Origin of the sequence: Bacteroides parvus, from assembly GCF_017309675.2 — a bacterium.
GTDB classification, from domain to species: Bacteria; Bacteroidota; Bacteroidia; order Bacteroidales; family Bacteroidaceae; genus Bacteroides; species Bacteroides uniformis.
The window spans coordinates 2,998,920-3,229,605 of record NZ_CP084680.1 but is presented as its reverse complement, the minus strand read 5'-3'; the positions used below and the strand labels follow the sequence as shown (position 1 = coordinate 3,229,605).

Annotated in this window: 194 protein-coding genes, 3 tRNA genes, 7 pseudogenes and 3 riboswitches (2 of these 207 only partly in view); of the genes and pseudogenes, 101 read left to right on the top strand and 103 right to left on the bottom strand. The window is 46.8% G+C overall.

Annotated elements, in window-relative coordinates; all coding sequences use genetic code 11:
* Both serB and JXR92_RS13170 read left to right on the top strand, forming a co-directional pair.
* Positions 1-482, top strand: the final stretch of a protein-coding gene (serB, locus tag JXR92_RS13175; protein ID WP_117599649.1) for a phosphoserine phosphatase SerB. It extends 748 nt beyond the left edge of the window; only the last 482 of its 1,230 coding nucleotides appear in the window; its start codon lies off the left edge, out of view; it ends in the stop codon at positions 480-482.
* Positions 483-610: 128 nt separating this feature from the next.
* A complete protein-coding gene (locus JXR92_RS13170) occupies positions 611-1,897 on the top strand; it encodes a DEAD/DEAH box helicase (RefSeq protein WP_117964586.1) in 1,287 nt (428 codons plus the stop codon).
* A gap of 41 nt (positions 1,898-1,938) precedes the next feature.
* Here JXR92_RS13170 and JXR92_RS13165 read toward each other — a convergent pair whose 3' ends face one another.
* Genes JXR92_RS13165 through JXR92_RS13150 form a run of 4 tightly spaced genes read right to left on the bottom strand, consistent with a single transcriptional unit; the run spans position 1,939 to position 6,065 of the window.
* Positions 1,939-2,739, bottom strand: coding sequence for a DUF4738 domain-containing protein (locus tag JXR92_RS13165; RefSeq protein ID WP_117964587.1), 801 nt, complete (start codon positions 2,737-2,739; stop codon positions 1,939-1,941).
* 37 nt (positions 2,740-2,776) lie between these two features.
* Positions 2,777-4,090, bottom strand: a complete 1,314-nt coding sequence (locus tag JXR92_RS13160; protein WP_117964588.1) for a UDP-glucose dehydrogenase family protein — start codon at positions 4,088-4,090, stop codon at positions 2,777-2,779.
* A gap of 3 nt (positions 4,091-4,093) precedes the next feature.
* Entirely contained in the window at positions 4,094-4,642 is a 549-nt protein-coding gene (gene rfbC / locus JXR92_RS13155) for a dTDP-4-dehydrorhamnose 3,5-epimerase (RefSeq protein WP_117964589.1), read from the bottom strand.
* 4 nt (positions 4,643-4,646) lie between these two features.
* Positions 4,647-6,065, bottom strand: a complete 1,419-nt coding sequence (locus tag JXR92_RS13150; protein ID WP_138345426.1) for a capsule assembly Wzi family protein — start codon at positions 6,063-6,065, stop codon at positions 4,647-4,649.
* Between the two features lie 232 nt (positions 6,066-6,297).
* On the opposite strand from JXR92_RS13150, the gene JXR92_RS13145 reads away from it, so the two are divergent.
* Positions 6,298-7,452 carry an HU domain-containing protein gene (locus tag JXR92_RS13145; protein WP_138345424.1) on the top strand — a complete coding sequence of 385 codons (1,155 nt, stop codon included), beginning with the start codon at positions 6,298-6,300 and terminating at the stop codon, positions 7,450-7,452.
* A 50-nt stretch (positions 7,453-7,502) separates the two neighbouring features.
* Positions 7,503-8,036 carry an FHA domain-containing protein gene (locus tag JXR92_RS13140; RefSeq protein ID WP_005825486.1) on the top strand — a complete coding sequence of 178 codons (534 nt, stop codon included), beginning with the start codon at positions 7,503-7,505 and terminating at the stop codon, positions 8,034-8,036.
* A gap of 108 nt (positions 8,037-8,144) precedes the next feature.
* On the opposite strand, the gene JXR92_RS13135 is transcribed toward JXR92_RS13140, so the two are convergent.
* Complete coding sequence (locus tag JXR92_RS13135; RefSeq protein ID WP_138345422.1) at positions 8,145-9,593, bottom strand: tagaturonate reductase; 1,449 nt, start codon at positions 9,591-9,593, stop codon at positions 8,145-8,147.
* A gap of 39 nt (positions 9,594-9,632) precedes the next feature.
* Positions 9,633-10,683, bottom strand: a pseudogene (locus JXR92_RS13130) (LacI family DNA-binding transcriptional regulator).
* Between the two features lie 233 nt (positions 10,684-10,916).
* Between JXR92_RS13130 and uxaC the strand changes: the two are divergent.
* Complete coding sequence (uxaC, locus tag JXR92_RS13125; RefSeq protein WP_117599642.1) at positions 10,917-12,323, top strand: glucuronate isomerase; 1,407 nt, start codon at positions 10,917-10,919, stop codon at positions 12,321-12,323.
* Between the two features lie 42 nt (positions 12,324-12,365).
* Here uxaC and JXR92_RS13120 read toward each other — a convergent pair whose 3' ends face one another.
* On the bottom strand, positions 12,366-13,055 hold the full coding sequence (locus JXR92_RS13120) for an HAD family hydrolase (protein ID WP_117599641.1): 690 nt from the start codon (positions 13,053-13,055) through the stop codon (positions 12,366-12,368).
* A gap of 208 nt (positions 13,056-13,263) precedes the next feature.
* Here JXR92_RS13120 and JXR92_RS13115 point away from each other — a divergent pair, with 208 nt between their 5' ends.
* The 3 genes from JXR92_RS13115 to JXR92_RS13105 all read left to right on the top strand — a co-directional run bounded on the left by JXR92_RS13115 (position 13,264) and on the right by JXR92_RS13105 (position 15,698).
* Positions 13,264-14,646, top strand: a complete 1,383-nt coding sequence (locus tag JXR92_RS13115) for an MFS transporter (RefSeq protein ID WP_005825496.1) — start codon at positions 13,264-13,266, stop codon at positions 14,644-14,646.
* Between the two features lie 82 nt (positions 14,647-14,728).
* Positions 14,729-15,532: an MBL fold metallo-hydrolase gene (locus JXR92_RS13110; RefSeq protein WP_025835841.1), complete on the top strand. Its 804-nt coding sequence runs from the start codon at positions 14,729-14,731 to the stop codon at positions 15,530-15,532.
* A 93-nt stretch (positions 15,533-15,625) separates the two neighbouring features.
* Positions 15,626-15,698 (top strand) — tRNA-Lys (locus tag JXR92_RS13105).
* 831 nt (positions 15,699-16,529) lie between these two features.
* Here JXR92_RS13105 and JXR92_RS13100 read toward each other — a convergent pair.
* Entirely contained in the window at positions 16,530-16,805 is a 276-nt protein-coding gene (locus JXR92_RS13100) for a helix-turn-helix domain-containing protein (RefSeq protein ID WP_373152781.1), read from the bottom strand.
* Positions 16,782-17,033: pseudogene (locus JXR92_RS13095) on the bottom strand (helix-turn-helix domain-containing protein); the annotation flags it as partial. The gene JXR92_RS13100 and the pseudogene JXR92_RS13095, both read right to left, overlap by 24 nt.
* 246 nt (positions 17,034-17,279) lie before the next feature.
* On the opposite strand from JXR92_RS13095, the gene JXR92_RS13090 reads away from it, so the two are divergent.
* From JXR92_RS13090 to JXR92_RS13030, 14 genes and pseudogenes are all read left to right on the top strand, one after another.
* On the top strand, positions 17,280-17,540 hold the full coding sequence (locus tag JXR92_RS13090; RefSeq protein WP_206897521.1) for a hypothetical protein: 261 nt from the start codon (positions 17,280-17,282) through the stop codon (positions 17,538-17,540).
* 122 nt (positions 17,541-17,662) lie between these two features.
* The gene (locus tag JXR92_RS13085; RefSeq protein ID WP_226791177.1) at positions 17,663-18,085 is read left to right on the top strand and encodes a sigma-70 family RNA polymerase sigma factor; all 423 of its coding nucleotides are present in this window, start codon (positions 17,663-17,665) and stop codon (positions 18,083-18,085) included.
* Positions 18,086-18,125: 40 nt separating this feature from the next.
* Positions 18,126-18,260: a hypothetical protein gene (locus tag JXR92_RS17470; protein WP_255461548.1), complete on the top strand. Its 135-nt coding sequence runs from the start codon at positions 18,126-18,128 to the stop codon at positions 18,258-18,260.
* A gap of 606 nt (positions 18,261-18,866) precedes the next feature.
* On the top strand, positions 18,867-19,343 hold the full coding sequence (locus JXR92_RS13080; RefSeq protein ID WP_117599638.1) for a DUF3408 domain-containing protein: 477 nt from the start codon (positions 18,867-18,869) through the stop codon (positions 19,341-19,343).
* 157 nt (positions 19,344-19,500) lie between these two features.
* Positions 19,501-19,863: a plasmid mobilization protein gene (locus JXR92_RS13075; RefSeq protein ID WP_117599637.1), complete on the top strand. Its 363-nt coding sequence runs from the start codon at positions 19,501-19,503 to the stop codon at positions 19,861-19,863.
* A pseudogene (locus JXR92_RS13070) lies at positions 19,860-20,790 on the top strand (relaxase/mobilization nuclease domain-containing protein). Before JXR92_RS13075 ends, JXR92_RS13070 begins: the two are co-directional and overlap by 4 nt.
* 23 nt (positions 20,791-20,813) lie before the next feature.
* Positions 20,814-21,488: a hypothetical protein gene (locus tag JXR92_RS13065; protein ID WP_119962324.1), complete on the top strand. Its 675-nt coding sequence runs from the start codon at positions 20,814-20,816 to the stop codon at positions 21,486-21,488.
* 4 nt (positions 21,489-21,492) lie between these two features.
* Complete coding sequence (locus JXR92_RS13060) at positions 21,493-22,701, top strand: site-specific integrase (RefSeq protein WP_117599635.1); 1,209 nt, start codon at positions 21,493-21,495, stop codon at positions 22,699-22,701.
* Between the two features lie 504 nt (positions 22,702-23,205).
* Entirely contained in the window at positions 23,206-26,118 is a 2,913-nt protein-coding gene (locus tag JXR92_RS13055) for a hypothetical protein (protein ID WP_206897520.1), read from the top strand.
* 96 nt (positions 26,119-26,214) lie between these two features.
* A complete protein-coding gene (locus JXR92_RS13050; RefSeq protein WP_119962262.1) occupies positions 26,215-26,481 on the top strand; it encodes a PqqD family peptide modification chaperone in 267 nt (88 codons plus the stop codon).
* Entirely contained in the window at positions 26,478-27,596 is a 1,119-nt protein-coding gene (locus JXR92_RS13045; RefSeq protein ID WP_226791175.1) for a nucleotidyltransferase domain-containing protein, read from the top strand. The genes JXR92_RS13050 and JXR92_RS13045 overlap by 4 nt, the downstream gene beginning before the upstream one ends.
* On the top strand, positions 27,593-29,227 hold the full coding sequence (locus JXR92_RS13040; RefSeq protein WP_138345416.1) for an ABC transporter ATP-binding protein: 1,635 nt from the start codon (positions 27,593-27,595) through the stop codon (positions 29,225-29,227). The genes JXR92_RS13045 and JXR92_RS13040 overlap by 4 nt, the downstream gene beginning before the upstream one ends.
* Positions 29,220-30,074, top strand: coding sequence for a phosphoenolpyruvate carboxykinase (ATP) (locus JXR92_RS13035; RefSeq protein WP_119962276.1), 855 nt, complete (start codon positions 29,220-29,222; stop codon positions 30,072-30,074). Before JXR92_RS13040 ends, JXR92_RS13035 begins: the two co-directional genes overlap by 8 nt.
* Entirely contained in the window at positions 30,071-30,514 is a 444-nt protein-coding gene (locus tag JXR92_RS13030) for a S24/S26 family peptidase (protein ID WP_138345414.1), read from the top strand. The genes JXR92_RS13035 and JXR92_RS13030 overlap by 4 nt, the downstream gene beginning before the upstream one ends.
* Before the next feature lie 170 nt (positions 30,515-30,684).
* Here the strand turns inward: JXR92_RS13030 and JXR92_RS13025 are convergent.
* Positions 30,685-31,833, bottom strand: a pseudogene (locus JXR92_RS13025) (site-specific integrase).
* 272 nt (positions 31,834-32,105) lie between these two features.
* Here JXR92_RS13025 and JXR92_RS13020 point away from each other — a divergent pair.
* The 6 genes from JXR92_RS13020 (at position 32,106) to JXR92_RS12995 (ending at position 40,386) form a co-directional block, all read left to right on the top strand.
* A complete protein-coding gene (locus JXR92_RS13020) occupies positions 32,106-32,663 on the top strand; it encodes an NAD(P)H-dependent oxidoreductase (RefSeq protein WP_117964602.1) in 558 nt (185 codons plus the stop codon).
* Between the two features lie 138 nt (positions 32,664-32,801).
* Complete coding sequence (locus JXR92_RS13015) at positions 32,802-35,057, top strand: bifunctional alpha,alpha-trehalose-phosphate synthase (UDP-forming)/trehalose-phosphatase (protein ID WP_138345412.1); 2,256 nt, start codon at positions 32,802-32,804, stop codon at positions 35,055-35,057.
* Between the two features lie 5 nt (positions 35,058-35,062).
* Complete coding sequence (locus JXR92_RS13010; RefSeq protein WP_119962265.1) at positions 35,063-36,853, top strand: glycoside hydrolase family 15 protein; 1,791 nt, start codon at positions 35,063-35,065, stop codon at positions 36,851-36,853.
* A 196-nt stretch (positions 36,854-37,049) separates the two neighbouring features.
* Positions 37,050-38,546 carry a 4Fe-4S binding protein gene (locus tag JXR92_RS13005; protein WP_119962266.1) on the top strand — a complete coding sequence of 499 codons (1,497 nt, stop codon included), beginning with the start codon at positions 37,050-37,052 and terminating at the stop codon, positions 38,544-38,546.
* Positions 38,547-38,567: 21 nt separating this feature from the next.
* A complete protein-coding gene (locus JXR92_RS13000) occupies positions 38,568-39,968 on the top strand; it encodes an aldo/keto reductase (protein ID WP_138345411.1) in 1,401 nt (466 codons plus the stop codon).
* Between the two features lies 1 nt (position 39,969).
* Entirely contained in the window at positions 39,970-40,386 is a 417-nt protein-coding gene (locus tag JXR92_RS12995) for a DUF1893 domain-containing protein (RefSeq protein ID WP_005825513.1), read from the top strand.
* A 24-nt stretch (positions 40,387-40,410) separates the two neighbouring features.
* On the opposite strand, the gene JXR92_RS12990 is transcribed toward JXR92_RS12995, so the two are convergent.
* Together JXR92_RS12990 and JXR92_RS12985 are read right to left on the bottom strand one after the other, a co-directional pair.
* Complete coding sequence (locus tag JXR92_RS12990) at positions 40,411-42,111, bottom strand: lipid A phosphoethanolamine transferase (RefSeq protein WP_138345409.1); 1,701 nt, start codon at positions 42,109-42,111, stop codon at positions 40,411-40,413.
* Complete coding sequence (locus JXR92_RS12985) at positions 42,098-43,291, bottom strand: BamA/TamA family outer membrane protein (RefSeq protein ID WP_117964606.1); 1,194 nt, start codon at positions 43,289-43,291, stop codon at positions 42,098-42,100. Before JXR92_RS12985 ends, JXR92_RS12990 begins: the two co-directional genes overlap by 14 nt.
* Positions 43,292-44,075: 784 nt before the next feature.
* Here JXR92_RS12985 and JXR92_RS12980 point away from each other — a divergent pair.
* On the top strand, positions 44,076-45,302 hold the full coding sequence (locus JXR92_RS12980) for an MFS transporter (protein WP_016564142.1): 1,227 nt from the start codon (positions 44,076-44,078) through the stop codon (positions 45,300-45,302).
* An 89-nt stretch (positions 45,303-45,391) separates the two neighbouring features.
* Here the strand turns inward: JXR92_RS12980 and mobV are convergent, their stop codons facing one another.
* From mobV to JXR92_RS12955, 5 genes are all read right to left on the bottom strand, one after another.
* A complete protein-coding gene (gene mobV, locus JXR92_RS12975) occupies positions 45,392-46,759 on the bottom strand; it encodes a MobV family relaxase (protein ID WP_022508104.1) in 1,368 nt (455 codons plus the stop codon).
* Between the two features lie 193 nt (positions 46,760-46,952).
* The gene (locus JXR92_RS12970) at positions 46,953-47,921 is read right to left on the bottom strand and encodes a toprim domain-containing protein (RefSeq protein WP_016564201.1); all 969 of its coding nucleotides are present in this window, start codon (positions 47,919-47,921) and stop codon (positions 46,953-46,955) included.
* A 254-nt stretch (positions 47,922-48,175) separates the two neighbouring features.
* The gene (locus JXR92_RS12965; RefSeq protein WP_016564203.1) at positions 48,176-49,417 is read right to left on the bottom strand and encodes a primase-helicase family protein; all 1,242 of its coding nucleotides are present in this window, start codon (positions 49,415-49,417) and stop codon (positions 48,176-48,178) included.
* A 310-nt stretch (positions 49,418-49,727) separates the two neighbouring features.
* The gene (locus JXR92_RS12960) at positions 49,728-50,117 is read right to left on the bottom strand and encodes a hypothetical protein (RefSeq protein WP_016564204.1); all 390 of its coding nucleotides are present in this window, start codon (positions 50,115-50,117) and stop codon (positions 49,728-49,730) included.
* Positions 50,118-50,135: 18 nt separating this feature from the next.
* Positions 50,136-51,371 carry a site-specific integrase gene (locus JXR92_RS12955; RefSeq protein WP_016564205.1) on the bottom strand — a complete coding sequence of 412 codons (1,236 nt, stop codon included), beginning with the start codon at positions 51,369-51,371 and terminating at the stop codon, positions 50,136-50,138.
* 398 nt (positions 51,372-51,769) lie between these two features.
* Between JXR92_RS12955 and JXR92_RS12950 the strand changes: the two are divergent.
* The 3 genes and pseudogenes from JXR92_RS12950 to JXR92_RS12940 form a co-directional block, all read left to right on the top strand.
* A pseudogene (locus tag JXR92_RS12950) lies at positions 51,770-52,647 on the top strand (NAD(P)/FAD-dependent oxidoreductase); the annotation flags it as partial.
* A 56-nt stretch (positions 52,648-52,703) separates the two neighbouring features.
* Complete coding sequence (locus JXR92_RS12945; RefSeq protein ID WP_138345408.1) at positions 52,704-53,141, top strand: DoxX family protein; 438 nt, start codon at positions 52,704-52,706, stop codon at positions 53,139-53,141.
* 137 nt (positions 53,142-53,278) lie between these two features.
* Complete coding sequence (locus JXR92_RS12940) at positions 53,279-53,833, top strand: DUF3332 domain-containing protein (RefSeq protein ID WP_117599624.1); 555 nt, start codon at positions 53,279-53,281, stop codon at positions 53,831-53,833.
* A 78-nt stretch (positions 53,834-53,911) separates the two neighbouring features.
* Here JXR92_RS12940 and tamL read toward each other — a convergent pair whose 3' ends face one another.
* Positions 53,912-56,221: a translocation and assembly module lipoprotein TamL gene (tamL, locus tag JXR92_RS12935; protein WP_117964607.1), complete on the bottom strand. Its 2,310-nt coding sequence runs from the start codon at positions 56,219-56,221 to the stop codon at positions 53,912-53,914.
* A gap of 143 nt (positions 56,222-56,364) precedes the next feature.
* Between tamL and JXR92_RS12930 the strand changes: the two genes are divergently transcribed.
* Positions 56,365-57,126, top strand: coding sequence for an RNA methyltransferase (locus JXR92_RS12930; protein ID WP_131226388.1), 762 nt, complete (start codon positions 56,365-56,367; stop codon positions 57,124-57,126).
* On the opposite strand, the gene JXR92_RS12925 is transcribed toward JXR92_RS12930, so the two are convergent.
* The 6 genes from JXR92_RS12925 to JXR92_RS12900 all read right to left on the bottom strand — a co-directional run bounded on the left by JXR92_RS12925 (position 57,080) and on the right by JXR92_RS12900 (position 63,531).
* Positions 57,080-57,409 carry a hypothetical protein gene (locus tag JXR92_RS12925; protein WP_131226386.1) on the bottom strand — a complete coding sequence of 110 codons (330 nt, stop codon included), beginning with the start codon at positions 57,407-57,409 and terminating at the stop codon, positions 57,080-57,082. The genes JXR92_RS12930 and JXR92_RS12925 overlap by 47 nt on opposite strands.
* Positions 57,406-58,332: a DUF4296 domain-containing protein gene (locus JXR92_RS12920; RefSeq protein ID WP_138345406.1), complete on the bottom strand. Its 927-nt coding sequence runs from the start codon at positions 58,330-58,332 to the stop codon at positions 57,406-57,408. The genes JXR92_RS12925 and JXR92_RS12920 overlap by 4 nt, the downstream gene beginning before the upstream one ends.
* The gene (locus tag JXR92_RS12915) at positions 58,329-58,961 is read right to left on the bottom strand and encodes a lipoprotein signal peptidase (RefSeq protein WP_138345404.1); all 633 of its coding nucleotides are present in this window, start codon (positions 58,959-58,961) and stop codon (positions 58,329-58,331) included. The genes JXR92_RS12920 and JXR92_RS12915 overlap by 4 nt, the downstream gene beginning before the upstream one ends.
* 2 nt (positions 58,962-58,963) lie before the next feature.
* Positions 58,964-59,344 carry a TraR/DksA family transcriptional regulator gene (locus tag JXR92_RS12910; protein ID WP_005654117.1) on the bottom strand — a complete coding sequence of 127 codons (381 nt, stop codon included), beginning with the start codon at positions 59,342-59,344 and terminating at the stop codon, positions 58,964-58,966.
* 32 nt (positions 59,345-59,376) lie between these two features.
* Positions 59,377-62,865: an isoleucine--tRNA ligase gene (ileS, locus tag JXR92_RS12905; RefSeq protein WP_117599618.1), complete on the bottom strand. Its 3,489-nt coding sequence runs from the start codon at positions 62,863-62,865 to the stop codon at positions 59,377-59,379.
* A 465-nt stretch (positions 62,866-63,330) separates the two neighbouring features.
* A complete protein-coding gene (locus JXR92_RS12900) occupies positions 63,331-63,531 on the bottom strand; it encodes a hypothetical protein (protein ID WP_226791171.1) in 201 nt (66 codons plus the stop codon).
* A gap of 141 nt (positions 63,532-63,672) precedes the next feature.
* Between JXR92_RS12900 and JXR92_RS12895 the strand changes: the two genes are divergently transcribed.
* On the top strand, positions 63,673-63,927 hold the full coding sequence (locus JXR92_RS12895) for a hypothetical protein (RefSeq protein WP_226791169.1): 255 nt from the start codon (positions 63,673-63,675) through the stop codon (positions 63,925-63,927).
* A 281-nt stretch (positions 63,928-64,208) separates the two neighbouring features.
* On the opposite strand, the gene JXR92_RS12890 is transcribed toward JXR92_RS12895, so the two are convergent.
* The 6 genes from JXR92_RS12890 to JXR92_RS12865 form a co-directional block, all read right to left on the bottom strand.
* On the bottom strand, positions 64,209-65,741 hold the full coding sequence (locus JXR92_RS12890; protein WP_117599617.1) for a carbon-nitrogen hydrolase family protein: 1,533 nt from the start codon (positions 65,739-65,741) through the stop codon (positions 64,209-64,211).
* Positions 65,742-65,939: 198 nt separating this feature from the next.
* Complete coding sequence (locus JXR92_RS12885; RefSeq protein ID WP_138346716.1) at positions 65,940-67,601, bottom strand: IS1182 family transposase; 1,662 nt, start codon at positions 67,599-67,601, stop codon at positions 65,940-65,942.
* A 152-nt stretch (positions 67,602-67,753) separates the two neighbouring features.
* Positions 67,754-69,241: a D-xylose transporter XylE gene (gene xylE / locus JXR92_RS12880; protein ID WP_117599616.1), complete on the bottom strand. Its 1,488-nt coding sequence runs from the start codon at positions 69,239-69,241 to the stop codon at positions 67,754-67,756.
* A gap of 114 nt (positions 69,242-69,355) precedes the next feature.
* Complete coding sequence (gene xylA / locus JXR92_RS12875) at positions 69,356-70,672, bottom strand: xylose isomerase (RefSeq protein ID WP_117599615.1); 1,317 nt, start codon at positions 70,670-70,672, stop codon at positions 69,356-69,358.
* Positions 70,673-70,762: 90 nt separating this feature from the next.
* Positions 70,763-72,250, bottom strand: a complete 1,488-nt coding sequence (locus JXR92_RS12870) for a xylulokinase (protein WP_117599614.1) — start codon at positions 72,248-72,250, stop codon at positions 70,763-70,765.
* 49 nt (positions 72,251-72,299) lie between these two features.
* Positions 72,300-73,031 (bottom strand): NUDIX hydrolase, encoded by a 732-nt coding sequence (locus tag JXR92_RS12865; RefSeq protein ID WP_117599613.1) that lies wholly within the window; start codon positions 73,029-73,031, stop codon positions 72,300-72,302.
* A gap of 397 nt (positions 73,032-73,428) precedes the next feature.
* Here JXR92_RS12865 and fabD point away from each other — a divergent pair, with 397 nt between their 5' ends.
* The 9 genes from fabD to thiD all read left to right on the top strand — a co-directional run bounded on the left by fabD (position 73,429) and on the right by thiD (position 81,395).
* Positions 73,429-74,316: an ACP S-malonyltransferase gene (gene fabD / locus JXR92_RS12860; protein WP_117599612.1), complete on the top strand. Its 888-nt coding sequence runs from the start codon at positions 73,429-73,431 to the stop codon at positions 74,314-74,316.
* A 208-nt stretch (positions 74,317-74,524) separates the two neighbouring features.
* Positions 74,525-74,615: riboswitch (TPP riboswitch) on the top strand.
* Between the two features lie 69 nt (positions 74,616-74,684).
* Positions 74,685-74,882, top strand: coding sequence for a sulfur carrier protein ThiS (gene thiS / locus JXR92_RS12855; RefSeq protein WP_117599738.1), 198 nt, complete (start codon positions 74,685-74,687; stop codon positions 74,880-74,882).
* 5 nt (positions 74,883-74,887) lie between these two features.
* Positions 74,888-75,571 (top strand): thiamine phosphate synthase, encoded by a 684-nt coding sequence (locus JXR92_RS12850; RefSeq protein ID WP_117599611.1) that lies wholly within the window; start codon positions 74,888-74,890, stop codon positions 75,569-75,571.
* 10 nt (positions 75,572-75,581) lie between these two features.
* Positions 75,582-76,358 (top strand): thiazole synthase, encoded by a 777-nt coding sequence (locus JXR92_RS12845; RefSeq protein ID WP_138345930.1) that lies wholly within the window; start codon positions 75,582-75,584, stop codon positions 76,356-76,358.
* Positions 76,359-76,371: 13 nt separating this feature from the next.
* Positions 76,372-78,054 (top strand): phosphomethylpyrimidine synthase ThiC, encoded by a 1,683-nt coding sequence (gene thiC / locus JXR92_RS12840; protein WP_138345928.1) that lies wholly within the window; start codon positions 76,372-76,374, stop codon positions 78,052-78,054.
* 20 nt (positions 78,055-78,074) lie between these two features.
* Entirely contained in the window at positions 78,075-79,208 is a 1,134-nt protein-coding gene (gene thiH, locus JXR92_RS12835) for a 2-iminoacetate synthase ThiH (protein ID WP_117599608.1), read from the top strand.
* Between the two features lie 35 nt (positions 79,209-79,243).
* Complete coding sequence (locus JXR92_RS12830) at positions 79,244-79,939, top strand: HesA/MoeB/ThiF family protein (protein WP_138345926.1); 696 nt, start codon at positions 79,244-79,246, stop codon at positions 79,937-79,939.
* 18 nt (positions 79,940-79,957) lie between these two features.
* Positions 79,958-80,560 (top strand): thiamine phosphate synthase, encoded by a 603-nt coding sequence (locus JXR92_RS12825; RefSeq protein WP_138345924.1) that lies wholly within the window; start codon positions 79,958-79,960, stop codon positions 80,558-80,560.
* A 7-nt stretch (positions 80,561-80,567) separates the two neighbouring features.
* Complete coding sequence (gene thiD, locus JXR92_RS12820) at positions 80,568-81,395, top strand: bifunctional hydroxymethylpyrimidine kinase/phosphomethylpyrimidine kinase (RefSeq protein WP_138345922.1); 828 nt, start codon at positions 80,568-80,570, stop codon at positions 81,393-81,395.
* A 108-nt stretch (positions 81,396-81,503) separates the two neighbouring features.
* Here the strand turns inward: thiD and JXR92_RS12815 are convergent, their stop codons facing one another.
* Positions 81,504-82,151 carry a DUF4476 domain-containing protein gene (locus JXR92_RS12815; protein ID WP_138345920.1) on the bottom strand — a complete coding sequence of 216 codons (648 nt, stop codon included), beginning with the start codon at positions 82,149-82,151 and terminating at the stop codon, positions 81,504-81,506.
* Between the two features lie 169 nt (positions 82,152-82,320).
* Here JXR92_RS12815 and JXR92_RS12810 point away from each other — a divergent pair, with 169 nt between their 5' ends.
* The 4 genes from JXR92_RS12810 to JXR92_RS12795 all read left to right on the top strand — a co-directional run bounded on the left by JXR92_RS12810 (position 82,321) and on the right by JXR92_RS12795 (position 86,846).
* Entirely contained in the window at positions 82,321-83,442 is a 1,122-nt protein-coding gene (locus JXR92_RS12810; protein WP_206897466.1) for a DUF362 domain-containing protein, read from the top strand.
* 69 nt (positions 83,443-83,511) lie between these two features.
* The gene (locus tag JXR92_RS12805; protein WP_171030451.1) at positions 83,512-84,021 is read left to right on the top strand and encodes an ECF transporter S component; all 510 of its coding nucleotides are present in this window, start codon (positions 83,512-83,514) and stop codon (positions 84,019-84,021) included.
* 285 nt (positions 84,022-84,306) lie between these two features.
* Complete coding sequence (locus tag JXR92_RS12800; RefSeq protein ID WP_138345917.1) at positions 84,307-85,116, top strand: patatin-like phospholipase family protein; 810 nt, start codon at positions 84,307-84,309, stop codon at positions 85,114-85,116.
* A gap of 32 nt (positions 85,117-85,148) precedes the next feature.
* Entirely contained in the window at positions 85,149-86,846 is a 1,698-nt protein-coding gene (locus JXR92_RS12795; protein ID WP_117599603.1) for an alpha-amylase family protein, read from the top strand.
* Between the two features lie 104 nt (positions 86,847-86,950).
* Here the strand turns inward: JXR92_RS12795 and JXR92_RS12790 are convergent, their stop codons facing one another.
* Positions 86,951-87,181 (bottom strand): DUF6965 family protein, encoded by a 231-nt coding sequence (locus JXR92_RS12790; protein WP_117599602.1) that lies wholly within the window; start codon positions 87,179-87,181, stop codon positions 86,951-86,953.
* 333 nt (positions 87,182-87,514) lie between these two features.
* On the opposite strand from JXR92_RS12790, the gene JXR92_RS12785 reads away from it, so the two are divergent.
* From JXR92_RS12785 to JXR92_RS12775, 3 genes are read left to right on the top strand one after another with little or no spacing between them, the layout of a single operon-like run.
* Positions 87,515-88,180 carry a DUF2461 domain-containing protein gene (locus JXR92_RS12785; RefSeq protein ID WP_117966448.1) on the top strand — a complete coding sequence of 222 codons (666 nt, stop codon included), beginning with the start codon at positions 87,515-87,517 and terminating at the stop codon, positions 88,178-88,180.
* Positions 88,181-88,214: 34 nt separating this feature from the next.
* Positions 88,215-88,661: a NanQ anomerase/TabA/YiaL family protein gene (locus JXR92_RS12780; protein WP_119962273.1), complete on the top strand. Its 447-nt coding sequence runs from the start codon at positions 88,215-88,217 to the stop codon at positions 88,659-88,661.
* 31 nt (positions 88,662-88,692) lie between these two features.
* The gene (locus tag JXR92_RS12775; protein WP_131226368.1) at positions 88,693-90,702 is read left to right on the top strand and encodes an alpha amylase C-terminal domain-containing protein; all 2,010 of its coding nucleotides are present in this window, start codon (positions 88,693-88,695) and stop codon (positions 90,700-90,702) included.
* Positions 90,703-90,774: 72 nt separating this feature from the next.
* On the opposite strand, the gene JXR92_RS12770 is transcribed toward JXR92_RS12775, so the two are convergent.
* Positions 90,775-91,488, bottom strand: coding sequence for a tetratricopeptide repeat protein (locus tag JXR92_RS12770; RefSeq protein WP_131226364.1), 714 nt, complete (start codon positions 91,486-91,488; stop codon positions 90,775-90,777).
* A 208-nt stretch (positions 91,489-91,696) separates the two neighbouring features.
* On the opposite strand from JXR92_RS12770, the gene JXR92_RS12765 reads away from it, so the two are divergent.
* A complete protein-coding gene (locus JXR92_RS12765; protein WP_131226362.1) occupies positions 91,697-91,933 on the top strand; it encodes a YecH family metal-binding protein in 237 nt (78 codons plus the stop codon).
* Positions 91,934-92,241: 308 nt separating this feature from the next.
* Positions 92,242-92,514: a hypothetical protein gene (locus JXR92_RS12760; protein ID WP_226791167.1), complete on the top strand. Its 273-nt coding sequence runs from the start codon at positions 92,242-92,244 to the stop codon at positions 92,512-92,514.
* Between the two features lie 77 nt (positions 92,515-92,591).
* On the opposite strand, the gene JXR92_RS12755 is transcribed toward JXR92_RS12760, so the two are convergent.
* The 5 genes and pseudogenes from JXR92_RS12755 to JXR92_RS12735 form a co-directional block, all read right to left on the bottom strand.
* Complete coding sequence (locus JXR92_RS12755; RefSeq protein ID WP_131226359.1) at positions 92,592-92,813, bottom strand: hypothetical protein; 222 nt, start codon at positions 92,811-92,813, stop codon at positions 92,592-92,594.
* 221 nt (positions 92,814-93,034) lie between these two features.
* Positions 93,035-93,811, bottom strand: coding sequence for a hypothetical protein (locus tag JXR92_RS12750; RefSeq protein WP_131226357.1), 777 nt, complete (start codon positions 93,809-93,811; stop codon positions 93,035-93,037).
* 20 nt (positions 93,812-93,831) lie between these two features.
* The gene (locus JXR92_RS12745; RefSeq protein WP_005825562.1) at positions 93,832-94,104 is read right to left on the bottom strand and encodes a hypothetical protein; all 273 of its coding nucleotides are present in this window, start codon (positions 94,102-94,104) and stop codon (positions 93,832-93,834) included.
* Positions 94,105-94,111: 7 nt separating this feature from the next.
* Entirely contained in the window at positions 94,112-94,924 is an 813-nt protein-coding gene (locus JXR92_RS12740; RefSeq protein WP_131226353.1) for a uracil-DNA glycosylase family protein, read from the bottom strand.
* 358 nt (positions 94,925-95,282) lie between these two features.
* Positions 95,283-96,248 (bottom strand): annotated as a pseudogene (locus JXR92_RS12735) (IS1595 family transposase).
* 734 nt (positions 96,249-96,982) lie between these two features.
* Between JXR92_RS12735 and JXR92_RS12730 the strand changes: the two are divergent.
* Positions 96,983-97,672: an alpha/beta hydrolase gene (locus JXR92_RS12730; protein WP_226791165.1), complete on the top strand. Its 690-nt coding sequence runs from the start codon at positions 96,983-96,985 to the stop codon at positions 97,670-97,672.
* Positions 97,673-97,993: 321 nt separating this feature from the next.
* On the opposite strand, the gene JXR92_RS12725 is transcribed toward JXR92_RS12730, so the two are convergent.
* Positions 97,994-98,067, bottom strand: a tRNA-Arg gene (locus JXR92_RS12725).
* Between the two features lie 288 nt (positions 98,068-98,355).
* Here JXR92_RS12725 and rpiA point away from each other — a divergent pair.
* Positions 98,356-99,060, top strand: a pseudogene (rpiA, locus tag JXR92_RS12720) (ribose 5-phosphate isomerase A).
* Here rpiA and JXR92_RS12715 read toward each other — a convergent pair.
* Genes JXR92_RS12715 through JXR92_RS12705 form a run of 3 tightly spaced genes read right to left on the bottom strand, consistent with a single transcriptional unit; the run spans position 99,035 to position 105,557 of the window.
* Positions 99,035-100,486 (bottom strand): AbgT family transporter, encoded by a 1,452-nt coding sequence (locus tag JXR92_RS12715; RefSeq protein WP_131226274.1) that lies wholly within the window; start codon positions 100,484-100,486, stop codon positions 99,035-99,037. The pseudogene rpiA and the gene JXR92_RS12715 sit on opposite strands and share 26 nt — an antisense overlap.
* Entirely contained in the window at positions 100,479-101,207 is a 729-nt protein-coding gene (locus JXR92_RS12710; protein WP_117966437.1) for a DUF5932 domain-containing protein, read from the bottom strand. The genes JXR92_RS12715 and JXR92_RS12710 overlap by 8 nt, the downstream gene beginning before the upstream one ends.
* A 3-nt stretch (positions 101,208-101,210) precedes the next feature.
* On the bottom strand, positions 101,211-105,557 hold the full coding sequence (locus tag JXR92_RS12705) for an ATP-binding protein (RefSeq protein WP_138345911.1): 4,347 nt from the start codon (positions 105,555-105,557) through the stop codon (positions 101,211-101,213).
* A gap of 124 nt (positions 105,558-105,681) precedes the next feature.
* Between JXR92_RS12705 and JXR92_RS12700 the strand changes: the two genes are divergently transcribed.
* Positions 105,682-106,620, top strand: a complete 939-nt coding sequence (locus JXR92_RS12700; protein ID WP_165491402.1) for a ribose-phosphate pyrophosphokinase — start codon at positions 105,682-105,684, stop codon at positions 106,618-106,620.
* Positions 106,621-106,710: 90 nt separating this feature from the next.
* Here the strand turns inward: JXR92_RS12700 and JXR92_RS12695 are convergent, their stop codons facing one another.
* The 5 genes from JXR92_RS12695 to JXR92_RS12675 all read right to left on the bottom strand — a co-directional run bounded on the left by JXR92_RS12695 (position 106,711) and on the right by JXR92_RS12675 (position 112,812).
* Positions 106,711-107,874 (bottom strand): MORN repeat-containing protein, encoded by a 1,164-nt coding sequence (locus JXR92_RS12695; RefSeq protein ID WP_117966430.1) that lies wholly within the window; start codon positions 107,872-107,874, stop codon positions 106,711-106,713.
* An 81-nt stretch (positions 107,875-107,955) separates the two neighbouring features.
* Positions 107,956-109,245, bottom strand: coding sequence for a M16 family metallopeptidase (locus JXR92_RS12690; protein ID WP_117966427.1), 1,290 nt, complete (start codon positions 109,243-109,245; stop codon positions 107,956-107,958).
* 12 nt (positions 109,246-109,257) lie between these two features.
* Positions 109,258-110,013: a 3-deoxy-manno-octulosonate cytidylyltransferase gene (gene kdsB / locus JXR92_RS12685; protein WP_117966425.1), complete on the bottom strand. Its 756-nt coding sequence runs from the start codon at positions 110,011-110,013 to the stop codon at positions 109,258-109,260.
* 82 nt (positions 110,014-110,095) lie between these two features.
* The gene (locus JXR92_RS12680) at positions 110,096-110,461 is read right to left on the bottom strand and encodes a 2-amino-4-hydroxy-6-hydroxymethyldihydropteridine diphosphokinase (protein ID WP_117966482.1); all 366 of its coding nucleotides are present in this window, start codon (positions 110,459-110,461) and stop codon (positions 110,096-110,098) included.
* Between the two features lie 20 nt (positions 110,462-110,481).
* Positions 110,482-112,812, bottom strand: coding sequence for a transglycosylase domain-containing protein (locus tag JXR92_RS12675; protein WP_117966422.1), 2,331 nt, complete (start codon positions 112,810-112,812; stop codon positions 110,482-110,484).
* A gap of 464 nt (positions 112,813-113,276) precedes the next feature.
* Between JXR92_RS12675 and pyrB the strand changes: the two genes are divergently transcribed.
* The 5 genes from pyrB (at position 113,277) to glyA (ending at position 117,455) form a co-directional block, all read left to right on the top strand.
* On the top strand, positions 113,277-114,224 hold the full coding sequence (gene pyrB, locus JXR92_RS12670; protein ID WP_005829081.1) for an aspartate carbamoyltransferase: 948 nt from the start codon (positions 113,277-113,279) through the stop codon (positions 114,222-114,224).
* 26 nt (positions 114,225-114,250) lie between these two features.
* On the top strand, positions 114,251-114,715 hold the full coding sequence (gene pyrI, locus JXR92_RS12665; protein ID WP_117966419.1) for an aspartate carbamoyltransferase regulatory subunit: 465 nt from the start codon (positions 114,251-114,253) through the stop codon (positions 114,713-114,715).
* Positions 114,712-115,278, top strand: a complete 567-nt coding sequence (locus JXR92_RS12660; RefSeq protein WP_117599593.1) for a flavin reductase family protein — start codon at positions 114,712-114,714, stop codon at positions 115,276-115,278. Before pyrI ends, JXR92_RS12660 begins: the two co-directional genes overlap by 4 nt.
* Before the next feature lie 23 nt (positions 115,279-115,301).
* Positions 115,302-116,072, top strand: a complete 771-nt coding sequence (locus JXR92_RS12655; RefSeq protein WP_117966416.1) for a porin family protein — start codon at positions 115,302-115,304, stop codon at positions 116,070-116,072.
* Positions 116,073-116,174: 102 nt separating this feature from the next.
* Positions 116,175-117,455, top strand: coding sequence for a serine hydroxymethyltransferase (glyA, locus tag JXR92_RS12650; RefSeq protein ID WP_117599591.1), 1,281 nt, complete (start codon positions 116,175-116,177; stop codon positions 117,453-117,455).
* Positions 117,456-117,559: 104 nt separating this feature from the next.
* Here glyA and JXR92_RS12645 read toward each other — a convergent pair whose 3' ends face one another.
* Positions 117,560-119,230: a formate--tetrahydrofolate ligase gene (locus JXR92_RS12645; protein ID WP_119962218.1), complete on the bottom strand. Its 1,671-nt coding sequence runs from the start codon at positions 119,228-119,230 to the stop codon at positions 117,560-117,562.
* Positions 119,231-119,359: 129 nt separating this feature from the next.
* On the opposite strand from JXR92_RS12645, the gene JXR92_RS12640 reads away from it, so the two are divergent.
* Complete coding sequence (locus JXR92_RS12640) at positions 119,360-119,485, top strand: DUF3791 domain-containing protein (RefSeq protein WP_117966480.1); 126 nt, start codon at positions 119,360-119,362, stop codon at positions 119,483-119,485.
* A gap of 199 nt (positions 119,486-119,684) precedes the next feature.
* Here the strand turns inward: JXR92_RS12640 and JXR92_RS12635 are convergent, their stop codons facing one another.
* Both JXR92_RS12635 and JXR92_RS12630 read right to left on the bottom strand, forming a co-directional pair.
* The gene (locus JXR92_RS12635) at positions 119,685-120,860 is read right to left on the bottom strand and encodes a TlpA family protein disulfide reductase (RefSeq protein WP_226791163.1); all 1,176 of its coding nucleotides are present in this window, start codon (positions 120,858-120,860) and stop codon (positions 119,685-119,687) included.
* A 133-nt stretch (positions 120,861-120,993) separates the two neighbouring features.
* Positions 120,994-123,147: an outer membrane beta-barrel family protein gene (locus JXR92_RS12630; RefSeq protein WP_117599734.1), complete on the bottom strand. Its 2,154-nt coding sequence runs from the start codon at positions 123,145-123,147 to the stop codon at positions 120,994-120,996.
* 201 nt (positions 123,148-123,348) lie between these two features.
* Between JXR92_RS12630 and JXR92_RS12625 the strand changes: the two genes are divergently transcribed.
* The 5 genes from JXR92_RS12625 (at position 123,349) to JXR92_RS12605 (ending at position 128,292) form a co-directional block, all read left to right on the top strand.
* On the top strand, positions 123,349-125,043 hold the full coding sequence (locus tag JXR92_RS12625) for a sensor histidine kinase (protein WP_119962215.1): 1,695 nt from the start codon (positions 123,349-123,351) through the stop codon (positions 125,041-125,043).
* A 73-nt stretch (positions 125,044-125,116) separates the two neighbouring features.
* Positions 125,117-125,839, top strand: coding sequence for a response regulator transcription factor (locus JXR92_RS12620; RefSeq protein WP_131226268.1), 723 nt, complete (start codon positions 125,117-125,119; stop codon positions 125,837-125,839).
* Between the two features lie 21 nt (positions 125,840-125,860).
* Positions 125,861-126,667: a hypothetical protein gene (locus JXR92_RS12615; RefSeq protein WP_117599587.1), complete on the top strand. Its 807-nt coding sequence runs from the start codon at positions 125,861-125,863 to the stop codon at positions 126,665-126,667.
* Between the two features lie 100 nt (positions 126,668-126,767).
* Positions 126,768-127,364, top strand: coding sequence for an occludin (locus JXR92_RS12610; RefSeq protein WP_119962214.1), 597 nt, complete (start codon positions 126,768-126,770; stop codon positions 127,362-127,364).
* A 28-nt stretch (positions 127,365-127,392) separates the two neighbouring features.
* The gene (locus JXR92_RS12605) at positions 127,393-128,292 is read left to right on the top strand and encodes an SDR family oxidoreductase (RefSeq protein WP_138345909.1); all 900 of its coding nucleotides are present in this window, start codon (positions 127,393-127,395) and stop codon (positions 128,290-128,292) included.
* A 34-nt stretch (positions 128,293-128,326) separates the two neighbouring features.
* Here the strand turns inward: JXR92_RS12605 and JXR92_RS12600 are convergent, their stop codons facing one another.
* From JXR92_RS12600 to JXR92_RS12510, 19 genes are all read right to left on the bottom strand, one after another.
* Complete coding sequence (locus tag JXR92_RS12600) at positions 128,327-130,543, bottom strand: AAA family ATPase (protein WP_119962213.1); 2,217 nt, start codon at positions 130,541-130,543, stop codon at positions 128,327-128,329.
* Positions 130,544-130,710: 167 nt separating this feature from the next.
* A complete protein-coding gene (locus JXR92_RS12595; protein ID WP_117599583.1) occupies positions 130,711-131,601 on the bottom strand; it encodes a F0F1 ATP synthase subunit gamma in 891 nt (296 codons plus the stop codon).
* A gap of 100 nt (positions 131,602-131,701) precedes the next feature.
* Positions 131,702-133,285, bottom strand: a complete 1,584-nt coding sequence (gene atpA / locus JXR92_RS12590) for a F0F1 ATP synthase subunit alpha (protein WP_117599733.1) — start codon at positions 133,283-133,285, stop codon at positions 131,702-131,704.
* A 133-nt stretch (positions 133,286-133,418) separates the two neighbouring features.
* On the bottom strand, positions 133,419-133,979 hold the full coding sequence (locus JXR92_RS12585; protein ID WP_119962212.1) for a F0F1 ATP synthase subunit delta: 561 nt from the start codon (positions 133,977-133,979) through the stop codon (positions 133,419-133,421).
* Positions 133,980-133,990: 11 nt separating this feature from the next.
* Positions 133,991-134,497 (bottom strand): F0F1 ATP synthase subunit B, encoded by a 507-nt coding sequence (atpF, locus tag JXR92_RS12580; protein WP_005829120.1) that lies wholly within the window; start codon positions 134,495-134,497, stop codon positions 133,991-133,993.
* A gap of 95 nt (positions 134,498-134,592) precedes the next feature.
* Positions 134,593-134,850: an ATP synthase F0 subunit C gene (gene atpE / locus JXR92_RS12575; protein ID WP_005829122.1), complete on the bottom strand. Its 258-nt coding sequence runs from the start codon at positions 134,848-134,850 to the stop codon at positions 134,593-134,595.
* Positions 134,851-134,906: 56 nt separating this feature from the next.
* Positions 134,907-135,977 (bottom strand): F0F1 ATP synthase subunit A, encoded by a 1,071-nt coding sequence (atpB, locus tag JXR92_RS12570; protein WP_119962211.1) that lies wholly within the window; start codon positions 135,975-135,977, stop codon positions 134,907-134,909.
* A complete protein-coding gene (locus JXR92_RS12565) occupies positions 135,961-136,380 on the bottom strand; it encodes a hypothetical protein (protein WP_119962210.1) in 420 nt (139 codons plus the stop codon). The genes atpB and JXR92_RS12565 overlap by 17 nt, the downstream gene beginning before the upstream one ends.
* 40 nt (positions 136,381-136,420) lie before the next feature.
* On the bottom strand, positions 136,421-136,669 hold the full coding sequence (gene atpC / locus JXR92_RS12560) for an ATP synthase F1 subunit epsilon (RefSeq protein WP_117599579.1): 249 nt from the start codon (positions 136,667-136,669) through the stop codon (positions 136,421-136,423).
* Positions 136,670-136,688: 19 nt separating this feature from the next.
* The gene (gene atpD / locus JXR92_RS12555) at positions 136,689-138,224 is read right to left on the bottom strand and encodes a F0F1 ATP synthase subunit beta (RefSeq protein WP_117599578.1); all 1,536 of its coding nucleotides are present in this window, start codon (positions 138,222-138,224) and stop codon (positions 136,689-136,691) included.
* 615 nt (positions 138,225-138,839) lie between these two features.
* A complete protein-coding gene (gene galE / locus JXR92_RS12550; protein WP_025833837.1) occupies positions 138,840-139,874 on the bottom strand; it encodes a UDP-glucose 4-epimerase GalE in 1,035 nt (344 codons plus the stop codon).
* A 131-nt stretch (positions 139,875-140,005) separates the two neighbouring features.
* Positions 140,006-140,584 carry an electron transport complex subunit RsxA gene (rsxA, locus tag JXR92_RS12545; RefSeq protein ID WP_008663551.1) on the bottom strand — a complete coding sequence of 193 codons (579 nt, stop codon included), beginning with the start codon at positions 140,582-140,584 and terminating at the stop codon, positions 140,006-140,008.
* A gap of 61 nt (positions 140,585-140,645) precedes the next feature.
* Positions 140,646-141,230, bottom strand: coding sequence for an electron transport complex subunit RsxE (gene rsxE / locus JXR92_RS12540; protein WP_117599732.1), 585 nt, complete (start codon positions 141,228-141,230; stop codon positions 140,646-140,648).
* 16 nt (positions 141,231-141,246) lie between these two features.
* Positions 141,247-141,912 carry an RnfABCDGE type electron transport complex subunit G gene (locus tag JXR92_RS12535; protein WP_138345907.1) on the bottom strand — a complete coding sequence of 222 codons (666 nt, stop codon included), beginning with the start codon at positions 141,910-141,912 and terminating at the stop codon, positions 141,247-141,249.
* Positions 141,909-142,901, bottom strand: coding sequence for an RnfABCDGE type electron transport complex subunit D (locus JXR92_RS12530; RefSeq protein ID WP_005829143.1), 993 nt, complete (start codon positions 142,899-142,901; stop codon positions 141,909-141,911). The genes JXR92_RS12535 and JXR92_RS12530 overlap by 4 nt, the downstream gene beginning before the upstream one ends.
* Before the next feature lie 6 nt (positions 142,902-142,907).
* Positions 142,908-144,245: an electron transport complex subunit RsxC gene (gene rsxC, locus JXR92_RS12525; RefSeq protein ID WP_005829145.1), complete on the bottom strand. Its 1,338-nt coding sequence runs from the start codon at positions 144,243-144,245 to the stop codon at positions 142,908-142,910.
* A gap of 60 nt (positions 144,246-144,305) precedes the next feature.
* Complete coding sequence (locus JXR92_RS12520) at positions 144,306-145,208, bottom strand: Fe-S cluster domain-containing protein (RefSeq protein WP_138345905.1); 903 nt, start codon at positions 145,206-145,208, stop codon at positions 144,306-144,308.
* 37 nt (positions 145,209-145,245) lie between these two features.
* Positions 145,246-145,665, bottom strand: a complete 420-nt coding sequence (locus JXR92_RS12515) for a SoxR reducing system RseC family protein (RefSeq protein ID WP_138345903.1) — start codon at positions 145,663-145,665, stop codon at positions 145,246-145,248.
* Positions 145,666-145,895: 230 nt separating this feature from the next.
* Positions 145,896-147,335, bottom strand: coding sequence for a DUF3078 domain-containing protein (locus JXR92_RS12510; protein WP_138345901.1), 1,440 nt, complete (start codon positions 147,333-147,335; stop codon positions 145,896-145,898).
* 271 nt (positions 147,336-147,606) lie between these two features.
* Here JXR92_RS12510 and JXR92_RS12505 point away from each other — a divergent pair, with 271 nt between their 5' ends.
* The 5 genes from JXR92_RS12505 to JXR92_RS12485 all read left to right on the top strand — a co-directional run bounded on the left by JXR92_RS12505 (position 147,607) and on the right by JXR92_RS12485 (position 156,332).
* The gene (locus JXR92_RS12505) at positions 147,607-149,226 is read left to right on the top strand and encodes a CTP synthase (RefSeq protein WP_117966405.1); all 1,620 of its coding nucleotides are present in this window, start codon (positions 147,607-147,609) and stop codon (positions 149,224-149,226) included.
* A 31-nt stretch (positions 149,227-149,257) separates the two neighbouring features.
* On the top strand, positions 149,258-151,111 hold the full coding sequence (gene yidC, locus JXR92_RS12500; RefSeq protein WP_119962206.1) for a membrane protein insertase YidC: 1,854 nt from the start codon (positions 149,258-149,260) through the stop codon (positions 151,109-151,111).
* 102 nt (positions 151,112-151,213) lie between these two features.
* On the top strand, positions 151,214-152,545 hold the full coding sequence (locus tag JXR92_RS12495; RefSeq protein WP_138345899.1) for an MATE family efflux transporter: 1,332 nt from the start codon (positions 151,214-151,216) through the stop codon (positions 152,543-152,545).
* A gap of 37 nt (positions 152,546-152,582) precedes the next feature.
* Entirely contained in the window at positions 152,583-154,706 is a 2,124-nt protein-coding gene (dpp5, locus tag JXR92_RS12490; protein WP_120172628.1) for a dipeptidyl-peptidase Dpp5, read from the top strand.
* Positions 154,707-154,901: 195 nt separating this feature from the next.
* Positions 154,902-156,332, top strand: a complete 1,431-nt coding sequence (locus tag JXR92_RS12485) for a hypothetical protein (RefSeq protein WP_138345897.1) — start codon at positions 154,902-154,904, stop codon at positions 156,330-156,332.
* 14 nt (positions 156,333-156,346) lie between these two features.
* Here the strand turns inward: JXR92_RS12485 and JXR92_RS12480 are convergent, their stop codons facing one another.
* The 17 genes from JXR92_RS12480 to JXR92_RS12400 all read right to left on the bottom strand — a co-directional run bounded on the left by JXR92_RS12480 (position 156,347) and on the right by JXR92_RS12400 (position 174,241).
* Positions 156,347-157,294 (bottom strand): MraY family glycosyltransferase, encoded by a 948-nt coding sequence (locus JXR92_RS12480; RefSeq protein WP_118274946.1) that lies wholly within the window; start codon positions 157,292-157,294, stop codon positions 156,347-156,349.
* Positions 157,295-157,391: 97 nt separating this feature from the next.
* Positions 157,392-158,288 carry an NAD-dependent epimerase/dehydratase family protein gene (locus JXR92_RS12475; protein ID WP_009038498.1) on the bottom strand — a complete coding sequence of 299 codons (897 nt, stop codon included), beginning with the start codon at positions 158,286-158,288 and terminating at the stop codon, positions 157,392-157,394.
* 17 nt (positions 158,289-158,305) lie between these two features.
* A complete protein-coding gene (locus JXR92_RS12470; protein ID WP_117652762.1) occupies positions 158,306-159,517 on the bottom strand; it encodes a glycosyltransferase family 4 protein in 1,212 nt (403 codons plus the stop codon).
* Between the two features lie 7 nt (positions 159,518-159,524).
* Positions 159,525-160,709, bottom strand: coding sequence for a non-hydrolyzing UDP-N-acetylglucosamine 2-epimerase (wecB, locus tag JXR92_RS12465; RefSeq protein ID WP_009038500.1), 1,185 nt, complete (start codon positions 160,707-160,709; stop codon positions 159,525-159,527).
* Between the two features lie 25 nt (positions 160,710-160,734).
* Positions 160,735-161,883 (bottom strand): capsular polysaccharide biosynthesis protein CapF, encoded by a 1,149-nt coding sequence (locus tag JXR92_RS12460; RefSeq protein WP_138346204.1) that lies wholly within the window; start codon positions 161,881-161,883, stop codon positions 160,735-160,737.
* 45 nt (positions 161,884-161,928) lie between these two features.
* Positions 161,929-163,002, bottom strand: coding sequence for a polysaccharide biosynthesis protein (locus JXR92_RS12455; RefSeq protein WP_117713509.1), 1,074 nt, complete (start codon positions 163,000-163,002; stop codon positions 161,929-161,931).
* A gap of 48 nt (positions 163,003-163,050) precedes the next feature.
* On the bottom strand, positions 163,051-164,073 hold the full coding sequence (locus tag JXR92_RS12450; protein ID WP_117713508.1) for a hypothetical protein: 1,023 nt from the start codon (positions 164,071-164,073) through the stop codon (positions 163,051-163,053).
* Between the two features lie 7 nt (positions 164,074-164,080).
* The gene (locus tag JXR92_RS12445) at positions 164,081-165,232 is read right to left on the bottom strand and encodes a glycosyltransferase (RefSeq protein ID WP_117713507.1); all 1,152 of its coding nucleotides are present in this window, start codon (positions 165,230-165,232) and stop codon (positions 164,081-164,083) included.
* Positions 165,232-166,383 carry an O-antigen polymerase gene (locus tag JXR92_RS12440; protein ID WP_171030466.1) on the bottom strand — a complete coding sequence of 384 codons (1,152 nt, stop codon included), beginning with the start codon at positions 166,381-166,383 and terminating at the stop codon, positions 165,232-165,234. The genes JXR92_RS12445 and JXR92_RS12440 overlap by 1 nt, the downstream gene beginning before the upstream one ends.
* 58 nt (positions 166,384-166,441) lie before the next feature.
* The gene (locus JXR92_RS12435; RefSeq protein WP_117713505.1) at positions 166,442-167,611 is read right to left on the bottom strand and encodes a glycosyltransferase family 4 protein; all 1,170 of its coding nucleotides are present in this window, start codon (positions 167,609-167,611) and stop codon (positions 166,442-166,444) included.
* A 4-nt stretch (positions 167,612-167,615) separates the two neighbouring features.
* The gene (locus JXR92_RS12430; RefSeq protein WP_229104800.1) at positions 167,616-168,473 is read right to left on the bottom strand and encodes a glycosyltransferase family 2 protein; all 858 of its coding nucleotides are present in this window, start codon (positions 168,471-168,473) and stop codon (positions 167,616-167,618) included.
* Positions 168,474-168,485: 12 nt separating this feature from the next.
* Entirely contained in the window at positions 168,486-169,481 is a 996-nt protein-coding gene (locus JXR92_RS12425) for an NAD-dependent epimerase/dehydratase family protein (RefSeq protein WP_016273686.1), read from the bottom strand.
* A complete protein-coding gene (locus JXR92_RS12420) occupies positions 169,478-170,443 on the bottom strand; it encodes a hypothetical protein (protein ID WP_117713503.1) in 966 nt (321 codons plus the stop codon). The genes JXR92_RS12425 and JXR92_RS12420 overlap by 4 nt, the downstream gene beginning before the upstream one ends.
* Entirely contained in the window at positions 170,440-171,129 is a 690-nt protein-coding gene (locus JXR92_RS12415; protein ID WP_016273684.1) for a WbqC family protein, read from the bottom strand. The genes JXR92_RS12420 and JXR92_RS12415 overlap by 4 nt, the downstream gene beginning before the upstream one ends.
* The gene (locus JXR92_RS12410; RefSeq protein WP_117713502.1) at positions 171,126-172,235 is read right to left on the bottom strand and encodes a DegT/DnrJ/EryC1/StrS family aminotransferase; all 1,110 of its coding nucleotides are present in this window, start codon (positions 172,233-172,235) and stop codon (positions 171,126-171,128) included. Before JXR92_RS12410 ends, JXR92_RS12415 begins: the two co-directional genes overlap by 4 nt.
* A gap of 26 nt (positions 172,236-172,261) precedes the next feature.
* Entirely contained in the window at positions 172,262-173,707 is a 1,446-nt protein-coding gene (locus tag JXR92_RS12405; protein ID WP_117713501.1) for a lipopolysaccharide biosynthesis protein, read from the bottom strand.
* 15 nt (positions 173,708-173,722) lie between these two features.
* Positions 173,723-174,241: a UpxY family transcription antiterminator gene (locus JXR92_RS12400; RefSeq protein WP_138346207.1), complete on the bottom strand. Its 519-nt coding sequence runs from the start codon at positions 174,239-174,241 to the stop codon at positions 173,723-173,725.
* A gap of 739 nt (positions 174,242-174,980) precedes the next feature.
* Here JXR92_RS12400 and JXR92_RS12395 point away from each other — a divergent pair.
* Both JXR92_RS12395 and JXR92_RS12390 read left to right on the top strand, forming a co-directional pair.
* Complete coding sequence (locus JXR92_RS12395) at positions 174,981-175,304, top strand: hypothetical protein (RefSeq protein ID WP_005829213.1); 324 nt, start codon at positions 174,981-174,983, stop codon at positions 175,302-175,304.
* A gap of 122 nt (positions 175,305-175,426) precedes the next feature.
* Positions 175,427-177,556: a VapE domain-containing protein gene (locus JXR92_RS12390; protein WP_138346202.1), complete on the top strand. Its 2,130-nt coding sequence runs from the start codon at positions 175,427-175,429 to the stop codon at positions 177,554-177,556.
* 129 nt (positions 177,557-177,685) lie between these two features.
* On the opposite strand, the gene JXR92_RS12385 is transcribed toward JXR92_RS12390, so the two are convergent.
* Entirely contained in the window at positions 177,686-177,946 is a 261-nt protein-coding gene (locus tag JXR92_RS12385) for a DUF4248 domain-containing protein (protein ID WP_005829216.1), read from the bottom strand.
* Between the two features lie 275 nt (positions 177,947-178,221).
* Between JXR92_RS12385 and JXR92_RS12380 the strand changes: the two genes are divergently transcribed.
* Positions 178,222-178,731 (top strand): HU family DNA-binding protein, encoded by a 510-nt coding sequence (locus tag JXR92_RS12380; protein WP_005829218.1) that lies wholly within the window; start codon positions 178,222-178,224, stop codon positions 178,729-178,731.
* A 54-nt stretch (positions 178,732-178,785) separates the two neighbouring features.
* Entirely contained in the window at positions 178,786-178,887 is a 102-nt protein-coding gene (locus JXR92_RS12375) for a smalltalk protein (protein WP_005836960.1), read from the top strand.
* Here the strand turns inward: JXR92_RS12375 and JXR92_RS12370 are convergent.
* Both JXR92_RS12370 and JXR92_RS12365 read right to left on the bottom strand, forming a co-directional pair.
* Positions 178,884-180,014, bottom strand: a complete 1,131-nt coding sequence (locus JXR92_RS12370) for a glycosyltransferase family protein (RefSeq protein ID WP_005836959.1) — start codon at positions 180,012-180,014, stop codon at positions 178,884-178,886. The two genes, JXR92_RS12375 and JXR92_RS12370, sit on opposite strands and share 4 nt — an antisense overlap.
* 229 nt (positions 180,015-180,243) lie before the next feature.
* Complete coding sequence (locus tag JXR92_RS12365; protein ID WP_005829223.1) at positions 180,244-180,426, bottom strand: hypothetical protein; 183 nt, start codon at positions 180,424-180,426, stop codon at positions 180,244-180,246.
* A 176-nt stretch (positions 180,427-180,602) separates the two neighbouring features.
* On the opposite strand from JXR92_RS12365, the gene JXR92_RS12360 reads away from it, so the two are divergent.
* A complete protein-coding gene (locus tag JXR92_RS12360; RefSeq protein ID WP_005829224.1) occupies positions 180,603-180,836 on the top strand; it encodes a hypothetical protein in 234 nt (77 codons plus the stop codon).
* Positions 180,827-181,162, top strand: a complete 336-nt coding sequence (locus tag JXR92_RS12355; protein ID WP_005836958.1) for a type II toxin-antitoxin system RelE/ParE family toxin — start codon at positions 180,827-180,829, stop codon at positions 181,160-181,162. Before JXR92_RS12360 ends, JXR92_RS12355 begins: the two co-directional genes overlap by 10 nt.
* A 168-nt stretch (positions 181,163-181,330) precedes the next feature.
* On the opposite strand, the gene proS is transcribed toward JXR92_RS12355, so the two are convergent.
* Positions 181,331-182,824 carry a proline--tRNA ligase gene (gene proS / locus JXR92_RS12350; protein ID WP_005829226.1) on the bottom strand — a complete coding sequence of 498 codons (1,494 nt, stop codon included), beginning with the start codon at positions 182,822-182,824 and terminating at the stop codon, positions 181,331-181,333.
* Positions 182,825-182,939: 115 nt separating this feature from the next.
* Positions 182,940-183,012: transfer RNA gene (locus tag JXR92_RS12345), tRNA-Gly, on the bottom strand.
* A gap of 141 nt (positions 183,013-183,153) precedes the next feature.
* Here JXR92_RS12345 and cobU point away from each other — a divergent pair.
* The 4 genes from cobU to cobC are packed head-to-tail and all read left to right on the top strand — an operon-like array spanning position 183,154 to position 186,043.
* Positions 183,154-183,675: a bifunctional adenosylcobinamide kinase/adenosylcobinamide-phosphate guanylyltransferase gene (gene cobU / locus JXR92_RS12340; RefSeq protein WP_061412622.1), complete on the top strand. Its 522-nt coding sequence runs from the start codon at positions 183,154-183,156 to the stop codon at positions 183,673-183,675.
* 30 nt (positions 183,676-183,705) lie between these two features.
* The gene (gene cobT, locus JXR92_RS12335) at positions 183,706-184,743 is read left to right on the top strand and encodes a nicotinate-nucleotide--dimethylbenzimidazole phosphoribosyltransferase (RefSeq protein ID WP_035448437.1); all 1,038 of its coding nucleotides are present in this window, start codon (positions 183,706-183,708) and stop codon (positions 184,741-184,743) included.
* A 1-nt stretch (position 184,744) separates the two neighbouring features.
* The gene (locus JXR92_RS12330) at positions 184,745-185,488 is read left to right on the top strand and encodes an adenosylcobinamide-GDP ribazoletransferase (protein WP_131226256.1); all 744 of its coding nucleotides are present in this window, start codon (positions 184,745-184,747) and stop codon (positions 185,486-185,488) included.
* Positions 185,489-185,503: 15 nt separating this feature from the next.
* Positions 185,504-186,043 (top strand): alpha-ribazole phosphatase, encoded by a 540-nt coding sequence (gene cobC / locus JXR92_RS12325; protein WP_131226255.1) that lies wholly within the window; start codon positions 185,504-185,506, stop codon positions 186,041-186,043.
* Here the strand turns inward: cobC and JXR92_RS12320 are convergent.
* From JXR92_RS12320 to JXR92_RS12300, 5 genes are all read right to left on the bottom strand, one after another.
* Positions 186,024-187,985 (bottom strand): sensor histidine kinase, encoded by a 1,962-nt coding sequence (locus tag JXR92_RS12320; protein ID WP_138346200.1) that lies wholly within the window; start codon positions 187,983-187,985, stop codon positions 186,024-186,026. The genes cobC and JXR92_RS12320 overlap by 20 nt on opposite strands.
* Positions 187,982-189,862, bottom strand: a complete 1,881-nt coding sequence (locus JXR92_RS12315; RefSeq protein WP_117589516.1) for a sensor histidine kinase — start codon at positions 189,860-189,862, stop codon at positions 187,982-187,984. Before JXR92_RS12315 ends, JXR92_RS12320 begins: the two co-directional genes overlap by 4 nt.
* 108 nt (positions 189,863-189,970) lie before the next feature.
* Entirely contained in the window at positions 189,971-190,939 is a 969-nt protein-coding gene (cbiB, locus tag JXR92_RS12310; RefSeq protein ID WP_131226253.1) for an adenosylcobinamide-phosphate synthase CbiB, read from the bottom strand.
* A gap of 3 nt (positions 190,940-190,942) precedes the next feature.
* Positions 190,943-191,977, bottom strand: a complete 1,035-nt coding sequence (locus tag JXR92_RS12305; protein ID WP_131226252.1) for a threonine-phosphate decarboxylase — start codon at positions 191,975-191,977, stop codon at positions 190,943-190,945.
* Positions 191,970-193,487, bottom strand: coding sequence for a cobyric acid synthase (locus JXR92_RS12300; RefSeq protein ID WP_171030465.1), 1,518 nt, complete (start codon positions 193,485-193,487; stop codon positions 191,970-191,972). The genes JXR92_RS12305 and JXR92_RS12300 overlap by 8 nt, the downstream gene beginning before the upstream one ends.
* A gap of 177 nt (positions 193,488-193,664) precedes the next feature.
* Here JXR92_RS12300 and JXR92_RS12295 point away from each other — a divergent pair, with 177 nt between their 5' ends.
* The 3 genes from JXR92_RS12295 to JXR92_RS12285 are packed head-to-tail and all read left to right on the top strand — an operon-like array spanning position 193,665 to position 198,487.
* Complete coding sequence (locus JXR92_RS12295) at positions 193,665-195,092, top strand: TolC family protein (RefSeq protein WP_138346198.1); 1,428 nt, start codon at positions 193,665-193,667, stop codon at positions 195,090-195,092.
* 12 nt (positions 195,093-195,104) lie between these two features.
* Positions 195,105-196,100 carry an HlyD family secretion protein gene (locus JXR92_RS12290; RefSeq protein WP_138346197.1) on the top strand — a complete coding sequence of 332 codons (996 nt, stop codon included), beginning with the start codon at positions 195,105-195,107 and terminating at the stop codon, positions 196,098-196,100.
* Positions 196,097-198,487, top strand: a complete 2,391-nt coding sequence (locus JXR92_RS12285; protein WP_138346196.1) for an ABC transporter permease — start codon at positions 196,097-196,099, stop codon at positions 198,485-198,487. The genes JXR92_RS12290 and JXR92_RS12285 overlap by 4 nt, the downstream gene beginning before the upstream one ends.
* A gap of 53 nt (positions 198,488-198,540) precedes the next feature.
* Here JXR92_RS12285 and JXR92_RS12280 read toward each other — a convergent pair whose 3' ends face one another.
* Entirely contained in the window at positions 198,541-198,723 is a 183-nt protein-coding gene (locus JXR92_RS12280; protein ID WP_035457984.1) for a hypothetical protein, read from the bottom strand.
* Here JXR92_RS12280 and pncB point away from each other — a divergent pair.
* Positions 198,722-199,906, top strand: a complete 1,185-nt coding sequence (gene pncB / locus JXR92_RS12275) for a nicotinate phosphoribosyltransferase (RefSeq protein ID WP_138346195.1) — start codon at positions 198,722-198,724, stop codon at positions 199,904-199,906. The genes JXR92_RS12280 and pncB overlap by 2 nt on opposite strands.
* 31 nt (positions 199,907-199,937) lie before the next feature.
* Here pncB and JXR92_RS12270 read toward each other — a convergent pair whose 3' ends face one another.
* Both JXR92_RS12270 and JXR92_RS12265 read right to left on the bottom strand, forming a co-directional pair.
* Positions 199,938-200,507: a cob(I)yrinic acid a,c-diamide adenosyltransferase gene (locus tag JXR92_RS12270; RefSeq protein WP_117964371.1), complete on the bottom strand. Its 570-nt coding sequence runs from the start codon at positions 200,505-200,507 to the stop codon at positions 199,938-199,940.
* Between the two features lie 141 nt (positions 200,508-200,648).
* Positions 200,649-202,037 (bottom strand): cobyrinate a,c-diamide synthase, encoded by a 1,389-nt coding sequence (locus tag JXR92_RS12265; RefSeq protein ID WP_138346193.1) that lies wholly within the window; start codon positions 202,035-202,037, stop codon positions 200,649-200,651.
* Between the two features lie 185 nt (positions 202,038-202,222).
* Between JXR92_RS12265 and JXR92_RS12260 the strand changes: the two genes are divergently transcribed.
* Both JXR92_RS12260 and JXR92_RS12255 read left to right on the top strand, forming a co-directional pair.
* A complete protein-coding gene (locus JXR92_RS12260) occupies positions 202,223-203,653 on the top strand; it encodes a RapZ C-terminal domain-containing protein (protein ID WP_117599544.1) in 1,431 nt (476 codons plus the stop codon).
* A gap of 25 nt (positions 203,654-203,678) precedes the next feature.
* The gene (locus JXR92_RS12255) at positions 203,679-204,419 is read left to right on the top strand and encodes a nucleotidyltransferase family protein (protein ID WP_009038540.1); all 741 of its coding nucleotides are present in this window, start codon (positions 203,679-203,681) and stop codon (positions 204,417-204,419) included.
* A 95-nt stretch (positions 204,420-204,514) separates the two neighbouring features.
* On the opposite strand, the gene JXR92_RS12250 is transcribed toward JXR92_RS12255, so the two are convergent.
* From JXR92_RS12250 to accC, 4 genes are all read right to left on the bottom strand, one after another.
* A complete protein-coding gene (locus JXR92_RS12250) occupies positions 204,515-206,200 on the bottom strand; it encodes a putative transporter (protein WP_009038541.1) in 1,686 nt (561 codons plus the stop codon).
* Between the two features lie 134 nt (positions 206,201-206,334).
* Positions 206,335-207,867 carry an acyl-CoA carboxylase subunit beta gene (locus JXR92_RS12245; RefSeq protein WP_022401007.1) on the bottom strand — a complete coding sequence of 511 codons (1,533 nt, stop codon included), beginning with the start codon at positions 207,865-207,867 and terminating at the stop codon, positions 206,335-206,337.
* 54 nt (positions 207,868-207,921) lie between these two features.
* Positions 207,922-208,437, bottom strand: coding sequence for an acyl-CoA carboxylase biotin carboxyl carrier protein subunit (locus JXR92_RS12240; protein WP_005836686.1), 516 nt, complete (start codon positions 208,435-208,437; stop codon positions 207,922-207,924).
* 31 nt (positions 208,438-208,468) lie between these two features.
* Entirely contained in the window at positions 208,469-209,980 is a 1,512-nt protein-coding gene (accC, locus tag JXR92_RS12235; RefSeq protein WP_098032417.1) for an acetyl-CoA carboxylase biotin carboxylase subunit, read from the bottom strand.
* A gap of 135 nt (positions 209,981-210,115) precedes the next feature.
* Positions 210,116-210,320, bottom strand: a riboswitch (cobalamin riboswitch).
* Between the two features lie 42 nt (positions 210,321-210,362).
* A riboswitch (cobalamin riboswitch) is annotated at positions 210,363-210,570 on the top strand.
* 122 nt (positions 210,571-210,692) lie between these two features.
* On the opposite strand from accC, the gene JXR92_RS12230 reads away from it, so the two are divergent.
* From JXR92_RS12230 to cobM, 14 genes are all read left to right on the top strand, one after another.
* A complete protein-coding gene (locus JXR92_RS12230; protein ID WP_138346191.1) occupies positions 210,693-213,053 on the top strand; it encodes a TonB-dependent receptor in 2,361 nt (786 codons plus the stop codon).
* Positions 213,054-213,068: 15 nt separating this feature from the next.
* Entirely contained in the window at positions 213,069-214,358 is a 1,290-nt protein-coding gene (locus tag JXR92_RS12225; RefSeq protein ID WP_138346189.1) for a hypothetical protein, read from the top strand.
* Positions 214,359-214,361: 3 nt separating this feature from the next.
* Positions 214,362-215,309 (top strand): sirohydrochlorin cobaltochelatase, encoded by a 948-nt coding sequence (locus JXR92_RS12220; RefSeq protein ID WP_119961912.1) that lies wholly within the window; start codon positions 214,362-214,364, stop codon positions 215,307-215,309.
* A gap of 69 nt (positions 215,310-215,378) precedes the next feature.
* Positions 215,379-216,893 (top strand): PepSY domain-containing protein, encoded by a 1,515-nt coding sequence (locus JXR92_RS12215; RefSeq protein ID WP_119961911.1) that lies wholly within the window; start codon positions 215,379-215,381, stop codon positions 216,891-216,893.
* A 15-nt stretch (positions 216,894-216,908) separates the two neighbouring features.
* On the top strand, positions 216,909-220,823 hold the full coding sequence (locus JXR92_RS12210; RefSeq protein WP_206897465.1) for a cobaltochelatase subunit CobN: 3,915 nt from the start codon (positions 216,909-216,911) through the stop codon (positions 220,821-220,823).
* 12 nt (positions 220,824-220,835) lie between these two features.
* A complete protein-coding gene (locus JXR92_RS12205) occupies positions 220,836-221,393 on the top strand; it encodes a hypothetical protein (RefSeq protein WP_117599535.1) in 558 nt (185 codons plus the stop codon).
* A gap of 33 nt (positions 221,394-221,426) precedes the next feature.
* A complete protein-coding gene (locus tag JXR92_RS12200) occupies positions 221,427-222,032 on the top strand; it encodes a MotA/TolQ/ExbB proton channel family protein (RefSeq protein ID WP_206897464.1) in 606 nt (201 codons plus the stop codon).
* Between the two features lie 21 nt (positions 222,033-222,053).
* Positions 222,054-222,386, top strand: a complete 333-nt coding sequence (locus JXR92_RS12195; RefSeq protein ID WP_005836672.1) for a DUF2149 domain-containing protein — start codon at positions 222,054-222,056, stop codon at positions 222,384-222,386.
* Positions 222,387-222,501: 115 nt separating this feature from the next.
* Positions 222,502-224,571 carry a TonB-dependent receptor plug domain-containing protein gene (locus tag JXR92_RS12190; RefSeq protein WP_171030464.1) on the top strand — a complete coding sequence of 690 codons (2,070 nt, stop codon included), beginning with the start codon at positions 222,502-222,504 and terminating at the stop codon, positions 224,569-224,571.
* A 34-nt stretch (positions 224,572-224,605) separates the two neighbouring features.
* Complete coding sequence (locus JXR92_RS12185; protein ID WP_057087706.1) at positions 224,606-225,430, top strand: sirohydrochlorin cobaltochelatase; 825 nt, start codon at positions 224,606-224,608, stop codon at positions 225,428-225,430.
* A 209-nt stretch (positions 225,431-225,639) separates the two neighbouring features.
* A complete protein-coding gene (locus JXR92_RS12180) occupies positions 225,640-226,539 on the top strand; it encodes a helix-turn-helix domain-containing protein (RefSeq protein WP_005836667.1) in 900 nt (299 codons plus the stop codon).
* A gap of 99 nt (positions 226,540-226,638) precedes the next feature.
* On the top strand, positions 226,639-228,048 hold the full coding sequence (gene cobJ / locus JXR92_RS12175; RefSeq protein ID WP_206897463.1) for a precorrin-3B C(17)-methyltransferase: 1,410 nt from the start codon (positions 226,639-226,641) through the stop codon (positions 228,046-228,048).
* A gap of 99 nt (positions 228,049-228,147) precedes the next feature.
* Positions 228,148-229,413 carry a precorrin-6y C5,15-methyltransferase (decarboxylating) subunit CbiE gene (gene cbiE / locus JXR92_RS12170; protein ID WP_119958191.1) on the top strand — a complete coding sequence of 422 codons (1,266 nt, stop codon included), beginning with the start codon at positions 228,148-228,150 and terminating at the stop codon, positions 229,411-229,413.
* Positions 229,414-229,424: 11 nt separating this feature from the next.
* Positions 229,425-230,686, top strand: partial view of a precorrin-4 C(11)-methyltransferase gene (gene cobM / locus JXR92_RS12165; protein ID WP_022401024.1) — the 5' portion only. Its footprint extends 592 nt past the window's final position; 1,262 of the gene's 1,854 nt are visible here — the first part of the coding sequence; its start codon is at positions 229,425-229,427; its stop codon lies off the right edge, out of view.

Sequence of the window (230,686 nt, the reverse complement as noted above, 5' to 3'; positions counted from 1 at the left end):
GATTGGATGAGTCCGTGATGCAGGAAATTGCAGAGAATCTTCCCATTACGGAAGGTGTGGATCGCCTGATGTATGTTTTGAAGAAATACGGTTACAAGATAGCTATTCTTTCGGGAGGGTTTACCTACTTCGGGCAGTACCTCCAGAAGAAGTACGGTATAGACTATGTGTATGCCAATGAGCTGGAAATAGAGGATGGCAAACTGACCGGTCGCTATCTCGGTGATGTAGTTGACGGTAAGCGTAAGGCGGAGTTGCTGCGTTTGATAGCTCAGGTGGAAAAAGTGGATATTGCGCAGACTATTGCTGTGGGCGACGGTGCCAACGACCTGCCCATGCTGGGAATTGCCGGCCTTGGAATCGCTTTTCATGCAAAGCCCAAAGTTGTTGCCAATGCTAAGCAATCCATCAACACCATCGGCTTAGATGGCGTACTTTACTTTCTGGGATTTAAGGATTCATACATTGATATTCCTCGTTGAAGGCAGATGCTTGAAACAAATTTGCAAGTCCTTGAGATAATTATTGTCCCAAGGGCTTATTTTTTTACTGTAAGAGTCTATTTTATAAGTCTTTTTCCTATCTTTGTACGCAAATTTAAAAGAGATACATGAAGTTTTCAGAACTACATTTAAATGGCAATGTGCTGGAGGCACTGGATGCCATGCGCTTTGAAGAGTGCACCCCCATACAAGAAAAATCAATTCCCGTCATACTCGAAGGTCGAGATTTAATAGCAGTGGCACAAACCGGAACGGGAAAAACTGCCGCATATTTGTTGCCTATATTGAACAAGCTCTCAGAAGGCGGACACCCTGCCGATGCCATCAATTGCATTGTCATGGCTCCTACCCGCGAGTTGGCGCAACAGATAGACCAACAGATGGAAGGTTTCTCTTATTTCATGCCGGTTTCCAGCGTGGCCGTGTATGGTGGTAATGACGGAATACTGTTCGAGCAGCAGAAAAGAGGGTTGACACTGGGTGCTGATGTCGTTATTGCTACCCCGGGGCGTTTGATAGCCCATCTTAGCCTTGGTTATGTAGATCTTTCCCGTGTCTCTTATTTTATTTTGGATGAAGCAGACCGGATGCTGGATATGGGATTTTATGACGATATTATGCAAATTGTCAAATTCCTTCCTAAAGAGCGGCAGACAATCATGTTCTCTGCCACCATGCCTGCTAAGATACAACAGTTGGCTGGTAACATTCTGAACAATCCTGCCGAGGTGAAGCTGGCTGTTTCCAAACCGGCAGAAAAGATTGTGCAGGCAGCCTACGTTTGCTACGAGAATCAGAAGCTGGGCATCATCCGTAGCCTCTTTGCAGAGGAGACACCGGAACGCGTTATCATCTTTGCTTCTTCCAAACTGAAAGTGAAGGAAGTGACCAAAGCTTTGAAGCAGATGAAACTGAACGTCGGTGAAATGCATTCCGACTTGGAGCAGGCACAGCGCGAAGAAGTGATGTATGAGTTCAAGGCAGGACGTATCAATATCCTGGTAGCCACAGATATCGTTGCGAGAGGTATTGATATCGATGACATCCGTCTGGTGATAAACTACGATGTTCCCCACGACAGTGAAGATTATGTGCACCGCATCGGACGTACGGCGCGTGCTAATAATGACGGCGTAGCCATCACCTTCGTTTCCGAAAAGGAGCAGGGTAACTTTAAGAATATCGAAAAATTCCTAGATAGGGATATCTATAAGATATCGGTTCCCGAAGAGCTGGGTGAAGCACCAGAATACAAGCCGAGAGCATTTGACGGAGGAAGACGGGGCGGCCATGGAAACGGACGTAGGCCAGGAGGAAATAAGAATGGCCGTAACAACAATAAAGGCGGAAAGCCCAGTGCCAAACGGCCACAGAATGGCGGTGAGAAGAAATAAACACTGTGGTGTGGTGAAGAAAAGACATAGAAAAAGCGGATTTATTCCGCTTTTTCTATGCTCATTGTACAGTCAAAACCAATAATCATATTTACCAGACTGTATACGGAGCTTTCGGGTATGCCAAGGGTTGCCTGGTAATGGTATCCCTTACTGTCCACACCCATGAAGTTCATATCGGCAAGAATGGCCTGATTCAGTATTTCGGCAGGGAATATATCCGCAAACATCTTTTTGGTGATGTCCTGGCCGTAAAGCATCTTCTTCCCTTCGTATACACAGATATGGATTACATTATCATAATACACATTGTCCACACTGATTCCATTTTCAGAATAGGAAGTCTTGAAAACCTTCATCTTTGAGGGGTTGATATATACATATCCCCTATACCTTGTATTCTTGTATATTACGATACTGTCTTTCTTTATCACTTCTGGAGTAGTGGAAATGACTTCTACTTCCCGGCTGGTGAAAACCAAAGAATCTTCTGCATTCTCTGATTTATGCAGTTTAATTACTTCGTCGGCCAGCGAGTGGAACCAGAAGCTGTATTCCGTTTGACGGTCTATCTTATAGGCCACCGGTTCATTGCTGTATATGTAGATTGTATCGTGAACGACCTTGAAAGATACGGGAGCGCTTTGCGGGTTGGCATAATATACCGTATCCCCTTCGATGCGCATCAACGGCATTTCTGTTTCATCGTTCACCCAGATGCCTTGTAACAGTTGCTTTGCAATGAGATCTTCCTTTACGGAAACCTCTCCTGTTTGTCTGTTGCTGCATGAGGCTAATGAGACAACAAGTACAATGAGAATCGCACTTCCTTTTATTGTCATAACGTCCCTGTTTATTTCTTTTCTTCTTTCTGCGACTTTATTTTCCGATGCAATGATATGTGAAACCTTGTTCTTCCATATCTTTCTTGTCGTAAATATTACGTCCGTCCAATACCAACGGCTGCTCCATGGTCTTCTTGATGACTGCCCATGAAGGCAGGCGGAATTCTTTCCATTCGGTCACCAGCATCAGTGCATCTGCGTCCAGTGCGGCATCATACATATCTGTCGCATAATAAATACTTTCTCCTATGCGGCGTCGGCATTCGTTCATGGCAGCCGGGTCGTAGGCACGTACTTTACAGCCGGCTTTCAGCAGCTTGTCAATCAATATCAGGGCCGGAGCTTCACGCATGTCGTCTGTTTCGGGTTTAAAGGCCAGTCCCCAAATGGCGATGACCTTTCCCTCCAAATCATTATTGAAATGCTTCTGCAACTTTTCGAATAAGATACTCTTCTGTTTCTCGTTCACCTCCTCTACTGCATGGAGTACACGCATCTTGTAGCCGTTCAGTTCAGCTGTCTTAATCAGTGCCTTTACATCCTTAGGGAAGCATGAGCCGCCGTAGCCTATCCCCGGATAGAGGAACTTACGTCCGATACGGGTATCCGAACCGATACCGCTGCGCACCATGTTTACATCCGCTCCCACCAATTCGCATAAATTGGCAATGTCGTTCATGAAGCTGATGCGGGTGGCAAGCATGGAGTTAGCCGCATACTTTGTCATTTCTGCAGAAGGGATGTCCATAAAGATGACACGGAAGTTGTTCAGCAGGAATGGTTTGTAGAGCTTGCTCATTATCTTCTTGGCTCGTTCGGACTCTACTCCCACCACTACACGGTCGGGACTCATAAAATCGTTGATGGCATTACCTTCTTTCAGAAACTCGGGATTCGAAGCGACATCAAAGTCAATGTTCACCCCTCTCTTATCAAGTTCTTCTTGAATGGCAGTCCGCACTTTTTGGGCAGTACCTACGGGAACGGTACTTTTGGTTACCACCAACACGTATTTCTGCATATTGCGTCCAATGGTGCGGGCAACTTCCAGCACATAGCTCAAGTCGGCACTTCCATCCTCATCGGGTGGTGTACCTACGGCACTGAATACCACTTCCACCTCATTCAGACAACTCTCCAGGGATGTGGTGAATTGCAGGCGTCCTGCTTTCACATTCCGGCTAACCATTTCTTCCAGTCCGTTTTCATAGATAGGAATAACGCCCTTTTTCAGTGACTCTATCTTTTCACTGTTCGTGTCTACGCAAATAACGTTGACACCGATTTCCGCAAAGCAGGTTCCGGTTACCAAACCGACGTATCCTGTACCGACAATGGCTATTTTCATATTTTATTCATAATAGACCGCATCCTTGAACGATACGGCATGTCCGTCTTTATCTGATAATAGAAGCTGTTCCGTAGCAACAGGCCATTCAATACCGATGGTTTCGTCGTCAAAACGGATGGATGCCTCGGACTGTGGTGCGTATGCGTTGTCTACCTTGTATGTAAAGACAGCTTCATCGCTCAGCACCAGAAAACCGTGAGCAAAACCGCGCGGAATGAAGAATTGTCTCTTGTTCTCCTCGCTTAGCTCCACACTGACATACTTTCCGAAAGTGGGAGAAGATTTTCTTAAGTCGACAGCCACGTCCAGCACTTTTCCTTTAATGACACGTACCAGTTTAGCCTGGCTGCAATCGCCCTTCTGGTAGTGAAGACCACGTAATACACCGAAAGAGGATTTGGACTCATTGTCCTGGATGAAGTGAACGTCTCCGACATGTGCACGGAACTCTTCTTCCTTAAATGCTTCCATAAAGTATCCGCGGGCATCATGGAATACTTTCGGCTCAATCAGCCATACGCCGTCAATCTCTGTTTGTATGTAGTTCATTTTCTTAAAATATTTTATGTACTTTTAGTTGGACTCCAAAATTGTCTCCATATATCTCTCCCATATCCAATGCAAGGGACGCGTTGAAGCACCAGCCCTTCCATTTACGGGGAGTATAGTAAAACGATGCAAAAGTAGAAAAATTTTCTAATATATCGGGTATTGGACGATGAGGAGTTCCCCAAGTTCTGTTGTGAGACAATTTTGCTACATATCTCCACTCACTGCTGATGTCACCGCTCCATCCCAGATGCAGGGCCTTAACACGATTGTACTTGAAACTCATATCGCCATCCTTATTATAGATAGGCGATGCTATCAACGGATTGGCTATCGCCATGCCCCAATGTGCCCATCCTGGGTAGTAACCGTTGTTGTAGTAGTTGTCGGCTCCTCCGGTCTTACCTACTACAGAATTTTGCAAACCGTGCAGAGGACCGCTCATATTGGTAGTCTGGAGATATTCGATAACGATTCCGTTGATGGCTTGTTTATGGTTGGATTTATATTCCACACCCCATAAGCCATCCCAACCGTTGAGTTTGGCCATGGCGGAGAAGTCATCAAAATGATTGTCCAGATAGGCGCTGATAGAGAAATCTTCCTTAGGACGATAAGTCATTTTGATATATTCGCTGCCCAGAAAATTGCCTTGGAAAGCCAGATGTTCACCTACCGGTCCGTCCTCACTCCCGTGGCCGGGGAAGAATACGCGTACGTAATCCTTCCATCCGTTGCCCAAGTCTCCCGATTCGGAACCTCCAATCTTGTATCCTCCGAATTGGGTGTCGAGGGTCATTCCGAGTTCCAGTTGCCATTTTCCTTTGGGTATGCCGATACGCAGGAACCCTTCTTTATGATGGTATTTGATACTCTTGGTGTACCAGTATTTTTCTCCGACTTGCTCCCGCTGGTATTTGTTATCTGTAAACCATCCGTACGAGATTTCTCCTTTCAGGCCTAAACGGGGCAGCAACTGTACATACTCGGGTATGCCTATCTGTACTTGTGGGATGGGACGCGCATTACCCGACCAGGTCATGCCGCCACTGCTCAGCTCTTGATTCAGCAATGGAGAATTCTGTTCCCGGCTTCCGGCAAAGAATCCAAACCACTTGTAACGGATGTCTACGTAAGCCTGCTGTACAATGAAGGAGGTCGTGCTGAATCCGGCTGCTGCAACCAAATCCAGTGCTTCTTCAAACTTCCATTTTCCAAGTTGGTGTTTGTAGGATATTCCTCCACGTATGTAAGTATTGTTGTCGAGCGAAGTGAGTCCTTGCTGGTTGCTGACCTGCCAAAGAGGGGTGTTGTCACCGGTATGCAGGGTTGTTCCATATTCTACGAATGAGGACAGTTGTTGTGCCAGCATCGTGTTTTTTCCTATGAACAAGAAAACCATCAGACAGAAGATAATGCGCATAATAGTCTTTTGTTAAGTGTTTAGGTTTGTATACTCTTGCGAGGTCAATTGTCCTTCTATTATTGACAAGCATAGCTAAACGGTACAAAAGTAGAAAATTTTCCGGTAAAAATCCTTTCTCTTGCCCAAAAACCTTTTTTAATGCATTTTCAATGTGCAGTGTTCATAATTTGTTGATAAGAAAAAAGCTCTGAAACTAGCGTATATCCGATATTTCCGCTACTTTTGTGGCATGATTGAATTAGCACAGCACATAGAAATATTGTTATTGGAGAACGATTGTGTCATTGTTCCCGGTTTGGGAGGATTTGTAGCCCATTATACTCCGGCAATGAGAGTAGCAGAAGAGAATGTTTTTCTGCCCCCTACTCGTATTATCGGTTTCAATCCTCAACTGAAGATGAATGACGGCTTACTTGTACAATCTTATATGGCTGTCTATGATACTGATTTTTCTGATGCTACGCGGATTGTAGAAAAAGAAGTGGCGCATATATTCACTGCTCTCCATGAAGAAGGTAAGGTGGATTTGCCCAACATTGGCGAATTGCGTTACTCCATTCATGGTACTTATGACTTTGCTCCCTATGACCACAAGATAACCACTCCTTACTTATATGGGCTGGATAGTTTTGAAATGCAGGAACTGGCGGAACTGAAGAAACCGTACATGGAAAAGACCATCCGTTATTCTGTTCCAGTTGTGCCGGAAGACAAAAAGCGAAGGGTTGAGATTAAATTCAACCGTTCCTATTTGTCGAATGCGGTTGCCATGATTGCAGTGGTTGCCTTGTTTTTCTTTTTGTCTACACCGATAGAGAATACGGAAGTGGTTGAAGGAAATTATGCGCAATTACTTCCGAATGAACTTTTTGAGATGATAGAAAAGGAATCCCTTGCCATTAATCCGATTGTTGTTAGCCGGAAGGCCGACACTCCGAAAGCGTCGGCTCAAAAAAACACGGGGCAGAAGGCAAAGAAAAAGGTGGTTCCGGTTGCCGTAAGAGAGGTTAAGGTGGGCCAAGCTAACGCGCAGAATGCTCCGGTTGTTTCTCAGCCTAAGCAGCAGGCGGCAGAAGTGTCCTCTTCAGCATCTGCAACAATAAAGAGCGAAGTTCAAAAGATAACGGCAGGGACTGTTGCTCCGTCACTTGTCTCTGCAAAGAAATACCACATCATCATTGCCAGTGTAGGTACTGAGAAGGATGCCGAAGCAATGGCAAAGCAACTGATTGAAAAAGGTTATCCTCATGCAAAAGCAATCGTTGGAGATGGTAAAATGCGTGTCAGCATTGAGTCTTGTGGCACAGAAACAGAAGCATATCAGGCATTGAACAGAGTTCGCCAAAATGAAACGTATAAGAACGCTTGGGTATTAAAGAAGTAGAAAGTAATCTACCCTTGCTTTATTTTTTAATTCTTTAATTTTTAACTATCATGAAGCGTATCCGTTGTCCCAAATGTGAGAATTACTTAACATTCGATGAAACCAAGTATACCGAAGGCCAATCACTGGTCTTTGTATGTGACCAGTGTAAGAAGCAGTTCAGTATCCGTTTAGGTAAATCAAAGATGAAGGCCCCTCAAAAGGAAGAACGTCCGGATGAAGCGGAGTTTAAAGAGGCTTTTGGCAGCATCACGGTCATTGAGAACGTGTTTGGTTTTAAGCAGGTACTTCCATTGCAAGAAGGTGACAATATCATAGGCCGGCGTTGCGTGGGGAATGTTATCGATGTGCCGATTGAGACTTCGGATATGAGTATGGACCGGCGTCACTGTATCATTAATGTAAAGCGTAATAAGCAGGGAGTGTTGATTTATACCTTACGCGATGCTCCCAGCCTGACGGGAACTTTCCTTAATAATGAAATTTTGGGTGACAAAGACCGTATTCGCATTGAGGATGGAGCCATTGTAACTATTGGTGCCACTACTTTTATATTGCGGGCAGCAGAGCAGGAAAGCCTTTAGACAAAAAAGAAAACTGTGGCTTAATTATTTCCCATCAAATGTGATATAAATAAAGCAGACCGTATAAAAACTCCTTTTGTACGGTCTGCTTGTTTAAAATCATAGGAATTAAAGAATACCTTTTACTGTTTCCTGCATGCCTTTTTCTTGGATGGATTTTAAGAAGCAGGTAATCATGTCTGTCAATCCTGGAACGGTATTCAAGTCTCCGTGTTCCCCCCAGATAAGGTCTTTGGCTGCCAATACGCCTTCTGACACTTTGCGGGTATCCCCCGTTGCCCAAAGGTCTTTCAATAACTGCATGATTTCGGGAGCATCATTCGGGATGATTTCTGTGCCGTCTGCGCGGGTACCTCCTTTGTAGTACGTGATGATGGCAGCCAGTCCCAATATTAGACCTTTCGGCAGTTCTCCTTTACGTTTCAAGTAGGTTTTTAGGCCAGGAAGGTCACGGGTTTGGTATTTAGGGAAAGAGTTCAGCATAATACTGGTTACGGCATGGTCAACAAACGGATTGTTGAAGCGCTCCAATACATCTTCTGCAAACTTTTTCAATTCGTTTTTCGGCAGGTTCAACGTTTTCATCAGCTCGTCAAACATCACTTTATGGATGTATTGTCCGATTATAGGATGCTGGCAGGCATCGCGTACAATATTTACCTCCGACAGATAGGCTACTGGAGACAATACGGTATGAGGTCCATTCAGCAAAGTTACTTTTCTTTCGTGGTAAGGTTCTTCAGAAGGAACAAACAATACATTCAGTCCGGCTTTGTCGGCAGGGAATTCTTTGGCGACTTCTTGCGGAGCCTCGATGACCCATAAATGGAAAATTTCAGCCTGCACTACCAGATTGTCATCGTACTGTATCTTTTCTTTTATAGCGGCAATGTCTTTGCGGGGGAATCCTGGAACGATACGGTCCACCAGTGTTGCATACACACCGCAGGCTTCCTCAAACCAAGCTCTGAACTCATCACCCAATTGCCATAATTCAATGTATTGATAGATTGTCTCCTTCAACTTGTGGCCATTCAGGAAGATGAGTTCGCAGGGGAAGATAATCAGTCCTTTGCTCTTGTCGCCGTTGAATGTCTTGAAGCGGTGATACAACAGCTGTGTCAGTTTGCCCGGATAAGAAGATGCCGGTGCATCTGTCAGCTTACAAGCAGGGTCAAAGGCTATACCAGCTTCCGTCGTGTTGGAAATGACAAAACGCATCTCCGGTTGTTCGGCCAATTTCATGAACTCGTCGTTTTGAGTATAGGGGTTTAAGGCACGGCTGATTACATCTATCATAGTCAGACTGTTGATGGTTTCTCCTTTATCCAGACCTTGCAGATTTACATGATAAAGGTCATCCTGGGCATTCAGCATGTCAACCATACCTTTATCAATGGGTTGGACCACTACCACATTGCTGTTGAAATCGGTCTTTTGATTCATGTTATAAATAATCCAATCCACAAATGCACGAAGGAAATTACCTTCGCCAAACTGGATAATGCGTTCCGGGCGTTGTGCTTTGGGAGCAGTTTCTTTGTTTAATGCTTTCATTTAAAAAATGATTTAAATGGTTGATATGTAATTTTTTGATTATTCAAACTCAAAGTAAAAGTCTATGTTTTCCTCCATCAATATGTCGATGGGCATGTATTTCACTGCAGTGACCGGTCTTTTAAATATCACGTGGTCGCATAAAGTCTTCACGCCACAATAGCCTTGCAGGCCTGGGCGTTGACCGATGAGAAAGGTTACTTCACCGGTTTTCAGGAGCTCTGTATTTTTGTGTAAAAGGTCATATCCCACAAGTCCTGCCAACTTCTGCCCCTTTTCGTGTAGATAACTTGCCACCTGATAAATACGGGAGTTAAAAACAGCTCCCAGTACGGCTTGGGGATGTTCTTTAAAAAAAGCATCCAACATCCGTCTGTTGCCGTCAGTATCTTCCTTGCGCAACACAATGTCATGGATAGTCAAATCCTTATGTTCCTCGGAAAGGTATTGCATGAACCCCTCGAGGCGGCGTTGCATCTGGATTTCTGCCGGATTGTTTTTCTGATTGTTCAGGAATAACACAAGCTCCTGCCCTTTTTCATAGCTACGCATCAGAATCTTGGCAGCAATGTATCCGCTGGTTTTAGAATCTTGTCCGATATAACACAAGGCATGCGTCTGTTCAATATTGAAGTCTATGAATGCATAGGGAATATCCGCTTCCTCCAAATAAGTAGTGAGTTCTATAGTCTCCTCTCGGAAATTCGGGGCAACAAGTACGGCGTCGGCATTTTCCTCCCGGAGCACAGCACATGCTTCTTTATAGGAGGATTTGTCCGCATGTCGATAGTAGAGATAGCTAACTCCAACATTGAACGGCCGTAATTCTTGTGCGGCACGGTCAATTCCCGCTGCTACAGCATGCCAATAATCAATAAGGTATAATGCAGACAATATGATAGCGCTTTTTAGCCGCCAGCCCGATGGCAAACATATTGGGATGATAATCTATCTCGTCGAGTACTTTCTGGACTTTTTCTCTACTGGAAACGGATACGTCTCCGCGGTTGTGCAGTACGCGGTCTACAGTGCCGGCAGAGACGCCGGCCATGCGTGCGATGTCTTTAATGGTATAGTTCTTGTTTTCCATCTTGAGGTATGCTGCCTAAGGCGGTAAAGGTGAGACATCTGAAGCTTAAATATTATAAATATTCGCCGCAAAGATACGAATTATTTTGTTCCTCCAAGTAAAATTTCTACTTTTGTGTTCGATAACGGTTAATAAAACTAAAAACAGATATATCACCTATTAGCTTTACAATCAATACTATATAGGTATAATAGACGAAAAGTAATATTTTTATACACTTAAAACACAAGAAGATGAAGAACTTTATGGACGGGAACTTCCTGCTGCAAACGGAAACAGCACAGAGGTTGTACCACGAGCATGCGGCGAAGATGCCGATTATCGACTATCACTGTCACCTGATTCCCCAAATGGTGGCAGAAGATTACCAGTTTAAGTCGTTGACTGAAATTTGGTTGGGAGGTGACCACTACAAGTGGCGTGCGATGCGTACCAATGGTGTGGACGAACGTTTCTGTACCGGTAAGGATACTACAGATTGGGAAAAGTTTGAGAAGTGGGCCGAAACGGTACCTTATACTTTCCGTAATCCGTTGTACCACTGGACCCACCTTGAATTGAAGACCGCTTTTGGAATCGATAAAATTCTGAATCCTCATACGGCCCGTGAAATTTATGATGAATGTAATGAGAAGCTGAAACAGCCTGGATATTCCGCCCGTGGCATGATGCGCCGTTATCATGTGGAAGTGGTTTGTACTACAGATGATCCTATTGATTCCTTGGAATACCATATCAAGACACGTGAGAGCGGCTTTGAAATCAAGATGTTGCCTACTTGGCGTCCGGATAAGGCAATGGCGGTGGAAATTCCTGCCGATTTTCGCGCATATATAGAAAAGTTAGCCGAAGTGAGCGATGTGGCTATTTCCAGCTTTGACGATATGGTTGCTGCCTTGCGTAAGCGTCACGATTTTTTCGCGGAACAAGGATGTAAACTGTCTGACCACGGAATTGAAGAATTCTATGCCGAGGATTACACGGAAGCTGAAATCAAGGCCATCTTTAATAAGGTATATGGCGGTGCAGAACTGACGAAGGAGGAAATCCTGAAGTTCAAGTCAGCCATGCTGGTTATATTTGGCGAAATGGATTGGGAGAAAGGTTGGACACAACAGTTCCATTATGGTGCTATTCGCAACAACAATAGTAAGATGTTCAAACTGTTAGGTCCTGATACCGGTTTTGATTCCATTGGCGAATTTACTACAGCAAAAGCTATGGCTAAATTTCTCGATCGCTTAAACTCCAATGGTAAGCTGACCAAGACTATTCTTTATAATTTGAATCCATGCGCCAACGAAGTCATTGCTACTATGCTGGGCAACTTCCAGGATGGTACGGTTGCCGGTAAGATTCAATTCGGTTCCGGTTGGTGGTTCCTTGACCAGAAGGATGGTATGGAAAAACAGATGAATGCCCTTTCTGTACTGGGCTTATTGAGTCGATTTGTTGGTATGCTGACCGATTCCCGTTCTTTCCTCTCCTATCCGCGTCATGAATATTTCCGCCGTACATTGTGTAATCTTGTAGGCCGTGATGTAGAAAATGGTGAAATTCCTATTTCCGAGATGGAACGCGTAAACCAGATGATTGAAGATATCAGCTATTATAACGCTAAGAATTTCTTCCAATTCTAAAAAGCAATAGTAAGCTATAAGTTATGCAGTTTCACCCATAACTTATAGCTTATCTAATATTCCTTTGATACTATCCAATCGTATAAAATTGGGATGTCGTATTTCCCCTTCATGTTGCTCGTATGCCCAAGTCACGTGGTATGGTATATGGGCAGCGTATCCCCCAAGTTCCAATACCGGAAGTATGTCTGATTTTACAGAATTACCTACCATCAGGAGTTTTTCAGGCGGACAGCCCAATGTATCAATCAGCCTCTGGTAATCATCGATTTTCTTGTCACTCATAATTTCGATATGATGGAAATATTCTCGCAGTCCGGAAGCTTCTATTTTTCTTTTCTGGTCGAACAAGTCCCCCTTAGTGGCCAACACCAATTTATATTTCCCATGAAGTGACGATATAGTCTCCTTTACGCCTTCCAGCAGTGTGACCGGTTTCTGCAGAAGCTCTTGTCCCCATCCTATTACTTCTTCTATAAGACGTATACTCCCGTTTCCGTCTGTCACTTTGCAGATGGTTTCAGTCATACTGAGCATTATGCTCTTCAGCCCATAGCCATACATATGGAGATTCTTCATTTCTGTTTCAAAAAACCTTTGTGATATGGATGAAGCAGGTAGATATTGTCTTAAAAGGTTACAGAATTTGTGCTCGAACTCCTGAATATAAAGTTCGCTTTCCCACAGTGTGTCATCAGCATCAAAAGCTATGAATTCGATTTTATCTTTCATGAATGGTCGTTTTTATAAAAGCGCCCAAAGATACGGAGTATTCTATATAAATGAAAATATAAATAGTGATAAATGGGAAGTTAATATCTTGTCTGCAACTTATTAATATTGTGTTTGCAGAAAATTAATATCTTGCAAACACGATATTAATTCCGTATTTTTGCACTTATTTTTTCATTTAATACATAAATTTTAATCGTACAAAAGGATGATGACATCACCCCAACCCGCTTCCAAAGGCTTCAGCAGAGCTTTTTGGGTAAGCAGTACAGTAGAACTGTTCGAACGCATGGCATATTATGCTGTATTTATAGTTCTTACCATTTATCTTTCCAATATTTTAGGTTTCAATGATTTTGAGTCAAGCATGATTTCCGGTCTGTTTTCGGGAGGGCTCTATTTGTTGCCCATCTTTACGGGCGCATATGCCGATAAGATAGGTTTCCGAAAGTCGATGATTATTGCTTTTTCACTGCTTTCCATCGGGTATTTGGGCTTGGGATTGCTTCCCACCCTACTGGAAGCAGCCGGTCTGGTGGAGTATGGTGAGACAACCCGTTTTTCCGGATTGCCGGATAGTAATGACCGTTGGATGATTATCCCCGTATTGTTTGTTATCATGGTAGGAGGCTCGTTCATCAAGTCTATCATATCGGGATCGGTGGCTAAGGAAACAACAGAGGCTACCCGTGCTCGCGGCTATTCCATCTTCTATATGATGGTGAATATAGGAGCTTTTACCGGAAAAACGGTGGTCGATCCTCTACGGAATGTTATCGGTGAGCAGGCTTATATTTATATTAATTACTTCTCGGCTGCCATGACGGTGCTTGCATTATTGGCTGTCGTCTTATTGTATAAATCGGCACATACAGCAGGTGAAGGGAAAAGCATGCGTGAAATTGGGCAAGGTTTTCTGCGTATTATCACTAATTGGCGTTTGTTGATTCTTATCCTCATCGTAACCGGCTTTTGGATGGTGCAGCAACAGCTCTATGCAACTATGCCCAAATATGTCATCCGTATGGCGGGTGAAACAGCCAAACCGGGGTGGATAGCCAATGTAAACCCGTTTGTAGTGGTTTGCTGCGTAAGTTTTATCACCCGGTGGATGGCAAAGCGCACAGCTATTACTTCTATGAATATAGGCATGTTTCTTATTCCGGTATCGGCATTGCTGATGGCATGCGGTAATTTGCTGGGCAACGATATTATTTCCGGCATGAGCAATATTACTTTAATGATGGTGCTTGGTATTGTTGTGCAAGCTTTGGCAGAATGTTTTATCTCACCGCGTTATCTGGAGTACTTTTCTTTGCAGGCCCCCAAAGGTGAAGAAGGTATGTACCTCGGTTTCAGTCATCTTCATTCATTCCTCTCTTCTATTTTCGGGTTTGGTATTGCGGGGGTGCTTCTGACAAAATATTGTCCTGATCCAGTCTTGTTTGAAACCCGCGAAGCGTGGGAAGCAGCCAGTGTCAATGCACATTATATCTGGTATTATTTCGCTGCTATAGGATTGGTTGCAGCAATAGCATTATTCGTTTTTGCCAAAACTACCGAATTCATCGACAAAAAGAAGAAGGCATAAGGTTTATATATTGCATACTTTTTGTATATTTGCCGTCACTTTTTTTAAAAGCGACGGCTTTTTTGTAATTAAGGAGATTAGGATGAAAGTAAAATTTATAAGCCTTGCCAGTGGAAGCAGCGGTAACTGTTATTATATAGGCACAGAAAAATATGGAATACTCATCGACGCCGGCATTGCAGTACGGACGATAAAAAAAGGACTGAAGGAAGCAGGTATCAGCATGGAAATGATACGTGCGGTATTTGTTACGCACGACCATGCAGATCATATTAAAGCGGTAGGCGGATTGGGTGAGAAACAGAATATTCCTATTTATACAACTGCCCGGATTCATGAGGGTATCAACCGGAGCTATTGCATGACAGAAAAGTTATATTCGTCTGTCCGTTACCTGGAAAAGCAGCAACCCATGCAGTTGGAAGATTTTCATATCGAATCTTTCGAGGTACCTCATGACGGTACGGACAATGTGGGCTATTGTATTGAGATAGACGGAAAAGTGTTTGCTTTTCTTACAGATCTTGGTGAAATCACTCCTACGGCCGCAGAATATATCAGAAAGGCCAATTATCTGATATTGGAAGCCAACTACGATGAGGAAATGTTACGCATGGGTACTTACCCACAATACCTAAAAGAACGGATTACCAGCCGCACCGGACACATGAGTAATATTGCTACTGCTGAATTTCTTTCGGAAAATATGACGGAACATTTACAGTATATTTGGCTTTGCCATTTGAGCAAGGACAACAATCATCCTGAATTGGCATATAAAACAGTGGAATGGAAATTAAGGGAAAAAGGAATTATCGTAGGAAAGGATGTACAGTTGTGTGCTTTGAAGCGTACTACTCCTTCTGATTTATACGAGTTTGAATAAAAAATCCCATTTCATCGCAAAAAATACCCCGTTTTGTTTGCACGAATAAAATAAAAGGACTACTTTTGCACCCGCAAACAAGAAATAAGGAATGCACTCTTAGCTCAGTTGGTAGAGCAACTGACTCTTAATCAGTGGGTCCAGGGTTCGAATCCCTGAGGGTGTACTTAAAAAGGAACAATATTGTTCCTTTTTTTATTTGTCTTAACAAGAACAAGCTTTGATGGGTGTAAGCTCCTTATACGGGATCGCTAGTAAATCTATATGGGGATGATACATTATTTTTCGTTAGTCCGCATAATAAATTTTTCAGAAGTTTGTTTTTTTATACCTTTGCCCTCACCCGCTTGCCGCCTCTTTCGTCACATTTGAAAATATATGTCAGAAATGAAAGTAGGAAGAAAACTTTTATTTCCTCCCACTCATATATCTATATTTATTATTTGGGGAAGAATCACATAATCCGCTAAGAATATGGTTTCTACATGCTTGCATCAATTGCGTTGATATACAACTCACTTTATGTAAAGGTACGATTTTTACGGAACATGCAAAACACCTTTGATCTTTCTTTTCAGCAACCGTCAAAAACAAATTCCCGGTTTCATATCCGGTCACAAAGGTGGTACAGCCTCTTTACTATTAAGTTAAAAAAATCAGGCAGGATTGAAACATACTGTTACGGTCGTGTCTGCTGCGATTCAAGATAGCCCGTACTTTCCGACAGGAGGCAAGGTCAGGGGGCAAGATAACGTGTACAGCAGAAACGACCGATCCGATGGGAACAGTCAGAAAAGGATCACATACAGGAATTACAGCCTGGTACCAGGCAGGGGACGACTTTGTGACAAAGTCCCAAAAGAGGTTCTTTTTTCCAGACGGCAAACTCCCTCACCTCAAAGAAACAGTCTATGGCTGGCGCACGAAACGTCCAGCCTTATGAGGACTTAACACCCGCAGCCTGCACATGTGCGTAATAGAAAGGGAAATATAATCTTCATCCGCTTCCCCGCGTCTTGCCTACACCCTTGTATTCCCGGTTCAACCCCTGCTTGATCTCGCTCCTCTTGTACAAGACCTTGCCGCCGAGAATGTAGTAAGGCAGCGTGCCGTTGCTCCGGTACTCGCCCAGTGTCCTGCGGCTGACTTTTAACATACACGCCACCTCCTTGTCGCACAGGTACACGTCTTCTTTTAGCGGAATCCCGCCATCTCTGGAGATGCCGTCAATCATCACCGACAGCCGGTCGATACGCTCCACGTCTTCCGGCAGGTAATAGGTACGGTTGCCTATCTTGGTATAGGCGAGCGTGCCGTTATTCCGCAAGGTGCGCTTGCTGATTTTCAGCTTCATGCAGACATCCTGGTGGTCGAGCCAGCCGCCCGTCCCCTTCACGCCTTTCAGATTCAGATGGGGAATTTCCTCCACCCTCTGTATGAACTGTTCGATCTTCATGGCAAATTCCTCGAACGCCTTCCTTTCAAAACATACGATTTCCATCACATTCCGATTTTATATTGATACTCCAAATTCATACCATCCGGAGAAACGGTCGCTTGTGGTGCCGGTATCACCATATCAGGCAGTTCCGCACCGTTCCCAATTGTTGCCCCGTTGCAAATAAAGGCAGGAAAAATCGTATTACAATGGACCTGTCCGCACATGTCATCTCCTGACATAATGTTTCATGCCGGATGATATGACTACATGTCAAAATCTTCATTCCGGAGGATGTAACGGGGGCAGATGATTTTTCAGAAGGACACGCCCCCCCGTTTCTTTGAGGCAAAGGTAGTCGTCCCCCACCGGAGCGCAAGGCCGGGCCCTTCGGGTCGGCGGGGAAAAAATCATCCTCACGCTTCGCGCTTCGGTATTTTTTCCTGCCGAGCCTTGATGCCGTTCCGGCGGGAGAACGGCTGTAAGGCATACAAAGAAACAGGAGTGCCTGCACAACAGGCCGGATGTATAACCAATAAAATGAAAGAAATATGGCAGCTAAAGACGTGAAAGACTTCAACGAATGGTTCAACCGTTCATACGCGAGACTGAAGGAGAGAATCTCCATCTACCACGGGAAAACAGACGAGGACGTGTTCCACGACGCTTACCTGGCAGTCAGGAAGCAGGTGATGTTCTCAAGGGAAGGGATAGAAAACTGGGAATCCTATTTTTTCGGCTGTTACCGGAAAATGGTGCAGGCCGGAATGAGGGATAACAGCCGCTACTCCTGCCCCGGTGACGGGTATTTCATCACGCCGGGAGAAACGGATGACAGGGAAGAGACGGAGGAATGGGAAGAGATGCTTACCGGATGCGACATGCTGGTGAGGGACATCCAGAAGTTCCTCAGGCGGCATTTCTCCTACGAGGATTACAGGATGTTCATGCTGCGCTTCTACGAGACGAGCAGCTCGTTCCGTACTATCGCCAGGCACATGGGCGAGAAAACATCGGTGATAACCCGCTGGGCACAGGTCATGCTGGAATCCGTCCGCGCCAACCGGACGTTCACAGCCCGAAGGAGATTGATAGCCGCCAGAGACGCGGCATGATGATAACTCTATAATTAATAATAAACTAAAATTGGATCGTATGAAACTGACAGTTTACAACAAGAGCAACTCCCACCCGGCACTGACCTACAAGGGCAAGCGGGTGATCACGGTATGCCGCGACGGCAGCATGTACCTCAGCAGGATATTGAGCAACGAGCTCAGCCCCTTATAACAAACTAACCAACCAACATTACAACAAGCCAAACTGCCTTATAACTAACCATGCAGACAACCGTACAAGGGCTATCCGGCGGTGGCAGTGGCATACTGACCGGACAGACCTTTTTATGGAGGAACTGTCCGTCACAAAGGCAGCCTGTACGAATAGCATACCCCAATTCTGGAATAACATAATAAAATATGTCCCCCCGCCAGAGGGATTACAGCATCCATGAGCGCATCTTTCCGACCTTCCGGCAGTGGTACCTTCCATCACCTGATTTATCCGACAGACCAGGATTCCATACATTCGGTAACGGTCGGAAGCGACCGGTAACATGACCACCGTTCCACTATCGGAAAGCCGGTAACAACCGTTCCATTCCCATACTTGAAACCACTATTCCTTCCGCCCATTCTCATGTCTGCCCGTTCAACACCGGCAGAACATGGAAAGCGTCGCCATATACAAAGCATTCCAAGAAGCAATACGACGCATAATTGCCAACCTGCATCCAATCTGTTGTGATTTAATACAATGCATACTTTCTTTGCAAGTGACAAAAGGTCATGTAAACATACGATGACCACAGTATTAATTGTTCAAACATTAGTAAGGATGAAAAAAAAGCAAAATTTCAGTGACGAGGAACTGATGCAGGTGATGGGACTGGATCTGCCTTCATCAAAGTCTGGTACAGAAACACATGGGGAAACAGTTTCAGAAACAATGGCTCCCATTTTTGATGAGCCTGAAAGCATGGAACAACCTGCCCCCGTTCCGGAAACGGAACGCGGACAGCCGGAAGAGCCTTCTTCCATTACGGGGCAGACACCGGAGCCAACCGCCCGGCGCAGGACAAGCGGCAAACAACGCAAACTTTCGCTGGAGGAGTACCGGAACACCTTCATGCGGCCTTACAGGATTGAAGACCGCAAGCCGGTTTTCATCAGCCGGAAATTGCGTGACACGCTTGACCGTTTCGCCTGCAAGATCGGCGAGAACCGCATAAGCCTTTCGGGCTTATTGGAGAATATTGTCCGGCACCACGTCGAACTTTATACCGAAGATTTCGAGTTTTGGAAGAGGCTGTAAGCCTTTATTTCCATTCAATTAAAAGGCATTTTGACGGGATTTCTTTTTCGGGGGGCAAAATATAGAAACTAGCTACTCCCGAAGGCCGCCGAAGAGGTACATCCCGCCGGTCTGTAAAGTAAACAGAGTATGAATCGTATGCAAAAAATGTAACCGGATGATACAGAAGAATGATACCGACAGAAACAGGGGAGGACGCCCGGCAAAAGGGCTGTCCGAGAAACGCAAATACCGCATCACGGTAAAGATGGCAACCGGGGAATACTATGCCCTGAAGTCGAAAGCCAGAAAGGCCGGTGTCTCGGCAAGCGAGATGGTGAGGCAGGCGGTGGACGGGTGCGTGGTAAGGGAGAGGCTCACCACCGAGCAGGCGGACTTCATCCGCAAGCTCTGCGGCATGGCGAACAACCTGAACCAGCTGGCCCGGGGGGCACACAGGGAGGGCGTAAGGCTGCATTCCGGACAATGCCGACACCTGCTGCTTTCGCTGGAAACCCTCATAGACCGTATCAGCCTATGATCGCGAAGATTGTAAAAGGCGCGGGAGCCAAAGGGATTGTGGATTACATCCTTGACAGGAAAAAAGGGGCCTCGCTTATCGACCACGACGGAGTTCTGGTCTCCGACAACGGCTCGATAGCACGCAGTTTCATCGCCCAGTCCCGGTTTAATCCGAAGGTGGGTAAGTTCATCGGGCATATCTCGCTCAGCTTTTCCGAGCAGGACCTGCCACACTTAACCGATGAGCTGATGGTGCGGATAAGCCGGGAATACATGATGAAAATGGGCATCTGCGATACGCAGTATATCATCGGAAGGCATCACGACAAGGAGCATCCGCACGTGCATATAGCCTTCAACCGTATCGACAATAACGGCAGGACTATCAGTGACAGGAACGACCGCTACCGCAGCGAACGCGTCTGCAAGGAGCTTACCCGCAAGTACGGGCTGTACTTCGAGGAGGGCAAGGAGCAGGTGAACACGGACCGACTGAAAGAACCAGACAGGACGAAATACGAACTGTTTTTTCTTCTTAAAACGAAAGTGGGAAGGTGCGGTGACTGGACACGCTTATCGCCAATCTGCGGAAACAAGGGATGGAAATACGCTTCAAGTACAAGGGGTGGACGGACGGGATCCAGGGCGTGGTGTTCGGTAAGAACGGCTATTCCTTCAACGGCTCGAAGATTGACCGGCAGTTCAGTTACTCCAAGATAGCTGCAGCCTTGAACCGGAACAGTCTTCAGGAACGGCAGGCACAATCCTGCCGGCAAGGTATCAGCCCGGCTTCAGACGGTAGCGGGGAGCTCATCAGCAGTTTATTGGGACTGCTGGACCTCCCCCCCCCCCTTCATCCTGCACCGAGACTCCGGAGAAAGCCGCATTCCGCCGGCTGATGCAACGGAAGAAGAAAAAGAAGAAGAACAAGGGATTTAAAATTTAACAACAACCTAAAAAACAATCAAGATGAAAGAAAACACAGGAACCATCATCGCCATGCTGGAAGAACTGCTGACCATCAGCAAGAGCCGGCAGGCATCGCAAAGCGGCAGTACCAATGCCGCCAACATGGATATTGCTCCCTTCAAGACACTGATCGAGGAAGCTGGCCAGCGTACGGAGGCCGGACTGGCGAAGTTCGCCGGGAACATTACGGATTGCCTGAATGCAATCAACAACCGGATAGACGGGATTGCCCGAAGGGAACAGCCGGATTTCGGGAAAATCAGAGAACTGTTAGAGCAGGCCACCCAAAAGACGGACGAGGCAAGCATTCGGCACAATATTAACGAGACCCGGCACTCGTTTGCGCTTGAGAACAGATGGGACTGGGCGATTGTCATCGGTATCGTCCTTCTGATAGCCCTGTTAGCCTCGACGCTCTATTCCGAGAGGAGACAGGATTATGACCGCATCGACAACGACTTGAAGTACCGTTACATCAGGATGAAGGGCGAAGCATCGCCCGAAAGCATCGCCGGACTGGAAAATCTCTTCGAGCTCAACCAGGACAACGGGAAGATTAAACAGATACGCAAGGACGTGGAAACCTACGAGGAGGTACGTCTGAAAGAGCAGACTGCAAGGGAACAGGAGAATAGGGCTGACTCGATCGGAAACAAACCTTCAAAATCCCGATAAGGTTATGGCAAGCGTAAAGATCAAGTTCAGACCATCGACAACCGATGGTGGACAAGGAACATTATTCTACCGGGTGATACACAACCGCATAGCCCGTCAGCAAAAGACAGGCTACCGTCTTCACGCCGACGAATGGGACAGCAACTTGTCCGAAGTAGTGCTGCCATCGGCCGACGGGAACCGGAAAACTTACCTGTCGGAAATCAGGAACAGCGTGGCGGCAGATATACGAAGGTTCCACAAGGTCATTGACACGCTGGAAGTCAGCGGACATGCCTACTCTGCGGATGACGTAATGGCCGGTTTTACGGCGGACGAGCCGGGAAACCTTCTATTCGGATTCATGGAGAGTGTCATCGCCCGTCTGAAAGCATTGGGCAAGGCACGAACCCGGGAAACATACACTACAACGCTGAGCAGCTTCAAACGTTTCAGGAAAGGTGGTGACCTGCTTTTGGACGACATGGATTCAGACATGATGGTGGCATACGAAGCCTATCTGAAAAGGAACGGTGTCAGCCCCAACACTTCCTCATTCTATATGCGTAACCTGCGTGCTGTCTATAACCGTGCAGTGGAAAAAGGACTGGTCGAGCAGAAATTTCCCTTTAAGCACGTTTATACGGGAGTGGAGAAGACCGCCAAACGGGCCATACCCCTTATGGCAGTCAGGAAAATCAAGGAGCTGGACCTCTCATCAAGCCCGGCATTGGATTTTGCCCGTAACATGTTCCTTTTTTCATTCTATACTCGTGGCATGTCATTCGTGGACATGGCCTACCTGCGCAAGAAGGACTTGAATAACGGTATTTTGTCCTATCGACGCCGCAAGACCGGACAGCAGCTTTTCATCAAATGGGAGAAATGCATGCAGGAGATAGCGGACAAGTACAATACGGAATACTCCACCTATCTGCTACCCGTCATCAGCCCTGAAAGCGGTGTGGAAGAAAGGAAACAGTACATCAATACGGCACACAACGTCAACCGCGCCCTGAAAGTCATCGGTAAACGGCTGGAGATACCCGTACCGCTTACAATGTACGTCGCGCGGCATGCCTGGGCGAGTATAGCCCGAAGCAAGAACGTTCCACTGTCAGTAATCAGCGAGGGCATGGGACATGACTCGGAAGCTACCACGCGCATCTATCTCGCTTCATTGGATACGGCGGCGGTTGACAAGGCGAACAGCCTGATCCTGAAATCCCTGTAACATGCAGGGTTGTTGAGCGAATACAAAGTCTCTTTGTAAGAGAAATTATATCTCTTTGTAAGAGAGGTGATTGTTGATGCAAAAATAAGAATTTTATAGCAATTAGCACATTTATTTGCTTAAAAAATGCAACTGACAGTCTGTTCTGTTTGGTATATAGTAACATTTGTGGAGTGAACGCTACAATTCACTGTATTCTATATCGCTGACTATCAATTGATAACGGATATACCCACCTCTCTTACAAAGAGAAGTTGATTTGAATAATATAAATATTTAATATTCATTATTGTTTTAACCCTTAAAAGATTTTTGTCATGGACAAGGAAATTTTTATTGAAAGTTACGAAGCTCCCCAGGTGGAAGTGGTAGAAGTAGAAGTAGAAAAAGGATTTGCGGTAAGTTCTGGAGGTGAAGACGGAAACTGGAATTGATAACTTTTCCGGAAATTCGGTTTGTATGTAAATTTACACGTCTATAAAAAATGAATTTAAATTAGTAAAAATGAAAATCAGATCTTTAATTAGTCTGGCTATGGCCACATTCCTGATAACGGCTTGTAGCAATGAAAATGATGAAGAATTGATTTCCACTTCCACAAAAGGCATACTGAGCGCTACCGTGGAAGGAAACCATTCCAGTACACGTGCGGGGTTTGCAAGTGATGGCAAATTCTACTGGTCAAAAAAAGACCAATTAGGTGTTACTACTTCCCAAAACGCCAGTAGCTTTTCAGCCCTTAGCTTAAAAAATGGCATTGGAACTGCAAGCGGTACTTTTGACGGCGTAATAAACGGAACCATCGGCGATTATGCGGTATATCCATACTATGACAACCATAGCATAAATGATGCTACCTTGACTTATAATTTCCCTACATCCTATACATATAATAAAGTGGATGCGGATTACTTTACTACGGTTCAAGGTGAAGGCAACAGCTTCAATCCGGCCATGTGGGGAAAAATTGTAAACGGTGCTGTGCAAATGAAACACTTGGGCGGTGTGTTCTGCATCAAAGTGCCTAAGATGCCTATAAAGGCAGGAACCTTGTCTCTTATTGTAGACAAGAAAATTACCGGCACTTTTGCGGTGAACTTAAATGACAATATTCCTGTCATTGCATCAACAGAGACAAGTACCAGTGAAAATAATACAGTAACTATTGAATTCAGTGGTGCTACCCAGGATCAGCCCGGTGTTTTCTATGTGCCTGTTCCTACCGGGACATACGATATACGTATAAAAGTTACAGAAAACCAAGGCTCTACTGAAAAAGTGAATGTTGCGGCAGGTACTTATACTATTGTCCGTTGTGACTTGAAAAAAATCGAATTGACCAACGGAAATATAGATGCTACGGTTCCTACAGAATCTAGCTCCTTGGATGATGCCGCTACGAAGTTGGCAAGTAACGATGCAGTAAGGGTCAACGGAGAAATTTCAGGTACCAGTAATACAATCAGCGTTCCTGCCGCAACTTCGGGTACCGGTAAGAGCCTTTCATTGGAGAAAGTAGCGAGCGGAGCATCCCTTACGGTTTTAGACGCGAATAGTTCAGGTTCTACAGATAATTCCGTAGACAACTTCACCTTATCAATTCCCAACAATGAAACTGCTGGGTTTGAACCGTTGGATGTAACTATAACCATGCCGAACACAACCGTTGCCCTGACCGGTAACGCGGGTGCAGCTATTTATGGTACAGTCACATCCGAAACAGCAGATAATACACTTGTCATTGGCAACGGTGTGGAAGTTAAAAAGGTGGTCGTGAAAAAAGGTAATATCCGCGTAAATAAGGGAGCGAAACTGGTAGCTATTGAGAAATCGTCAGATAATCAAGCAACGACTGTAACAGTTTATAAAGAGGATGGTGCTGAAATTCCGTCTTCGTTGGGTGAAGAATTTGTCGTTATGGATGCCGCTGTCGCCGATATGCAGAAAGTGTTTGCAGAAGGCGGTACTTACACTTTGCCACAAGACATGAATATTGTAGGAGTTGAAATGATGGTTCCTAAGGGCAAAGAGGTGACACTTGATTTGAATGGCAAGACACTAGAAGCCGCGAACGATGGTCTTATTAGAGTAGAAGGCTCTTTTATTTTGCAAGACAATGCTGGCAATGGTGTCATTAAGGCTACGAAAGATTATGTTTATCAAGTTTATTCTACCGGTATTATTTATGTGGATGGTGAGGATGCCAAAATGACGATGAAGAGTGGTAACATCTATGCAGTACGTGACAATCCGGCAAATAACGGACAGTTTGGTATCGGACTCTGGCGTGGTGCTGACCTTACGATCGAAGGTGGTAAGATTGAAGCCGGTTGGTATGCAGTTTCTGGTAACGGTCAAAATACGACACAGAATTCTGTGATCAACATCACGGGTGGAGAATTGATTTCTGCGGCAGACTATGCTGTCTATTTGCCGCAAGCCGGTACTACCACAATTTCCGGTGGAACCATCAAGGGTGCTTGTGGTGCAATAGGTATGCGTAGCGGCACATTGAATATTAATGACCAGGCTAAGCTCATTGGAGAAGGTACAGGAGATTCCGGTCAATGGGGTGACGGTACTGGAACTATGGGATATGCTGTGATTAACATTGGTACTGGCAATCAAAATACTTATGGCGATTGTACAGTCAACATTACTGGTGGCACATTCATTGCCGAAGGCAAATCGGTAGGAATTGCAAAGCGTGAAGATGGAGCAAAGCACAATATCACAGTGTCGGTTACTGGTGGCACGTTCTCCGATTTGAGCGCAATTGGCTTTATCGCTGAAAATGCGGATGTAAACATTGAACTCAACAAAGATATTGAAATCCAAAAGGCTGTAACCTTGATGAAGGCAGGAGCAATGACAACCGTCAATCTGAATGGTTATACTATTGCCAATAAGACGGATTTTAATAATGCAGGCGATTGGGAAACAGAAGGATTTGTTGTGACTGCCGGTACTCTTAATATCGAAGGAGAAGGTAATGTGGAATGTATAGCCAATACAGAAAATGATGGTTTTCGTGAGGTGATTTCGGCCTATGGTACGAGTGTCGTTAATTTGCGTGGAGGTAACTATAAGAACTACCAACAGAAAAATGGTCAGTATGATTTGATTTATGCAAGGGATAATGCAGTAGTCAATATCTACGGTGGTACTTACGAATCCGGCGGTTATAATGACAGAGGTTATTGGGTGCTGAACCTAAAAGACAATTCTGCTGCTGAAATCAATGTGTATGGTGGTTCATTTAAAAACTTTAATCCGTGTAACCACCTTTGCGAAAACCCCAATGCCAACTTTGTGGCTGAAGGCTATCAAGTGACATGTGACGGAAAGGTTGCCACGGATGCACATGATTTATTAAGTGGAGACAAGACTTATGTAGTTAGCAAAATTGCACAATAGCTGTTGAGTAATAATAAATGTCAGGTATAGGAAACCGTTTCGTTCGTCAAGGCTTCGGAACGGTTTTCTTTTTTTCATAACAAATGATATTCTATCATGAAAATCAATCCAAACTTCAAGCTCCGCGAAATGGCCGGAGAAACCATCATCGTGAATCAGGGACATACGGGTGCCGACCTTACCCGCATCATCTCTCTGAACAAATCCGCGCGTCTGCTATATGAACGGCTGGCAGACAAGGATTTCACAACGGAAGATGCTGCGAAAATCCTGATGGACACTTACGGAATAGACGGACAACAGGCATTGAAGGATGCCACAGCCTGGATGGAGGCACTGAAAAAATGCAAGGTAATCGAATGAAAGAGATCACACTGTACAGACACGAGCGGATGCTCTTCGCCCTGCTCCGGGCCTCGCTGCACGAGCGGAAAACAGAAATCACACTTTTCCTGGACAGCACTGACGAGGAGTGGAAACAATGCCACCGCCTGGCCGTAAGTCAGGGAGTGATGGCGCTGGCATGGGACGGTGTGATGAGACTACCGGCGGAACTGCAACCGCCCCTTTCCGTAAAGCTGGCATGGGCAGCCGCTGTAGAAAGGTACGAGAAAAAATATCTTCACTATTGCAGGACGGCAGATGAACTTTCCCGCTTTTATGCGCAGCATGGCATATCCGCCATGCAGATGAAAGGCGTGGGACTCTCCGCAATCTATCCCGTTCCATGCCACCGCGAGGGAGGCGACATAGACATTTACACCTATTCGGCGGACAAGAGCCGGATGAGCGACGGGGAGGCGAACAGGTTAGCGGACAGCCTGATGCGGCTGGAGAACATAGACGTGGATACGGAACATTCCCCCAAGCACAGCGTATTCTACTACAAAGGTGTTCCGGTGGAGAACCACAAGACCTTCCTGAACGTGGAGAGCTATAAGGCGGCCGGAGAGGTGGAAAAGGTGCTGAAAGAACACATGAACCCGCAACCGACGGAATTGGACGGAGGCCGGGTCCTTACCCCCTCGCCGCTCTTTAATATGCTGTTCGTCGCTTTCCATGCCGCCCAGCATTACGGGAGCAGTCTGGTGCTGCACCATCTCTGCGACTGGGCGTGCCTGTTGAAAAAACATGGCCTACACATACCGGCAGGCGTCACCGATCGCCGTTTCCTGCGTTTCGTGTCGGCACTGACCCTGTTGGCCGACAAGCTGCTGGAGATGGATGTCATGGTGGCTGACGTGCAGGAGAATCTGGCACGGAACATACTGGAGGAGATGCTCCATCCGCGTTACGGGACAAAGGTGCCGGTCAAAGGCAGAGCCGGCATCATCCTCTACAAGGCAAGGAGGATGGCACACCTCACTGCACTCAGGCGTGAGGTATTGGGTGCTTCTGTATATACGACGATACTGCATTCGGTCATCGCGCATATCCGAGAGCCGAAAACCATATTCCAGCGAGGTACGGAGCAATGACACTGAAGAGAATCTGGCATCTGCTGCAACCCGAAGAGCGCAGGAAGGTATGGAAGATGGCAGGGACGGTGTTTTTCTCCGCACTGCTCGATTTCGTCTCCCTGGCGGCACTGCTGCCCGTACTCTATATCCTGCTGGAAGGGGGCGAAAACCGGCGGGCTGCCCTGCTGTTCTGTCTTCTGGCCATAGGGGTCATCGTTGTCAAGAGCGTGCTGGCAACCGTTTTCACCCGTTACCAGGACAGGTGTCTACTCTCTTTCTACCGGAGACTGAGCTTCTCGCTGTTCTCCGCGTATTACCGCCGCGGACTGCTTTTTATCCGGGAGCGCGGCAGCAGCAGGCTGGCATACGAGACCAACGTTGTATGCTACTCCTTCAGCCACGGCCTGCTCTCCTCCATCTGCCGCATGGCGGGCGACGTGCTGCTCGTCATGCTGGTGACGGCAGCTTTACTCGTGTTCGACGGCATGTCAGTATTGCTACTGTATGTCTCGTTCCTCCCGTTCATGTGTACCTATCTCCTCGTGGTGAGGAAACGGGTCAGGAAATACGGCGAGGACGATATGCTTGCCAAGCGGGAGCAGTCGAGAACCGTCATGGATACATTCGGGGGATACATGGAATTGGAGGTGAGCGGTGCTTTCCCCGTCTCTCAGACCGCCTTTCTTAAAGGTCTGGACAGGATAAGCCGCAACCGCATGAGGCTTGACACCGTGCTCGGACTGCCGCTCTTCCTTTCCGAACTGTCGGTTGTCATCGCACTTGGCCTGCTGGTGGCTTCCGGGGACGGAAACGTGAAGATGGTGGTGGGTGTTTTTGCCATTACGGCATTCCGCCTGCTTCCTGCCCTCCGCACCTTGTTGACGGGATGGACGCAGATACAGAACGCGGCATACAGCCTGAATACGATAGAGGAAGGGCTGGCAGGACCGGCAGAGGCGGTCAGCACATATTCCGAAGAAATACCGTTCGAAAAGGAGATAACCGTCAGGAGGCTTGCATACACCTATCCCGATGGCGGGCCGGTGCTGGATAATTTCAATTGCCGTATCCGTAAGGGGGAGCATGTCGGCTTTCGGGGGGCCAGCGGTGCGGGAAAGTCCACACTGTTCAACTTGCTTGCAGGTCTGCTCGAACCCGATTCGGGAGAGATACGGATTGACGGGGTACTCCTGAACGGGATGACACGCGCTTCCTGGATGAGGCGGCTCGGCTACGTCCCCCAGGAGGTGTTCATCTTTAACGGTACACTGGCCGAGAATATCGCCTTGGGCTATGGGACGATTGATTACGGCAGGGTGAAGGAACTGTTGGGACAAGTCTGTCTGGGCAGGTGGGCGGAAGCGTTGCCGGATGGCATGGACACCCTGCTCGGTGAAGCGGGTGGAAGGCTCTCGGGCGGGCAGAGACAGCGTATCGGCATTGCCCGCGCACTTTACAAGCAGGCGGAGGTCCTGCTGCTGGACGAGGCGACATCGGCACTCGACAATGTGACGGAAAGGGAGGTGAACGAAACCCTCTGCCAACTGAAAGAAAGATATAAAGGACTGACGATACTTTCCATTGCCCACCGGGAAAGTTCGCTGGCTTATTGTAAACGGATTATTACCATTGGAAATGAAAATGAATAGAACTTATCAGGTTGCCGGACACCGCTTCATGCTATGGGGAGACAAACTCTGCAAGGCTGTAGAAGGAATTGCCGGATTTAGGCCTTTTGAATCCCAGGATGGCGAGGTGCTGTTCGCCTTCATGGAGGATACCGCCGTGCCGGTGATGGAAAACGTGGAATATACCTTCGGATACGAGGATGTCAGGGGCTTTTTCGGACGGACGGTCAAGGGCTTCATGTTGAAGCTGGAGCCTTCCGGAGGGAATGCGCTGTATCTGTGGTGTACCGACGGAGGGAATGAGGTGTGGATATGCGGCAACCTTTCAGCACGTCTGTACCGCTTCGCCTTGTGGGTGGGCTATGGACTGATGACGCTTCCGTACGGCACCATAGCCGTCCACAGCAGTTGCATCGTTTACCGGGACAGGGCGGTATTGTTTCTCGGTGAGAGCGGAACGGGAAAAAGCACCCATACACGCCTATGGAGGGAGCATGTGGAAGGTGCTTTCCTGCTGAACGATGACAGCCCGGTGCTGCGGGTGGAAGACGACGTCGTGCGGGTCTATGGAAGCCCTTGGAGCGGGAAAACTCCCTGCTACAGGCAGGAGTGTTATAAGCTGGAAGCCTGTGTGCGTCTTTCGCAGGCTCCGTATAACCGGATAACAAGGCTGTCCGTATTGCAGGCTTACGGGGCAGTACACCCTTCCTGCCCGCCGGAATTTGCTTATGACAACGGTTTGTATGACCATGTGAGCAGATGTGTCGACAAGCTGCTCCAGGCTGTTCCGTTCTATCACCTGGCGTGCCTTCCAGACCGGGAAGCCGCACGACTTGCCTGCCGGACGATTTTCAAGGATACGATATGAGAAAGATTCCCAACGAGCTGTTCTTTTCCCGGGTGGAGGCGGAAATCGCCGGAGGACGCCCCGTCCGGTTCCGCCTGAAAGGCTGGTCGATGTTCCCGTTATTGCGTGACGGGCGGGACGAGGTGGTGCTGTACCCCTGTACGGAGGATGAACTTCAGCCTATGGACGTGGTACTTTTCAGATATAACGGAAGACACGTGCTGCACCGCATCATCAAGAGGGAAGGTACCCGGCTGTACATCCGGGGGGACGGCTCTTTTGTAGCCCGGGAGCAGTGTACGGTTGCCGATGTGGTCGGGAAGGTACGTTTCGTCATCCGGCCGTCCGGCAAGGTACTGTCCGTAAGCAGCTGGCGCTGGCGATTGCCGGGCATGCTGTGGAGCAGGATGGGGATATTCAGGAATCCGCTCTTGAGAATCCTGCGCTGTCTGGCAGGGTGACCTGACAGATGTATACATCAGGGCTGCAAGCGGGAATCGAAACCGTTTGCAGCCCGCACTTATTTCTTTTTCTTATGACAAGGGAGTGCTTGCCACACTGCCTGATGTTACATTACCACTTGAAATGTTCACATACCCGCTTTGGCCGACGGCTATAACCGTTTTCTCCATCACATAACTATTGAAATTTCATGGAACGATCGGTTAAGACGGTTACCGAACACCGTCAGGCCCTTGTCGATTTTTTCGGTGGTTATCTTTGTGTACTTTTGGGTGGTGGTTATGTTCGTGTGCCCCAATACCCGGCTCACACTCTCAATGGGGACACCCTTGCTCAAAGCCAGAGTTGCGAATCCATGACGGCTTGAATGGAATGTTTTTAGTAATCCCGCACTCCCTTATCATCTGCTTCAACGGCTTGCAGATTGACCAGTAGTCCAAATTGGGAAACACGAGCCCGTTCTCTTGGAACCTCTCGTAACGTCTGATGATCTGCATGGGAATATCCAGCAGTTTCACCTGGAAATTCACCTTCGTCTTGTGCCGCTTCGACAATATTCATTTCTCACCGTTCACTTCCGCAATGTCATCGGTGGTAAGTTCCTTCATATCCAAAAAGAGAGGGCGGTGAAACTGGCGAAGACAAACAGATCCCGGATATAAGCCAGCTTCCTGTTTGCAAACTCGTGCGTCATTACCGTCTTGATCTCATCTTCGGTCAAATATTCCCGTTCCTTGACGTTCTGGCTGACGCGGTACTGGGCAAACGGGGTTTTCTGTATCAGCCCGTTGTAATGGACCTTCGCCACGATTGTTTTCAACCACATACAGTTTGACCACACGCTGGCGTTATGAAGTCCGGCATCAGTGGAGAGATAGATTTCATACTCCTTAATGAAGTCGGGGGTAAGCTCAAGCATGGAAATGTCATTCCGCCTATGGCATTTCTTTATGAACGTCACCAGATGGTTTCTTGGCCTTACCCGCACTTTGTATGAACTCAACGCCCAGTCTATGCCGATACGCTTCTTGAAACTCTCGTTGTCCTTGTCGAACGCGCCGAGCAGTGTCTTGTATTCCGTACCGAGTCCCTGAAAGGCGTTGCGTACCATTTCGGCCGTAACGAACGCTTCTCTATCAGAGAGGCGTTGATAATGTCTGATGATTTGGGCCTTGATGTTGTCAAGGGCGAGATTGATCTCCCGCGCTTCCCTGCTCTTCCCTTTCGCCCGGTTGCCCTTGGCGTCCCATAGCCCTTTGGCGATAGTCTGCTTGCAACTGAACTGGGCTACGGAACCGTTGATTGTCACCCGTCCCATAACTGGGACAATACCGTTTTTCTCCTTGTTGCCGTTCACGTAGAACAGCACTTTGAATGTACCGGTTACCGGGTAATGATTTGAAAACCATTCGCTCTCATTACCTTTCGTTTCCCTGCACTTTAGCATTGGAGAGGTCTTCATCGGTTTTCCTCATAAGTCATTGAACATCAGTTTTGCCATCATCATTTATTCGTTTCTGATTGATTTTTCCAGAGATATGTAATATATTTGTACACACATCAATGATTTTAAACTAAAAGAAAAACAATATGGATAAAGATTCAAAGCAAGTAGTGGTTCTTCTGACACATCCCAATATAAAAGAGTCGCGAGCTAACAAGGCATTGATGGATGCTATTAGTGACATGGAAGAGGTGGCCATATACAATTTATATGAGATGCATGTGGAAGATGCTTTTAATGCAGAGATATGGAGCACTATCATATCGCATGCATCTGCGCTTGTATTTCAGTTTCCGTTCTATTGGATGTCGGCTCCTTCTTTATTGAAGAAATGGTTGGATGAAGTATTTACATATCTGGCAAAAACTCCTGCTGTGGCTGGTAAGACATTGATGGTGGTCACTACTGCCGGCTCTGAACATGATGCTTATAGAAGCGGAGGAAGAAATCGTTTTACGGTGGATGAGTTGTTAAGACCTTATCAAGCAAGTGCTGTACATGCCGGAATGGTATGGCAAACTCCTCTTGTAGTCTATGGAATGGGGACCTCGGAAGCTAGTAAAAATATAGCAGAAGGGATAAATTGCTATAAGCAAAGAATTGAAGCATTGGTGAAGAAAGACATTTCCAGTGATAATTGGTAATAGTAGGACCATATCGAAATGGAACATCTTTTTCATTTTTGAATGTTTGTTTTTCTCTTCATATTTTTCTAAAATCCTGATTTTAAGCAATAAATAAAATATTGTATGAGTTGGCATATTTCTTGTGTTAACTCATACATGAAACTTTATATTATATCAAACAGATTACCCGTTAAGGTTACCAAAGAGGATGAAACGTTCGTGTTTTCACGAAGTGAAGGCGGACTGGCTACCGGTTTGGACTCACTTCAGATTTCCTACGAAAAACATTGGATTGGATGGCCTGGAATATGCGTTGACAACGAAGATAGTAAAGAGGAAATCACTTCTAGATTGGAAGGAATAAATTTCCACCCAGTATTCTTGTCCGAAACACAGATAAAGAATTATTATGAAGGCTATAGTAATAGTACTATCTGGCCATTATGTCACTACTTTTTTGTTTATACGCTGTATCGGAACTCTTTCTGGCAATCGTATCAGGAAGTGAACCAGTTGTTCTGCGATGCCATTTGCCGCGTGATACGTCCAGGTGATAAGGTGTGGATTCAAGACTATCAGTTAATGCTGCTTCTCGGAATGCTTCGGAAGGTTTACCCGGATTTGAATATCGGATATTTCCATCATATCCCTTTTCCTTCCTATGAACTTTTCCGGATATTACCGGAGCGTGCAGAAATCCTGAAAGGATTATTGGGTGCTGACTTTATAGCTTTCCATACTCATGACTATATGCTGCATTTTATCAGTGCTGTCGAACGGGTATTGCGTATTGACTTTAAACTGGACGAAGCACAACTCGGGAATAGAGTAGTTAGGACCGATGCTCTTCCTATGGGAATCAACTACGGACTGTATCACAATGCTTCTTCCAGACCGGAAGTACGGCGGGCGATAGACCGTACACGGAAATTTTTCGGAAATCATAAGTTGATTCTTTCTGTAGACCGCTTGGATTATAGCAAAGGCATTCTGCACCGTTTATGGGGATTTGCTGCTTTTTTAGAATGTCATCCTGAATATTGTGGAAAAGTTACATTGGCAATGGTCATTGTTCCATCACGTGACCATGTAGATAGTTATGCTGAGCTAAAAACCAAGATTGACGAAGAAATAGGTTCTATAAACGGACAGTATTCTACGATGGACTGGACTCCGGTTTGCTATTTCTATCACGGTTTTTCATTTGAAGAACTGGTGGCAATGTACTATATAGCTGATGTAGCTTTGGTAACTCCACTTCGTGATGGCATGAATTTGGTTGCCAAGGAATATGTAGCTTCGAAAAATAATAATCCGGGTGTTTTGATTTTGAGTGAAATGGCGGGTGCAGCTATTGAGATGACGGATGCATTGTTGATTAACCCCAATGACACTGAGGAGATAAAGCAGGCCATTTGTCGGGCTTTGGAGATGCCCGAACAGGAACAACTGAAACGCTTGCAACACATGCAGAAAATTATTTCCGTACAAACGGTTAATAAGTGGGCGGCAGACTTTGTAAGTGAATGGAGCGATACGTGCCGTAAGAATGAACAGCTTCGTAAGAAAAGGATATCTGTTGGTATTATTGGTGCCATCAAAATGAAATATAACCAGGCTAAGCAACGGCTTATCTTGCTGGATTATGACGGAACGTTGGCGTCGCTCAAGACACGACCGGAAAATGCTAAGCCCGCCCCTGAACTCATTGCCACATTGCAGAAGCTGGTTTCCGACCCGGCCAACCATGTTGTTGTTAATAGTGGTCGCGACCAGTTTACTTTAGAAAAATGGTTGGGAAATTTACCTATTGCAATGGCTGCGGAACATGGTGCTTTCTATAAGGAAAATGGCATCTGGCACAAAAACATAAACAAAGCGGAATGGAGTTCCGGATTGGTGTCCATCTTGAAGCTTTTTGTCGAAAAGACACCTCGTTCCCACCTTGAAGTCAAGGAAACGACTTTGGCATGGCATTACCGGGAAAGTGATGCATGGTTAGGAGCTTTGCGGGCACAGCAACTTATCAATGTGCTGGTTAACATCTGTATACAGCAAAAGCTGCAAATCATACAAGGAGATAAAGTGGTGGAGATTAAGTCTCCCGATTATAATAAAGGTTCCGAAGTGAGACGCCAGTTGGAAAAGAAACATTATGACTTTATCATAGCTATGGGAGATGATACTACGGATGAAGATATGTTCAAAGCTTTGCCGGTGAATGCAGTGACAATCAAGGTGGGATATGTGTCGGAGGCAGCAAGCTATAATATGCCATCACAAACGGAAGTCCTGCCTTTTCTTCAAATTCTGGCGAACAAGAAAGACATGAAACAACCCATTGGCGAGAATGTCAAAACGAGCTTGAAAGGGGTATTCGATTTTTTCAGAGACTTGTTAAAAACAAAATAGTAAAAATGAGTAATTTAAATTATGGGGTAGTAGGCAATTGTCGGACTGCCGCACTTATATCCGAAAAAGGCAGCATAGACTGGTTGTGTTTTCCCGATTTTGATTCTCCGTCTATCTTTGCATCACTACTTGATCGGGAAAGAGGAGGAAGTTTTGGATTTGACGTTACAGAAGACTATCATATCTCACAATCTTACGTTCCTCACACTAACATATTGTCTACTTCTTTTTCTTCGAAAGAGGGAGAATTTGTCGTACTTGATTACATGCCTTATTACCGTTCCTGCGAAAATGCCCATTATCTTCCGGCAGAATTGTATCGATATGTGAGGTGGATAAAAGGTAAGCCCCGTTTCAAAGTAAACTATGTCCCTGCTCCCAATTATGCGCAAGGTAAAGTGATTCATAATGTCACTTCTGAATTTATAGAAAGCTATTGTTCTTCTGATAATAAAGATAGACAATATTTGTATTCTTCCCTTCCTTTGCAGGACATCGAACAGAAAAAAGAAATTATATTGGAAAAAGATGAGTTCTTTCTTTTGTCATACAATGAAAAGGTCATTCCGGTGGATATTGAACGGGAAAAAATTGAATATTGCCGTACTTTGGTTTATTGGCTTAATTGGACCAACCGTACTAAGAAATATTCTCTCTATAATGATGTGATAGAAAGAAGCATGCTGGTTTTGAAACTGATGTCTTACTATAATGGAGCCGTACTGGCCGCCCTTACTACCAGTTTGCCTGAATCCGTCGGCGAAGTACGTAATTGGGATTATCGGTTCTGTTGGTTAAGGGATGCCTCCATGTCTATCGAAACTTTGTTCCAGATAGGCCATATAGGAGCAGCAAGACGTTTTATGAAGTTCATACAGTCCACTTTCGTATCCAAGCACGAATCCTATCAGATAATGTACGGCATTCGGGGAGAAAGGCAGCTGACCGAGATTATTCTGGAGCATTTGTCCGGATATAAGAATTCCAAACCAGTACGGATAGGTAATGATGCTTACCATCAAAAGCAGAATGACTCGTTCGGTTATCTGATGGATTTGATTTACCAGTACTATCGGCTGATGCCCGGTACATTAGACGAAATAGAGGATATGTGGGAAATGGTAAAGAGCATTCTTTCCACGGTAATGGAAGATTGGAAGAAACCAGATAAGGGGATATGGGAAATCAGAGGAGAAAGCCGCCATTTTGTTTCATCCAAAGTGATGTGTTGGGTGGCTTTGGACCGTGGTGCAAAGATAGCTTCCATGCTCAATAAATACGGTTATAGTGAACGTTGGCAAAAGGAAGCTGACAAGGTATGGCAGGATGTAATGACATATGGATGGAAGGAAGAACTTCAAAGTTTCTCGCAGACTTATGATAATATGGCAATGGATTCCTCTTTGCTGTTGATGGAACCTTACGGTTTTATTGCAGCAGACGATATCCGATACCATAAGACAGTGAAGGCTGTGAAAAAAGCTCTTTTGCATAAGGGATTGATGTACCGGTATAACAGCGAAGATGATTTCGGGCTTCCTTCTTCGGCTTTTACCATTTGCACTTTTTGGCTGATACGTGCGCTTTTTGTTATCGGAGAAAAGGAAGAAGCCCGTTGTTTGTTTGATGATGTTCTGACATATTCCAATCATTTGGGGTTATTCAGTGAGGATATTGATTTTAATACGAAGGAACAACTGGGGAATTTTCCACAAGCTTATTCGCATTTGGCATTAGTCAATACGGCTATTCTGTTTGCAGAAGAAAATAAGAGATTGGCTTTTATCCGGCCGTAACGAGGAGGGGAACTTAATTAATACTGCAAATGGGAGCATTTTGTATTTGTCCTTCTTTCTTTCGTTTTTAATTCCATTGAATGATGATACCTTTCTTTTTTTATGTATTTTTGCATAAATAAAATTTCACTATTTCGGCAGTTGTTTTGTACTCATATCGCTGATATAGTTTAGGAACTCAAAATAAAGGATTATCATGTTACGGAAGATTAGACTGACTTTTGCAATGATTTGCTTTGTACTCATCACCTTGTTGTTCCTTGATTTTACGGGAACGTTGCATGGGTGGTTCGGCTGGTTGGCCAAAATCCAGTTTTTGCCGGCTGTATTGGCGCTAAATGTGGGAGTGATATTGTTTCTTGTAATTCTCACTTTGGTATGCGGGCGTATCTATTGTTCTGTGATTTGCCCCTTAGGGGTATTTCAGGATATACTGGCATGGCTGGGCTGGCAACCTAAAAAACGCAGGAAGCTTCCTTACTCTTATTCTCCGGCCTTATCTTGGCTGCGCTATGGCGTATTGGGTGTGTTTATCATTGCTTTGATTGCCGGAATTGGTTCATTGGCTGCTCTACTTGCACCCTATAGTGCATACGGACGTATTGCCAATAATCTTTTTCAACCTATATGGCAATGGGGCAACAATCTGCTTGCTTATCTGGCTGAACGGGCAGACAGTTATGCCTTTTATGAAACGGATGTATGGTTGAAGAGCCTGCCGACTTTTATTATTGCTGCCGCTACTTTGGCTGTGCTTGTTGTTCTGGCCGGACGCAACGGACGAACCTATTGTAATACGATTTGCCCGGTAGGAACGGTCTTGGGCTTCCTTTCACGTTATTCGCTTTTCCGCATCACAATAGATTCGGAAAAGTGCAACCAATGCAGTCTTTGTTCACGCAACTGCAAGGCAGCCTGCATCAACTTTAAGGAGCATCAGATTGATGCAAGCCGGTGTGTGGTTTGCATGAACTGCATTGAGAAGTGCAAGCATGGAGCCATTTCCTACAAGTATCATCCTTTCGGCAAACCTGCTGCGGGCAAGGCTAATTCGGAACAGATAAACGAAACCCGCCGCAGTTTTTTCACAGCAACGGCTCTGGTTGCAGCCACTTCTGTTTTAAAAGCGCAGGAAAAGAAAGTAGACGGAGGACTGGCAGCCATTGAGGATAAGAAGATTCCCGAGCGAAGCACTCCCCTCACTCCTCCCGGCTCATTGAGTGCCCGCAATATGGCGCAACACTGCACGGCCTGCCAGCTCTGTGTGTCGGCATGTCCCAATCAGGTTCTTCGTCCTTCTGCGGACTTAAGGAAATTGATGCAGCCGGAAATGTCATACGAACGCGGCTATTGCAGACCGGAATGTACAAAATGTTCGGAGGTATGTCCTACAGGAGCTATCCGCCCGATAATCAAAGTTGATAAATCATCCGTTCAGATAGGGCATGCCGTGTGGGTAAAGAAAAATTGCATACCACTGACGGATGGTGTGCAGTGTGGCAACTGTGCACGCCATTGCCCGACGGGAGCCATACAAATGGTGCCGAGTATACCTGAAGACAAGGATTCTCCAAAGATTCCGGTAATCAATGTGGAGCGCTGTATCGGCTGCGGGGCATGCGAGAATCTTTGTCCGGCCCGTCCGTTTAGTGCCATCTATGTGGAAGGGCATGAAAGACATCGGATTATATAACAAAGTAGAATTTCTATAAGTATGGAAGAACATCATAAAAACAATATGAACCGTCGTGATTTCTTGAAGATAGTGGGGATTACAGCCGCCACATCTACTGCTGCCCTCTATGGATGTGGTTCTAAGGAAGGGAGCAGTGAAGGTAGTAAAGCGTTGGGTCCCATTCCGACGGATAAAATGACCTATCGTAGTTTTCCCGGTTTGGGGAGTGACAAAGTTTCTATTTTAGGATATGGTTGTATGCGCTGGCCTACCGTTCCTGCTCCGGATGGAAAAGGGGAAATGATAGACCAGGATGCTGTGAACGAACTGGTGGATTATGCCATTGCCCATGGTGTGAATTATTTCGATACGTCTCCGATGTATGTACAAGGATGGAGTGAGAAGTCTACGGGAATAGCTCTGAAACGCCACCCGCGCGAATCGTTCTATCTTGCCACCAAACTATCCAATTTTCATCCTGATACCTGGACTCGCGAGGGTTCCATTGCCATGTACCGTAAGTCATTCGAGGATATACAGGTGGACTATATAGACTACTATCTGCTACACATGATTGGTGGCGGTGGCATGGAGCAATTCCGCAAACGCTACATAGACAACGGTATGATTGATTTTCTTGTCAAGGAGCGTGAAGCAGGACGCATCCGCCGTTTGGGATGGTCGTTCCACGGCGATATCGAAGTCTATGACTATGCCTTGCAGATGCATGACCGTGGTGAAGTTCATTGGGATTTTGTACAAATACAGTTGAATTATGTGGACTGGAAACATGCTTCGGGCAGCAACTTCAAGGCAGAGTATCTGTATGACGAGCTGGCCAAGCGTAAGATCCCTGCTGTCATTATGGAGCCTCTGCTGGGTGGGCGGCTCTCCAATGTCCCCGACCATATTGTGGCACGACTGAAGCAGCGCGAACCCGAACGCAGTGTGGCGTCTTGGGCATTCCGTTATGCCGGTTCTCCCCAGGATGTACTGACAGTGCTGAGCGGCATGACTTATATGGAACATTTGCAGGATAACATCCGTACTTACTCTCCATTGGTACCACTCACAGAAGAAGAAACTCAGTATCTGTATGATACGGCAGATTTGATGATGGAGTACCCCACCATACCTTGCAACGACTGCAAGTACTGCATGCCTTGCCCGTATGGAATTGACATTCCTGCCATCTTGATACATTACAATAAATGTGTCAATGAAGGAAATGTGCCGGAAAGCAGCCAGGATGAGAATTATCGGAAAGCACGCCGTGCTTTTCTCGTAGGATATGACCGAAGTGTACCCAAACTGAGACAGGCCGACCATTGTACCGGGTGCAACCAGTGTTCTCCGCATTGCCCGCAAACGATTGATATTCCCAAAGAACTGCATCGTATTGACAAATTTGTAGAACAGTTGAAACAAGAGACTTTATAAAATGGAGAGTATCATTGACATACTGCACAAGGGAGGATACTCTTGTGTTATGAAGAACCGGGAGGAAGTCCGTACTTTCACCCAACGGGGAGTAGCGGATTTGTATGATTTGTACCAGGCAGATTCTGCATTTATGAAGGGGGCTGCCATTGCCGATAAGGTTATAGGGAAAGGTGCCGCTGCTTTGATGGTACTGGGAGGCTTTAAAACGGTCTATGCCGATATAATCAGCACTCCTGCGCTGGCATTGCTGTGCGAAGCAGGAATTGAAACGACTTTTGCCCAAGAGGTTCCCCATATCATTAACCGTGACAAGACCGGCTGGTGCCCGTTGGAGACGGCTTGCATGGAGCTGAATACGGTAGAGGAGATGTATCCGGTGATTCAGAATTTTATATCAAGAATCAGGGCAAAATAGCAACAGCCTGCTCTCTTTCCCTGATTACCTGATGCCTTTCTCTTCCAGCATCTTGAAGTCTTCCTTGAGCATACCGACATCATCCAGTGTGCGGGCTTCATTGTGGTCGTTCAGATAGACTCTGGGTCTTTCGATAAACAGAGCGCTGGTGACAGATAAAGAGTCATTCCGGTATGGGGTCTCCACTCCACCTATTTCCAGCATTGTCTGGAAGAATGAGGCACTGGAAGATACATTCTTCTGCCTATTGGCTTGTGCGGCCTCCAATAACGATGGGTATCTCTGCCGGTAGTTGTCGGACATCCAAATAAAGAATGGCACATGTATCTGATAATAGGAAGGTACCGGTGAGGCATGCAGAAAGAGATGCCGGTTGTCATCGAAAATATCTTCTCCATGGTCTGAAGTGTATATCAAGGCAGAATTGACATGTTGTTTTTGAAGCATATCTATCAGACGAACCAGAAAATTATCCGTGTAGCGGATAGAATTATCATAGGCATTGATCAGGTTGTCTTTGTATTTCACTTCCGCGTCAACGGGCATGTCCGGCAGGAAGAAAGCCTGCTCTGCCGGATAGCGCTCTTTATAATTGAAATGAGAACCGTAAGTGTGGAGAACTATAAATTGCCTGGAAACTCCTTTGCCCAGTTCTTTTGCTACCAGTTTCAACAGTTTGTCATCAGAGGGGTTGTAATTGGAATCCCCCACATCTTCTTTAATGAAATCATACGTGTCGGCTTCTTTGCCGAAGAAATCTATAAATGAGTGGTTATAGCGCTGGTTCGAGAAAAAGGCGGTCTGATAACCGGCTTCCTTGAATGCTGTGATAATCCCTTTTTGATAATAGATGGAATCAAAACTGGAAGCACTGACCGGTGACAGCAACATCGGAACACTCTTGTGGGTGGTGTTTGATTCTGTCAGCACATGGCTGAAAGCTGTCAGTCCGCCAATGCCCGACAGTCCCGGGTTAGTTTCCCGTTCATAGTCGTACAAAGCCCAGTTGCATGCCCGTGAGGTTTCTCCCACCACCATTACATATACTTCCCTTTCATCAGCCTGATGAGTACTTCTAGCATGAAAGGTAAAATCTTTAGAGGTCTTGTGATAATTCCGCGTTTGGGCCGTCCGTTGAAAGGCAAGTGCTATGTTGTAGCATACGTTGGCAGGATACAGTTCGGATTTCAGCTCATACCGGTCATCTGTCAAATAAGCACTGCCTAAGGATAATATTCCGGCAGACAGCACATACAGAGTGCGACGGCGAGCTTGCCGGATGAATGCTTCGGACAGTCTGCGTTTGTGTACAATGGATATGGTTGCCAGAATTAATGCAGGTATATAGAGCACTACCACAATAACGATGGCAGGTATCAGATTGTCCAGCAGTTCCAGCGCCTCGCTTGAATTGGTTGTCACCAGATTCAGAAACATATCCACTGCGATAATGGACTGACCGAAAAGATATAGTAATACAAGCTGGAAGGCTCCGAAGAAGATGAACGGAAATAGCAGCCAGAATGTCCTGCCACAGTTTCTCGACCAAGCCATTACAGCATAATATATAGAAAGGGGTAGCAGGATATTACATATCTTTGCCGTCCATGATATGGGTTCTGTAAAGCATAGCACTACATTGGGCACTATCAGAATGACCAGAAACAGATAGAACAAATGTTCCTGATTGTCGAACCATTTTTTTATGTCTCTAAAAAGCTTCATTGATATTGAATATAAATCCGGTCTGGTGTTTGCCAAAACCTAAATCCAAACGTACGTTTACTCTCTTTTTGAACTCCCAGCGGTAGCCGAAACCATAATTAGGAAGAATATGCCTGGCCTCCAATTCCGAGAAATTCGGGAATATGGTTCCCGCCCCTACCCATACGGCAACTCCATTTCGCTTCCATACATGTTGGCGTAGTTCCAGCTGGGCATCCATTGCACACTTGTCACGGTAGCGTCCCTCATAATAGCCACGCATAGAATAGGAACTTCCCAATGTTGCCATCAGTCCCCAGGGCGGATTTCCGTAGTTCAGCAGAGTATGGAACTGGCCTGCCAACACCCCACCCTTCCACACGGACTGGTAATAGCTGGTCGTCAGTTCCGTATTGCTGAATGCGTATTTATTTCCCAAAAAGGCCGGACTGAAGCGCTGGTCTATCCGTAGGTAATATCCTTTATAGGCATTTGTCAGAAAATCGCGTGAATCATACAACAAGGAAAACCCCAAGCTCACGTTGGTGCTGTGCGCTTTCATTCCTTTCCATAATTCCGGTTTTTCAAAGTCATGCCCATACACGTAATCAAATGCTGTCATTGAACCGATATAAAAGTTACGTGCCATCCGGAACATGAAGTCCACCTTAACCTGCGCTTGAAAGCGATCGTATTCACTCTCATTGTCATCATTGGCTCCATTGTCATATCCTTGTCCCCAGTAAAGGCTTGGGAAAGAATAGAAATACAGATTGTAGTTCAACCGGTATTTGTCTTGGGGAAACAGATGGTTTCCACGTACTCCCAGCAAATAGAATCCCACCGTGGAGACATCCCCATACAGAGAGACATTGGACGGAGGGAGAATACTATCGTTCCGGTCGGTACGGTAGAGTCCTGCCGCCACCAGTCCGATTCCAAATTTGGTGTCACTGGAATAATGAGGCCCGCCTATAATGCTGAAATCAAATTTTTTGTTTTTCTTTTCTTTGTTGGCATCGTTGAAGTAATTCAAAATTTTTTCGAAAAAACTGCGTTTCTTGAGAAGCGAGTCTATCGGATACGTAGAAATTGAGTCCACAGAGTTTTTTGCTTCTGCAGGGTGTGTTTGTGCATGAACAGCCGTTTCTGTAATCAGCATCAATATTGGTAATATCCATTTTGTCAATTTAGTGTCCATTTGCTTGTAGAAAACTTCCGTGGCAAAGTTTGTTTTATGTTCTTCATTACAACAATGTTACCCTTCTTTTTGTTTCCTATTTTTCTCTTTTATGTTCATTTCTACATTGCATGTGGGGTTCACTCTTTTTAACCACATCATTTATAGAGCTTTCCTCAGTTATACTGTTATTTTAAATTCTGAACGGTTTCGTCTAACCGTTTGATGAATAAACATTTAACGGAGTATCTGAAAAGTAATGGTAACGACTAGGAAACCGTGCGATTTTCAGCGTTTTGCGGTGTTTTACTATCAAATAACTCTTTCAGGTGCAAAGATACGACAAATCTTTGATATAGTATCCAATACAAACAGTATTCGCCATTTTTTGCCTTTCGATATATACCTATTTGCTTATGCCGTTATTTTTTGCAGATTTGGATAAAAAAGGAAAGGCAAAATTCAGGAAGCATTGAAATTCTTTACTTTAGTTAGTGCAAAAATCGAATAATTTATTGTAACTTTGCAGCGGATTCGGTGTGCATATAATACCATCCCAATTAAGATAAGTCGCAACATATATAGTGGTTTTCAATATGATTATGAACAATTGTACAATATTAACAGGTAAAAACACCGTTAATATTGCATATCATAAACCTTGGTAATTTTTCCACATTCAAATCTAATTAATTCGATTTGAATGTCATTGTCTTTGTAATCCGGCATGCTATTTCAGGCTTGTCGAGAGATTTTTTGTGCTATAAAATCAAGAAACATTCAAAAGATAAAAGGAAAAATTCAAATGGAAAAAATCAGAAATTGGAAACAAGATTTCTATACAATATGGGCGGGGCAAGCTGTGTCCCTGATAACAAGTGGGGTTCTTCAAATGGCCATCATCTGGCATCTGACAAATACAACAGGGTCTGCGATGGTGTTGTCAATGGCGACCTTGGTTGGGTTTCTACCTCAAGCGGTTTTAGGTTCTGCAATCGGAGTACTTGTTGACCGCTGGAACCGGAAAATGGTCATGATTGGTGCAGATGTCATCATAGCTTGTGCTGGACTGGTACTTACCGTAATTTCCCTGTCAGCGGAACTACCTGTATGGATAGTAATGCTCATCCTCTTCATTAGAAGCGTTGGCACTGCATTCCATTCCCCTGCGTTAAGTGCGGTAACACCTCTTTTAGTGCCTGAAGAACAGTTAGTCAAATGTGCCGGCTACACCCAGTCCATCCAATCGGCAAGTTTCATCCTAAGTCCGGCAATTGCCGCTTTTCTCTATGCAAAATGGGGGTTGAATTCTGCGGTTGCCCTTGACGTATTCGGAGCAATAATTGCCTGTATCACTGTTGCAATGGTTCACATCCCAAAACAACCGATTGAAGCGCTGCAGCAAGAAAACTTTTTCACCGAACTGCGCATTGGCTATAACGCAATACGACAAAATAAAGCTCTTTTCACATTGCTTTGGATAGGAGCAATCAATATGTTCATTTATATGCCAATCAATGCGCTATTTCCGCTGATGAGTATGAATTATTTCGAGGGAAGTACCTTGCATGCTTCCGTGGTGGAAATTGTTTTTGCAGTTGGTATGTTGTTGGGCGGACTTCTATTGGGCGCATGGGGAGGTTTCAAAAAGCGCATGGCAAATATCATCGGCTCTATCTTTCTTATGGGAGTGTCATTGACTGTTTCCGGCTTGCTACCAACCAATGGTTTTATGATATTTGCGATATGTTGTACGTTGATGGGCTTTTCTGCCCCATTCTATAATGGAGTACAGACCGCGCTATTTCAAGAACAGATACAACCCGAGTATTTAGGGCGTGTTTTCGGACTTCTTGGCAGCATCATGTCGTTTGCCATGCCGCTTGGGTTGGTAGTGTCGGGTGCATTTGCAGACCAAATCGGGGTAAACCGTTGGTTTTTGTTCTCAGGTATGGCTATTCTGCTTCTCGCTATAATAGCCTTATGTCTTCCACAACTTAGAAAGGTCGACAATCAAAAACAAAAATCATGATTTATGAAACGTAACTAAATCTAAACAGCAATAAGCCTCTGATAGGGAAATACGATTATCGGAGGCTTATTGCAATCTGTTTTAACTACTTATGTAATTCCTCTACTTTTCCTTTGTGGTTGAATTGGCTGTCGTATGCTCTGCCGTAGCCTGTCGAACTGTTCCCTGAACCATTCGCCTATGGGCTGGCGGTTGATTACGAGTGTCAGTTTAGACTTGTCCGCAGGGTCTTTCACCACTTGAAAGCCTGCTCTTTCTGTCGTAAAACTCCGATTATGTTCCTCCGAATAAAGTTTGCCCTCGTATATCAAAGGCTTACCATAAGTCAATGTCGTGGTCTGCCTTTCATTGAACCCGACAAGGCGGCACAGGCTCTCTATTCTCATAATTTCCTTTGCCATAGGAAACCATGCACACAGCTTTTCGATAATGCGTTTCAAACCTGATACTTCATCTTTGTGTCTGACACTTTTTTCCGCCATCTCCTTACGGTGATTCTGCTGTATTTCCAACAACTGGCGGTTGTGCTCGGTTTGCATCGTGTGTATGCGGTTTTGCAGTATCTCAATGGTTTCCTCATGGGTGGCAACTTCCCGATACAGGGCGGTGTTCTCCCTTTCCAAAGTCTTGACCTTGTTGCTCCCGAAAAGAGAACCGACACTTTCAGCTATGTTGGTCGCTGCGGTGGTGGCTGCACCTTTCAGTTTCTCGGTCTGTACCTCTTTCTTGGCTTGTCTGAGTTCCTGTTCGGTTTCGGTTTTCTGCTCCTGTAACCGCTTGTTTTCTGCATCAAGGGCAGCGTTCTTTTTCTGTATGTCCCGATAATACTGTGTCGTGGTGGTGTGCCGTGCTTCGGAACCTCGCACACCTCGCTGTAATCCGTATTTAGCCATAACCCTTGCATAATTGTCGTGGTACGCAATCAAGGTCTGACGGTTGAACAGGTCATCGGCACACAAACGGACGGTATTTGCTTTCTTGTGATACTTCCGTTTGCCGTCTTCCTGCTCTTTCTTGGCTTTGCGCCTTTCACCTGTCACGATGGGAACAATGGCTGCATGGATATGCGGTGTCTTCTCGTCCATGTGAAGATGGGCGGCAACCACGTTCTCCCTGCCGAATGTGGCTTGCAGCCATTGGATGCTGTCGCTGCACCATTCGTCAAGTCTTCCGTTTTCCTGTATGTCCATCATGTCCTCATGTGTTCCCGACAGAACCACTCGGACTACACGGACTTGGTCATGTGTAATCTTCCGCTTGATGCCTGCCGTGTTCAGCCTGTGGGCAATCGCTTCATCCCTGCCATGAACGCCATCGGGGTATTCTATAAGTACCCTGTTCAGATGCGTTCTTGTCGGGTCTGCGTTTTTAGGTATGATTCTTCTCTCTATATGGTCGGATTGTACGGTGTCCGATGAACCTTTTGCTTTCTTTATGTCCAATGAAAAATATCCCATGTAGTTTGATTTTTACGGTTATTGTTATGAGTGTATTCTCTGCCTGTGGCATTGGCTCTCAGGGTTTCCAAAGGGATTTCCCTTTGGCTCGATAGGGAGTTTTTAGCATTACCGTGTAATGCGTGAAGAAAACGCCCTATTGAGCTATGGTATTTCTGTCTAAATACCCTTGGGAAAGCGAACCTGTTCCCCTCTATATTTTCAGCCCTTTCTTTTTCGGTGGCTGCATCATCCGCCTTGCGGATTGTACTTGCTTCTCCTCCTTTATCGGCTCTGTCGATTGGGACAAGAGTTTTTTGCACAGGTACTCGTTCAAGTCATTATACCCTGCATAGTGAACCGACATATCCTGCAAGCGGTCACCCAACATCCGTTGCAGGTTGGCGTATGCGTTCCGTCCTGCTGTGTCATTGTCAAGGAAACAGCCGATTCGGGTATAGGTTGCCAATATGCTTTCCGCTTTCGAGAGGTTGGAAACGGAGTTGAGAATGACGTAATCCTGTGCATTCAATCGTGGGTGTTGCGGATTGTTCTTTACTCGGATGGTCAGGAACGAGAGATAATCCATGAAGCCCTCGAAAAGATAACAGACGGTTCGTGGCTCTTTTTGCTGTCGGATATGGGTGATGTCCTTCGGGGCGACACATCCCTTGAAGTATCTATTACGCACTTCATACCCTCTTGCCATATTCGGGAAGCCGATGGCGAAATAGGGTTTGTCGGCATTCTCAAACCGCAGTTCCTTACACTCCCTTTTGGCGAGTTCAATGTCTATCCCCCTTTCTTGCAGATAGGCAATGAGCGCAGGTGATGACAGCTCGCCAACTCTTAATACCCGATAAGTGCGGTTGTCGGATTGCTGCTTGCCAAAAGAAAACGATGCAGGGCGGATGTATGGTGTCCGTTCCTCTATGCGCTTCAACAGGCAGGTTACATCTTCCGTATGGTAGAGTTCCGCTGCCAATGCGATGATGTTACCGCCCTTGCCAAGTCCAAAATCGTACCATTTGTTGAGTTCTGTGTTTACCTTGAAAGATGCGTCCGTTTCCTCTCTCAGCGGTGATTTGTACCAAAAGCTGCTGCCCTGTTGCTTGACGGGCGTGTAACCCAAACTTTGCAGATAGTCTGCGATTCTGATTTGTTTAACTTCTTGTATGTTCATGATATTCTATAGATTTGATGATGATTGTAAAAACGTTGATTTGTTGAATGGCTTATATAACACATTTATTTACAGAAAGATATTTGCTCAACATCTTCTCAACAAACCACTCGCCAAAAGAGAAATCAACAATCGGGTGCTGTTCCTCTCTCAACTTCTCTTTTCGATTGTTGAGATTTTGTTGAGAGTGTATATTGTTTATTGTCAGCATAGTTATATCCTTATTCATCAATTCAACAAAAAAAAGAATGATATTACAGGGATTCAAGTTGTTCCCTCGTGACAGAATAGAAACGACCGACCCGTTTTACAGGCTCATACCGACACTCCCGATTGTAGTTGAATTGGTAGGTGGTATAGGTCAGTCCGTTGGGTGCAGGCGTAAGTTTCCAACACTCCTGCAACACCTTTCGGACTTGGTGCTTCTCCACTTTTACCTGCGAGTGTACCAGCAACAGAAGAATGTCGTTGTAGCAGAACGAGAATGTGTCCGTGCCGACACTATCCATGATGTCAAGTATCAGCTCGTGCATCTCTATCTCCAGTCGGTTACGGTTGCTGCGGATTATCTTCTGCAAGGCTTCGGTATGCAACAGCGATGGAGCAAACCACATACGGCTTTCCTTTTCGGTGGATAGTGTTCTGTGTTGCAGGAAATGAAGAAAGGCGGGTATCTCCGCTTTCAGCTTTTGCAGGAAGTCGGTATCATCAGACTGCAAGCGGTCTATCTTGCGTACCCAATAGCGTGTTTCCCCTGCATCAATGATTACAGGCAAGTACTCGTTGTTGGAGCATAGCACGAACTTGGCGAAAAACGCTATCTCGTCACGGTCTTTGCCTTTGGCTTCCACCTTGTAGGAAAGTGTGGTGCTTAGGTTCTTCAACCGCTCGCTGTCCTCCCTACGGTTGAGCAGCACCTCGTCCACCACGATAAGCAGTTTGCCGGCCCAGTCGGAATTGAATTGGCTACGGAAATCCTCGTTGGTGTTAAAGGTTACATTGTTCTGAAATAGGAGTTTTAGAAAATTCAGAAATGTGCTTTTGCCTGTGTTGCGTTCCTCTGATACCAACAGCAGGATAGGCAGCTTTTGAATGGGGTACAAGTAGAGCAGTTGTAGGTAGTCCATGCCCAACTCGTATTGCTCCCCGAAGATGTGACCTACCAAAGATTGGATATGCGAGAAATCGCCCTCTTTAGGTTGGTGGTCTATCGGTTCATAGAGGTTAAGGAACTTGCCGACCACGGGATGGTAGCCGATGTGTTCGGGTACGGTGCAGAAGCCGTCATACTTGGGAACGCTGCCGATGTAGTCCTTGCCGTAGTCTTGGCGCAGGGTTTCGTTGTTCCATGCTATGCGTTTCCTTACATACCCTCCGTTCAGTTTGGGCTGCTCCACAATCTTGTAAAGCGTAGTCCCCACTCGGATGAATTCCTCCTTTGCCATGCCACCATCCGATGGCGGTCTGTGGCTGTCTTGTTGTTTGTTAGCTGACATAATCAAATGGTTTTAAGTTTGAAAAATACCAGCTACAAAAGTATAAGCATTTATCGGATAAGTTGTTACGCAAAACGCGGCAGAACGGTGACAAATAGCCCCCGAAGAAAAAACTTTCAATGGTTTGGAACGGAAGTCGGGCAGGACAGACGAAAAAACTCCCAAAAAACGAATGTGGGGATTACGCTTTTCGGGAGAAAAAATTGGAGTTCCTGTTGATATGTCGGTCAGATTATATGCTGACACGCTGGCTTGATTACTCTATTCGTGACTGAATGAATGGATTCCGTCAGTCGTGCAACCAATTCAGCTACGAGAAGTATTCGGCTTTGGCTATGCCGTTGGTGTTCAGCGAAAAGAAGATGCTTGTTTTCTCTTTTCGCAAGTACAGTCTTTCAAGAACGGCATTGCGCACCTGCTTCGCACTGTATGTGCCGATACGGAACGCAAGGGCGATTATCGTTTCAAGGCTGTAAACCTCCATGCTGCACTTGTCGGACAGTCGGATGGTATGCCTTATCTCACACTCATTCAGAATGCCGTTCTTGCAGAGTGTCTTTATCCCTGCCCTGATAGTCGGGGCGGTTACATTGAACAACTCGCAAAGCTCCCACTCACTCATGGCGGTTGCCTGTATATCTTTCGGCATAACTACATTGCCGAACTCGTTCATTGTTATGATGTTTCTTTCCTCTTTCATTATCGTTTGATTTAAGGGTTACTGAATGGCATTGCAAATGTTCTTTTCCATATCCTCCAGTTTGTGCGACAATGTTTCCATATCCTGACTAATCTTTTGGGCTGTGATTTTTGCGTAAATTTGGGTCGTTTTTATGTTGGTATGTCCCAAAAGTCGGCTGACGGTTTCAATGGGTACTCCGTTGGATAACAGCACAGTGGTCGCTGCCGAATGTCTTGCTACATGATAGGTCAAGTGGACTTTTATACCGCACAACTTGGCAATGGCTTTCAGCTTCTTGTTGCAAGTCGTGTTACTCGGCATGGGGAATACTTTATTATCTCTTGTCATACCCCTGTACTTCTCTATTATCTTTCGGGGAACATCCAACAATCGGATATTGGATTCCGTGTTAGTTTTCTTTCTTCGGGTGATAATCCACAGATTTCCGTCAAAGAATGTTTGCAGGTTGTCTTCCGTAAGGTTCTTGACATCGGAATATGCCAAACCTGTAAAGGTGGAGAACAGAAATAAATCCCTGACAAGCTCGTGTGTCTTGTCGGGCATATCGGTGTTCATCATTGTGTGTATCTCCTCTCTCGTAATATACCCTCTGTCCACGCTTTCGGGAGAGTTGATGTACCCTGCAAAGGGATTGAACGGCAGACGACCGTCATTCCTCGCTATGGAAATAATGTGTTTCAGCACAATCATGTAGCCCCAAATGGTATTGGTGCGGCATTTTTTCTCAGTACGCAGGAAATACTCGAAGTCGTTGATGAACGAGAGGTTCAACTCTTTTAACGGAATATCTTCACGCTTGTAGGTATGGGGTAGGAACTCACGGATGTGCTTGCAGACGGTAACATAACGTCGGAATGTTCCTTTTGCCCTGCTGTGTCCCACTTTCTTGGCAAATTCGCTGTTGTGTTGTTCAAACAGTTTTAGCAAGGTTTCCTGTTTGATACCGATGCCGAGATAGGCATCTTTCAACTTGGCAGCAGTGACATAACCGTCCGTCTGCATCAACTCTTGATAACGGCGGTTTATCTCCACTCTGATTTTGTCAACGGCACGGTTGATTCTTTGCGCTTCGGCACTCTTACCCGAAGCACGGTTGTTCTTCACGTCCCACAGGCGCAAGGGAACATCCATCTTGCAACTGAACTGCTTAATCTCTCCGTCCACCGTAATGCGACACATCAAAGGCAGGTTGCCGTTGGGTTTCTCACTGCCTTTCTTCACGTAGAACAATACCTTAAATGTACTTCTCATAACTCACTTTTTTTTGGTTACAAAATTAATTCATAGTGAGTTACCGACAGATACGACACATAACGCCAAACGATGCAAAATTTAGGTTTCGCAAGAAATTTGCATCATCGCACGGGTAATGATAAAGTAACTGAACTTTTGCTGCGTTTGTCCATATTCTGTCTCTTCTTGGCTTTTGAACAAGAGAAAAATATAGCGTAACGAACGCTTTTTCAGTCTGTTCGCTACGCTTTACTCAAATTTGCTATTCCGTTAGGTGTTTATTTTAATATTACAAAGAACAACATGATATTGAATTAATGAAAACAGCAATGAACATTCTCGATAAAGAGGGGCAGAAACGATGGGTAATCGTAGGCGGTGGCTTCGATGGATTAAAGCTAGTACGAAAATTGAATACTTCGGAAGCCTTGTTCAACCGAACCAGATATTGGACAGCTTTGAACAGGCCCAGAGTACCGGTAATAAAGAAGAGCACAGGCGTCTGATGACCTTTGCCATTGTAGGTGGTGGAGCTACGGAAATAAAGTTGTCCGCTACTCTGGCCGAGATGAGAAAGTTTGTCCTTTCTCAAAACTATCCAGGCTTGAATATCAATGAGAAGCGTATCATCTTGTTGGATGGCTCTTCCAGGCTTTTGTCTGCCTTTTCTGAAAAGTCTTCCAAAGAAGTGACTGATTATCTGAAGAAGCATGATGTGGAAATTAAATTGAATCAACGGGTGATGGGATACGAGAATTATCAGTTGGCATTGAATGATGGGACCGCAAGCAATACCAAAAAAAATGTATTCTGGGTGGCCGGTGTCAAAGCAAACAGCCTTCAAGGATTGCCTGCCTATGGACCGGGAAACCGCTTGAAGGTGGACACTTATAACCGTCTTTCTCAATATCCCAATATTTTCGCTATCGGGAATACGGCCCTTATGATTTCTGAGGAGTATCCCAAAGGACACCCGCAAGTGGTGCAACCAGCCATCCAGCAGGCCCGCAACTTGATAAGGAACTTGCAGCGTGCAGAAGCATGCCTGCCGCTGCAACCGTTTATATATCAAAACAAAGGCTCCATGGAGACCATTGGCCGCAATCATGCCGTAGTCGAGCTTAAGAAGCTGCGTTTTGGAAGTTTTCCGGTATGGGCTGTGTGGCTGTTCATCCATTTGATGAGTATTGTGGGTGTAAAAAATCGTCTTTCCATCTTCGTAGACTGGATGTGGAGTTACTTTACCTATGACCTGTCTTTACGGATTATCATCAAACCCTTGAAGCGGCAGTAAACTTTTATTGAGTAATATTTGTTATAGTTCATATACGAACTTAAAAATGAATGAATATGTTAAAACGACTTTTATTTCCCGTCAAACCGGACGGAACGGCAACATCTGCTATGCTATTAATTGCAAGAATTGTATTCGGTATATTATTAATGAACCACGGTATCCAGAAGTGGACTAACTTTCAAGAGCTGTCGGCTGTTTTCCCAGACCCATTGGGTGTAGGCAGCCCGCTGTCTTTAGGATTGGCTATCTTCGGTGAATTGGCATGCTCCATGGCATTCATTATAGGTTTTCTCTATCGTTTGGCTATGATACCAATGGTGTTTACAATGGCTGTTGCCTTTTTTGTAATTCATGGCAATGACTCGTTTGCCACGAAAGAGCTGGCTTTTGTGTACCTGGTAGTGTTCATATTGATGTATATCATAGGCCCGGGCAAGTTTGCCGTTGACCGTTGGATCGGAAAGGCTCTTTCTCAAAAAGCTCATAGATAGACACTTCTGTTTTACTGAAAACAGATTTTAAGCTCAAATAGGATGTATTTTCGTAAAAAATCCTATATTTGCGGATGCTTAAAATAACTCAATGAGCTATAAAGCTATTAAACACAGTAAAATAAAAAAGAGTGATTATGAAAAAGTTCAATTTGAAGATGGCTGCGACCGTAATGATTTGCGGCTCGTTTCTTTTCAGTTCTTGTATCGGTTCTTTTGGACTGCATAGTAAACTGGTCAGCTGGAATCAAGGTATTGGTACCAAGTTTGTAAACGAACTGGTTTATCTGGCATTCAATATTGTCCCGGTATATGGCGTTTGCTATCTGGCCGATGCATTGGTCATCAACTCCATCGAATTCTGGAGTGGTTCAAACCCTATGGCCAGCATTGGTGATGTAAAGAAAGTGAAAGGTGAAAACGGTGACTACCTGGTAGAGACACTTGAAAACGGCTATTCTATCACCAAAGAAGGTGAGACCGCTTCTATGGAACTCATTTACAACAAAGAGTTGAATACTTGGAATGTTGTTGCCGATGGTGTCAGCACAGAATTGCTGCAAATGAACAATGACGGCACTGCACAAATGACCCTTCCGAACGGTGAGGAAATGACAGTGACACTGGATGCCCAAGGTGTGGCTGCAGCACGTCAAGCGACAATGATTGACAGCTATTACGCCTTTAAGTAATGGGATAATGGATAAATGATAATGGGTAAATGTATATGCTAATTATCCAGTATCATTTATCCATAGTCATTTATATTTTTAGAACGGATATCCCACAGCAAAGTGGAAAGCAAAATCGCGGCTAAATTTAGGATGAATAATGGGATAACGGTCTTTTTTCTTCTCGTAAGCTGGATTGATTGCTTTCATACCTCCGTCGAAACGCAATACAAAGAAATCTAAGTCAAGACGCAGTCCTAAACCATATGCCAAAGCAATCTGCTTATAGAACTTGTCAAATTTAAACTGACCTCCCGGCTGGTCTTTATAATCCCGTATTGTCCAGATATTCCCGGCATCTACAAAGAGAGCCCCTCTGAATTTCCAGAATAACCGTGTGCGGTATTCAATGCTGGCATCCAGCTTGATGTCTCCCGACTGGTTCATGAAGTTATTATCGCCGGGGAAAGAACCGGGCCCCAAATCACGTACAGACCATCCGCGCACACTATTGGCGCCACCGGAAAAGTAGCGTTTTTCAAATGGAAGCATTGTTGCATTGCCGTATGGAATGGCGATACCGACACCAAAATGAAATGCCAATGAATTGCGGTTGTCAATGACCAGGTTCTTGGCAAAGTCAAAATCGCCTTTCAGGTATTGGGCAAAAGGAATGTTTAATAAAGTGTATTCTCCCGATGCATTCTTCTTCATTCCTCCGAGCTTTGCCACAGCATACAACAAATTGCCCGCTGATTCAAAATTGAAGCGGATGGTATAGGAATTTCCGATGCCGGAATTATTCATCAAAGCCTTTCCGGCACTGTTATAAATATAGCTATAGCCGGTGCGGACAATAAAACGGTCTTCATAATTATATTTGAGGATGTAGTTCTCGTCTTTCTCCAGATAATCCTCTTTAAATCTCTGGTCTATGCTGGGCATGTACAGATAATTGATGTCCAGTAAATCAATGCGATGCTGCGAACGCTGTTGTTGTACTCCCCATTTGTAGCTCCATCCGGCAGACGCCACAATACGTGTGAATTCAGGCCGCATCTGGTAGTTATATTGCAAGCCGAATTCTGTAGTAGCCCTTATCCTCCGTTTGAAATCGCTGGATACAAAGGGAAACATGAACTGTGGAAAGTTGATAGTTGCTTCCGCACCTAATTCTATATAGTCTTGATTTAAGGAGCTCTGCAAACCAGACACAGCCTCGTATGCCCCACGTAGCTTGAACATGAATGTTTCGGAACCTTTGAACATGTTGCGGTGCTGAAAAGCCACTGAAGCGGCAGCTCCCAAGTCGCCGGCAGAGTTTGTGCCTTCCACTTCAAAGGATACGGACTGATGCTTGCCTCTGGTCAGCATCACATAGGCGTTGAGCTTTGCACTGTCACTCTGCTGTACTTCGAAAAAACGGATGTTGGTGTATTTCAGGGCTTGCAGGCGTCCGTAGTTGGAGTAGGTGCGCTGCACGTTTTGCTCATTATAGAGAGTTCCCGGAATGATGCGCAGATTGTTGGTCAGCACTTTGGGACGCAGATAAAGCTTGTCTTTGTAGTAGATGGGGAATCCTTTGTAGTGCAATGAATCATTTACCTCGATGCTGTTCAAGGCAGATGCCTGCAACACATTATAGTCTGTAATGAAACTCACTTTATTGATAGTGTACTGTTGGTGATTCTGCGGTGTATCCTCGTTGTGCTGCTTGTATGGAGCCAAATGCAACGTCAAATCTACCAGGTAAGAATTGCGGACAGTATCTGCGGTATAAGAGATGTACTCTTTATTGAACTTATAATATCCGTTCTGAAGCAGTTTGTTCGTGATACGCTGACGTTCTGCATCCAATACATTGACATCAAAATACATGCCTTCGGATAAGAGGGTTACTGCAGAATCCTGCCGCATGTATTCCTTTATTTTACTGTCCCGGATATCATATTTCAAGGTACGCACTTTATAGGGTTTGCCGGTTGTCACCTTATAGACTAACCTCATCTTTTTCTTTTTGACTTGGCGTATCGGTTCCACCAGAGCACCCATATAGCCCATATTCTGCACAGCTTTAGTGATCTCTTCCCTGGTCCGATTGGTTTCCTCCTCACTGTATATGACAGGAGCATCCCCTAATTTCCTCAATGTACGGTTTATCCAGCGTGTAGAGTCCCGTCCGGACCAGTTGTAGACATACAACTGGGTCTTTATCAGACTGAACCACTTCGCATTGGGATTCTGGCGGATATACATGGAGAGATTAGATGGTTTTACTTCCTTATTGTCAGTATGTATACGCACTTCATCCAGCAAATACGAGCCGTCCGGCACATATTTGGTAGAAGAACAGGAAGCCAACAAAAGTACGATAGTAGTAAGTATCGCGTAGCGGAAACCTTTATCCATACCGAGTCATTAATTGCGCATAAACAGCTACAAATATACTTGTATTTTTTTGTTCCCGAAATAAAAAACGCCGGAAGAGTGCAGAGTTTTTGATTATATTGAAATAATCACGTATTTTTGTCAAATGATAACATGTGTATCCTATGGCATTAAGTAAAAACCGCATTAAATATATCCACTCGTTGGAGCAGAAAAAGAACCGGAAGGCTGACAAGGTATTTCTGGCAGAAGGACCTAAACTCGTAGGGGATTTGTTGGGACATTTTCCTTGTCAGTTCTTGCTGGCAACTTCAGAATGGCTTTCCCGGAACCGCCCTATCTCCACTGTAACGGATGTCACGGAAGTATCGGAGGAAGAACTTTCGCGTGCCAGCCTGCTAAAAACTCCCCAACAAGTGCTGGCTGTGTTCCGGCAGCCGGATGAGGAGACGGATGTTTCCGTCATCAGCCGCTCCCTCTGTCTGGCTTTGGATGATGTGCAAGACCCCGGTAACCTGGGAACGATTGTCCGCCTTGCCGATTGGTTTGGGATAGAGCATATATTCTGTTCGCCCAATACGGTGGATATCTATAATCCCAAAACAGTGCAGGCCACGATGGGAGGTATCGCACGCGTCAGACTGCATTATACTCCCCTACCCGAGCTCATCCGCTCACTGAAGGATATTCCCGTTTACGGCACTTTCCTGGACGGAGAGAATATGTACGGACAACCACTCTCGAAAAATGGGCTGATTGTGATGGGAAATGAAGGAAATGGCATCGGAAAAGAAGTGGAGGCACTCATCAACCGCAAACTATACATACCGAATTATCCCGCCGGCCGTGAGACCTCGGAGTCGTTGAACGTGGCTATTGCTACAGCAGTAGTTTGCGCTGAGTTCCGGCGCCAGGCAGCATTGTAGTAAAATCAAAAGGGAAAAACAACCAGGGAATCAAACAAGACAATTCTTCCTCGATAACCGGAGGGATTGCCGTCAGTATATTGCAGCACGTATCAAAATGAGGATAGTCTGTTTCCGCCTCCGTAAGCAAAGCTATGACGCCTGGTAGCCATTCCGTATTCTCCACCTCTTCTGTCAATGGGAAGATACGTGATACACACTGTCCTTCACCTATCTCCACCACATATTGTTTCAGATAGCCATGTCCGGGAAGAAACAGAAAATGGGAAGCGTAGCGTTTCATGCTTTCGGACGGGGACGTATGGTTCTGGGAGTTGTGGCATTTTCCTGCTCCTGAATTTTCAGAGGCTTCAATTTCTCTGGTTTCCCGATACTGTCTTTGCGAAGGGAGTCTGTGGCCTGCTGAAGGCTGTCCTTTGGGGCAATGACCAGACTGTCCGTGGCGTGATAGCGCATCAGTGAGATACGGTCTGCCAGCAAAGGCTGTGGAGTCTCCTGCTGCGGGTAATAGATGAACCCGCGTATTTCCTTGATTTCTCCTAAGGTATCGGCAAACAAGGTGAGCGTTTCCACACCTGTGCCTTGTACTTTCCGAATGGCACTGATGACACTGTCATTCTTCTCATAAAGAACCTGCATCACCATCAACGGAGCATGTATGCTGTCCGGTGCACCGTTGTGAAAACGGAAGCGTGCGCTCCAGCGCAACGTGTCACGGTCGTGGAAATTGGTGTCTGAAGGCAACGTAAACGTTATCTTGTTGTCCAGGGGCATGCCCGTCAACTGATAGATATGCTGCCATATCCACACGTCGATACTGTCTCCGGGAAGTGATTCTTTCGGCTTGTTGTCACGCAGGGCAATCAAGTGGTTGATACCGTCTCTTTCGGCTTTTAAGCGTACATTCACTTTCTCGTAGATTTTGGTAAGTACCTCCGGATTACGGGCAAACCAGACCATAGAAGAGTCGAAATCGGCCTGAGTGATGCCATATTTCTTGAAAACCGATTCAATGTAAAGAACCCGCTTATAGCTTTCGTTATACGGTACTTCTTCACCCATAGCTTTGGCTATGTGATAATCGTAAAGCACGTTTTCCATCTTGGCATCCGGAAGGACGGTCTCAGGTCTTTTCACCTTACAAGCCGTCAGACTGAATGCCAGAAGGACTACACTACACCATTGAATTCGATTTATTCCTTTCATGATTTCTTTATGGCTGCGTGATAGGCATCATTGAAATCCTTATTATAGAACAACAGCAATGCAATCATACCACAGCTGATTGCTGCATCTGCAAAATTGAATATCGGGCTGAAAAAAATAAAGTGTTCACCACCGACGAACGGCATCCATGTGGGCCAGTTTGTATCTATGATAGGAAAATAGAACATATCTACCACTTTGCCGTGAAACCAGGAAGCATATCCTCCCCCTTCAGGCAGGAAAGAAGCTATCTGCGAATGAGTGCTTTCATTAAACAGTACACCGTAAAAGACGCTGTCAATAATGTTACCCAAAGCTCCCGTCAGGACTAAAGACACACAGACGATGAATCCCGTCTTCATTCCCAGCTTCACGAATTTATGCAGAAACCAACCTATCACCGTCACCGCAACAATACGGAACAAGGTGAGAAACAGTTTGGCGAATATTTCCATACCGAAAGCCATGCCACTATTCTCAGTAAAGTAGATGTAGAACCAATCTGTGATTCGGATGCTCTCGTGCCAGTACATGTGAGTCTTAATCCAAATCTTGATAATCTGGTCTATAATCAATACCAAGAATATAATGAGTAAGGCTATCCGTCCTTTCGTAAAGAATTTACCCATTTTTATTTCTTGCCGTTGTTTTTAGCTTCGATGCTCAGAGTGGCATGAGGCACTGCACGAAGGCGCTCTGCCGGTATCAGTTTGCCGGTTTCGCGGCAAATGCCATATGTTTTGTTCTCAATACGCACCAAAGCAGCCTGCAATCCTTGGATGAACTTTAACTGGCGTTGGGCCAGACGTGTGGTTTCTTCCTTGGATAAGGTGTTGGCACCTTCTTCCAGCACTTTGTACGTAGGAGATGTATCGTCGGTGTCATTGCCGTCTGCACCCGTCAGGCTAGCCTTTAACAATTCATAGTCACGTTGTGCTAACTCTAACTTCTCCAGAATGATAGCGCGGAATTCTTCCAATTCAGCATCTGAGTATCTTGTCTTTTCTGCCATAACTTTTACGTGTTAATCAGGTTAGTATTTAATTATTCTTTCACTACGCTCACGTACAGCGAGAAATCGTCGAAGTTTAGTTCTGCACCATTTTCTACGTTGTCTGTCAGCGTCAGTGAAGTTCCTAAAACTTGGTTACAAATATAGTCTTTATATTCGTTTACTGCATCATCTGTTTGAGGATTTTTTGATAATGTAATCTTTATTTTATCGGTTATCTCAAAACCGCTTGACTTGCGGATATTCTGAATACGGTTCACCAACTCGCGCGCAACACCTTCACGACGCAACTCTTCGGTTACGGTAACTTCCAAAGCTACGGTTAGTTTACCTTCGTTGGCAACCAGCCAGCCCGGGATGTCCTCGCTGAAGATTTCCACATCGGCAGTTTCAATCACAGCTTCCGTACCGTTCAGGACGAACGTATAGGAACCGTTCTTCTCCAGTTCAGCGATAGCCTCCTGAGACATTCCGGCCACGGCAGCAGCCACAGCTTTCATCTGTTTTCCGAATTTCGGTCCCAACTTCTTGAAGTCGCATTTCACTTTTTTTACCAGTACACCGGCAGCACCGTCCACAAACTTGATTTCTTTCACATTCACCTCGTTCATGATAAGTGCTTTCACAGCCTCGATGTGTGCACGCTGTTCTTCATCCACTACCGGTATCATGATGCACTGAAGCGGTTGGCGGACTTTGATGTTCACCTTGCGGCGCAGTGCCAATACCATAGAAGTGACGTCTTGTGCCATCTGCATGCGGGTTTCCAATTCCTTGTCTATCATTTCCTCCTTATATTCGGGGAACTTGGCAAGGTGTACGGAAACCACGTTGTCGCGTCCCGTAGCTGCAATCAGGTCTGTGTACAGCATGTCGGCATAGAACGGAGCAATGGGCGCCATCAGCTTGGCTACAGTTTCCAAGCAGGTATAGAGTGTCTGGAATGCAGAGAGCTTGTCCTGCGTCATACCGCCACCCCAGAAGCGTTTACGGTTCAGACGAACGTACCAATTGGAGAGATTGTCGTTCACAAACTCAGAAATGAGACGTCCTGCTTTCGTGGGCTCGTATTCATTGTAGCAGGTATCCACGTTCTTCACCAGCGTATTCAGTACGGAGAGAATCCAACGGTCTATCTCAGGGCGTTCTGCCATGGGCACGTCGGCTTCCTTGTATTCAAATTCGTCTACATTGGCATAGAGGGCGAAGAATGAATAGGTGTTATAGAGTGTTCCGAAGAACTTGCGGCGCACCTCTTCCACTCCATCCACGTCGAACTTAAGATTGTCCCACGGAGAAGAGTTGGTGATCATGTACCAGCGCAACGGGTCGGAACCGTATTTCTCGATGGTCGAGAAGGGGTCTACGGCATTGCCCAGACGCTTGGACATCTTGTTTCCGTTCTTGTCGAGCACCAGACCGTTGGAGATAACAGCCTTATAAGCGGTGCTGTCGAACACCATCGTGGCGATGGCGTGCAGCGTGAAGAACCAGCCGCGTGTCTGGTCCACTCCTTCGGCGATGAAATCGGCAGGATATACCTGATGGCTGTCCAGCAGTTCCTTGTTTTCGAACGGATAGTGTATCTGTGCATAAGGCATGGCACCGGAGTCAAACCATACGTCAATCAAGTCCGTTTCACGTTTCATCGGCTTGCCGTCTTTGGAAACAAGGATGACATCGTCTACGTAAGGACGGTGCAAGTCTATCTTGTCGTAATTCTCTTCGGTATATATACCCGGCTGGAAGCCTTTGTCCTTGTAGGGGTTGGACTGCATCAGACCGGCAGCTACGGATTTCTCTATTTCGTTGTAAAGTTCTTCTACAGACTCGATACATTTTTCCTCGCTATTGTCCTCTGTACGCCAGATAGGCAGCGGAGTGCCCCAGTAGCGTGAACGGCTGAGATTCCAGTCATTCAGGTTTTCCAGCCACTTACCGAAACGTCCCGTACCGGTGCTTTCCGGCTTCCAGTTGATGGTCTTGTTCAACTCTATCATACGTTCCTTACAAGCGGTGCTGCGGATAAACCAGCTATCCAGCGGATAGTACAATACGGGTTTGTCCGTACGCCAGCAGTGCGGATAGTTGTGTACATGCTTTTCTATCTTGAATGCCTGATGAGCGGCTTTCATCATCATGCAGATTTCGATATCCAATGATTCGGCAGCTTGCGCAGCCTGCTCATTATACTTGCCGTCTACGGTGAATTGAGGGTCATAAGCATTCTTTACCCACTTGCCCTGATACTCCTTATACAAGTCCACGTTGACACATGCCTTTACGAAATCCTCATCCAGTTCATCTATCAAATAGAACTTACCGGTGAGATCCACCATCGGGCGAGTTTCACCTTTCTTGTTTATCATGAACAGGGAAGGTATGCCTGCAGCACGGGCCACAAAGGCATCGTCCGCACCAAAGGTCGGGGCGATGTGTACGATACCCGTACCGTCTTCGGTCGTTACATAATCACCCGCGATTACACGGAAACCTTTATCGCTGGCAGTCCAACTGCCGTCTTCGGCCACATCTATCGGCTTTACCCACGGGATGAGTTGCTCGTACTCCATACCTACCAAGTCCGGTCCCTTGTATTCACCTACAATCTTGAAAGGTATCAGCTTGTCTCCCGGTTTATAATCCTCTAATGCAATGCCTTCCGCTTTTTTATTGAAGTGTGCATAGAGCAATGCTTTTGCCAGAACGACGGTCATCTTCTCGCCACTATAGCTGTTGTAGGTCTGCACGGCTACATAGTCAATCTTAGGCCCTACACAGAGTGCGGTATTGCTGGGCAATGTCCACGGAGTGGTAGTCCATGCCAGGAAGTAAGGAGTCCCCCACTCTGCCATTTCCGGCTTCGGGTTCTTTATCTTGAACTGCCCCACTACGGTCGTATCTTTTACGTCACGATAGCATCCGGGCTGGTTCAGCTCGTGCGAACTGAGTCCTGTACCGGCAGCGGGAGAATACGGTTGTATGGTATATCCTTTATAAAGCAGTCCTTTCTTGTAGAGTTGCTTCAACAGCCACCACAACGTTTCGATGTAGCGGTTGTCGTAAGTTATATAGGGGTTCTTCATGTCCACCCAGTAGCCCATCTTGTGCGTCAGGTCTTCCCACTCTTTGGTGAACTTCATGACGTCCTTGCGGCAGGCAGCATTGTATTCTGCCACAGAAATAGTCCTGCCAATATCCTCTTTCGTAATGCCAAGCGCCTTTTCCACACCCAGTTCCACGGGTAATCCATGAGTATCCCATCCGGCCTTACGCTTTACCTGAAATCCCTTCATCGTTTTGTAACGGCAGAAAATGTCCTTAATGGAGCGAGCCATTACGTGGTGAATACCCGGCATACCATTGGCCGAAGGAGGTCCTTCGAAAAACACGAAAGAAGGACAACCTTCACGTTCTGTCATACTCTTGGCGAAAACCTGGTTTTCGTCCCATTTCTCCAACACTTTTCCGTTCACTTCGGAAAGGTCAAGCTTCGAATATTCGGCAAACTTCTTACCCATCTTGATATTTACTATTTGACAATTTACGATTGAAGAATACTCTTGACCAGCATGTTTTTTGGTACATCAAAAGCCATCTTCTTTATTTTAAAAGTGCAAATTTACAAAAAACTTAGATACAAGAGACTTTTTAGGTAGAAAAAGCTGGCTTAGTGCGATAAAATGTTTTATTTGGCGTCAGTTCAATGGATGTGTGGAAGTAATATCCGCTTGATGTGACCTTTCTAAGAAAAGCACTAAAACCCACGGGGTTCTAAGCAAAAAACGGCAAAACGTAAATTTAGTTCAAACAAGCGACCTGAAAACTACAAATAAGAGGGCTATTTTGCTGAGTTCAACAAACGGTATGTAGAATTCTGCGAATGTCATTGCTGCAATCAGCAATAAGCGTGCAAAACAGCATGGGAAAGAATAATAAAATATCACATTGAAAAAAATAATAGCAGCATCATCTGCGAATAGACTTCAACTGCCGCTGATGTAACTATAATTCAAGATAGAATAATTAAGGAAATGATTCACCACTCCGAAACAATCCAATGTCTCATCGAAAGAGAGAAAGTAATACATCAGGTTTTCGGGTTCTTTCTTTTGGGGCAGGATTTCGTCCACATAGGCAAGAAAGGCGTTTTTTGATGCTGTAATTGCATGGCGGATTTTGAGCATTCAGGCTTCACATCTCCGGTCAGTCCCCCATCACTATAATATTGGCGGCGCTCTTCATAGACTTGGGCGGCTGCCTCATTGATTTATGGTGTAGGCAGGCTTCAGCTATTCTTCCTTGCTCTTCTTCTGCTGCATAGTGGCGTGGAAGGCAAAATAGAGGATGAAGTCTACGAAGTAATAGCGGACACGTTCATAAGTGACAGAATTGACCTTTATGTCAGTTTTCAGGAAGCCCAGGATGGAGAATTGCCTGATGATGACTTCCTGCCGGGTGCGGAGAATACGGGTTTCCTCCTTTACACGCGCCTAGGAGTAATGGAAAGGCTTATATTAAAAGCAATCTGTTTCACCGTATGCCAGTCGGACAGAATCAGTTCACCGGAGGCCAGACGGTAGTTAAGTAATCGCAGCACATTGATGCAAAGAGGTATTTCGGAAGCGGAGAAAGCTTTTTTGACCATTGTTTCAGTTTTTAGAGTAAAAGTTGTGTAAAGACACGAATAAACTATGGAATTACTATCCGAAATGCCACACTTCAGTAACTTAAATGCCACATTTTATCATCCGGAATGCCATAGGTTTCGGACTACGAAATGTGGCACTTGAGGCGGTAAAGTGTGGCATTTAAGTTACTGAAGTGTGGCATCGGGTACGATGAAAAACCCGGCGTGGAAAGGTTATTTTTTCATCTTCACCTCGTACAAATCGCCTCTCCGGTCTTTCAAGTTACGTACACTGCCGTAGGTATGCAGCTCGTTCAGCAAATCCAGATCCACATCCGATACAAGAATCATTTCGGTATTCGGAGTGGCTTCCGCACGCTTGCCGTCTGTGGGGAAAGCAAAATCGCAGGGAGTGAATACACCGGACTGGGCATACTGAATGTCCATGTTGTGCACACGGGGAAGATTACCTACACTGCCGGCTATCACGACGAAGCACTCGTTTTCGATGGCACGGGCATGGGCGCATACCTTTACGCGGCTGTAAGCATTCTGTGTATCGGTAAGGAAAGGCACAAAGAGTATCTGCATGCCTTGGTCCGCCATGATGCGGCTCAGTTCGGGGAACTCGACATCGTAGCATATCAGCACGCCTATCTTCGCACAGTCCGTGTCGAACGTCTGGATGGACTTGCCTCCACTCAATCCCCAAGACTTTATTTCGTCGGGAGTGACGTGTATCTTCTCATACATTTCATAGCTTCCGTCACGCCGGCAGAGGAATCCTACGTTGTATAGCAATCCGTCCTCCTTGATAAGCGGCATACTGCCCGTAATGATATTGATGTTATAACTGATAGCGAGCTTGACGAAACGCTCCCTGATTTCCTCGGTATAGGCCGCCAGTCCACGGATGGCCTGCGATTCGCCCTCATTGTTGAATTTTGCCATCAGCGGTGCATTGAAGTATTCGGGGAAAAGGACAAAGTCACTCTTATAGTCGCTCACGGCATCCACAAAGAACTCCACTTGTTCAAAGAGGTCATCCAGTGTCTTGTAGGTACGCATCTGCCATTGCACCAAGCCGACACGGACGGTAGTTTTGGGGCTTACATAGTCTTGTGTGGGAGCCTGATAGTAGATATTGTCCCATTGCAGCAGGCAGGCATAGTGCTTGGACTCCTCATCATTGGGAAGATAGTTGCGCATCACCTTGCGCACGTGGAAGTCGTTGGAGAGCTGAAAGGTCAGCACCGGGTCGAAGATTTCCTTTTGCTTCACCTTGTCTATGTACTCCTTAGGACGGAGTTGGTCAGCATATTTATAGTAGTTGGGGATACGTCCGCCAAACATGATTGCCTTCAAGTTCAATGTTTCGCAAAGTTCCTTGCGGTATTCATACATGCGGCGTGCCAGACGCAGGCCGCGGTATTGGGGATGAATAAAGACTTCGATGCCATAAAGGATGTTACCCTTCGGATTGTGGGTATTGAAAGTCTCCTTGCCCGTAACCTGAGCGTAGGTGTGGTCGTTCTTCACATCATCGTAGTTCACTATGATGGAAAGTGCACAGCCCACGATTTTCTCGTCAACCACCGTCACAATCTGCCCCTCGGGAAAGATTCGTATCAGCTTTTCTATTTGTTTGTGTGTCCAGAACACATCGCTTCCGTCTGAATAAACACGCGTAAACGATTGTGCCAACTGGTCATAATCTTCAATCTGCAGATTGCGTATCTGTACCTTATTGATTTTCATTGAATCCATAACTTTCTTGCTATTCCTGATTAAAAACAGTGCAAAGGTACAGTTTATCTTTACATGTTATCTTTCCTTTTGAAGATTTTTCTTTCTCATCTTGGACAGATAAGAGAGAATATATGGGATGATAACAAGAAGAGAGGTTGTGTCAAAACGTTGGCACAACCTCTTTTATATTTTAAGTTCTGCTATATTTTCTTTTGGCTATGCTACTTTTTCCTCATGCATTTGGCAGCAAGTTGCTATATTCCAATTATATCGGGTTATAAATAGTCCCATAAACAAATATTTGGCAACTGTAATGAGCCCCTTTCCTTCTTTTATCAGTTTAGCGCACATTTTTTTGATATTAAAGGCTATAGCAAAGAAAGCAAAGTCCATTGTAACCTTGTCTTCTCCCACATGCCGGAATCTTCTGTATGCCATGTTGTATTTCATTTGTCCAAACACAGCTTCTGGTTCTATACACCTCCTGCCTCTATGCTTGATACCTTCTTCTGAGAGCAACCTTTCCCGTGCCTGCCGTTTGTATTGATTTAATCGGTGGTTGACTTCTATAATACGGTTCCCCCGAGCTTTAAAACAACTGCCACGCAAAGGGCAACCTTCGCATCTTTTTGCTTTATACCGGGCACTTTCGGTGATGTATCCGCTCGCTGTCTTGTCACGTTTGGTTCCTATACGGTTCATGTGCTGTCCCATAGGACAAACGTAATAATCCTCTTGGGCATTGTAATGGAGACTTTCGGCATGGAACGGGTTGGGAGTATAACGGGGACGCTGTTCTTTATGGAAGTAATTGTACTTGATGAAGGCTTCTATCCCATTCTCCTGCATGAACCGGTAATTTTCTTCCGAACCGTAACCGGAGTCTGCCACGCAGATATTCGGTAAACGGTTATAGCGGTACTGGAAAGAGTGGAAAAAAGGTATGAGGGTCAGTGTATCGGTAGGGTTGGGAAACAGACGGAAGTCTGTGATAAATTGGTTTTCAGTACCTATTTGCAGATTATATCCGGGTTTGGTCTGCCCGTTCTTCATGGCATCTTCTTTCATGCGCATGAATGTGGCACCAGGATCGGTCTTGGAATAGGAGTTACGTTCTCCAAGGGTATCAAGGTGATTGTCATATTCTATCAGCTTGTCACGATACCCTTCAAGTTCCCTGACCTGCTTCTTCTTTTTGCGCAGGGCTTTCTTTTCTTCCTTATCCTTTGTTGCAGGCTGGCGTTCCAGGGCTTCTTTAAGTTCATCCACTATGTCAGAGAGCCTGCAGGAAGTAAACTCCACGGATGTGTCTTTTATAGAGTTCTCCTGTGCAATGGTTTCATCCACCTGCTCCAAGAGAATACGGATTTTATCCATTAGTCTCGTACGGTTCCGTTCGACTGTCTTGCGCCAGACAAAAGCATATTTGTTGGCTTTGGATTCAATCTTGGTGCCGTCAATATACTCCACATCAAGGCTGATGAAACCTTTATCGGCAAGGACAAAAATCAACTGGGTAAATACATTATTTATTTCCTCCTTTACACGGTTACGAAAACGGTTGATCGTGATAAAATCCGGATGCTCATTACCGGCAAGCCAAATATAATGAATGTCACGAAGGAGGTGCTTCTCTATTTTACGGCAAGAATAGATATTATTCATGTAGGCGTAGATTATCACCTTAAGCATCATTTTAGGATGATAAGGACAACGGCCCGTTTCCTTATAAAGCTTCTTGAAACTCTCAAGATTGAGGTTGTCAATAACAGCATTCACGATGCGGACCGGGTCGTTCGCAGCTATGTTTTCATCAATTCTTTGTGGAAAAAGAACGGTTTGGTTGGGAATGTAAGGACGAAAATGTAACTTTGCCATAACGAAAAACTTTATGCCTAAAGATACGAAAACTTTGGGTAATAACAAAGCCCGGGCTTGAGAAAGTCTGGGCTTTGCGCATAAAAAAAGGCTGTGTCAGCATTTTGACACAACCTCTTTCTCATTTTATATGGACAGTTTCAATAACGTTCTTATCTATTATTTTTTCTATTCTTCCACAGTCTGGTCATGTCTTCCAGTGTCTTGCCTTTCGTTTCGGGAACAAGCTTCCAGACAAACAGAGCGGCCACCACACAGATGATTCCGTATAAGCCATAAGCAAACATGTGCCCGAACTTGTCTCCCATATCTCCCAAACTCATATTGTACATAGGTACGAAGGTGGAAGATACAATGAAATTGAATATCCATTGAAAGGCTACGGCAATGGCTACTGCAGCGCCACGGATGGTATTCGGGAAGATTTCAGCAATCAGTACCCAGCAGATGGGGCCCCAGCTGAACATGAACGAAGCACTGTAGACCATGATACTGACAACAGCCAACATGGGAGGAAGCCCTGCCACAACGTTGCAAAGAGCTACTCCGAAAGCACCTATCGCCATACCGATAGATCCCGAGATAAGCAGTGGTTTACGTCCCCATTTCTCGACTGTAAAGACAGCCAGCAACGTGAACAGAATATTGATGATACCCATAATGACGGTCTGCACCATCGGGTTGCCCATTCCCATCGTTTCGAAGATACGCGGTGCGAAATAGAGTACGGCGTTGATACCTACCGCTTGCTGGAATACACTCAGCATGATTCCGATAAAGATAACCATCCAGCCATAAGTGAAAAGCTTTTCCGTCTTTTCCTCTGCCGTGGCTTTGATTTGAGACAGAATAACCTTTGCCTGAGCCAAGCCGTTGATACGGCTTAACACCTGGAGTGCCTTATCATCCTTGCCACTCATGGCAAGATAGCGTGGCGTTTCGGGAACAAACAGTACGAGCAACGCAAAGACTCCTGCAGGAACAGCCTCACTGACAAACATCAGACGCCATCCTATCTCTGTGGTCCATGCTGCCGCTTCGGGATTCAGAATCTGGTTGACTCCTTCAATGGCCTTTATCACCGGATTTGAATTCTCGCCCAAAATAAGGAAATTCACGAAGTAAACCACTAACTGGCCGAAGATAATGGCAAACTGGTTCCATGATACCAGAGTCCCGCGAATGTTGCTCGGCGCAATTTCCGCAATATACATCGGGCAGATGGCGGATGCCAAACCAACGCCGATTCCTCCCAATACACGGTAGAAGTTGAATGCCACGAGCAAGGAATAGGAAGGAACACCATAGTCGAAGAAAAGGAATTCCGGGTAGTAGGAGCCTAATGCCGACAGAAAGAACAAGACGCCGGCTATGAAAAGAGAATTCTTACGTCCCAGATTGGATGCGAAGAATCCCGAAAGAGCACTACCGATGATACATCCGATAAGTGCACTGGAAGAGGTAATGCCGTGAATCGTATCTGTGTAGACAAAATCGGGGGCACCCATAAAGAATGCCTGAAGCCCTTTATCGGCACCGGATATGACTGCTGTATCGTAACCGAAAAGCAATCCTCCAATGACGGCTACCAACACAATAGAGAAGAGGTAGAGTTTACTGCCTTTTTCTGTATAATTCATGATATTAATGATTAATGGTTAATGATTAGCGATTAATGATTAGCGATTAATGATTAATATTGAAACACTTCATGCGCAACCTATTAACCACTAATCACTAAACATTGATCATTATTAGCAGTACATATTCACGATTGCCTCATACAATTCCTGCTTGCCGCTGGTCTGTTTCGGCTCACCGTTGGCTTTTGCGTAAGCTACCAAATCCTCCAGCGTCAGTTTGCCATCTTCAAATTCCTTGCCTTTACCACTGTCGAAGGAAGCATAGCGGTCGGCCAGCATCTTTTTGTAAGGAGACTCTTCAAGCAGTTTGGCTGCACTTTCCAGTGCACGTGCCATCACGTCCATACCGGCGATGTGGGCAATGAAAATGTCTTCCAGGTCGGTGGAGTTACGACGGGTCTTGGCATCGAAGTTTGTACCGCCATTGCCAAAACCTCCGTTACGGATGATTTGCATCATGGCCTGGGTCAGTTCGAAGTTGTCGATGGGGAACTGGTCTGTATCCCAGCCGTTCTGGTAGTCACCACGGTTGGCGTCGATGGAGCCGAGCATACCGTTGTCTACGGCTACTGCGAGTTCGTGCTCGAAGGTGTGACCCGCCAAAGTAGCGTGGTTCACTTCGATGTTCACCTTGAAATCCTTGTCCAGATTGTGAGCCTTCAAGAAGCCGATAACGGTTTCGGTGTCTACATCATACTGGTGTTTGGTAGGTTCCATCGGTTTCGGTTCAATCAGGAAGGTACCTTTGAATCCGCGGGCACGGGCATAGTCGCGGGCGATGGTCAACATCTGTGCGAGGTGCTCTTTCTCACGTTTCTGGTCTGTATTCAGCAAAGACATGTAGCCTTCGCGACCGCCCCAGAATACATAGTTTGAACCTCCCAGCTCGATAGTAGCGTCGATGGCGTTCTTGATTTGAACGGCGGCACGTGCCACTACATCAAAATCGGGGTTAGTGGCTGCGCCATTCATATAGCGAGCATGGCCGAATACGTTGGCGGTACCCCACAACAGCTTGATGCCGGTTTCAGCTTGTTTCTGCTTGGCATACGCTACGATTTCCTTCAGGTTGGCTTCGTATTCTTCAATGGTCTCGGCTTCTTCGCAAAGGTCTACATCGTGGAAGCAGTAGTATTCGATACCCATTTTCTGCATAAATTCAAAGCCGGCGTCCATTTTGTTCTTGGCAGCCTGAACCTTGTCAGCCTCACCGTTCCAGGGGAATTTCTTTGTTCCGCCACCGAACTGGTCGCCGCCTTCTGCGCAAAGAGTGTGCCACCATGCCATGGCGAACTTCAGCCATTCACTCATTTTCTTGCCCATGATTACTTTATCGGCATCGTAGTAACGGAATGCCATCGGGTTCTTGCTCTCTTTACCTTCGAATTTAATCTTTCCTATTCCGGGAAAATACTCTTTTGTTGCCATAATCTTAATTTTGTTTTAAAGGATTAATTATTTGATTTAAATAAGTTGCAAAAATTTGTTCATATCAAGATGCCATGAATCAATCATACATTATCTCATTGCTTCTTCCAGACAGTGTTTCCAGCGCGCATATGCGTCGGCATAAGCCTGGCGGTCTGCCACTTTCGGCTCTATCACCTCGAGCTTCTCAAGCGTGGCAAATGCTTCGTTGTTGTCCTTGTATATGCCCGCACCGATTCCGGCGCCTTTGGCGGCACCTACAGAGCCGTCGGTATCATACAGTTCGATGACAGCTCCCGTCACACCGGCCAATGTCTCGCGGAACAGCGGGCTGAGGAACATATTAGCCTTGCCGGCATGAATTTTCTGCACGGGAATGCCCATTTGTTCCATGATGTCGATTCCATATTTGAAGGAGAAAACGATGCCTTCCTGCGCTGCACGGACGATATGCTGCTTGCCGTGCTGGTTGAAGTTGATGCCATGAATGGAGCAGCCTATTTCCTTGTTCTCCAGCATACGCTCCGCACCGTTCCCGAAGGGCAGGATGCTGATGCCGGCACTGCCGATGGGAGCTTGTGCTGCCAGCAGATTCATATCGCTGTAGGAGATGCCTTCGGGAGCAACGGTACGTTTTACCCATGAATTGAGGATGCCCGTACCATTGATGCACAGCAGAACACCCAGACGGGTTTGCCCGGCAGTATGGTTGACGTGTGCAAAGGTGTTGACACGTGACTTGGGGTCGTAATTCACCTCACCGTTCACGCCGTATACCACGCCGGATGTTCCGGCGGTGGAAGCTATTTCACCCGGATTGAATACATTCAGGGAAAGGGCATTGTTGGGCTGGTCGCCAGCACGGTAAGTGATAGGCGTACCTTCTTTCAGACCCAGCTCTGCGGCTGCAGCAGCATTGACGCGTCCCTGCTCGGAGAAAGTCGGTTTGATGTCGGCAATCAGAGAGGAGTCGAATCCATAATACTCCATCAGAAAATCAGCAACCCGGTTGTTCTTGAAATCCCAGAACATCCCTTCGGACAAACCGGACACCGTGGTACAGATGGTACCGCTCAACTTCATGGCGATATAGTCGCCCGGCAGCATTATCTTATGAATCTTTTCGTAAACGGAAGGCTCATTCTCCTTAATCCAAGCCAGTTTGGAGGCCGTGAAGTTGCCCGGAGAATTCAGCAGATGTGAAAGGCAAGTCTCCTCTCCCAATGTTTCGAAAGCCTTTTGTCCGTAGGGCACGGCTCTGGAGTCGCACCAGATAATGGCAGGACGCAACACCTGCTGGTTTTTATCTACACATACCAAGCCATGCATCTGATAAGAGATACCAATCGCCTTGATGTCTTCTGCGTTTACTCCGGATTCTGCCAATACAGCTTGTGTGGCCAGTTTCAAATTTTCCCACCAATTTCCGGGGTCTTGCTCTGCCCAGCCGGGCTTCACTGCGATAATTTCCGCTTCAGTCTTGGGGAAGAAGGCAGACGATACACATTTGCCGCTTTCCGCATTTACCAGACTCGCTTTTACAGACGAGCTGCCGATGTCATAACCTAATAAATACATTTCTATCAATATTAAAGAATGAAAGTGATATGAAGAATTCAAAATCCGGCTACCGTCGGATTTTATTGTATATCTTTTTGTCAAAACGGTAGTAACGTGCCGCCCGGTGGGCCACGCCTTGCTGTTTTTCTTCCAGAGGAACGACATATTCCATCAGGGCTATCTTTTTATGGAAATTGCGTACGTCGTACTGCTTGTCATACACCAGCTCGTACAAAGTGCGAAGCTGGGATGCGGTGAACTTACGCGGCAATAAGTCGAACAGTGAAGACGGATTGAACTCGACGTACTGGCGGACATAGGTAATGGCTTCCTTGATAATCAGGTTGTGGTCGAATGCCAGAGCCTTTATATCCGGCATGGCTACCCAACTGGCTTGATAATCGTCCAAATCACGGTTCAATGCGCGGTCTATCTTCACCAGGGAAAGATAGGCTATGGTGACAATACGTTCCACCCTGGACTGCATGGCACGTTCCAGCCAATGCACATCTTTGGGGTCCTTCGTACGGTTTTTTGAACCGAATGCCTTAAATTGCATCAGATTGACGTTCTTCAGGCCCGTTAATTCATTCAACACCCGTTTGGCAGCTTCATCTAAGTCCTCATCCATATAAATCAGACTTCCGGGAAGCTTCATATCATGAAAGATTTCTCCTTCTTCCTCTCCTGCACGCTTAATCAGCAGAACCTTTAGCTGTTCTCCGTCAAAACCAATCACTACACAGTCCACAGAGATATGATTGTTTGCCAACGGCGTTTTTTGTTCTATGTTTTGCATAATATATCTCGTTAAGCGCTGCAAATATAAATAGGTTTTTCTAATTTGCAACAAAGGAAAAGAATATTTTTACAATGTTATAAAGCATTATTTTTCAACTGAATACATATCTTACTTTATACAATATCATTTTCAGTTGTTATCGTATGGAATACAATATGTAATTTACAAGAATACACAAGAGGTCTAATTGTAGGAAGTACAATAAGGAGGAAGTGTTTCATTTATAAGTATTTCAGTATCCGGATATCACAGAAGACCCAAGCATACATATTGTATTTTAGCTTCCTCCTTAAAGTAAGGGTATTGCACAAAAAACATCCGTTTGTGCGGTGAATATCAGAAAAACCTCTACCTTTGCAGCACTTTTTATTTAAACACTAAAAAACGAGTAAATATGAAAGCATTTGTATTTCCGGGTCAAGGTGCCCAATTCGTTGGCATGGGAAAGGACCTGTACGAAAATTCGGCATTAGCCAAGGAACTTTTTGAGAAAGCAAATGATATCCTCGGGTATCGTATTACTGATATTATGTTCAACGGTACAGATGAAGACCTGCGCCAGACTAAAGTTACCCAACCTGCCGTATTCCTTCATTCCGTTATTTCCGCCCTCTGCATGGGCGATGACTTTAAGCCGGAGATGACCGCCGGTCACTCACTGGGCGAGTTCTCCGCTTTGGTTGCTGCCGGTGCACTGAGCTTTGAAGATGGTCTGAAACTGGTGTATGCCCGTGCCATGGCTATGCAAAAGGCTTGCGAAGCACAGCCCTCCACTATGGCAGCCATAATTGCCCTGCCGGATGAAAAGGTTGAGGAAATCTGCGCCCAGGTAAGTGCCGAAGGTGAAGTTTGCGTGGCAGCCAACTATAATTGCCCGGGACAGATTGTAATTTCCGGTTCCATAGAAGGTATCAACAAGGCTTGCGAACTGATGAAGGCTGCAGGTGCCAAGCGCGCCTTACCGTTGAAGGTAGGCGGTGCATTCCACTCTCCATTGATGGACCCTGCCAAAGTGGAACTGGAAGCAGCCATCAATGCAACAGAAATCCATGCTCCGAAGTGCCCCGTATATCAGAATGTAGACGCTATGCCTCATACTGACCCGGCAGAAATCAAGAAGAATCTGGTGGCTCAGCTGACAGCATCGGTACGTTGGACGCAAACAGTGAAGAACATGGTTGCCGATGGTGCTACGGACTTCACAGAGTGCGGTCCTGGTGCAGTGCTGCAAGGTCTTATCAAGAAAATTGCACCGGAAGCAACGGCTCACGGGATTGCATAATTCTTTGTGTATAGTATATCTTCAAGGCTGTCTTTCTTCGGAGAGGCAGCCTTTCTTTTTAAAGAGCTTTACTTTCCTCTTGTAATCTCTTCTCTATCTGCTACGTCTGTATAGGTACGGAGATGGTAAGGAAAAGAAAAGTCAGAGACAGGGAGAAAAAAAGCTTCCTTTTGTTTTTTATTTCCGATTTTCCCTTACCTTTGTTGCCGTAAAGACAAAGGGGTGCCCTGACGGGCTGAGATTATACCCTCGAACCTGATGCAGTTAGTACTGCCGTAGGAATTGGATATTTTTTTCTTCACTAAACTTGCCGTAAAGACGCTTCTTTGTATTTACTTCCATTGTTTTATTTCTTAATGAACAGAAAAATGAAAGTATTGGTCAACAACAAGGAAGTGAAAACCGGCGCCACTACCCTTTCACAACTTATCGAGGAACTTGCCCTACCGGTGCAAGGCATTGCCGTGGCCGTAGACAACCATATTGTATTTCGCACGGAATGGACAAAATGCGCCCTGAGGGAATACATGTCCATCATCATTATCAAAGCGGCTTGCGGAGGGTGAGGAAGATGAAGGACGAGAGGCTGAAAAACGGAGGAATGCAGTTCATCACGCACTATACGGAGCGATATTCGTACCTGGATGCTGCACGCATGGCTCTTGAGGGCGGTTGCCGCTGGGTGCAACTGCGCATGAAAGACACCCCGGTGGAAACGATAGAACCCGTAGCCTTAGAGGTGCAGGCTCTTTGCCGACAATACGGTGCGACCTTCATCATTGACGACCATGTGGAACTGGTAAAGAAGCTGCGTGCCGACGGCGTACATCTTGGAAAGAAAGACATGCCCATAGCCGACGCACGCCGGATTCTGGGCGCGGAGTACATTATAGGCGGTACCGCCAATACTTTTGAGGATGTACAGCAACACTACAAAGCTGGTGCCGACTACATAGGCTGCGGCCCTTTCCGCTACACCACCACCAAGAAGAACCTAAGCCCGATATTAGGATTGGAAGGCTATGCCGCCATCGTCAACCGGATGCGGGAGGAGAACGTATGCCTGCCCATGGTTGCCATCGGAGGAATTACCATTGCAGACATTCCCGCCATTATGCAGACGGGAGTCAGCGGAATTGCCCTATCCGGCACGGTGCTGCATGCCGATAGTCCGGCAGACGAGATGCGGAGAATCATTTCTTTAATAAAGAATGAAGAAGCAGGGGAAAAAGTAAAGAACGAAAAATTAATATAACACTACTGACATGGAAAAATTAGTGATTGCGGGACGTGAGTTCAACTCTCGCCTGTTTTTAGGAACCGGAAAGTTCCATTCCGACGAAGTGATGGAACAATCCATCTTGGCATCCGGCACGGAAATGGTGACGGTGGCAATGAAACGAATTGAACTGGACAATAAGGAAGATGATATGCTGGTGCATATACAACATCCCGGCATTCAGCTTCTGCCCAATACCTCCGGCGTGCGCAATGCCGAAGAAGCTGTTTTTGCCGCACAGATGGCGCGTGAGGCTTTTGGCACGAACTGGCTGAAACTGGAGATACACCCCGACCCCCGCTATCTGTTGCCGGATTCTGTGGAGACGTTGAAAGCCACGGAGGAACTGGTCAAATTGGGCTTCGTAGTACTGCCCTATTGTCAGGCAGACCCCACACTGTGCAAGAGACTGGAAGAGGCAGGTGCCGCCACCGTCATGCCGCTGGGTGCTCCTATCGGCACAAACAAAGGACTGCAGACAAGGGATTTCTTGAGGATAATCATTGAGCAAGCCAATATCCCCGTAGTGGTGGATGCCGGTATCGGTGCCCCGAGCCATGCGGCAGAGGCTATGGAAATGGGCGCGTCGGCTTGCCTGGTGAATACCGCCATTGCCGTAGCGGGCGACCCCGTGGCCATGACGGTAGCGTTCAAGCAGGCTGTAGAGGCAGGACGCATGGCATACGAAGCAGGTCTGGGCGCACAAGCCGATAATTTTGTTGCGGAAGCCAGCTCACCGCTGACAGCATTCTTGAACCTATAAAACTGACAATGCAATGAACCAGAAGATAAAATTCCCCCGTTCCGAGAAAGTATATTTGCCGGGCACCTTGTTTCCCGAATTGCGCGTAGCTATGCGTAAAGTGGAACAAGTGCCCAGTACGAACTTCATAGATGGAGAAAAGGTGATTACCCCGAATCTTGAAGTGTATGTGTATGATACCAGCGGACCGTTCAGCGACCCTGCCGTCGAAGTGGATTTAAAGAAAGGGCTGCCCCGCCTGCGCGAACCGTGGATACTGAAACGCGGCGATGTGGAGCAACTTTCCGAAATAACGTCGGAGTACGGGCGCATGCGCCGCGACGACAGGTCACTCGATTCTCTGCGCTTTGAGCACATCACCCTGCCCTACCGTGCCCTTCAAGGAAAATGCTGTACACAGATGTACTATGCCAAGCAAGGTATCATCACGCCTGAAATGGAGTATGTGGCGATTCGCGAGAACATGAACTGCGCGGAGCTGGGAATAGAGACGCACATCACACCGGAATTTGTACGCCGGGAGATTGCTGCCGGACGCGCCCTGCTTCCTGCCAACATCAACCATCCCGAAGCAGAGCCGATGATTATAGGCCGTAACTTCCTGGTGAAGATAAATACCAATATCGGAAACTCCGCCACCACTTCCGGCATTGAAGAAGAGGTGGAAAAGGCTTTATGGAGCTGTAAATGGGGCGGCGACACGCTGATGGACCTCTCCACCGGAGAGAATATCCACGAAACGCGCGAATGGATTATCCGTAACTGTCCCGTTCCGGTAGGTACTGTCCCCATCTACCAGGCATTGGAGAAAGTGAACGGCAAGGTGGAGGACCTCACCTGGGAAATCTACCGCGACACCTTGATTGAACAATGCGAGCAGGGAGTGGACTACTTCACCATCCATGCCGGTATACGCCGCCATAATGTGCATCTGGCCGAGAAAAGGTTGTGCGGTATCGTGAGCCGTGGCGGCAGCATCATGAGCAAATGGTGCCTAGTGCACGACCGCGAGAGTTTCCTTTACGAACACTTTGATGACATTTGCGACATTCTGGCACAGTATGACGTTGCCATCTCTTTGGGAGACGGGCTGCGTCCGGGGTCTACGCACGATGCCAACGATGAAGCGCAGTTTGCAGAACTCGACACGATGGGCGAGCTTGTGCTGCGTGCTTGGGACAAGAATGTGCAGGCTTTCATCGAAGGTCCTGGCCACGTGCCCATGCACAAGATTAAGGAGAATATGGAGCGCCAGATAGAAAAATGCCACGATGCGCCTTTCTATACGCTCGGCCCCATCGTGACGGACATCGCACCGGGTTACGACCATATTACGTCTGCCATCGGCGCGGCACAGATAGGTTGGCTGGGTACGGCCATGCTCTGTTATGTCACCCCCAAAGAGCATCTGGCGCTGCCCGATAAGGAGGATGTGCGTGTAGGTGTCATCACCTATAAGATAGCCGCCCATGCCGCCGACCTGGCAAAAGGGCATCCCGGAGCACAAGTGCGTGACAATGCACTGAGCAAAGCACGTTATGAATTCCGCTGGAAAGACCAGTTTGACTTGTCGCTCGACCCGGAACGTGCGTTCAGCTATTTCCATGCAGGGAAGCATGTGGATGGGGAGTATTGCACGATGTGCGGACCAAACTTCTGTGCAATGCGGTTGTCGAGAGAATTAAAAAAGAAATAAATGGGAATTGATAGAACACTATGTTTTCAGACGAATTAGAACATATATCCTGGGAGGAAACCACGGCACGCATCCATGCCAAGACAGATGCGGATGTACGCCGTGCCCTCTCCAAAGAACATTGTAATGTAGAGGACTTCATGGCCCTCATCTCACCCGCCGCTGCTCCCTATCTGGAGACGATGGCACGATTGAGCAAGAAATACACCGAGGCACGATTCGGGAAGACCATCTCCATGTTCGTGCCTCTTTACATCACGAATTCCTGCACCAACTCTTGCGTGTATTGCGGTTTCCATATCAGCAACCCCATGCCGCGTACCATACTGACGGAAGAAGAAATCGTGAACGAATACAAGGCCATCAAGAAGCTGGCACCTTTCGAGAATTTGCTGTTGGTGACGGGAGAAAATCCGGCCAAAGCAGGCGTGCCCTACATAGCCCGTGCACTAGACCTGGCAAAACCCTACTTCAGCAATCTGAAAATAGAAGTGATGCCCTTAAAGGCGGAAGAGTATGCAGAGCTGAAAGAGCACGGCATGAACGGTGTGATTTGTTTTCAGGAAACCTATCACAAAGCGAATTACAACATCTACCACCCCCGCGGCATGAAGTCCAAATTTGAATGGCGTGTCAACGGTTTCGACCGCATGGGGCAGGCAGGCGTCCACTCCATCGGCATGGGAGTGCTCATCGGTCTGGAGAAAGAATGGCGGACAGACATCACCATGATGGCTTATCACCTGCGCTATCTCCAAAAACATTATTGGCAGACGAAATACAGCGTCAACTTCCCCCGTATGCGTCCTTCGGAGAATGGCGGCTTCCAGCCCAATGTCATCATGAGCGACCGCGAACTGGCACAAGTCACTTTTGCCATGCGTATCTTTGATCATGATGTGGACATCTCCTACTCCACCCGCGAGCCTGCCGATATACGCGACCATATGGCAACACTTGGTGTGACAACCATGAGCGCCGAAAGCAAGACCGAGCCGGGAGGATATTACAGCTATCCGCAAACGCTGGAACAGTTTCATGTCAGCGACGAGCGCAAGGCTGTGGAAGTGGACAAAGCGTTGAAACGCCTGGGGCGCGAACCGGTGTGGAAAGATTGGGATGCGAGTTTTGATTTGAAGGCTTTCAAGAGATGAGTGGCCGAATACAGAACCTTAATAATAATGAACAAATGAACCGATATGCCAGACAAACGTCCCTCCCTGAAATAGGCGAAGCCGGACAAGAGAAACTGCGTAATGCCAAGGTGTTGATAGTCGGTGTGGGAGGATTGGGTTCTCCCATTGCCCTCTATCTGGCGGGAGCAGGAGTCGGAACGCTGGGATTGGTGGACGATGACCAGGTCAGCATCAGTAATCTTCAACGTCAGGTTCTGTATGCTGAAGCTGACCTTGGGCAGCCTAAACCTCTATGTGGCGCCCGTAGAGTGCAGGGTTTGAACAGCGATGTAAACGTGGAAGCGTACCCCTTCCGTCTGGACAAGAAGAATGCCGGGGAACTGATAAGGAACTACGATATAGTGGTAGACGGGTGCGACAACTTCGCTACCCGCTACTTGCTGAATGACGTATGCAACGCTTGGGGAAAGCCCTACGTTTATGGTGCCATTCAAGGCTTTGAAGGCCAAGTGTCCGTCTTCTGCTACGGTGAAGGTGCGAAAAACTACCGTGAGCTCTATCCGGATGAAGAAGGGACACTGCTCATGCCGTCTCCGGACAAATCGGTTATCGGCGTAACCCCTGCCATTGTGGGTAGCGTAGAAGCCAATGAAGTATTGAAACTGATTTGCGGCTACGGTGAACCCTTGGTTGGAAAGCTATGGACGATTGATTTAAGGACCATGCAGTCGTATATTTTCTCATTATAGACAAACATCCATAAAGATATGAAGCTGATAGTCATTACCACGCCGCAATTCTTTGAAGGAGAAGCAGCGGCAGTTACCTCCTTATTCCAAAACGGTTTGGAAATACTCCACCTGCGCAAGCCGGGAGCTTCGGCAGAGGAGGTGGGGAATTTTCTTCAACAGCTACCGATGGAATATATACCACGCATTGTCACGCATGAGCAATTCCAGCTGGCATCCGTTTTCGGTCTGAAAGGAATTCATCTGAACGGACGCAATCCACAGATACCGTCCGGATATAAGGGACATGTCAGTCGCTCTTGTCACTCTCTTGAAGAAGTGTTGAAACATAAATCAGATTGTAACTATGTGTTCCTCAGTCCCATTTATGACAGTATATCCAAAGAAGGCTACTCTTCCGCTTACTCCTGCGATACCTTGCAGAAGGCGCAGCAAGCTGGTATTATCGACTCAAAGGTGATGGCATTGGGTGGCATCAGCTTGAAACATCTTCCGGAAATAGCCGTTTTAGGTTTCGGAGGTGCCGTACTGCTGGGAGATGTCTGGCAGCAAGCGAAGGAAGCTTTCATCCCCCACTTCCTCCACCTGAAACAGCTTTCCTCTCACCCCTTTAATTTTTAATTATTTCATGCTTCCCCCTATTATCCTTTCCATTGCCGGTTCCGACTGTTCGGGCGGTGCAGGCATACAAGCAGACATAAAGACCATTTCCGCTTTGGGAGGTTATGCCGCTTCCGTCATCACGGCTGTTACTGCACAAAACACACTGGGAGTACAATCGGTTTATCCGATACCTGCGGATATGGTTAAAGCACAAATCACCTCTGTTATGGATGATTTAAGGCCGGATGCCGTCAAGATAGGTATGGTACATGATGCCAGTATTGTGACCGCCATTGTCGATTGTCTTCAGACTTATACTCTGGAGTGTATAGTCTATGACCCCGTCATGATATCGACCAGTGGACGGCGACTGATGACCGAAGAAACTATACAAGTCATTAAGGCGGAACTGTTTCCGCTATGCACCCTCATTACTCCCAACCTGAATGAAGCAAGCCTGCTTTGGGGGCGAACCATTGCCGGCACTGTGGAGATGCAGCAAGCGGCACAGGAATTATCCTGCAGATACAATACCGCTGTTCTCGTCAAAGGCGGACATCTGGAGGGCAATGACATGTGCGACGTGCTTTATTGTCGGCAACCTTCTGCCGGGGCTGACGTCCTGCCATCCGGATGCATCCTCTATTCCAATCCCAAAATAGAGAGCCGTAACCTGCACGGCACGGGGTGTACCCTTTCCTCTGCCATAGCTACATTTCTTGCCGGTGGCAACAAACTCGATGAAGCGGTCTGCAAGGCTAAAGAGTATATCGGTACTGCGATAAACCGGGGGAAAGACATGAATATAGGGCACGGGAACGGTCCGTTATGGCACTTTCCTTTATCGGAATAAGAGCTCGTCGAAACGCATTATCTGTTTACCTTAAACGCATTATCTGTCAGCCTCCGATACATCATGTGTTTGGCACCAACGGACAATGCGTTTCGACATGCCTGCTTCTTAATAGCGTATGCCCAGAATTTTCTTGGCATCGTCTTTCTTGAACAGTGAATCAATGACGTCTAAAATCGCTTCGTAGTTTTCCGGATCTACGATATTGGGAGCGAATATGTTGAGGACTTTCATCTTGTCGTCATCAAAAGTATATAGTGCCATCAAACTGGCACATTGCACACAGTTCAGACTGTTGTTTCGGGCAACAGTTCTCATCATTTCGATTTGATCATCCTTGAAAGGGCGGGACTTCACTTTTTCATAAAAATGCCGGAAGTCTTCGGGGTGCATCCCCCTGACATAAACCGGAGCTGGAGAATCTATCACTACTTCACTGGGAACAACCGGCAACGTACGTGGCTCTCCGGAGAATGAGTCCATTGCAACGACTCTCCCACCTTCAAAAGTCACGACAATCTGAGTTCGGCTGATATTACTTTTACCGGACAGCACTCTGGAATATTCCCATTCTTCTATATCCCGGTTGAAGCGGCGATACTCTGGAGTTCCCAATATCTTGGTGACCTCCTGCCTGCTCATCCCCTTCTGGATACTGTTCAACACATCTACCTTAGCATCATAAAACAAACTGGAACAACTGCTGAATCCCATCGTCATTACCAGTCCCGCAATAATTAGTCTGATTGTTTTCATCTTATCGAGTTTTTAGTTGCCACAAAGGTAGGCAGAAACATGGATAGACCTCTTATTATCCCCCTATTTGTCAAAAGGGATTTCCCTACTTTTTTTAGCCATATACCTATTAATATGGAAATAATCCGTTATTTTTGCAGATACTATCACTATAAATAGGTAAAAACACATGGAAAAAGCAAAAGTATACTACTCTGATTTGCGTACCTCCCCTACATCCAATCTTTTGGATAAAATGGAACGCTTGCTGAAAAGGGCAGGCATCGAGCAACTTCCTTTGAAAGATAGCTTTGCTGCCATTAAAATCCATTTCGGCGAACCCGGAAACCTGGCATACTTGCGTCCCAATTATGCAGCTCGAATGGCAACCCTGCTCCGCAGCCTGGGAGCCAAACCTTTCTTGACGGACTGCAACACGCTGTATTCCGGTCGTCGTGCCAATGCCGTAGACCACTTGCAAAGTGCGATGGAGAATGGCTTTAACCCTATCTCGGCCCAGTGCCAGGTCATTATCGGCGACGGGCTGAAAGGAACGGACTACCGCGAAATCCCTCTGAACGGGGAATATTGTCCGGCACCCAAAATCGGTACAGCGATAGCCGACGCCGATATTGTAATCAGTATGAACCACTTCAAGGGACACGAACAAGCCGGTTTCGGCGGCGCCTTGAAGAATCTGGGTATGGGATGTGCCAGCGTAGGCGGAAAGCTGGAACTGCACTGCGCCTCGCAACCCAAGATTGACGTAGAAAACTGCATAGGCTGCAACATCTGCGTGAAACACTGCGCACACGACGCCGTGCACCTCAATGCAAGCCGCAAGGCAGAAATAGACTACACCAAATGCGTAGGTTGCGGACAGTGCGTAGCTCTCTGCCAGCACGACGGTGCCGTGATGGGAGCCGAAGATACTTCCGAACGCCTGAACTACAAGATTGCCGAATATGCCTTGGCTGTCGTTATGGGCAAGCCCCATTTCCACATCAGCTTCATCATGAACGTATCTCCCGAATGCGACTGCTGGAACCACAACGATGCCGCCATCGTGCCCGACCTCGGCATCCTGGCTTCGGCAGACCCGGTTGCACTGGACAAGGCATGTGCAGATATGGTCATCCAAGCCCCGATACTGCACGGCAACAATTGCCTCGCCACGGCACACGAGCACGATGACTTGTGCGGGTGCGACAAATTCCACTTGATGCACCCCGACACGGACTGGCTTGCCGGGTTGCGCCATGCCGAGAAAATCGGATTGGGAACCATGAAATATGAATTGGTGAAGATTTGACTAAACCTTTTCTGTTTTAAACAGTCATACTAAAAATAGATTTATCAATTAATGCATAATATTATACAAATGGAAACATCTGCAAAACTTTATTCCCTGCCTTTCGGCAACGTAAAGACCTATCTATTCGCCCTGCTGTTCGTGGCAGGAAACATCGCCTTGCCGCAACTCTGCCATCTGGTCCCAGCAGGCGGTCCGACGTTGCTTCCCATCTATTTCTTCACACTGATAGCTGCTTATAAATATGGTTTCAAGGTAGGTCTGCTGACGGCTATCCTGTCGCCGGTCATCAATCATCTGCTTTTTGCCATGCCTGCAGCAGCCGTGTTGCCGGCTATACTTATAAAGTCCGGTCTGCTGGCCGGAGCCGCCGCTCTTGCTGCACGCTATGCCAAGAATATCTCTTTATTGGCATTGCTGGGCGTGGTTCTCTCCTATCAAATTATCGGTACGGCCTTTGAATGGGCTCTGTGCGGTAATTTCTTTCTGGCTGTGCAAGATTTCCGTATGGGCATTCCGGGTATGCTGATTCAGTGGTTCGGAGGATATGTACTGCTGAAAGCAATCGCAAAAAATTAAGCGTATATTCTCAAACAGTATCCCTTAATCCTAAAACTTTGTTCGCAAACTGCGGATACATATCCCCAGTTTGCGGATGTCTATCCCAAGACTTGGGATAGACATCCGCAAACCATAAACTAAGTTTTTTCTTAACTGATAAAAACTTTTTCCCTAACCAAGAAAAACTTTCTCCTTAATAGAGAAGACTTTTCTCTTAATACTTTGAACTTTTTTCCGCTATTTTCCTTTCTCCCTACGATAAAATCATTAATTTCGTGCCGAACAATATATTATATTTTCAACATGGAGGTAGCAACGAACAACTGGTTCACTAAAAAATATCCGATAGGTTTTGCCTTGAGCGGCGGTTTCATCAAAGGCTTTGCCCATTTGGGTGCCATGCAATCTTTATTGGAACATGACATCAAGCCCAATATACTTTCCGGAGTCAGTGCCGGAGCCTTGGCCGGGGTATTCTACGCCGACGGCAATGAACCGCATAAAGTTCTTGACTACTTTGCCGGGCACAAGTTTCAGGACCTGACCAAACTGGTGATTCCCAAAGTCGGATTATTTGAATTGGGAGAGTTCATCGATTTCCTGAAAAGCAATCTGAAATCCAAGAAACTGGAAGAACTGCAAATCCCTCTGATTATTACAGCTACTGACCTGGACCACGGACGTCTGGTACATTTCCATAAAGGGGACATCGCCGAACGCGTAGCAGCTTCGTGTTGCATGCCGGTATTGTTTGCCCCGGTCAATATAGACGGCACCCATTACGTGGACGGAGGCCTGCTGATGAACCTGCCTGTCTCTACCCTCCGCCGTATATGCGAAAAAGTGATTGCCGTGAATGTCAGCCCTTTGATGGCAACCAAGTATAAAATGAACATTGTGAGTATTGCCTTACGTTCCTATAACTTTATGTTTCGCTCCAACTCTTTTCCTGAACGCGAGAAGGCTGATTTACTGATAGAACCTTATAACTTGGAGGGATACAGCAATACAGAGCTGGAAAAGGCGGAGGAGATATTCATGCAGGGATATAATACGACCAATGATATATTGGAACGCCTGTTCATAGACAAAGGCAGCATTTGGAAAGAATAAAATAACCATTCTATAACATAGAAAACAAAGAAATGAACGACGAAAACAAATTGATTATTTATCAAGTGTTCACCCGACTATTCGGAAACAACAATAACCACTGCATCAATAATGGCAGCATCACCGAAAATGGATGCGGCAAGATGGCTGACTTTACAGCCAAGGCGTTGGGAGAAATCAAGAAGCTTGGCGCTACACATATATGGTACACGGGCATCATTGAGCATGCTACGCAAACTGACTACCGCCGTCACAATATCCAACCCGACCATCCGGCCATTGTGAAAGGTAAAGCCGGATCTCCCTATGCCATCAAGGACTACTATGATGTCGACCCGGATCTCGCCAAGGACGTACCGGAGCGTATGAAAGAGTTTGAGAATCTGGTGCAGCGCACTCACCGTAGCGGTCTGAAGGTCATCATAGATTTTGTTCCCAACCACGTAGCTCGTCAATATCACTCGGATGCCCAGCCGGATGGCACTTCACAACTGGGTTCAAACGATGATACCAACTATGCGTTCAGCCCATATAATAACTTCTATTATATCCCGAAATCGGAACTGCATGGCCAATTTGACATGAAAGGTGCAGCCACCGAACCTTATAGGGAATTTCCGGCAAAAGCTACCGGAAACAACCGTTTTGACGCATATCCAAACATTACCGATTGGTACGAAACTATAAAGTTGAATTATGGAGTGGATTATCAGAACGGCGGGACTTGCCATTTCGACCCCATTCCCGATACATGGACCAAGATGCTGGATATCATGCTGTTCTGGGCGGGAAAGAACATAGACGGTTTCCGTTGCGATATGGCCGAGATGGTTCCCGTAGAGTTCTGGGAATGGGCAATTCCGCAGGTCAAGGAGCAATATCCCTCCCTGCTGTTTATAGCCGAAGTCTACAACCCGGGAGAATACAAGAATTACTTGTTCCGTGGCAAGTTTGATTATTTATACGACAAAGTAGGACTTTATGATACCTTGCGAGCTGTTACTTGCGGGTATGAATCGGCAACTGCCATCACCCGCTCTTGGCAAAGTCTGGGAGGCATAGAAAAACGCATGTTGAACTTTCTGGAAAACCATGACGAGCAACGTATCGCTTCCGACTTTTTTGCCAGTAACCCGCGCAAGGCGATTCCGGCACTCATTGTGTCAGCCTGCATGAACACCAATCCGATGATGATTTATTTCGGTCAGGAGTTTGGTGAGCTGGGCATGGATAGCGAAGGTTTCAGCGGCCGGGACGGACGTACAACCATCTTTGACTATTGGAGTGTAGATACCATCCGCCGTTGGCGCAATGACGGCAAGTTCGACGGCAAGATGCTGACGGAGGACCAGAAACACCTATACAGCATTTATAAACGGTTGCTGACTCTTTGCAATGAAGAAAAGGCCATCTCTCAAGGAGCTTTCTTCGATTTGATGTATGCCAATGTCAACGGATGGCGCTTTAATGAACATAAGCAATATACATTCCTGCGCAAATTTGAGAGGGACCTGCTGCTGTTTGTCGTGAACTTCGACCATATCTCGGCAGACCTTGCCATAAATATTCCTTCTCATGCTTTTGACTTCCTGCAAATACCGCAGATGGATCAGTACAAAGCTACGGAGCTGCTCAGCGGAAAAGAAGAAAACATAAGTCTGCTTCCCTATAAGGCTACTAATGTGGCCGTCGAAGGATATGGAGGAAAGATACTTAAGATAAAGCTATAATGGGGGCACAACTCAGGTGATTTATTAGGTTTGGCACTAATTATGCAGAACAACACGGATTTCTTAATCGCTTCGCGGCTTTCCGCATAATCAGTGCCAAGTCTTTATTGGTTCTCTTCCATATATTCCTTCAGTCGATATAGCCGCGTGATGGCAGGATTATAAAAATCATCAGGATAATGTGCATCTATATCACTGAGGTTAGCTTGCACAAAACGTTTCACATCCACTATGTTCTCAGCATCAGACAATGTTACACTTTGAGGGAAAGATGTGCTCTTTGCCCAATCTATCAGCGCTTTAACGCTATCTTCATCAAATTTATATTCGGCCATATTCTACATTTTTTCTTGCAAAGATAGTGCAAACTGGATGCAGAATAAAATGACCCACCCATTTTTTATGCTAAAGTTATCCTCATCTGCATGAACAAAATCTCGATTTGTTGTGTTATATAAATGTGTTTTTCATAGTATTAGATATAAGATTAATTAAAAGAGACGTACCCGCTTGTGATAAGTAAGTACATCAAAAACAGAAGCGTCTGTTTGATTGATAAATGTGTAAGGAGCATCGGTTTACCAGAGCCGATGCTTTTTTTACCCTTCTTTGTAGCATGTTAGAAATATTATCCGTAAATTTGGCAGATAATAAGGAAAGAATATGATATGAATATCCCTGTTATATTTCAATTTTTGAAAGAACTGTCTGCAAACAACAATCGTGAATGGTTCAATTCTCACCGGGAACAGTATGAAGTAGCCCGCAGCGAGTTTGAAAACTTGCTTACAGTAATTATCTCCCGTATCTCTTTGTTTGATGAAAGCATCCGTGGCATAGAAGCAAAGGACTGTACATACCGTATTTATCGTGATACACGCTTTTCCGAAGATAAAACTCCCTACAAGACACATCTGGGAGGATATATCAATGCGAAAGGAAAGAAATCCGACCATTGTGGCTATTACGTGCATCTGGAACCGGGAAACTGCCTGTTGGCCGGTGGAAGTTATTGTCCTCCCTCGCCCTTGTTAAGAGCTCTGCGACAAGCAGTATACGATAATATGGATGAATTTCGTAGCATAGTGGAAGATCCCGCTTTCAAGCAATACTTCCCCATCATCGGAGAGAATTTTCTAAAAACAGCTCCAAAAGGATTTCCAAAGGACTATCCCTATCTGAAATACCTTCAGTGTAAAGAGTATACGGTTGCCTGCTGCCAGCCGGACAGCTTCTTTCTTGCTCCAGACTTTTTGGATCGTACAGACGACATCTTCAAGCAGATGAAGCGTTTTTCTGATTTTGTGAATTACACCATAGACGACTTTGAATAATTTACCTATATAACTAACTTAAAACATTTGAATTATGGTTGTAGACAGACTTGAAAACATAGAAAAATATACTTTGCTGCATCCTCTGTTTGAGCAGGCCATTGATTTTTTAAAATCACATGATTTGCACTCTTTGGAAATCGGCAAGACCGAACTGAAAGGAAAGGACTTGTTGGTCAATGTGGCTCAGACAAATCCAAAAGAAAAAGAGAATGCCAAACTGGAAACTCATAAAGACTATATTGACATTCAAATACCTTTGTCCGGTACGGAGATAATAGGTTATACCGCCGCCCAAGACTGCCTTCCGGTTGATGCTCCTTACAATGCGGAAAAAGACATCACTTTTTTTGAAGGACTGGCAGAGAGCTATATTGCAGTGAAGCCCGGAATGTTTGCTATCTTTTTCCCTCGGGACGGGCATGCTCCGGGTATTACTCCTGACGGTGTAAAAAAAGTAATTGTGAAAGTTAAAGCGTAAATTTATCAAATATCCAAAACTCATCCTCTATATGGAAACATTGAATTTAATCAAGAATGACCCATGGCTGGAACCTTTTGCCGATGCCATCAACGGACGTCATCAACATGCCATAGACAAAGAACTAGAACTGACCAATAAAGGAAAGTTAACCTTATCTGATTTCGCATCCGGATACCTCTATTTCGGTCTGCATCGTACTGACGACGGCTGGGTTTTCCGCGAATGGGCGCCTAACGCAACCCAAATCTTTATAGTCGGAACTTTTAACGGTTGGAAGGAAGAAAAGAAATACAGCCTGAAACGCAAGGCAAACGGCAATTGGGAAATCAAGCTTCCTGCTGATGCTGTGAAACACGGTGACTTGTACAAGCTGATGGTACATTGGGACGGCGGTTGCGGTGAGCGCATTCCTGCATGGGCTACACGTGTCGTACAAGACGAACAGACTAAAATATTCAGTGCCCAAGTTTGGGTTCCGGAGAAACCCTATAAAATGAAGAAGCGGGTTTTCAAGCCGTCTACAGATCCTTTGTTGATATATGAATGCCATATCGGTATGTCTCAGCAGGAGGAAAAGGTCGGTAGCTATAAGGAATTTCAAGAAAAGATTCTTCCACGTATCGCCCAAGAAGGCTACAACTGCATACAGATTATGGCTATCCAGGAACATCCCTATTATGGTAGCTTCGGATACCATGTTTCCAGTTTCTTTGCCGCTTCTTCCCGCTTTGGTACTCCGGAAGAACTGAAAGAACTGATTGATACAGCCCATAGCATGGGGATTGCGGTTATCATGGATATTGTCCATTCACACGCTGTGAAAAATGAAGTGGAAGGCTTGGGTAACTTTGCCGGTGATCCTAATCAATATTTCTATCCCGGTGGACGTCGGGAACACCCGGCTTGGGATTCACTTTGCTTTGATTACGGCAAGAACGAAGTTATTCATTTCCTGCTTTCTAACTGTAAATTTTGGTTGGAAGAATATCATTTCGACGGCTTCCGCTTTGACGGAGTGACTTCCATGCTATATTATAGCCATGGTTTGGGAGAAGCATTCTGTAATTACGGAGATTACTTCAACGGACATCAAGACGACAATGCCATTTGTTATCTGACACTTGCCAACAGGCTTATCCATCAAGTCAATGCCAAAGCCATTACTATTGCCGAAGAAGTATCGGGAATGCCCGGACTGGCGGCAAAATATGAAGATGGCGGCTACGGATTTGATTACCGTATGGCCATGAATATTCCCGATTATTGGATTAAGACAATCAAGGAGAAAATAGATGAGGACTGGAAGCCATCCAGCATGTTCTGGGAAGTGACCAACCGCCGCAAAGATGAAAAGACCATCTCCTATGCGGAAAGCCATGACCAAGCTTTGGTGGGTGACAAAACCATCATTTTCCGCTTGATTGATGCGGATATGTACTGGCACATGCAGAAAGGAGACGAAAACTATACCGTAAATCGCGGCATTTCTCTCCATAAAATGATACGTTTACTGACTGCGACTACTATCAACGGCGGTTATCTTAACTTTATGGGCAATGAATTCGGACATCCGGAATGGATTGACTTCCCCCGTGAAGGTAACGGTTGGTCATGTAAATATGCCCGCCGTCAATGGGATTTGGTGGACAACAAGAATCTGGCATATCATTATATGGGTGACTTTGATGCTGCCATGTTGGGAGTTGTAAAAAGCATAAAGAACTTCCAAGCTACTCCGGTCCAAGAAATATGGCATAATGACGGTGACCAGGTATTGGCCTATATGCGCAAGGACTTGATTTTTGTATTCAACTTCAACCCCAAGCAGTCTTTTACTGATTATGGTTTCTTGGTTCCTGCCGGAACTTATGAAGTTATTTTGAATACTGATAATCCAGATTATGGCGGTAATGGTTTAACGGATGATACCATCAAACATTTTACCATCCACGATCCGCTTTATAAAAAAGACAAGAAGGAGTGGCTGAAGCTTTACATACCGGCACGTACAGCTGTTGTACTGAGAAGAACTAAATAATCATTTTATAACATTAAAAAAGAGGCAGATATCTGAATTGATATCTGCCTCTTTTTTATATAGGAGAGTCTTTTATTTCAATTGACTGTCGATGAAGTTCAACATCGTTTTTGCATTATCCATCATCTTCTTTTGAGCTGGTTTGTTTGCAGAGAGCAATGGAATAAGTTTATCCAAATATTCTTTGGCTTCCTTGAATTCAACTTTTGCTTTTTCTACATCTGTTTTCATGGTATTGGCACCCTTACTATAATACAAAGAACCCAGACTGTTAAGTGCATTTACATTATCTGCTTGGATAGCTATGGCTTGTTTAAAAGCTTCTTCGGCTGCATCCATCTTTTTGGCTTTCTGCGCCATGATACCTTGATTTACGTAATAAGTAGCATACAATTTAGTCAATGTTTTGTTACCGGGATTTGCTTCCAGCCCTTCCTTTAAAGTGGCAACATACTCATCATTTTTCTTCAAATCTTTCAAAGCACCGGCTTTACCTATATAAGCATTTGCCAAGTTGTACTTTTTCTGTACAGCAATATCAAAATACTTCAAAGCTTCGGCAGGTTTCTTTATCTTATCGGCACAAACGCCACAGTTATATGCAATTACGGAGTCTTGGTTGTTTGTTTGTGTTAGATAAGTACTAAATTTTGTGTAAGCTTCCTGGTAATTCTTAGCTTCAAGAGCAGCCTTACCATCGTTGACCAACTGGGCAGGGTCAGCATTCTGCGCAAAGAAATTCGTAGCTGCACAACATAGTGCAATAGATAAGATTAATTTTTTCATATGCTTTAATTCATTTAAAAGTTGATTCCCAAAGTTAGTTTACAATGGTATAGAAGCAAAACCTTTTTACTTTTTTTGAGGTTTTTAGTATAGTCGTAACAAGTGTTATTTTACGTAAAAGCAAATATCTGGATGTGTTTTTGGGGCTTTGTCACATATGTTACACTTATACTTTGAATATCATATTATCTTTGCAACAAAAAAGATTATGGAACAATTACATGCACATGAAATCTTCCACATGATGGAAGGTAATAGTTATACTGAGTTATCATTGAGAGAAGCCATTATCCAAAAATTCGGAGAGCGGCAGCGTTTCTTCACTTGCTCTGCCGACAATATGGATGTAGATACCCTTATAGAATTTCTTAAAAGAAAAGGAAAATTTATATCCGCCAATGGTGGATTTACCGTCGATATGATTAAAGTTTGCAATCATTGGTGAGGAATATTAATTCTTGCTTTTGTTAAATCGAACATTATTTATGTTAATGGTTAACAGAAATAATATTCTACTAAACCATGTTATAATATCCACTGATTACCCACTAAAATTTGGATATCTCCTGCAAGTACGTATCTTTGTACTGTGTTTTTCATAGTATTAGATTTAAGGTTAATAAAAAAGATTGGCTGTCTGGGATAGATAGCCTTTTTTTATGTCTAAATGTCATCTTTCCCCTTTTTAGTTATAGTTTTATTCTATCTTTGTAGGTCAGATAATCCACGCAACATTAATAGAATAAACTGAATATGGGAAAACGCTTTATTTTTATCTTGATGGCATGCTCATTATTGAGTATAGCTACTGTTGTGCATGCACAACATATTGACAAGCAAACCTATACTTTTGCCATCAAAAAGGCTGATACTCTGAAACTGGACAAGTATGTAATGATTGATCAAATACAAGGGACACAATCAAAGCCCGTCATTCTTTTTGCATTTGGGGGAGGTTTCAAAGGCGGGAGAAGAGATAATCCCGATTACATTTCTTATTTTCATTTTCCCAATTATATACTTTAATGCACCAATCACACAAAAATAAAAGCCGCACCCAAATTCAAACTTAGGTGCGGCTATTCTTAATTGCAAATTTTCAATTAAGCTATAAAAATACATATTCCATTATTACCTAATTCTTTAACAGGTATATCCATTTCCTTTAAAGAATTACGTATCATATTAGAAGTACATGGTCTTTCTTTCATCAAGACTTGCATGTCTCCTCTAAAATCAGGCATATAAATGTAATAATACACCTGCTTTAAACACTTACTAAATACTTTTTCCAATAAGGTCTTTAAACGATTTAAATCGTCCATAATGGTATTCTTTTAGATTTGTTAATACTCTTAATGCTCTATCATTCGTCTAAAAAATCTAAAGCATTAATTTTCAATACAAATATAGAGAAACTAAATTAAACGACCAAAAATCGCAATAAAAGACCACCAGAAAACAATCCATCTTTATGGATGTTTTCTAAAATCAAAAGCCAACCACTTAATTATAAGTCGGTTGGCTTTTACTGTTATACTACTTATTATTTTTTTAACACTTTCGCTATCTTTTCAAACACTCCAGCTTTTTTCTCATCCCACTCTTGTGCTTTCTTCTCAAAATACGGTATCATCTTATTATGCTCATCCAAACATTTCAACCTCATCAATTTAGTATCAAATTCAGCACGTTCCCCAATAAGTTGCTGCTTATCCCAAGCTCTTGTAATCATACCAAATCCGGGCATTGTGGGACTTGGTGCAAATTTCTTAGAAATACATTCAGTTAGCCATGAAAGGCTATCAATAATATCTTCAACCTTTTTACTATTTGGTTCACTTGTCGTCTTTTTTACAGACTTTTCTGTTTTACTTTCTTTTTCTTCCACCTTCTTCACAACTTCTACTTTCTTTTTGGAAAAGGCTTCAAACGGGAACATATAAACTACTGAACATTGTTCAATGGCAGAATTAGACTTCAAATAGGCAGAAATATAAGGCTCATTACCCAAAATGTCCTTATTATCTCTTTTGTTTTCATTTCTCGCCTTAGCATTCCAACGGAAATCGCTATCAACCATTGAATTAGCCCAAGTACACCAAGCAATAGTACTCCCTACCATCCAAACTTTAAAATACTTATCGCCTTCTTCTCCCGCATATTCAAATGCTTTCTGCGGACTCAAAATGATAATATCACTTTGATTAATATCCGTAAAATTAACTTGCTTTCCTTTACGCAAAGCATTCACGATTTTATCAAACAGTACTTCATTGTTTGCTTTCAAATACTCTAAAACTGAATTTTCATTATTGTTCATATCTTCTCATTTTAATGTTTCTACCCAATTATCAAATTTCCGATAAACCACACTGCAAAAGCTGTCATATTGGCTACACCAAGTTTCTTTATAAAGATGCCAAATGCAGAATTTACCCAAAAATCTCTTGGAGCAATCGTTACTTCCACACTCAAAGCATATCCTATAAAGAATGCTATAATACCAAATACTCCAGCAAGTCCCGAAGCTGCACTTTCAGCCCAAAACATAATATCTATTGCAACTAATGCAATGATATTCAATACTAACAATACGAATGTTATACAACCCATAATTCTACTATTTTAATGATTCAACAATTTCATCTACATATACATTTGCAACATTTTCGGCTGTTGCTTTAATGTCTTCTAATATTGGAAACCTTTTGACTATTGCACCTCGTGCAGTTCCCGACAAATGCGGCAACATTATTGATTTGACATTTACCATACATTTATCCAAAACTTCTTTCGCTTTCTTACCTAAACAAACACAAAGATTTGGTCTCACTAAGTCTAATTCTTTTTGCAATATATCAGTATATGTCTTTAATCTATTTTCAGCAAAAGTCTTAGACATTTCTCTATCATGTACAAAATACTTATTCGCATCAGTCAAGTATATTGCAAACCTTTTCTTAATCAGACCATTAATCAACAAGTCGGCCATTTTACCTCCACTTCCACTTTTCCTATGGGTTGCATCATGTAACCCAAATGGACTTGACACTATTGCATCATGGCATTCTTCATACCATTTTGCATCACGTAACGGGTCTTGCGCAATAAGCATAATTCGGACATTATCGACTTGAACATTAAACCAAGTCGGCAAATCCAAACCTATTGCACCTTTATCCGCAAAATCTTTTCTAAACAATGGATTCAAAATGGGAATACAAACAGAGGTAGTATCTGTATATCCATTAAAAGGCTTCAAATCATCGGAAAACTCTTTTTGCCATTCTGCATACGAGAAGTCATAGCACTTTCTCATTTGCTTATAACGAGCCTTTAACATATCTAATTGCTGAATACCCAACAATTCATCAGCAACTAATTTTGGAATATCATCCGACAAATGACAATCATTGCAGAAGACTGTTCTCATACACAATCACTTTGCGCTCCCCCAGTCTCAAAGAAAGCATTTTCTAAAATAGGGAAGGCGCAAGACTGTTATCAAATTCCGTCAATGGGTTCTGGACTACCTCTGCACCGAAAAATGAAAACAGCTCACGCCTTTGGCTGTATATCAACACATCAGTGCTATATATGCAAACCAAAGGGAGCATTCTTTCATATTCCTCAGTGCAGGTGAATTGTCCAGATTCATTAACAAGGAATAAGCTAAACGCTTCCTAAACTATGTCTGTCCACTTGGGACAATGCAAATATAGGAACTATTTAGCAAAAATGCTACTTCGTGAACTGCTCTTTTTCTATTTTCAATTCAAATTTACCCATTCTTATGGGTAAATCAAACTTTGATACTTTAATCTTTTATAGGCTGACATCGTAAAATAAATAAATCTTTGAACATCTGTTAGTCCTCTCGTATTATATCTAAATGCAAATTCATCACAGTATTTATCCAAATGCTTTGGACTTACCTTATGATATATTCCTAATATTCCACGTTTCAAGTGTGACCAAAATCCCTCAATACTATTGGTATGGAATCCGTCTTTTACATATTCGCCAGTACTATGTTCAACTACTTTATGAATATAATTTTTCGATATTCCAGTATAACCTTTCCATCCATCTGTTATAACGGTAGAACCTTCCTTGACTAAAGTATTGATTATCGTTTTCAAAACCTTTCCACCAGTATTTGGAACAACGGCTGTATATGCCATTCCATTAGATAATAGACCTACTACGGGAGTCTTAACTTTAAGGCTTCTTCCTTGTGCATTCTTTACTCTACCTTTATTCTTACCACCTACATAGGTTTAATCAACTTGTGTCATATCATTAAATTGAACTACAAGCTTGTCTTTCAAATAATGTCTTATCCGTTCCAACATAAACCAAGCTGTTTTCTGTGTTACATCTATATCTTTAGATAATTGTATGCTACTTATTCCTTTCTTATGGACTAAGAATATATACAATGCATAGAACCATTTCTTTAATGATACATGACTACCTTCAAACATAGTACCAATAGTAACCGTAAATCTTTTCTTACATCGTTTACATTTATATAGTCCTTTAAATTCTCCATTAGACTTTAACTTATAATGCTCTTTCGTTTGACAATTACAGTGTGGGCAAATCGGTTCTCCATGCCATTTAATATCTTCAAGAAATTCTCTACATGATTTTTCACCATAAAAGGATTTCATCAAATCAATAAATGACTTTACTTCTCGCATTTGTTTATTCTTCTTTATTATTTCTACAATATTGATTATTTCTGTTTCCAATTGACATGTTATTTTTATTATATAAATATAATAAAAAATCATAACATATAAAAATAAGTATCTAAAAATTAGGCACTTAAATAAAACAATTGAGTATAATTATCATATACATATTTAAAGATAAAATGTTACATAAAAAATAAACCCGATTTTGCAGAGTCGGGTTCTTGTTACATATCTCCTGTATATTACAGGGCATTAAGATGTTCCAATATTTCAAGTATTTCATGGAACATTCCTAAAACTATTAGGACTATCTCTAATAGTTTAATAATTAGTATAGTTTTATTTCTCATATACTTTTTGATAGTCCTTTTATGAACTATCAAAATTATATATCAGAGTGCCCTTACAAATCAAGGTTGATATAACAATTATTATGAAACATTTATCTTTATGGTCAAATACCTCAATTCAACTTGGGCATTTGACCTTTATTTAAGACAAATTAATATTGCTCATTTAAACATTAACCAAGTGCTTCCAGTACGATACTTGGAACACTTGGTTTTTACTACCATGAAAACTACTTTGGCGAATTATACCCAAATCCAATCTCAAGTGTTATCTACTTAGGATTCTTTAACAAAATTCTTTGATTCACTTGAAAATGGGCATAAAAAATAGGGAAACCCAAAAGATTTCCCTTATTGAAATAAGATATAAATAGATAGAATTAAAATTAGTACATTAAAGTATATAATTGGGTTCATTTTTTTGCACGAGCCGGTTATGTGGTAGTATCAACAGATTACCGCACCCAATTAAAGGATATAGATAAATCGGAGTATTCGGACTTGCAAGGATTCTCTTCTGCCCTGCAACAAGCAATCACTTGTGCTGTAGAAGATTTTGGTGATGCTACAAATCATATAATTGAGCATAGTGTAGAATGGCAAATAAATCCTGCACAAATTATAGCTTGCGGTTCAAGTGCAGGTGCGATAACTGCCCTTCAAGCAGAGTATGAGATTTGCAATCAAACGGCCTTTGCGGACAGATTACCTGCCAATTTCAATTATGCAGGGGTCATTTCCTTTTCTGGAGCAATCTGTGCCAATGGTATTCCAAAATGGATAATGTCCCCTTGTCCTCTTATGTTGTTCTATGGTGATGCCGACAGCACGGTTCCTTTTACTAAGGCAGTAATAGAAGAGGAAATGGGGCTATGGGGCTCAAACTTTATCTGTATGCAACTGAAAGAAAAAGAGACAGCATACTATTTCTATATAGCGGAAGGTATAGGACATTCCCTATCCTATTCTCCTATGAAGGATAATCGTCGTGACATCCTGAGCTTCCTAAACCGGTTGGTACTTGGTAAAGAAAAACGTTGCATTACGACTGTAGAGAAGAATCCGGAAATATCTAGATATAAGAGTGATTTTACAATAGAGGATTATATCCGTGAAAATATGCGTTAACTCCTATCTTTATATCCTTTCCAGAGTTTTTGTTTCTCCACCAATCAATTATCTTTGCACATTATTATTCTATAAAAACAAATCTTTAATTCTATAAATTATGTTGGTACGTATTATCAGTATGGTCATAGCCGGAGTTATTATAGTATATCTAGTCCGTTGGATTGATAATTTTTTCTCCAGGTATCGCAAATAAATCTTGCCTGCAATGTAAACCAAATACTCCAATTTGTTTCCCATTACAACCTATGCGGACATTTTCTAATTCTAAAACAAGAAAACCGCAAAAGCTTTTTATTAGCTATTTGCGGTTTTTCGTTGTGATTCCGTTGCGATTCGAACGCAAGACCCACGCCTTAGAAGGGCGTTGCTCTATCCAGCTGAGCTACGGAACCAGCCTTAATTGCGGTGCAAAGGTACGCTTTTTTGCGAATATTGCAAATTTTTGTACCACCTTTTTTCGTTACCTATGTACAAAAGGCTCATTTGCTATATAAAAAGTAATGATTAGTTACCTTTACAAACAAGATACACGGTATTTATATACAGATGTATTAAAACATTTTGCAAATTATCAATGTTACTAATTATAAAAAGTAAAAATATGGATGAATATTCAAGCAGGGAAAGTAGCATTGACCCGAAAATGAATGAAAGAGTAATAACAACTAAACTTTAAAGTGATGGAATGGGAAAATCAGTTGATACAAGAATTGCAATGGTCAAATAAAATCAGCAATAAAGCGAATAAGGAATTGGCAGCCCAGGAAATTGCCGGACTGGCCAAAGACAGTGATGCCATAGGAGCAGGCTCCGGCTCTACCGTTTATCTCACTTTGTTTGCATTAGCTTAGCGAGTTAAACAAGAATCTTTGCATATAGAAATCATTCCGGCATCTGCCGAAATTTCGATGGCATGTATACAGCTTGGCCTGCCGCAAACTACTCTGTGGAATAAGCGTCCGGATTGGACATTCGACGGTGCAGACGAAGTGGATCCGCAGAACAACCTCATCAAAGGACGTGGCGGAGCCATGTTTAAGGAGAAACTCCTCATTAAAAGCAGTGGCAAGACTTACATCATTATCGATGAGAGTAAGCTTGTCAGCAAACTGGGGAGCAAATACCCCATACCGGTGGAAGTGTTTCCACATGCTCTCTCCCATGTGGAAAACGAGATACGCTTATTGGGAGCTTCAAAAATCAGCCTACGCCTTGCAGAAGGAAAAGACGGCCCGGTATTTACCGAAAACGGTAATTTCATTCTTGACATTCATCTCAGCAACATTGTTCCTGATTTGGAACAGAAACTGAAAGCCATTACCGGGGTTATCGAAAGCGGGTTGTTCATTGGTTATGACATTACAGTCCTAATGGCAAACCGCTGATGTACCAAAGTACAAATAAGGCGGTCCATGCCAACAGAATGACTAAAGAATATCTCCAAGTATACTTCAGCAGTGAACCATAAGTGGATTGCCTATCATATTGCTGCATATAGGTCAAAACAAGTGGCATGTAGAATATAAAAGGTGTTATGGCATTTGTTGCACTGTCACCTATACGGAACGCACATTGGGTCATATCCGGCGAAATGCCCATACTTGCCAGTACCGGAACAAAAATGAAAGACATAAAAGCCCATTTAGCTGTGGCAGATACCATAAAGAGATTGACCAGCGCCGTAAAAAGAATGAAGAGAATCAATATCCATAAGCTGCTCAAAGAAGCGGAAGATAACAGATTGGCGCCTAAAATGGCAATGCACTTGTCTAAGTGGGAATATTCAAAACAAGCAAACATCTGTGAGGCAAAGAAAGCTATCACAAAATAAACGCCCAGCAGTTTCATCGGCTGCGTAAGCCCTTCTATCACATCACCGTCCGTACGGTATCGGCCGGAGGCAAAACCATAGACCATCCCCATCAAACCTATTCCAAACGAAAGCAAAAACAGAATACCGACTATAAACGGAGAACGAATCAACCCACCATTGACACTCCGCAATATCCCCCATGAAGAGAATGTAGCCCACAGAATAATGGCAATATACAGCAAGCCTGCAAATACAGCTCCCAACATAGCTCTCCGTTCCTTGCGGGACAGTTGTTTGTAGCCATTAAAATGAATATCCCCTGCATACATTCCCAAGTGCGGCAACAAGCTCCTGCGGGTAATATGATAAATGATAAATGCAAGCAGGAACGTGGAAACAAAGAGAAAATAATAATTGCACAGCGGTCCAGTCTGCCCCGGAGCAATATTCATCCTATCAGCCGCTTCTTGCGTTACAGAGGCAATCATGGGGTCTAATGTACTCAAAAACACATTAGCGCTATAGCCACAAGAGACTGAAACATAAGCTGTAATTATACCTCCAATGGGGTGCAGACCGACGGACTGGAACAAAGTCGCAGCTATCGGCAACAGAATGATATATCCTGCATCTCCCACTATATTGGACAACAGTCCTAAGACAATGACCAGCAGGATAATGCGCCAAGGATCACGTGGACGTCGTACCCCCCTGCGAATACATGCATCGATGAAACCCGAATGCTGTGCCACCCCTATTCCGAACATAGCCACAATCACCAGCCCTAACGGAGCGAATCCCGTAAAATTGGTTATGACATGGCGCAGCAGCCAGCGTATGCCCTCCGGACTCAGCAGGCTCTGCACCCGTATTTCTTCTCCAGTCTGCGGTTGCAGCACGCTCAGGCCATAGACATCGAATATCCATGAAAGGAGGATGACTGCCAGCGTCAGCAGGAAGAACATCGTAGCGGGATGTGGCATCCGGAGTTTACTCATCGTCGGCTTCCAGATTGTCTATATTCAGAATTCGGAGTTCCAATGCACGCACCACCAGACGAGTGGCATTCACCCCCACCCGTTCACTAGGCGGGAAAAGACGGCCAATCAAGTCATTCTGTCGTTTCTCCAGCGACTTGACTCCAAAAGGCATTCCCCTAAGATTGGCAATCATTTCTTTGGTATAGCCCAGTGCCAAATGACGGAGGAAACGCTCGTCATACTCATCAATATCATAGCTTATGATTGCTTCCTGACGTTTTGTATCATTCAGGACAGATTTCTTGAAGCGTTCCACTATTTTCTCCAGTATCGGATAGTTAAAGACCAGCTTCTTGCCGTCCATCACTGCCTGCACATCGGTTTTGGTCAGTAACTCTCCGGTTTTCAGGATAATGCCGTCGGCACCGGCTTCAAGTACGTCCACCCATAACTTCTCATTCAATATTTCTCCCGTGAATATCAGCACATGTACTCCCGGATAACGCTTGAAGATATTCCGGCAGATGTCCACCCCGATTGTGGTCGAACCTCCTAATCCTAAGTCTAGCAGAACAAGATCCGGCACGCCGGCTTCAATCAATGTCCAGAACTCCTGCTCAGTCATAGCAGTACCTATTACCTCCGCATTGGGAATTTCATGGCGGAAAATCTCTTCCGTCCCTTTCAGCTCCAACTTGACATCCTCAACGATGATTACTTTAAATTTTTTGTCTTCCATATTTCATTTTTTCGGTAGCGTAAAATATATTGTAAAACCTCCTTCCTTTCCCGGTTCGGCATTGATACGGCATCCCCGGTGTCCGGCAAACTCGTCATGGTCGCGGATAATCTGCTTGCACACCAGATATTCCGTACCATACAGTTCTCCTTTCTCACCGGCCGTCATGCGAGACAAGTCGGGATAGAACAATTGGTTCAATTCTTCACGGGTCTTTTCCCTACGCATATCTGTAAACAGAAAACGTATAAATTCCCCATCTTCCCGGGCCGACAGACAGACAGCTCCATCCAGAGTTACGGAGCAAGCCTCGTCTATCAGGTTTTCAAGCAGGAAACGCAACTGGTTCCAGTCGCCGGTAATCCGTCCTTCCAACGGTTGTATCTTAAAATCAATATGCGCCTTGTTTCCCTTATACACTTTGCGGAAATATTTCCCGGCAGTAGCCATAAGTTCCGGCACAGATATTGTCGCACGCCTGAAAGTCACCTCTTCCAACTGGCGGGAAGCGCATGAACTGAGTGTCGTAAAGATACCTTTGTAATACTCTATCAATTCGCTGATGGCAACCACCGTTTCCCGCTCCTCCGCTTCTGTCTGTTTGCCGGACCGCAGTTTCCCTATCAGCTGCTTTATCTTGTTCGGATAATAAATCGTTTCATGCTTGATGGTCGAGAGACAATTATCCAGCACCATGTTCTGTACATGCAGCAAACTGTCTTCCCAGGAAGCTCGCCGGGCTTCATCTTGAGCCACTTCGATGTCCCGGTATTTCGTAGCCAACTTAACCACTGCATTGAAGATTACAATGGAGACATAACGGGCTATCAGTTCCAAAAGCAAATGGTCGGTCTCCTGCTCCGTACCTTCCCTGCGTTCCAGACACAGCACACCTATGCAACGACACATATTTCCCGCATCCACAACAAGCGGCAATGCTTGTATACCCTTTTCCGATATGTACACTTGCTGCTCAAAGCAATTCTCCATATATTTCCTCCAGATAGGCAACTCGTCCACGGCGGTATCTTCCACTGGATTGGAAGTGTATTCCAGCTTATGTGTAGTCTCGTTGTATACAGCTATGCTTAACCGGTCGATACTCAAAAGTTCGTTCACTGCATCAAAAGCGGAACCTACAATCTGCCGCGGGATTTCCTTCAATGTATCCTCCTCACGCTGCAACATTTCCTCCGTATCCGAAACCGGCAACAAGGAGGCATTGAACACCTTTCCATTAATTTCCAGTACTTGCTCCAGATTCCAGCGGTTCACCAGACGTTTACGGAAGTAGAGTATGTAATATCCCAACAGCAATACGAACAGCAAAATCACCGCCAGCAAAATGCCCACCATCTTGTTGTTGGTGGAACGCTCCAGCTGCCGGCAATATTCTTCCAAGGATTGGTCTTCTCCCAACAGTTTGTATAAGGTAGTGTAGGCAGCATTATTATAACTATAGTCATCCCATTGCTTCAATGCAAGAAATGAGACTGCCGCTTCATTCCTGATATCCAGAATTACATGGAAATCCGAATTGAACATCTGGTTCCACCAATCCAGTTCCGCAGGCGCCCCGTCTCCCGTCAGCGTCATATAGCGACGTATAGGATGGGCGTATTGCTTGTAATGTTCGTTCAGGCAATACATTGCCGAATCTATGTATTGTAAAGCCAGTTCGTATTCTCCGTCTACATTGCAGTAATAAGCTTCATTGGCATAATCGGAGGCTTCGTCCAGCAAAGCTTCGTATTCATTCTGTGCAAGCAGTGCCAAAGAATCCGGCAACACCTCTCCGGAAGCAGGCTGTTCCACAGCATGCCGGCAGGATGACATGCACAAAGACAACACGACGAGCAACACCGACACGGACTTACGGATACCGGCAGGCAGACGGAAATAAAAACGGCTGCCTTTTCCCAGCCCGCTCTCCACATTAAACAGACAGACCTTGAACAAATCATTCGTCTTGCGATATTTTTCAATGATGCCCTTACAATTCATCAGTCCAAAGCCACTTCCTTTGTTCTTCCTCAATTCCTCCTTGTCGGGAGCGTCACTCATACCGATGGCTTTTGAGTCATATACTTTTTCTCCCACGATGCGGGCTACATCTTCCGGTGACAATCCACAACCATTATCCTCTACCGAGATTTCCACATAATCCTCCTCCTGCCGTGCATATACTTTCACCATACCGCCCTGAGGGGTATATTTACGGGCATTCTCCGCCAGTGTATTTATCATAAACAATGTAAGGGCCTTGTCTGCCTTTACCCTGATATCCGTAGGCTGCACCTCCAACGACTGTCTCTTCATCTCGAATGTACGGCTTCCTTTCCTGAGCAGCTCGAAAAGTTCATTCAATTCGAACGTCTCTATGTTCAGGCTAAGGCTTCCTTGCTTCATCTTTATCCAAAGGGCAAGAATATCATTGTATTCGTTGATGGTAGTAACCAACTCGTCGATATACTGGTATTTCTCCTCCTTTATCCGCTCCTCTTTGATGAATCCTTTTTGAGTCAGTTTCTGTACTTCGTTGATGATACGGTCTATGTACGGGTGAATTCCGTTGACAATAGCCATACATGCTTTCTTTATCAGATTTTGCCGTTTGTTCCCTGCGATGTGCTGCTCGTAAATGTAGCGTTGCTTTTCCAGTCTGCGGCGTTCGTCGCCAAGGGAGATGGACGTCATGCCGTTGTCTATCGCCCATTGGATATAGGGAGTTATCACCCGTACCATCGCCTGCTCATCCTTGCTCATCCGACGCGGGAACACTAATTGCCCGTTGTCTATGCGGATGTCCTTCACTCCAAACAGCTTTTCCAATTCCGGGCAGACAGCCGTCCGGATAGAGTCGATGATTTCCTCCTCAGTCTGTGCATCTGCCGGAATGGATGCCGTTATCTTCTGACAGATGTCCAGCATCAGTTGCAAACGGTGGAGATGTACTCTGTTCCGGTCTTTGGAACGCTTGTTGAAAAACCAGAAGAAGAGCGATACAAGCACGAAGCCCACAATGACCAGTGACAACACAACGTTGAGCTGTCCGGCCTCTTTTTCCAATGCCTGATAGCGGCTTTCCAGCTCTTTATCCTGACGTGTATCTTCAAGGATATCCAGGTAAATATTGCGGTTATAGTCTGATTTTTCTTTCATCCCGAGTCCTGCATACGAAACGCTCAACTGTTCACGAATACGTGAAATCCACTCAGGTACGGTTTTCAGTTTCTGCTCCATCCATGCCTTCTCAGCGCAAATCGTATCTCGACGGTCAAATGCTTTCAGCCAGTCCAAACTATCGTGGCAGTCATAGAAAAGGCGGTGATGGTCATTTACACATTCCAGAGCAAGTTTTAACGTGTCAAGAGCTTCTGTATAGTGACTGTGGGCATTCAGGTATTTGCCAATGGACACATATGCGCCTGCTATCTGATACAAATCTTTATATTGACTGAACTTCTGCAGAGCCAACTGCCCTAGACGCATTGGCAATAGAGAGTCTACCGATACTCCAAACCGTGTCAGGGCATGGGAACGGCGGTCCTGGAAAAACTCGTAATTCTCCGGTGAGGCCATCAGGTTGGCAAGCCCCTGCACTCCGTTCCCTTCAAAGTAGAGATACCCTTTACGGGATGCCAACCGCCACGTGGTATATAGTTCGTCAAACTCTCGCAGCCTTTGTTCGTCCGGCGTCTCGCCTTCACACAAGGCAGCGGATCCCTTAATGTAATGATAGTACAATAACTGGTTGGTATCTGCCAACAATTTTTGATTATCAGTTACTTCATTGATAGAAGCCACTGCCTCGGGACGTTGTTGCAGATAATAATAATAAACAGCAGATACGATATAAAATTCGGAACGGGCATAATTCAAACGTATTTGCTCGTGTCGGTCCACAAACAGATTGTCATCCTCCGCTATCCTTTTCATACGGCGCAAGGCACTGTTGCGATAATCGTAGAACTCCTTGTTCAACGCCGTCCGCTGATAAATTTTCATCAAGCCGATGTCGGCAATAAGGAGTTCCAGCTCATTCTTGGTCAGATTATAGACATCCATATGAAATTTTTCGGCCTGCTCAAAATCCATACGCATAAAAGCACAAAAGCCCAGATTATTGGATGCTTCCGCTTTTCCTTGTTTATAGAGGCTGACTTCACGGTAGGCCCTTGATGCCGCATAGCAGGATGAATCCAGGTTTTTATAACGATAAGCATAAGCCACCTGGTTTAGAGAGTCGATAAGGCGCACTTCCTTCATGGGTGCCGTTCCTACACACGAAACCATTGCTGTACAAAGGCACAGCAATCCCGCAAAGCATATGGAAGAAAGTCGTTTCATAAAGCAAAGCTACGAATAAATCCGAGAAAGAAAAATAATTTTTATACAATAACTCTTGTTTTATGTAACGGGAAATTCATACCTTTGCATGCAAATTAACAAATAGGTAACATCTATTACACAAATGAGCGAAAAAGCACCCTTTATGGTATTCTCTGGAACAAATTCGAGATACCTTGCAGAGAAAATCTGCGCTAGCCTTGATTGCCCTCTGGGAAAGATGAACATCACCCATTTTGCGGATGGTGAGTTTGCAGTCTCTTATGAGGAATCTATCCGTGGCTCGCATGTATTCCTGGTTCAATCAACCTTCCCTAATTCTGACAATCTGATGGAACTTCTGCTGATGATCGATGCCGCTAAAAGAGCATCGGCAAAAAGCGTTGTAGCCGTTATCCCCTATTTCGGTTGGGCACGTCAGGACAGAAAAGACAAACCCCGTGTTTCCATCGGCGCCAAGCTGGTGGCCGACCTGCTTTCTGTTGCAGGCATCGACCGTTTGATTACGATGGACCTTCATGCAGACCAGATTCAGGGTTTCTTCAACATTCCGGTGGATCATTTGTATGCATCAGCAGTGTTCCTCCCCTATATTGAATCCTTGAAGCTGGAAGACTTGGTAATCGCTACCCCGGATGTCGGCGGTTCAAAGCGTGCCAGTACATTCTCCAAATATCTCGGTGTACCCCTGGTGCTGTGCAACAAGACACGTGAAAAAGCAAACGTGGTTGCCACCATGCAAATCATCGGTGATGTAAAAGACAAGAATGTAGTATTGGTAGATGATATTGTAGATACAGCAGGAACCATTACCAAGGCTGCCAACATCATGTTGGAAGCCGGAGCCAAATCTGTCCGTGCCATTGCCAGCCACTGCGTAATGTCCGACCCGGCTTCTTTCCGTGTACAAGAATCTGCACTGACGGAGATGGTATTTACCGATAGTATCCCCTACTCTAAAAAATGTGACAAGGTTAAACAGTTGAGCATTGCCGATATGTTCGCCGAAACCATCAAGCGGGTGATGAACAATGAATCAATCAGTTCACAATACATTATCTAAACACGAGTTTAGATAATTAAATAATAAAAAATTAAAGGCTGCGCAGTTCAGACGAATATTGCGCAGCCTTTAATTTTTAATTCTATTTCTTTAATTTTCCAACCTTCCCATTTTGTACGTTCCCTTCCGTATCACTTTCCCGTTCTTGTCCGTTTCCACAAACGGGCCGTGTTTCTTTCCTTGTTTGAAAAAGCCTTCATAACGATTTCCGTTCTTGTCTTCCTGGATGCCGCTCCCTTCTTCCATACCGTTCACAAAACCGCCTTTATATTTGGTTCCATCGGTCTGAATCAGGGTACCCTGGCCGTTGAACTTATTGTCTTTCCATTCACCTTCGTAAGAGTCACCTACATTCCATTTGTAAGTACCGTATCCGTCACGTTGGTTGTCTTTCCAATTACCCTCGTAAACGGCGCCGCTTGCCCACGTAAATGTGCCGTGGCCTTCCTGCTTTCCGTCCTTGAAACTGCCCACATACTTGTTGCCGCTGGCATGGTAGTAAATGCCCTCTCCGGTACGCTCACCTTGAACATAAGAACCTTCGTAACGGTCGCCGGTATGGAAAAAGTAAATACCTTTGCCATGCTGCATGTCGTCCTTCCAGTCACCTACGTATTTGTCACCGTTGGCATATTCAAAAGTTCCTTTACCGTCCCGGACATCATTTTTCCATTCCCCATCATATTTGGAACCGTCATTCCAGGTCAATGTTCCTTTGCCGTCTTTCTTGTCATTCTTCCACGAGCCTACATACTTGGAACCGTTCTTCCAGGTATACGTTCCCTGGCCTTCGCGTTTGTCATTCACCCAGTCGCCCTCATAAATATCACCATTGTAATAATACATGGTTCCTTTCCCATGCTGGTAATCCTGAAACCACATGCCGTCATAACGGTTGTTATTCATAAAATAGTAGATACCCCTGCCATGCTGCTGGTCTTGAAACCATTGTCCCTCATACTTTTCACCGTCGGGAAACATATATGTACCGTAGCCTTCACGCTTGCCCTTCACATACTCACCCTCGTAGACGTCACCGTTCTTAAAAACGGTCTTTCCCTTTCCATTGGGCTTGCGGCCTTTTATTTCACCGGTATAGACGGCCCCGTTGTCTTTGAACGTGTAGGTACCTATCTTTATCTCCGAAGAGAATGTACTTTTCACTTTATCGAAAAAGCCGCCTTTTTTTTCCTGGGCAATGGCTCCGCCTTGACATAAGAAAGCCAGAATGAGTGCAGTATATAGATATTTCATTAATTGATAGTTGATAATTGATAGTTGATAATTGACAAAGGTAGGATTTATCCGGTAAAATGATGCGATAACTCCCGCTTTTTATGACATTTTTTTGCCGCACACTATTTCTTTTAATTTCTCTTTGCATAAATAACGCCCTGCAAGTTCACGGATTTCTTGCGGGGTAACTTCCTTGACAGCATCCAATGCTTCGGCAAAGTAAGTATCCTGCAAGCCCGATACCTGCACAAAAATCCAGGCATCCGCCAGCGAGAATGCAGATTCATAACTACGGCACATGTCTCCCAACATATAGTTCTTTACCATGGAAAGCTCTCCATCGGAAACCAGCTCGTTCTGAAGGCGGTCTATTTCATGATAGACCTCACCGATAAGAGGCTCCACAAATTCGTTGGCGGCTTCGGCACTGACCGCCAGCACTCCCTGCCCCGGATAGGGCATGATGGCTGCGGAGATACCGTACGTGTATCCTTTATCTTCCCGGATATTGGACATCAGGCGACTGCCAAAGTAGCCCCCGAACAGTGTGACCAGCACGCGGGCCTTCAAGTAGTCCGGATGATTACGGTCCAGGGAAAGCATGCCCATACGGACGGCACTTTGCAGGGCATCCGGACGTTCGATGAAGATACGTTTTCCGGAAGCGGTAACCGGATGGAATTCTGTCTTCTCCGGTTTGCGGAAATCCGTACCGAAAGCCTCGCAGCCAAACAAGGACTCTATCCGGCGGATGCAATCGTCGGTTACCTTGCCCGAGAGGTAGATGCTGCAATTATTAGAATGATAATAACGGTCATAAAACTCGCGTAGCACAGCAGGAGTGATGCGCTGATAATCCTCTTCCTGCACCAGACGTCCGCCGGGATGCTGCCCGCCGTACAGAGCCTTCACCAATCCGCGGTGCGCCAGGAAGTCCACCTTGGAAGAGTTGACAAGAAACTGCTGGATATTATTGTCTACAATCACTCCCAGCTCTTTCTCGGGAAATACCGGCTCTTTGACGATAGATTCCAATACATCAAGCGTTTGGGGAAGGTATTTATTCAGAGAATAAAGGGTGACATAGGCATACTCGGATGCACTGGACAATTCCAGCCAGGCTCCATAATAGTCCAGCTTTTCCGCTATCCGGGCGGCATCGTAGCGTCGGGTGCCCTCGCGAAGCATGCGGTTCGTAAACAACGCCTGCAAGGGCTGTTTCTGTTGCCATCGGCCGCCTGCCATGAGGAGATCGATACGTGTCACTTCATTGTCACCGGCATTGAGCACGCTCAATGGCACGCCATTAGGCAACTTGATACGTTCCGGCCTTTGCACCACCAGTTGTTCCGGTTCAAGAATCCGGGGTTGGTCACTTCGGTTCAGCATGGGCTTTCTAGTTTACAGCCCATGGCTTTTAAGAAATTCTTCTGCCCGTTCCAAATCTTGAGGAGTATCTATGCCGATAGTTTCCACATCCGTGACACCTACCTTGATGGTATATCCGTTTTCCAGCCAACGAAGCTGTTCCAATGATTCGGCAATCTCGAGGGATGACTGCGGAAGGGCGGTTATCTCTTTCAGTACCTCTACGCGATAGGCATAAAGGCCGATATGCTTATAATACGTATGGTTCTTCAGCCAGTCTTCCTTCGCCGCATTGCGCTGGTAGGGAATGATGGAACGGCTAAAATAGAGGGCATTCCTGTTTTTGTTGAGCACAACCTTCGGAGAGTTCACATTTTCCAGTGCCTCGAAACCATTATCTACCGTAAAGGGTTTCACCAGAGTGGCTATCTGGGTGGCCGGATCGTCGAAACATGCTTTGACGGCTTGTAACTGCGAAGGCTGGATGAAAGGCTCATCCCCCTGGATATTCACCACGACATCAAACTGTCCTCCTATTTTTGTACAAGCTTCCTGACAGCGGTCGGTGCCGCTTTTATGTTCGGTGGAAGTCATTACCACCTTTCCTCCGAATGCTTTTACTGCGACTTCAATACGCTCATCGTCCGTAGCCACGTATGCATCGTCCAAGATTCCTGCCACTTGCTCGTATACTCGCTGTATCACGGTTTTTCCGCCCAACACTGCCAATGGTTTGGCCGGAAAACGCGTAGATGCGTAACGGGCAGGTATGATTCCTAAAAATTTCATTTTCAATCTTCGTCTTTTAAAATGAGGGGGTGTCCGAAAGTGTTCATATACTATCGACACATCTCCTTATATTCTTTATTAATTATAACAGTTGTTTCAATCCTCGCAGGATATAATCACGTTTCAAATCTTTTGGCTTATAGACAGTCCCGTCACAAGACAACAAGTCTATATCCAGCCGTACAATTTCCTGTTCCTTCTCCTCGGGCTTCCTTCCGGCTTCCCGTTCGATGGCTTTCAGGCAGGCAGTGACTTCCTCTGCCGGATTATCGGAAGCGAAGCATGCCACCTGATTGGAGAACAGATTCGGACGGTGAAAGAACAAAGGTGCCGTCTCCTCCTCTTCCGAGAAACGTATTCCGGGAAAAAGTTCCGTCAAGCGTCTGCGAGCCAGTTCCATGTTCTCCCTCCGCTGCTCGTTGCTCCCAATACTAATCGTATAATCCACTTTCAATTTTCACCTTTCAACTAATTAAACAGTTCGTCGAGTCCCTCTATCGGTTCTTCTATATGGGTGTCTCCTTCCAGATTTATATCATCCTTGCACGGGTCATAGCCTTCGGGCAACTGGAATGTTTCATTTTCATCATATCCCAGCGATTTGTCACCGAGCACTTTCACCATGTATTTGGTCCAGATAGGCAATGCCATGGAAGCACCTTGTCCGTGAAGCATCGTATCGAAGTGGATGTCGCGGTCCTCACCGCCCACCCAGCAACCAGACACGAGCGAAGGCGTGAAGCCCATAAACCAGCCGTCGGCATTGTAGTTTGTCGTTCCGGTCTTGCCGCCCATGTCGGCTTTCACACCCAGACGGCGCACACGGCCTCCGGTACCTTCGTTGACAACGGCACGCAGCATGACCAGCATCTTGTAAGCGCTGGATACGCTGATGACTTCCTGCATTTCGGGGGCAAAGGTTGCCAGCACGTTTCCGTCGTTGTCCTCGATGCGGGTCACGAACAGCGGAGCTACCCGGATGCCCTTGTTGGGGAAAGCGGTATAGGCGCTCACCATCTCGCCGACGGAAATCTCGCACGGGCCCAGACAGAGTGAAACGGAAGGTACTATGTCGCGGTTGCGGACACCGAAAGTATGTATCAAGCGTTTCAGGTTATAGGGGTTCAGCTTGCTCATGAGATAGGCCGTAATCCAGTTGTCCGAGTTTGCCAGCCCCCACTTCACGGTCACCATGTCGCCAATCAGCTTTTTGTTGGCATTACGCGGCGTCCACGGTTTTCCGTTTTCATCAATCAGCGTGTATTCCACGTGGCGCACTTCGTCGCAGGGAGAAAAACCGTTCTCCATAGCCAGTGTATAAAGGAAAGGCTTGATGGTAGAACCTACCTGGCGGCGTCCCACCATGGCCATATCGTACTGGAAGTAATGGTAGTTCGGTCCGCCTACGTATGCCTTGACGTGTCCGTTGCGCGGGTCCATGGACATGAAACCGGCACGCAGGAAGAACTTGTAGTAACGGATGGAATCCATCGGGGTCATAATGGTGTCTTTCTCCCCTTCCCAACTGAATACGGACATCTCCTCCGGGGTGTCGAAGGCTTTCTTTATTTCAGCTTCGGTGGCTCCGGCTTTTTTCATGAGGCGGTAGCGGTCGGACAACCTCATGGCACGTCCCAGAATCTCGTCCACCTGCTCCTGGGTCAGACGGAAGGTGTAGGGAGCTTTCTTGGCTCCTTTCTTTTCCTTGAAGAAGTAACCTTGCAGTTCCTTCAGATGCTCTGTCACGGCATCCTCGGCATACTGCTGCATACGCGAGTCGAGCGTGGTATAGATTTTCAGCCCGTCGGTGTAGAGGTTGTATTTGGTACCGTCTTTCTTGGTATTCTTTTCGCACCATCCAAAGAGCGGGTTGTTCTCCCAGTCGAGTGAATCCTCGTAGTATTTCTGCATTTGCCAGCCGCGGTAATCAGCCTTGTCGGGCTTCTTGGCAGTGAGCACGCCGCGCAGGTATTCGCGGAAATAAGTGGCCAGCCCTTCCTTGTGGTCCACACGGTTGTATTTCAGTTTCAGAGGCAACGCCTGGAGGGAGTCGCGCTCGGCTTCCGTAATATATCCCGCTTTCCGCATCTGGTCGAGCACCACATTGCGCCGTCCGCGGGAACGTTCATTGTAGCGCACCGGATTATAGAGAGACGGATTCTTGCACATGCCCACCAACGTAGCCGCTTCCTCAATCTTCAAATCTTTCGGTTCGCAACCGAAGTAGGTAAAGGCAGCAGTCTTGATGCCTACCGCATTGTTCAGGAAATCGAACTTGTTGAGATACATGGTGAGGATTTCCTCTTTTGTATAGTAACGTTCCAGCTTTACGGCAATCACCCATTCGATAGGCTTCTGGAACAGACGTTCCATCACATTGTCAGCACTGGGGGAATAAAGCTGCTTGGAAAGCTGCTGGGTGATGGTACTGCCACCGCCGGCATTCTTCTGCATCAGGATACCGCGCTTCACTATGGCACGCGTCAGGGCGTAGGCATCAATGCCCGAATGTTCGGCAAAACGTACATCTTCCGTAGCTATCAAGGCGTTAATGATATTGGGCGACAAATCATTGTATCCCACAAACACGCGGTTTTCCTTACTATAGGAATAAGTACCCAATACTTTTCCGTCCTCGGAAAAGACTTCTGTGGCAAATTTGTAATTTGGATTTTCCAGGTCTTCCACCGGAGGCATATAGCCTATCCAGCCCTTGGCTATGGAAAAGAATATAAAGACACACACCAGCGAAATCAGTGCGATGAAAATCCATAGGATTTTGACGACTTTCCTTATCATGTTTCAGTTGCTAAAATCAAAGTTCAATAATAGGGCAAAGGTACGGAAATATATTAAACGCACCTATGCTTTCCCGTATCTTTTTCGACAAATAATCAGTATTTCACATTAGAAAACTCGTGTTTTTCATGCGTGTTTTTGCTCGTTTTTGGGCGATTTTTGCTTAAGAAACAGGATTTCCATTGATGTTTTTTTTAGTTTTTCTGCACTTAAACAGCTGCAATACAATACTGATACATAAAACGCAGATGCCATTTATACCTATAATTATATATCTAACAACAGCAACTACAAAAAAAAGTGCTGCTGTTGCCGATTCATACCCTTTGTAGATTTTGCAAAACAAATGCCGCACGGTTTGAAAAACAGCCCATATTTCGCAAAAAAACTTCCCCGCATATTTCCGTAGCCCGCATATTTTCCGTAACTTTACACTCTCGAAAAGTATAAATGAATTCAACGATATGGAAAACAGAAGTTTAGTCACCATTGCCGAGCATAGCCGGGAAAAAATCCTCTATATGCTCGAGATGGCGAAAGAATTTGAAGCCCATCCCAATCGGCATATATTGGACGGGAAAGTAGTTGCCACCTTATTTTTCGAGCCTTCCACCCGTACACGCCTCAGTTTCGAGACTGCCGCCAACCGGCTTGGAGCACGTGTCATCGGGTTCAGCGACCCAAAGGCCACCAGCTCATCCAAGGGCGAGACGCTGAAAGACACCATCAAGATGGTGAGCAACTATGCCGACATCATCGTGATGCGCCACCACCTCGAAGGAGCCGCACGCTATGCCAGTGAAGTCACCACCGTGCCCATTGTGAATGCAGGAGACGGTGCCAACCAGCACCCCTCACAGACCATGCTCGATCTCTATTCCATCTACAAGACACAAGGTACACTGGAGAACCTGAACATTTTTCTGGTCGGCGACTTGAAGTACGGCCGTACCGTCCACTCCCTGCTGATGGCCATGCGCCACTTCAACCCCACTTTCCACTTCATCGCTCCCGACGAGTTGCGGATGCCCGAAGAATACAAAATCTACTGCCGCGAGCACAACATCAAGTACGTGGAACATACGGACTTTACGGAAGAAATCATCGCAGACGCCGACATCCTCTACATGACCCGTGTGCAGCGCGAGCGCTTCACCGACCTTATGGAGTACGAGCGGGTGAAGAATGTCTACATCCTGCGCAACAAGATGCTGGAACATACCCGTCCCAACCTGCGCATTCTGCATCCGCTGCCCCGTGTCAACGAAATAGCCTATGATGTGGACGACAATCCCAAGGCATACTATTTCCAGCAGGCACAAAACGGACTGTATGCCCGTGAAGCTATTCTGTGCGATGTACTGGGCATCACACTGGATGAGGTGAAAAAGAGTAAAGGAGTAATTCAGTAGAATCGTCTAATAACTAATATTTCAAGATGTTAAGCGAAAAGAAACAGGAATTGCAGGTTGCTGCTCTGGAAAACGGCACTGTAATAGACCATATACCCTCCGAGAGACTGTTTACCGTAGTCTCCCTGCTCGGACTGGAACACATGAGCAACAATATCACCATCGGCTTCAACCTCAAGAGCAAGAAGCTGGGCACGAAAGGCATTATCAAGATTGCCGACAAGTTCTTCTGCGACGAAGAGATAAACCGTATCGCCGTGGTGGCTCCCAATGTAAAACTGAACATTATCCGCGACTACGAAGTGGTGGAGAAACGCGAAGTCCGCCTGCCCGACGAACTGCGCGGAATCGTGAAATGCGCCAACCCGAAGTGCATCACGAACAATGAGCCTATGCCTACGTTGTTTCATGTCGTGGATAAGGACAATTGCGTCATCAAATGCCACTACTGCGAAAAGGAGCAGACCAGAGAAGATATTGAGATTATATGAAAGAAGACTGGAAACCCGGAACCATGATTTATCCGCTGCCCGCCGTACTGGTGAGCTGCGGAAGCACTCCGGAGGAATATAACATTCTGACTATCGCATGGACGGGGACGATTTGTACGAACCCGCCCATGTGCTACATCTCCGTACGCCCCGAACGCCACTCCTACGACATCATCAAGCGGAATATGGAATTCGTCATCAACCTCACCACGAAAGACATGGCCCGTGCCACGGACTGGTGTGGCGTACGCTCCGGAAAGGACTACAACAAATTCGAGGAAATGCATCTGACACCCGGGAAAAGCACCGTAGTCAGCGCGCCTCTTATCGAGGAATCACCGCTTTGCATAGAATGCCGGGTAAAGGAGATTATGGCTCTCGGTTCGCACGACATGTTTATAGCAGATGTGGTAAATGTCCGTGCCGATACCCGTAATCTGAACCCTGAAACCGGCAAACTGGAACTGGCGGAAACGAATCCGCTGGTTTATGTGCACGGCGGATATTATGAGCTGGGGGAAAAGATAGGCAAGTTCGGATGGACGGTGGAGAAAAAGAAGTAATAATGCGATAAAGGTTTTAAGAGATGGAGCTGCGACGAATCCTGATGGGCTTATATCTGTTGGCCTTCCCCACCATGATGTGGGGACAGACTCCGATTGTGCCCGGTACTGCCGATGAAGAGCATTCCGGACACCGCAAGGAAACTCCGGTCAATTTCGGTTTCAAAGGCGGTTTCACCTCTTCCCTGTTCCTTGTGTCCCAGTTCAGCGTCAACGGAGTGCCCATCGACGAAGTGCAGAACAATTACAAGATAGGATATTTCGGTTCCCTTTTCATGCGGATAAACTTCGACCGCCACTTTCTGCAACCGGAAATATCCTACAACATCAACCGGTGCAACATCACCTTCGAGAAACCTCTGCCCGAAAACGCCGCATCAGGAGCCCTGCCGGAGGAAGCCTCCATTACATCGTCCATCCACAGTATAGACATCCCCGTCATCTACGGATACAACTTCGTCAAGGAGGGACCGTACAGCCTTGCCGTCTTTGGCGGACCCAAAGTGCGCTATATATGGGACCGGAAAAGCGACATCGACTTCGAGAATTTCGACCAGGTGAATATCCGTGAAAGGCTGCGTCCGCTCAATCTCAGCTTCACGGTCGGCGTATCCGTCACCATCTCACGCGTCTTTTTCGACTTCCGTTACGACATGGGGCTGCACAACATCTCCAAAAGTGTGACATACGATATTCCGGCCGACAACAACGCCGCAGACGAAAATACGAAAAACGAAATCCGTTTTCACCGCAGGGACAATGTGCTGAGTTTTTCTTTCGGAGTGTTCTTTTGACAGTAAATTTCTTCCTTTTCTTTCAATTTATTCATTTATTTCCCGTAAATTTGTGCGCTTAATAAGAGAACACAGATTTACCAAACTTATCTAATAAGCAGAATGAAAAGAGATGATTTAATTTTCGAACTTATCGAAAAAGAACACCAACGTCAGCTCAAAGGCATTGAACTGATTGCATCAGAGAACTTTGTAAGTGACCAAGTTATGCAGGCAATGGGCTCCTGCCTTACCAACAAGTATGCTGAAGGATACCCCGGCAAGCGTTACTATGGTGGCTGTGAGGTAGTGGATCAGAGTGAACAGATTGCCATCGACCGCCTGAAACAAATCTTCGGCGCAGAATGGGCCAACGTACAGCCGCACTCCGGTGCACAAGCTAATGCAGCCGTATTCCTCGCCGTGCTCAACCCGGGCGACAAATTCATGGGACTGAACCTTGCACACGGTGGTCACCTCTCCCATGGCTCCCTGGTCAACACTTCCGGTATTATCTATACTCCCTGCGAATACAATCTGAACCGGGAAACCGGACGCGTGGACTATGACCAGATGGAAGAAGTTGCCCTGCGCGAGAAACCCAAAATGATTATCGGCGGCGGTTCTGCTTATTCCCGCGAATGGGACTACAAGCGCATGCGCGAAATCGCGGACAAGATAGGTGCCATCCTGATGATTGACATGGCTCATCCTGCCGGACTGATTGCAGCCGGTGAACTGGATAACCCCGTGAAATACGCCCACATAGTGACCTCTACTACTCACAAGACTCTGCGTGGTCCTCGTGGTGGCGTTATCATGATGGGTAAGGACTTCCCCAATCCCTGGGGCAAGAAAACTCCGAAGGGAGAAATCAAGATGATGTCCCAGTTGCTGGATTCAGCCGTATTCCCCGGTATCCAAGGTGGTCCGCTGGAACATGTCATCGCAGCCAAAGCCGTTGCCTTCGGCGAAATCCTGCAACCGGAATGGAAAGAATATGCCAAGCAGGTGAAGAAAAATGCCGCTGTCCTGGCACAAGCCTTGATGGACCGTGGCTTCACTATTGTTTCCGGCGGTACGGACAACCACTCCATGCTGGTGGACCTGCGCAGCAAATATCCCGATTTGACCGGTAAGGTTGCCGAGAAAGCGTTGGTATCTGCCGACATCACCGTAAACAAAAACATGGTTCCGTTTGACAGCCGCTCGGCTTTCCAGACTTCCGGCATCCGTTTGGGTACTCCTGCCATCACAACCCGTGGTGCCAAGGAAGACCTGATGCTCGAAATTGCCGAGATGATTGAAACCGTTCTGTCCAACGTAGACAACGAACAAGTCATCGCAGAGGTACGTGCACGCGTCAATGCAAAGATGAAAGAATATCCTCTGTTTGCTTATTGATAAGCAAACAGCAATTAAGAATTAAAATTAAAGGCTGCGCGATGTTCGCTTTGAACTGCGCAGCCTTTATTCTTGCTTTTTAATTCTAAACGCGCTCCGCGCGTTTAGCTCAGCCCTTCTATATTTCCATCCACAATATCAATGTGTTCGGCTTGTGGTTTCTTTGGTAATCCCGGCATACGAAGAATTTCACCGGCGATGGCTACAATCATTTCCGCACCGTTGTTGACTACAATATCCTTGATATGGAATTCAAAGTTATTGACCGCACCATATATCTTCGGATCGGCAGAGAAGGAGTACTGCGTCTTGGCGATACAGACGGGGTAATGGCTGATACCCATCTGCTCTATCAGTTTGATAACCTTGCGGGAATGGAGACTGTAAGTCACTACACTTGCTCCGTAGAGGTTGCAGGCTACCTTTTCGATTTTGCGTTCCACGCAATCGTTCTCCTCGTAAGTGAAGGTCAGCGGCTCGGATGGTTTGTTCTCAATAGTATCTACTACCAGATTGGCAAGGTCAACGGCTCCCTCTCCTCCTTTGGCAAAGGCGTTGTTCACGGCAAAACCTACCTCGAGCTTTTCTTCGCAATGGCGGCGGATAGCTTCCACCTCCTCGTCCGTATCACTGGCAAAACGGTTGAATGCCACGATGACCTGCTGACCGAATGAACGCAAATTGCGTACATGCTTGTCCAGATTGCCGAAGCCCTCTTTCAGTCCTTCCATATTGGGTTCCTTGATGCGGTCCAGACTGACGCCGCCATGCATCTTCAATCCTTGTGCGGTAGCAACGATTATCGTCAACTTGGGTTGTAGGCCGCTCTTGCGGCACTTGATGTTGTAGAACTTCTCCGCACCCAGGTCAGCCCCGAAGCCGGCTTCCGTCACTACATAATCGCCGAATGTCATGGCCATTTTTGTGGCAAGAATGGAGTTGCAACCATGGGCAATATTTGCGAACGGTCCTCCATGAACAAAAGCGGCAGTACCTTCGGTAGTCTGCACCAAGTTGGGATTGATGGCATCTTTCAGCAGAACAGTAATGGCACCGGCTACTCCTAACTCTTTCACAGTGAATGGAGTACCATCAAAACGAAATCCCAAGATAATGTTCTCGATGCGACGGCGGAGGTCATCAAGGTCTGTTGCCAAGCAAAGAATGGCCATAATTTCAGAAGCCGGAGTAATGTCGAAGCCCGACTCCTCGGTAATGCCGTTAGTGCTCGGACCCAATCCGGTGACAATACTGCGCAAGGAACGGTCGTTTACATCGAGTACACGCCGCCAGATGATTTCTTTCAGTCCGAAGCCGTCCGCCTGATGTTGGTACAAATAATTGTCGAGTAATGCGGAAATCATGTTGTGTGCCGAAGTAATGGCGTGAAAGTCGCCCGTAAAGTGCAGGTTTATCTTCTCCATGGGAAGCACCTGGGCATATCCTCCGCCGGCAGCACCGCCTTTCATGCCGAAACAAGGACCCAAAGAGGGTTCGCGCAGAGCGACAATTGCCTTTTTGCCTATCTTGTTCAGTCCCAGTGCCAGACCGATGGATACGGTTGTTTTACCGATACCCGCCTTTGTCGCAGTAATTGCCGTCACCAGTATCAGATTACTTTTCTTCACCTTCTCTTCATCAATCAGATGAGTGGGAATCTTGGCTATGTATCGTCCATAGTTCTCTACCTCGTCACGCGGGATATCCACACTTTCGGCAACCTGCTTTATCTTCTTCAGCTCTATGCTGCGGGCTATTTCAATGTCCGATTTCATACAGAGTCTTTTCTTTAAATAACAACTTTAATGTTTTGAAAGTTGCAAAAGTACATTTTTTGTAGCAAACCACATCAAGGTAGAAATACTTTTATTACATTTGCAAGAGACAAAAACATGGTTCATCTTATGAATAAATCTGAATTGGATGTTACTTATTTCATCTCGTTCTGCATAGAGCAGTATAAAAAGAAGAACTCTATGCAGGGAAGGGAGGTAATGGAGTTGTTTGACAGATACGGAGTGTTACAATAGAGGCACTAACCTATCTCAATTATATTAAAGCAGAGGAGGTATACTATGAATAGAAAAATTACAGACAATAACCTATATTTATTGCTACCCTCCAAAGTCAGTCTGTTCAATTGCTTGAAAAGGAAAACACCAAATATTGGCATTACGGTCCTGTCGCATTGTATGAAAGTTTCATTAGAGAACGGGAATAATTTGATTATCATTCCATCAGTTTTCCCAGTTTCTCCAACAAACTGCCTTTCCCGTAACCGGACCACATCTCTACAACCTCTCCCTCCGGAGATAAAAACACATAGCGGGGAATGGAGCCTGCGCTATACTTGGCATACAATCCGTGATTGCCTTTCAAGTCATTCAAGTTCCACCAACTGATGGCATGATGGCGCGAAGCTATCTCCCAATTTGTTTTGTCATCAATGCTTATACTTACTACCTCCAAACGGTCTTTATACTTTTGGCTGATTTCCTTCATCTCCGGCAAAGCCTTGAGGCAAGGACCGCAACCACGGCTCCAGAAATCTATCAGCACCGCTTTCCCCTTGAAATCGGACAAGCGGTGTACGTTTCCTTGCAAGTCAAACAAGTCACCATCCGCAGCTTGCTCTTGGGTAGCAACCGTCTGGGCAGGAAATAGATATGCCCGGATATCCAGAGCTTCCGGTGTCTCGCGCTGTTCATCGGTAAGTCTGGCATATAACTCCTCTACTTCTTTGCGATAGGGATATCCCTTGGTGTACCTCACCCCTATCGCCAGACTTTTCAGTTTATCCATCCATACCTCCTCTATCGGCAACTGCTTCATGCGGGCTATAACATTGGAATCTATGCGGATATCCAAATCATTTTCTACTTTCTCCAAGCTGTCACGTAGAGCAACGACCTTTGCCAACACCTCCTTATCATCCGGTTTCCGGGGATATTTGCGCATCAATCGCATGTGCTCCATTCTATTCTCCTGATTATGGTTCCATAAATCCCGTGAATCGTTTACAAAAAGCTGCCATATCTTCTGTTGCGGCATTTCACTTTCCACCTGCCAGGTGTAGATGTTCATATCCTCGCCCGTCAAGCGGATATGGGAACCTTCCTTAGCCCAAAGGGACAATCCCATACTATACAGATTACCGTCACGAATCATCAAACTCAAACGTTCTGTATCTGTTTTAGAGATAGGTATTTCAAAACGAAAACTGTCTCCCTGAAGGGTATCTGTTGCAATACTGTTTCCCACGTCTCCTTCCATCCGAAATAGATTCAGGCAGACTCCTTGCTTCACATTCTTTACTTTTCCTTCAATGACACAAGTACCTTGCGCCTGCATACAAACGCTTACTAATAACAGAAATACAGCGCTTACTACCTTCCTGCAGTTCATATCCTTTATCGATTTTGATTAACAATGAACAATGATACTAAGAATAAAAGGAATTACGAAAATATCGTAATCCCTTTTATTCATATTTAACATCGACCTTTTTTATTGTAACTATTCAGCGAATAATTACTTTTTATTTGAACCGCGACGTATCCACCGCCTCCCGTTGCTTCTCCTTATATCCTCCGAATTTATAGGTAAACGATACGCCGAATTCGCGGAAGCATGAGTAATGATTCGTCACATTCTGCGTCTTGAAACGGATGCGGGGAGAAATCTGTCCCGTCTCAAAAATATCGTTGCAGTAGAGGTTGAGGATGGCTTTGTTCTTGGCAAAGCCGTAGCGCAGGGCAATATTCACATTGCCCGACGTAGGCAGGTCGTAAATGCCCTGAATGGCTTTACTATGCACAAAGCCGGTCACCGTCAGCTTCAAGTCGGGTTTGGTGGAGAGAGTAAAAGTATTGCTCATCTGGGCAATGCCATAGCATTGCTTTCTGTCGAAAGGAATATCCCAGAAATCACCATCCTTTTCGCGGTGCCACAAGCCTATGAGGGTAAGGCGAGAATTCAACCAATCCTTCACCTTAAATGGGATAGAGGCTTGTATTCCTGCTTGTTGCTGATAATCAAAATTGAGTGTCTTGTAGATTTCAACCAGACGTTCGGAGGATTGGTAGAGTGTCTGTACAGAGTAGTCCTTGGTGTGGTTGAACCAGGCGCTGAAGATGTATTTGCTCTTCAAAATATAGGTCATTTTCAGCTCATACTCTTGTGCCGGTTTCAGCAACGGATTACCATGCAGCTCAGAGTATCCACCGCCGATGTAAGAGACGGCATCCTGCACCGCCCAGTAGTCGGGATAGTCCTTGTCGCTGCTCAGAGAGAGCTGAAGGATATGTCCCGGTGCCGGCATATAGTTCAAGTTGACGATGGGATACCAGTCCCACTGGTTCCAGACGGGAGTCTTGTAATGCTCCACAGCCAGGGAAGCGTCCAAAGCGAGTTTGTCGCCGAAACTCTTGCTGAAACCTGCATAGATATTCCAGGTCTGTTCGCGGCGGCGGGACTTCATATTGCTTAAGGCATCTGAGGAGGTCAGTTGTTCGCCGGTTTCGGGGTCGTAATAATATTGGTAGCTGTTGTCGATGCTGGTAGTATAGATGGCTCCGTAATTCAAATCCCAACCTTTTCCCAGACTATGCTCCTGGGCCAGAAAGAATTTCCATCGGTTGATGCGTTGGCAATCTTCGGTGTAGAAGTCAAGTTCCTCATCCTGCATGCGGCTATGCAGCAACTGGTCGGACGGGGAACGGTAGTAGGTCAGTTCGGCACCGGCTTTGAGGCCGAAAGGGGTACGATAGTCCAGACGGCCGTTGTGCAGCCAGTCAGTGCTATTGCCATGAGTTGTGGACACCTGCGTGCCCGTCACGCCCTTCCAGTTGTGGGAGGTGGAATAGCCACCGTTATAGACGAAACTCAGCTGATGGTCCTTGGCGATGTTATAGTCCGCCCCTACCCTGAAATTATGGGTATGGCTGCGGCCACGGCCCACCTCATCTGTTGTCATGGGGTGAACCGAGCCGTCTGCCAGGGTGTGCACAGCCTCTTTGTCGGTAGTAGAGTAGCCCCGGCCATGGCTGTGCGAGTAAAGAAAATCTGCTGAGAATTTATTTTTGCTGAAGAGCAGGCTGGCGCGTTCCTCAAAGCCTTCGTTATGCTTCTGGCGATACTTGGCATAGAGTTCGCCTTGCCAGGAGCCGGGGCCGCCTGCCGATTGTTTCAGGGTGATATTGATCAGTGCGCCACGCACCTGGTAGCGTGCAGGGGCGTTGTACATCACTTCCGCCTTCTCTATGCGGCTGGCAGGGATGCTGCGCAGCAAGGAATAGAGCTGCTCTGTGCTGAGGGTGGTTACTTTGCCGTCCAGGATAACGGTGACTCCCTGGCCTGCCAACTGCAGCCCGCCATTCATCTCGATGACGCCGGGAAGCTCTTTCACGGCATCGTAGGCATTGTCTACAGGGAGGTTCCGGATAAGGCGGGGCAGGTCGTACACCAGCTTGCCTTGCGCTGCCTTAACGATGGGGCGTTCACCGGTAATCATCACTTCCGGCAAGGTCTGATAAAGACTGTCCAGACGGGCATCGGTCGTGATAAGGCTGTCGGCGCTGAGGATGCGGTTGTCGTCCGCACCGGAGGTGGTTGCAGTACCGTTATTCTCTTGTGCCGAAAGGCTGATGCTCAAAGCACAGCATACAATAGGGAGTAAATAGAATCGTTTCATGTTCTTCTTTTTATTTATGTTTATATTCTTCTTCTGCAAATCTTCGTCTGCAAAGTACGGCAGAATCAGCAGAAACTTGTGTTATCAGCGGCTTACCAAGTGTTATCCAGTGTTATCGGGAGTGTTATTTAGTCTTATCGGATGATAGGTTTCACAATATTAATCTTACCTTTGTATGTATAAAAGTAACCGGAAACAAACATGAAACTGCCATTCAAATATATTGCCATACTTGTCATCGTCTCCCTGGCCGGTATCTTCGCCTACCAAGCCTACTGGCTGACGGGGCTCTACCATACCATGCACAGCGAAATGGAAAGGGACATCACCGAAGCCATGCGCATGAGCGACTATAACGAAATGATGATACGCGTGGATAAAATGAAGCAGGACGACATCAACCACGGTGAAGTCAGCGTATCAGCCGGATACAGCGATGACGGAAAATCATTTGTCCGTAGCAGTACCACCATCTCCCGTGAAGATTCTTTGGACAACGCTACCCTGCACGAAACCTTCATGCCCAAAGGAGACAGTGTTTACGTGACCCACCCGAACGATTCAACCCGCGTGGAAGTCAGTGTCAGGAAGAACGTTCCTTTGCTCACCAAAGAGGACAGTGTGCTTTTCATCGACCAGTACAGGGAAACGGATAAAGTCCGTTGGATGTCTGCCGATTCTGCCCGAGAGCCTCTGGAAGAAGCAGTCAGGGACTCAGACAGCTCTCCCCAATCCGCATTGAGTGCCAAAGAGAGACTGGATGTGATTTTGCGCGACCAAAACAGTATGCTGGAACTCGCCACCTACTTCCAGCGCGGACTGCATTCGGGACTGGACATCATTTCCGACCCCGACGTAGTGCTTTATGACAGCCTGCTGACTTCATTCCTGCACGACCGTAACATCAATCTTCCCCATAGGCTGCTACATCTTCACAAAGGCAGCAAATGGGACTCTACCATTCTCTATATAGATACATTGGTAAACATCGGTACCCCCGGCTATGTGCCTACCTCAAAAGCCGTGGAATATAATTATTCTTTCGACATCAATACAAATCAAAGCTACCGTCTCATCATGGAACCGGCCGGCATGTTGGTCTTGCGACAGATGTCGGGCATTCTCACCACATCATTCGTTATTCTGATCGTACTCGCTTTCTCCTTCTGGTTCTTGATACGCACCATCCTGAAACAGAAGACACTGGAAGAGATGAAGAGCGATTTCACCAACAACATCACCCACGAACTGAAAACCCCCATCGCCGTAGCATATGCCGCCAACGACGCTCTGCTCAACTTCAACCAAGCGGAGGAAAAGGCCCAACGCGACAAATACCTGCGTATCTGCCAGGAACAGCTTCAGCGCCTCAGTGGACTGGTTGAACAGATACTTTCCATGAGTATGGAACGCCGCAGGACTTTCCGCCTGCACCCGGAGGAGTTTGCAATACGTGATATTCTGGAAACGCTCATCGAACAACACAAGCTGAAAGCGGAAAGCTCCGTCCATATATCGGTGGACATCGAACCGGAAGATCTGAGCGTACTTGCCGACCGTACGCATTTCAGCAACATCATCAGCAACCTGATAGACAACGCCATCAAATATTCGCATGGAGAAGCCGAAGTGACCATCCATTGCCGCAAGGTAACCGTCGAAGGGCAGAATGAACAGACTGAAATCTCCGTCAGCGACCACGGTATCGGTATTGCTCCCGAGAAGCAGAAGCACATCTTCGACAAATTCTACCGCGTACCCACGGGTAATCTGCACGATGTGAAAGGCTATGGGCTGGGATTGTTCTATGTGAAGACCATGATAGAGAAGCATGGTGGCAGCGTATCGGTAAAGAGTGAGTTGGGAAAAGGAAGTACCTTTACGATAAGGATATGATAACATTATTTGTTAGGGTACTTTACATTACTTGTTAAGGAGCTTTACATTACTTGTAACAAAAGCGACAATTATGGAAAAGATAACCGTACTTCTGGTTGAGGACGAACAGACCCTCGCCATGATTATCAAGGACACATTGGAAGGGCAGAACTTCATCATCCACACCGCAGCAGACGGTGAAGAGGGATTGCGCAAGTTCTTCGACCTCCACCCCGACGTGCTGGTGGCAGACGTGATGATGCCCCGCATGGACGGCTTTGAAATGGTGCGCCGCATCCGGCAGACCGACAAACAGACCCCGGTACTGTTCCTTACCGCCCGCTCCGCCATCAACGATGTGGTGGAAGGGTTTGAGCTGGGTGCCAACGACTACCTGAAAAAGCCTTTTGGAATGCAGGAACTCATTATCCGCATAAAGGCCCTGGTAGGCAAAGCTTTCTCCTTTACAGAAGAAAAGCCCAAAGAAACTACCGTTTTTGAAATCGGTGACTACCGTTTCAATTCCGTCACTCAACGACTTGCTTTTGCAGGCAGCACCCCGACTTCACCTAACGCGGATACGGAAGTGGAACTCTCCCACCGCGAGTCCGAAATACTGAAACGCCTTTGCGAGAACCGCAACCAGGTGGTCAACACCCAGAACGTATTGCTCGACCTCTGGGGAGACGACAGCTTCTTCAACTCCCGCAGCCTGCATGTGTTCATCACCAAACTGCGGCATAAACTGGCCGGAGACGAGCGCATCCGTATCGTCAATGTGCGGGGAATAGGATATAAACTAATAGTGAACTAAACTAAAACTAAACTACTATTTATGAGAAAGTTATTATTCATCACTTTTATCTGTTCCTCACTCTGCGCCTATGCACAGAGCGAGATTCCGGAAGACACAATAAAGAACCGGCCTCCCGTAAAGAAAGAGCAGATTCCCTTTTCTCCAAAAGAGAACAAGCGTACGGGCCTTGATGAAAGCCAGCCCCAACAAAGTCTGCAGGGCGAACAGCAGGAAGAGATAAATCTCCATCTCCCTCCCTCCGACTATGTGGAGCCCCTGCCCTGGACGGACATGAAGAAGATACACTTTCAGAAGAACATCTTTGAATGGGACTTCCAGCGTTTCGCCGATTTCCTGCTCTCGCCGGAAGTCGTACTGACGATGTACGGCAGCCATAACACCTATCCTGCAATGGGCTCCATCATGCAGGCTGGCGCAGGAATTACTTATTACAGTCCCGACGGACATTGGGAACTGAGCGGCGGAGTGTATGCCGCCCACTATTCCATCTCTACCCCCTCCTCCATTGCCGGCGCCCGGTATGCCAAAAGGGATGCCCCCCGGGGTACCCAATGGGACGTAGGTTACAATGCCTCCGTATCCTACCGCATCAATCCCTACATGCGCCTGCATGCCTTCGGCCAGTATTCGGGCTACGGGAGAAGCAACTCCTTTCATGGATATATGAACCCGATGTATCCGCAAAGCGGTTATGGCATGGTACTGGAACTGAAAGTGACGGACTGGCTCGACCTCAACGGAGGCCTGGAACGGAGCTACGACCCCACCAAAATGAAATGGGTGACTTCGCCCGTCTTCGCCCCTACCATTCGTATAAAGAAATAGAAATAATACAAAGATATTTCCGGAAATAGAGGGAAACGAGTATCTTTGTTCAGTCCGCCCCTATGCGGCAGACAGCAACTGAAATTGTGAACAAAGAACTATGAAACGAATCTTCTTCTGCATCATCATTTTACTTGCAGGCATGTCATCCGTCAGCGCACAGAGCGAGATGCCTGCCGATACGGTACGTACTGCAGTACATGGCGAAGCGTCTCCCGAAGGCATGTCTCCGTCTGAAAAGGAGCTTCTGCCGGGCGTGAAGAATTACGACGGCTTCCTGCTGGATATGGGGCTGATGAATCTGTCTGCCCCCACTCTTCCCAAATTCACTTTGGAGATACCGGATGCCAGCAAGGACTACAGCCGCATCTTCCGGTTGAACCCGAACGTGACTTATTCACAAGGCCTTTCGAACATATTCTCACTCAGCAACTCCCGGTATTTCAGTTCGAATCCCTTCGGACTGACGGGCTTCTGGGGCTCTACTGACAACCTGCAAATGGGAAGTTTCACTTTGAAGAACGGCATGCGCATCCATACGTACGGCGAATATGACAAGGACGGCTGGAAAGTGCCCAACCCTTCCGCACTGCCTTGGGAAAAGAACAATTTCAAAGGGGCGTTCGAGCTGAAATCAGCCAACGGAGCCTTTGGCATACGCATCGAGGTACAGCAAGGCAGGCATGTGCCCTATTGATGCCCACACCATTTAACAACCAAAGTCAATGGCAAGAAAGAAAATACTGGTGATAGGTGCCAACGGTTTTACCGGCAGGCGCATCCTGGATGATTTGTCCCGCAACTTGTCTTATCAGACAACGGGCTGTTCCCTGCACGACGACATCTGTCCCCATTCGGGCAACTATCGCTTTATCCGCACGGATATATGCAACCGCCAGGCGGTGGAAAAGCTTTTCCAGGAAGTACAGCCGGATGTTGTAATCAATACCTCCGCCCTCTCCGTCCCCGATTATTGCGAAACGCACCATGCAGAAGCGGATGCCGTCAACATCACTGCCGTAGAGCACCTGGCAGAATGCTGTGAGACGGGAGGCAGCCGTTTTATCCATCTTTCCACCGACTTCGTTTTCGGTGGTGATACGGACCGACCCTATACAGAGGAGGATATTCCCACTCCCGTTAATTATTACGGCTACACCAAACTGGAAGGTGAGAAACGTATCGCTGCCGTTTGCAAGGATTATGCCATCGTGCGTGTAGTGGTGGTGTACGGTGCCTCCCTGCCCGGACAGCATGGCAATGTGCTTCAACTGGTGGCAAACAGATTAAGGAGCAATGAGGAAGTGTTCGTCGTGTCCGACCAATGGCGTACGCCCACCTTCGTGGGAGACGTGTCGCAAGGAGTGGAGAAGCTGATAAGTCATCCGCAAAACGGTATCTATCATCTCTGTGGCAGCGAGTGCCTGACCATTGCAGACATCGCTTATCGGGTAGCGGACGTATTGGGACTGAATCGCTCGCTCATCCGTCCCGTCACTACGAAGGAGATGAATGAAAAGACGCCACGTCCCCGTTTCAGCGGGCTGAGTATAGAAAAGGCACGCCGGGAACTGGGATATCGACCGCATACGCTGAAGGAAGGAATAAAGCTGATGTTCGGATAGTAAATAATGCAAGTTCGGATGGCAGCAGATTCGACTACAGCAACTCCGGCTCTGCCAGTCCTTTCTCTTTGCGATACACACGTACCATCTCCAGAATCACATCTCCATATTTCTCCACCCCTTTCTTTCCGAAATACGGAATGCGTACAAGCATGGCCTTATCCGAAGGAAGCAGATTGCTGATACCCAGAATTGCCTTCTGCTGAATGACGGTATATACGGGCAACCCTAATGCGGAAGCTTCTGCATTGCGCCATGCCACCAAGCGGTTGTAAAGTTCCGGATGCAACACATCCGTGGGTACTTCAACAGCTGCAGCATCGCGTTTCCGCTCACGCGGACGTTTCTCTTTATCAGCCTGCTTACTGCTTCCCTGCCCTTCTTTGGCAGCAGCACTTCTCCCTTTGCCTTTACCCTTCTGCGAAGCCGAATCGTCAATGGAAAGCAGTGCTTTCTGCTTCAAGTATCCTGCCACATGGAAACCATTCTCCAGTACATAATCCAGCAAATCAGTCTTCAAGTCAAACATTGCCTCCAGTTCCTCCATGGCATCCCGGAGCTTCTTCTTCAACTCTTTATTGTCGGAAGTTACCGTACTCGCCATCACCGCATCCAGCGGTTGCAACTGCTCTTGAAAATAAGTGGCGGCAGAGTGTATGCGCCCCTGCAAAGTCGGGTCGGCTGCATAGTCCTGCGCAGTATCAATCAGACGGGTATACTGGATACCGAACTTCTGGGCCACTTTCGTCACTTTGTCGTGAAAACGTTCCACTTCCTCCTTGCAGGCTGCGAGTTGCTTGGGAAAGAGCTTGTACAAGTGCTCGTCTATCAGCCGCACATACCGCCGCAAAGCCTGCTCCATGGGCTGGAAATCGAACAAGCCCGACAGCAGTTCCAGGAAATAGGTCTGCTGCAAGGAACGGAAGCGTTTCTCGTCCGGCTCGTTTCTCCGTGCCTCCATCGTGAAGGTTTCCACTGCATTGTCATTGATTATGGCTCTTGCAGAAAGCGGGGCACTGAGCACCACTCCCTCCAATGTCTTGCAGCGGCTCAGGGCCACATACGTCTGCCCATGCGCAAAGGAGGCGCTGGCATCAATCACGGCACGTTCAAACGTCAGTCCCTGGCTTTTGTGGATGGTAATTGCCCAAGCCAGTTTCAACGGATACTGCCGGAATGTTCCTTCAATATCTTCTGTAATCTCCTTGGTTTCCTCATCAAGCACATACTTGGCATTCGTCCACTCTTCCTCCTGAAGTAAGAAGGTAGCGTCGCTTCCCTTGCTGCGCACTTCAATTCCATCTGCCGACACGGCTGTCACCTCTCCAATCATGCCATTGTAGTAACGGTGTTCGCCGGAGGTGTCGTTCTTCACAAACATTACCTGGGCACCGCGTTTCAGTTCCAGCACCTCATCCGTAGGATAGGAATATTCGGGAAACTTTCCGTCAATCTTGGCGCGAAAGGCATACGAGCGTCCCGGAAGTTGTTCCAGCTCATGGTCATTAATCCGTTGGGCCTGATAATTGTGGGTCACCAGGCGGATGTATCCTTCTTCTTTATCAGGTACGAAATTGGGAATATACCGGCGGTTCAAGGCTTCCAGCACTTGTCCGTCACAACGGTTTTCGCGAATGCGGTTCAGTAATTCAAGAAAAGTCCCATCGTTCTGCCGATAGACTTTCTTTAGCTCTATGGTGCAATATTCCGTCTGCTTCAAGGCCTGGCTGGAAAAGAAATAGGGCGTGTCATAGTATTTGCGCAGCATCTGCCACTCATCGTCTTTCACTACGGGAGCAAGCTGCTGAAGGTCGCCAATCATCAGCAACTGCACGCCGCCAAAAGGTTTGTTCCGGTCGCGGAACCGCCTCAAGACGGCATCCACCGAATCGAGCAAGTCGGCACGGACCATACTGATTTCATCGATGACCAATAAATCTATACTGCGTATAATGTTGATTTTCTCTTTCCCGTAACGGAAACGGTAAGATGCTTTGCCATCCGCGCTGAATGAGCTTTCGGGCACATAAGGAGCGAAAGGTACTTGAAAAAAGGAGTGGATGGTGACACCGCCTGCATTGATAGCGGCAATTCCCGTCGGCGCAAGTACAATCATCCGTTTCGGACTCTCTGCCTTCAGTCTTCGCAGGAAAGTTGTCTTACCGGTACCTGCCTTGCCGGTCAAAAAAAGATGAGTGCCTGTGTTTTCAATGAATTGCCATGCAAGCGCTATTTCGGGATTATTCTCCATGGATATGTTTATTATTCAACCAATCCGCTCTCTCTCAGAATGATACGGATTTCATCAGTAGCCATATATGATAATAGGACAAAGATAGCGGTTATTTCGTTATCCTTGTCCTATTATTCCATTTATTTGTACCCATCCTGAGAAAGCCCTTTACGGGGCAATCCGGACTATTTCAAGCTACCGCCGATAATATCGAGCAGCTCATTCGTAATGGCCTGCTGACGGCTCTTGTTATACTGTTTCGTCAAATCCTGAATCAGCTCATTGGCATTGTCTGTCGCCGTCTGCATGGCAAGCATACGGGCAGCATGTTCCGAAGTATTGGAATCGAGAAGCACGGTAAATATCTTCTGACTCAACACTTTTGGCAGAAGTTCCGCTATCAACTCGCCGACGGAAGGTTCCACAATGTAATCATTATTGAAACTGCGGGCATCTTCCGGTACATCTTCTGCCGCCTCCTGCGCCACTTGCGTCAGGTCAATGGGCAGATAATTCTCGCGAAGCAGCACCTGCGAACCCATCGATTTGAAGTGGTGGTAAATCAGCTCCACATGGTCAATTTGCTTTTCCACAAACTCATGCATCAGCTTCTCCGCCAGCTCATACGCTTCAACGTACGAAGGCTTGTCTGCCATCAACTGATAGCTGCCTTGCGGCACATATCCCATTTTCTTGACAGCTTCCTCCACCTTTCTCCCAACGGGATATATCAGAATATTCTCCTTGCCCAGCGACTGGTAACCTTCCAAAGTCCGTTCCAGCATCTTCGCCACATTCGAGTTGAATGCACCGCACAAGGAACTATTGGACGAAAACGCCACGACCGCTACCCTCGTCACGGGCCTTTTCTCGGTATAGGGCGACTCGAAGGAAGCATCCGTACGCAGAAAGTTCGTCAGAATCTCATTCAGCTTCCGTTGATAAGGCAGCATATTCTCAATCCGCCCCTGCGCCTTGTGCAGTTTGGCAGATGCCACCATCTTCATCGCCGATGTTATCTGGCGTGTACTCTTGACGGAGCTTATTCTATTTTTTACCTCTTTCAGTGAAGCCATATATCTATTTACGATTTACAATGTACAATGTACAATGTACAATTTGCCATGCGGGTTATGGCGCAGCTAAATTGTAAATTGTAAATTGTCTAATTGTACATTACATGAATTGCCTTGCAACCGCCTCTGCCGTCTCCTCAATCTTTTTGCAGACATCGTCGTTGATGACACCTGTCTTTAAAACGTCGAGTACCTCCATGCGATAGTTCATCTCAAGAGACTCAAGGAAGTTGCGTTCAAACTCGCTGACCTTGTCCAAAGGAATATCCCTCAACAAGCCGTGTGTGCCGCAATAAAGAATGGCAATCTGCTTTTCTACCGGCATCGGACTGTATTGGGGCTGTACCAGCAGGCGCGTATTCTTCTGTCCCTTGTCGATGGTCAATGCCGTCACGGGGTCCATATCACCACTGAACTTGGTAAATGCTTCCAGCTCACGGTACTGTGCCTGGTCAATCTTCAATGTACCTGCCACCTTCTTCATCGCCTTGACTTGGGCATTGCCACCCACACGGCTCACGGAGATACCCACGTCAATGGCCGGACGGTTACCCTGGTTGAAGAGATTCGTATCAAGGAATATCTGCCCGTCAGTGATTGAAATCACATTCGTTGGGATATAGGCGGACACGTCTCCTGCCTGAGTTTCGATAATGGGCAATGCAGTCAGCGAACCACCACCTTTCACCTTGCCTTTCAGACTATCCGGCAGGTCGTTCATCTCGCGTGCCACTTCCTCCTGGCTGATAATCTTCGCCGCACGTTCCAGCAAACGGGAGTGCAGATAGAAGATATCACCCGGATAGGCCTCACGTCCTGACGGACGGCGCAGAATCAGAGACACTTCACGATAGGCCACCGCCTGCTTGGACAAGTCGTCATAGACCACCAGCGCATGACGGCCGGTATCACGGAAATACTCTCCGATGGCAGCCCCTGCAAAGGGAGCGTAATACTGCAATGCAGCCGGGTCTCCCGCCGTAGCAGCCACCACAATGGTATAGTCCATCGCACCGTATTGGTGCAGGGTATTCACAATAGAAGCTACGGTAGAACCTTTCTGGCCAATGGCTACATAAATGCAATATACCGGATCACCTGCTTCAAAATTGGCACGCTGGTTGATGATGGTATCGATGGCAATGGCTGTCTTACCGGTCTGGCGGTCACCGATAATCAGCTCACGCTGTCCGCGACCAATAGGTATCATGGCGTCCACAGCCTTCAGACCGGTCTGAAGCGGCTGATTCACCGGCTGGCGGAAGATGACTCCCGGTGCCTTACGTTCCAACGGCATTTCATAAAGTTCTCCGCCTATCAGTCCTTTGCCATCAAGCGGCGCACCCAGAGGGTCTATTACACGGCCCAGCATACCCTCTCCCACCATGATGGAAGCAATACGCTTGGTACGCTTTACAATGAAGCCTTCCTTGATTTTATCCGTAGGGCCAAGCAACACAGCACCCACATTATCCTCTTCGAGGTTCATCACAATGGCCTTGATGCCGTTGTCGAACTCCAACAACTCGTTGGCTTCGGCATTGCGCAACCCATAGATACGGGCTACACCGTCACTGACTTGCAGTACCGTGCCAATCTCGTCCAACTGTACGCGGGTGTCAATCCCTTCCAGTTGCTTGCGGAGAATATCGGAGACTTCGCTTACTTTTATATTTTCAGACAACATCTTAGTATTTACTATTTTACGATTTACTATTTACTATTTGAAAGAACCCGAATCATATACCGTTTTGACCTCTACAACTTACGCATCACAAGACTATTAAATAGTAAATTGTAAATTGTCAAATCGTAAATCATACGATCCTTCTATTCTTATCAATAAACTGCTGTTTCACTTTCTTAAGCTGCGTAGCAATACTGGCATCCAGACGGAAGTCGTTGATGTCGAAGATAAAACCACCTTCAATGGAGGGATCCACTTCAGTCTGCAGCTCCATGCTGGCATGCAGCAGGGTGGAAGCACTGTTATGGATACGCTCCCGCACTTCCTGGCTGACGGGAACGGCTGTTATCAGCTTTCCTACACCGATATGCTTGTCTTTCCGGTACAAATCCAGAAAACTCAGGCAGATGTACTGGAGAAAGTTTTCCCGCCGGTTCTTCAACACCAAGGTCATGAAACGCGCAAACTCACGGCCCGCAGGAGCATCCCCCACAGCAGCGGTACAGATAAGTGCGAACTTCTCACGTATCGTCAGGATGGGGTTTTCCAATGCCATGCACAAATCCGGATGTTTCCTGAAGCTACGGGCAAGCATACAAAACTCCTTGTACAGAGTATCTTCTACCCCCATACTCTTGGCATATTCCATCAATGCTTTCGCATAACGCATCGAAACGATTCCTATATCCATTTCTTTGAGAATTAATTGTTTCTACTTGCGGCCAGCACTTCATCCAGCATCCGGTCTATCATCTCCATCTGCTCATGTTTCTCGTCCAGATTCTTGCGGATAATTTTCTCAGCTATATCTACGGACAAGACTGCCACCTGGCGGCGAATATCGCGGATGGCCTCTTCCTTCTCTTGCTGTATCTGCTTTTTAACTTCGTCCAGCTCCTTCTGCGCGGCGGCTTCCGCCTGCTTGCGTGCTTCGACGATAATCTTGTCACGCTCATGCATCGCCTCCCGCAGAATGCGTCCTTGTTCTTTGTTGGCAGCAGCAATCAACGCTTCACTCTCCTCTTTCAGTTTGGAGAGCTGGGCATTTGCTTCGCGTGCCACTTCCAAAGACTGGTCGATGTAGGTCTTGCGACCTTCCACCATCTTGGTGATAACGGGAAAACCGTACTTGGCAAGCACCACAAACACCACACCGAATGAAAGAAGCATCCAGAACAGCAGACCACTATCGGGTAATAACAATGACATAATTTTATTTACGATTTGACAATTTACGATTTACAATTTGGCTGCGCGGTGATGCTGCACGGACAAATTGTAAATCGTAAATGGTAGATTGTACATTATAAAAAGAACACCAATAAACACACAACTACTGCCAACAAAGCAACACCTTCAATCAAGGCAGCGGCAATAATCATGTTCATACGGATATCTCCGGATGCTTCCGGCTGACGGGCAATGGCCTCCATGGCAGAACCGCCGATTTTACCGATACCTACACCAGCACCAATAACAGCCAGACCAGCACCAATGGCTGCACCCAGTTTACTAACTCCCACACCTGCCGCAGCAGCTTGCAATAATACAGATAGTAACATAACTTTCAGTTTTTAAATGGTTATTTTTATTAATATTTATATTCCCAATAATCGTATCATTTCACCGCCTTCTCCTTATGCTCTTCCTGCGCCAGACCGATGAACACGGCTGACAGCATGGTGAACACATATGCCTGGATAAAGGCAACCAACAATTCAAGTGCATTCATAAAGATATTGAACAGCACCGAGGCCACGGTAAGCGTTCCGTTCAAAGCAGGTCCCATACTGGCCGAGATGAATATCAGGCAGGTAAGCACCAGCATTGCCATGTGTCCTGCCAGCATATTGGCAAAAAGACGTATCATCAAAGCAAACGGTTTGGTAAAAATACCGAAGAACTCGATAAACGGCATCATGGGGACCGGCACCTTCAGCCACCAGGGCACATCCGGCCAGAAGATATCTTTCCAATAGGTCTTGGTTCCAAAGATATTCACGGCCAAGAAAGTGCAGATGGCCAATACCATCGTAATGGCTATATTTCCCGTCACGTTGGCCCCTCCGGGAAAGAAAGGAATCAGCCCCATAATGTTATTGATGAAAATAAAGAAGAAGGCCGTCAGCAAGTAAGGTGCGAATTTACGGTACTTCGGACCGACACAGCTCTTTATAATATCATCGTTCACCATCATGATAAACATCTCCATAAACCCGATGAAACCACCGGGAGCGGCACTTCCCTGCGGGTGCTTGCGATACCAGTGCGCCACACTTAAAATGATGACAAGCAGCAATGCACTGTTGATGAGCAAAGCCAGTGTCACCTTCGTGATGGAGATATCCAACGGGCGTATTTCGTTTCCGGTGGCATCATGCTCCACCAGCTTGCCTTCGTACTTGCTTCCTGCGGGAGCGATGGAAAAGCCTTCATAACTTCCACCGTTCTCCTCCAGACGTGAGGATAGAAAGACATGCCATCCGGTGGTAGAGCTATGCACTATTACCGGCAAGGGAATCGTAACGTGAGTTTCGCCCCACGTCGTGATGTGCCATTCGTAAGAATCGCCGATATGCCCGAAGACAATCTCCTTCACGTCCACCGTATTCTCAGCCCGCACCGTGGCGGGTAGCAACATGCCCAATGCCAACAGAACTACAGTCAGTATGTTACGCAATCTTTTCATTGTTACTTTTCTTTTTCTGTTTCTTGTTCGCCTCGAAAGTGAAGAAGAACCAGGAATCATAAATCAAATATATCAGATAGTTGGCTATAAACGTCAACAGAAACGCCCTGGCTTCCTCACGTACTGCAACGCAATAAACCAGCATCACAATCATGGAAACCAGCATTCTCATCACACGCATCAGCAGATAAATCTGCAACATTCGTCCCGGCATCCGGTGACGGCAGCTTTCGGTCATATTAATCATGAATATTCCGAAAACAAAGAAGAAAAGCGGAATCAGCGGATAACCGCCGAAATAGTGATGCGGATTTATCGAAAAGTACGTCCATCCGCCTACAATTCCTATCAATACCGTCAAGAGCGCTGTATGCAATAAGTAGTTTCTCTTAGTAATAGTCACGCCAACAACCTTTAATCTTCAATTTCTTATTTTTAATTGCCTATTGCTGTTCTATACAGACGGCAACCCTTCCGTTACTCATCTCTACGAATCCGCTTTGAATATCCAGCTCATGTTCCTCACCGTCCGTTGCGTAAACCAATGTCCCCGTTCCCAACGATGACACAATCGGTGCATGCTGCGGCAGGATAGAAAAAGAGCCCATAGTGCCCGGCAATGTAACACTTTCCACTTCCCCGTTGAAGAGTTCCTTCTCCGGTGAAACAATATTCAAATGCAACTTCTTCATTATCAAAGCTCCCAGAGTTTTAATTTTTAATCGTTTTTTCCCCTGCCTGTTCCAGTAGTTTCTTACCCTTCTCAATAGCTTCTTCAATGGTTCCCACATTCAAGAAAGCTGGTTCGGGCAGGTAGTCCACCTCTCCGTCAAGAATCATCTTGAAGCCTTTGATAGTATCCTCAATGGAAACCATTGTACCGGGGACACCCGTAAACTGCTCGGCAACGGCAAATGGCTGTGAAAGGAAGCGCTGCACACGACGCGCACGGTTCACCAACGTACGGTCGGCATCAGAGAGCTCCTCCATACCGAGGATGGAGATAATGTCTTGCAATTCCTTGTTGCGCTGCAATATTTGTTTCACACGTTGTGCCACTTCGTAGTGTTCCACCCCCACGATGTGTGGGTCAAGAATGCGTGAAGTGGATTCCAACGGGTCTACAGCAGGATAAATACCAAGTTCGGTAATCTTACGGCTCAACACCGTGGTGGCATCGAGGTGGGTAAATGTTGTAGCAGGCGCCGGATCAGTCAAGTCATCGGCAGGCACATATACAGCCTGCACGGAAGTGATGGAACCATTTCTCGTAGAGGTAATACGCTCCTGCATGGCACCCATTTCCGTTGCCAGTGTCGGCTGATAACCCACGGCAGAAGGCATACGGCCCAGCAAGGCCGAAACCTCGGAACCGGCTTGAGTGAAACGGAAGATATTATCAATGAAGAACAGAATGTCACGCGGACCGTCCGTCTCCGCTCCCATGTCACGGAAGGACTCGGCTACCGTCAACCCTGACAATGCCACGGACTGACGCGCACCGGGAGGTTCGTTCATCTGACCGAATATCAAAGACACTTGTGATTTGGCCACTTCGTCATAATCTACTTTGGACAAATCCCAATGGCCTTCCTCCATGCTCTTCTTGAATTCTTCTCCGTAACGGATAACACCGGATTCAATCATTTCTCTCAGCAGGTCGTTGCCTTCACGTGTACGTTCTCCTACACCGGCAAACACAGAGAAGCCGTGCTGCTTCTTCGCAATATTATTGATGAGCTCCTGGATAAGCACTGTCTTGCCTACACCGGCGCCACCAAACAGACCGATTTTACCGCCCTTGCTATAGGGTTCCAGCAAGTCGATAACCTTGATGCCTGTATAAAGTACCTCTTGTACGGTAGTCAAATCTTCAAACTTAGGGGGTTCGCGATGGATGGGATAAGCACCGGTACGGTCCAGTTCCTTCATGCCGTCGATAGAGTCGCCCACTACGTTCATCAGACGGCCTTTGATTTGTGTACCTATCGGCATGGTGATGGGGCCTCCCAGCGGATGCACTTTCATACCTCTCTGCAGGCCGTCCGTACTGTCCATAGCAACAGTACGCACCGTGTTTTCACCAATGTGTTGCTGTACCTCTACAATCAGTCTTTTTCCGTTCGACCTTTTTATTTCCAGTGCGTCGTGAATACTCGGCAACATCATCTCTGCCTCCGTTCCTTCGAAATAGACGTCTACTACAGGTCCGATTACCTGTGAGATATGTCCAACAATCTGTGACATAAGCAATCTTTTTTATTCTATATTTCCTTAATTATTTTTCCCAATACTAAGTTGTAAGTCGCGTGTATCCTCTAAAACAAATCAGCCAAGTCGCGTCTTTCGTCAGCTATATAAGTACTCGTACCTATTAACGTTTGTCAGCAACGGTTTGTTCATCCCAATAGTTACATAAACAACAACGCAAATGTATAAACAATTTGCATGTAGTTGTTACCGTGTATAGTATTTTTTGAACAAAAAATACTATTTTGAACGATTAATACTACAATTGGAACAAATTGCTACAGACATGATAACGTCAGTTAACAATTGGCAAGAAAAGGAATTGCCCACCCATCTTATGAAAAACCACAGAATTGGCAATAAAGATTCCGTATATAATATACAAAAAAATAAGCCTTGTCTCTCGACAAGGCTTATTCACAACACAAACACAAAATAAAACACGACAAAACTACTATGCAATCTTACCTGTCTATGCCGGGGAGGCATACGTACTAGTTACGGATATTCACATATACATAAACAGCTTCAGGCTGATTTGCACATTATAAACAAATGCGGGGAGGCATTTGTTTATTGCTTATTTGTTAAAAAACACAAATTCAAAGTTTGTCATTGAATACCTCGTTCACGAAGCTTCAACTGCCATTTCCATGCAGAAAGTAAAGTATCTTCAATACTTGTTTCTGCCTTCCAACCCAGTTCATTGTTTGCCAATTCCGGGTTTGCCCATACCTTCTCAATATCACCGGCACGCCGACCTACTATCTGATAGTTCAGTTTTACACCGGTAGCCTTTTCGAAAGCATTAATCAGTTCCAATACGGAAAGTCCACGACCTGTACCGATATTGAATACTTCCACTTTCTCCTTCTGCTTGTTCTCCAAGATACGGCGGATAGCCACTACGTGTGCTTTGGCCAAATCGACTACATTGATGAAGTCGCGGATACAAGAACCGTCGGGAGTATCATAATCGTCACCAAACACGCTCAGTTTCTCACGGATGCCGATAGCGGTCTGGGTAAGATAAGGAATCAAGTTCTGCGGTACACCGTTAGGCAATTCTCCCAGCAATGCTGTGGGGTGTGCACCTATCGGGTTGAAGTAACGCAACAAGATGGCGTTTATCGGAGCACCGGAAGCAACCGTATCACGTACAATCTCTTCATTGATTTGCTTCGTGTTTCCATACGGAGACTCAGCTTTCTTGATAGGTGCCTTTTCCGTTACCGGAAGCTCGTCCGGCTGGCCGTAAACTGTGCAGGAAGAAGAGAATACGATACCCTCCACTCCATGCTTCGGCATCAGTTCCAGCAGGTTAATCAGTGAAACCAGGTTATTACGATAGTAAAGCAACGGTTTCTGGACAGACTCACCTACGGCCTTGCTGGCTGCAAAGTGAATGATGGCTTTAATGCCTTTATATTTGGTAAACACAGCGTCAAGACCGGCATAATCCAAGCAATCCAATTTCTCGAATGCAGGACGGATACCCGATACCTTCTCTATGTTATCTACAACATCTGCGCTGGAGTTTGACAAATTATCAATAATAACAACTTCATAACCTGCGTTTTGAAGTTCCACCACCGTGTGAGAACCAATGTAACCGGTTCCACCCGTAACTAAAATTTTCTCTTTCATATTAATATAGACAATTTAGCTTTTAGGTTATCAATACGCCACAAATGTAAGGAAATAAATTAATAAAAACAGAAAAAGGGGGGATAAATTTTAGCTTATCCCCCCTTCACTTTATTTCCGGTTTTTCTTCTTTAAATCTTCACAACCCCCGAAAAGCCCATGAATGCCATTGCCAGCAGTCCGGCCGTAATCAAAGCTATCGGAGTGCCCTGCATACCTTTCGGCACACTAACCAGGCTCATTTGCTCGCGCAGGCCTGCAAACAGTGTCAGTGCCAAGCCGAAACCAAGTGCCGTGGAGAATGCATAAACCACTCCCGTCAGCAAATCATAATCTTTTTGGATAACAAGGATGGCCACACCGAGAATACAGCAGTTGGTAGTAATCAACGGCAGGAACACGCCCAAGGCCTGATACAGAGAAGGAGAAACTTTCTTCAGGATAATCTCTACCATCTGCACCAATGCGGCAATCACCAGGATAAAGGTAATAGTCTGCAAATAGCCCAAATCAAAAGCGTCGAGCACATACTTCTGAATAAGGAATGTCACGATGGTGGCGATGGTGAGCACGAATGCCACCGCTGCCGACATGCCCAATGCAGTCTCCACTTTCTTGGAAACTCCCAAGAACGGGCAAATTCCCAAGAATTGCGACAATACGATGTTGTTTACAAAGATTGCCGAGATAAATATCAATATATATTCCATTTCTTTAATTTATTAATTGAAAAATGACAATCGATAATGAACCATTATCAATCATCCATTATCAAGCCTTCTTCATACTGTTGATTAAAGCAATGAGATAGCCCAATGCGATGAATGCACCCGGAGCAAGGACAAATACCAACATGCCGTATTCTTCAGGAAGGATACTCAAGTTGAATATCTTGCCGGTTCCCAGGAACTCACGCACGGCACCCAGCAATGTCAGTGCAATGGTAAAGCCCAAGCCCATGCCCAGACCGTCGAACAAGGAAGCCACCGGATTGTTTTTGGCAGCAAATGCCTCGGCACGTCCCAATACGATACAGTTTACAACAATCAGCGGAATGAACAAGCCCAGCGTGGCGTACAATGCAGGAACGTAGGCTTGCATTATCATCTGCAACAGTGTCACAAATGATGCTATGACCACAATGAATGAAGGAATACGCACCATATCGGGAATCAGATTCTTGATGGCAGAAATCACCACATTGGAACATATCAGCACGAACATTGTAGCCAGTCCCATACCCATACCGTTGATAGCAGAGGAAGTGGTACCCAGTGTAGGACACATACCCAGCAGGAGTACAAACGTAGGATTCTCTTTGATAATCCCGTTCATCATAACTTTAAAATTATTCATATCTTCTACTCCTTTCTTATTTAGCGCTGAGTGTATCCACAGCTTCGGGAGCTGCGGAATCAGCAGGTTGTTCAACATTCTTTTGAGTAGCGCCGGTAGTGCCGTCGGCAGTTTCCTGACCGGCATAGGCAGCATAAGCCGCATTCACTGCATTCAAAAAAGCACGTGAAGTGATGGTAGACGCTGTAATGGCATCTACTTTACCACCGTCCTTGCTCACTGTCAATGCCGCTTCACCCGGATTCATGCCGGTGATGTCACCTTTATTGTCTTTCTTGAACCAGTCGGCAGCTTTGGAGCCCAACCCCGGAGTTTCCACATGCGACAACAAGGAGTAGTCGATGATTTTGCCTTCGGCATCGAAACCGACCAACACTTTCAGCTCACCGCCAAAACCCATGGCAACAGCTTCCACAGCAGCTCCGATATATTCTCCGCCTTTGGTGGCAGGATATACAGAATACTGTACTCCGTTTACTTCCTGCATCTTCTTCTCGGCGATGGGGTCATTGTCGAAGCCCGGAACCACCGCACTTACGGCATCGCTCAAGGTCTTTGCATTGGCCTGCGCAATGGGCTCCTTCGTCAATTCGTTTACATAAGCCAGCAACGCTACGGAGATTGCGGTAACGCCCGTAAGTACCAGCAACATATTCTTCAAGGATGATTCTAACTTTTTCATTTCTTCTTCGCTACCTCCCCAAAGCGTTTAGGTTTAACATAGGTGTTGATGAGCGGAGTGAACGCATTCATAATCAGAATGGCAAACGACATACCCTCCGGATATGCACCGAACAGACGGATGATGACAGTCAGCAGGCCGATGCAAACACCATAAATCAGCATACCTTTGTGGCTCATCGGAGAAGTCACGTAGTCCGTAGCCATAAAGACAGCACCCAGCATCAGACCACCGGACAACAACTGTACGACCGGGGATACATAAAGTTCCGGATTGACCAGATACATGATACCGGAGAACACGAATACCGTCACCAGAATAGATACCGGAATGTGCCAGGTGATGATTTTCTTCCACAACATGTAGAACAAACCAAGCAGCAGCGCCAAGGCACTCACCTCACCGAGACATCCTCCATTATTACCTATCAGAAGGTCGAAAGCTCCCGGAAGGTCGCTCAGGGACATGCCCGGAGCACCATTGATGACACCTTTCATAATAGCCAGCGGCGTAGCAGCCGTCGTGGCATCCGTATAGGCTGTCAACTGGCCTACAGCCGGCCATGTCGTCATCTGCACGGGGAATGAAAGCAACAGGAACACACGTCCTGCCAGTGCAGGGTTAAAGGGATTGCAACCCAAACCTCCGAAGGACATCTTGCCTACCCCGATGGCAAACAAGGCGCCGAGGATGATTATCCAGATGGGCAGGTTGGAAGGCAGGTTAAAGGCCAGCAACACACCGGTAATGATGGCAGAGCCGTCGGTGATGGTTGTGGTCTCTTTTTTCATGAGGAATTTGCCGATGGCCCATTCAAAGAACAAGCAGGCTGCTACGGAAGTGGCCGTAACAATCAGCGCACCCAGTCCGAAAAAGTAAAGCGAAACGAGGAATGCCGGAATCAATGCGATAAGCACACCGTACATATTCTTCTTCACGCTGTCACCGCCGTGAACGTGGGGCGAAAGGGATACGATTAATTTATTCATACTTCGTTATTTTTTAGCTTGACGTGCACGGATCATCGCTCCTACCTTACCCTTACCCAAGCGGATATAATCCAGCATCGGACGGTTGGAAGGACAAGTGAACTGGCATGAACCGCATTCTATACACGACATAATGTCTTCTTTCTCTACTCTTTCAAAATCTCCGTGGGCCGAAACGGTAGCCAGCAGATACGGCTCCAACCCCATCGGGCAGGCTCCCACGCACTTGGCACAACGGATACAAGGCTGTACCTCGCCGCGCTTGGCTTCCTTCTCGTTCATAATCAGAATACCGGAGCTGCCTTTGGCAGTCGGTACATCCGTATTCACCAGAGCTTTACCCATCATCGGGCCACCGCCGATAATCTTGCCCGTATCTTCGGGCAGGCCGCCGCAAGCTTCAATCAGCTGCTTCATCGGCGTACCGATACGTGCCAGGAAATTGGACGGCTTTGCCAGCGACTTGCCTGTCACGGTAATGACACGCTCAAACAGAGGTTTGTTCTTCTGTACGGCCTGGTAAACGGCAAATGCGGTACCCACATTCTGCACCACAGCTCCCGTGGAGATAGGCAGCGCACCGGCTGCAACCTGGCGACTGATGACAGCATCAATCAACTGCTTTTCACCACCCTGCGGATATTGTACCTTCAAGGGTACCACCTCGATACCTGCATAACTGGAAGCGACTTTCGTCATCAGCTGGATGGCATCGGGCTTATTGTTCTCAATGCCGATGAATGCCTTGTTCACCTTTACCGCCTTCATCAGAATGGATACACCTACCATAATTTCTTCCGCATGTTCCAGCATCAGCTGATGGTCGGCAGTCAGATACGGTTCGCACTCTACGGCGTTGATGATGACACACTCTGCCTTGAATGCAGGAGGAGGGCACAACTTGACCTGCGTAGGAAAGCATGCACCACCCAGACCTACAATACCGGCATCGGCGATTTTCTTCACGATTTCCTCGGAAGTCAGACTGCATTCCTTCACCAACGTTTCGGAACGGTCAATGGATTCTTCCCATTCATCCCCTTCTACGTCAATGAATATAGCAGGCTTGGCGTAACCGCTGGCATCGACAATCGTGTCAATCTTAGCGACTTTCCCGCTGACAGACGAATGAATGGCTGCTGATACAAAACCGCCGGGCTCGGCAATCTTTGTACCCACTTTCACAACATCACCTTTGGCAACGATAGGCTTGGCAGGAGCACCGATGTGCTGTCCCAGCAAGATAGCGGCCTTGGCCGGAATCTCTGCCTTGATGATAGGCTGATGTGCTGAAAGTTTATTTTCGTGTGGATGGACTCCACCAATTGAAAATGTCTTCAACATACAATTCTGTATTTTTAGTCGTTTATTTACTTTATTAATTCATACCTCAACTTGGGAAGTCTAAACCTCTGCTTTGGGAGTCTCAACCTCAGCTTTAGGAGCTGCAACCTTTACTTGGGGAGCTGCATCATCAGCCTTCGGTTTGCGCGGCGGGAAGTTGAGGGCAATGATTGTGTTTTGCGGACAAGCTTCCTCGCACTTGCGACAGGATTTACACTTATTGGGGTCAACGTAAGCCAGATTGTTTTCCAGCGTGATAGCCTCGAACGGACAAACCTTCACACACTTGCCGCAACCGATACATGCCACGGTACAAGCCTTGCGTGCTACGGCCCCCTTGTCCTTGTTTACACACTGTACGTAAACACGACGTGATTTCTTGCCTTGAGGACGGATTTCAATAATAGATTTCGGACAAGCCTTGGCACAAGCTCCACAAGCCGTACACTTTTCCTCATCCACTTCGGGAAGTCCGGTCTCCGGATTCATGTGGATAGCATCGAACTGGCAGGCAGCCACACAGTCGCCGCATCCCAGACAGCCATAACTACAACCCGTTTCACCACCATAGAGAGAAGCCGCAATGGCACAACTCTTGGCGCCATCGTATTGGTTCACACGAGGACGGTTGGCACAAGTTCCATTACATCTCACCACCGCAACCATAGGTTCGGCAGCAGCGGCATCCAAGCCCAGAATCTCGGCAATCTTTGTCATGACGGGCTGTCCACCCACCGGACAAAGTTTACCATCCAGCGAACCTGCCTTTACGCAAGCATCTGCAAATCCGCTACAACCGGGGTAACCACATCCACCGCAATTTGCCTGGGGAAGCACCTCTGCTACCTGGGCAATCCGCGGATCTTCATACACGGCGAATTTCTTGGAAGCCACGTAAAGAATAGCGGCCGATACCAGCGCTATAACTCCCAATGAAATCACTGCAATCAGAATTACATTCATAAATTAGTTGTTTATTAATTATTTGTTTTATTATTAGTTAGTTCATCGGTCGTACGGAGAATGAGAACTTCTTACCCATCCGCGACTTGTTCAGCCACAATATATAATAATAAGGTACAAGAAGTGCCAGCGCACAAAGCGCGGAACGCAGCTCGTCATTCCAGATAGCCATAAAGACAAATAGTGAGATTATCAGAATAAGGAAAGGAAATATAAAGGCAAACAGAACTGCCATCACTCCCATTGAAAGTTCGCCCGTCACCCATACACGGTCGCCGGGCTGGTAGGATGCGGCATTGGCATCGGCCACATCGACAAGTTTCTCTTTCGTATCCGCAGAGGTACAATGTCCCTTGACACTACACGAAGCGCACGCTGAAGTCTGGATGATTCTCACTTGGAGATGAGAACCGTTTATGTTTTCCACAATACCTTGATGTTTTATAGTATTCGTCATTTTGCAAAGTGTGCATTACAAATCTCGGCAAATTTACGCATTATTTGTGAACTGCAAACCTTTCCTATGTATTTTCTGTGTTCGTAAACATGCTTTTTCTATGTTTTTATGTTTTTTCACCTGCCACAGACTACAAAAAGACAAAAAACAGACGGTCTGTCGAGGAAAAACAGACCGTCTGACTAACCAAAACAGATAATCTGTTCACTCCGAACAGACCATTTGTTTATTTACCATTTATAATTGATACCGAAACTGAGCAATTCTTTTACCTGAAAATAGCTGTCCCCTTCCGTCGGCTTGGCACTGTCGTCATAGCGGGCGTGCACATAAAGCTTGGTGGAAAGATAGCGGTTCAGCACAAAGTTCACCGTGTTTTCCCATTCGATACGTGTCCACTCATAACTGGTCTGGAAGTCTAGGCGGGAATCCAGCGTAATGGAAGGAATGATGGTCCACGAAAGTGTAGGCTGTATCTGCGAACCGAAGTTATGCTTCACGCACTTGCCCTCCTCAAGACCGAAACTCACTTCATTCACCCCCTTATTCCCTACATAACGCAGCATGTACGTCAGCGGAGCTATGAAAACGGACAAGCTGAATTTCTGCTTTTTCAACTTGTAGTCCATACCGATACTGCTCGACCAATCTGCCGGAGCAAAGAAAGCGGAAACCAGCTCTTCACTGTTGGCCTTGTAGCCATTGCAGAACTGGGTCTTAAACTCAGTCGTGATGGTATAATACCACTTGGATGCAGCCTGAATACCCAGTTTACTGTACAGCCGGAGTTGGTCGGTACTTACCAGATAGTTATGAAACTCGTCGGAAGGTGCCGAGCTGAAGCCTAGCTTGGCATCGAGCAGATTTTCCCACTGCACCTTCTCACGGTCATTATAGTTGGCAAACAATTGCAGGTTGGCAAGCACGGCGTTAGTGCTCTCGCCTCCCTTGTACCAGTTGTCGGAGATATAGTTCTGTGTAATCTGCAACGAACCGTTTCCACCGGTCACCCACCAGTTGGGCTTGTGGATAATTACGTCGGCTTCCTCCTTCACTCCCACCATATTCTCTTGTGCAAACAGTTTCACGACGGACGGTTTGGAAGAAACTTCCTTCTCTATATTATCCTTGAATATCTTCCCTTTCATCACCTCCTTCTCGGTCATTACAACCAGATTGGGACAATCTACATACGTGTTCAGCAGCGTACGGTCCACCAGCTTGTTGGCGCGGTCCTTCGAGGTGAAAGTCAGTGTGTCGAACGGCAGCATCTCGCGCGTCATGGCAGGCACCGTATCGGGCATCTGGAAATGCCAGTCCACCTTGGAAAGGCGTCTCATGGGAGCATAATAATAGGTAAGGGGGAGGAACAACCTATAGTAGTTCGGATCGGAAGGTATATAACGTTCCGGGGTCGTGGGGTCATTCAGATAATCCAGCACTCCGAAATACCTTTCATATAATATGGAAACAGTATCCAGCTTGTACCCCGTACCTTCCGGTTTCAATTTCAGAATCATGTATTCTTTCATTATATCCGGCAAGGTGTCGGCTTTGGCAGTTGTTTCCTGTCCACTGTTCTTCGAGGCGGTATCCAGCGTATTCTGTGCCATCACCGACGAAGAGATCATCGTAGCAATTAACCAAAATGCAATGTGTCTATTCTTCATAATGCCCTTAAGTCTATGTTTCGAGCGCAAATTTAGCTTAAAATGTTTAGAAAACATAGAAAAGCCATGAAGAAAAAGGCTAGAGAGAGTTTCTTCGATGAAATCGTATTTTTTAATAATTGTTTCACAGAAACTTTCTCTACTTCCTCTTTTTTTTATAATTTTGCGCTTTTTAAGTTCCACGTGTATTGACGGGAGCAGTATGCACCCTGAACGACAAGCCGTATAGGCTCTTGGAATTAGATTAAACAATTAATAAAATAATATAGTTGTGGGAGAAACAAAGTATATTTTCGTCACCGGTGGTGTTGCCTCTTCACTAGGTAAAGGTATCATCTCATCCTCCATCGGTAAATTGCTGCAAGCAAGAGGTTACAAGGTAACCATCCAGAAGTTTGACCCGTATATCAACATCGACCCGGGTACACTGAACCCTTATGAACACGGCGAATGCTACGTAACCGTGGATGGCCATGAAGCCGATCTCGACTTGGGTCATTACGAACGCTTCCTGGGCATCCAGACCACCAAGGCCAACAATATCACGACCGGACGCATCTACAAAAGTGTCATCGACAAAGAGCGCCGGGGTGACTATCTGGGAAAAACAATCCAGGTTATTCCCCATATTACAGACGAAATCAAGCGTAATGTAAAACTGTTGGGAAACAAATACAAATTCGATTTTGTTATTACCGAGATTGGCGGTACAGTGGGCGACATCGAGTCTCTGCCCTATCTGGAAAGCATCCGTCAGCTGAAGTGGGAATTGGGAAAAGACGCCTTGTGCGTGCACCTTACTTATGTCCCCTACCTGGCAGCTGCCGGTGAACTGAAGACCAAGCCCACCCAGCACTCCGTAAAGGAACTGCAAAGTGTGGGAATTCAACCGGATGTACTAGTGCTGCGTACCGAGCACGAACTCAGCAACAACCTGCGCAAGAAGGTGGCCCTCTTCTGCAACGTAGACGAGAATGCCGTAGTGCAGAGCATTGATGCGCCTACCATCTACGAGGTGCCCATCCTGATGCAGTCCCAAGGGCTGGACGCCACCATTCTGAAGAAGATGGGGCTTCCCGTGGGCGACACTCCGGGGCTGGGACCGTGGCGTGCTTTCCTCGAACGCCGTCACAAAGCCGAAGAGACTGCCCCGCTGCACATCGCATTGGTGGGCAAATATGACTTGCAGGATGCCTACAAGTCCATCCGCGAGGCCCTTTCACAAGCAGGAACCTACAACGACCGCAAGGTATCGGTAGACTTCGTGAACAGTGAAAAGCTAACGGACGAGAATGTGGCAGAAGCCCTGAAAGGCATGGCAGGCGTACTTATCGGTCCGGGCTTCGGCGAACGCGGCGTTGCCGGCAAGTTCGTAGCCATCAAATATGCGCGTACACACAACATCCCCACCTTCGGTATCTGTCTGGGTATGCAGTGCATCGCCATTGAATTTGCCCGTAATGTACTGGGTTACGCCGATGCCAACTCACGTGAGATGGATGAAAAGACACCGCACAATGTTATCGACATCATGGAAGAGCAGAAATCCATCACCAATATGGGTGGGACCATGCGTCTGGGTGCCTATGAATGTGTTCTGCAGAAAGACAGCAAGGCATACGAGGCATACGGTACCGAGCATATCCAGGAGCGTCACCGCCACCGCTATGAATTCAACAACAGCTTCAAGGAGGCCTACGAAGCAGCAGGCATGAAGTGTGTGGGTATAAACCCCGAATCGGATCTGGTAGAAATTGTCGAAATACCCGCATTGAAGTGGTTTGTCGGTACCCAGTTCCATCCCGAATACAGCAGTACGGTATTGCATCCGCACCCGCTGTTCGTAGCATTCGTGAAGGCCGCCATCGAAAATGAAAACGAAAAGAAATAATTTGTAATTAGTAATCTGTAATCAACAAAGAATGGATAAAAATACCATCACAGGTCTTGTTCTGATAGCGATATTGTTAGTAGGTTTCAGCTTTCTGAGCCGTCCCAGCCAGGAGCAGTTGGAAGCACAGCAACGTTACTACGACTCCATAGCCCAGGTGCAACAGCGCGAAGCCGACTTGAAAGCCAAGGCGGAAGCAGCCCTGGCCAACGAAAGCGGAGCGGAAACAAGCGTTGACTCCACTGCCCTCTTCTTCGACGCCCGTCAAGGAACCAACTCGCAAGTAACCATCCAGAACAACCTGGCAGAAATAACCGTAGATACAAAAGGCGGACGCATAGCTTCGGCCACGCTGAAGGAATACATGGGACAAGACAAAACGACTCCCGTCACACTGTTCAGCGGCAACGACGCTTCCATGAATTTCCTCTTTTACAACAAGAAAGAGACTATCCAGACGGAAGACTATTATTTCACCGCAGTAAACCGTACGGACAGTACCGTCACCATGCGTTTGTCGGCAGACAGCAACAGCTATATCGACTTTACATATCGCATGCACAATGACACATACCTGATAGACTTTACTATCCAGGCTGTCAATATGGAAGGCAAGCTGGCGGCTACCAACAATTATGTGGACATCGAGTGGTCTCAGCGTGCCCGTCAAATAGAGAAGGGTTACACCTACGAGAACCGTCTGGCTGAACTGACTTACAAAATCACCGGAGAGGGTACCGATTATCTGTCTGCCAACAAGAACGATGAAAAGGAAGTTCCAGAACGCCTGGACTGGATTGCTTTCAAGAACCAGTTCTTCTCTTCAGTATTTTTGGCAGATGCCGACTTTGAAAAGACCAAGCTGAGTTCCAAGATGGAGACTCAAGGCAGCGGCTACATCAAGGACTATTCTGCAGAGATGAGCACGAAGTTCGATCCTACCGGCAAGGAACCTACCCAGCTGTTCTTCTACTTCGGCCCCAATCACTACAAGACTCTGACCGCACTCGACAAGGGGCGTGACGAGAAGTGGGAGCTGAACCGTCTGGTCTATCTGGGCTGGCCGCTCATCCGCTGGATAAACAAATGGTTCACCATCAACATCTTCGACTGGTTGTCCAGTTGGGGTTTGAGCATGGGTATCGTACTGTTGTTCATGACGCTGATTGTAAAGGCAGTGGTATTCCCGGCTACATGGAAGACCTACATGTCTTCTGCCAAGATGCGCGTACTGAAACCGAAAATCGACGAGATAAACAAGAAGTACCCCAAGCAGGAAGATGCCATGAAGAAGCAGCAGGAAGTGATGGGCCTCTACAGCCAGTACGGAGTCAGCCCGATGGGCGGATGTCTGCCGATGCTGATACAGTTCCCTATCCTGATGGCCTTGTTCATGTTCGTGCCGAGTGCCATTGAACTCCGCCAACAGAGCTTCTTGTGGGCAGATGACCTTTCCACTTATGATGCATTCATCAACTTCCCGTTCCATATCCCGTTCCTGGGCAGCCACCTCAGCTTGTTCTGCCTGCTGATGACGGTTACCAACATATTGAACACGAAGTACATGATGCAGCAGCAGGATACGGGTGCCAATCCGCAGATGGCTGCCATGAAGTGGATGTCATACCTGATGCCTATCATGTTCCTCTTCATATTGAACGATTATCCTTCGGGATTGAACTATTACTACTTCATCTCTACGTTAATCAGTGTGGTAACAACGCTCATCATGCGCAAGACAACCAATGAGGAAGCCCTTCTTGCCCAGTTGGAAGCCAACAAGAAAGACCCGAAGAAGATGAAGAAAACCGGTTTCGCCGCCCGTCTGGAAGCCATGCAGAAACAGCAGGAACAGATGATGAAAGAGAGACAGAACAAAAAGTAGTAAGACTACCGTTCAAGATATTCTTTTGCAGAAAGCCGGACAATGACATTTGCCCGGCTTTCTTATCCTTACGCCAATGAAAAAACTCACAGACTCTAAATTATGCAGACTAAATACACCTACAAACAGATCTGGCTTATAGCCTACCCCATCCTAATCAGCCTCCTTATGGAGCAACTGATAGGTATGACGGACACTGCCTTCCTCGGGCGTGTGGGCGAAGTCGAACTGGGAGCATCTGCCATCGCCGGTGTCTTCTACATGGTCATCTTCATGGTTGCCTTCGGTTTCAGCATCGGGGCACAGATACTCATTGCCCGGCGTAACGGCGAACAGCAGTATAAGGAAATCGGTGACTTGTTCTATCAGGGCATCTATTTCCAAGTCGGAATGGCGGCAGTCATGTTCCTGCTATCCTATTGTTTCTCACCGATTATCCTGAAACGCATCGTCGCTTCGGAACATATCTACGAAGCAGCCACCAGCTACCTGCATTGGCGTGTATTCGGTGCCTTCTTCTCGTTCAGCGCAGTCATGTTCCGTGCCTTTTTCTTGGGAACCACCCAAACCAAGACACTGACACTGAACTCCATCGTCATGGTGTTGAGCAATGTCGTATTCAACTATATCCTGATTTTCGGTAAATTCGGTTTCCCGGCGCTCGGCATTGCCGGAGCCGCCATCGGCTCCTCACTGGCCGAGCTGGTTTCGCTGTTATTCTTCATCCTCTATACCCGCAGCCGCATCGACTGCCGCAAGTACGAGCTGGACCGTATTCCTAAGTTCCGGCTGGACGTATTGAAACGGATGCTGAACGTCTCTTTCTGGACCATGATACAGAATTTCTTCTCCCTCTCCACCTGGTTCCTTTTCTTCCTTTATGTGGAGCATCTGGGAGAGCGCTCGCTGGCAGTGACCAACATTGTCCGCAACGTGTCCGGCATACTGTTCATGGTACTCATGGCATTTGCCTCTACCTGCGGGTCACTGGTCAGCAATCTCATCGGTGCAGGCCACTCCGATTGCGTGGCAGGCACCATCCGGCAGCACGTACGCATAGCCTACGTCTTCGTACTTCCGCTGGCATTGCTTTTCGCGGTGTTCCCCAAGCTGATTCTGGGAATTTATACCGACATACCCGACCTGCAGGACGCTGCCGTACATTCGCTCTGGGTGATGTGCTCCACCTATCTGTTCCTGGTTCCTGCCAATGTCTATTTCCAGGCAGTTTCCGGAACCGGCAACACGCGTACGGCATGGGGGTTGGAGATGGCTACGCTGGTCATCTACACAGCCTATATCACCTACATTATTCTGATTCTGCAACTCGACGTGGCCATCTGCTGGACCTCGGAAATGGTTTATTCCAGCTTTATTCTCATTTTCTGCTGGCTATATATCAAACGTGGAAATTGGCAAGGAAGGAAAATTTAGTATCTTTGCATCGAAATAACCGAAACAAAAAACATATATGAAACAAGTAAATCTACTACTTATGTCAGCAGCCATGACATTGGCCTCTTGCGGAGGCACAAAAGATGCCGGACAGCAGCAGGACGCAGCAACGCTCATCCAGCGGTCGGACATCAAGATTGAAGGAAAGCGTATGACACCCGAGGCACTCTGGGCGATGGGACGCATCGGCAGTGTGGCCGTATCCCCCGACGAAAAGCAGATTGCCTACACGGTATCTTATTACAGCGTGCCCCAGAACAAGAGTAACAGCGAAGTCTTCGTCATGAATGCCGACGGTAGTGACAATACCCAGATAACGCATGACGCCTGGCAAGAAGGACAGCCCACGTGGTTTAAGGACGGCAAGAAGCTTGCCTTCCTTTGCAACGAAAGCGGCAGCAGCCAGGTATGGGAAATGAATCCCGACGGCAGCGGACGCAAGCAGCTGACCCAATACGAGGGAGACATCGAAGGGTTCTCTTTCTCGCCCGACGGCAAGAAACTCCTTTTCATTGCCCAGGTAAAGACCGTAAAGAGTACGGCAGACAAACATCCGGACCTTCCTAAAGCCACCGGCATCATCGTTACCGACCTGATGTACAAGCATTGGGACGAATGGGTGACTACTGCTCCCCATCCGTTTGTTGCTGATTTCGACGGCAATGCCATCAGTAATGTCACCGATATTCTTGAGGGAGAGCCATACGAAAGCCCGATGAAGCCCTGGGGCGGTATCGAGCAGCTGGCATGGAGCCCGTCTTCTGATAAAGTGGCCTATACATGCCGTAAGAAAACCGGACTGGCGTATGCCATTTCCACCAACTCCGACATTTATATCTACGACCTTGCCTCCAAGGAAACCAAAAACATCACGGAAGAAAACAAGGGATATGATACGAATCCCCAATACTCTCCCGACGGCAAATACATCGCCTGGCAGAGCATGGAGCGTGACGGCTACGAAGCCGACTTGAACCGCTTGTTTATCATGAACCTCGAGACCGGTGAGAAACGTTTTGTAAGCAAAGCTTTCGAATCGAACGTGGACGCCTTCTTGTGGAACAAAGATTCCCAGAGCATCTACTTCATCGGTGTATGGCATGGCGAGACACAGATTTACAACATCGACCTTGCCGGAAACGACAAGCTTACCCAGCTCACCGACGGCATGTACGACTATGCTTCGCTTGCCCTTTGCGGAGACAAGATTATCGCCAAACGTCATTCCATGAGCATGGGCGACGAAATCTATGCCGTAAACAGTGCACGTAACGGCGACGCTTTTGCAGAAGCAGTGCAACTGACCACAGAAAACAAGCAGATTTACGACCAGCTGGAGATGGGTAAAGTGGAAGCCCGCTGGATGAAGACCACCGACGGCAAGCAGATGCTGACCTGGGTGATTTATCCTCCGCAGTTCGACCCTAACAAGAAGTACCCCACCCTCCTCTTCTGTGAAGGTGGTCCTCAGAGTCCCGTCAGCCAGTTCTGGAGCTACCGTTGGAATTTCCAGATTATGGCGGCAAACGACTATATCATCGTAGCTCCCAACCGTCGTGGTCTTCCGGGCTTCGGTGTAGAGTGGAACGAAGCCATCAGCGGTGATTATGGCGGCCAGTGCATGAAGGACTACTTCACTGCCATTGACGAAATGGCCCAGGAACCTTTCGTTGACAAAGACCGCCTGGGTTGCGTAGGTGCCAGCTTCGGAGGTTTCTCCGTATATTGGCTTGCCGGACACCATGACAAACGCTTCAAGGCATTCATCGCACACGACGGTATCTTCAACATGGAAATGCAATATCTGGAAACGGAAGAGAAATGGTTTGCCAACTGGGATATGGGCGGCGCTTATTGGGAAAAGAACAACGCTACGGCACAACGCACTTTTGCCAACTCCCCGCATCTCTTCGTCGACAAATGGGACACCCCTATCCTCTGCATCCACGGAGAGAAGGACTTCCGCATCCTTGCCAACCAGGCAATGGCCGCCTTCGATGCAGCCGTGATGCGTGGCGTTCCTGCCGAACTGCTTATCTATCCGGACGAAAACCACTGGGTACTGAAACCTCAGAATGGCGTGCTGTGGCAACGTACCTTCTTTGAATGGCTGGACAAATGGCTGAAGCCGGCTAAGTAAAGCCTCTCAAAAACGATAAAAACAAATAGTCCCGGATTCTTTGTCAAGAATCCGGGACTATTTGTTTTTATTGTACACCGCCCGATTCCATTTTTTATGACTATAATTTGGGCAGTTCAAATAAAGTCAATACATTTGCTTTATGCACACTCCGAAGAAGTGTAAACAATATGTCCTAATATAACCCGATAAAAGATGAATGAAAATTGGCCTGAGATTGTGGAAACACTGATACCGTATTTTGAAACAAATTCGGTAGAAGGTGATTACCAGTGGGAAATAGAGAACTGCTTGAAATTTCTTGGATGGAAAAAGACCAATGGAACAATGGTATCCCAGTATACATTACCGATAGGCAATAGCAACTCCATACGCCCGGACATTGTACTTTGGCGAAAGAACGAACATGATACACAATCCCCCGTACTCCCAATTGAAATAAAACGTCCGTCTAATATACAAAATGAGAGGCAAGAAAATCAGTTGATGTCGTATATGCGCCAACTGAAACTTAATGTCGGATTATATATAGGAGAAAAGATACAGCTTTACTACGACATTCCCAACGATGGCGAGAATCCCATCTGTGTATTTACAGCAGAATTTAAGAAAGAAGATGTAAATGGTTCCATCATCTGTGACCTGCTAACTTACGACAAATTCAATCTGGGAAAAATAGAAACATTCTGTAATGAGCAATATAAAAAAATCCAAGCGCGTAATAATCTGCATAGGAGGGTGTCAGAATTCTTATCCGAAGGCAATGGGGTAAAGAATATAATTTCGTTGCTCAAAGACAAGTTTACAGCTGAAGGATTTGAGGAATCCGCCATTAATGAAGAATTTGCCAATCTTACGCTTACAGTACATTACGAAAATAAGAGCATTCTGCCTTCATTACAGCTTAAAACGAGGCAAACATCTAAAAACTCACAAAACGACTATAAAGAAAGTGACTCCAAAGACCATACAAAATTCTCATTGGATGGAATCAACTTCTATGTCAAAAGACGTTTTGTATTGGAAGTAATCAAGCATTATATCAAAGACCATCCCAACATAAACTATGTTGAGCTGGAGAAAGTCTTTCCATCCAATTTACACAGTAAAGCATTGGGTGTAATACGTACTTTGATAGAAGTCCAAGAAAAAATCAAATCTCATCCCGATTTAAAGAAACGTTACTTTCTTAAGCCTGATGAAGTTATTTTATTGGCAGACGGAACAAAAATTGTTGTCAACAACCAGTGGGGAACATTATTTCCAAGATTTCTTGAAGCAGCAAAGAAACTGTACCAAGTAACCAATGATACGGAAAGCAATACTCCAATATCTCGGTTAAAAATTACTTTTGGTAATGGGAAAGTAATTCAAGAAACACAAGCAGCCGAGACTTTCCGGCAATTTGTGATGACAGTAGGTGTGGAACAAGTGCAATCTTTAAATATCAAGGTATGCAAGATTCCTTTGATATCAAACACACTTCATGAGAAATACCAGCGCGCTCAAAAACCATTAGGCAACGGACGGTTTCTTATGACCTGCAGCAATACAAAAACAAAGAAGCGTGATATTGAGCGTATTGCCAAAGCTTTGGGTATTCAGGTGACTGCAGAAATTGTATAATGGAAGACAGTAATTCAAGAGATATGTCTTGAAAAATACTTTTTCATGAAGAGTACGTATATTGCGCTCAACAGTAAGATACACCCTATCAAGAAGATATAGCCATACCGTTGACAATAAATATATCCTACTATTATAAGAGTCTGTATTGTCATATAGGCCAGAGAGACTATGACATGAGGAATCTTCAGTTCATTCGCCATAATCTGATACAGATGCTTGCGATGCGGTAGCCCGATATTCTCATGAAGCATCAGGCGGTGAATGATAGTCAGTACACTATCCACACCATAAACGGATAAAAGGACTATCCAACTGAAATCTTCCGTTTCAATGATGAGCCTGCCTATCAGGAAAAGAAGGATAAAGGCAATGCTCACCGAACCCACATCACCGGCAAAGCATTTGGCACGCTTGCGGAAATTGAAGAAACAGAAGACTAGAACGGAACAGATAACGGTATAGATGAAATCCGCTTCCACAAAAGTAACCACCTCCTTATTGATATAGGCCAACGCAGCAAGAATAACCAGAGAATAACCACCGGTTATGCCGTTAATGCCATCCATAAAGTTGTAGGCATTGATGATGCCCGTACAGACTATCAAGGCTATGACTATCCACCACCAAGACAAGGAGAACAGTCCCCACTGATAAAACATCATAGCCATAGCAGAGAAATGAAAAAGCAGTCTTGTCATCTGTCCGGTGGATTTTATATCGTCCACGAAGCTAATGAACGTCACCAGTGTCAAGGCAAGCAGGAACCAGGGATATTCAAAGCCACTCGTCAGGAAATAGGCCAACGCTCCGAAATAGAAAATAATCCCACCACCGCGTAAAGTCACTTTCGTATGGGAACTCCGCTCATTGGGCTTGTCGATGATATTGTACCTATCAGCCACTCTAAAATAAAAAAGTTCTGCCAAAAACAGCAGAACCAAAACCATTAAATAATACATCATCCGTTTTTGATTATCCAGTAAAACCAGAGCTGAATACATGTAAATCCTAAAGATACAATACCCAGCCCTATCAATAAGACACCTAAATATACATTCATTCTATATTGAAGTTTTCCAACACATTGGTCGGCTTCCATCCCAATTCACGTATCGCCTTTTCATTACTGAAAGTCAAGGATTTCGTAATCTTATCTAACTTCAAGGAATTGATTGGAGCTTTCCTTCCCAAGCAATCACCTGCCAAAGCCATGCATTTAGCCACCCAGTACGGTATTGATAAAGGCAATTTCTTATCCAGTTGCCTGCAAATAGTAGTCTCAAGTTCTCTGAAAGTCGGGTGATGACTGTCACATACATTGTAGATGCCTCCCTTTTCTGCCAACAGAGGAACTAATTTTGCAATATCCTGCACCATCAATACACTCTTTCGTGCCTGACTGCCAGCAATACTGAGGTATTTCCCACTGCGGATACCATAAATCATAGCCCCCAGATTTCCCGGAGGGTTGGGACCGGCAATCAAGGAAGGACGGATTATGCCTAAAATGACATTATGTTCGTAACACCACTTTTGCAGATATTCCTCCGCAAGACGCTTACTCATGGCGTATGGTGTGTCTCCATTCAAAGGATGGTCTTCCGTAATATTCTCGCCATAAGCACAACCGTAAACTGCCACCGTGGAAATAAAAATAAATACTCTCGGTACTCCAACTTTTTCCAATGCAGCACAGAGATTCTTTGTACCCTGTAAATTCACATCAAAAAACATCTGTTTCTCGGCTTCACTTCTGGGCACAGAATGGGCTTTTCCTGCAGCATGGAGTATAATATCATACCGTTCATGTAATTCAGGAATCTCATTGGCTATATTTACAGTATAGTCATTCTGCGATAGCAGTCCTACAGTTGCAACAGTATACATTCTATCCAAAAGGGAACGTATGCCATTACCCAAAAAACCTGAGGCTCCGGTAAATAAAAGCTTCATAAAATGAATAGGTTATCTTAGCTCAACAGTCTATAATACTTTTCCAGTATCCGTTCTTTTGCAAAAACAGTATCCGCCACCGTTTTCGCATTGTTTTGCATTGCGGACAGACATGTCCTATTAGAATAGATATGCTCTATCATACGGGCCAGCATTTTAGGATTATCCGGCTCTACAACCCAGCCCAACGAATATTCTTCAATGCATAAAGCAATCTCCGACTGTCTGTCACCGATAAATAGCATAGGCTTGCCGCTTGCCATTATATTATATGATTTGGAAGGAACCCCCAAACCGTACATCCCATCAGATAAAGTCACAATGCCAATATCACAAGCATTCAAGAAATCATTCTGATTCGCACGATCCTGGAAACCCAACAAGGATACATTCTTATGTGTCCCTTTTTTCATATATGACACTATGTCACCAGCCTTGGCACCATCACCTATGAATAGGAAATGAATGTTATCATTTTTAATGAGTCCTATAGCTTCCAGCAGATTATCTATACCTTGGGCATAGCCCAAATTCCCTGCAAACTGAAATACAAATCTGTCCTGCAACCTCAAGGATGAACAAATCCGGGTACCTGCTTTATCCATAGGAAAGACCACTCCATTCTCAGCCCAAATAGGTATAAAACAGATTTTGGAAGCATCCCCTATTTTTTTTTTCAACACCTCACTCATATCCCTGCCTATCGAAATACAAAGTACAGCTTTAGAATAAGCGGCATCAAATACCCTTTTCAGACTTTTGTAAATGAAGGAGGAAGAAGACAGACGCTTTATGGCCACCAAATTTTCAGGAAATATATCATGTACGAGAATCTTATATGAAACGCCTTTTATCCATGCAACAAGTGGCATCATCAGTATTAGAAAAGCAGGATTGGTTACCACCAGGACCTCATCTCCATTCCTTACCAGCTTTAGTATTTTGCCGAACAGCAACAAACTGGACAACGACAACCTAAGAGTTCTTTTTACGAAGTTGTTCTTATCAATATTGGGTACATATACCCTATGAACCTTTACTCCATTGCGTGATTCCTCATTCAAGCGTGACCGCTTTTCGCCATTATTATATACAGACCCAGTACATAACACATGCACGTCCATAGCTCTAGCTGCCAGATATTCGGCTATTTCAGTCATGTAATATCCCGTAGAAGTTTTTACTGGATAATATATTTCAGAAACAACCCACACTCTTTTAGAAGACATTGCGTTTTCAGAATTTTCTCCAAACCATCTTGTTCACCACCCCCGTATAGCTCTGAATTATCTTCACGACCTTGGCCGATACATTCTCATCCGTATAATTGGGCACCGGCAGACCGTGATCCCCATTCCTATTCATCTCCACGGCAGTATCTACAGCCTGAAGCAAGGATTTGCCATCAATGCCGGCAAGGACAAAGATACCCTTGTCAAGAGCCTCGGGACGCTCCGTACTGGTACGGATGCATACAGCAGGGAAAGGATGCCCCACAGAAGTGAAGAAACTGCTCTCCTCAGGCAGGGTACCGCTGTCACTCACAACGGCATAGGCGTTCATCTGCAGGCAGTTGTAGTCGTGGAAACCGAGAGGTTCATGCTGAATCACACGTCTGTCAAGTGCAAAGCCGCTTGATTCCAGACGTTTCCTGCTACGAGGATGACAACTGTAAAGTATGGGCATGTCATATTTCTCGGCCATAGCGTTAACCGCGCTGAAAAGAGACAGGAAGTTCTTCTCCGTGTCAATGTTCTCTTCCCGATGCGCGGAAAGCAGGATGTATTTACCTTTCTGGAGATGCAATCTCTGATGAATATCGCTGGACTCTATTTCGGATAAATTCTCATGCAGGACTTCCGCCATGGGCGAACCGGTTACGTATGTACGTTCTTTCGCCACGCCCGAAGCGTTCAGGTATCTGCGGGCATGCTCCGAATAGCAGAGGTTCACATCGGAAATGACGTCCACAATACGGCGGTTGGTCTCCTCAGGCAGGCACTCGTCAAAGCAGCGGTTGCCTGCCTCCATATGGAAGATGGGGATATGCAGACGTTTCGCACCTATCACGCTCAGGCAGGAGTTCGTGTCTCCCAACACCAGCACGGCATCAGGTTTCACCTGCACCATCAGCTTGTAGCCGGCGTTGATAATATTCCCCATCGTGGCACCGAGGTCATCGCCGACGGCATCCATATACACATCGGGGTCTTTCAGCTTCAGGTCACGGAAGAAGACACCGTTCAGGTTATAGTCGTAATTCTGGCCGGTGTGGGCCAGAAGACAGTCAAAATAACTGCGGCATTTGTTGATGACAGCCGCCAGGCGGATGATTTCCGGACGGGTGCCCACTATAATCAGAAGTTTCAGTCTGCCGTTCTCCTGAAACCTGACTTGCGAATAATCCAATTTTATATCCATCTGTTCCTATATTCTTTAACTCGTTTCAGACTTTTTCAAAATAAGTGTCCGGACGTGCCGGGTCGAAACACTCGTTGCACCACATGAAAGTCACCAGGTCTTCCGTTTCCGAAAGGTTGACAATGTTGTGCGTATAGCCGGGAATCATCTCCACGACCTCCATCCTCCCGCCGCTTACCTCGAAGCTGACAACCTCCTCCGTACCTATCTTGCGGAGCTGTATCAGACCGTGTCCGCTCACCACCACAAACTTCTCGTTCTTGGTATGGTGCCAGTGCTGGCCTTTCGTAACGCCCGGCTTGGAGATGTTCACCGAGAACTGCCCGCAGTCGGAAGTACGGATAATCTCTGTAAAACTGCCGCGGTCGTCCACATTCATCTTCAGGGGATAGCTGAACCGTTCTTCAGGCAGGTATGAGAGGTATGTGGAATAGAGTTTCTTTGTAAAGGCATCGCTCAAATCCGGGACGGACAAGGTACCGGGCATTTGCCTGAAAGACCTTATCAGTTCCACAATGCCGCCCAAGGTAATGGTATGTACTACGGGTACTTCGCAATAATCCCCGTTGCGGTGTTCCATGCCGCTCAGGGCAGAGATAAGCTCGTCCACCACATCGTCTATGTAAACCAGATGCATCACCACCGAAGGGTCGTTCACCCGGATGGGCAAGTCATGGGCGATGTTGTTGCAGAAAGTGGCCACCGCGCTGTTATAGTTGGGGCGGCACCATTTGCCGAAAACATTCGGGAAGCGGTACACCAGTACCTTTGCACCCGTTTCCCTGGAGTACTCGAACAACAGTTGCTCCCCTGCCCGTTTCGATTCACCGTAAGGGTTGTCGAGTGCGGCCTGCGTGGAAGAGGAAATCATTACCGGACAGGTATTGCCGTACTTCTTCAATGTATCAAGCAGCGTGGAGGCGAAGCCGAAGTTCCCTTTCATAAACTCAGACGCATCCTTGGGACGGTTCACGCCTGCCAGATTGAAGACAAAGTCAGCTTGTCTGCAATAGACATCCAGTTCGGCAGGGTCACTGTCCATGTCATACTCGTAAATAGTAAGTTCCTCACCTGCAATGCCGTAATTACGGGCTTTCCCGTCACGGATGTTGTGCAGCTGGGATACAAGGTTCCGGCCGACAAACCCTCGGGCGCCGGTCACTAAGATTTTCATAAACTAATGGGATTGGATAGGATGGAAAAGTTAACAATGGCTATACTATTCACTCTTGATTTCCGCGCTCTTCGCCTTTTCCTCCATTCCGAGGTCTTCGCGGATGAAGCGGAGTTTCAAAAGAAGCTTTTTCATGCCCTCCACATCCAGGCGGGCGGTGTTATGGCTGTGATAGTCCTCTATACGGGCAATATCCTCATTGCCTTCCGTGAAGAACTTGTCATAGTTCAGGTCACGGGTGTCGCAGGGGATGCGGTAGTAGTCGCCCATGTCGACAGCCTTTGCCATCTCTTCGCGGGTTACCAGTGTCTCATACAGTTTCTCGCCGTGGCGCGTGCCGATGGTCTTCACCTCCGTCTCACCGTATTTCGGATCAACCTGCGCGTATGTTTCCTTCAAGGCCTGCGCCAGTACATCCAAGGTGGCGGCAGGAGCCTTCTGCACGAACAGGTCACCGTTATGCCCGTGCTCAAACGCATAGATTACCAGATCCACGGCATCGTCCAGCGTCATCATGAAGCGGGTCATGTTGGGGTCTGTTACCGTAATGGGCCTGCCGTTCTTTATCTGCTCCACCCACAAGGGAATTACAGAACCGCGGCTTGCCATCACATTGCCGTAACGGGTACAGCAGATGGTCGTACCGGCTTCCTCACCCAACGCACGGCCCTTGGCTATGGCAACCTTCTCCATCATGGCCTTGCTGATACCCATGGCATTGATGGGATAGGCGGCCTTGTCGGTAGAAAGCACCACCACATTCTCTACACCATGCGCTATGGCGGATTCCAGTACATTATCCGTACCGATCACATTGGTCTGCACAGCCTGCAACGGAAAGAACTCGCAGCTGGGAACCTGCTTCAAAGCAGCGGCAGAAAACACATAATCCACTCCCATCATTGCACCGTCCACAGACTGACGGTCACGCACATTACCTATGTAGAACTTTACCTTGGGATTTTGCAGGTGATGACGCATGTCATCCTGCTTTTTCTCGTCACGACTAAAGATGCGGATTTCCTTGATGTCTGAATCAAGAAAACGACGTAATACGGCATTACCGAAGGAACCGGTGCCTCCGGTTATAAGGAGGACTTTGTCTTTGAATATGGACATAATTATTTATATGATTATTCTCAAAAATGAAAGATTACACATTCTCACTTATACATTGTTATAATATCCCATCTGCAAACGTGAAATAATAGCCTCTGCAAAATGCTCGGTGTCCGTTACAATACGCATAGAATTATCTATCATTTTTTTATCATATCCTTCAAAACCAAAAACAGTAGAAACAAATGGAATACCTTCTTCTATAAGAGAAAATAATTTCAATTTTACCCCTCCTCCAATAATATCTGGATTAACATAAAGAGCACCTTCCACACAAGGGAACCCCTCCATTACCCAAAAGCCATGTCCGAATATTTTCCGAGAAGGATTATTATACATTTCTGTTCTTCTCCCCCATAAATGAAATTCAATCTCAGAAATAGATTGTTGTATTTTAGGTAACACCTTATTAACAAACCAATCTATAGATTTTTTTTTATGCGTATCAATACCACCAAACCATATTAGTTTAGAAATACTCTTTGGTTGTTCCAAAGAAATATTTGGAAGTTTAGGTCTAAAAGGCCATACGGTACAATCTGAAAAACGGCCAGTTATTAGCTGATAAAAGTTCAAGTCCTCTTGACTTATAAAAATTTTGTAAGCCAAAGAATCATTTATTATTTCTTTTTCCAACTTTGTAGCAGCATCTAATAAATAATCAAATTTCCAATCAACTTTTAAAGCCAAAAGTTTTTTTCGACTTAAGATTCGACTATATAAATTGTGAAACCTTACCTTTATCACTTTACTAGGGAATAAATATCTTAAAGCCCTATAAAAAAGGACTTCATCACAATATATGTTCTCAATATCATATTTTCTCAAAAAAGAGAGTTTAGAAACTGGTAACTCTGTAGAAAGTCTATTGTGAATAACATTACCAATCCTATACAAACTATAAAGAGGCGAATAAGGTAAACAAATCACATTTTTCTGTCGTAATATAGTATTTGTATGGTAAACTACAATATCATCTTCTTTAACTGACAACATATTAAGGACCTCCCTTACTGCAATTCCATAGCCATTTTGCGATTCTGGGAATTCAGGAAATATATATAAATCCATATACTAATTATGAAATATTTTTAAATAATTTAAGCCATTTACTTCCAACTGATTCCAAGGAATAGTACAAAGAAGAAGAAAAACCTGCATGGCTCATTTTCATTAGTTCTTCCTTATTATCCATAAGCCATATTAACCTATCAGCATATTTCTTTTTGTCAAAAGGAGTTATTACAAATCCGTTAATACCATCTTTTATTATATCTTGAAGTGCCTCAAAACTAGCAAATGCTATAGGAACAACTCCATACGTCAAAGCCTCAATCAGAACCATAGGAAATCCTTCATAAGAAGATGTTAAGCAAAAAATAGATGCATGTTTATAATAAATAGTTGGATCACAAAAATCACACCAAATAATGTTATTTAAATTACGTTTATCAGCATACGCTTTTGCTCTATTATTGTCACCTCCCCCTACAATTCGTAAAGACCAATCCTTTTTAACAGAAGAAACTATTTCCCATATATCCAATAAGTAATCTATCTTTTTTTGAGAAAAATCTAAGCGACCAACATAAAGGACCTCCTTTGATTTGGATTCAAACAATCCTTGATTAATAAAAGATGCAGGATTAGGAATACAGCCTATTTTACTCATACTAATATTTTTTTGAAAAAAAACAGCTTCATTCAAATAAGAAGGTGAAAGGAATAAAGTACATTCTGATTTCTTGAAAAGATATTGAAAATGTTTTGAATATTTCAAATAGTATAACTTTAAAAGCAAAAACTGAAAAAAAACATTAGAAAATATTTTTTGAAACAACAATGGATATGAATGTACTATTGCATAATTCTTTATAGGAGATAAAAGAGAATTATGAATTACGGATATTATCTTAACTGGAATCTTATCAAGATGTAAAGTAAAAATAAATTTTGAAAATAAAGGTGATAATCCATTCTGATTGATTATTATAGATATGCGTTTATTGAAAATCAAGTTTTCAGCATATCTAAGATTTTCAACAGACATTAAATCTTCAGAATTAGGAAGAAAATAGTGACAATCGGAACACATACCCATCTTTTCAAAAGAAAGAAAAAACACCCTATACCCATTATCTTTAAAATATGTAGCTAATACATCTGTCACCCTCTCTACGCCACCGTTAGTCGAAATAATAGGTTTATAATACCAAAACAAAATACTCATTACAATTTGAATTTATAATGAAACACATTAGAATATAAGAATACAACTAACATAAATAAAACTATCAAAGAGAGTAACGCCGTTGATTTACTTAAATTATAATAGAAAACACCAAACATTACAATATCACAAGAATAAATGTAAAAAAATAATTTAATAAAATTACTAATCTTACTATTAAATAAAAAAGAAAGAATACTGAATAAAATAAATGAGAATATAAGGGTTCCACAAGTTCCAAAATCAAACAAAAAACTGCCTATAAATGTAGAAAATACATTTAAATAAAATCCAATTCTTATAACTGAATTCACATCCAATGAATCAACTCTATACTCTGTTGGAAATAAGCCTGAAAAACTCTTCCTGCCCCAAAATGTTGGTTCTTGAAATGAATCATAAAATCTTGAGTAATTTACAAATCCTTGTCCGAAATAATCAGCTATATTTAATAATACATTTTCAGAACCAAAACGACTTGCTGTAACGGAATACACAAAATAAAGAAAACCAATTATAACTACAGAAAAAGAAAAGACTATAGGTTTACTCAACGTTTTCATATAAGGTTTTAAAATCAAATAGAATAAAATGAATTGATAAATAAACCGAAAAGTTTCTCCTCTACCAGCAGCCAGTATATTAGATGATAAATTTGTTAAAGATGCAATAAATAGTAATAGTAGATAATACTTTACTTTTAAAAAGGTCCTAAAATAAAAAAACAAGAAAAGACAAAATGGACCAGCCGAATGGCCAATAGCTATCAAATACGACTTTAATCCAACTTGCGTATTAACCAGTCCTCCTTCTACATTCATAGCTCTAACTGCAGCCAAAGGTTGAGAAAAGGCTAAATAATAATTAGGTATATCAGAAATTATCCCTAATAAAGAAAATAAGCTTATTATTATAGCAATCCTCTTGAAAGATTGTTTATTATAAAGTAAATCAAAACTTAAAGTATTTCCGTATTGTAAGATAGGATAAAGAATCAAAAACAGACAAGATAGGTGATGGACAACTGCTTGCAAAGAAATTTCTATTTTTATATAATCTGGATGATATAGATGTAAACACACACCACAGATTGAAGATAGAAAATATAATAAAAGTATAAATGAAGAAGCATTAAGCCCTTTCCCTTTCAAGTTATATAATAGGCAAATGCAAAACGTTAAAGGATATAATAAAATCCACATTAATTAATTAATTATCAATAAGATCCATAAACTTCTTAGAATAAACCAAATCAGAGAATAACGTACTTCGTTTTCTTGCAGCTTCTCCCATCAACTGGCATTTTCGTTTATTATTTAACAAATTGATCATTGCATCTTTTAATTGCGTTATAATATTTTCATTGCGTTTAATTATAATAGCACAATCTTCATCGACCAATTCAACCATACCACCTGAATCAGTAACAATAAGCGGAAGTGAAGAAGCCATAAACTCAATACATGATAATGGACATGCCTCATCCCCAATAGATGGAACTATAGCAACGTTAGCCAAATGATAATAATCTTGAATTTTTTGATAAGGTATATATCCTGTAAAAATCACATTAGGCAATTCAGACGATAGGTTCTGTAATTCTTCAATAAAAGAAGTCTTTCGATCAGATGAAAAAAAAGAACTACCTATAATTAATAACTTAAAATTGAGATGTTGAATTTGCTTTATAGCTAATAACAATTCTTTTATTCCTTTTTCCGGAACTAATCGCCCTGAAAAAACAAATACAAAGTCATCATGACTAATGCCAAGCTGTTCACGTAATGACCATAAACATTCTGACTTTCCAAATCTTTCTAAGGATATGCCATTATATAAAACAGAAATGAGTTCTGGAGTACAATTGAGATGAGAAAGAATTTCATTTTTAATAAATTTACTGACAGCTAATACAAAATCAGAATTATCTATAATTTGTTGGTTAAATGAAGATGTGATTCCCAGATAATTATTATGCAAATGTTGTACCATACTCATATTCATTTTTCTTTTCAATGGTATAACAAACCAAGGAGCATTTTCAATAAGAACATAATCATAATCTGTATCCATTCCATTCATGACAGAATTTATAAATTGATTCCCAATATAAGGGAAAAAACGATTATATATCCATCGGAAAACTTGCTTTAATTTATAATTTAAAGAGTCAGTGTTGATATATTTAAAATCTGTATGCTTATAAGAACGAGACTTGAGAGCAGCTTCTTCATTATAAACTGAAAAAACGACAAAATTATAAGTGTGATATTTCTCATTATAATCCAATAAACATTGTACCAAAGATTCTACGGCTCCTCCTTTTACTGACGGCAAAGGTAATTTATCTCCAGGCAATATAATCGCTATTTTTCTCATGACACTAATTATAATAAGTGATAAAGTGATAAAATTTGCTTAAGATATATACAAAAAGACCTTTCAAATTATTGCCATATTGCAAATGCTCATTTTTCAAATCCTCATAATACTCACCACATGTCAGTTTATTAAATTCCAAAATAAATGCATTATATTTTAATCGAAAATGGAATCGTTTCATAAAAGATCGTTTTGCATAAGAAGCAGTCCATGCTATAGGAACATAAGCCCTATATACTCCCATCATAGAAGAAAAGCAATGAACTTTTCCATTAATCATTAAAAAAAAAGTAAGTGGAAGATCTCCAATAGGAGATTTTTTCAAATAGCTAGGCCTTTTATCAAGATATAACCTAGGAAAAACAAGAGATAATGTTGGTGTCAAATAGCCGTGTGCAAGAATTATTTCATTATTACTCAAATCCATATCATATGATATATAATCTGACTTAAGTTCCTCACCAGTCTGTTGATTAATACGCCTTACCATATGACAACAAAGAGAATAATCTGGATGATTTTCTAAAAAATCTACTTGCTTTTGTAACTTCAACGGATCAGTCCAATAATCATCCCCCTCACAAAGCGCAACATATTTACCTTTTACTAAAGGAAATAATATTTGACGTAACGGAGAAATACCTTGAGAATACTGGTTTCGAATCTGAAGAATTGGTTTAATAAGATTAGGATATGCCACAACATATTCATTAATAATACTCTGAGTAGCATCAGAAGACGCATCATCATGAACAAGAATTTCAAAATCAAATTCTGTTTTTTGCATTATAAGGCCATCTAAACACTGCCTTATATATTTTTCATGATTATACGTCAAGCAACATATGCTAACTGTCATTGAACCGTTCATTTATTTTAATCTTAATTCAGCAAAACGCTTTATTTCCATTTCACTTTTATAATCCTCAAACAACTTACGACAATCATATTGAGGCACATATCCTAATTCTTTCTTTGCATTTTCAATGTTCATTATGTACCCACCACCACAAACTTTGTCTGGTCTATATATAACTTCAGATGGTGACTCCTTAGGCGAAAAAACACTAATAATAGTGCGAATTTGTTCTTCTAATGTAATTGGCATTCCTGTACCCACATTATAAAAGCCACTTTCTTGTTCCACCTCAACAGCTTTACACAACATTTGACTAAAATCGTTAACATGAACCATATCCTTTGCATAATGAGGATCTCCCCATATCTCTATAGGTAGTCCTTTCTGAGCATTTTCAATCATTTGGTAAATAGGTCGCTTCGTCTTGACTCCATTAGGAAAGTAGTACGGATAAGGGCTATAGCTATATATTGTTGGAAGCCTAAAAATGAATTTTTTCAAACCGTATTCTTGATAATAATGCTCTATCAAGTCTAAAGCAGTATTTTTGGAAATTACATATATAGCATGATCACCCGTATAGCTAAAATTTGGTTTCATATCGGGTTTTAAAATAGTATCATGAGAATACAATGAAATATCAAAAACGGTTTGAGTATAAATTATCCTATCTACATGACATTTGCGGCAATACTCTAATACATTAAATCCTCCTATTACAATAGAATCTAAATACTTTATGGGGCAATAAGTATCCATATAAGAAGGTATTTGAGCAGAGAGTAGCATAACTGCATGTATATTTTCCATTGGAAGCTTATCAAAATCTTCTTCCTTCGTAATGTCCACAGAATAATATGGTATTCCCCTTTTGGAAAAAAAAGTAGTTTCGCGACGTCCTGAAGCTATTATTTCATACTCTTCCTTATTAAAGAAATTTAATGCGTATTCTAACAAATAAGACCCTGTATTACCGGTTGCTCCAAAAATAATAATTTTCTTTTTCATGATAAATGGTTATTTAAGTTAGATATTTTTTCAATTAATATATTCATTGTTTTTTCATCATATCTCTGATCTATAGGCAATGCAATCATATTATTCGCGATTGAGTATTCCAGACATTTAGCGTCTATCTTATTCACTACGTTTTGCCAATATTGAGGTACATATACGTGCTCTAATATTAATTGTTGGCGAAGCCCAGCTTTGCTCGTATAAAAAGGATATATCAACGGGACATTTTGATTTTCAGAAATACTAAAATCAAATTTATTAAATGCAGTTAATGCACTGTAGAGAAGATGATAATTAAAACGACGCCTTTCAATTATTGAGACGTAATCCAAAGAAGACAAAATTTTATCAGACAATACAGACATTCTATGTATCTCTTGATTTGACATCCTTTTTTCAGATTCTTGAAAATCTTTATAATACCCCTCTGCAGAGTCAGTTATACGCCCTATCAAGTAGTTAATATTATCAATAGGATTATAAATCGGGAAATCAATATCCAGTAACGCAGTTGTGTACAAATAAGCGCCATCTGGAACTCCAAAAAATTTACGGGCAGAATAAAATGTATCTACCCCTTCAATTGGTTTTGCAAAAAAAGCTTGTGCATTATCAACTATTAAGTTAGGATAAAACCGAGATAAATAAAGAACAGTATCTTGTTTTAAGCCGAAATAATTAGTATATAGAAAAGCCTCTGAGCTTTCTATTTTTTTATCAAACACAGGATCCAGTAAACTATTTATATGATAATATTCATACTTTACATTTAATTTCATGAGAGGTTCTATTATCACATCACAAGTGTAATATGGAATATACACTTTTGTATACCGTCTAGCTTTTAATATATACTCAAAGCATTGACGAGCAGTACTCAGTTTTATTGCACCTTGATGAAAATGTTTTCCTTCACGTATTTCCAGTTCAAAATAGCCACCTATTGACATCATTGTAAACTAAATGAATCTAATAACATACAAGTTTCTTCTTTAGAATTATTCATTAGTACATCTATTATTGATAAATATGGAACAAATTCTTTAGATTGCTGGGGATACCTTTTTATTATCGTATCTACAAATTTCAAATTAATACCATTTTGCATAAAGTCTTCCTTATTATAGATTTGTTTTCCACCTATAGCATTATAATAAGTATCTGCCGATAGTAACTTACAAATATGAAGAACTTTATCCTTTCCTTTTAAAGAGCAATCTTTAGGTAAATCTGAAGATAGCAATATTTCAGTCTGAATATTTAGATAATCTAAAATTTCTTTAAAACTATTAGCCAAGAAGAGAGCCAACTGTCTATTTGGAAACATAATTATCCTATACAACAATTCCATTGTTTCATGATAGAAAGGAGCTTTAGAGTAATTCAATTCCAATGTTTTCATAAATTTACGAAAATCATCTCCTATCTCTATTTCATTGAAATGTTTATAGGCACTAGCCCCCTTCAAAGTGATAGTAAACATTTTCTTTTCACCATTTACCAATATATTGTTACGATTCACCCACCCTCCTTTAATATAATTAACATCATCGTATACAACGTATTTATCAACAGCCTTAATTAGCTGGAAATAACCTATATAAGGCATAAAATAAGGTTGCATTATACCTAATTTCATTTCAATATCAGATTTAAAATTCTTTCAACATCTTCATTCGACAATCCACAATACATTGGCAAGCAGATTACACTTTTTGCCATTTTAGTAGCTACTGGAAGGCTTTCCAATTTTGCAGACTCCAATCCCCTATATGTAGAGAACTCGCTGATAAGCGGATAGAAATATCTCCGTCCCAGCACACCTTGTTCCTTCATCTTAAAATAGAGTTCATCCCGAGTCATGCCATATTTCTCGGCATCCACAAATATTGGAAAATAAGAGTAGTTGTGACGTACACCAAGCATATCTTCCATAAAACTGATGCCGGGCACTTCCCGCAAAGCATCACGATAACGAATAGCCACTTGACGACGGGCTTCTATCGCAACATCCACTTGCTTCAGGTTGAGCAAGCCAAATGCTGCACGAACTTCATCCATCTTACCATTAATACCAGGAGCCACAATCTCTGTCTCTCCTGCAAAACCAAAATTCTTCAGATAATCAATACGCTTTTTGGTCTTTTCATCGTGGCAAATCAATGCTCCGCCCTCCACGGTATTATATACCTTAGTGGCATGAAAACTAAGCGTCGACATATCTCCGGCATTCAATACCGACTTTCCATTCACCTCTACCCCAAAAGCATGGGCAGCATCATAAATGACCTTCAAACCGTATTTGTCCGCTATTGCCTGGATACGCTCTGTATCACAAGGCTTGCCATAAACATGTACCGGCATAATCGCCGTTGTCTTGGGGGTTATTGCCGCTTCTATTTTGTCCGGGTCAATGTTACAAGTTTCAGGGTCAATATCCACGAATACCGGCTTGATTCCATTCCACCACAAAGCATGGGTGGTAGCTACAAAACTATATGGAGTGGTTATTACTTCGCCGGTAATTCGTAATGCTTGCAGAGCACACATCAACGGCAGTGTGCCGTTGGTGAAAAGACTGATATAAGGCACCTTCAAATATTCACACAAAGCTTTCTCCAGTTCCTGATGATAATGACCGTTATTGGTCAGCCACTTACGATTCCAGATATCCTGCAAATAAGGAATGAAATCGTCAAGCGAAGGAAGTAATGGAGAAGTAACTGTAATCACTTTATTTTCCATTTTACTATAAAAATATATACTGATTTCTATTTTTTGTGAAGAGCCGACAACCCAAGCCGTTTTACCTCAAGATACTCTGGTAATCTTAACCTTTCGTAAACAGCAAAAGCCAATGTCAAACCAACTATAATCTGGATGGGTAACTGAATATAAACGGATATATCCAATAAGGAAAAAAGCCACATGACAGTAGAAACTATCAAAGAAACTGTAAAAACCGGAAACACGTCCTTGATTTGTTCCATGGTAGAATAGTGTATCAAGTCGGCAGAATAATGGCTATTTAAGAAATAGGCTATGAAAGAGATTAAGACACTGCCCCACAGCATATATTCGATGCCATAAAAGATGCCGACTACTATAGGGCCAATAGCTATAATTTTTTTTATAATTTCTAACTTCAAACACAAGTCCGAACGTCCTTTCACCTGCAAGATATTCAGATTGATGGCATGAAGCGGATAAAGCATACCACTGAAACAAATGATCTGCAGAAAGGAAACAGCAGTCAACCATTTCTCACCGATCAGAATTATAATCAAAGGTCTAGCCACAGCTGCAAGTCCCAGCATGCAAGCGAATGTCACAAGCATTGTAGTCTTTATTATCTGCCGATAAGCTTCGCGCAAGCGCTCCGGTTCTTCTTGAATGGAACTAAGCACCGGATAACTGACACGCTGGACAATACTGGTCAGATTACTGGAAAATATCGTATTGAACTGCTCTGCACGAGTATATTGCCCCAACTGTGCAGAACTGTAACAACGGCCTATAACCACATAATAAACATTCTTGTAAAGAGTATCCAATAATCCGGACAACAAGAGCTTATAGCCAAAACCGAACATTTCCTTGAAGCTTTTTACGGAGAATTCCCATTGGGGCATCCATTTACAGAATATCCAAAGAAACAGAGAATTCAGAATCTGCCGGGAAAGCTGTTGCCACACCAAACTCCATACTCCAAAGCCCACTATAGCCATGCCTACGCCAACCAATCCACCTGAAACAGAAGAGATTATGGATACTTTGGTCTGTGTCTTAAAATCAATACCTCTTACTAATATGGTACGGGGAATGATACCCAATGCATTAACAATCAGAATCAGCCCTATTACCCTTAACACATCTATCAAAACCAGTTCTTTAAAAAACAGACTGATAGCGGGAGCAGCTACATATAAAAGGATGTATAAAACAATACTGACTATCAAGTTAAACAAGAAAACCGTATTGTAGTCTACCTTTTCAATATGTACTTTCCGTATCAGTGCATTAGAGAAACCACTGTCGACAATGGAGTTGGACACCGCTATGAAGATAGCTATCATGGCCATAATGCCATATTCGGCAGGAGTCAAGAGACGGGCCAATATCAGGCCTACCAAAAAGGTAACACCGGAATTGGATATGTTATCGATAAAGCTCCACTTCGCACCATGGACAGCTTTATTTTTCAAAGATTCGGGCAATATTGTTACAAATTATTATTCGATCTCCTCCACCAGCGACGCATGCACAAACGTCGTCGCCACCGCCATCACCCCCTCGATGTTTACCACCACCCTCCGGTCATGGCGCACACGCACAAACACCCCTTCCACTCCTTCGAAGATGCCGCCGGTGATGCGTACCCGGGTTCCTTGGGAGAGGTTCAGCTCGGTGGGTTCAAGATAGAGCACAGCCTGGTCGTAGGTGCCAGACACGGCGATGAAGCTGCGCATCTGCGAGTCCGGGATGACGATGGGCTGACGGGTTTCGCGGTCCATGATATAGCGGATGGGGATGTTCATGCCCGGTTTGTTCTTTATTTCGTCCATACGCTCACGGGTGGAGCGGACGAAGACCAGGTTATGGACCGCAGGAACAAGCTTGCGCAGGCGGCGCTCTTTCCTCACGACATACTCATAGCGCATGGGAATATAGTTTTCAATGCCCGCTGCATCCAGGTAATCCTTGAAAAAAAGCTCTCGGCTATAGGTGACACGCACTGCATACCAGTGCATTTCTGCATTCTCGTTCACAAAAAAATATGATTGGGGGACACCGGAGTAGCGAAGTACCTCCCGGTCAAGTAATGTAATGCGGTTACTTTAAATAGACTATGTGCATTCATTTTATTTCAAAACCCTCCACCATCTCGGAAGGAAGGCGACGAAATAGTTATATTCAAGCTATCTTGCGATAAGCTGTTATAAACGAAACGTTTATAATAAAAAAAATGTTTTATGACACGCTCCGTTTAATGAACGCAAAGGTAATGTCAAGAAATGAAAGTACAAAATATTCTGATTGATAAAATGATAATCTTTTTTAATGCAGGTATCATCGCACTATATATCAAATAATTACGCTCATTAGGTAAGATACACGCGCACGCGCGTCATTTCTTATTTTTTTAAAGAAAGAGTGTGTTACATATATAACCATAGGTTCCGGTACCTCACCCTATACATACAGACTACACACACGCTTCACTACTTCACAGGGATACCACAGAATTTCGTAACTATTCAGCAGATGATGCTTTATGATAATTTTTCAGACGCTGATAACACAGATGACACGGATTATTTAATTTCACGTCCTTAGAAGCGTTGCATCAGGTAAGAAAAACATAAAATCTGCGTTATCTGTAATTGTACAGACTCCTTTTTTGTTAATTTTGCAACCGATTTACTAACTTAATATAAAATTATATTTTCAAATTGTAATTATGAGAACAAAAAAACGCCAATTAGCGTGATGCAAATCAAAGGGAGAGATTACCAAGTGCTGTACACCAAAGAGAGCAAAGAGGTGCAAGTAGCCATCGACCTGCTTTCTATGGTAGAACACAAGTCGTTAACCGTGGAATACAAGGAGCGGAAGGCTTTCCTGACACCCTTCATACCACTGCTGATAAATCCCCAAAAGGAACACGGACTGAAGGGTGTAAGCCCCTTCGCCAAGCTGCTGCATCTACTTGTAAACTTTATGGACGCGGACGGAAGCGGCAATACGCTGAACCCCGATTGCATTGAGGATGAGATATATAAGCTCTTCAATGAGCTATATCCCAAGGAGTAAAACGGACCAAGGAATTCAAATTGTAAAAAAACGGCTGTCCCACTGCGGATGGCCGTTTTTGCTTCCTAAGGAAATAAACGGCATCTTTGCGCCGCCAATAAGGCAAACTTAATACAAGTAGAATGGAAAACATTCCAGTTACCACCTACCGTGGTTTCAGCGCCGTCAGCGGGGAGACAACCTTCACGCAGGACATGGCTGACATAAGAAACGGCAAGCATGCCAAGTTAATCATCAAAATCGCCAGCCTCGTGGCGCAGGGAAAGGTGGAGGAAGCCAACCACGTCAAGAAGCAGCTTCCCTTCAGGACCCTCACGGCCAACTACCGGGAAAGAAGGCTCGCACCGAGCATCACCCGCTACAACCCCGTCATCACGCTCGACATCGACGACCTGGAAGAGAGACAGTTGGAGCAGACCCGGACCCTCATCAACGAAGACCCGCACACCCTGGGGAGTTTCCTCTCCCCCAAAAGGCACGGCTACAAGCTGTTCGTCTTCATGCAGACGGAATACACCCGGCGTCTGTATGACCGTCTCCGACAGGGCGAGGTGACCTACGCCACGCTCGAGGAGATACACCTGAAGCTGTACAGCGCCGCCAAAGAGTACTACGAGGCCCTTCTCGGAGTAGAGGTGGATGGAAGCGGAAAGGACATCTCGCGAGGATACTTCATGTCCTTCGACCCGCATGCCTATATCAATGCCGCACTGCTGGAACAGATTTCCCCGTTGCCGGCACGCATCATCCCGCCTGCGAAGAAGGAGAACAGCCCCAAAAAGACGCCCGTCGAAACGGTACACCCCCTCCCCGCCTCCTCTGCCGCCACACCGCAGGACGCAAAGCCTTGGGAGAAGCTGATATTCTCCCAAGCCGTGACTGCCGTGAAGCGCACCACCAGGTTCCGGGCAGGCAACCGCGACAACTTCCTCTTCGCCCTGGGCAACAAATGCTACAGCAAGGGCCTGGACGAGCAGACAGCCATCAGACTGGCGAAAAACGAGTTCGGACAAGAGTATCCCGACGTGGAATCTCCCCTGCACAATGCCTACATCTATACCGACAAGACCAGCGAAGCCGCCACAAAGAAGGAAGAGAAAAAGCCCGTCATCAACCAAGTGATGAGCTTTCTGGAAGAGCACTACGGCATCCGCAGGAACCTCATCCTGGACCGCCTCGAATTCATGCCCTATGCCCTGTCGGCAGATGCCGGAAAAGGTTACCGCCCCATGCGCGGAAAGGACTACAACACCATATTCGTAGACCTGCAGATGGCCGGCATCTCCTGCTACCAGAATTTCCTCAGAGCCGTGATAGACTCCAACTACGCCAAGGAGTTCAACCCCTACACCGACTATCTGTACGCGCTTCCCCCCTGGGACGGGACGGACTACATCGCCCAACTTGCCGACACCCTGACGACCGAGAACCGGGAGCTATGGCAGAAGGGCTTCAAACGGTGGATAGTGGGCCTGGTGGCCTGCGCACTGAGCGACGAGGACATGAACCAGCTCGTCATCATCCTCTACAGCGAGCAGGGAAAGGGAAAGAGCAGCTGGATTCGGCGCCTGCTGCCGCCCGAGTGGAAAGAGTACTTCTACAACGGCATAATAGACCCGAGCAACAAGGACGATGCCCGCCTGCTCGCCACGCGAATCATCATCAACATGGAGGAGTTCGAAGGCGTGAAGCCCGGCGAGCTGGCAGCATTGAAGCGAATCATCGCGCAGGACAACGTGACGCAGCGCAAGGCCTACGACATCGAAGCCTTCACCCTGCCCCGCCACTGCTCCTTCATCGCGAGCACCAACAACCGGCAGTGCCTGCAGGACATCGGTGGAAACCGGCGTTTCCTCCCCATCACCGTCACCGGCATAGACTACCACACCCCGGTGAACCATCCCGGCATCTACGCCCAGGCGCTCGCCTTGCTGAAAGACGGTTTCAGATACTGGTACGAGGGCGAGGAGATAGAACAGCTGAACAAGCACAACGAACGGCACCGCATGAAAGACCCCGTGGAGGAGAACCTCTTCGTCTTCTTCCGCAAACCGCTGCCCGAGGACCTGCAGATAAAATGGCTCCCTGCCAGCGTCATACTGACCAAGCTCAGCATATTCGGAAAGGTGCAGGTGAACCCGCACACCCAGCTGGTACTGGTGCAGGCACTGGAAAAGTACGGATTCGGTACACGGACCAACGAGCAGGAGACGACCGAATATGAGGTAGTGGACATCCAGCTATATCAGTAACCGGCATTCGAGGAGAAGAGAGAAGCCCCGTAACATATATTGTTGTGCATGACAACATATATTGTTACGGGGCTTTACATATATTGGCGTTTTCCTTACACGGCTTCCCTATTTCCGGCCGGCATCCTGTCAGGGTTCTCCCAGATACTTCACCAGCACTTTCACTTCCAGCGGAGTGAAGGTGCGTCGGTATTTGTTGTAGCCCACCTTCTCCAGCTCACCCTTCAGCGCCTTGTTGTGGCGTATCCATGCCGCCAAAGTATAGATGGCATTGCTGATGCAGTAAGTCGGGTTGTAGAGCATGGCAAGCTCCTCCTTCGAATAGGCGTGGATGCGGAACGGACGAAGGTCTTCCTCCTCCTCTTCCCTCTTTTCTTTTTCTGTTTTCATTCTTTATGTTATTGGTTGATTATTACACCATAAAGATACTGAATATCAGTGATATGACCAAGCATATGCAGACATAAACGGGCATCGGACGAAGAACTTTTCCTGAACAGAAAGGAAACGGGAAAGAGACGGCGTAACCCGAAGAAAACCATGAGCAGAAAAAGCCGGAGGAGTACTTTTGCAGCACCCCTCTTCCCCCCTAAAGGAGAAAGAGCAAAGTATTGCAATACGGGACTTTAATTTCTAATTGTTAATTTTTAATTATTTAATTGTTTATGGGAGTACCATTCAAGAAAATTGCGAGGAAAGATCCTCGAAAGGCAGATGCGGTGGCAAAGTTCTACCCGCAGCTGGTGACACTGGGCGACAATGCGACGCTGGACGACATTGCGTACGTGATGAAGGAGAAGAGTTCGCTGACACTGGGAGACATCCAGAGTGTATTGACCAATTTTGTGGAGGCTATGATAACAACCCTCTACAGCGGCCAGTCAGTGAATATCAAGAACTTCGGCGTATTCAGCCTGTCGGCGCGTACGGCAGGCGTACTGGATGTAAAGGAGTGCACCGCCAAGAACATCAAGGCGGTGAAAATCAATTTCCGGCCTTCCAGCACCGTAAGACCGGACATCGCCGCCACGCGTGCCGGGCAGAAGATTGACTTCTACGACCTGGAAGCATTGGTGAACAAGGGAGACGGTGAAGGAGGAAGCTCCGGCGGCGGTTCCGGCTCGGGAGACGGAGGCGGTTCGGACGGAGACCAGGGCGAAAATCCGTTGGGATAAGTATGACTGATTTTACTACCGATTCGTATGTTCAACTTTTAAAACGTATATAGCATGAAAAAAAGTATCTGGGATAAAATTCTGAAAGTCGTAATTGCAGTAGCCTCCGCCATCTTAGGGGCATTGGGAGCCAATGCGATGAACGTGAACATTTAAGTCGCCGGAAAGAAAGGACGGCAGGAAGAGGAAACCCCGAAAAAGGTTTCCTCTTTCTCTTCCCTCTCTATACAGCGCAGGATACGCCAGTCGCAGCTACGCACCCAATAGCGGAAAGCCATGTTCGGGTGGAAATGCTCCGAGAAGTCCAGCAGACGTTCCAAATCAAACTCCTCGGAGATGACACCGGCACCGCTACGGAATGCATCGTAGGCGTTACAGTCCTGCTCGATATGCGCCGGAACCATCAGCAAAGGCTTGCCCAGATACATCGCCTCGCAGACCGACTCGAAGCCGGCAGTGGTGGCATAGGCCTTGCAGCCTGCCATGTAGCGCAGGAACTTGACGTCATCGAGCTGATGGAAACTCAAGGTGTCGTCCACACGGCACACCTCGGCTTCGTCCTGCTTGTCCCAGAAGAAGTGGAGGGGTATTTCCGGATGGGCACTGTGCCAGTGGAGGATATTCTCGCCAAAACCGGAGTTTACCATGTATCCGTGGAGATAATCCCCTTCCGTACCTTCGCACGACAGCACCTCCCTCCGCAGCAATGGCGGAACCACGCGGACATACGCTTCTTCGTCATCCTCCATCTCGCGGAAGGAAAGGGCGAGCTTTTCGCGGGCACCTATGCACGTGAGGCGGGTGAAAAGGCGGAGCAGCCACAGATGGAAGCCGTTCTTACCGGGAAACTCGAAATCGCGGTGCAGGAACAGGTACTGGTGCCCGACGCTTATTTGAGGAACGGAAGGACGGAAGAAGAGATAGGTCATCCCCGTGAGCAGTTCGTAGAAGTTGATGACCAGTTCGGCACCACTCTCCTCGATGCGGCGGTGTATATAGTGCATGCTTTTCAGATAGACGGGCAGACGGGTGAGATTATAGGCCACACTACGCGCAAGACTTGCCCGCTTGTTGGCAGGCGTAGGCAGGAAATTGGGACTGAGAAAACGTTTCACCGGAGCTTGGATGCTGCGATTGAAGAAACCGGGCAGACAGCGCGAATTGCTTTTGCCCACCAACACTTCCACTACCTCGTGACCGTTGCGGCGCAGCAGCTCTTCCATTGTTATGGCTTGGGTCAGATGCCCGCGGCCTTCTCCTTGAACGATAAAAAGGACTTTCATTGGGACGACTTGATGATTTACAAATTAATGTTGAAACACATGCAGCACATGACGTTGCATTTAGTTGATGCAAATATCGCACCTCCGTGTTACGGCAGAATGTGAAGAATGTGACAATTCGGTTATAAATGACAAAAGTCACACCGGCATCGCGCAGACATGACTTCAAGAGAATTTATGGAATAAATACGTAAAAAGGATAATTCGGTCGGCATATGATGCCGGAGCATCAGACAAATTCCTCGACCATATACATATCACTGACAAAATCGTCAACAATCTGTTCCAGGTTTTCGCAGGCTTCGTCAGGCGTTTCACCGTAGGCGCTGCACAACACATTATTCATAAAATAAGCGTAAAAACCACCGCCGGCTGCCGCCTCTACGGTATAGTCATTTCTGTTCAGTTTCATATTCGGGCCTCCTTTCTTTTTTTACGCTGCAAAAATGAGGGAAAGTTGTTACGAGAAGATGTGAAGGAGGTTACAAAAGTATGTAGATTGGTTGGCTTTGATGCAGTGGAAAATAAATGGATTGAATATTAGGAGTTTTCATTTATTCAGTTTACCTTTGATTAAAAATAAAAGCAATGGGTAAAATTAAACCATATAAAGAGCAGGACTCTTCCAAACAAACGGCACAAGAACCGATGATGGCAACTTATCATCAATCAGCCATACCGATGGACGACTTTATCAACAGTATTCCCCGAGATGCTTTGGCTGAAGCCCTTCTATTTGCCTTAGAAGAGAATAAAGCAGGACACTGTATATCAAACTCCCAAATAGAGAGTATGATAAATGAACGCATGGGATGGAAATAGTCTGGTCTAAGTTGGCTTATGAGCACTTTTTAGAGATACTTATTTATGTAGAGAATAATTTTGGCATGTTGACGGCACAGAAAACACGTCAAAAGATACAAGACAAAGTAAATCTTTTAGCAAAACATCCGTATATAGGAATTATAGACAGTGATTTTTCTACTCTATTTAACAACATTACTGTCCGTCATTTAAAACTTTCCCCTAACGTGATATATTATTTGATTGATGAGAATAGGATTGTCATTGCAGCAATGCTTCATTCAAAACAATCTCCGGAAACTGTACGCAAAACAATCTCAGAATTTCTGAAGCAATATAAATAGCTGTTCATCAATTCATGATGAGAGATAACTCTATAAATTTAAAACCGAGAGGACGTATCAAGATATACAATCACCCCGGATTACGCGGATTGACACAGATAAAAGTTTCTGATTATCAGAACTCCTAAAATCATCTGTGTTAATCCGCGTAATCCGGGGTGGGTATTATTAATAGGAACGTGCAAAAATCACGCGGCAGGCAGAAGGCTTGCCGGTAACCATACACTTGCCCGGTTCCTTGTCACCCGGAACAAATGAATCGAAAGGAATACAACGGATGGTTGCTTTGGTCTCTTCCTTGATTTTCTCTTCGGTTTCGGTAGTCCCGTCCCAATGAGCCAGAATGAAGCCGCCTTCTTCAATCTTTTCCTTGAATTCCTCGTAGCTGTCCACGCTGGTGATGCGGCTGTTACGGTAATCAAGCGCTTTCTTGTAGACATTTGCCTGAATGTCCTCGAGCAAATCCTTCACGTACTCTTCGATACCCTCGCAGGAACGCGTCTCCTTCTCCAGTGTATCGCGACGCATGATTTCCATTGTATTGTTCTCCAAGTCGCGGCCACCCATCACCAGACGAACGGGAACACCCTTCACCTCATAGTCGGCAAACTTGAAGCCCGGACGTTTGTTGTCGGCATTGTCGTACTTCACGGAAATACCCATTGACTTCAGCTTGGCAACAATGCCTGCCACTTTCTCGTCAATCTTAGCCAACATCTCCGCATTCTTGTAGATAGGAACGATAACTACTTGTATCGGAGCCAGGTGCGGAGGAAGTACCAGACCGTTGTCATCGGAATGCGTCATGATAAGCGCTCCCATCAGACGGGTGGAAACACCCCAGGAAGTAGCCCAAACATACTCCAGCTTGTTCTCCTTATTGACGAACTGCACATCGAACGCCTTGGCGAAGTTCTGTCCCAAGAAGTGGGAAGTACCGCTCTGCAAAGCCTTTCCGTCCTGCATCATCGCTTCGATGGTGTAGGTGTTGAGGGCACCTGCAAAACGCTCGTTGGCAGACTTCACGCCCTTTACCACGGGCACCGCCATGTATTTTTCGGCAAACTCGGCATATACATTCAGCATCTTTACCGCTTCTTCTTCGGCTTCCTCGCGGGTGGCATGTGCCGTGTGTCCTTCCTGCCAGAGGAATTCGGCGGTACGGAGGAACAGACGGGTACGCATTTCCCAACGGAACACGTTTGCCCACTGGTTGCACAAGATAGGCAGGTCGCGGTATGAATTGATCCAGTTCTTGTAGGTGTTCCAGATGATGGTTTCGGAAGTAGGGCGGATAATCAGCTCTTCTTCCAGTTTTGCAGCAGGGTCCACCACCACACCGCCGCCATTCGGGTCGTTCTTCAAACGATAGTGCGTCACGACGGCACACTCTTTGGCAAAGCCTTCCACATGTTCCGCTTCACGGCTGAGGAATGATTTCGGAATAAGCAAGGGGAAATAAGCGTTGACGTGTCCCGTTTCCTTGAACATATCGTCCAACTGACGTTGCATCTTCTCCCAGATAGCGTATCCGTAGGGCTTGATTACCATACAGCCGCGTACTGCCGATTGTTCTGCCAAATCGGCTTTTACCACCAACTCGTTGTACCACTGAGAATAATTCTCACTACGTTTGGTAAGGTCTTTCAATTCTACTGCCATTCTATTTCGTTTTTTAAAGTTTTTCCTACGTTTAAAATGGCTTGACCCGAACATTTTCCTCGATATTTAAAAAAAGGCAGCCGCTGTGATGCAACTGCCTAACTCTAAATGGAGGAGCGGCAAGCGAGACTCGAACTCGTGACCCTCAGCTTGGGAAGCTGATGCTCTACCAACTGAGCTACTGCCGCATAAACATTTCCAAGGTCATGCCTTAAAAACGGTGGCAAAGTTAATAAATTACTTCCTAAAAAAACAAACGTTTCGTCAAATATTTCTTATTTTTGCTCGGGAAAACAAAGATATTCTTTCAAAATACAGACTAAATACCAATGAAACGAATCATACTCATCACCGGAGGAGCACGTTCCGGCAAAAGCACCTATGCGGAAAAGCTGGCACTCGAGCTCTCTCCCACTCCCGTTTATCTTGCCACGGCACGCATCTGGGACGAAGAATTCCGCCAGAGGGTAATCCGGCATCAGGAACGCCGGGGACCGGAATGGACAAACATCGAAGAGGAGAAAGAACTCAGCCGCCACCGGCTGGAGGGGCGGGTCGTCCTGATAGACTGCATCACCTTATGGTGTACCAACTTTTTCTTCGACCTGCATTCAGATACCGACCGGGCACTTGCCGCAGTAAAGGCGGAGTTCGACCGCTTCACGGCACAAGACGCAACCTTCATCTTTGTAACCAATGAAATAGGTATGGGAGGAACTTCCGAGAACGAACTGCAACGAAAGTTCACGGACATGCAAGGCTGGATGAACCAATATGTAGCCGCCCGTACCGACGAAGTGATACTGATGGTATCCGGCATCCCACTTACCGTAAAAAACACTCATTCATAAAACAACAGACAATTAAAATTCAACAGACTGATGAAAACATTTCATATCACCCGCCCGGACGAGTCAATCCGTCCTGCATTGATTGACAAAATCAACAACCTGACCAAACCCAAAGGCTCATTGGGCATTTTAGAAGAACTGGCACTCCAAATCGGACTCATACAACAGACATTATCCCCCGCCTTGAAACATCCGCAAAACATTATCTTCGCCGCCGACCACGGCATTGTAGAAGAAGGTGTCAGTCTGTCTCCAAAGGAAATCACCTGGCAGCAAATCAGCAACTTCCTTCATGGAGGGGCAGGTGTCAATTTCCTCTGCCGGCAGCACGGCTTTACCCTGAAGATTGTAGATGCAGGAGTAGACTACGACCTCCCCTACGAGAAAGGCATCATCAATATGAAAGTGCGCAAAAGCACCCGGAGTTATCTGCACGAGGCAGCCATGACGGAAGAGGAAATGGAGATGTGCCTGGAACGGGGTGCCGAGGTGGTGCGCCAATGCCATGAAGAAGGCAGTAATGTCCTCAGCTTCGGTGAAATGGGTATCGGAAACACCTCTTCATCCTCCCTGTGGATGACCTGCTTCACCGGTATTCCTCTGGAACAATGTGTCGGCGCAGGCAGCGGACTCGACAGCGCGGGCATCCGCCACAAATACGAAGTGTTGAAGCAGTCTATGGAGAACTACAAGGGCGACGGCTCTCCCCGAGACATCATCCGCTACTTTGGCGGACTGGAAATGGTGATGGCCATAGGCGCCATGCTGCAAGCTGCCGAGCTGAGGATGATTATCCTTGTAGACGGATTCATCATGACCAACTGCCTGCTTGCCGCCGCCAGGCTCTATCCGGAAGTGACGGATTACGCCATCTTCGGACACTGCGGAGACGAGTCGGGCCACAAACTGGTACTCGACGCCCTGCATGCCCGTCCGCTGCTGAACCTGGGACTGCGTTTGGGAGAAGGAACGGGGGCCATCTGTGCATATCCCATTGTCGACTCGGCCGTGCGGATGCTCAATGAAATGGATAACTTTGCACATGCCTCCATCACTAAATACTTTTAATATGAACAATGTCTTGGCTGCATTCATAATGCTCACCCGACTGCCCTTCTGGAAAATCAAGGAAGTACCGGCAGAGTGTTTCAAGCATGTGGTTCCCTATTGGCCGCTTGTAGGCTGGCTGACGGGAGGCGTGATGGCGGCAGTGCTGTGGCTTGCCGGACAGATTATGCCGGTGTCATTGGCATGGATTCTTGCCCTCATCGCACGCCTAATTGTCACCGGATGCCTGCACGAAGACGGACTGGCAGACTTTTTCGACGGTTTCGGTGGCGGTACCACCCGAGAACGGACTCTTGCCATCATGAAGGATTCCCACATCGGAAGCTACGGTGTCATCGGATTGATATGCTATTTCCTGCTGTTGCTCCAACTTCATCACCTGCCACTGGGACTTCTCTGCATCCTTGTGCTCTGCGGTGACTGCTGGTCCAAGTTCTGTGCCTCCCAGATTGTCAACTATCTGCCCTATGCCCGGAAAGAGGAAGACAGCAAAAGCAAGACCGTCTACAACCGCATGAGCTGGTACGAGTTACTGGCCGGATTTCTTTGCGGTCTGCTTCCTTTCGTACTGCTGCTGCCTATAAAGCTGTGGATTGCCACCCTCTTCCCACTGCTCACCTTCTTCCTGCTCTACCGATTGATGAAGCGGCGCCTGCAAGGATATACGGGTGACTGCTGCGGGGCCACTTTCCTGCTATGCGAACTGTCCTTCTATTTGGGAAGCCTTATCCTAATTATAAATTAAAACTAAAAATTAAAGATGGAAGTAATATTCATTCGACACACTTCGGTAGATGTCCCTCCGGGCGTATGCTACGGACAGACCGATGTTCCCCTAAAACCCACGTTTGAAGCGGAAGCCGCCGTGACAGCAGAAAACCTGAAGGCATACCTTCCGTTCGACCACGTCTACACCAGTCCCCTGACCCGTTGCGTGCGCCTCGCCACCTATTGCGGCTATCCCGATGCAGAACGGGACAAACGGATTATGGAAATCAATTTTGGTGACTGGGAGATGAAGCCGTTCGAGCAGAATGAAGACCCACGCTTGCAGGAATGGTATGCCGACTACATGAACGTGGCAGCTACCGGTGGAGAGTCCTTTGCCATGCAATACCGACGTGTCGGCCAGTTTCTGGACGAGTTGAGGAAGAAGCCCTATACACGCGTTGCCATCTTCGCACATGGCGGCGTACTCATCTGCGCGCAACTCTATGCCGGAATCCTCAAAGCCGAAGAAGCCTTCGACGCATTGACGCCCTACGGCGGCATCGTCCGCATCAATCTCGACAAGGAATAGTGAACGAAATAGTAGGGCCTTCCTCCGCTTCGGTTTGCACCTTGTAGATACCTCCAAAATAATGAATAAAATGGGCATTGATTTCATGGCGAATCAAGCTCGTTTTATTCTCAAAATGTACCTTTGCAAACGGGGCGTTGACCACATCGAAATAGAGGGCCGACCTAGTGCGGTCCCGTCTGATGCGGATAATCGCCTCATAACGGGCAGTATCATTCTCTGACGGAGTCAGCATGCTGACAAGCAATGTATCGAACCATCTCCGGTCTGTCCTCGCAAACTGTTCCTTGAGGTCGGTCTGCAGGCTGACAGACACAGCGCTCTCCTCACGGCTGTTCACTTTATCCAGCACCTCACTGCACAACTGAATAATGTCACACTCCTCGTCCTCATACTGAATCTTGCCGGACTCCAGGCGGGACAACTCCAGAATGCTGTTGACATAATTCAGCAGACTTTCCGCATTGGTCTGAATCATCTGCCCGTATTCCCTCTTAGTCTCCTTATCCAGCTCCTCCTTTCCGGTCAGCAATTCGGCAAAGCCCACCACCACATTCAGCGGAGTACGTATATCATGGCTGATTTCCGATTTCAGACGTTCCTTCGCGATGTTGTCCGTCTCTGCCTGCAAAGCGGCTTCAGCCGTCTTCTTCTCTACGACAGCAATCTTTCCGGAGACATAGCGCGTATACAAGTAGAAAAGCAGCATCAGCAGCAGGCAGACGCCCAGGAATATAAATCCTATACGGTAATTCATGTCCTGAATCTTCTGCTTCTCCAACAACAGCTCGTCAATGTGGTAAATCTCCTTCACCTGCTTCAACTGGTTGGCCGAGAAGGCATTGTTCAGCGAATCCTGCTTGCGTATGAGGTAGCGCCGGGGCTCGATGGCCCCGTCAATGTCCCCCTTGTCATATTGCGTACTCGCCTTGTAGTTTATCAAAGTGGCAAAGGTGGAAACGTAGTTGTTCAGTACCGTAGGGGTCACCTCGTCTATCAATGCGATGCTTTTGTCATACTCATCGGTCTTGGCATAATATTGAAGCTGTATCAACTGGACATTCAGCCAGAAGACGGGATCTACATGCGGTTCAAGCAGTTTCTTTACTTTCTCGATATGCTCGTGCGCCACTGTAAAGTTCTTCCGGTTCATGTAGTGCAGGATATACTTCACTTCGCAGTCAATCTCGAAATTGCTCCAGTTCTTCCTTGTCTCGGGTTCTTTGGAAATAACCGTCTGCAACGTCATGTCCATTTCATGCAAATAGGGCAGCTTCAGGCTGTCTTTACCGCCATTGCCGTATACCTGGGCAATACGCGACAGTATATCCACTTTCAGGCTGGTCTTTGTCTGGGGAGAGAAATTCCGGTAAGCCTCCAAGAAAGCGTCCAGTGCCTCATTCGGGCGGCTGGACACTCCGTAGGCACACCCCAGACTGTTATACGCCGCTATCATCCCGTTATTGCTATGGCGGAGTTTTGATTCCTCCAACGTCTCCTTAGCCACATACACCGCTTTCTCTATCTGTCTCTTGGAAGCCAGGGCGCGGCTGATGGCAGCCTTCTGCTCCAGATAATAATCGTAAGTGCCTACCTGGGAGACAAAATCCTTCAGCACATCCACCCAATACGACAGACTGTCCGGGTCGTGTTTCTTGTCATAACATGCCGCCAGATAGTAAGCGCCCATATTCTCATAGAAAGCGTTCTTCTGCCGCCGCGCCTCCTCGTACAGACGGGTGGAAAAAGTCATGTTATAGGGAGCATACTGGTGCTTGTAGGCCATGTCACGGAGATACGTCAGCCGGACAAGGGTGGCCGGCAGGGTATCGGCAACCTTCAGGATGCTGTCCTGATACCGGACAGCCCCCGTGTCTTCTGCCAGCAGCGGACAGATATATCCGCAAAACAAAACATGGATGAGAATCAGTATTCGTTTCATTGCGCCGTTCCTCCGTGTAATGCGGGATTATACTTCAAAGGATGCGTAAAACAGAAACGCGCGCCACGGGTGTACCCACTGTCCACCCACAGCTTGCCGTTCATATATTTCACAATCAGTTGGCAGATGGAAAGGCCCAGTCCGCTTCCCTGCACAAAATCATTCAGCTTTTCAAAGCGTTCAAAAATCAAGTGCTGCTTTTCCGGTGGAATGCCGCATCCGGTATCCGTCACGGAGAAAAGTGCCGTACCGGCATCAGCCATCTTCAGTTCCAGCACGATGGAGCCTTGTTCCGTAAACTTGGCGGCATTCACCAGCAGGTTTATCAAGACCTGGCGGAGGCGCGCATCGTCCGTATCCAGCATCAGGACGGACAAATCCGTGTCAAAACGCATTTCAACCTCCAGCTTGCGCGAGGCCATCACGGTCTCCACGACCTCATTACACAACTTCACGGCATCATGCGTGCGGATGTTGAAGGTTATATTGTCATTCTCGAAATCCGAGAAATCCAGAATGTCATTGATAAGTTTCAGCAACTGAAAGGAATTCACCTTGATAATTTCGGAGAATTCCCGGCGCGATTCGTCATCGAATGACTCGTCCTCATCCGTCAGTACCGCCGAGAATCCGACAATGGCATTCAGCGGCGTACGTACCTCATGGCTCATGTTCGAAAGAAACATATTCTTCCGTTGTATGGCTTGCACCGCTTTCTCCTTCATCGCCTCCTGCCGCATCTGGGAACGCTTCAAACGGAATATCTTCTTCCAGCCCAGCACCAGGAGGAATATCAGAAACAGTACGGACACAATGATGCCTGCCAGATAGAAACGCATGGATACAATGCGGTCGCGTTCGTTCTGGTAGGCCAGTTGGTCGGCCTGGAAACGGGTACAGAGCCGGTCTATCTCCTTGGGATAGTTCTTCTCGAACGAAGTCTTGATATACGAAAAGACCTTGCCGTACTGTCCGTAGGCTTCTTCCTTGTTCCCCATCTTCACCAGTAAATCCGCCTTTTCGAGCAGAGCTTCCTTGTAGATGTTATGGTTTATCCGGGCATATTCGGTTTGAAGGAAATCATTGTAGGCGGTCAAGGCTGCCTCATGCTCTCCGGTGGCCACCAGATAACGGGCATCTATAATCAGAAGGTATTGCCGTATCTCCGGAATCAGTTGCGCTTCAAGCTGGCCTATCTGTACCAGACAATGGCTGGCAGCTTTCAAGTCACCCTTGAATAATTGGCAGGAAGCATTGGAGATGTGACGCATGGCCAGCTCCAGCGGAGAAAGCCGGTCTTCCGGATAGAGGTTCAGACGTGCAAGATAACGCGAGGCACCGTTTACATTCCGTATGCGCAGGTTATAATCTATCAGTTCCACCAGTAGCATGCGGATATGCACATCCTCCCCGTCCATCCCATCCAGCAGTCTCAAAGACTCTTCGTAAGCGGCACCGGCTTCCCGAAGCCTGCCGGTATAGCTGTACACCTCTCCCATGGCATTCAGCGCCAGGGCATTGCCGAAGGGGTAGGCAAGCGCGCGGGCTTTGGAGTACATCTGGTCGCTCTGGGCAATGGCCATACGGATTTCTCCACGGAAAAGGGAGGATTTTATAAGTATTCTTTCCAGTTCGAAATAGGTGTAATAGCGCTGGGATTCATCCAATTGGGACAAAAGGCCGTCGGCATTCAGCGAGTCACACTCCTCCCGGGTCAGATAGTCGAAACCGAGGCTGTTGTGAAAAGTGGAGATGACCTCATGGACTATACTTTCCTTTTCTTTAGTCCAAGAATCCGCTTTATCTGTTGCCGATGCAATTATTGTGCTCCCGAACCAAATAAAGAAAAGGAATATATATAGTTGCTTTATCCTCATTTATAAGACTTTGTCTGCTTTAAAAGTTACATTTTTAATGCAACGCGGTCTTGCAAAGATATTATATCTTTTTGGAACGGACAAAGAATCAGTTAAAATAACAACATTTTAAAAACAAAAGGAAGCCAAGGTCGATGTCACTATTACGGCAACCACCATCCACCACTCCACACGCCGGTTGATGCGGACAGCCACACGCATATCTTCTGTCTTCAGAGGCCGTTCATTAGAACCGATATAAGGTTTCCATACCTCCTCGCCGAAATAGTTGTGCGGACCTCCGAAACGGCAGTCCAGAATACCGGCAAGGGCGGCTTCCGGATAACCGGAATTGGGACTGGCATGCTGGCTGCCATATCTGCCCACAAAAGCAAACAAGGAAAGGCGACCGGAAACCAGTACCATCAGAAAGGCTGTCAGACGGGCGGGAATATAATTGGCAACATCATCCAAACGGGCAGCAAAACAGCCGAACCGACGATAGCGTTCATTCTTGTAGCCGACCATGGAATCCAGCGTGTTCACCATCTTATAGGCAAGCATGCCCGGAACTCCCAACAGCAGATACCAGAACAAGGGGGCAACTACCCCGTCACTCAAATTCTCTGCCAAAGTCTCCAATGCCGCGGTTCTCACCTCCTGCGCCGAGAGTGCAGACGTATCACGCCCTACGATACGTGCCACTTGCATCCTCCCTTCCTCCAAGGAACGGTCCACCGCCTTGAACACCATACGCACCTCGCGAACCAGCGTAGTGCCCGCCAAGCAATAGAATATCAGCAATATTTGCAGCGTTAGAAGCATGCCCGGAGAAAAGAGTGCCGCCAAGCGGAGCAACAAAAGCGTAATGACGTATACCCCCAAGACAAGAGACACCGCCACAAACGCACCTTTCAGAAAACGCAAATCGCCCCGGTTCAACCGGTGCTCACAGAAAGAAATGGCTTTGCCGAAAGCCACCACCGGATGGGGTAGCCACGCCGGGTCGCCCAGCCAGTGGTCGAGCAGCCAGGCTGTGAGAAGCGGCAGGTTCAAGTTGAAGGCGACACCCAAAAGTATAAGTACATCTTCTTCCATCGGTTATTCCTCCTCAAGCCATTGTCCTATTGCTTTTACAAGCCTGTCATTCTCCTCCCGGCTCTGGGCGGCTATGCGGAAGAAGTGCTCATTCAGCCCGTCAAAGTTGGAGGCGTCCCGAATCAAGATGCCATGCTCCCCGGCCAGATAGTCTTTCAAGGCGGAAGCCTTGCCCATACGGAGGCACACCAGCATGAAATGGGTTTCGGTGGCCCATACCTCCAGTCCTCCCAATGCCTCGAGCGCACTGCGCAGGCGGGCAGCCTCTTGCAAGTAAGACGCCACATCCAGCGGATTGGGAACATCATGTTCCAACAGATGGAGTCCCGCCTCAATGGCAAGCTGATTGACCGACCAGGGCATACGGTTGGTACGCAAGCGGTGCAGCAGGTGGGGGGCGCCGGTGACATATCCCAGTCGCAGACCGGGAACGGCATAACGCTTGGTCATGGAGTGCAGCAGCAGAACGTTGGGAAATTCCGCCGCCTCGGCAGCAGAGAAAAGCGGACGCAAGGTGAAAAACTCGTAAGACTGGTCGATGACGAAACATACCTGCGGATTATGACTGATAAGTGTTGCCAGATATTCCTTCTCCACGACCGTTCCAGTAGGGTTGTTGGGATTGCACAGCCACAGCATGCGCACCTCTTCCGGCAAGCGATACCCCTCGCTCTCCGCAGGAAGCCGATAGAGGGAAGTGACCCGATGGCCGTGCATGCGGCAGGCATCGGCATATTCACTGAAAGTGGGCTGCACAATGGCGGTGTTTGTCCCGCGGAAAGTCTGCGCGGTGAGATAAATGGCTTCGGTAGCTCCGTTCGTCACGCACACTGCCTCGGCAGGAAGACGGTGGCAGCGGGCAAGGCAGGCCTCAAGCGTGTAAGGCTCCGGTTCGGGATAGTTGCCGATGCCGTCAATCCGGGCACACAGATGCGCCTTCAAGGCAGAGAGGTCTACCCTGTTGTAAACGTTCGAGCTGAAGTTTGCCGTAATGGGACGGCTGTATTTATAGGAATCGTCTCCGTGTCCTTCAATCATGGTTCTTTGTCAATATTTGGTAGATAAGCGGCAGGTTGACGTGGCGGCGCACGTGCTCGGCAAGCCTATCGTATTGTTCTTCTTTGAATGTATGGTAATCGAAAGCGCCGGCATTCCCGGACAGTTTGTCTGCAAAAGGCGCAAGCAGGAAATCTATGAATTCCGGATTGTCGAGAATGCCATGAATATAGGTCCCCATGCAGGTGGAGTCCACGTAGTAACCGTCGGTAGAGCCGTTCTCCAAAAGATTTAGGGGAGAATCGGGGGCGCCTTCCACGGGGGTGGTCACTCCCATATGGATTTCATAGCCCTGCATGAATGGAGAACGGAGAGTGGAAGATGGAGAATGGGGATTGCACAGACCAAACTTCACCTGGCGGGTCACCTTCTCTCCCGACATGCGGGTACTGATGGGCAACAGTCCCAGTCCGGGCAGGCGTTCGATGTCTCCTTCCACATGCTCAGGGTCGAGCACCTCCTGCCCCATCATTTGATAGCCACCGCAGATGCCCATCACGGTGGCACCTTCACGGTGGGCACGGGTGATGGCAGCCGCCACACCGTTACGGCGCAATTCGTAAAGGTCATCAAGTGTGCTCTTGGAGCCGGGCAGCAGGATGACGTCGGCCTTTGCCAGCTCATCCACATTGTTAGTATAGAAGAGATGTACGCGTGGGTCACGTTCCAGGACATTAAAATCGGTGAAGTTACTGAGGTGGCGCAGCAGAATGACGGCGATGTTCACCTTTCCCTTCTCGGCACGGACAGACTTTGCGGCAAGCGCCACGGAGTCTTCTTCTTCAATGTAGATATCACGGTAGTAAGGTACTACCCCGACAACGGGAATGCCGCAAAGCTCCTCCAGCATCGTAATGCCCGACTCGAAGAGACGTATATCCCCCCGGAACTTGTTGATAAGAATTCCTTTAATGCGTTCCCGCTCATGGGGACGAAGCAACATCAGCGAACCATAGACACTGGCAAACACACCGCCACGGTCAATGTCGCCCACAAGAATTACATCGGCTCCGGCATGCAGGGCCATCGGCAGATTGACAAGGTCGGTATCCCGCAGATTGATTTCGGAGATGCTTCCCGCGCCTTCCAGCACGACGGGATTATAGCGGGCGGCAAGGCGGTCGTAGGCAGCACAAACCTCCCGGCGCAGCTCGTCGCGTCCTTCCTTGCGGAAATACTCATAAGCATTGCGGTTGCCGATAGGACGCCCGTTGAGGACAACCTGCGAGGTGTGGTCCGACTGCGGTTTCAGCAGCAGCGGATTCATGTCCGTGTGGCAAGGCACTCCGGCGGCTTCCGCCTGCACAGCCTGGGCACGGCCTATCTCCAGCCCTTCGGGAGTGGCGAATGAATTGAGCGCCATATTCTGTGCCTTGAACGGTGCGGGCTGATAGCCGTCCTGCTTGAAGATGCGGCAGAAGGCAGCAGCAATGATGCTCTTTCCCACATCACTGCCCGTCCCGGCAAACATAATCGGATGAAGTTTCTCCATAAATTCCATTTTAGCGAATGCAAAGATAGTGCAAATCCGAATATCTCTCCCATTCATAAGCCATATCTTCGGAAACTATTCGTTATATTTGTAACGTTCTATTCAAAAAGATGACTACTGAACAATTCCCACCTCCTCTTGTTTAGAGAAACAAGAACCCCTAAACCGAACGAACTTATGAATAATCTATTATGCCGGAGATTTTTTCCGGCTGCTGCCTGCGTGCTGCTTGCCATCGGTGGAGTGGCCGCACAAACCTCCCTTCCCCTTAGCTTCGGTGATGCCCTAAGGCAGATGCAAAACAGCAACCGCAGCCTAAAAATAGCCGACAAGGGAATTGAAGCCGCCCGTGCGGAACGTGACAAACTGAATGCCCTCTGGTACCCCTCCCTGCAAGGTGCCGGTACGTTCGTGCATCTTTCCGAAAAGATAGAGGTAAAACAGCCCCTTTCCCAGTTCACCGACCCGGCAAAAGACTTTGTGCACAACATCGTGCCGGACGACCAATTCATCAGCAGCATACTCGACCAGATAGGCTCCCATACCCTCGCTTTTCCACTGGCTCCACGCAACCTGACTTCCGTCGGCCTGACCGCCGAATGGGTCGTATTCTCCGGCGGCAAGCGCATCCGGGCCTCGAAGATAGGCAACACCATGATAGACATTGCCCGCGAAAACCGGGGACAGACCGATGCCACGCAACGCACCCTGCTGGCAGAAAGCTACTTCGGGCTGAAACTTGCGCAAGAGGTAGTACGCGTGCGGCAGGAGACCTACAACAGCCTGCAACGCCATTACCAGAATGCCCTTAAACTGGAAGCTGCCGGCATGATAGACAAGGCAGGCCGGCTCTTTGCCCAAGTGAATATGGATGAAGCTGCCCGTTCACTGGAGGCTGCCCGGAAGGAGGCCTCCGTCGTACAAAGTGCCCTGCGCACCCTGCTCAACCTGCAAGACACATGCAGCATCCATCCTACTTCGGAGCTTTTCATCAACGACCAACTGCCCGCTAAAGAGGAGTTCCTGCAAGCCATGCGGGTGGAGAACTACACCGTGAACCAACTGCAACTGCAGTCACAGATTGCCCGCCAGCAGCTCCGCATCGACCAGAGCGGCTACCTGCCGGACATCGCCGTATTCGGCAAGCAGACCCTCTATGCCCACGGCATACAAAGCAATCTTGTCCCCCGCACCATCGTAGGTGTGGGCTTCACCTGGAACCTGTTCGACGGACTGGCGCGTGAGAAGCGCATCCGCCAGTCGAAGATAGCCCAGCAAACCCTCGCCTTGGGACAAGAAAAAGCCAAAGAAGACCTGAGCGTAGGCATCGACAAGCTCTACACCCAACTGCAAAAGGCACAAGACAACGTACGCGCCTTGAATACCACCATCGAGCTGAGCGAAGAGCTGGTGCGAATCCGCAAGAAATCCTTTGCCGAAGGCATGGCAACCAGTACCGAGGTCGTAGATGCGGAAACGATGCTGGCAACCGTCCGCGTGGCGCGTCTGGCAGCCTACTACGAATATGATGTGGCACTGATGAACCTGCTGGCTATCTGCGGAACGCCGGAACGGTTCGAGAAATATTTCGAGACAACTTATTAAAACCTACCCTTTATGAAAATCAATAATAAAAGCATCAGCATTGCATTCGTCATTATCCTGGCCGCAACGGTCATCATTTCGCTTGCCGGCATATTACTCATGAGCCGGCAGCCCCTAGTCCTGCAAGGACAAGTGGAAGCAACGGAAATACGTATCAGCGGGAAGCTGCCCGGACGTGTGGACTCCTTCCTCGTACAAGAGGGAGACTGGGTGAAGGCAGGCGATACGCTTGTCGTCATCAACAGCCCCACCATCGAAGCCAAATACCGCCAGGTGAATGCCCTGAAGCAGGTGGCCCAGGAGCAGAACAAGAAGATAGACGCCGGTACCCGCCGCCAGATTGTGGCCACTGCCCGGCAACTCTGGAACAAGACGCAGAGCGACCTTGCCCTCGCCAAGACCACTTACCAGCGCATTGTAACGCTTTATAAGGACAGTGTCGTCACCTCCCAGCGGCGTGACGAGGTGGAGGCCATATACAAAGCTGCCCAAGCCGCCGAACGTGCCGCCTACGAGCAATACCAGATGGCCGTAGACGGAGCGCAGAGCGAGGACCGCGCCTCGGCCCGCAGCCTGGTGGAAGCGGCGCGAAGCACCGTCGATGAAGTCTCCTCCCTCCTCGTCGACTCCCGCCTGACTGCTCCCGAAGACGGCCAGATAGCTACCATCTTCCCCAAACGCGGAGAACTGGTGGCTCCCGGCACTCCCATCATGAGCCTCGTCGTGATGGACGATGCACACGTGGTACTGAATATCCGCGAGGACCTGATGCCTCAGTTCAAGATGGGAGGCACTTTCCGTGCCGATGTCCCCGCCATCGACGGCAAGGACATTGAATTCCGCATCTACTACATCAGTCCGCTGGGCAGCTTCGCCACCTGGAAATCCACCAAACAGACGGGCAGCTATGACATGCAGACGTTCGAGATACACGCACGTCCCACACAGCAGGTAGAGGGATTGAGACCGGGGATGTCCGTACTCTTAAAAATGAAGAATAAAAAATGAAAGATAAAGAATTTGGCTACGCAATGAAAGCGCTCCGCATGGTTATCCGTCGCGAATGGCACCGCATGACCTCCCGCCGTCTATACCTCGGCGTCTGCGTCGTGCTGCCTTTGTTCTGTCTGTTCTTCATGGCCACCATCTTCGGAAACGGACAGATGGAGAACATTCCCGTGGGTATCGTCGACCTGGACAACACTGCCACTTCGCGCAATATCTCCCGGCGCATCTCTGCCGCCCCCACCTTCCGTGTGACGGAGCACTTCACCGACGAAGCCGACGCCCGCCGGGCATTGCAACGGAAGGACATATACGGCTACCTCGTCATCCCGCCCCGCTTCGAACAGAAGGCGGTGACGGGAACTGACGCAACGCTCACCTATTATTACCACTATGCCCTCCTCTCGGTAGGCAGCGAGCTGATGGCGGCGTTCGAGAATACGCTTGCTCCCGTTGCACTCTCCCCCATCGTGATGCAGGCCGAAGCACTGGGAGTAAGCGGAGAACAGATACAGACCTTCCTGCTCCCCGTAGAAGCCAGTACCCATCCCCTCTACAACCCGGACATGGACTACTCCATCTACCTGAGCCAGCCTTTCTTTTTCGTACTGTTCCAGATACTCATCCTGCTCACCACCGTCTACTCCATAGGCAGCGAACTGAAATTCGGCAGCGCCGGCGAATGGCTGGAGATGGCACGAGGCAATATCCTCACTGCCGTAGCAGGGAAACTGCTGCCCTATACCCTCATCTTCTCGTCCATTGGTATCCTGGCAAACTATGTACTGTTCGGCCCGCTACATATCCCCTTCGCTGGCAGTCTGTGGCTGATGAATGCAGTGACCGTGCTCTTCATCATCGCTACCCAGGCATTGGCGGTCTTTATCTATTCTGTCTTTCCCAAGATTGCCTATATCATCAGTGTAGTATCCATGGTGGGGTCGTTGGGAGCTACCTTGTCCGGGGTCACATTTCCCGTCACAGCCATGTATGCGCCCGTGCATGCCGCCTCCTACCTCTTCCCCGTGCGGCACTTCACGGAGGCGGCGCAAGCCATGATTTACTTCGATGCAGGGTTTGCCTACTTCTGGCAGTCGGTAGCTACACTCTTCATCTTCCTATTGGCAGCACTGCTGATACTGCCATTGCTGAAATGGTGGATAAAAAAAGAGATAAGGGAAGAAGCAATCTCCGCCTCCCTCTCACCTTGCCCGCCTACCTCATTGTCAACAGCTTCCGTCATCCGACACGAGTGGCATGCCATCGCCACCAATCCCGCCATCCTGCTCGTGCTGGCAGGCGGTATCTTCCTCTACGGACTGCTCTACAACTACATGTACGCCCCCAACCTGGTGCGCAAGGCTCCCGTCGCAGTGGTAGACCTCTCCCACTCCGCCCTCAGCCGTGAATACATCCGGCTGCTCGACGCCACTCCCCAGACCGCCGTCTACGGCCAGACACCCAACATCCTCGAAGCCCGCCAATGGATGAAGCAGGGCGACGTGGCAGGCATCCTTTACCTGCCTGCCGACTTCGAGGCACGTGTGGCACGGGGCGAGACTTCGGTCTTCGTACTCTATGCCGCCACGGACGCTTTCCTCAACTTCAAAGGACTGCAAGAATCCAGTGCGCGCGTCATGCTTGCCGTGAACGATGCCCACCGCATGGAGGGCACCGTATTCCTACCTCCGCAAGGACTGCTGGCAGTGGCTTCGTCCGCTCCCGTCAGCGTGTCCGGCACGGCGCTCTACAACTATACAGAGGGCTACGGTTCCTATCTGATTCCCGCCGTCCTAATTGTCATCATCTTCCAGACGATGCTGATGGTGATTGCCATGCTGACGGGCGAGGAAGCGGAAGCCCGAAGAAAAGGAATACGGCTGATGCGTGCCGACTCATTGAAGGATACATTACGGATTGTCGGAGGCAGGACCTTCGTATACTTCATGCTCTACGTGGTGTTTTCCCTATTCCTGCTGGGACTGTTGCCGCACCTGTTCAGCATCCCACACATCGGCAGCGGAGGAGACATCGTCACAATGATGATACCCTTCCTGCTGGGCACGAGTTTCCTTGCTCTGGCCGTCTCCCGCTGGTTTACAGACTCCGAAGCGCCGTTGCTGATGATAGCCTTCTTCTCTGTGGGCTATATCTTCCTTTCGGGCGTGTCCTATCCGCTGGAGCTGATGCCGTGGTATTGGCAGGCAGCCCACTATCTGTTTCCGGCAGGTCCTGCCGTACTTGCTTTTGTAAAACTGAATTCAATGGGTGGAACGCTGGCCGACGTATGGCCGCAGATGCTGACGATGTGGATACAAGTATTGGTCTATGGAACTTTGGCGCTCTGCACTACACGCCACCTCTACGGAGAAGGAAAAGTGAAGGCATAAAAAAAGGCTATCTATCCCAGACAGCCAATCTTTTGTTAACCTTAAATCTAATACTATGAAAAACACATTGCAAATATACGGACTTCTCCGAATTCTCCAAAATTTCCGCCCATAACAGCCTTATTTATAACATGGTTTAATAGGAATATGCCGTTGTTAACAGATAGAGGCTGGTCAAATAAGAAATTTTCACTATCTTCATCCCCAAAATCGTAAACCAAAGAATATTCTGCCATGATTCATACCATACTCGATACAGACCTTTACAAATTCACCACCTCGTATGCCTACATCAAATTGTTTCCCTATGCCATGGGTACTTTCAGTTTTAAGGACAGAGACGACACCGCCTATACGGACACGTTTCTGAAGGAACTGCAAGAGGCGGTGGACAGCCTGACACAAACCGTACTCACTGCCGAAGAGCTGGAGTACATGACCCGCCACTGCCGCTTCCTGCCGAGGGTCTATTGGGAGTGGCTCTCCTCCTTCCGCTTCCAGCCGGAGAAGGTAAGCATCCATCTGGACGAGGACCGGCACCTGAACATTGAAATCACGGACTATCTGTACAAGGCCACCCTTTACGAAGTCCCTCTGCTTGCCATCGTATCCGAAATAAAGAACCGTTCTTTGGGAAACGTGGCCGACATGGACGGCATACTCTGCAAACTTTCCGAAAAGGTGGCACTCTCCAACCGGCGCCAGCTGTATTTTTCGGAGTTCGGCACCCGGAGACGCTTCTCGTTCGAAGTGCAGGACAAAGTCATAGGCCGTCTGAAGGAAACCGCCGAATACTGTACCGGGACTTCCAACTGCCACTTCGCCATGAAATACGGCATGAAGCCTATGGGGACGCATCCGCATGAATGGTTCATGTTCCACGGCGCACAGTTCGGCTACAAACACGCCAACTACATGGCCTTGGAAAACTGGGTGAACGTATACGACGGCGACTTGGGCATCGCACTGTCCGATACCTATACCTCCGGCATTTTCCTAAGTAACCTGAGCCGCAAGCAGGCCAAACTATTCGACGGTGTACGCTGCGACTCCGGTGATGAATTCGATTTCACCGACAAGCTCGTTGCCCGCTACCGCGAACTGGGCATCGACCCTACCACTAAAACCATCGTCTTCAGCAATGCGCTCGACTTTGGCAAGGCACTCGACATCCAGGAGCATTGCAGGGGCAAAATCCGCTGCTCCTTCGGCATCGGCACCAATCTGACGAATGATACCGGATTCAAGCCCTCCAACATCGTAATGAAACTGACGCAATGCAAGATGAACGTCAACCAGGAATGGCGCGAATGCGTGAAGCTGTCCGACGATGCAGGAAAGCATATCGGCAGCGAAGCGGAAGTACGGGCATGTCTGTATGATTTAAGGCTCGGACAGCAAATAGACCCCCTATGCTGAAAACAGCTTCCCGGCAGTTAGCGATAAGCGCTTACTGTCTTTTCCTTTTGTAGGCAAACTCCTGCCATTTCTCCTCCGGCCAGTCCTGCCGCTGCATCTCCATGCGGGCCATGACGAAGAACAAGTCCGAAAGGCGGTTGATAAAGCGCAGGATATCCTCGTTCACAGGGTCTTGGCGATGGAGTGTCCACAAACGGCGTTCGGCACGGCGGGCCACGGTACGGGCAAACTGCAGTTGGGCTGATATGGGAGTGCCACCGGGCAAAAGGAAGTAGCCGTTGTCCGTCAGCAGGACGGTCATGGCATCCATCTCCTGCTCACAGCGCAGCGTGAGCTCTGCGGCAGAAAGCGGATTAGGGTTCACCACTCCCGAGGGAGTGGCCACATGGCTCATCACCACCATCAGTTCCCGCTGGACAGCATGCAGCAACTCCTGCCAGGCATCTTTTGCCGCCAGCATGGAGCGCACGATACCAATCACGGCATTCAATTCATCAAGGCATCCGTTTGCTTCGATACGGATGTCATCTTTCGGCACGCGCGTGCCACCATGAATACCCGTTGTTCCTTTGTCTCCAGTTTTGGTATAGACTCTTTTCATACTCTATTTGATAAATCAGTAGGGTCTTCCAAAGAAGACAAGCGATAAGTATTCAGTTTCATAATATATTTAAATGAAAACAAAGATACTCCACTATTTCAAGAACACAAACGAAATTACATAAAATATCAATGCGCTATTTTAGAGTTCACCGAACAAAGCCATCACATCCACCTCGCCCCAATACAGATGCGTATAACTGGCTATCAAGTTCTTATAGCGAAAGACGGGAGTGGTTACCTTCCCTCCTTTGGCATTGTAGACCTGCGCTATCGAGGGAGGAAGACTGCACGCACCACCTTCTTTTCCATCAGCCTCGGGCACAGCAAACTGCGTATAATGGAATTCGTGTCCTTTAAGCCGCCATCCGTTATAGTTGAACTGGCGGTATCCCAATGTCAGTTTCCTGCGTTTACGCTCGTTCGTAATGCTGAAAGGCAATACTCCTACCATCTCATTTCCAATATTGCCTACACAGCTCCCGGCACTTCCCCCGTCCGTATCCCCATCAGAAAGAACGGACTGCGAAAGATATATCATCCCCCCGCATTCCGCCAGCGTCCTGCCACCGGCCTCTATATAGCTGCGGATAGACTCCCTGGCAAGCCTTGCCCCGGCAAGTTCCTCCAGACGGTTCTCGGGATAGCCGCCGGGCAGATAGAGCAAATCCGTCTCTTGCGGAATAGCCCGGTCCTGCTCCGGATTGAAAAAAGTGACCGTGCCCATACGGCGCAGAATATCCAGATGCTCCGCATAGAGGAAGGAAAAGGACTCTTCGTTGCGCGCTACCGAGATATGTAGCTTCCCCGGCTCCGATAGTACCGGCTTCTCCTCCACTGCCGCCGTAGGCAATGGACGCCCGGTTGTCGAGAGCAGTAGTTCCCAGTCCACATGTTCCTCCAGCAAGCCTGCCAGCATGTCCAGCCCCTCCGTCTCCTTAGAACGGCTGAAATCCAGCCCCAGATGGCGCGACTCCTGCTCCAGTTCCTTCTGCTTGGGCAGATAGCCCAGACAAGTCACGTTCAAGTCTTCACAGACCTCCTGTAACATCCGATAGTGACGGAGCGAGCCGACACGATTGAAGATAACTCCCGCAATACGTATATCCGGACGAAAATTGATGAACCCCGACAACAAAGGAGCCATGGAATAGGCAGCCGACTTGGCATCAACCACCAGCACCACAGGAATACCCAAGAGCCGAGCCACTTCTGCCGACGAGCCCCGGTCGCGGTCGTACCCGTCGTACATCCCCATCATCCCCTCGACCACGGCAACATCCGCATCCGCCGAATAGCGTGCATACAGACTGCTTACGTGCTCCTGAGATGCCATGAAAGTATCCAGATTGATGGAAAGACGGCCGCATACCACCTCGTGATACTTGGTATCTATATAATCGGGGCCGCATTTGAAAGGCTGCACCTTCAGACCTTTCTTCACAAACAATGCCATCAGTCCACGACTGACGGTGGTCTTTCCACTGCCCGATGTAGGGGCGGCTATGAGAAACTGAGGGATGGAACGCATAATTAATGTGTTAATGATTTAATGTGCCAATGTGCTAATCGGCTGCGCTATACTTGCGCTACTTCCCCATGCCGCAGGTCATTGGCACATTGGCATATTGGCACATTAGCACATTTTCAACGTGCAAAGATAAGCATATCTCCAACAAAAGTTTTATCTTAGCTGCGAAAATAAAACATACCACCATGATAACCGAAGAACTTAAGAAACTCTACATCGCACATACCGGACACGAACCGGAACAGATTGACGAACTCCCCTCCTCCGGCTCCAACCGCCGCTACTTCCGCCTCATCGGAAGTCCTACACTTATCGGCGTCAGCGGAGAGTCTGTGGAGGAAAACCGCGCCTTCCTCTACATGGCAGAACATTTCCGCCAGAAAGGACTGCCCGTACCGCAAGTGTTCATCCGCTCCGAAGATGATATCTATTATCTGCAAGAAGACCTGGGCGACTCGCTCCTATTCAATGCCATCGAGAAAGGCCGCAAGACCAGCGTATTCGGCGAGGATGAGAAACAGTTACTGCGCAAGACCATCCGTCTGCTGCCCGCCGTGCAGTTTGCCGGAGCCGACGGCATGGACTTCTCCTACTGCTACCCGCAGGCAGAGTTCAACAGCCGCAGCATTCTGTGGGACCTGAACTACTTTAAATACTGCTTCCTCAAGGCTACGGGGATGGACTTTCAGGAAGACCGGCTGGAGGACGACTTCCAGAAGATGGCAGACGTGTTGCTCCGTAGCAGCTCCGCCACCTTCATGTACCGCGACTTCCAGAGCCGTAACGTCATGATAAAGGACGACGAGCCGTGGCTCATCGACTTCCAGGGCGGACGCAAAGGTCCGGTCTACTACGACGTTGCCTCCTTCTTGTGGCAAGCCAAAGCAAACTATCCCGACAGCCTGCGCAAAGAGTTGCTGAAGGAATACATCGACGCCCTGCGCAAGTACCAGCCCGTGGACGAGGCTTATTTCTATGCCCAGCTTCGCCACTTCGTATTGTTCCGCACCATGCAGGTGCTGGGTGCCTATGGTTTCCGCGGTTACTTCGAGAAGAAGCCCCACTTCATACAAAGTGTCCCCTTCGCCATCGAGAACCTTCGCCAACTGCTCCAAGAACCTTATCCAGAATATCCCTACCTCTGCCGGATTCTGCGCGAACTCACCGAGCTGAAACAGTTTACAGACGACCTGCAAAAGCGTCGCCTCGTGGTGAAAGTCACCAGCTTTGCCTACAAAAAAGGTATCCCCGAAGATTCCACGGGCAACGGAGGAGGTTTCGTCTTTGACTGCCGCGCTGTGAACAACCCCGGCAAGTACGAGCGTTACAAACCCTTCACGGGACTGGACGAACCCGTTATCCGCTTCCTGGAAGACGACGGCGAGATAGCCGTATTCCTGGAGCATGCCTACGCCCTTGTCGACGCTTCCGTGAAGCGCTACATGGAACGCGGCTTCACCAATCTGTCTGTCTGCTTCGGCTGCACCGGCGGACAGCACCGCTCCGTGTACTCGGCACAACACCTGGCGGAACATCTGCACAAGAAGTTCGGCGTGCAAGTGAACCTGATACATAGAGAACAGAATATTGAACAGACGTTTAAGGCCAAAGTTTAATGTGCTAATGTGAGAATATGCCAATATGAAAGCCATGATTTTCGCCGCCGGCCTGGGCACCCGGTTGCGCCCCTTGACGGACAACATGCCCAAGGCCCTCGTTCCCGTAGCAGGAAAGCCCATGCTGGAACGGGTGATACTGCGGTTGAAGGAAGCAGGATTCAACGAGATAACGGTCAATATCCACCACTTCGGGGAGCAGATTATCGACTTCCTCCGTGCCCACGACAACTTCGGCACGGAGATTCACATCAGCGACGAACGCGGCATGCTGCTCGACACCGGAGGAGGCATCAAAAAGGCACGCCCCTTTCTGGACGGACAAGAACCTTTCCTGGTGCACAACGCGGATATTCTGACGGACATTGACCTTGCAGGTCTCTACCGCCACCATCTGGAGAGCGATGCGGAGTCTACCCTGCTTGTGAGCGAGCGCAAGACTTCCCGCTATCTCCTTTTTGACGACGACTACCACCTGCACGGCTGGATAAACAAGTCCACCGGAGAGGTGAAACCGGCAGGCTTCGACTACCGGGAAACGAAGTACCGGGAACTCGCCTTCGGAGGTATCCACATCATCTCCCCCTCCCTCTTCCACCTGATGGACGATGGGCAGTGGAACGGCAAGTTCTCCATCATTCCTTTCTACTTGTCCGCCTGCACAAAGGTGCACATACAAGGCTATCCGCTGCAAGGATTCCGCTGGTTCGACATCGGCAAACCGGAGACACTGGCACAAGCGGAGGAATACTACAAACAAAAATAACAAGTAATGTAAAGCAGCCTAACATTACTTGTTAGCTCCCTTTACATTACTTGTTATCAAATCAACCTATGTACCATAGATTATCTATGGTGAAACTACGCCAACGCCAGTATCAGCAACTGAGCCGTCAGCACCCGCAGGAACATAGCCAGCGGATAGACTGTGGCGTATCCCACCGCAGGGGCATCGCAGGATGTCAAGTCCGAGGAATAGGCCAATGCAGGCGGATTGGTGTTAGCTCCGGACAGCACACCTATCAGCGTATAGTAGTTCAGCTTCCAGAAATAGCGCCCCATGAATCCTGTCACCAGCAACGGAACGACCGTGATGATGGCACCGTATCCAATCCACACGTAGCCGCCTTCGTAGATAATGGTATCGATGAATCCCTTTCCTGCACCCAACCCCACGCAGGCCAGGAACAAGGCGATACCGATTTCGCGTATCATCAGATTGGCACTCATCGTCGTGTAGGTTATCAGCTTATATTGAGGCCCGAAACGGCTGATGAGGATGGAAACCACCAACGGTCCACCGGCCAGTCCCAGTTTCACGGGTTGGGGAATGCCGGGGAACATGAACGGCAGACTGCCCAAGATACATCCCAGGGCAATACCCAGGAAGATAGGAATCAAGTTTGGATGGTTGAGACGCTTCAGCGAGTTTCCCAATACCTTCTCCGCATGGCTCACGGCAAGCTCACTGCCTACAATCGTCACACGGTCTCCCATCTGCAACTGCAAGTGGGGAGTTGCCACCAGATCCACGCCCGAACGGTTGATACGGGTGATGCAGGCACCGAAGTTGTTACGTATCTTGAGCTGAGACAGAGACTTGCCGTTCAGTTCCGGCTTGGTGATGAGGATGCGGCGTGAAATCAAGTTCTTGTCCTCCCGTTCCCACTCCACCGAAATTTTTCTTCCGAAGAAGGCAACAATGGCCTCCACATCTTTCGGGTTGGCAATGAACAGAATTTCATCCTGCATGTGCAGCACCGTATCGGCATTCGCCAGTTCTGTTTCCTGACTGCCGGTGTGCCGGATGCGGGAGATGACAAACGCACGGTTCAACAATGGTTTCACATCTCTGATCCGCTTGCCGTCTATTGCCTCATTGCGTATCTCTACCGATATGGGACGCACGGTCAGCTCCTGCAGATGACCCAGCCCGTGCTCGGCATCCTCCTCTTCTTTTTGGGTATTAATCCGCATGAAAATCTTCAAGGCTAGCAGCGCCAGGATGCAGCCCACCACACCCAGCGGATAGGCAACGGCATATCCGAGTGCGATTTCCGGAGCATCCACCCCGTTGAGGTCACTGTTTGCCTGCTGGGCAGCACCCAGACCGGGGGTATTGGTCACGGCTCCGGACAAGATACCCACCATCGTAGTAATGGGGATTCCGGTGGCAAAGTGCAACACAATGGTGATAACCACGCTGAGGAAGACGGAAAGCATTGCTACCATGTTCAGCGTAAGTCCGCCCTTCTTGAAAGCGGAGAAGAATCCCGGTCCCACTTGCAGACCGATGGAATAGACAAACAGTATCAAGCCGAACTCCTTCAGGAAGTGCAGCAGATGTTCGTCGAGGTTCATGTCGAAATGTCCGAAGACAATGCCCACAAACAAAATCCAGGTGACACCCAGCGAGATGCCTGCCACCTTCAACTTGCCCAGCATGATACCGAAGGTGATGACCAGGGACAGAATCAGGACAGAGTGTGCCACTCCTCCGCCCCAAAGATTGGGATAACCCTCAAAGAGGTTTCTTAATAGTTCCATAGTTTCTATCTTTAGTTTTTACTTTTTACTTTTCAACCTTACTGTTTAATTCTTAATTCTCTATTTAAAAAGTATATCCCCACAGAAATCACTTCTCCGGGGATACGCATTTCACACATAAAAAACAACTACTATTATAAAGGCATGTTGCCGTGCTTTTTCGGTGGATTGCTCTGATTCTTGTTGTGCGCCATCTCCAATGCCTGCACCAGCTTGTAGCGGGTATCGCGCGGCATGATGACCTCATCTATGAGGCCACGCTCGGCGGCGCGGTAAGGGTTGGAGAACTTGTCTTCATACTCCTTGATAATCTCCTGCTTCTCTTCGGCAGAGGACTTGCGGTAGAGGATGTTCACTGCACCCTCGGCACCCATCACGGCGATTTCCGCCTGCGGATAAGCCAGGTTCACGTCGGCACCCGTCGGCTTGCTGGACATCACGATGTAGGCGCCGCCGTATGCCTTGCGGGTAATCAGCGTTATCTTGGGCACGGTAGCCTCAGCATAGGCATAGACAATCTTGGCGCCGTGGCGGATGATGCCGTTGTGCTCCTGCATCGTTCCGGGCAAAAAGCCGGGAACATCTTCGAAGGTTATCAGCGGGATGTTGAAGCAGTCGCAGAAACGAATAAAACGTGCCGCCTTGTCGCTGGCATCAATATCGAGCACACCCGCCAAATAGGCAGGTTGGTTTGCCACGATACCTACCGAACGCCCGTTCAGACGACCGAAACCGATAACGACGTTCTTGGCAAAGTGAGGCATCACTTCGAAGAAATACTGGTTGTCCAGCACCGGTTCTATAATATCCTTGATGTCATAGGGCATGTTCGGGTCTTCGGGGATGACGGTCTGAAGCGTCTCTACCCGGCGATGGATATCGTCGGAGCAGGGAGTGAAGGGAGCATCCTCCATATTGTTGGACGGCAGGAAACTCAGCAGCTCGCGGATGCTCATCAGTGTCTCCTCCTCCGTATTGCACATGAAGTGGGTAACGCCGCTCTTGCTGCTATGCGTATAGGCACCGCCCAGTTCCTCCTTGTCCACCTCCTCGTGGGTCACGGTCTTTACCACGTCCGGACCGGTGATGAACATGTGGCTCTGCTCCTTTACCATGAAGATAAAGTCGGTAAGCGCCGGAGAGTAGCATGCCCCACCGGCACACGGCCCCAGAATGGCAGATATCTGCGGGATGACACCCGACGCAATGGTGTTCTGATAGAAGATGGAGGCATAGCCTGCCAAGCTGTTCACACCTTCCTGAATGCGCGCGCCGCCCGAATCGTTGAGGGCAATGACGGGAGCGCCGTTCTTCAGGGCAAGCTGCTGCACCTTCACAATCTTTGCGGCATTCGTCTCGCTGAGCGAACCGCCGTGCGCCGTGAAGTCGTAGGCATAGACAAATACAAGGCGGCCGTCTATCTTTCCGTAACCGGACACCATGCCGTCTCCGGCAATCTGTTTCTTCTCCATGCCGAAGTTGGTGCAACGGTGGTTCACGAACTTGTCCAGCTCATTGAACGAGCCTTTGTCCAGCAGCATGTCAATACGTTCGCGGGCAGTCATGCGGCCGGAGGCGTGTTGTTTCTCTATCTTGTCTACGCCCCCACCCAGCGAGGCACGTTTATCCAGTTCCTCAAACTGGCGATATATTTCTTCTCTGTTCATATTTGCATTTACAATTTAGTGATTTATAATATACGGACTGAATGCGACTCGGGATTATTCCTCCTTTATCAACTCCAATTCAATCAATACCTGGTTGGCATTCACCGGTTCGCCCTCGCTCACGAGGATGTTGCGGACGATGCAGTCGGCATTTACCTTATAGTTACTCTGCATCTTCATGGCTTCCAGCACCACGGCAATGTCTCCGGCAGCCAGTCGGTCGCCCACCTTGACGGGGATGCTCACTACCTTGCCCGGCATCGGCGCCAGAATCTTGTCGCCCTGCTTCTCGTCGGCTCCTTTCTTCATGTGCAGATACTTGGCTTGCGTGTCTACAATGTCTACGTGGAAGGAACGCTGGAGCATGCTGATGTCATAGCTCTTTCCTCCCTCGCCGCGCACAAGGCCTGCATTGAACGAGTTTCCGTTGTGCAGGATGGAGCAACTTCCGTTCTCTGCCATCACAATGTCCACTTCGTAGGGCTTTCCGTCAATGGTAAGCTGAACCTTATTCCCTTCCTTACCCACCAGGGTAATGTCTGCTATACGGTCTCCTATATGTATTTCCATTATTAAATTTCCATTATCAATTTTCCATTCCTTAAATCCTAAGCACTCCCTTCTGCAAGCCGAATTCCCTCCAACGGCTGATGGGGCGGCCATCGGACAGCTGTGCCGAAACGTTCTCCTCCAGATTAACCAGATAGTCCATATAGGCGGCTATCATGGCAATGTTCTCCAACTCTTCGTTGGTGGTATTGGTGCGTACCAGCATGCGGGCGTTCTTCTCGATAAAGAGGGTGTTGTACTCTCCCTTCACAAAGTCGGGCACGTGCATGATGCGCTTCAGATAGGCAAGGTTGGTCTTTACGCCCGTAATCTTGTACTCATAGAGCACACGGCGCATACGCTCGATGGCATACTGGCGGGTGGTTGCCCATACGATGAGCTTACCTATCATGGGGTCGTAGTAGATGGGAATCTCATAGCCGTCGTACACATAGCTGTCTATGCGCACACCGATTCCGTTCGGTTCCGTCAGTTGCTTGATGACACCGGGAGACGGCATGAAGTTGTTTTCCGTATCTTCGGCACAGATGCGGCACTCTATGGCATGACCGCGCTGGAACAGGTCCTCCTGCTTGAGGTGCAACACCTCGTCGTTGGCAATACGGATTTGCTCTTTCACCAGGTCTACGCCTACCACCTCTTCCGTGATGGGGTGCTCCACTTGCAGGCGCGTATTCATTTCGAGGAAATAGAAACGGCGGTTCTTGTCTACCAGAAACTCGATGGTACCTGCACCGGAGTAGTTCACTGCCTTTGCTGCAGCAACCGCCTTCTCTCCCATTTCCCGGCGCAATTCCGGCGTAAGGAAGGGTGACGGGCTTTCTTCTACCACCTTCTGGTTGCGGCGTTGCACGGAGCATTCGCGGTCGAAAAGGTGGATAACGTTGCCGTGGTTGTCGCCCAATATCTGGAACTCGATGTGATGCGGTTCTTCCACGAACTTCTCCAGATAGACCGTGTCGTCTCCAAAGGAGGACATGGACTCGGAGCGTGCCGTGTTGTAGGCTTCCACCACTTCGCTCTCGTTATGGATAAGGCGCATACCTTTACCACCGCCACCCATAGACGCCTTCAGCATCACGGGGTAGCCTATCTCGTTGCAGATACGCACGGCTTCTTCGGCACTCTGCAAAGGTTGTTCCGTTCCGGGAACCACGGGTACGCCTGCCGCAATCATTCGCTTGCGGGCAGCTATCTTGTCGCCCATCGCCTCCATCGTCTCGGCGGCGGGACCGATAAAGATAATCCCTTCCTCCTTGCAACGGCGTGCAAACTCCGAGTTCTCCGACAAAAAGCCGTAACCCGGATGGATGGCATCGGCACCGCATCGCTTTGCCGTGGCAATCACTTTTTCAATATTCAGATAACTCTCTTTTGCCACGGCCGGTCCTATCGGATAAGCCTCATCGGCATATGCCACATGATGAGAAGTACGGTCGGCATCGGAAAAGACGGCAACCGTAAGCAGTCCCATCTCCCGGCACGAACGCATGACGCGCAAGGCAATCTCACCTCTGTTGGCAATCAATACTTTCTTAATCATTTTACTTTTTCTTTAATATATAAAGGATATATATAGTCACACCACAATGCGGACATACCTTTAACAAAGGCATTCCATTTCTTGTTTAAATGTTCAACTAATATCTTCGTACTGTCTTCCTAACCCACGAGCAAAGGCAGCCTTTAATGAATGGCAGGTCTTCTGACTGACTCCTAATCCTGAAGCCTTCCCGATATTTCAATGCATATCAGTGGCAAGGGTGTTTTTCATGATATAAACGGAGCTTCACAGCAGCGGGACTGTCCGGGATTTACACCCGATTCCCTTTTAATCCAGATGATGGAAACATGCATCCGGAACCAATTCGCGGGCAAAGATAAGAAAAATTATCAGGAGTATTCGCAAACCTAATAGTTTTTGTTATCTTTGTCCCAGTTTTGGTTTCACCTCTCCCGGTTCTGTTGGAGATGAGTGATGAAAAAGGGAATTAGGTGCAAATCCTGAACAGACCCGCTGCTGTAAGTCCTTCCAAAATCTTTGAATATTCTACAAGCCACTGTCCGCCCGGCGGATGGGAAGGCATTCAAAGAGGGATAAGTCAGAAGACCTGCCAAGACAACATAGTTTTAGTGCTTTCGGGGAATAAAGCAACAAAACATTGAGTCGAGGCATTCTTTATCCATATAAAGGAATCTTTCTCTTTGTTCATTTTTCCTTGAGGGCAAGTTACGAACGCTTATAAGGAACTGAAATGAGATTCATCACAGGACTGCTATTTACATTTATCTGCCTGCTTCCTGCAGGTAGTATGGCACAAAATAAGGTCACCTTATCCGGAAAAGTCATAGACCAGCACGGGACACCGATAGCCCAAGCCACCATCGCTGTGGAAAACACCACCTCCGGCACCTATACGGACGACCGGGGGAAGTATTCACTGCAAGTCGCTCCGGGTAAACATACCTTCATCGTCTCCTTCCTGGGCTACCAAACCGTGAAACAATCCCTCGACATCCGGCAGGATAAAAAACAGAACTTTACATTGCAGGAAAGTACCGTAACGCTAAGCTCTGTCGAGGTTTACGGAAAGACCCAAACGCAGAAAGTGAAGGAAGGGGCCTTTGCTGTCAATGCACTCGACATCAAGCCGATAGTAAACTCTCTGAATAACCTCAACGACCTGGTGAACCGTACAACGGGCATTAAGGTGAGAGAGGAAGGCGGAGTTGGCTCGGACTTCGACCTCTCCATCAACGGAATGTCCGGTAATTCCATACGTTATTTTCTGGACGGAATACCATTGGACACAAAAGGCAGCGGCGTTTCATTGGCAAATCTGCCGGTCAATATCATCGACCGGATTGAAATTTATAAAGGAGTAGTACCTGCCAGTCTGGGTACAGATGCATTGGGAGGCGCCATCAATATCATTACGAAGCAAGAGAAGAAGAACTATCTGGATGTCTCCTACGGTATCGGTTCCTTCCATACCCACAAGGCAGACTTGAATGCCCAGTTTGTAGAGCCTCGAACCGGACTGATCATTAAACCTACCTTTGGGGTCAATTACTCCAAAAACGATTATATGATGAGAGATGTCGAAGTCTGGGATGAAGACAGCCGCAAATACATTCTGACTGACCGTAGACGCTTCCATGATGACTATTTTTCACTGTTCGGACAAATGGAAATCGGCTTTGCCAATAAGTCCTGGGCAGATGCTTTTTTTGTTTCCGCCTCTTACTCCAAAGTAGACAAGGAGTTGCAGACAGGCTCTGTACAGAGTAAGGTATATGGAATGGCAGAAAGAGGCTCCGATGCATGGAACATTTCAGCCCGCTATCAAAAGCATAATTTCATTTGGAAGAACATGCAGCTGAATGCCGCACTCTCGCACACTTGGGACCATTCATTGACCACAGATACAGCCTACCGTAAGTATGACTGGAACGGAGATTATATCGTAAGCTCACGTAACGAAATCACAGGACGGGGCCGTTCGATGCGCCATTACAAACGTCCCCTGACCATTGGCCGCGCCAATCTGGACTATCGGTTGAACAACCATCACTCCCTCAACCTAAACTATCTATTAAGCCGCATCGGCAATGACCGCTATGATGAAGCGGATACTGATTTTGAAGCCTCCAATGATATTCTGGCAAAACATGTGACAGGCTTCTCCTACAATCAGTCCCTTCTCGAAGAAAAAATGAGCAATACCTTTTTTGTAAAGAACTACATCAACCACCTGAATATCCGGCAAACGGATTTATCCAGCATCACCGGGTCGAAGGATGTAAAAGGGACAATAACCAAAAAGTATTGGGGCTACGGTATCGGTTCACGCTACACAGCCATAGAACCTTTATCCATTAAAATTTCCTATGAGCACAGCGTCCGGCTGCCCCTTGCCCGCGAATTATTGGGAAACGGTACCACCATATATGCCAATGTAGCCTTGAAACCCGAAAGCAGCGACAACATCAATCTGGGTATCTTCGGCACATGGCATCCTGCCCCCGGCCATACACTTTATTATGAAGCAAACGGTTTCCTGCGCTATGTGGACGACTATATCCAAGCCACCGTAGAAACCAAAGAAGGTATGATGCAATATAAGAATGTTCCGGCTGTACATATCAAGGGCATAGAAGGAGAAGTACGTTACGACTGGCAAAGCAAGTTACAGCTTGCCACCAATGTCAGTTTTCAAGAGGCACGCGACCAGAACAGATACAAGACTGACGGGAAGCCTTCGGCAACTTACAACAACCGGGTACCCAACCGCCCCTGGCTCTTCGGAAGTGCAGAAGCAAGCTATCTTTTCCACAATGTGGTTCTGCCCGAAAGCAAATTACGGCTGAGTTGCAGTTATCAGTGGGTGCACTGGTTTTTCCTGACATGGGAGGCCTATGGCTCTCGCGAAAGCAAGGCACGCATCCCGGCACAACACATTTGCAATGCCGACATCACCTATTCATGGAAACGAGGACGATACAATATTTCGCTGGAATGCTCGAACCTACTCGACAAATTGGCCTATGATAACTATAAACTGCAAAAGCCCGGACGAGCATTCTTCGCCAAATTCAGATTATTCATCAACTAACTAATTTTATTTAAAATGAAACGACTAAATCTTTTATCCGGTATCCTTATGGCCGTAGCCATGACCTTATCATTCAGTGCATGTTCCGACAACAACGATCCAGACCCCACCCCGGATCCAGACCCGCAACCGGAACTTTCCGATTATCACTTTGATATTTTTATGACTATCGGCAAACACGGTGGTATGAACCAGGGTGACGGTACCATTGTAAAAAGTGTAAACAGCCTTACGGCAGATATGGGAGTCATTGACATAAAGAATGACGGCGTTGAGTTCAGAAGTGAAAACAACACTTATTCCATGGAAGCCATTGTCAAAGGGAAATACTATTATCAAGTGCCAAACTCAAACGACCGATTTACTAAATTGCAGGTAACCGGTAATTCCATCAAAATAGTCCAAGAACAAACATTTGTACAGAATACCTTCAAAGTACGCGGCTACACACATGCCTGGCTGGATGACCATACCCTGATTATCATGGCAGCCAATGGTAATGCGGACAAAGTTATCTGGACCAAGCTGAATGCTGACGACATGCGTATCCTTGCCGAAGGAACACTGGACCTTCCTTTGCCAGAAGGAGCAAAAGTATTCACAGCTTCCGGCATTCTGACCTACAACGAAAAGGCCGGTAAATTATATTACTTCTACTTCGGTAAAGACAAATCAGGCAGAGGTGGAAAGGCAACCTCAAACTTCCTGACAGCAGTTATCAATCCCTCGGACATGAAAGTGGAAAGTAACAAGGTCAATACCCTTGCCGGAGAAATGGCGGGAAGCGCTTACGGAGAACTGATGCAAAGTTGCGTGATGTATGATGCAGACGGTAACCTCTACTTGGCTGCATTCACTGATGCCAATGACATAGAACAAGGCCATCTGCTCCGCATCAAGAAAGGTGAAACAGACTTCGATGCAAGCTATGAGGGATATCCCAACGCCGACGGTAAACTGCTCACCATCCAAAACCTGGGTAACGGTAAAGCCCTCGTGTATGCACGTAATGATGCAGCCGGTACTGCCATCGACAGTTACAGCCACTATTATTCTATCATCAACATCAATACCGGAACACAAGAACGCTTGAGTTATAACGGACAAGAAATACCTTACAGTGGCGGACGATTTGCACAACGCTCCGTTATTATAGACGGTAAGGCATACATCGGCGTAAATACAGAAAAAGCCAATCCTTGTATCTACATCTATGACATAGCAACCGGTAAAGTAGAAAAAGGCGCAGAAATTGCCGAAGGTTATTATTTCGATATGCTTAGAGTGATTGAAAACGATAAATAATCTATGAACAAGATTCTTTCTTTATTACTTTTACTAAGCACCTCCCTCCTTTGCCATGCGCACGGGGGAGGCAATTACGAGCACAGCGATATGCTTGCAAGTATGAAACCCGGTGACAAGGCCGCCCTGCTCATGGTGCACTTCGGCACTACGCATGACGATACCCGTGCCCTCACCATTGATGCCATCAACGCCAAGGCACAAGCTGCCTTCCCGGAGTTGAAGTTCCAAGAAGCCTATACGTCGCGCATCATTATCCGCCGCTTGAAAGAGCGCGGCACCACGAAGCTGACTCCACTGGATGCCATGCTGAAACTGCGCAGCGAAGGTTACACACACCTCATCGTGCAGAGCACCAACATCATTGACGGAGTAGAAATGGAATCACTCCGCAGGGATGTGGAAAGTGCACTGCCCTTCTTCAAGGAAATACGTGTAGGTACTCCCCTGCTCTACTCTATAGAAGATGCAGAGAAGGTGGCAGATATTCTGGGCAACCGCTACAACGCCCCGGCACAAGGCAAGAAAGTTTCCAAAGAACACTTCGTCCTTGTGGGGCACGGTACCTATACCCCTAGTACCGCTATCTACAGTCAGATGGACTATATGCTGAAAGCAGGCGGACTGGCCAATTTCCATGTGGGCACCATCGAAGGTTATCCTACCTTTGACACCATGCTGGCACAACTGAAAGCCGGGAAAGCCAAACGTGTGACCCTCATCCCCTTCATGTTTGTTGCCGGAGACCATGCCAAAAACGACATTGCCGGAGAGTGGAAGGAGATGCTCGAGAAAGAAGGCTTCACCGTCAGTGCACAACTGGAAGGACTGGGACAAATTCCGGAAATTCAAGAAATATTCATTGACCATATCCGTTTCGGACTGAAGCACCGCATGCTGGACATCATGACGAAGAAGGCGGCCTATGCTGCCGGAAAAGACACTGAATAATATACCCATTAGTGGGTATTTAGTGTTCTTGAATCATCTTGTACTTTTGCAGGAAAAACGCGAACGACAATGAATGTTATCACCAAACTGATGTACTCTATTCATAGGATACTGGGCACTTTGCTCTGTATCCTATTTCTCATGTGGTTCCTCTCCGCCTTCGTGATGATGTACCACCGCTTTCCCCGTGTCAGCGCCAAGGAGAAAATGCAAAAGCTGGAAATGCTCTCCCAAGCCGGAGACTCACTTCCGGACATCTCCTCCGTCACAGCCCGCCTGCCCCGTGGCGTAAAGGTCAGGTCTACGATACTGAACCTCAATGCCGGACACCCCGAGTTCAGCTTTAGTACCACAAAAGGCACGTTTCATTTCCTTGCCGATTCCACCATCTCACGACCCTCTTTGGACAGCGAGCACCTGCACCGGACAGCAGCTTTGTGGTGTTCTTCTCCCATTACCCGCATCGACACCCTCCACTCTCTGGACCAATGGATTCCCTTCGCTGAACTGAAAAAGGAAATGCCCGTCTATAAAATATACTTTGCCGACGATGCCGGGACACAACTCTATCTCGGCTCGCAAAACGGCGAAGTCTTGCAGTTCTCCAACAAAAGCGAACGCTTCTGGGCATGGCTGGGAGCCATCCCCCACTGGGTGTACTTCACCTGGCTGCGGCAGGACACCGCCCTTTGGACTAAAACCGTCATCTGGCTCACAGCTCTGGGCTGCCTCATGGTTATTGCCGGCATCTGGGTAACTGTGGATGTATGGCGCAAGACACACCGCAACCGTCACTCCAAATTCTCTCCCTACCGAAAAAGGTGGTATCACTGGCACTACGTCAGCGGAATATTTTTCGGCATCTTCGTACTGACCTTCACCTTCAGCGGCATGATGTCTTTGGCAGACATTCCCGAATGGATTCATAAACCGGCACTGAAGAAAGGCAGCGCCACACGCACGCTCCATGCCCGTGCCCCACAACCGGAGGATTACCCCCTGGACTACCGCCGTATCATAGCCGCCTATCCCCAAGCTTTGCAGATAGAGTGGCGCAACTTCCGCGAACATCCCTACTACATCGTAAAAGACAGCAAAAACGAATATTACATCGATGCCACCGACAGCCTGCCGCGTCCGTTGCAACTCTCCGAAGAAGAAATTCTGAAAGGCGTGGAAAGCATTTATGCCTCCCGGCGTGATTCTTCACAACATATCCCCGGCATACGCATCTCCCGGCTCGAACATTTCGAGACCTACTATCGCGACATGAGCAATATGTATCGCGGACGCCCCCAGCTTCCCGTGTGGAAGATTACGGTGGACGACCCGGACCGGAGCGTCTATTACATTCACCCGGAAACGGGAATCATCCGCCATACAGACACTTCCTCCCGCTGGAAATACTGGAGCTATACAGCCCTGCATCGCATGCGTCTGCCCGGTCTGAACTCCAATGCCACCCTACGCAAGACTGTGCTTTGGGTATTGCTGCTTGGAGGTACAGCCGTTTGCATCACGGGTGTGGCGTTAAGTGTGAATTATATAAGAAGAAAATGTTGCAAAAGACAAAAACTCTATTAACGAGAATAAACTTGTATGAATAAGAAAAGACTTGGAATATTCCTCGGCAGCATAGCCCTATTGATTGTCTGCAGCTTTGCGGCCTATCAATACTGGCTGGCTCCTACACGTATACTTATTATCAACGCAACCCTGGCACAAGCTGCCGACATTGCCCTGAACAATGACTGTGCCCGGATAGAAGTCAACTGCATCAAAAAAGAAGATGTGAAGGACCTTTCCGGCTATGACGCCATCGTGATGTACAGCAGGGGCTTGTATCTCGATGACAGCCAAGTTGCCGAAGTGGAACGGGTGGGTGCCGGCGGAGTACCGGTCTTTACCAATACGTTACGAAACTCCGCTTTCTCCATCAACTATAACATCACCAACGAGCAACAGCACACGTTGCGGGAGTACCTCAAGAACGGCAACAAACACAACTACCGGAATGCCTTACTCTACCTGCGCCACATTGCCACTCCCCACCGGTGGGGACACCAAGATTACGAGCCTCCCATCCCATTGCTAGAGAACATGTTCTACCACCGCGAATACGGCTGCTACTTCAGTACTCCGCAAGAGGTAACTGCCTATCTGAAAGAAAAAAATCTCTACCATGAGGACGGACGCAACCTTGCCCTGATTTCCGGACGCAACTTTCCGATGGAAGGAAACCGTGCCCACGTAGATTCCCTCATCACACGCCTGACACAAGCAGGCTTCAATGTCTACCCTTTCACTGCCGGAGGCCAACCGCGTGCCGATATGATACGTACCCTCCATCCCGATGCAGTAGTCTACCTACCTATGGGACGGCTGGGCAATGACTCACTCATCAACTGGCTGCACCAGGAAAACATTCCTTTATTCATGCCTTTCCCGCTGATTCAGCCCCACGAGGAATGGCTGAACCCCAATACCCCCGTCAGCGGCGGTACGCTGACTGCCCGTATAGTGGTGCCGGAGATAGACGGAGGCATGCTGCCCCTCTGCATCGCCACCCAAAACAAAAACAAGCAGGGATATTATCTGTACACCGCCGAGAATGAACGGATAGATGCTGTAGTGGACCATATTACCAAATATATGTCCCTGAGAAACATGTCCAACAAAGAAAAACGTGTTGCCATCTGCTACTTCAAGACTCCGGGAAAAGACGCTCTGCTGGCAAGCGGAATGGAAGTGATTCCTTCACTCTACAACTTCTTGAAACGCCTGCACTCGGAAGGGTACGACGTCGGCGGACTGCCTGCCACTGTAGAGGAGTTCGGCAAGCGGATACATCGTGACGGTGCCGTCATGGGTTCGTATGCCAAAGGAGCGCAAGAACAGTTTTTGAAAACAGCACACCCGGTATGGTTGTCTACCGAGCAATACGAACAATGGGCACACGAAGTACTCCTTCCCGAGAAATATCAGGAAGTGACGGACAGATATGGAGATGCGCCCGGCAATCTGCTGGCAACAGAAGATAGTATCGCCATTGCCTGCCTGCAATTCGGCAATATCCTGCTCTTCCCCCAGCCCCGCCCGGCATTGGGAGATGATGAGTTCAAACTGGTGCACGGTATGCCGGTGGCGCCGCCCCACAGTTATCTGGCTCCTTATCTGTATATGCAAAAAGGTTTCAAAGCAGATGCGGTGATTCACTTCGGCACCCACGGCAACCTGGAATATACTCCCGGAAAGAATGTGGCACAGTCGCAGGCCGACTGGTCGGATGTACTGATTGGTAACCTCCCCCACTTCTACTTCTATACCACCGGAAACGTAGGCGAGGGTATCATTGCCAAACGCCGAACACATGCCGTACTGGTCACCCATCTCACTCCGCCCTACGTGGAGAGCGGTATGCGCCAACGCTATTCGGCCTTGCTGGAAGATATTCACAAAGTGCTGGACGAAGGGACTGCCAAACACCGGGCTCTGGGAATGAACATCAAAAAAGAGGCCATGCGCCTGGGGCTGCACCGCGACCTCAATCTGGATTCCATATCCGGCGAACCCTATACAGCCGAGGAGTTGGAACGTCTGGATGCCTTCACCGAAGAGATAGCCAACGAAAAGATACTGGGTGCGTACTACACCATGAACGAGCCTTATTCTGACCGCGACCTGCTGACTACCACTCTCGCCGTCGCTGCCGACCCGCTGGCATACGAAACGGCCCGCAAGGACCGCGATAAAGGTAAAATCACCACAAAGCAGTTGCAAGACTTTACCTATATAGCCCACCACTACTTGCCTGCTGCCAGGAAAAGACTGACTGCCTTACTCCAGAATCCACCCAAAGATACTGCATCTGTAGCACCGGAGCTTCGCCCCGCCCTGCTCTATCGCGAACAGTTGCTGGCCTCCACCGCCAACGAGCAAAATGCCATGGTGCGTGCACTCAGCGGGGAGACCGTATTTCCCGCTCCAGGAGGTGACCCCGTACTGAACCCGAACGTTCTGCCCACCGGACGCAACATGTACAGCATCAACGCCGAGAATACTCCCAACCCAAGGGCTTGGGAAGATGGGAAGCGATTGGCAGAAGCGACTTTAAAACAGTACATCGGCAAGCACGGCAAATATCCCCGGAAAGTAAGCTATACCTTCTGGGCAGGCGAATTCATCAATACGGAAGGAGCCACACTCGCTCAAGTATTCTGGATGTTGGGAGTAGAACCCGTACGCGATGACCAAGGCAGAGTGGTCGACTTGAAACTGGTGCCCAGCGAAGAACTGGGACGTCCGCGCATCAATGTGCTGGTGCAAGTCTCCGGGCAACTGCGCGACATCGCCGGTTCCCGCCTGAAACTACTGACCGATGCCATACGTCTGGCATCGGAAGCCGGGAATGAGACCTATTCCAACTACGTGGCATCAGGTACATTGTTGCAGGAAAAATTACTGGTAGAAAAGGGAACTTCCCCCAAACGTGCCCGTGAAATGTCTGTGATGCGTGTATTCGGACCGGTCAACAGCGGATACAGTACCGGTATGATGGCCTATACCGAGCACAGCGGTTCGTGGGAAAGCGAAAAGGAAATAGCGGAAAGATATCTCAACAATATGGGTGCCTCTTATGGGGACGACGAAAATTGGGGAGACGTCCAGGAAGGTTTGTTTGCCTCGGCACTGTCCGAAACGGATGTTGTCATCCAGCCCCGTCAAAGTAACACATGGGGCCCCATCTCTCTGGACCATGTATATGAATTTACGGGCGGACTCTCGCTCACCGTCAAAACCGTGACCGGCAAGGAACCGGATGCCTATATGGCAGACTACCGCAACCGGACCAACCGCCGCATGCAGGATGCCAAAGAGGCCATTGCCGTAGAGACACGTTCCACCGTCTTGAACCCTACCTTTATACAAGAGCGGATGAAAGGCGGGGAAGGTTCGGCGCAGATGTTCGGCGAAATCTTCCGCAACATCTTCGGCTGGCACGTTATGCGTCCGTCGGCCATAGACAAGGAACTGTTCAATGACTTATATAGAATATATATAAAGGATGAGAATAAGCTGGGCATTCACGAGTACTTCCTCCGTGTCAATCCCGCCGCATTCCAGGCCATGACAGCCGTCATGCTGGAAAGTGCCCGCAAAGGTTACTGGAAAGCATCTGATGAGCAACTGAAAACCACCGCCTCCTTGCATGCACAAATCACACGCGAGAAGGGTGCCGCCTGCACAGAGTTCGTTTGTGACAATACCAGGCTCCAATCGTTCGTTGCCGACCGGTTGAACAATAGTGAGAAGCAGACCTATACCCGAAACATGCAGGAGGTACACGAAGCATCCGTAACCAATGACAAGAATGTCGTACTGAAAGAACACAAACTGGCTTCCGAACAAACGGTACGTAAGAACAGAGTGAACGGAGTGATTGCAGGCAGTCTTGTCGTCATCACCTTCATCGGACTGGTCGTACTGTTGAAGAGAAGGAAAAAGAATAAATAGAAACAGAGTATTATGGAATATGTCATTCATCTGTTAGCCCTATTCATTGCCCTCAATTTTCTATTGAAGGTGGGGTTCTATCCCCGCTGGGGAATGTGGACGGTTGCCGCAGGCTGTGCCTTTTTTGCGTGGCTGGTGACTCCGTGGATGACGGAACAGTCCAAGACCGTGGTGGCATCTTTTTTTGCTTCCCGCCCGCAGATGTTGAACTTGTCGGTATGTGTCACCCTGGAAGCTGCCGTAATGATAGCTTTCTGTTTCGACTGTTTCGCAGAAATGCGTACCCGCAACACGGCCTTCAAACAAGCGGTCACCCTCTTGCTGAAGCTATACCCCGGCATACTGATAGGCGGAGTAATCTGCTACGTCCTGGCGCTACTGCTTTTCTCTTTTCCCGGTCTTGATTTCGGCAGTCTCTCATGGATAGCAGCCGGTGTTACTTTCCTTGCAGTCGGTGCCGGTAGCCGTTTGCTGCGATATGCTATCGGTGACAAGCCGCTGCGCTTGGAAGTATTGTTCATTGTCAATATTTTCATTGTTATATTGAGCATCATTGCCACGGGCTATTGAAACGAATTAAAGAATTAAAAACTAAAAAGATATATGGAAACAATCTCAAACACACTGTTCTGGATTTCGAACGGGCTGCTGGTTCCCGTCATAGTCCTGCTGCTGCTATTCTTTCTACGTGCCATTCTCCTTGCGGGAGGTTTCTTCGGGGAGTTCTATCAACGGATGAAATTACAGAAGCAATTCGCTGAAACACTGGAGAACATCACCCCAGAGAATATAGACGGACTGGTGCAGCAACTCCCGTCGGCAGGTAACTCCCCTCTCCTCCGCAGCTTGTCCAAACTGTCCGCACACCGGGACGACGACGCCTACTGCGAACACCTGCTTGCCAATTATGAAGTGGAAGCCGAGAAGGAGTTGGGACGTTCGCGTACTTTCATCAAGCTGGGTCCTATGTTGGGACTGATGGATACCCTCATCCCGATGGGTCCCGCACTGGTAGGTTTGGCACAAGGAGACATCTCCTCCATGGCCTACAATATGCAGGTGGCTTTTGCCACTACAGTGGTAGGACTGGTCATTGCTGCTGTCGGCATCATCACCCTGCAAGTGAAACAACGCTGGTATGCCCGCGAAATGAACGACTTGGAATATCTGTACAAAGTGATAAGCCGCCAAACGGCCGAAAAGGAATAACGGACTAACGATACGAAAACAATGAAGAGTAAGAGAAACAGATTACTGCACAGCGATTCGGACTCCGACCCCATGGGTACGGTAGCCAATCTTTTTGACGTAGCAATGGTCTTTGCCGTAGCCTTGATGGTGGCTCTCGTCTCCCGCTTCAATATGACGGAGATGTTTTCTAAAGAAGACTTCACCATGGTGAAGAATCCCGGAAAGGAAAATATGGAAATCATTACCAAAGAAGGGCAGGAAATCAAGAAATACACTCCCAGCGAAGACCCAAAGACCTCCGGTAAAAGAGGAAAGAAAGTGGGAGTTGCCTATCAGCTTGAAAATGGAGAGATTATCTATGTGCCGGAATAAGGGAATACAGTACCTATTAATAGCTATTTGGCCATCGCAGTATAACAACTATTAAGTATTTCACCCTCCGATAATGGTATGTACCTTTGCAGCGTTATATAAAATAAAACAATATATGATAAAGAAAAGACTTCTCACAGTTCTCCTTATGGGAGGAATCATCGCCACCGGTGCCTATGCACAAGCAGAAAAAGGTGACAGCGACGATATGACCAAGAAAACTCACGAGTTGAACCCGGTTGTAGTAACGGGTACGGGTACACATCAGCGACTGAAGAACACTCCGTCTCCGGTATCGGTTATCACTGCCAACGAGATAAAGCGTGCCGGTATCACCGACTTCCAGCAGGCCTTGACCATGATGGTACCCTCGCTCTCCTTCCGTCCGAACGCGATGGGGTCCTATCTGATGATGAACGGACTCTCCAACAAGCACGTGCTGATATTGGTAAACGGACGCAAGGTCACGGGAGACATTACCGGTAACATCGACCTCAACCAAATAGACATGACCCGCGTCAAGCGCATCGAGGTGCTGAACGGAGCCGCTTCTTCCCTTTATGGTTCGGATGCCATCGGCGGTGTAATCAATATCATTACCAACGAGCCTAAAGATGTGGTAGCCTTCAGCAGCAATAGCAGCTATACGAGAAAGAATCAATTCTCCCAAGGCTTGAATCTGGACATCGCCCAAGGAAAAATAGGGTCCTACACTTCCTATAAATACGACCACTCCGACGGTTGGCAAAACAGCCATCTGACAGAAGACGGAGAAGACATCATCGAAACGATTGCCCCGCTCTCCCTGGGCTACAGCTCGAATAACTTTTCGCAGAAGTTTACCTATGATGCTACGGAACAGCTTTCCTTCTATGCCAACGGCGGATACTACAACCGCGGACTCGAACGTCCGGTAGAACGCGAGGATATCACCGGCGGAAGCAAGTACAACACTGCCTACGAAGGTTACAACTGGGGGGCAGGCGTCAAATACAAACTGAGTAAACGCAACGTTATCCAATTTGACTATTCAGGAAACAATTACGCATCACGCTATAAATACCTGATAGAAAACAGCGGATACCTGCCCGGACAGTATGCGCTTACCAAGCTTCAGAAATTCCATGATGCCGAGTTGAAAGGTATCTTCGGTTTTACAACCAACAGCACTACGGTGTTCGGTGTAGACTATCGCCGTGAAGTACTCCGCCGTCCCGACTCCGATTTGGACAAAAGTGTCTATACGACATCAGCCTACGGCCAGCATGAAGTGAAGCTATGGAACCATCTGACCGGTGTTGTGGGTGTACGCTACGACCATCACGAACAGACGGGCGGACGCTTCACCCCCAAAGTGGCAGCCATGTACAACATAGGCAACTTCAATATACGTGCCACCTATGCTGCCGGATTCCGTGCTCCGGGAATTGACGAGCTCTACTACCACATGTTCAAGAAAACAATGGGTACACGAGCCACCATCTCATTGGGTGACGAGAACCTCGACCCCGAACGCAGCAACTATTACTCCATCAACATGGAATACCGTACCAACCGTTTCAGTGCTTCTGTCACCGGTTACCTGAACTATGTAAAGAACATGGTAACTTCCAAATCCACTAAATTCGATGACCTACCGGAAGCAGAGCAGAACCAGTTGCGTGAAGAGTTCCCCGAAATCGGTGACCTTTCATCCACAAAAAAACTAAGTGTCAAGAACTACTTCAACTTCGAGAAAGCTACCGTCAAAGGCTTTGAAGTGAACTTGAACGGCAATCTGTTCCCGGGCTTCACCCTGACCGGAAACTATACCTACGCCTATGGACGCGGTCTGAACGAAGGAGGCGAATGGCAAAACATCGAGCGCAGCATACGCCATACAGCCACCATCACCGGAAACTATACACACAACTGGAGCGACTATACCTTGAACCTCAACCTGAACGGTCGTCTGCAAAGCAAAGTCTACTATCCGGGCGACGCGGACGGCAATGCTCCGGGCTACGGCATCTGGAACCTCAATACCCGCCATACCTTCGACGGCTTCCGCAACTTTGTCATCGAACCGGGCATCGGTATAGACAATATCTTCAACAAGAAAGACAACCGCCCGCTGAACAAGAACTTCGCCTTGTATTCTCCGGGACGTTCGGTAGTAATCAGCCTGGCACTCAGACTAAAATAATCTCTCCATAACGCATTTAGAAACAACAACAATTATGAAACATTTTTTCATCACTCTCTATTTACTCGGCATCAGCCTCTTCTCCTCCGCACAACAAGAGGAGAAGGCGGCTCTGCTCATCACCCATTATGGCAGTTCGGACCCTCAGACACGTGCCTTGACGCTCGACGTCGTGACCCGTGAGGCACAAGAAGCCTTTCCGCAGTTTACAGTGCGCGAAGCATACATCTCGCCGATTGTACGAAAAAGACTTGCCAAGGAGGGTGTGTACAAAGACAGCCCTACGGATGCACTGCTGAAACTTCGCGCCGAAGGCTACCGGACCATCTACGTCCAGAGCACCACCTTGATAGAAGGCAGTGAGATGACCTCCGTCCGCAGGGATGCAGACAAGCTCCGTCCCTTCTTCAAGGAGATAAAAGTGGGAAATCCCCTGCTCTACTCCGTCGAAGACTGCGAGAAGGTAATCGGTATACTGACCGCCGAACAGCCGGAAAAGAAAGAAGACATTGTCTATGTGGGGCACGGCAACCAGCTACCCAGCACGGCTACTTACGCCATGCTCGACTTCATGATGAAAGCCCATGGACTGAAGAACTTCCACGTCAGCACCATTGAAGGATATCCTACCCTGGACGCAACCCTGCTGCAACTGAAAGAGACACGCCCCAAGAGCGTGACATTGGTTCCGTTGCTGTTGGTATGCGGCAACCATACCAAGGAAGACATTGCCGGCGTGTGGAAGACGGAACTTGAAAAGCAAGGCTATCAAGTGAATGTACGCATGCAGGGACTGGGCGAAAACAAAGCCATCCGCCAGCTCTATATGGAACACATCAAAGCTATGCTAAAAGATTGATAACCAGCAAGCGTAAAAGGGCTACACCTTTTACATACCAAGGCTACACCCTTTGCTCCGGATGGCTACACCATTCCGGACAAAGGGTGTAGCTCTTTTCAATGTACACAGATTACGGACATTTGTAACCATATTACGGATTCCTCCTCCTGCAATATGGAACTTTCCGGATTATTCTCTACATTTGTACAAAACTAACAGGAACGTTTATGGAAGAAGTAATCAAGCTCAATGCTGTAGACCAATACAACAAGATGTTCGGTCTCGAAACCCTGCATCCGCTGGTCAGCGTAGTCGATTTGTCCGAAGCCACCGGATATCCCAGGCATTTCACCTTGAACTATGGCGTATACGCCCTTTTCCTCAAAAACACCAAATGCGGAGACATACGCTATGGAAAACAGTATTACGATTACCAGGAAGGCACGGTAACCAGCTTCGCCCCGGGCCAGGTGACCGAGGTCAACATGCTGGAAGGTATGCAGCCCAGCGCCTCCGGCCTGCTGTTCCACCCCGACCTGATAAAAGGCACCTCGCTGGGACAAGGAATAAAGCAGTATTCCTTCTTTTCCTATTCCTCTACCGAGGCACTGCATTTGTCCGAAGACGAGAAAGAAATCTTCCTCGACTGTCTGAAGAAGATTAAGATGGAAATCCAACGCCCCATCGATAAGCACAGCAAGGGTCTGATTGCGCGCAACATCGAGCTGCTGCTGGACTACTGCATGCGTTTCTACGAACGCCAGTTCATCACCCGCTCGGCAGCCAACAAGGACATCCTGATGAAATTCGAAGCACTGATAGACGACTATTTCCAAAGCGACAAACCGCAGACCGAAGGACTGCCTTCCGTGAAATACTTCGCAGACAAAGTGTTCCTCTCCTCCAACTATTTCGGAGATTTGGTGAAGAAGGAAACCGGAAAGACAGCGCAGGAATATATCCAGAACAAAATCATCGACCTGGCCAAAGAAATGATTATAGGAAGCGGGAAGACAGTCAGCCAGATTGCCTATGAACTGGGATACCAGTATTCGCAGCACTTCAACCGCGTGTTCAAGAAGAACGTAGGCTATACTCCGAGCGAATACCGGCACTTGCAGGTTTAGACAATAAAGTTTCACCACAGATTACGCCGATTAGCGCAGAGTTTTTTCGGTTTCATCAAATATAAGTTCTATCTTTGTATGCCAATAGAACATATGGATATGAAACACCCCAAAATAATTGTTGCCGGCATCGGACCGGGCAATGAATCGGATATGACTCCCGCCGTAATTTCCGCTTTGCAAGAATCAGATGTAGTGGTGGGATATAAGTATTATTTCCAATTTGTAATCCCTTATCTCCACCCCTCAACAGCATGCATAGATACCGGCATGAAGCGTGAACGCGCCCGTGCCGAGCAGGCTTTCGAGCTGGCGGAGCAGGGAAAGACGGTCTGCGTCATCAGCTCCGGGGATGCGGGCATCTATGGTATGACGCCGCTTATCTACGAGATGAAGCGGGAAAGGAACAGCGACGTGGAAATCGTCTCGCTGCCGGGCATCAGCGCTTTCCAAAAGGCAGCCTCACTGCTGGGAGCTCCCGTAGGACATGACTTCTGTGTCATCTCCCTTTCAGACCTGATGACTCCCTGGGAACGTATCGAAAGACGTATCACCGCAGCCGCTGCCGCCGACTTCGTGACGGCAGTCTACAACCCCAAAAGTGAAGGACGCTACTGGCAGCTTTACCGCTTGAAAGAACTCTTTCTGCAGGAAGGACGCTCACCGGAAACACCCGTGGGATATGTACGCCAAGCAGGACGCCCGGAACAAGCGGTACACATCACCACGCTGGGAGATTTCAATCCCGAAGAGGTGGATATGTTTACAGTCGTATTGATAGGCAACTCACAGTCCTACGAATGGAACGGAGCCTTCATCACTCCGCGCGGCTATTACCGGGACACGAATACCGAAGCCACGGGCATCGGGCAAGACATCATGATTCGTAGTTTCCGTACCATCGAAAAGGAACTGAAGAACAAGCATATTCCCCTCGACCATAAATGGGCTTTACTCCATGCCATACATACCACCGCCGATTTTGAAATGGAGCATCTGCTGCATACGGACGAAGGTGCCGTGGCTTCCTTGTATCAAGTCATCGAGAAAGGCGGAATCAAGACGATTGTCACAGACGTCACGATGGCAGCCAGCGGTATCCGCAAAGGAGCTTTGCAGCGGCTGGGCATAGAGGTGAAATGTTACCTCGGCGACCCGCGCACGGCGACGATGGCTGCAGAGAAAGGCATCACCCGTACCCAGGCAGGCATCCGCCTGGCTGTGGAGGAGCATCCCGATGCTTTCTTTGTATTCGGCAATGCACCTACGGCACTTATGGAACTCTGCGACCTGATACGTAAGGGCAAGGCACATCCGGCGGGCATTGTTGCCGCACCGGTAGGCTTTGTGCATGTGCAGGAGTCCAAACACATGGTGAAACCCTTTACGGAAATACCCAAGATTATCGTAGAAGGACGTAAGGGAGGCAGTAACTTAGCTGCCACGCTGGTGAACTCCGTGCTGTGCTACAACGATGCGGAGCAGTTGCGCCCGGGCAGGGATGTGTAAGTGAAAAAAGACATTCCATAACATTACTTGTTACGACCGATAACATTACTTGTTATGCCCCCTTACATTACTTGATATTTTCATAAGATTACTCATTGAATGAAACACAGATTTATAATCATAGGAATGGATGACAACCGTTCCCCCTTCTTTCCACCGGAAGCACTGGCACAGATACGGAAGGGGAAGGTCTTCTCCGGCGGCATACGGCATAAGGAGATTGTCGGTCCTCTGCTGCCTGCCGGGGCCGAATGGATTTCCATCACCGTACCGCTGGACCACGTCTTTTCCCATTATGAAGAAATATTTACCCGCTTCGAAGAGACGGCTACGGACGACTCCATCATTGTATTCGCGTCCGGCGACCCGTTATTCTTCGGTTTTGCCAATACCATAAAGCGTAAGCTTCCCGAGGCAGACATTCTGCTCTATCCCGCTTTCAATTCCTTGCAGACATTGGCACACCGCCTCGTCATGCCGTATGACGACATGCGCACCGTCTCCCTGACAGGACGCCCGTGGCAGGAGTTCGACCGTGCCCTCATAGAGCATGTACCCAAAATAGGCATCCTCACCGACCGCGAACATACCCCGGTCACCATTGCCGCCCGCATGCTGGAATACGGGTACTCCCACTACACACTATACATCGGCGAGCATCTCGGCAATCCCGAAAAGGAACGCATACGCCGGATGACACCCCGGGAAGCGGTTTCCGGTGACTTCGAACATCCCAACTGCTTGCTGCTGGACAGCCATCTCGGACAATGCCGCACAAACTCCCTGCACGGTAGCGAAGCCCCAGACTTTCCAGTCCGTCCCTTCGGCATCCCCGATGAAGAGTTTGCACATCTTGACGGACGCGCCCGCATGATAACCAAGGCTCCCATCCGCCTGCTCACCCTGCAGGCATTGGAACTGAACCGCCGCCGCGTCTTCTGGGACATCGGTTTCTGTACCGGTTCCGTCTCCATCGAAGCCCGCCTGCAATTTCCTCATCTCGCCGTCATCTCCTTCGAGATACGCCCCGAAGGAAAAGAGCTGATGGACACCAACTCCCGCCGCTTCGGCGCACCGGGCATTACGGCGGTAACCGGAGATTTCCTGCACACCGACCTCACTCCCTTTGCCCGCCCCGATGCCGTCTTCATCGGTGGACACGGCGGACATCTGGAGGAAATGATAGAGAAAGTGAAACAAGTGCTGCACCCCGAAGGCTGCATCGTCTTCAACTCCGTATCGGCAGAAAGCAAGGAGGCGTTCTGCCGAGGAATCGAGCGGAACGGAATGGTGCTCCACCCTTCCACCCATATCGCCTTGAACGAATATAACCCCATTGAAATTATGAAAGCCACGCTTTCTTAAACATACCCATTATGAAAACAGCTATTATTCTAATCTCCGAAGCCGGTTTGAGCATAGCCCAATCACTGCTCAACGAACTTCCCGACTCCGAAATCTTCACCCTCAGGCACGAAGAGGGATGCACACATATAGAATCCGCCGGCAAATTCACAGCGGAAAACTTCAACCGCTATGATGCCTTTGTCTTCATTGGCGCCATGGGAATCTGTGTCCGCACCATCGCTCCTTGCGTGAAGAACAAATATACCGACCCTGCCGTGGTTTGCGTGGACAGTACCGGTAAATTTGCCATCTCCGTACTTTCCGGACACATCGGAGGAGCCAACGAACTGACCCACCAGGTAGCGAATATCCTCGGGGCCGAACCGGTAGTCACCACGCAAAGCGACTGCACCGGTCTATGGGGACTCGATACCCTGCCCCAACGTTTCGGGTGGTTTCCGGTCATCAACGCCGAGCCCTCCACCCTCCTGTTGGCAGAACTTGCCAAGACGCCCGAAGAGAAAAAAAGAGTATGCATGAACGAGCATATCAGCCTCTTCGTTTCCGGCAAGCCCACCGCCCTGCTGCTCACGGTGCGCAATGAAGGCACGGACTGGATGGAGGCGCACCTGCCGCCTCATGTAGAAGTATTCTACCGGGTGCAGGACATTAAACCTTCACGCTTCAAACTGATTCTGTGCGTATCTCCCCAAGTCCCCAACTTCCCGGAAATGCCTATGATATGCTACGTGCCCTGTGTCGTACACCTCGGCATCGGCCTTGCCCGGCTGGCAGGTCCCGTGCGGAAAGTGGAGAAAGAGATTATGAACACACTGAAGGAATACGGCATCATGCCCCAAAGCATCGCCTCCATCTCCACGATTAAAGCCAAAAGTGACGAACCGGTAGTGAAAGCGCTCCAAAAGAAGTTCCCGGTCTACTTCTATACAGCCGAAGAACTGACAGAGATAGAGGTGCCCCATCCCAGCAAAACCGTCATGAAGCACATGGGTACCCCCAGCGTCAGCGAAGCCGCCGCCTTACTGAGTGCAAACAACTCCCGGCTGCTGGTGCCCAAGAAGAAAGGAGAGAACTATACCGTGGCCGCCGCCCTTGACATAAGAACTGTGCGCCAGGGCCACATCGAAATAGTGGGTGCCGGCCCGGGCGACCCGGACCTGGTTTCCGTACGCGGACGCCAAATGCTGGAACGCGCCGACCTCATTCTGTATGCCGGCAGTCTCGTTCCCAGGGAGCTGACTCTCTGTGCCAAGGCCGGGGCTACCGTACT

Bases quoted from the DNA above. Each gene is read 5' to 3' on its own strand.
- JXR92_RS13115 (WP_005825496.1), top strand. From the start codon at position 13,264: ATGATGACATCACCCCAACCCGCTTCCAAAGGCTTCAGCAGAGCTTTT.
- JXR92_RS12240 (WP_005836686.1), bottom strand. From the start codon at position 208,437: ATGGAAATACATATAGGAGACCGTATAGCAGACATTACCCTGGTGGGT.
- JXR92_RS12190 (WP_171030464.1), top strand. From the start codon at position 222,502: ATGATAAAGAAAAGACTTCTCACAGTTCTCCTTATGGGAGGAATCATC.
- JXR92_RS13020 (WP_117964602.1), top strand. From the start codon at position 32,106: ATGGATAAAGATTCAAAGCAAGTAGTGGTTCTTCTGACACATCCCAAT.
- JXR92_RS12385 (WP_005829216.1), bottom strand. From the start codon at position 177,946: ATGAAAACAGAAAAAGAAAAGAGGGAAGAGGAGGAGGAAGACCTTCGT.
- JXR92_RS12700 (WP_165491402.1), top strand. From the start codon at position 105,682: ATGAGCGAAAAAGCACCCTTTATGGTATTCTCTGGAACAAATTCGAGA.
- cobJ (WP_206897463.1), top strand. From the start codon at position 226,639: ATGAAACACCCCAAAATAATTGTTGCCGGCATCGGACCGGGCAATGAA.
- atpE (WP_005829122.1), bottom strand. From the start codon at position 134,850: ATGTTACTATCTGTATTATTGCAAGCTGCTGCGGCAGGTGTGGGAGTT.
- JXR92_RS12475 (WP_009038498.1), bottom strand. From the start codon at position 158,288: ATGAAGCTTTTATTTACCGGAGCCTCAGGTTTTTTGGGTAATGGCATA.
- JXR92_RS12600 (WP_119962213.1), bottom strand. From the start codon at position 130,543: ATGGAGAATAATCCCGAAATAGCGCTTGCATGGCAATTCATTGAAAAC.
- accC (WP_098032417.1), bottom strand. From the start codon at position 209,980: ATGATTAAGAAAGTATTGATTGCCAACAGAGGTGAGATTGCCTTGCGC.
- thiH (WP_117599608.1), top strand. From the start codon at position 78,075: ATGTTTTCAGACGAATTAGAACATATATCCTGGGAGGAAACCACGGCA.
- pyrB (WP_005829081.1), top strand. From the start codon at position 113,277: ATGGAAAACAGAAGTTTAGTCACCATTGCCGAGCATAGCCGGGAAAAA.
- ileS (WP_117599618.1), bottom strand. From the start codon at position 62,865: ATGGGTAAGAAGTTTGCCGAATATTCGAAGCTTGACCTTTCCGAAGTG.
- JXR92_RS13170 (WP_117964586.1), top strand. From the start codon at position 611: ATGAAGTTTTCAGAACTACATTTAAATGGCAATGTGCTGGAGGCACTG.
- JXR92_RS13065 (WP_119962324.1), top strand. From the start codon at position 20,814: ATGAAAGAAAACACAGGAACCATCATCGCCATGCTGGAAGAACTGCTG.
- JXR92_RS12885 (WP_138346716.1), bottom strand. From the start codon at position 67,601: ATGGCAAAGTTACATTTTCGTCCTTACATTCCCAACCAAACCGTTCTT.
- JXR92_RS12795 (WP_117599603.1), top strand. From the start codon at position 85,149: ATGAACGACGAAAACAAATTGATTATTTATCAAGTGTTCACCCGACTA.
- JXR92_RS12195 (WP_005836672.1), top strand. From the start codon at position 222,054: ATGAAGAGTAAGAGAAACAGATTACTGCACAGCGATTCGGACTCCGAC.
- JXR92_RS13145 (WP_138345424.1), top strand. From the start codon at position 6,298: ATGATTGAATTAGCACAGCACATAGAAATATTGTTATTGGAGAACGAT.
- JXR92_RS12315 (WP_117589516.1), bottom strand. From the start codon at position 189,862: ATGAGGATAAAGCAACTATATATATTCCTTTTCTTTATTTGGTTCGGG.
- JXR92_RS12185 (WP_057087706.1), top strand. From the start codon at position 224,606: ATGAAACATTTTTTCATCACTCTCTATTTACTCGGCATCAGCCTCTTC.
- JXR92_RS12535 (WP_138345907.1), bottom strand. From the start codon at position 141,912: ATGAAAAAGTTAGAATCATCCTTGAAGAATATGTTGCTGGTACTTACG.
- galE (WP_025833837.1), bottom strand. From the start codon at position 139,874: ATGAAAGAGAAAATTTTAGTTACGGGTGGAACCGGTTACATTGGTTCT.
- JXR92_RS12205 (WP_117599535.1), top strand. From the start codon at position 220,836: ATGGAATATGTCATTCATCTGTTAGCCCTATTCATTGCCCTCAATTTT.
- JXR92_RS12375 (WP_005836960.1), top strand. From the start codon at position 178,786: ATGAAAAAAAGTATCTGGGATAAAATTCTGAAAGTCGTAATTGCAGTA.
- JXR92_RS12435 (WP_117713505.1), bottom strand. From the start codon at position 167,611: ATGAGAAAAATAGCGATTATATTGCCTGGAGATAAATTACCTTTGCCG.
- cbiE (WP_119958191.1), top strand. From the start codon at position 228,148: ATGAAACACAGATTTATAATCATAGGAATGGATGACAACCGTTCCCCC.
- JXR92_RS12400 (WP_138346207.1), bottom strand. From the start codon at position 174,241: ATGCACTGGTATGCAGTGCGTGTCACCTATAGCCGAGAGCTTTTTTTC.
- JXR92_RS13090 (WP_206897521.1), top strand. From the start codon at position 17,280: ATGATTTTTCAGAAGGACACGCCCCCCCGTTTCTTTGAGGCAAAGGTA.
- JXR92_RS12995 (WP_005825513.1), top strand. From the start codon at position 39,970: ATGGAGAGTATCATTGACATACTGCACAAGGGAGGATACTCTTGTGTT.
- JXR92_RS12515 (WP_138345903.1), bottom strand. From the start codon at position 145,665: ATGACGAATACTATAAAACATCAAGGTATTGTGGAAAACATAAACGGT.
- JXR92_RS12920 (WP_138345406.1), bottom strand. From the start codon at position 58,332: ATGAAAGGAATAAATCGAATTCAATGGTGTAGTGTAGTCCTTCTGGCA.
- JXR92_RS12990 (WP_138345409.1), bottom strand. From the start codon at position 42,111: ATGAAGCTTTTTAGAGACATAAAAAAATGGTTCGACAATCAGGAACAT.
- JXR92_RS12285 (WP_138346196.1), top strand. From the start codon at position 196,097: ATGAAAGATAAAGAATTTGGCTACGCAATGAAAGCGCTCCGCATGGTT.
- JXR92_RS12805 (WP_171030451.1), top strand. From the start codon at position 83,512: ATGGAAACATCTGCAAAACTTTATTCCCTGCCTTTCGGCAACGTAAAG.
- JXR92_RS12780 (WP_119962273.1), top strand. From the start codon at position 88,215: ATGGTTGTAGACAGACTTGAAAACATAGAAAAATATACTTTGCTGCAT.
- JXR92_RS12630 (WP_117599734.1), bottom strand. From the start codon at position 123,147: ATGAAACGATTCTATTTACTCCCTATTGTATGCTGTGCTTTGAGCATC.
- wecB (WP_009038500.1), bottom strand. From the start codon at position 160,709: ATGGATATAAAATTGGATTATTCGCAAGTCAGGTTTCAGGAGAACGGC.
- cobC (WP_131226255.1), top strand. From the start codon at position 185,504: ATGGAAGTAATATTCATTCGACACACTTCGGTAGATGTCCCTCCGGGC.
- JXR92_RS12380 (WP_005829218.1), top strand. From the start codon at position 178,222: ATGGGAGTACCATTCAAGAAAATTGCGAGGAAAGATCCTCGAAAGGCA.
- JXR92_RS12620 (WP_131226268.1), top strand. From the start codon at position 125,117: ATGGAAAAGATAACCGTACTTCTGGTTGAGGACGAACAGACCCTCGCC.
- JXR92_RS12890 (WP_117599617.1), bottom strand. From the start codon at position 65,741: ATGGATTCAATGAAAATCAATAAGGTACAGATACGCAATCTGCAGATT.
- JXR92_RS12755 (WP_131226359.1), bottom strand. From the start codon at position 92,813: ATGGACGATTTAAATCGTTTAAAGACCTTATTGGAAAAAGTATTTAGT.
- JXR92_RS12760 (WP_226791167.1), top strand. From the start codon at position 92,242: ATGGGAAAACGCTTTATTTTTATCTTGATGGCATGCTCATTATTGAGT.
- JXR92_RS12985 (WP_117964606.1), bottom strand. From the start codon at position 43,291: ATGGACACTAAATTGACAAAATGGATATTACCAATATTGATGCTGATT.
- JXR92_RS12865 (WP_117599613.1), bottom strand. From the start codon at position 73,031: ATGCAAAACATAGAACAAAAAACGCCGTTGGCAAACAATCATATCTCT.
- JXR92_RS13000 (WP_138345411.1), top strand. From the start codon at position 38,568: ATGGAAGAACATCATAAAAACAATATGAACCGTCGTGATTTCTTGAAG.
- JXR92_RS12250 (WP_009038541.1), bottom strand. From the start codon at position 206,200: ATGGAACTATTAAGAAACCTCTTTGAGGGTTATCCCAATCTTTGGGGC.
- JXR92_RS12410 (WP_117713502.1), bottom strand. From the start codon at position 172,235: ATGGAAAATAAAGTGATTACAGTTACTTCTCCATTACTTCCTTCGCTT.
- JXR92_RS12645 (WP_119962218.1), bottom strand. From the start codon at position 119,230: ATGAAATCGGACATTGAAATAGCCCGCAGCATAGAGCTGAAGAAGATA.
- JXR92_RS12750 (WP_131226357.1), bottom strand. From the start codon at position 93,811: ATGAACAATAATGAAAATTCAGTTTTAGAGTATTTGAAAGCAAACAAT.
- JXR92_RS13165 (WP_117964587.1), bottom strand. From the start codon at position 2,739: ATGACAATAAAAGGAAGTGCGATTCTCATTGTACTTGTTGTCTCATTA.
- JXR92_RS12220 (WP_119961912.1), top strand. From the start codon at position 214,362: ATGAACAAGATTCTTTCTTTATTACTTTTACTAAGCACCTCCCTCCTT.
- proS (WP_005829226.1), bottom strand. From the start codon at position 182,824: ATGGCAGTAGAATTGAAAGACCTTACCAAACGTAGTGAGAATTATTCT.
- JXR92_RS12785 (WP_117966448.1), top strand. From the start codon at position 87,515: ATGAATATCCCTGTTATATTTCAATTTTTGAAAGAACTGTCTGCAAAC.
- JXR92_RS12790 (WP_117599602.1), bottom strand. From the start codon at position 87,181: ATGGCCGAATATAAATTTGATGAAGATAGCGTTAAAGCGCTGATAGAT.
- atpF (WP_005829120.1), bottom strand. From the start codon at position 134,497: ATGTCATTGTTATTACCCGATAGTGGTCTGCTGTTCTGGATGCTTCTT.
- JXR92_RS12330 (WP_131226256.1), top strand. From the start codon at position 184,745: ATGAACAATGTCTTGGCTGCATTCATAATGCTCACCCGACTGCCCTTC.
- JXR92_RS12850 (WP_117599611.1), top strand. From the start codon at position 74,888: ATGAAGGACGAGAGGCTGAAAAACGGAGGAATGCAGTTCATCACGCAC.
- JXR92_RS12510 (WP_138345901.1), bottom strand. From the start codon at position 147,335: ATGAAGAATAGACACATTGCATTTTGGTTAATTGCTACGATGATCTCT.
- JXR92_RS12595 (WP_117599583.1), bottom strand. From the start codon at position 131,601: ATGGCTTCACTGAAAGAGGTAAAAAATAGAATAAGCTCCGTCAAGAGT.
- JXR92_RS12945 (WP_138345408.1), top strand. From the start codon at position 52,704: ATGTTAAAACGACTTTTATTTCCCGTCAAACCGGACGGAACGGCAACA.
- JXR92_RS12830 (WP_138345926.1), top strand. From the start codon at position 79,244: ATGAACCGATATGCCAGACAAACGTCCCTCCCTGAAATAGGCGAAGCC.
- JXR92_RS12425 (WP_016273686.1), bottom strand. From the start codon at position 169,481: ATGAAAAAGAAAATTATTATTTTTGGAGCAACCGGTAATACAGGGTCT.
- JXR92_RS12965 (WP_016564203.1), bottom strand. From the start codon at position 49,417: ATGTCAGCTAACAAACAACAAGACAGCCACAGACCGCCATCGGATGGT.
- JXR92_RS13150 (WP_138345426.1), bottom strand. From the start codon at position 6,065: ATGCGCATTATCTTCTGTCTGATGGTTTTCTTGTTCATAGGAAAAAAC.
- cobU (WP_061412622.1), top strand. From the start codon at position 183,154: ATGAAACGAATCATACTCATCACCGGAGGAGCACGTTCCGGCAAAAGC.
- JXR92_RS12455 (WP_117713509.1), bottom strand. From the start codon at position 163,002: ATGTCCATATTCAAAGACAAAGTCCTCCTTATAACCGGAGGCACCGGT.
- JXR92_RS12460 (WP_138346204.1), bottom strand. From the start codon at position 161,883: ATGAAAATCTTAGTGACCGGCGCCCGAGGGTTTGTCGGCCGGAACCTT.
- JXR92_RS13035 (WP_119962276.1), top strand. From the start codon at position 29,220: ATGAATAGAACTTATCAGGTTGCCGGACACCGCTTCATGCTATGGGGA.
- JXR92_RS13160 (WP_117964588.1), bottom strand. From the start codon at position 4,090: ATGAAAATAGCCATTGTCGGTACAGGATACGTCGGTTTGGTAACCGGA.
- thiS (WP_117599738.1), top strand. From the start codon at position 74,685: ATGAAAGTATTGGTCAACAACAAGGAAGTGAAAACCGGCGCCACTACC.
- JXR92_RS12305 (WP_131226252.1), bottom strand. From the start codon at position 191,977: ATGATTGAAGGACACGGAGACGATTCCTATAAATACAGCCGTCCCATT.
- JXR92_RS12520 (WP_138345905.1), bottom strand. From the start codon at position 145,208: ATGAATGTAATTCTGATTGCAGTGATTTCATTGGGAGTTATAGCGCTG.
- JXR92_RS12260 (WP_117599544.1), top strand. From the start codon at position 202,223: ATGATAACCGAAGAACTTAAGAAACTCTACATCGCACATACCGGACAC.
- JXR92_RS13075 (WP_117599637.1), top strand. From the start codon at position 19,501: ATGATACAGAAGAATGATACCGACAGAAACAGGGGAGGACGCCCGGCA.
- JXR92_RS12705 (WP_138345911.1), bottom strand. From the start codon at position 105,557: ATGAAACGACTTTCTTCCATATGCTTTGCGGGATTGCTGTGCCTTTGT.
- JXR92_RS12290 (WP_138346197.1), top strand. From the start codon at position 195,105: ATGAAAATCAATAATAAAAGCATCAGCATTGCATTCGTCATTATCCTG.
- JXR92_RS12215 (WP_119961911.1), top strand. From the start codon at position 215,379: ATGAATGTTATCACCAAACTGATGTACTCTATTCATAGGATACTGGGC.
- JXR92_RS12610 (WP_119962214.1), top strand. From the start codon at position 126,768: ATGAAACGAATCTTCTTCTGCATCATCATTTTACTTGCAGGCATGTCA.
- JXR92_RS12925 (WP_131226386.1), bottom strand. From the start codon at position 57,409: ATGAAACGCTACGCTTCCCATTTTCTGTTTCTTCCCGGACATGGCTAT.
- JXR92_RS13055 (WP_206897520.1), top strand. From the start codon at position 23,206: ATGAAAATCAGATCTTTAATTAGTCTGGCTATGGCCACATTCCTGATA.
- JXR92_RS12870 (WP_117599614.1), bottom strand. From the start codon at position 72,250: ATGTATTTATTAGGTTATGACATCGGCAGCTCGTCTGTAAAAGCGAGT.
- JXR92_RS12225 (WP_138346189.1), top strand. From the start codon at position 213,069: ATGAAACGACTAAATCTTTTATCCGGTATCCTTATGGCCGTAGCCATG.
- JXR92_RS12200 (WP_206897464.1), top strand. From the start codon at position 221,427: ATGGAAACAATCTCAAACACACTGTTCTGGATTTCGAACGGGCTGCTG.
- rsxE (WP_117599732.1), bottom strand. From the start codon at position 141,230: ATGAATAATTTTAAAGTTATGATGAACGGGATTATCAAAGAGAATCCT.
- JXR92_RS13085 (WP_226791177.1), top strand. From the start codon at position 17,663: ATGTTCTCAAGGGAAGGGATAGAAAACTGGGAATCCTATTTTTTCGGC.
- JXR92_RS12295 (WP_138346198.1), top strand. From the start codon at position 193,665: ATGAATAATCTATTATGCCGGAGATTTTTTCCGGCTGCTGCCTGCGTG.
- JXR92_RS13010 (WP_119962265.1), top strand. From the start codon at position 35,063: ATGAGTAATTTAAATTATGGGGTAGTAGGCAATTGTCGGACTGCCGCA.
- thiD (WP_138345922.1), top strand. From the start codon at position 80,568: ATGCTTCCCCCTATTATCCTTTCCATTGCCGGTTCCGACTGTTCGGGC.
- fabD (WP_117599612.1), top strand. From the start codon at position 73,429: ATGAAAGCATTTGTATTTCCGGGTCAAGGTGCCCAATTCGTTGGCATG.
- atpC (WP_117599579.1), bottom strand. From the start codon at position 136,669: ATGAAGAAGTTGCATTTGAATATTGTTTCACCGGAGAAGGAACTCTTC.
- JXR92_RS12970 (WP_016564201.1), bottom strand. From the start codon at position 47,921: ATGAACATACAAGAAGTTAAACAAATCAGAATCGCAGACTATCTGCAA.
- JXR92_RS12320 (WP_138346200.1), bottom strand. From the start codon at position 187,985: ATGAAACGAATACTGATTCTCATCCATGTTTTGTTTTGCGGATATATC.
- JXR92_RS12355 (WP_005836958.1), top strand. From the start codon at position 180,827: ATGGAAATAGTCTGGTCTAAGTTGGCTTATGAGCACTTTTTAGAGATA.
- JXR92_RS12265 (WP_138346193.1), bottom strand. From the start codon at position 202,037: ATGCGTTCCATCCCTCAGTTTCTCATAGCCGCCCCTACATCGGGCAGT.
- mobV (WP_022508104.1), bottom strand. From the start codon at position 46,759: ATGGGATATTTTTCATTGGACATAAAGAAAGCAAAAGGTTCATCGGAC.
- JXR92_RS12280 (WP_035457984.1), bottom strand. From the start codon at position 198,723: ATGGCAGAATATTCTTTGGTTTACGATTTTGGGGATGAAGATAGTGAA.
- JXR92_RS12480 (WP_118274946.1), bottom strand. From the start codon at position 157,294: ATGTATTATTTAATGGTTTTGGTTCTGCTGTTTTTGGCAGAACTTTTT.
- JXR92_RS12800 (WP_138345917.1), top strand. From the start codon at position 84,307: ATGGAGGTAGCAACGAACAACTGGTTCACTAAAAAATATCCGATAGGT.
- JXR92_RS12715 (WP_131226274.1), bottom strand. From the start codon at position 100,486: ATGAGTAAACTCCGGATGCCACATCCCGCTACGATGTTCTTCCTGCTG.
- JXR92_RS12370 (WP_005836959.1), bottom strand. From the start codon at position 180,014: ATGAAAGTCCTTTTTATCGTTCAAGGAGAAGGCCGCGGGCATCTGACC.
- JXR92_RS12585 (WP_119962212.1), bottom strand. From the start codon at position 133,979: ATGGATATAGGAATCGTTTCGATGCGTTATGCGAAAGCATTGATGGAA.
- JXR92_RS12825 (WP_138345924.1), top strand. From the start codon at position 79,958: ATGAAGCTGATAGTCATTACCACGCCGCAATTCTTTGAAGGAGAAGCA.
- JXR92_RS12270 (WP_117964371.1), bottom strand. From the start codon at position 200,507: ATGAAAAGAGTCTATACCAAAACTGGAGACAAAGGAACAACGGGTATT.
- JXR92_RS12530 (WP_005829143.1), bottom strand. From the start codon at position 142,901: ATGAATAAATTAATCGTATCCCTTTCGCCCCACGTTCACGGCGGTGAC.
- JXR92_RS13005 (WP_119962266.1), top strand. From the start codon at position 37,050: ATGTTACGGAAGATTAGACTGACTTTTGCAATGATTTGCTTTGTACTC.
- JXR92_RS12655 (WP_117966416.1), top strand. From the start codon at position 115,302: ATGGAGCTGCGACGAATCCTGATGGGCTTATATCTGTTGGCCTTCCCC.
- JXR92_RS12660 (WP_117599593.1), top strand. From the start codon at position 114,712: ATGAAAGAAGACTGGAAACCCGGAACCATGATTTATCCGCTGCCCGCC.
- JXR92_RS13060 (WP_117599635.1), top strand. From the start codon at position 21,493: ATGGCAAGCGTAAAGATCAAGTTCAGACCATCGACAACCGATGGTGGA.
- JXR92_RS12710 (WP_117966437.1), bottom strand. From the start codon at position 101,207: ATGGAAGACAAAAAATTTAAAGTAATCATCGTTGAGGATGTCAAGTTG.
- JXR92_RS12910 (WP_005654117.1), bottom strand. From the start codon at position 59,344: ATGGCAGAAAAGACAAGATACTCAGATGCTGAATTGGAAGAATTCCGC.
- JXR92_RS12690 (WP_117966427.1), bottom strand. From the start codon at position 109,245: ATGCTGAACCGAAGTGACCAACCCCGGATTCTTGAACCGGAACAACTG.
- JXR92_RS12430 (WP_229104800.1), bottom strand. From the start codon at position 168,473: ATGACAGTTAGCATATGTTGCTTGACGTATAATCATGAAAAATATATA.
- JXR92_RS13030 (WP_138345414.1), top strand. From the start codon at position 30,071: ATGAGAAAGATTCCCAACGAGCTGTTCTTTTCCCGGGTGGAGGCGGAA.
- JXR92_RS12810 (WP_206897466.1), top strand. From the start codon at position 82,321: ATGGAAAAAGCAAAAGTATACTACTCTGATTTGCGTACCTCCCCTACA.
- cobT (WP_035448437.1), top strand. From the start codon at position 183,706: ATGAAAACATTTCATATCACCCGCCCGGACGAGTCAATCCGTCCTGCA.
- JXR92_RS12745 (WP_005825562.1), bottom strand. From the start codon at position 94,104: ATGGGTTGTATAACATTCGTATTGTTAGTATTGAATATCATTGCATTA.
- JXR92_RS12300 (WP_171030465.1), bottom strand. From the start codon at position 193,487: ATGGAGAAACTTCATCCGATTATGTTTGCCGGGACGGGCAGTGATGTG.
- JXR92_RS12450 (WP_117713508.1), bottom strand. From the start codon at position 164,073: ATGGATTTATATATATTTCCTGAATTCCCAGAATCGCAAAATGGCTAT.
- JXR92_RS12245 (WP_022401007.1), bottom strand. From the start codon at position 207,867: ATGAACAGAGAAGAAATATATCGCCAGTTTGAGGAACTGGATAAACGT.
- dpp5 (WP_120172628.1), top strand. From the start codon at position 152,583: ATGAAACAAGTAAATCTACTACTTATGTCAGCAGCCATGACATTGGCC.
- JXR92_RS12395 (WP_005829213.1), top strand. From the start codon at position 174,981: ATGCAAATCAAAGGGAGAGATTACCAAGTGCTGTACACCAAAGAGAGC.
- rsxA (WP_008663551.1), bottom strand. From the start codon at position 140,584: ATGGAATATATATTGATATTTATCTCGGCAATCTTTGTAAACAACATC.
- JXR92_RS12180 (WP_005836667.1), top strand. From the start codon at position 225,640: ATGGAAGAAGTAATCAAGCTCAATGCTGTAGACCAATACAACAAGATG.
- JXR92_RS12740 (WP_131226353.1), bottom strand. From the start codon at position 94,924: ATGAGAACAGTCTTCTGCAATGATTGTCATTTGTCGGATGATATTCCA.
- JXR92_RS12605 (WP_138345909.1), top strand. From the start codon at position 127,393: ATGGCAAGAAAGAAAATACTGGTGATAGGTGCCAACGGTTTTACCGGC.
- JXR92_RS12775 (WP_131226368.1), top strand. From the start codon at position 88,693: ATGGAAACATTGAATTTAATCAAGAATGACCCATGGCTGGAACCTTTT.
- JXR92_RS12485 (WP_138345897.1), top strand. From the start codon at position 154,902: ATGAATGAAAATTGGCCTGAGATTGTGGAAACACTGATACCGTATTTT.
- JXR92_RS13110 (WP_025835841.1), top strand. From the start codon at position 14,729: ATGAAAGTAAAATTTATAAGCCTTGCCAGTGGAAGCAGCGGTAACTGT.
- JXR92_RS12495 (WP_138345899.1), top strand. From the start codon at position 151,214: ATGCAGACTAAATACACCTACAAACAGATCTGGCTTATAGCCTACCCC.
- JXR92_RS12940 (WP_117599624.1), top strand. From the start codon at position 53,279: ATGAAAAAGTTCAATTTGAAGATGGCTGCGACCGTAATGATTTGCGGC.
- atpB (WP_119962211.1), bottom strand. From the start codon at position 135,977: ATGAAAAGATTGCGTAACATACTGACTGTAGTTCTGTTGGCATTGGGC.
- JXR92_RS12470 (WP_117652762.1), bottom strand. From the start codon at position 159,517: ATGTCTTCTAAAAGAGTGTGGGTTGTTTCTGAAATATATTATCCAGTA.
- atpD (WP_117599578.1), bottom strand. From the start codon at position 138,224: ATGTCACAGATTGTTGGACATATCTCACAGGTAATCGGACCTGTAGTA.
- JXR92_RS12415 (WP_016273684.1), bottom strand. From the start codon at position 171,129: ATGAAATTAGGTATAATGCAACCTTATTTTATGCCTTATATAGGTTAT.
- JXR92_RS13120 (WP_117599641.1), bottom strand. From the start codon at position 13,055: ATGAAAGATAAAATCGAATTCATAGCTTTTGATGCTGATGACACACTG.
- JXR92_RS12360 (WP_005829224.1), top strand. From the start codon at position 180,603: ATGGGTAAAATTAAACCATATAAAGAGCAGGACTCTTCCAAACAAACG.
- JXR92_RS13040 (WP_138345416.1), top strand. From the start codon at position 27,593: ATGACACTGAAGAGAATCTGGCATCTGCTGCAACCCGAAGAGCGCAGG.
- cbiB (WP_131226253.1), bottom strand. From the start codon at position 190,939: ATGGAAGAAGATGTACTTATACTTTTGGGTGTCGCCTTCAACTTGAAC.
- JXR92_RS12640 (WP_117966480.1), top strand. From the start codon at position 119,360: ATGAATAAATCTGAATTGGATGTTACTTATTTCATCTCGTTCTGCATA.
- JXR92_RS12695 (WP_117966430.1), bottom strand. From the start codon at position 107,874: ATGAAATATCTATATACTGCACTCATTCTGGCTTTCTTATGTCAAGGC.
- JXR92_RS12210 (WP_206897465.1), top strand. From the start codon at position 216,909: ATGAATAAGAAAAGACTTGGAATATTCCTCGGCAGCATAGCCCTATTG.
- JXR92_RS12635 (WP_226791163.1), bottom strand. From the start codon at position 120,860: ATGAACTGCAGGAAGGTAGTAAGCGCTGTATTTCTGTTATTAGTAAGC.
- JXR92_RS12915 (WP_138345404.1), bottom strand. From the start codon at position 58,961: ATGGGTAAATTCTTTACGAAAGGACGGATAGCCTTACTCATTATATTC.
- JXR92_RS12845 (WP_138345930.1), top strand. From the start codon at position 75,582: ATGGAAAAATTAGTGATTGCGGGACGTGAGTTCAACTCTCGCCTGTTT.
- JXR92_RS12770 (WP_131226364.1), bottom strand. From the start codon at position 91,488: ATGAAAAAATTAATCTTATCTATTGCACTATGTTGTGCAGCTACGAAT.
- xylA (WP_117599615.1), bottom strand. From the start codon at position 70,672: ATGGCAACAAAAGAGTATTTTCCCGGAATAGGAAAGATTAAATTCGAA.
- JXR92_RS13080 (WP_117599638.1), top strand. From the start codon at position 18,867: ATGAAAAAAAAGCAAAATTTCAGTGACGAGGAACTGATGCAGGTGATG.
- JXR92_RS12955 (WP_016564205.1), bottom strand. From the start codon at position 51,371: ATGAGAAGTACATTTAAGGTATTGTTCTACGTGAAGAAAGGCAGTGAG.
- JXR92_RS12625 (WP_119962215.1), top strand. From the start codon at position 123,349: ATGAAACTGCCATTCAAATATATTGCCATACTTGTCATCGTCTCCCTG.
- JXR92_RS13140 (WP_005825486.1), top strand. From the start codon at position 7,503: ATGAAGCGTATCCGTTGTCCCAAATGTGAGAATTACTTAACATTCGAT.
- JXR92_RS13135 (WP_138345422.1), bottom strand. From the start codon at position 9,593: ATGAAAGCATTAAACAAAGAAACTGCTCCCAAAGCACAACGCCCGGAA.
- JXR92_RS17470 (WP_255461548.1), top strand. From the start codon at position 18,126: ATGAAACTGACAGTTTACAACAAGAGCAACTCCCACCCGGCACTGACC.
- tamL (WP_117964607.1), bottom strand. From the start codon at position 56,221: ATGGATAAAGGTTTCCGCTACGCGATACTTACTACTATCGTACTTTTG.
- JXR92_RS12365 (WP_005829223.1), bottom strand. From the start codon at position 180,426: ATGAAACTGAACAGAAATGACTATACCGTAGAGGCGGCAGCCGGCGGT.
- JXR92_RS12390 (WP_138346202.1), top strand. From the start codon at position 175,427: ATGGAAAACATTCCAGTTACCACCTACCGTGGTTTCAGCGCCGTCAGC.
- JXR92_RS12900 (WP_226791171.1), bottom strand. From the start codon at position 63,531: ATGCTCAAAATCCGCCATGCAATTACAGCATCAAAAAACGCCTTTCTT.
- JXR92_RS12675 (WP_117966422.1), bottom strand. From the start codon at position 112,812: ATGATAAGGAAAGTCGTCAAAATCCTATGGATTTTCATCGCACTGATT.
- pncB (WP_138346195.1), top strand. From the start codon at position 198,722: ATGATTCATACCATACTCGATACAGACCTTTACAAATTCACCACCTCG.
- JXR92_RS12765 (WP_131226362.1), top strand. From the start codon at position 91,697: ATGGAACAATTACATGCACATGAAATCTTCCACATGATGGAAGGTAAT.
- JXR92_RS13015 (WP_138345412.1), top strand. From the start codon at position 32,802: ATGAAACTTTATATTATATCAAACAGATTACCCGTTAAGGTTACCAAA.
- kdsB (WP_117966425.1), bottom strand. From the start codon at position 110,013: ATGAAATTTTTAGGAATCATACCTGCCCGTTACGCATCTACGCGTTTT.
- JXR92_RS12980 (WP_016564142.1), top strand. From the start codon at position 44,076: ATGGAAAAAATCAGAAATTGGAAACAAGATTTCTATACAATATGGGCG.
- thiC (WP_138345928.1), top strand. From the start codon at position 76,372: ATGAACCAGAAGATAAAATTCCCCCGTTCCGAGAAAGTATATTTGCCG.
- yidC (WP_119962206.1), top strand. From the start codon at position 149,258: ATGGATAAAAATACCATCACAGGTCTTGTTCTGATAGCGATATTGTTA.
- JXR92_RS13050 (WP_119962262.1), top strand. From the start codon at position 26,215: ATGAAAATCAATCCAAACTTCAAGCTCCGCGAAATGGCCGGAGAAACC.
- JXR92_RS12230 (WP_138346191.1), top strand. From the start codon at position 210,693: ATGAGATTCATCACAGGACTGCTATTTACATTTATCTGCCTGCTTCCT.
- xylE (WP_117599616.1), bottom strand. From the start codon at position 69,241: ATGAATTATACAGAAAAAGGCAGTAAACTCTACCTCTTCTCTATTGTG.
- JXR92_RS12960 (WP_016564204.1), bottom strand. From the start codon at position 50,117: ATGAAAGAGGAAAGAAACATCATAACAATGAACGAGTTCGGCAATGTA.
- JXR92_RS12255 (WP_009038540.1), top strand. From the start codon at position 203,679: ATGAAAGCCATGATTTTCGCCGCCGGCCTGGGCACCCGGTTGCGCCCC.
- JXR92_RS12420 (WP_117713503.1), bottom strand. From the start codon at position 170,443: ATGATGTCAATAGGTGGCTATTTTGAACTGGAAATACGTGAAGGAAAA.
- JXR92_RS12815 (WP_138345920.1), bottom strand. From the start codon at position 82,151: ATGAAAACAATCAGACTAATTATTGCGGGACTGGTAATGACGATGGGA.
- JXR92_RS13045 (WP_226791175.1), top strand. From the start codon at position 26,478: ATGAAAGAGATCACACTGTACAGACACGAGCGGATGCTCTTCGCCCTG.
- pyrI (WP_117966419.1), top strand. From the start codon at position 114,251: ATGTTAAGCGAAAAGAAACAGGAATTGCAGGTTGCTGCTCTGGAAAAC.
- JXR92_RS12615 (WP_117599587.1), top strand. From the start codon at position 125,861: ATGAGAAAGTTATTATTCATCACTTTTATCTGTTCCTCACTCTGCGCC.
- glyA (WP_117599591.1), top strand. From the start codon at position 116,175: ATGAAAAGAGATGATTTAATTTTCGAACTTATCGAAAAAGAACACCAA.
- uxaC (WP_117599642.1), top strand. From the start codon at position 10,917: ATGAAGAACTTTATGGACGGGAACTTCCTGCTGCAAACGGAAACAGCA.
- rsxC (WP_005829145.1), bottom strand. From the start codon at position 144,245: ATGTTGAAGACATTTTCAATTGGTGGAGTCCATCCACACGAAAATAAA.
- JXR92_RS12930 (WP_131226388.1), top strand. From the start codon at position 56,365: ATGGCATTAAGTAAAAACCGCATTAAATATATCCACTCGTTGGAGCAG.
- rfbC (WP_117964589.1), bottom strand. From the start codon at position 4,642: ATGAACTACATACAAACAGAGATTGACGGCGTATGGCTGATTGAGCCG.
- JXR92_RS12445 (WP_117713507.1), bottom strand. From the start codon at position 165,232: ATGAGTATTTTGTTTTGGTATTATAAACCTATTATTTCGACTAACGGT.